This window comes from Clostridium boliviensis (assembly GCF_033342255.1).
Classification (GTDB): domain Bacteria; phylum Bacillota; class Clostridia; order Lachnospirales; family Lachnospiraceae; genus Lacrimispora; species Lacrimispora boliviensis.
Genome location: NZ_JAWONS010000290.1, coordinates 57,672 through 247,714, shown reverse-complemented (window position 1 = coordinate 247,714; position 190,043 = coordinate 57,672). Strand labels below are relative to the sequence as shown.

Sequence of the window (190,043 nt, the reverse complement as noted above, 5' to 3'; positions counted from 1 at the left end):
CAATAGACGGGTATTGCAGAAAAGAAGGTGGATAATGTATGGCTATAAAAGAGCAGATGTTAAATGAAATAAAGGAATGCGAGAAGCTTCTGATCGGAATCGGAGAAGAATGGAACCGGGATGAGGCCAAAAAGGAAGACAGTCTGTATGAAAAACTGGGACAGCTGATAAAGGATAAGGATTACTTTATTGTTACGACCCTTACAAATGGAGAACTGTTAAAGTCCGGTCTGGACCCCAAACGCATGGTGGCACCCTGCGGAAACGTTACCTGGAGACAGTGTTCCAAATCTTGTACGAAGGATATCTGGGAACCCGGAGAAATTGCCGATGATATCTGTCCTCATTGCGGCGAGCCGTTAACCGGTAATACCATTCAGGCGGAGGAGTATATTGAAGAGGGGTACCTCCCTCAGTGGAATGCCTATACCAGATGGCTGGCTGGAACTCTTAATAAAAAGCTTCTGATTCTGGAACTTGGAGTAGGATTTCAGACACCGACGGTAATCCGCTGGCCCTTTGAGAAAACCGTCTCTGTAAATAATAAGGCATTTATGTACCGGATACACGGAAGTTTTGCACAGCTTTCGGAAGGAATACGTGAGAAAGCTGAATCCGTTCCTGTCAATTCCGTTAATTTCTTTCGTGATTTTTCATAATGTTTTGCGTTGTACTGAAACAGGGACTGTGTTAGAATATTGAAAAAAGGCGAAAAAGAGGTGGCTGCCATGATTGCGATTATTGACTATGATGCCGGAAACTTAAAAAGTGTGGAAAAGGCCCTTGCTTCGTTAGGGGAAAAACCAGTGGTAACCCGGGATAAGGAAACCATTCTTTCAGCAGACAAAGTGATTCTTCCAGGTGTGGGAGCATTTGGCGATGCCATGGAAAAGCTTTGCCAGTATGATCTGCCTGGAGTAATCCGTCAGGTGACGGAGAACGGCACGCCTTTTTTAGGGATCTGCTTAGGGCTGCAGCTTTTATTTGAAAGCAGTGAGGAATGTGAAGGAATGAAAGGACTTTCCGTTCTTCCTGGAAGAATCGTTAAATTCCCGGACCAGCCGGGGCTTAAAGTTCCCCATATGGGCTGGAACAGCCTGACAATCAGGCCGGAAGCAAGACTTTTTAAGGGACTGGATTCCGGAGCATATGTTTATTTTGTCCATTCATATTATTTAGAAGCAGACAGGAAATCTGATGTTGCCGCTTCCTGTGAGTATGGTGTAACATTTGGTGCGTCTGTGGAACGAGGCAATATATTTGCGTGCCAGTTCCATCCGGAAAAGAGCGGGGATACTGGTCTTACGATCCTGAAAAACTTCATTGAACTTACATAAAGGAGGAGCCGCATGCTTACGAAACGAATCATTCCATGTCTGGATGTACACAATGCGAGAGTGGTAAAGGGTGTTAATTTCGTCAATTTACAGGATGCAGGAGATCCGGTGGAAATTGCTGCAGCCTATGATAAAGCAGGAGCAGATGAGCTGGTGTTTCTGGATATCACGGCTTCCTCTGACAACCGGAATACAGTGGTTGATATGGTGCGCCGGGTTGCTGAAAAGGTCTTTATTCCGTTTACGGTGGGCGGAGGAATCCGTACTGTCGAAGATTTTAAGATGCTTTTGCGGGAAGGAGCGGATAAGATATCCATTAATTCCTCTGCAATTAATACGCCCAGACTGATTTCTGATGCTGCGGATAAGTTTGGACGCCAGTGTGTGGTGGTTGCCATCGATGCCAGAAGGCGGGCAGACAAAACCGGCTGGAACGTCTTTAAAAACGGAGGAAGAGTTGATACAGGACTGGATGCTGTAAAATGGGCCATGGAGGCGGACCGCTTAGGAGCCGGAGAGATCCTGCTTACCAGCATGGATTGTGACGGCACGAAGGCCGGTTATGATGATGAGTTAAACCGGATCATAGCAGAGTCGGTATCTGTTCCGGTCATTGCATCAGGCGGTGCGGGAACTATGGAACATTTTTACAATGCGCTGACAAAAGGCAGGGCGGACGCAGCTCTGGCAGCCTCTTTGTTTCATTACAAAGAATTGGAGATTATGGATTTAAAACGGTACCTGGAAGAGAAAGGTGTACCGGTTCGGATTTAAAACCGGTGGATCCGGTGAGATGCAAAGGAGGAAACATGGGAGTAATTGACAACGACTGGCTGGAACCCTTAAGCGGGGAGTTTAAGAAGCCATATTACAGGGAACTTTATCAGAAGGTGAAGAAAGAATACGAGACAACACAAGTCTTTCCGGACCCCAACGACATATTCAATGCCTTTCAGTTTACCCCTCTTTCCAAGGTTAAGGCGGTTATACTGGGGCAGGACCCTTATCATAATGTCGGTCAGGCCCACGGTCTGTGCTTTTCTGTAAAGCCTGATGTGGATATCCCTCCCTCCCTGGTGAATATCTATCAGGAATTAAAAGAAGATCTGGGATGTGAGATTCCAAACAACGGATACTTAAAAAAATGGGCGGATCAGGGAATCATGCTTTTAAATACTGTATTGACTGTGAGAGCCCATGCAGCCAATTCTCATCAGCGAATCGGCTGGGAGACTTTTACGGATGCGGCGATTAAAATTTTAAATGAGCAGGACCGGCCTATGGTCTTTCTCCTATGGGGACGGCCTGCGCAGAATAAGAAAGCAATGCTGACAAACCCAAAACACTTAATACTGGAAGCCCCCCACCCCAGCCCTTTATCCGCTTACAGAGGATTCTTTGGCTGCAGGCATTTCAGCAAAACAAATGCTTATCTGGAAGCCAATGGGATGACATCCATAGACTGGCAGATCGAAAATATTTAAAACAGAGGAATTAAGATGAATATTATTGAGATATTAAAAGTTATCGTTCTGGGAATTGTAGAAGGATTTTCAGAATGGCTGCCGATCAGCAGCACCGGACATATGATTCTGGTAGATGAGATCATTCATTTAAACCAGCCGGACAGTTATAAAAACATGTTTCTGGTTGTAATACAGCTGGGAGCCATACTTGCAGTAGTTGTATTATATTTTGACAGGTTAAACCCATTTTCCCCAAGGAAAAAGGCAGCCCAGCAGAAGGCAACCTTCATTTTGTGGAGTAAGATCATACTGGCCTGCTTACCTGCGGCTGTTATTGGGATTTTAGTGGATGACATTCTGGATAAATATTTAATGAACGGCTATGTAGTAGCGGCGACTTTAATACTATATGGAGTACTCTTTATCGTGATTGAGAACCGGAACCAGTACCGGAATTTTGAGGTACAGAAGGTGGGAGAAATTACATACCAGACAGCTCTTTATATTGGTCTGTTTCAGCTGCTTTCCTTAATTCCAGGGACCTCCCGTTCCGGCTCCACCATACTGGGAGCCATGATTCTCGGCTGTTCCAGGGCGGCATCTGCAGAATTCTCGTTCTTTCTTGGGATACCGGTTATGTTTGGAGCGAGCCTTTTAAAGATTGTTAAATTTGGATTTCATTTTACCGGAGCCCAGATATTTTATCTGATTCTGGGAATGGTAGTGGCATTCGTTGTTTCTGTGTATGCTATTAAATTCCTTATGGGATATATCAGACAGCATGACTTTAAGTTTTTTGGATATTACAGAATTGTACTTGGAGCAATTGTGTTAGTATATTTTGGTATAACCGCATTCCTTGGTTAAGTAAACCATGAAAAAGAGAGTTGTCCGCCGGCCATTCGCCGCGGTCAACTCTCTTTTGTGTGGTGGGTCATATAGGTTCCTTTCCGGCGTCTACGGTTTAAAAAGCATTCCGATCCGCCCTTCAGCGGCAAGCTCATCGATGCCGTCAAAGTTAAATAATAAATTCCGATTTTGCGTTACCAGTCCCATTTTCATCTCATCATAATCTTTTACATTCACCCTGGTCAAACCGTAATCAATATATATATCGCACATAAATGCATTGGCCGTATTGATCAGGAGTGCCAGCGGTATGGGAATGGTACGCAGCTGGATATTGACATTCATCGTCCGCATATCCATACCTCCTTCTCTTGTACACCGGACTGTACCGGTGAGGGCTTATGATATGTTATGTATAAAGGTAAATCTGGTAATTTCATTTTACCTATTTTTTTAGTAAATTACAAGGGTTAAGTAAAAATTGTAAAAATGCGAAACTGAAAGAATACCAAATGTTACATGTAGGAGGTTAATTATTACATGATGGCACTTTTGGTAATTTGTTGGAGTATAATGTAGTTATCTGTCATATGTCATGCAATCGTAACTAACGTTTCTTGTCACAGCTACTTATCCGGGCGAGGACAGGCTGAAATGGAAGACCATTTAAAAATATTTCTCGGATACACTGCAGGAAGCAGCATCGTATTATGGGAAAGGTCAGGAGTGAAGGTATGGAAGAGATCAAGGGTAACTATATTGATAAGGATTTTATGCAGCTTCAAAAGGAGTTAGATAAAATAGAACTTGAAGCAGAAGACAGGGTGGCTGAATCAAAGAAATTAAAGTGGTTTCCAAGTATAGGTTTTGCACTTGATGTTCCAGCTGGTTTTTTAGAGGCGGATAGAGAGAAATCCACTCTCATTTACTTTTCTAAAAATCGGCCGGATCTGGTTCTTATTTATCCGTCTGCCCATGCGGGTCTTACCTTCCAAACTGGAATTCTGGAAAATAAGACTTACGCTATGGATCTGTATCATGAAAGGGAGCGAATGTGCCAGATTCTAAGCCAGGCAGACGGAAAGAATGTATTCTATGATCAGGGAAACGTTACAGGAAATCTCCCTGTGGTATGGTTTGATTATAAAAGCTTTGCTGGGGCTGAACGGGTCTATAACATGATGTTTTTGATCCTTTCAAACGGGAAGCTGATTATTGGAAGCTTTAATTGCATATTTAAGGATTACGAAAAATGGAGACCAGTGATCCTTAAAATGCTTAAGACAATACAAACAGAGGAGGATAACGTGAAAGAGTATAATTAAAAAACAGAACTGATTAGGTTTTACAAAGTTAGAGTTCTCAGAGTAAGCAGGTAGATCAATGAGCATGGAGTGGATTTATGTCAGCAAAACTTTTCGTATTTTTTTTCACAGTGTTTTTATATGGTTGTACATATCATAATAATAGCCGTTCTGGTAAAAAAACTAAAGTCTCTCATAAGTATATTAAATTTGTATTTCCACTATCAGGAAAACGAAGTGATTCCGAGGTAGATATTATATTGTATTTGGAAGCGGGATATTTGATTATATCCTGTATTGGTTATTATACTGCAACTTTTTTTGATTTAATATCATATGAGATTGCAACAATGATTTGGATGTGTATGTTTATTGGGACAACGTTAGTTGCGGCGGGAGGAGAGATAATTAGAGACGCTCGTGAAGGATCTACAATAATTATTACAATACTGGAATTTTTATTTGGGATTATATTAGTTTTAATCGGTTCACTTATTTCTATACTTACTGTAATCCGTAGATATGATATACTTTTAAATTATTTTGTTTAGTAAAGATAAGATGCGAAGTTAAGCATATATAAATTAAAAGAAGGTGATAGAACAAAGTAATCTGTTGAGAAATACATCAGACTATTTTGGTCTACACCTTCTGTTAAATTACTCAAAATTCAGATAAATGTACAGGTAATCAGCAGCTCTCCGCAATCTCATAAAGAAGACGTTCGGAGTCATCCCACCCAAGGCATGGATCTGTGATGGATTTTCCGTAACATCCGTCTCCAACCTTCTGGCAGCCAGGCTCGATATAGCTTTCAATCATCAGTCCCTTAACAAGGCTGCGGATCTCCGGCGCATGTTTTCTGCTGTGAAGGACTTCTTTGGAGATACGGATCTGTTCCCTGTATTTTTTATTGGAGTTTGAATGGTTTGCATCCACAATGCAGGCCGGATTTTGCAGATTGCGTCTGCTGTACATCTCATGAAGAAGGAATAAATCTTCAAAATGATAGTTTGGGATACACTGTCCATGCTTGTTAACCGCACCGCGCAGAATCGTATGAGCAAGGGGATTACCAGAGCTTTTTACTTCCCAGCCGCGGTAGGTGAAGTCATGAGGCTGCTGGGCAGCAACTACGGAATTAAGCATAACCGAGATATCACCGCTGGTGGGGTTCTTCATACCAACTGCCACTTCACAGCCGCTGGAAGTTAAGCGGTGCTGCTGGTTCTCCACGGAACGCGCACCGATAGCAATGTATGACATGATATCATCAAGGTAGGTTAAATTCTCCGGATAAAGCATCTCGTCAGCTGTGGATAAACCGGTCTCTTCAAATACCTTCATGTGCATACGGCGGATGGCGATGAGACCTTCATGCATGTCCGGCTTTTTCTCAGGATCAGGCTGGTGAAGCATTCCTTTATAGCCTTCGCCTGTGGTTCTTGGCTTGTTGGTGTAAATTCTGGGGACCAGAATCAGGCGGTCTTTTGTTTTCTCCTGCACCTTAACCAGACGGTTAACATAATCACAGACAGAGTCCTCGTTATCAGCAGAACAGGGACCAATAATAACCAGAAATTTGTCGCTGTTTCCTGTAAGTACGTCACTGATGGCCTGGTCTCTTTCTATCTTAAGGGCTTTTAAAGCGGCTGGAAGAGGAAAACGATCTTTGATTTCTTCCGGGCTTGGCAAATTGCTGACATATTGAAATCCCATAATATCCTCCTGTGTAATTGCTGTTTTATTTTTTGCAGTTGATTATATAACAGAACACAGGAAAAATCCAGTGTTCCTTGAAATTTGGTTAAGATTGGCTAAGTACTCCTCCATAAGTGTTCCTTTTTTTGAAAAAATGTTGTATGATGTTATCGAATGACGAATGGAAAGGTGTTAAAAATATGGAAAAATATTGGAACTGGGGAGGAAATTATATCGGGGTAAAGCAACGGGATTATCTGGTTGCGTGTGATGGAACGGTTCTTGGCAAGTTCTACGGCAGAGAGCTGTACGACAAGAACGGCAATTACATTGGAGAATTAGGAAGAAATGACAGACTGATTAAAAATAAAACAAAAGAAAACTTTCGCCGATTGGCATTCAGTCCTTATGTTAAGGGAACCATAACCGGTCCGGGTAAAAGCCTTGCGCCTTATCCTATGATTTCCGGATTTGAGGATTTTAAGGTCTGAAAAGGAATAACATAAAGGTGTACAAATGAAGGATTTAACAAAAGGCAGCCCTGGAAAGGTTATGCTTCAGTTTGCGCTTCCTGTTGCAGCCGGGAATATTTTTCAGCTATTTTACAGCCTTGCAGATACCCGGGTGGTGGGAAGTACCCTGGGTGAGAGTGCGCTGGCAGCTGTGGGAGCCACAACTTCTATCAGTACTCTGTTTATTGGTTTTTTATCAGGACTGACCGGTGGCTTCGCCCTGCTTACGGCGAGAAGCTACGGAGCCGGGGATGAAGAAAAGGTCAGGAGGTACTCAGCAGGCTGCCTGCTTCTTGGGACTCTGACTTCAGCTTTGCTTACGCTGTTGTGTGTGGCAGGTCTGCCCTTCTTTTTAAGAGTCCTTAATGTGCCGGAAGCACTGATTCCTGCGGCTTCGGGCTATATCCGTATCATTCTGTTTGGAATGGTTATGATGATGCTGTATAATGCCTGTGCATCTATATTGAGAGCGTTGGGAGATACGGCAGCGCCTTTGGCATTTTTGATTTTTTCCAGTATACTCAATGTATTTCTGGATCTTTTCTTTATCCTTGTCCTTCACAGAGGTGTGGAGGGAGCGGCAATTGCAACTGTGCTGTCCCAGTCGCTGTCGGCAGTTCTAAGCCTGGTATATATGATAAAGCGGTATCCGGTTTTTCGGTTCCATATAAGAGATTTTCGGATTACAAAGGGAGAGGTCCTAAAGCTTTATTCTGCAGGAATATCTATGGCACTGATGATGTCACTGGTATTTTTCGGAACGCTTTCCCTGCAGAGTGCTATTAATCTTCTTGGGACAGATATCATTGTTGCCCATACTGCTGCCCGCAAGATCACGGAGTTTTTCATGCTCCCGTTTTCTGTGATGGGTGTTACTATGGCAAATTTCTGCGGTCAGAATATGGGAGCATGCAAGACTACCAGAATCCATAAAGGGATTTCCCAGGCACTTGTGATTACATCTATCTGGTCTGTGGCAATGATATTTTTAAGCTATACTGCTGCGCCTGGTCTGGTTCAACTGGTGACCGGCACGTCTGACCGTGAAATAGCTGGAACTGCTGCCCTTTACTTAAAGATTAATTCCGTGTTTTATTTTGTGCCTGCAGCAATTTCCATTTTCAGGAATGCACTTCAGGGCTGCGGTGAACATAAAACGCCGGTTGTGTCTAGCTTTATCGAGCTTATAGGGAAGGTCGCTATTGCGGCATTTCTGGCACCAGTACTTAAATATATGGGGATTATAATTGCAGAACCAATTGTCTGGGTTCTTATGGTAATTCCTTTGACAGTAAAGATCAGAAAGCTATATGGATCAGATAAGAGGGAAATATGGAGAGATATGTAGATCTTGATGAAATGCTTCGGTTTCGCGAGAGGAAAGTCAGAATCCAGGAGGAACTGAGGGGAAAATATAAGGACATGGTGACGATGGCACTGGCAATGAACATACCGGGGCCAGTCAAGACTTCCCCCGATATTTTACTTGCCTTTTCAGAAGGAACGAAAGCACTGGAACAGGCGGTTTCTGATTCGGGAATGGGCATCGAAGAGATGGCCGCAATTTCAGAGAATGCTGGATATATTAAATTCTATGCTCTGAACTGTTTTGATCCTGTGCAGGTGAAAGAACTGGCGGTCAGGCTGGAAGAGACTCATCCGTTAGGACGGCTGTGGGATATTGATGTTTATGATGAAAATGGTATCAGTATGAGCAGAGAATCCCTTTCTGCACCCGTCCGTAAATGCTTAATCTGCGGGCAGGATGCAAAAGGATGCGCCAGAAACAGAACCCATTCGGTTGAGGAACTGATTCATGAAATAGAGAAAATGATTCTTGACTGGAAAATAAATTCTATAGATGAATCATAATCTGAAGCTCCATCAGATAATCATATTTAGAGCAGGCAGGAAATTTCACCATGGGCGAGATTAAATATGCGGTTTCGTCTAAAACAATTCCTTTTACCTGGGCATATTTAGCCAGTTCGTTGAATGCAGTGATGGTGTTTTCTTCTGAATAAAGGAAGCTCCGGGTGATATAACGGCCTTCCCGAATGGTTTTTAATTCCATTCCAGGCAGCTTTTTCTCAGATAAAACACCAAATCCACGGACTATCAAACCATCTTCTGCCTGAAGATCTGATCTGGAAAACAAAAGACACATCGTGTTAGTCTCGGGCAGATCCTCATCTGCTCCGTTTCTTGTTACATACTTATCTATATCATAAATAGAGATGTCCAGTTTGTGATAATACAAATTTCGGCTCATCTGGTATTTTTCGTATATCCCGATTTTACCGGGGTATTTTTTTTGGTCTTCTATCTTCTCTATCAGATGCTCTGTCAGCTGCCGGGAGCTTTCTAAGGCAGCCATCCTGCTTTCCAGCTGCTGTTTATGTGACTTAAGCTGGGTTAATAGCTGGTCTGGTTCTTTGTTCTCTTCCAACAGCTTTTTCACACTTTCAAGCGGAATCCCAAGGGTTTTGTTTAAGTAACGGACTACGTCTATAATGAAAAACTGCTCATAGCTGTAGTAGCGGTATTTGGTTTCGGGTGATATATAACAGGGCTTTAAGAGTCCCATGTCATCATAATTACGCAAAGCCTTCGTTGAAATTTTAAGAAACCGTGCAACTTCCCCAATTGTATATAAGTTTGTCATTTTTTTCACACTCCACTATTGACTTTGCCTCTATGGCAAAGTTTATAGTATTAGTATAAATGAATCTCAGCAAAGGAGTCAAGAAAATTGGAGGTTGAAATGAATCAGGTTAAAATTGAGATTGACGGCATGGAAGTATATACAGAAAAAGGAAAGACGATCATGGAGGCAGCGGAGCATGCGGATATATACATACCTCACCTTTGTCATCATCCGGACTTGCATGCGGAAGGCGGCTGCAGGCTGTGTGTGGTCGAAATAAACGGGAAAAAGGAACCTCAGACTGCCTGCACCACACTGGCGGAGGAAGGCATGTCAGTAAATACAAAGTCAGAGGATCTTGACCGGATGAGAAGGCTTTCCATGGAATTGATGCTGGCCAATCATGTAGATGACTGTACGACCTGTCCCAAATATCTAAAATGCGAGCTTCAGTCTCTGATCCAATATCTGGGAGTCAGCACTTCCCGGTTAAGAAGAACCTTAAATGCGGTTAATGTGGAAACCGGAAATCCGTTAATGATCAGAGATCCCAATCGCTGTGTTGCATGCGGACGCTGTGTACGTGTCTGCCGCGATGTGAGAGGGGTTGGAATTCTTGAATATCATAAAAATGAGGAAGACAGAATAACAGTCGGTGTAACCGGAGATCTTTCTTTGGCAAAAGCAGATTGCCGTTTCTGCGGTGCATGTGTGGAAGTATGTCCGACTGGAGCTCTACAGGATAAGAAAGGAACTTTTAAAGAGGGAAACAGAGAAGATATCCTGATACCCTGTAAGCAGGAATGTCCGGCAGGAATCAACATTCCAAAGTATGTCCGTTTTATTAAGGAAGGAAAGTATGAGGAAGCTGCGGCTGTTGTCAGGGAAAAAGCACCATTTCCCAAGTCGCTGGGGCTGGTGTGCATGAGATTTTGTGAATCTGCCTGCAAAAGAAAAGATATAAATGGTGCTGTTTCAATCAGAGAACTGAAACGGTTTGCAGCAGAACAGGATACTTATCAGTGGAAAGAGAAGTCTGTTTTTAAAACACAAACTGGAAAAAAAGTGGCAGTTGTAGGAGCCGGTCCGGCAGGACTTACGGCGGCTTACTATCTTGTTAAATCAGGACATGCAGTTGATGTTTATGAAAAACTGCCGGTTGCAGGAGGAATGTTATCAGCCGGAATCCCGGATTACCGTCTGCCTGCATCAATTGTGGAAGAGGAAATTGCAGTGATCAGAGAGGCAGGAGTGAAAATTCTCACTAATCGGAAGATCAATTCATTGGAAGAACTGCGAAACCTTGGCTATGAAGCAATTCTGATTGCTGTGGGAACCGACAAGGGTGTGCGGATTCCGCTGCCTGGGGCTGATCTTTTTAATGTCCATGTAAATATTGATTTCCTCAGACGGGATCTGTTAAATACTCAGATGGAACTGAAAGATTCTGTTGTGGTATTAGGCGGGGGAAATGTTGCCTTCGACTGTGCAAGAACTGCAAGGCGGCTGGGCTGCAGTCAGGTATCTGTGGTATGCCTGGAAGAGGAAGGCGCAATGACTGCCGGTGAAGAAGAGATTACCGAAGCCAGAGAAGAAGGGATCCAGATTTACAACGGAAGAACTTTTGTAAGAATTATAGAAAAGGACGGAAAAGCAGCCGGCGTTCTCTGCCGCGAAGTTGAGAGCTTCACATTTGATGAAAACAGAAAACTGATTTTAACGGTAAAAGAAGATTCTGATCATGTGATTTCCGGAGAAATGGTTATATTTTCCGCGGGACAGAGGCCGGATTTGGAAAGCTTTGTGGATCTGTCTTTGAATCCGAGAGGGCTTATGGAAACAGATAGCAGTGGAAACACGGGAATAAAGGGTGTTTTTGCAGCAGGTGACGCGGTAACAGGAACAGCTTCTGTTATTCAGGCAATTGCGGGGGCCAGAAAGGCAGCTTCTGAAATTGACCGTTATTTAGGTGGTGACGGCAATATAGAAGAATCTCTATCAGAAAATCAGGAAGCAGACGGCTTTATTGGTAAGGCAGAGGGATTTGCAGACTTAGACCGCAGGACATACCGCTGCGTTTCACTGGATCAGCGGAAAGATAACTTTAATCTTATGACAGAAGGGCTTGAGGAAGCGGCGGCCAGATGTGAAGCAGGGAGATGTCTGCAGTGTGATCTGCGCCCAGGGCTTACCAGATCCAGGTTCTGGACAGAGTATCAGTATAAATAAAGAGGGTGAAAATATGGAAACGGAGAGAATTGAAATATTCGGACACGGGATTAAAGGAAGACCTTCTGCTGAAAGATGGAGCAGCAGGGAATGGAAAGAGCTTGTCTGTCTTTTTCCTGAAGATCAGGGTGAAAGCGGGAATGTAAAATATCTGCTGGAACATTATATGGATGAAATAATAAGTGGTATGGAAGCGTTAAGAGACCGGCTTAAACTAAGCAGCATCTGCGCATTATTATCGAAAGAATACGATATCTATGAAGAGAAATTCAGACTGAGTGGAATTCAGACAAAGCTGACAGATGATATGAAAGGGATACAGAAAGAAATATTCAAAGAGGGGATTCTGGTTCATCATGCAGAAACAATGCTGGCTCTTCACCGGTTTCTGACGGGTAAAAATTATGTACCTCATAAAATCGTATCTGTAACAGGCGATGTTATGGAGCCAGGGATTTATGAAATTCCCTTTGGAATCACCCTGGAAGAAATTATTACCAAATATGCAAAAGGAGTAACCGCTGGTAAAACAGTAAAATTTGTGTCTGCAGGCGGGAGCATGGGAGCAGTTTATGGTGTGGATGAACTGGATACTCCATTTACCTATTCCAGCCTTTTAAAAGAGGGGACCATGCTTGAATCAGCTCAAATAGAGGTTTGCTCCAATGACACCTGTATTGTGGACTGGGCTTGTAAGAGAATGCTTATAAACAGCAGGAAAACCTGCGGAACCTGTGTGTACTGCAGGGAAGGAATCTATCAGCTTTACCGTATTCTGCAGGATGCAACAGAAGGAAAAGGCAGGGACGGTGATCTTTCCTTAATGAAGGAAATTTGTGAAACATTGAAGGCAGGAACTTTATGTGATATCGGAAGATCATCGGCTGTTCCTCTGCTGACAGCTATGAAGAAATTTGGGGAAGAATTTGAAAAACATATAGACAGAAAGATCTGTCAGTCGTTAAGCTGCATTTCCTATGTGAAATTTTATATTGATCCTGCTCTCTGCAACGGATGCGGAGACTGTATGGTGTGTCCGGAGCATGCTGTCAGAGGAGGGGCAAATTTAATTCACATCATTGATCCAGATATATGCAGCAAGTGTGAAAGATGTACAAAGGTATGCAGCAGGAACGCTGTAAGACGGTATGGTACTGTGAAACCAGTTCTGCCGTCAGAACCGGTACAAGCCGGAAGTTTTTCTGGTGAAGGAAATGGATTGAAAAAGGGACTTGGCAGAAGGCGGAGAGTATAAGGCGTTTTGGTAGAGCAGAAACAGGTTTATAATTTAAATTATAAAATATAAAAAATAAGACGGAGGATGGAATCATGAGAGAGATGGAAGCGGATGTAATTGTTGTAGGCGGAGGAGCTGGAGGACTTGCTGCTGCAATAGCAGCTGCAGAGCAGGGGGCAGAGGTGATTGTATTTGAAAAGGCCAATACAACTGGGGGCTGTGCCAACATGGCAATGGGTCTTCTGGGTGTGGAGACAAAATTGCAGAAGGACAGGCTGATTGATTGCACCAGGGAGGGAGCATTCCAGAAATTTATGGATTACACACACTGGCGTGCCGATGCAAGACTGGTAAAGGATTACCTTGACAAATCAGCAGATACCATCGAATGGCTTCAGAATATGGGGGTAAAGTTTGCACTGCCTTCAAAGTATTTTCCTGGTTCAGAGGCAACCTGGCACATTGTACAGCCTAAGACAGGAGCACCCGGTTTAAGAGCTGCTGCGACCATGATCAAAGCAATGACAGACAGAGCGGAAGAACTGGGAGTGACAATCTGTCTGGAAGCCCCGGTACAGCGGCTTATCAAGGAGAACGGTGAAGTAGTTGGCGTGATTGCGAAAGAAGGAGAGGGAGAAATAAATGCCTATGGTTCTGCTGTGATTATAGCTACCGGAGGGTTCGGGGACAGTCCTGAATTTATCAAAAAACATACCGACTATGAATGGGGCAAGGATCTTTTCTCCTATCGGATTCCAGGGCTTACGGGAGATGGAATCAGCATGGCATGGGAAGCAGGTGCTGCAAAGGACCACATGGATATGGAACTGGTATTTTTTGCACCCAATACAGGCGGCTATGCTCCCATCGAATTGCCGTTCCGTCAGCCCAACCTTTTCGTTAATTTAGACGGACAGAGATTTTATGATGAAGCAGTTGTGGAAAATCCGGTATTCTCAGTAAATGCCATTGCCAGACAGAAGGAAAGGACTGTATTCTCTATTATTGATGATGCTATTTTACAGCAGTACGAGAAAAACGGGCTGGATCTGGTGAATGTTGTTACCTCCAATATCAGCATGGATGATTTCAAACAGGAAATGAATGAAATGATCAAAAATGGAAATGACGTACTGTTCATTGCTGATTCGATTGAGGAACTTTCCGAAAAAACAGGAATTGATAAAGAAGGACTTACAAAAACCATTACGGATTACAATGAGTGCTGTAAATTCAGAGATACCTTATTTAATAAAAATCCAAAATATTTAAAGCCGATTAACGGACCGAAATACTATGCACTGAAGTTTGCACCAAGTGCGTATGGAAGTATTGGCGGAATCCGGATTAACTACAAGACAGAGGTGGTTGATACGGAAAACCAGGTGATAACGGGACTTTATGCAGCAGGAACAGATGCGAATTCTATCTGCAATCCGGATTATGTATTTATTCTTCCAGGTAATTCTCTTGGGTTTGCTGTCAATTCAGGAAGAATGGCAGGAGAGAACGCAATCCAGTTTATTAAAGAACATTTTTCTGAATAATGAAATAAAATAAGATTAAGAGAGGGAGCGCTGCGGGGTTTGGCACGCTCCCTTTCTTAATATTTTTTAAGGTACTATTTTTCCAGAGTTAAGATTCCCCGTGTAAACTGTAATCATAGAAAATAAAAGGGAGGCTCTAAACAAAATGGAGATAGAAAGACCGGCTATGGCCGGAACGCTGGAATCCAGTGACTGTCAGGTGACCGTGGAACCCGGAGACGGCAGAATCGATCTCACACTGGAGAGTGCAGTGATCAATCAGTATGGCAACCAGATCAGGAAAGTGGTTTTTGAAACTCTGAATCAATTGGGAGTGGACAATATTAAAATATCCATTGTAGACAAAGGTGCTCTTGACTGTACCATCAAAGCCAGGGTAGAAGGAGCGGTATCCCGTTCTGTGGATCACTTTGTCAACACTCTTTGGGGAGGTGCTGTAGAATGATCAATTTAGTGAAAAAGCGGCTCAGAAGAACCATGATGTTTTTAAATGCCCAGAAACCGGGACTTATTAAGGATCCCTATATTTATAGACCGGACAGTATTATTCTGGACCTGGAGGATGCGGTTGCAGAAAACCAGAAGGATGCCGCCAGATTCTCTTTGTATCATGCGCTGCAGGAAATTGATTACAGAGGATGTGAGCGGGTAGTCCGGATTAACGGACTGGAAACGCCATACTGGCTGGAGGATATCCGGTGTGCAGTGGCAGGTGGCTGTGATGCTATACGTATTCCAAAAACGGAATGTCCCAAAGAAATCCACAGAGTGGAAGAGGAGATTGTAAAGGCGGAAAAGGATTTCGGGATACCGGAAGGCAGGACCCTTATTATGGCAGCGATCGAATCTGCAAGAGGCGTCATGAAGGCTATGGATATCTGCGAAGCATCGGAACGTCTTTTTGGAATTGCTTTGTCAGGCGGAGACTACACCAAAGATTTACAGACTCACATTACAGGCACGGGCATTGAATTGATGGGTGCCAGACAGAATTTAATTATTGCTGCACGGGCTGCAAAGGTACAGTGTTTTGATACCGTATATACCAATCTGGATGATATGGAGGGATTCCGAAAGGATGTAGAAAACATTCATCTCATGGGATTTGACGGCAAATCCATTGTCAATCCACGGCAGATCCCTGTGGTTCATGATATCTTCACCCCATCCGGGAAGGACATTATCTTTGCAGAAAAGGTAGTGAAGGAGATTGAGGAGAAAAAGGAATTGGGAATTGGTGTGTTTACAGTAGATGGAAAGATGATTGACATTGCATTTTATGACGGAGCAAGGAGAACCATTGAACTGGCCAAGGCCTCCGGCGTATATAAAGGAGATTTATAAGATGATCAATGCAGTAGGAAGAGAGATTCCGGAAGAAATCTTAAAGCAGACAGGAAAAGAACCATTTAAGGGGAATCATTATTTTGATGGATATGAGTATAAAAAGGATGGTCCGTCTACCAGGTGTGTGATCAATTCGCAAGGAAGCAAGTTGGTGGAGAACATTCGTGAGGTGCTGGAAAAATGCGGAATTAAGGATGGGATGACACTGGGCTTTCATCATCATTTCAGGGACGGGGATTACGTGGTAAACATGGTGATGGAAGAAATCCACAACATGGGGATTAAAGACCTTACCATATGTGCCAGTTCTCTTGGAAAGGCACATGATAAGCTGGTGGAATATATTGAAGACGGTACAATTACAAACATTCAGTCTTCTGGTGTGAGAGGAAAAATCGGTCGTGCCATATCAGAAGGAAAACTGAAAGGACTGGCTGTCATGCGTTCCCACGGCGGAAGAGTTCGAGCCATTGAGACAGGTGAAGTGAGAATCGATATCGCATTTATCGGATCACCTACCTGCGATGACTATGGAAATTGCCGTGGAATCGGCGGAAAATCTGACTGTGGTGTGCTTTCTTATTCCATGGTTGATGCGGATTATGCGGATAAGGTAGTTGCAGTGACAGACTGTCTGGTTCCATTTCCAAACTTTCCTGCCCACATTTCCATGACGAAGGTGGATTATGTGGTTGTGGTTGACCAGATCGGAAATCCGGATAAAATTGCGACGGGAGCGGCAAAACCTACTACAGATATGAGAAAGCTGATGATGGCGGATTACTGCACCCAGTTCGTGGTTAATGCTCCATATTTTAAAGACGGATTTTCCTATCAGACCGGAGTGGGCGGTGCTTCCATAGCCTCAACCATCTCTCTCGCAAAAATTATGAAAGAGAGAAATATCCGGATGAAGTTTGGAGTGGGCGGTTTAACAAAGCCCATGTGTGATCTTTTGGAGAATAATCAGGTAGATGCACTGTTAGATACCCAGGATTTTGATTTAAATGCTGTGGAGTCCGTGATTAATCCCAAACATTTCCGTATCAGTGCGGGCGAATATGCAGATCCTTTTAATAAGGGAGCAGTGGTAAATAAACTGGATTTCGTTATACTGGCAGCGCTGGAAGTCGATGTGAATTTCAACTGCAATGTAGTGGTTGGGTCTGACGGCATTATTACCGGTGCACAGGGCGGTCACCCGGATACTGCGGCAGGTGCAAAATGTACCATTGTGATCGCACCCCTTCTTCAGGGAAGAATACCCGCCATCTGTACTGACGTGACGACGGTTACTACTCCGGGAGAATCCATTGATGTAGTAATTACTGATTATGGAATTGCCATTAATCCAAGGAGACAGGATTTAATTGATTCTATGAAAAATGTGGATCTTCCGTTTAAAACCATAGAAGAGCTGAGGGATATTGCATATTCCATCGTTGGCGAGCCGGAAAGGGTGCAGTTTGACGACAAAGTAGTAGGAATTATTGAAAGCCGTGATGGAACCATTATGGATGTTGTTCGTAAAATTAAAAATTTCGAATTTTCAGGAGAATAGACAATGCAAAGCAGGTCTTGTGTGAATGAACCCTCGAAGGAGGAAGAAGCTGCATATCGGATTGGAAGTCTGGCGTACCGTGCGCTGCTTGAGGAGGTTTATACTCTTGTGAAGCCGGGTCTCGTAGATCCTTATTCCAATGGAGCCCATACCGATATGGACGTCGCTTCCTTTGAACGGAGTGCGAAAGCCCTGAAATCTTATTTTGTCACAATGGCTCTGGAGGGGGAGCGGCTGTGGGAGGCTCCCCCTGTGTTATTTGAAACTATTCGCAGAATCGGCATTCTGGCAGAACGGGCCATGTATCTGGCTACCGGAGGTGTTAATACACACAAGGGACTGATCTTTCATCTGGGTATTTTAAGCGGGGCTGCAGGAGCCTGCCACCGGTCCTTTGGAAGAGTCACCTTAAAACAACTGATGGATATGGAACAGGCCATGGTTAAGCATGTCCTGATGAATGAAGTCCGTAATATGGAGATCTTCGGCGCCAGGGGGGAAGCAATCAGCGGTTATTCCTCTGTATTTGAGATTTCGCTCCCGGTGATGACCATGGGTCTTTCTATTGGTCAGGAGTGGAATCGCATCAAACTGGAAACGCTGTTTCATCTTATGAGCCGGGTGGACGATTCCAATATTTTATCCAGACACAATCCAGAGGTTTTAAAGCAGGTGAAGGACATTGCAGCCGGTTTTTTAGATGCCGGAGGTGCTTACAGGAAGGATAGCATTGAACGGTTAAAAGAACTGGACCATTGGTTTGTGAAGAAGAATATCAGTGCAGGAGGAAGTGCAGATCTTCTTGCTGTCACCATATTTCTCACACAGTTAACAGAGGAGTTGGGAGGATTCTATGGAGTTCATGAGGCTGGAAGGCAGTCCCTTTCATGGGAAAGAACTGGAGCGTTTGAGGGAATTTCTTGCATGTAATCAACTGGATTACGATGAGGGAATTGAATATACCATATGTCTTCTGGATGAGAACTGCCACATTGTGGCAGCAGGCTCTGCTCATGAGAATGTACTAAAATGCATTGCTGTGGATCCGGAGGCCAGAGGCTTCGGACTGGCGGCAACCATTGTATCCGCACTGGTTCAGTATGAATTTGAAAAGGAAAGGTCCCATATACTCCTTTATACCAAGCCGGGAAATCAGGAAATGTTTGAAAATCTTGGATTTTACAGTGTCTTAAAAACAGGGGAAATCCTTTTTATGGAAAACCGGAAAGAGGGATTTGATCAGTTTATCCGCCGTTTAAAAGAGGAGACTCCAAATGAAGCACTGATGCCGGGACCGGTAATTGGATGTATAGTAGTAAACTGTAATCCATTTACCATCGGACACCGGTATCTGGTGGAGCAGGCAAAAAACTACTGTGATTATCTTCATGTGCTTGTCTTATCCGATGACAGAAGCCTGTTTAAAGCGGAGGAACGGTATCATCTGGTAAAAGAAGGCGTCAGGGACTTATCAGGAGTGATTGTTCACCGGTCATCCGATTTTGTTATCTCAGCTGCAACCTTTCCTACGTATTTTATGAAGGAGAAAGCACAGGCTCAAAAGGCCAACTGTCTGCTGGATCTGACTTTATTTGCACGCCGCATCGCTCCGGAACTGGGAATTACCAGACGTTTTGTGGGAACGGAGCCAAACTGTGCCATAACCAGTCAGTATAACGAAGAGATGAAACAAATTCTGCCCCAATATGAAATTGAGGTTATGGAATTTGAACGGAAAAAAAACAAAGGTACAGCAGTGAGTGCCTCCGCGGTTAGGATATGGTATGAAAAGGGCGACTTTAACCATATTAAAGATGTGGTGCCTGAATCTACACTGGAATATCTGATAAATAAAAAAAGTCAGAGGCCTAAGGGATAAAACGGTATCCAAGACCTCTGACAGTTACAATGTGGGCCGGCTTCTGCCGGTCCTCTTCGATTTTACTGCGGAGACGATTGATATAAACCATAATGGCATTGTCATCAACTGCTACGCTGTTGCCCCATACGTGTTCGTAGATCATCTCTTTTGTATAGACCTGACCGGGATGTTTTAAAAACAGCAGCATCAGACTGCTTTCTTTCGAAGAGAGTATGATCTCTTCCCCTTTGTTATAAAAACGCATGGTGGAAGTGTTGTAGGAAAAGGGACCGCATTCCAGAATATCGGAGCTTTCCAGAATCTGGTTTTTATAGCGTCTTATGAGAGCTTTTACCTTTGCACCCAGCACAAGAGGGCGGAATGGTTTCGTGATATAATCATCTGCGCCCAGAGACAGGCCATATAGGGAATCGTAGTCCTCGTTCCGTCCGCTGACGATCATAACAGGAGTCTGTATCCCCTGGCTTCGCAGCTTCTTAATGACTTCGAAGCCCTCCATATCACCTAACATAACGTCCATAAGGATCATATCATAGGTATGATTTTTTATATAGTTAAGAGCAGCAAGACCGCTGTCTGCCACAGTAGTTTCCAAATCATTGCTGCGCATGACTTTTTCCAGCAGCTTTAAAACGGCTGGATCATCATCTACGATTAATACTTTATCAGACATAGTTTCCCCCAAATGAAAATAATGTAGAATTCTATCGAAATTTGTTATAATTTATTATAATATTAATATTAGAACAAGTCAATGAGGAAGAGACAAACGAGGAGCAGAATCATGAATAAAATAAATGGAAAGAGAAATTATACCGGAATATTTATCTGCTGTGCCATGGCGGCGGTTCTGATTATTTTCTGCTTTCTTGTTTTTGGAATCTGGAAAGAATATAAGGATGCGATTATAAACAATCAGAAAAAGCAGATGCTTTTGACGACCCAGAGTATGGGCGAGAATCTAAAGGTCTTTATTGAAGGATACCAGGCAGATTTAAATACGATTTATGATATTGTGGAGGAAAACTATAAAAAGACCGGAATAAGAGACTGGAGTATCATCAGGGAATATGTATCCAATCATAAACGCTTTGTTTATGATGTAATTGTGGAGGATACAAAAGGAAATTTAATAAAGAGCATCAGAGGATTCGGTGTGGAGAAGACCTACTCCGTAACTGCGATTAATCAGTCTGAGCAGTTTCTTCAGTGCAAGCTTGAGAATGGAGAGCTTTATCTGGTATTAAAGAGAGAATTGCCTGACATTGGTTCAATCTCTATTATAATTAATGAAAGAGACTATTATAAGTCATTGGTCTCCAACATACGTCTTGGAACCAACGGATATGTTGTTATTAAGGACTCCTCCGGTATAATTCTTGCCCACCCACAGGAGAAGCAGTGGGGAATCAATGTCATTTCCGGCAGGAAAGAGATGTTTCCTAACGTGGATTTAACCAGCTTAGAGCAGATGATAGATAAGCAGAACCGTGGAGAAGAAGGGGTTTCTGAGTATTATTCCTATTGGTGGGTGGATCCGGGGGTACCGGAAGTTAAAAAAATCTGCTCTTATTCTCCGGCACAGATCGGGGATGGTTTTTTGATCGTGAGTGCAGTAATCGATTATAATGATATCTATATTCCGGTGGCAACAGGATTCTTTAAGCTTGGACTTGTCTTTTTCTGTGCAATGGCAATTGTTCTTGGTCTTGTGATTTATATCGGGGACTTACGGGTTCAAAAGCGAAAGGATACGGAGGAAATTGCATATCTTCTGGAACTGAATAAGATCCTGGAAGAAATTCATCAAAGTGAGGAAACCATTGCCCACCAGCAGAGACTTCAGATCATGGGAACCATGACAGGGGGAATTGCCCATGAATTTAACAACCTGCTGACTCCCATTATGGGGTATGCAGAACTTCTGATGCTGGATCTGCCAGAGCGGTCCGAGGATTATGAGAATGCCTCGGAGATCTATGAAGCTTCCGCAAAAGCAAAGGAAATCATTCAGCAGATCTCATCTTTAAGCCGAAAGAACATGGAAACAGCGTTTAAAAATCTCAGCGGAGAAAAGGTGTTAAAACGGTCTATCAAGATGGTGAGTTCTGTCTGTCCACCCAATATACATTTAAAGGATATGATCACACTTCATGGAGAGAGCTTTCTGGGCAATGAAACACAGATGAATCAGGTTATATTAAATATCTGCGTCAATGCCATTCAAGCCATCGGACACAGAGAGGGAACCATTTCCATATTCTGCCAGATAGTAGACAGGGAAGACCTGGCACAGTATAAGCTTTCCACGCTTCCGGAGGGCTGGAAGCATTATATCAGGATTGATGTTGAAGATGATGGGGAGGGGATGAGCAAGGAAGTGGTGAAGCAGATCTTTGATCCATTTTTCACCACCAAGAAAAACGGCAAAGGAACAGGACTGGGACTTTCCCTGGTGGAGCAGATCGTTCATTCCCATAAAGGATATGTGTTTGCAGAAAGCATTCTGGGCAAGGGAAGCATCTTTCATCTGTATCTTCCGGTTAATGAGCAGAAGGAGCGGGAAGAACCGATTCAGCTGGGGGTAAATGGACCTGTTCTTAGAATAATGATCGTAGATGATAATCCTAAAGTCCTGCGGCTTTTGGAAAAAAACTTCAGTAAACTGAATGTTCCTCTTATTTCCTGTATGGATTTTGAAGAAGCCAGAAGAGTCTTAAAAGAACAGGAAGTGGATGCTGTTGTAACGGAACAATATGTCAGGGGAAAAAGCGGAGTGGATTTCTGTATGTCCTTACAGGGACCATATCCGGGAGTTGTCCGCATTCTTATGACCGACCGGGTGACAAAGGAGCTGGTAGAGGCAAAGAAACGGAGAATGATAGATGAATACATTGATAAACCGGTTTCAGATTCCGCTATATTAAAGGCTGTCAGAAATTTAAAAGATTTATTCTAAAGAAAAAGTGTCAAATCTTAACAAATTTTAATTTTTCTCTTAAAGAAATGAAAGGGAGAGGATGTGAGGCTGTAAGGTTGGACTTTTATACTCTTCTCATAAACAAAATATGAGGAGGAAGAAAACATGAATGAGACAATGCTTGCATTATTAGGATTTGCAACCATTATCATGATCATTGTTTTACTGCTGAGAAATGTTACTGTTCCGGCTCTTGCATTTATCGGAGTATCCAGTATCAGTGCGCTGATTCTGGTTTTAACAGGAACCTTTACAGTCAAAGAAATTGGGGATTTTATTAAGGCGGGAGTTGCTGATGTGCATTCCACTGCTGCACTGTTTATATTTTCCGTGTTGTTTTTCGGAATTATGACAGATGCAGGCATGTTTGACTGTATCATCAATGCTTTAATGAAAAAAGTGGGGCATAATGTAATTGGTGTTACAGTTATGACCTGTATCATTGCGATGATCGGTCACCTGGACGGAGGCGGAGCTTCTACATTCCTGATCACTGTACCGGCTATGCTGCCGATTTATAAGAAGTTGAAAATGCGCCCAACTACGCTGCTTTTAATCTGCGTTACATCAATGGGTGTTATGAATTTACTTCCATGGGGCGGACCTACCATGCGTTCTGCTTCCGTTTTGGGAATTGATGCCAATGTGCTTTGGATGAGACTTCTTCCAATGCAGGCAGTTGGTATTGTTGTTGCATTATTTACCGCATTCTTCTGGGGAGTTATGGAGAAGAAACGCGGAGCTGGAATTGACAGCACTCTGGTAATGGAAGACACAGATGTTCTGGAAGAAAGCGCTTCTACCAGTGATCTTGGAAATCTTGCAAGACCGAAGCTTTTATTATTTAATATTGCTCTGACACTGCTTGTGATTGTATGCCTTGTATTTTTAAAGGTTCCATCCTACCTGACTTTCATGGTGGGCTGTGTAATTGCTCTTTTAGTTAACTATCCCGGAGCAAAGCTGCAGAATAAGATTATTAAATCCCATTCAGGTCCTGCTCTTATGATGGCTTCCACCATTCTTGCAGCCGGTGTATTCTTAGGCGTGCTGGAGCAGAGTGAAATTATGAATCATATGGCGAATATTCTGGCTTCTTTTATTCCACAGTCTATGGGCCATTTCTTACCTTTAATAATCGGCGTTTTATCCGTGCCGCTGACACTTTTGTTCTGTACGGATTCTTATTTCTACGGACTCCTTCCGGTTCTGATCAGTGTAGGAAACAACTTCGGAGTGGATCCGGTTCATACCGCAATTGCTATGGTGGTATGCCGAAACTGTGCAACCTTTATAAGCCCTGTGGTTCCGGCTACGTTCCTTGGAATCGGCCTTGCTGGTGTTGAGATTAAGGATCACATAAAGAATTCCTTCTTCTGGATCTGGGGCGTCAGCCTTGTATGTCTGGTTGCCGGTATTATACTTGGTGTCATATCATTTTAAATATATCCTAAGAATAACGGGGCTGCCAGAATGGCGGCCCCGTAGTCTTTCTTTTATTAGAAAAACTGCGTTCTGTTATCATGCCAGCTTTCGGTATGATAACAGAACGCAGTTTTTTATGATAATCCGACAGGATCCAGCCTGCCGCAGGAAGTATCCATAACAAAGCCTTTTATAGTAATACCGGAAGGCATCAGCGGATGTTCTTTTAGTAAGGTGACAGAGCGTTTGACCGATGCCTTGGAGTTTTCAAATCCCTGAAACAGGTGGTCAAAATTAAATCCCATTTCTTTTTGGTTCTGTATGGTTTCTCTTGTAATACCACGCTGTATCAAATGGTTGATAATGGTTTCGGAGCTGATGGATGCCGCTCCGCATTCCGTATGACCAATTACCATGACCTCTTCTACACCAAATTCCAGTATGGCAATCAGCAGGCTGCGTATGGTACTGTCACATGGGTCTAAAATCAGACCGCCTGCATTTTTAATTAATTTCACATCTCCGTTGTGGATACCGAGAGCAGCAGGAAGAAGTTCAACCAGCCGGGTGTCCATGCAGGTCAGTATGGCAAGCCTTTTACGGGGATATTTGTTGAAATGAAAGCGTTTATAGAAACCGCTGTTCACAAAGCTGTCATTGTATTGTAAAATTTCATCAATCATAATCTGCCTCCTTTTATATGGTGTTAGATACATGATAATGGTTTTATCTTAACTCAGGCTTACCGCTCTCCTTAAAGATTATTTAGATTGACAGGTGGAATTGTGTTGAAATGATAGAAAATGTCGAAAAATGTAAGCACTTAACTAATCGTGTCGGAAGAAAAATATTAATAAAAATATTGGCAATTATTTAGATTAAATATACAAATAAATAATAAAATTAAAGAGATTAATGTAAAAAACTATCAAAAAATTAACGATATATTGTACTTCATTAACAAAAAATATTTTACTACTTGCTTATTTTGTAAGCTAGTTGTAAAATCCATCTGTAAGTGCTTACACAATTATACATGTATATGGTGTTTTGGAGACACCCAAAACGTCATGGTTTTAACAATTTCTTTGTTATCGGAACGGATAGAATGTATTATGCCAGCCATAAAGGACATGTTGCAGTAGGAGGCTAAACAGGAACAGGGGTCGGAAATATGCTGTTACTGTTTAGGAACGAACCTGCAAAGGTTAGAGGCATACATGATGTGCTGATTAGGCATGGACGAAGAATGCCATTGAAATTGTGAAAACAGTACCAATGATAAAGATGATGCAAATCAATGCCCGCTTGGACGGAGGACGTAGTCGGGTTTGTCAGAGCATCATAAATAACAATACGTGGAACAGAATGGAATGCATTAAAAAAGCTAATCGCTAAAGTTAGGGCTGGCTGTTTGCAGAACTAAACCTGTAATGAAAATAATGGAACTATTCTGTGAAATCGGGGGACTTTCACTGGGTACCTGTTATATTCGAGGTTTATGTTGTTGAAATGACCGGAAACAAGACGCCCTGAATTTTGTTTAATACTTTCCTGGCTGTAGAGACGTATAAAAAAATAAAAAGATCGTGCTGCAAGAGTGGGGATTTTACCTTTTTGCAGCACGCTCTTTTTTCGAAAATAACAGTTGCCTCTCAACTCGAACATGCTTTCGCCTTTTTGTTAAATTTAACATAATGCATAACCTATGTCAATATGGTCATGTGTATATTCATGCCACGTTAAGCCTATTATTTGATATTGTAAATAGCAATTTAGGGTATCGGCTGTATCTGCCCATAATAAAAAGATCATTTTTTTACTTACGAAAGATCTTTTTTATATTCCAAATCTTTTTAAATCAAACAATATATGATAACTTATTGTCAAAGTTTTATGCTTTAACAAACTGTTATTAACAGCGAAAAAGTGAGGAGAATGATATGAAAAAAGGAATATTTATAGGTATCGCCGCAATGGCAGCAGCGGCAGCAGCCGTAATTGTATTATCTGGTCCGCTTTATACCAGTTTAGACAAATCGGGGAAAAAGAATGTACAAGAAGCGGCGGTTGAAGGTATACCAGAGAGTGAAGTGAAAGCAGATGAAAAGCAGGCTGACATTGTTATAATCGGAGCAGGTGGAGCCGGAATGACAGCAGCTGTTGAAGCGTCTCAAAAAGGAGCCGCCAATCTGATTGTATTAGAAAAAATGCCGATTACAGGTGGAAATACCGTCCGTGCCACAGGTGGTTTAAATGCAGCTGAAACACCATATCAGAAGACCGATGGAATTGAGGATTCCATTGAACTGTTTGTGGAAGACACCATGAAGGGCGGCAAAAATTTAAATGATCCAAAGCTTGTCCAGGTGCTGGCGGAGCAGTCTGCAGATGCAGTAACGTGGGTCAATGAAAACGGCGGAGACTTATCTGTAGTAGGGCAGTTCGGCGGAGCAAGTGTTAAGAGAATCCATCGCCCCTCCGATACTTCTGCAGTAGGTCCCATGCTGGTAAATGCTCTGAATGCTAAACTGAAGGAACTGGATGTACCTGTATTTTTAGAGACAGAAGCAGTACAAATCTTACTAGATGAAGAGGGCACTGTGCAGGGCGTACAGGCAGTAACAAAGGGCGGTGAGCCTTATACGATCTCCTGCAAGGCCGTGATTTTAGCCACAGGAGGATTTGGAGCCAATACTGAGATGGTGGTAAAATACAAAAAAGATTTAGACGGTTTTTGCACTACCAATCACTCCGGTGCAACCGGTGATGGAATTGTTATGGCTGAAGAACTGAAGGCAGGACTTGTAGATATTGACCAGATCCAGACCCACCCAACCGTTAATCCGGATACAACTACCATGTATACAGAAGGCGTCCGCGGAAACGGAGCAATTTTAGTCAACCGGTCCGGTAAACGTTTTATTAACGAACTGGAAACAAGAGATGTGGTATCAGAGGCTATCTTAAACCAGGAGGGAAAAACCTGTTACTTAGTATTTGACCAGTCCGTAAGAGAAAGCTTATCTGCCATTGAAAAGTATATCGGTCAGGGCATTATTACCCAGGCTGATACACTGGAGGAACTGGCAGAAGCCATCGGTGTTGATAAAGATCAGCTGAAGGCAACTCTGGAACAGTATGCAAAATACCAGGCAGAGGGCAATGATACAGAATTTGGCAGAGAAAGCCTGGAAGTTCCCCTAAGTATGCCACCTTACTATGCGGGACTTTGCGCTCCAGCCGTTCATCATACCATGGGCGGAGTGAAAATTGATCCATCCACCCAGGTGTTAAAAGAGGATGGCAGTGTAATACCGGGACTGTTTGCAGCCGGAGAGGTAGTTGGTGGAGTTCATGGAGCAAACCGTCTGGGAGGAAACGCTGTGACAGATATTGTGGTTTTCGGAAGACTGGCGGGAAGTGCGGCTTATGACTATGTTGCTGCAAACGGCGGTTTCACTGAAAAAACCATGAAGACCGCAGAAGAAGGAGAAGCTGCAAAGCCGGAAGTTAAGGGTAACTATAAGGACGGAACCTATACCGGGACCGGGAAAGGAAATAATGGAGACATTACCGTTGAGGTAGTGGTGAAAGACGGAAGTGTAACGGGAATAAAATTGACAGACCATCATGAAACTCCTGGAATCTATGAAGCGGCAGAAAAGGCGGTTACTGCAGCCATAATTAAGACTCAAAGTGTTTTTGTTGATGGGGTGTCCGGTGCCACAAACTCTTCCAAAGGAATCAAGGAAGCGGTTGCAGCTGCCCTTGAAAAAGCAAAATAACTGACCTGTTAAAAATTGTATTTGAACAATTGATAATTCAACGTTATAATAGAAAAAATACAATTGACAAAAGCTTGATGGCAGATAGGGAAAGGAATCAGGATGAAAACAGTCAGAGTGAGAGATGTGGTCATTGGAGAAGGCGTGCCCAAAGTATGTGTACCCATTGTTGAAAAAAAACTGGAAGATGTGGTTTTGGCTGCAGGTAACTTAAAAGCAAGCGGAGCCGATGTGGCAGAATGGCGGATTGACTGGTTTGATGATGGGTATGAAACTGATAAAGTTGTGGAAGCGGCACGCCGTATCAGGGAAGTGCTAAAGGAGGTACCTCTTCTTGCGACTTTCCGGACTGCAGGCGAAGGGGGAGTAAAGGAGATCAATGTGCAGCAGTATATTGATTTATATCTTGCTCTTATCCACTCTGGCTATGTGGACCTGATTGATGTGGAATTATTTTTTGATGAAGAAGCTGCAAAGTACCTTGTAGCAGAAGCCCATAAGGAAGGCGTATGTGTGATTGCATCTAACCATGATTTTGAAAACACGCCTGAGAAAGCGGAGATGTTTCGCCGTGTAGAGAAGATGATTGAGCTGGGAGCAGACATACCTAAAATAGCAGTGATGCCGCGGAAAATGGAAGATGTTATGGTCTTATTAATAGCTACCTATGAGATGTCCCACAATCTGGCAGACCGCCCCATTATTACTATGTCCATGTCAAAGGAGGGGGTAATCAGCCGGTTTTCCGGTGAATTCTTCGGTTCTGCACTCACCTTTGCATCGATTGGAAAAGAATCGGCGCCCGGACAGATTGAAGCTGGTAATTTAAAAAAGATGCTCACTCAGATACACGAAATTATTTCATAAATGACTCCTTAATTGCTTTGATAAAAAAGGATCTTGACAAATAAAAAGAAACCACATATACTAAAAAATAACTTCATATACAAGGAAAAGCATTGATAAGAACAAGTAACAGTACGGGGACCAGACAGAGAGCAGCCGGTTGATGAGAGGCGCATGGAAAGCGGACTGCGAATACATCTTTGAGCTTCGCTCCCAAAGGTGATATAACCCGGTAGGCGGCGACGGATTCCTGCACCCGTTATTGTGCTAGAGTATCAGATCAGTACTCGAAGAGATAAGCAGTGTGAGCTGTTTATAAAAAAAAGGTGGTAACGCGAGATTTTAACCTCGTCCTTTTAACAAGGACGGGGTTTATTTTATGTAAAGGAGAATTGGAATGACAATTTACGAAGAACTGAAAGCCAGAGGGCTGATTGCCCAGGTGACCAATGAAGAAGAGATCAGCAAAATGGTCAATGAAGGAAAGGCCATATTCTATATTGGATTTGACCCTACAGCAGACAGTCTCCATGTGGGACATTTTATGGCGCTGTGTTTAATGAAACGTCTGCAGGAGGCAGGTAATAAACCCATCGCCTTAATCGGCGGAGGAACCGGTATGGTAGGCGATCCTTCCGGAAGAAGCGATATGCGTCAAATGATGACGGAAGAAACAATAGCCCATAACTGTGACTGTTTTAAAAAGCAGATGAGCCGTTTTATTGACTTCTCTGAAGGAAAAGCCATGATGGTAAACAATGCGGACTGGCTGATGGGCTTAAATTATGTTGATTTTCTCCGGGAAATCGGTCCTCATTTCTCTGTAAACCGTATGCTAACTGCAGAGTGCTACAAACAGCGTATGGAAAAAGGGTTAAGCTTCCTGGAATTTAACTACATGATTATGCAGAGCTATGATTTCTACGAGCTGTTTCAGCGCTATGGATGCAATATGCAGTTTGGCGGAGATGACCAGTGGAGCAATATGCTTGGGGGAACCGAGCTGATCCGCAGAAAGCTGGGTAAGGATGCTCATGCCATGACCATCACACTGCTTTTAAACTCTGAAGGCAAAAAGATGGGAAAGACCCAGTCAGGTGCTGTGTGGCTTGATCCGGAAAAAACTTCTCCTTTTGATTTCTTCCAGTACTGGAGGAACATTGCAGATGCGGATGTATTAAAGTGTCTTCGTATGCTTACCTTCCTCCCGTTAAGCCGGATTGATGAGATGGACAGCTGGGAAGGCAGCCAGTTAAACGAGGCAAAGGAGATACTGGCTTACGAACTGACCAAGCTGGTGCATGGAGAAGAAGAAGCAGAAAAAGCCAAAAAGAGTGCAAGAGAACTCTTTTCAGGCGGCAATGCAGAAAATATGCCGGTTTGTGAGCTGAGCGAAGCTGACTTTACCGACGGAAGTGTTGATATTTTAACCATTCTCCAGAAATCAGGACTTGCACCATCCCGTTCAGAAGCAAGACGGAATGTGGAACAGGGCGGAGTTACGGTAGATGGTGATGCTGTGAATGATGTAAAAACTTCCTTTACCAGGGAACATCTGGCTGACGGCGCCGTAGTTCGCCGGGGGAAGAAGAAGTTTGTAAAGGTTATTGCAATATAAAAATGTTATGCTCACTATTAATATAGATCAAAAGATGGACGCTTATTGCAGCCATCTTTTGGTCTTTTTATTTATGTGATTAAAGATTTCTTAGCATCAGAATTTGTTGAATGGTTCAAAAGTTTCATTTTATACGATATATATTGGCCTATTATTGGAAAATAGTATCTGTTATTACAGGAACGATTGATTATGACCTGCTCCACGCTTATTATGATTTTTATAGGAAGAATATTAAGAGCGATGAACAATAATTATCATATTAAAAAAGGAAAATCATGTGTTGGAGTTTAAATTTATTCATTAGTATAATGAAACCATACGAATATGGAGGTGATTAAGTGATGAATAATCTTGAACAAATTGTCATGGAGCTGGTTGTGAATGGGGGGAATGCCAGAAGTATGGCAATGAAGGCGATTACTGCTGCACAGAGTAAGAACTATGAACTTGCTGCAGAGAATATCCAGCAATGCAACTTAGCGCTAAACAGAGCTCATGAGTTCCAGACCGGGATACTTCAGGAAGAGGCAGGAGAAAGCGGACAGACACCCATTAGCTTAATTATGGTTCACGGCCAGGATCATTTAATGAATGCAATTACAATACGAGACCTGGCAATTCAAATGATTGAAATGTATAAAGTAATCTACAAAGAAAAGGAGGAACAATTATGATTTATATTACGCTTGTATGCAATATGGGGATGTCAACCAGTATGTTAATGAACAAAATGCGTAAAAGCGCAGAAGAGCGTTCTTTGGGGGTGGATATTGTGGCTATGGCAGACAGTAATCTTCCAAGCTCTGACCGCCACACGGATATTCTTCTTTTAGGTCCCCAGTTATCTTTCATGCTGGAAGGATTCAAAGAAAGGTACAAAGATAAGATTCCTTATATTACAGTTGTTAATCAAATGGATTATGGAATGATGAATGGAGAAAAGGTTTTGGATGATGCTCTTGCTATGATGAATTAAACCATGATAGGAGGCGTTCAGAGTGAGAAAGGGAGGAGCCTATGAATCGTGAGCTTATTGAAATTCTGAGTCTGCTAAATGAGAAAACATACAAGACTGCGGCTCAGTTGGCCGATTCCGTTTTAGCGCATGAAAAAACTGTACGTACTCGATTGAAAGAACTTAATAAAATTTTAAATTCCAATGGAGCTTCCATTGTATCAAAACAGAAATGTGGTTATCGTTTATTAATTCACGATTCAAAGTTATATACATCATTTTATTCTGCCATAGGTACAAGCAGAAATCAGATGCTTCCATCAAATTCTGAGGAACGTGTCAATTACATGCTGGAATATCTGTTGAATCATTCCAACTATGTAAAGCTGGAAGATTTTGTTGAAAATTTATATGTGTCCCGTAATACAATAACCGCTGACATCAAGAAAGTAGAGTATATTTTTAACTTTTATCATATTGATCTTGTCAGAAGACCGAATTATGGGGTTAAGGCGGTTGGGAGTGAATTTGACAAACGTATATGCATGGCGAATCATTTTTTAAAAGCAAATCTGTCTTTTAAAAATGATAAAAAGAAACATGAAGAGCAGCAGGCAGTATCAAGGATTTTGCAGAGCGTACTTTGTAAGAATTCAATTCGTATTTCAGAAATTGCTTTTCAGGCATTGACAATGTGCCTGTATTTTGGAGTTAAGCGAATCCAGATGGGTATTCGGATTGAAGAGGATGGGATCGGAAATAAGGCCGTTGGTGTAAACGGTAAGGTGGATATTGATGAAAAGATAATGGAAGTAGCGGTTCTTGTGGCAGTTGAAGCTGAAGCCCAATTTTCTGTTTCTTTATCAAAGGAAGAGGTCCGGTACATCGCAATACTTCTGGCTGGAACGGCTTTATCTGATATAGACCTGCCCATTAACAAAAACCTGGAAATCACTCATTTCATTGACGATTTATCAATGCGGATGATATTGCGTGTTCGCGAAGGTTTTCAGTTGGATTTTTTAGAGAATTTTGACTTGCGTATGAGTCTGAACAAGCACATGGTTCCTTTCAATATTCGTATGCTCTATGGAATTCCACTGAAGAATCCAATATTAGAAAATGTAAAAAAAGAATACCCGTTTGCATATAATCTGGCAGCCCATGCATGTACTGTTTTAAATGAGCATTACGGCGTGAGTGTACCAGAAGAAGAGATTGGATATTTTGCTCTTTTATTTCAATTTGCTCTTGAGAAGCAGGAGAGGAGGATACAGAGAAAGAATATTCTGATTGTATGTTCATCGGGGAGGGGAAGTTCACAATTATTTATCCACAGGTATCGACAGATGTTTGGAAAATATGTGGATCAGATTCGGGAATGTACGGTATTGGAAGTAGCAGCATATGATTATTCAGATATTGATTATTTGTTCACTACGGTACCGCTGGATGTGCCAGTACCGGTGCCAGTTTTTGCAGTGAGCCTGTTTTGGGACAGGGAAGATTTTGCCACTGTTCATAAATTATTTGAACAGGACATTAATAAGGTAATTAATCAATTTTTTGTTCCTGAACATTTTTACAATAAGATTGATTTACAAAGCAGAGAGGAAGTAATACGTTTCCTGTGTGACGCTGCCAATCAGCATTATGCATTACCGGAAGATTTCTACGAATCAGTTATGAAGCGCGAATTTCTAGGACAGACGGATTTTGGCAATCTCGCTGCCATCCCTCATCCATTTACCATTATGACAGATAATAGCTTCGTCATAGTTGGGATATTAAAAGAACCGATTCAGTGGGGACACAATGAGGTACAGATCGTATTTTTAGTATCTATCTCCAAAGCAGGTGATAAGAATATCGAAGACTTTTATCAGTTGATAACAAACCTTTTATTCAATACGAAAAAGATGAATCAGTTAATAGAAGATCCAAACTTCGAAAACCTGGTAAAATTGCTGAATGATTCTATAGAATAAATGTACCGTAATAAGTGTTTTAAGTTACTATTGTTTTTATAAGAGAAAGTTTTTATGAGGTGGGAAAATGGATAAGTTAACAAACTGGGTGCAACAGGTGTTAGTCAGGAAAATGAATAAAATTACTAACTCCCGATATTTTCAGGCAATAAAATATGGATTTTTAGCAATTATGCCTCTTACTATTATAGGATCTATTTTTATGCTCATTACAGATTTCCCGATTCCTGGCTATACAGAATGGATGTCCGGAATCTTCGGTGAGAATTGGATGGATTATATCTCCCCGGCATATCGGGCTACATTCAATATTATGGGACTGGTATTTTCGGGTACCATGTCTTATAAACTGGCGGAACGGTATGAGATGGATAAACTGACCTCTCTGGTATTAGGAATTGTTGCTTATGTTGTGGTGATTCCCAAAACTGTAGTTTCTGATTCGGGAGAAATTATCACCAGAGTGATGTCATTTGAATGGACAGGAACAAAAGGCGTTATTGCTGCATTAATAATGTCAATTATTTCAGTGGAAATCACCAGATTTTGTGTCCGAAAAAATATTATAATTAAAATGCCAGATAGTGTTCCGCCTATGATAAGTAATGCTTTTAGCGCATTAATTCCCGGGTTTCTGATTGTATTGACTTCTTTAATTTTTAATGGAATCGGAGTCAGAATATCAGGTTCATTTCCGCAGCTGCTTTATTCTATTATTCAGGTTCCGTTACAGGGAATTATTGGTTCACCAATAGCGATAATTATTGTAGCCGGATTAAATGGTCTCGCCTGGTGGTTTGGTATTCATCCTACTGTTGTTAACTCCATGCTTTATCCGATCCTGTATGCGAATGCAGATGCGAACCAGGCATTGGCAGAAGCTGGTAATTTATCTATACAGACAGGTCATATTGGAACAGTGCAGATGTTAGATCAGATGGGTACCATCGGGGGTGCTGGTTTAACCATAGGATTTGTGCTGAGTATGATTCTGGTAAGGCGTTCTTCCCGAATGAAGGCAATGCTAAATGTATCTCTGATTCCATCTTTTTTTAATATTAATGAGCCCATTATTTTTGGAGTCCCCGTAATTTTCAATCCATTGTTTTTAATACCCATAACGCTGGCTCCGATTGTTTCAGTAATTATTGCTTACATATCAATTGCAATTGGATTCATGCCGATGTTTGCTGCCAGACAGGCCCCATGGGCAATGCCGATTATCTTTTCAGGAATTGCTGTTTCCGGCTGGCAGTGTGCAGTGACTCAGGTTGTTGCAGTTTTAGCATCTACGATTATTTACTATCCATTTGTTAAAGTGTTGGATCAGCAGTATTGCAAAGAAGAGAATAAAGAGAATATTAGTGCCTAGTCATACTATTGGGAATTGGAGTGTGCGAATGATGTTGAAGAAAAAATATGATTTTGACCAGGTTATTAATCGTAAAAATACTAACAGCTTAAAATATGACTTTGTTCTTGAAAGAGGAAAACCAGAGGATATTCTTCCTATGTGGATAGCTGATATGGATTTTATGATACCAGATGAAATCGTGGATGCCCTTCATGAACGTGTGAATCAGGGGATATTCGGTTATACCGAGACAAAAGACAGATATTTTGAGGCAGTCCGTTATTGGCTGAAAAAAAGGCACGGCTGGATTGTGGAAAAAGATTGGCTGGTTAAGAGTCCTGGAGTTGTATTTGCTCTTGCAATGGGAGTAAGAGCTTTTACCGAACCTGGAGACGGCGTATTGATTCAGCAGCCAGTTTACCAGGTCTTCGACAAAGTCGTAAGGGAGAATGACAGAGTTGTTATTGACAATACCCTTGTTCTTTTAGAAGACGGGAAATACCATATGGATCTTGAAGATTTTGAAAGAAAAGCAGTACAGCATCATGTTAAATTATTTTTATTATGCAATCCTCATAATCCGGGTGGAATCGTGTGGAGCCATGAGGAACTCGAAAAGCTGGGCGATATCTGCATCAGGAGAGACATCATCATAATCAGTGATGAAATACATGAGGATTTTGTATACAATGGGAAACATCAGGTGTTTGCAAATTTAAATGATGGATTGAAAGAAAGAACAGTGACATGTACAGCCCCAAGCAAGACTTTTAATCTTGCAGGATTGCAGACATCTAACATTTTTATTCCAAATTCCAGTCTTAGAGAAAAGTTCTGCAAGCAGATGAGAGCAGTAGGATATGACCATCTTAATACCCTGGGGCTTGTTGCATGTGAAGCAGGGTACCGTTATGGGGAAGACTGGCTGGAACAGCTATTGGAATATTTAAAAGGGAACATTTCATATGTAAGGGAGTATCTGGAGAAAAAAATCAGCAGGATCAAATTGATTGAACCGGATGCAACCTACCTCCTGTGGCTGGATTTCAGGGAATTGGGCATATCCGAAGAAGAGCGTATAGATCTGCTTGAGAATAAGGCAGGTATCTGGCTGAACAGCGGTCTCAAGTTTGGTAAATCAGCAGAAGGATTTGAACGAATCAACATAGCCTGCCCCCGTTCAGTTCTTAAGGAGGCTTTAAGTAGACTGGAGCGGGCTGTAAATACATTGTAATATATGAGACACCAGGGTTTGAATTACATTTTAATTCAAACCCTGGTGTCTCTTCATGAAAAATTCTCTCCTTTTATTTATGGCCATATCGTTGCTTTTTCCGGCTGCTTTATGGAAAGAGCAAAACGAAGTTTTTCCTCATCGGAAGTAAGTCCTAAAAGATACAGGTATTCTTTATTCAGCTTTTCATAGATATGAAGGATGGGCCTGCAGCGGATGGCAGTTGTATCAAGGATGCGCTCCAGATTTGTCACTGCGATTCTCACAATCTCCGGGTCCACAAGCTCATCATTTTTCATGCCTTCCAGTATCGTCTTTATCTTTTCCGATGGATAAGTATCCTTATAGCTTCTTGTCCCGGTAAGTGCACTAATGATATCTGCAATGGCTACCAGGCGCTCCTCTTTTGATAAGTCCCTTGCAGACAGACCCTTTGGATAACCGGTTCCATTCAGCTTTTCGTGATGGCGCAGAGCAATCCGTGCAACCGCATCATCAATGCTCCCGCCAAAAATCTCTTCCGTGTAATCAACATGAGTTCTCATGATATTCATTGCCTGGCGGCTTAGCTTTCCCGGATACTCTAGTATCTCCACAGGAACTGCGATTTTTCCCAGGTCATGAAGCAGAGCACCGCAGAGAATCACATTTAAACGATCTTCCGGGTAGGAAAGAAGTTTACCAAGCTCGTAGCTGATACTTGTTGTGGTAATAGTATGGGTGACTGTGTGGTGGCTTCTGAAATCAATGATAAAAACCAGCATTTTTAAATAATCAGTGATATCATCCCCGGAAAGTGGTATTCCGGTGAGAAAATCATTGAACTGACAGTCTGATTGCCATTCTTCTTCAATGGACTTTTTAAAAGAAAGTTTCTCTGCATGTTCTATGATATGAGGAGCATAGACGGTTCCCTGCTCCTTTTTTAAGTAAGAAATCGTAGCTTCCCACGAATATTTCTGCAGTGACATTAAGACATCAATCCTGTCTGCTATATGTATCAGCTGTCCTAAATCCTTCATTAATGGATCCAGCCCGCTCTCTTTTTCCAGAAAATCCCAGTTGGAATGGTGCAGGAGTACTGCAAATGCTAAATCCCTAAGGGGAGAGAAATAACGAATAAAAAGATATCCATAGAAAGAATGATCCCAGACATCTTTCGTTTCAAACTGAAGCATGCGGGAGATTTCTTCTGTCTTGTAAGCGCCAATATCATGAAGCTGTGCGACAAAACAGATGTTTCTCAGCTCCTGGCTGGTAAACTGCCCCGTCTCCTTCAGCATCCGGAATACAATGTAAGACACATGGGAACCGTGTTCTGTGAGCCGGGGATCTATATAATTGCAAAAACGTCGTATAATGTTAAGAATACTTTCGTTATTAATCGCTTTGGTATACTGCACCTGCATGCATGAGGTTCTCCTTTCGTACACAGTTCTGTAACATAGTTTACCATATCTGTTTACATATGGAAAGAAGAGAATAGCAGCTTTTTAGTGTAAAATTATAAACACAGCTCTGGAAAACGAGTTGAGAATAATGGAGAGCGGTTGTATAATAAAATCGTTGTGTTTGATGATGAGAGGTGCTTATGGAGGGAATAGCATGAAAAAAGAAACAACGGGTTACATTCAACTGATTGAAGAAAAATTAATTTACGATAATCCTCTTTCCAAACCGGAAGATGTGGAGAATTTCGTGCTGGAAGGGAAGGCATCGATAAGCTTTGAAGAGGGGAACATGCGTTTAGAAAATGGTCTGAATCAGGAACTGGGACAAAAGGCCAATTACGTTTTATGGTGTCCTGAGGAATTTCCGGAAAATATTAAGATTACCTGGGAATTTAAACCGGTTACTGACCAGGGGCTTTGCATTTTATTTTTTGCTGCTTCGGGACGGAACGGAGAAGACTTATTTGACTCATCTCTGGCAGAACGGACGGGGGAATATCCCCAGTATCACAGCGGTGATATCAATGCCTTTCATGTATCATATTTTCGCAGAAAGGAGCCGGATGAGAGAGCTTTTCATACCTGTAATTTAAGAAAAAGCTACGGATTCCATCTGGTTGCACAGGGGGCGGATCCTTTGCCTGGAGCAGTTGATGCCAATGGCTTTTACCGGATATCCATTCGGAAATATCATAACGAAATCCGTTTTTCAGTTAATGATCTTCAGGTATTTGAATTTGAAGACGATGGACATACATTTGGAGAGGTTTTAAAGGGAGGCAAAATCGGATTCCGCCAGCTGGCGCCTCTTACTGCGGATTACAGGAATTTAAAGGTGTATGAACTGATCTAGTTATCAACAATATTTAAAGGCATAAATTGATAACTACCGTTTTAAAGTGGAAAAAATCCGTCGTACTTGAGAAGGAGATCAGACAAGAAGTGGATAGAAAATGATTGTTTACAATTATCAGGGCCAGGGATATAATATGTCACAAATAGGGCGTGGGTGTATATCAGATAGTAACAGGAAGATAAAACGGAACAAAAGCTGCGTTAGTATAAGAATACGCAGCTTTTGCTCTCTTTTTTTATGCCTGTATGCATGATAGAAGAAAATCACAGATAAAATGAAAGGTAGGTAAAAGTATGTTAATGGATTTGGCGGGGAAATGGGAGGTATGGCTGGAAAATACAGAGGAAGAAATACCGGAAAGGGAACGGCCGAAAAGGAAGCCGGATGGATCGGTTATACTTCCGGGGATTCTGCAGGCCCAGGGATATGGTAACCAGGTTACGGTGGATACGCCGTGGGTCAGCGGGCTTCATGATCCCTTCTGGTATGAAAGGGAAGAATATTCGTACGGACAGGAGGGGGGCTTAAGTATTCCGTTTCTTTCGCAGCCTCCACGTCATTACTTAGGAAGAGCCTGGTATAAGAGAGAATTTACTGTCACAGAGGACACGCGAGATGAATTCTATCTCTTTGTTGAATTAACCAGATGGAGCTCTTTTGCATGGGTTGATGAAACGCCGCAGGGCGGGGACTGCTCGTTGTGTACAGCGCATCAGATCAGTCTGGGGAAGCTGAGTCCAGGAACCCATACATTGACGGTCTGTATCGATAACCGGTTCCAGTATCCGTACCGTCCCGATGGACATGAGGTATCGGATTCTCTGGGAGCAACATGGAATGGTATGGCCGGAGAAATCGTTATAATTTCCGCCGGTGAAGCAGAGCGGCGTCTGGAAGAAAAAAAACGATATGCAAAGGAACAACCGAGATTTCTGGAGGTGAAAGAAGGTTTGTTCTATGTGGATGGCAGGCCGGAATATTTTCGTGGAACCCATTTTGGGGGTGATTATCCTTTGACCGGATATCCGGAGACGAACCCGGACTGGTGGGAGAAATGTATGGAAATCATAAAGGAATGGGGATTTAATTTTATCAGGTGCCATTCGTACTGTCCTCCTGAGGCAGCATTTGCGGCAGCCGACCGTGCAGGAGTTTATATTCAGGCAGAATGTGGGATGTGGAATGTATTTGAGGAAGGGATCCCAATGCTTTCCGTGTTAAAAGATGAGACCAGGAGAATCTTAAGCCAGTTTGGTCATCACCCGTCTTTTGTGCTGTTATCTCCTGCCAATGAGCCTTCCGGAAAATGGTACGGTCCGCTGAAACGCTGGGTGAAAGAAACCCGGGAATACGACCGCAGTCTGGGGTATGAAGGGAGACGGCTTTATACGGCCCAGTCAGGCTGGTTTTACGATACACCACCCGAAGAGATAACAGGAACCGATTATATTTATTTTCACCGTTCCGCTTATGGACCGATTCTGGGAGGAAACATTCGTGGGTTTGAAGGCTGGCGCGGGAAGGATTACAGGGCTTCCTTAAAGGGGACAAGGCTTCCTGTCATTTGCCATGAGATGGGACAATGGTGTTCTTATCCGGATTTTTCAGTCATGGAGAAATTTACCGGATATTTAAAACCGGGTAATTATAATGTATTCCGGGAAAGTGCCAGAGCACACGGCGTGCTTCAAAAGTGCCGCGAATTTGCCTGGTGTTCCGGAAAAAATCAGGTGTTGATGTATAAGGAAGACATGGAAGCTAATTTTCGGACTCCTCATCTTTATGGATTTGAAATGCTGGACTTACATGATTATCTGGGACAGGGAACTGCCCTTGTAGGGGTGCTTGATCCATTCTGGGAAAGTAAGGGGTACATAAAGCCGGAAGAATTCCGGGAATTTTGTGGAGAAACCGTACTTCTGGCCAGAATGCCATCCTATGTTTATCAGACAGCAGACCAGGTTATTATTCCAGTTGAAGTGTGTCATTTTGGGAAAGAGCCCATAGAAAGCTGCGATGTCAAATGGAGCATTGAGACAGAAGAAAATGGCTTAAAAACTGTGATTTTTAAGGGAGTATGGAAGGATTGTTTTATCCCCGCGGCAAAGAATACGCAGATTGGGGAAATCGAACCTGATTTTACTGTAATAAAAGAAAATAAAAAGCTCACTCTGACTGTGGAGATGGGAAAGGTGAGAAATCACTGGGATTTTTTTGTGTATGAGAAAAGCAGTGATTGTTTTGATATGGAAAAAAGCAGTGAGGTTGTGTACACCAGAGACTGGCAGGAGGCGAAAAGAGAGCTGGAGCGGGGTAAACGGGTGGTTTATTCCCCCTATTTATCTGAGCTGGACTTCGACTGTCCTCCTCTTTCCATGAGACCAGTATTCTGGAACAGCCAGATGGGACCGGGCTGGACAAGAAGCCTTGGACTGGTGATACACAAAGATCATCCCCTGTTTCGGGATTTTCCAACAGAGGAATACGGAGGCTGGCAGTGGGAGGAGATTTTAGATCAGGCAAGAGGTTTTCTTCTTGATGAAATGCCAAAGGGACTGACTCCCATCGTTTCTGCAATTGATGATTGGAACAGGAATCTGCCGCTGGGACTGATTTTTGAAGGAAGAGCAAACGCAGGAAGGCTTCTTGTTATCTGCGCATGCCTGGAAGGGGAGTTTGAGAAACGGCCGGCAGCCTGGAGTTTAAAGAAGGCTCTTCTTACCTATGCAGCTTCAGAATCATTCTGTCCGGAAACAGAGCTTAGGCCGGAATGGATTGAGGACCACCTCTTTCCCAATAACAGAATGAGGCAGTTAAATGCCAGTTACAGGGCAGAGCCAGAGGCAGCTGTAATAAATTTAACAGCTCTGGAAGAAGAGAACCCAAACCATTCTGTGTGGATAGAAAAAGATAATTATCCGATTTCTGTGGAAATTTCTTTCAGTGAGAGGATTTTGGTATCAGGACTGATTGTTGTACCGGATCAAAAAGACCGAATGCATCAGGGCTGTATAAAAGACTACGTGGTTCATGTGCGGCAGGGAGAAAACTGGGAGGAAGCAGCCAGAGGGCATTTTGCATCATCCTTTTTGTCTCAGAAAGCCTGGTTTGATAAAGAATATGATACAGAATCGATAAAATTCACAGCCCTATCCGGTTACGCAATGGGGGAACGGCCGGTATGGGAAGAGAGGTCTGATGGCTGGCACTGTATAAAAAAACAGGGCATACCTGCCATACAGATAGCGGGATTACATATTATCTGCGATAAAAAGGTACAAGGAAATGACACGCTTTTCTGGAAACAGTTTCTAAAGAGCAAGACGAAAGAAATTGAGAATTAAGGAATGGGGAATATGCGGATTAAAAAAATTATTAGCTCATTAACCTATGAAAAGCAGATATTTGTAAAACTGCTGGGGCTGGTGACGATACCGCTCATTGTTATGGGGATTATATCGTGCAATATCTATATTAAGGGAGAAACTTCAAAAAAACAGATGGCTTTAAATTCTTATAGTGATGAGGTCTCGCGGGAATACGAAAATATTTTGTCCACTTTAAAAGAATACTATATTGAAGCAGTAAGCAAAGATGACATCCACTGGCTGGAACGTCAGGAAGAGCCTCCGTTTTCTAAATATAGTAATTTAAAACAGGCCCAGAGGATTTTAGAAGGCAATTACTTTATGAGAAGATATATTGCTGACTATGAATTCATTAATGTAAAGTATGGCTGGGTGTTTAATAATTATGGAATGTTTTCATTTGATAAAATGAAAAACAGGGAAGAGACAGAACATTTTTTAAAAGATCAGGAAAATATGCTGTTGTCTGTATACTGGCTGAACCGGTCCGGGGCTCTTAGCCCTATGAGCGGGAGTATGCGGATGACGAATACCGTGGATTCCTCCGGTCTTCGCCTTGTCATAAAAAAAGAACAGGGTATTGGCGGATTATCCTGGCTTCTTACCATTAAGATTGATAAAAATCAGCTGAATGAAATGGCTAAGTCCTATAAAATGATGGGGTATGACGTTTCAATGATCGGAAGCGGGCAAGTGCTGCTGGAAACCAATCCCACAATGACGAATGTGTATCGAAACAGCGGGAGAGAAGGTTCCGGAGTCTATAAGAGTGAAAATGGTGATAAATATCATATTAATGTACGGACCGATGAGATAAGCGGACTAAACTATCTGGTGGGGTATAATACAGCCAACGTAAAAAAGGATGCCTTCGTATTTATTTTCGCTTCTTTTGCTGTCTTGGCGGGTTTTGCTCTTATTCTGTTTTTCATTCAGCTGACTGCGGCTGCATTTGCTATGCCTCTTAGAAGGCTGGAAAAATATGTGGATGACCAGGATCGTCAGATTAAAAAACTGTTAGTCTCCAATTTAATTGAGGGGGAACTGAATGAAAAAAATATAGAAGAAGCATTAAAAAAATCGGAAATCATGCCCTTATATGCATACCGGATGATTGCCATGATCTGTAAAAGTGCTCCGTACGATGAGGAAAAAGGAAAGGAAAAATATACTGAAATTCTTTCTGCGCTGCCGAAGGCATTGGAGAATGATATTTTTATCGCTCCTGTATATTACCGGGATAAACTGATATTCATAACCGGGGCACAAAACGATATGGAGGTGGATGCCAAAACAGCTGTGCTTTATAAGGGGCTGAAGGATTATATAGCAGAATCTTATGGATTTGTCATTGCATCGGGAATCAGCCAGCCATTTCACAGACTTCATCATGTAAGGCGTGCATACAGTGAATGTGCAGAAGCGCTGTATAATAAATCAAATAAAGCAGACATGAATAATTCCTCTTTGGTCCTGTTTGATGATTATTTAATGAAGAGCCAGGTGGGAAATGTTTACGATATGATTATGGAAAATGAATTGATCCAGTCGATTACAAGCGGTAAGGAAGAAGAGGCAGCATGTCTGCTGAATGTAATCATTGACCGGATGGAAATTAAAAATGTGGTTGGGATCGAACGTAATTTTTATTTGACAAGGTTACTTACTGCGATGCTGAATATACCGTCATCTGCCAATATTTCGTTATCTGATGTATTTGACAGCGAACAATATAATATACTCAATTCCATCACTCAGATCTATGATAAGAAAAAAGTTATTTCAGCAGTGAATGATCAGATTATTAAGCCAATTATTTCCAGGCTGATCAAAAAAGGGCAGGAGGGAGAGGAGTCTTTAATTGTCCGGCAAGCAGTTGATCTGATTAAAGACAGCAAAGGAAATATAAGCCTCAATGATTGTGCAGAAAAGCTGTCCTATCATCCCAATTATTTAAGCAAGGTCATTAAGCGGGAATTAGGAATTACGTTTACTGATATGGCAACGGAGGAGAAACTGAAGCAGGCAAAATATATGCTTTTGACAACAGAATACTCCGTGGCCGAGATTTCTGAAAGGCTGACCTATAATAATGTACAAAACTTTATTCGCTTTTTTAAAAATAATGTGGGATTTACCCCCGCAGCATTTCGCAGGGAACACCGTAAGTGATGGAAGAAATTGATAATTTCCCTTTAACGGCCTCATAAAACCGTTTCATAATGCGGGATATGGGGCTTTTTTTCTGTTTTAAACCGGTTATAAAATGATTATTTACAAATGCCAGTTACAGGATATAAAATGTGCTCACACAGCGGCGCCGCAAACTACAAAAACCAGACATAATCACCAAAATCAGGTAGATTAATGAAAAGGGGAAATTGAAAAGGAGAGCATATGGAAAAGATGCAAAGTAATGCAAAGACCAGAGCGGGTACATGGAGGCATGAACTTTACGTACATAAGTGGCTGTATATTATGATTGTACCAGGTGTGATTTATATGCTGGTATTCCGGTATCTTCCCATGGGCGGACTAATTATGGCATTTCAGGATTTCAGCCCTTATAACGGCGATTCCATGATTGGTGCGTTTATTAAGAGTCCGTTTGTAGGATTGGATATATTTAAAAAGTTTTTTACAGGTCCGGATTTTTTTAAGGTTCTTAAAAATACTTTGTCTATTTCTTTTGCCAGTTTAATCTTTTATTTTCCAGCTCCGATTATACTGGCACTATTCTTAAACGAGATAAAGAATGTGGCTTTTAAGCGTGTAACGCAGACAATGGTGTATATTCCCCATTTTATTTCCATGGTAATTGTGGCAGCATTGACTGCTCAGCTTTTTAGTACGACAGATGGTCTGGTTTACCATGTACTGGTCCAGATGTTTGGAAGAGCCAATGCGCCGGATATCATGTCAAATCCCGGGCTGTTTGTCCACATGATTGTGGGGCAGAGTATGTGGAAGGAAACAGGATATGGCACCATTATTTTTCTTGCAGCACTTTCCGGCGTTGATGTCCAGCTTTATGAAGCAGCAGAGGTTGATGGTGCCAACCGATGGCATAAAATGTGGCATATTACATTGCCTGCGATCCGGTCTACCATTGTTATTATGCTGATCTTAAAAATCGGTACAATTTTAAATACCAGCTATGAACAGATCTTTCTGATGCAGAATTCCATGAACCGGTCCGTTTCCGATGTTTTCGATACCTACATCTATATGAAGGGTGTTGTAAACGGGAATTATTCTATGGCAACGGCAGCAGGCATGTTTAAATCCATCGTCAGTATGATTATGGTTTTAGGTGCAAATAAGCTTGCGAAAGCGTTTGGAGAGTCCGGATTCTATTAAAAAGGAGAATGAAGCAATGGCAAAAACAAAGCATTTGAAAGTGAAAAGAAGTCCAGGAGATGAACTGATTCAGGTTCTCATCTACCTTTTTATAGGAATATTTGCATTAATTACTCTTCTTCCATTTGTTTATATTGTTGCAGGTTCTTTTGCAACAGAAAGGGAACTGACAGAGCGTGCCTTTTTTCTGTTCCCTCATACTATTTCCTTTAATGCGTACCAGTATATATTTAAAACGGGTGATGTGGCAAAAGGATTGTTAAATTCTCTCTTTGTGACAATCATAGGTGTTTTAATTAATATGACTCTTTCCTGCTCACTGGCATATCCTTTGTCCAGACCTTATTTCAAAGGACGGATTTTCTTTACCAATATGGTCATTATCACCATGCTGTTTTCAGGTGGTATGGTTCCTGCCTACATGCTGGTTTCCAATGTATTACATTTAAAAAATACATATTGGGCATTATGGCTTCCGGGGGCAGTGAATGCATTTAATATGATAATTATTAAAAATTATTTTCAGGGACTTCCCGCAGAATTAGAGGAAGCGGCCAGAATGGATGGAGGTAATGATGCACAGATATTTTTGAAAATTATACTTCCCCTTTCCAAACCGGTCATTGCAAGTGTATCCCTCTTCTATGCAGTCTCTCACTGGAATTCTTACTTTGATGCAATGATGTATATTTCTGATAAAAACAAAGAAGTAATTCAGATTGTATTAAGACGAATTATTTTTCTGACGTCTTCCGTTGCAACGGAAGGTGGATTTGACTGGGGGCTGTTTGGTATGCCTCCGGAGAAGGCGGTTAAAATGGCCACAACTGTGGTTGCCACTGTTCCAATCTTAGTGGTATATCCATTTATACAGAAGTACTTTACCCAGGGTGTTATGGTGGGCTCAGTAAAAGGCTGAGTGCAAAAATTATAAAATGTAAAAGGAGAGGTTTAAGATGAAAAAAACATGGAAACGAGCGGTATCGGTATCATTAGCAGGTGCAGTGGCATTATCAGTATCTGCCTGCGGCGGTAATGCGGCATCCGCAAAAAAGGAGGCTGCCAATACAACGGCAGATGGAAAACAAACCATTACTTTCATGGCACCATCATTTTATGGTACCGATTTAAAGAATGATAAGTCTGATGAGGTTATTAAAAAATTCGAAGATTATACCGGCACTCATGTGAACTGGCAATGGGAATCAAATGATACTTATAAAGAAAAGCTTGGACTTACTTTAATGGACAAAGACAATATGCCTATGGTTGTGACTGCTTCCGGAGACTTAACGGCTAATGTGGTGGATGCAGCAAGAAAGGGCGCATTCTGGGACCTTACACCATATCTGCAGGATAAGGAGAATTATAAAAACCTGTCACAGGCAAATCCGAAGGTGTTAAAGGCACTGACTGTAGATGGGAAAATCATAGCTATATACCGGTCCAGGGTGATCGGCCGTTACGGATTCTCTTACCGCACAGACTGGGCAGAGGCGGTAGGCATTACCGAAGAGCCGAAAACGGTTGAAGATGTTTACAATATGCTTTACAAATTTACGTATGACGATCCGGATGGCAATGGAATCAATGATACCTATGGCCTTGAAATGACAAAATATACCGGACCGCTTGATATTATCCAGACATGGTTTGGCTGTGGGAATGAATGGGTGGAAAAAGACGGGAAGCTGGTTCCGGTCCATCAGACAAAAGAATACAAAGAAGCTTTAACGTGGATGAAAAAGATATATGACGATGGTCTGATCAGAAAAGACTGGGCTACGGTCGATTCAGGAACCTTTCAGGATGGATGTAAGAAAGGGGAAGCAGGAGCGTTTCTTGATGTTATGGATGGTGCCAAGAGAATCTGGTCCTATTATAATATGAATGGTGTAAAATCAGTGACCGATCCCGCTAAGAATGCTTCCATGACACTGGTAGGACCAATCAATGACAGAACACTGGCAAACAGCGGCTTTAACGGATACTACCTGATTACCAGGGCAGGGGCAAAGACAGAGGAAGATGTAAAGAATTGTCTGCATTTCCTGGATAAGATGTGTGATGATGAGATGCTTATACTGGCTGACTACGGCTTAGAAGGAGTTACTTACGATTTAAATGAAGCAGGGAAAGTTGTGCTGAGACATGAAATGGAGGCACAATACACTCCGTCTGCAGGCTTAAACCAGAGTATTTGTTACATTCCAAACAGGGAAGCGAAATCTCCAACCCTGGAAAAGGATGACCCAATGATCGCACAGGATCAGGCATATGAAAGAAATGAAAAGGTTGCCGTTTATAATCCGGCTTTAGGCTACCTGGCCAATTCTGAGGTAAATGCAGAGGTGGGAACAGACATAGAGCAGATCATTGATGATGCCAGAACCCAGTATATCTGCGGACAGATTGACGATGAAGGTCTGGAGGCAGCATCAAAACAGTGGCTGGACCGTGGCGGAGACAGACTGATAGAGGAGATCAACCAGCTTTACCAGAACGATACGTCAAAATAATAACACAGCAGTGATACAAAAGGCTTCAGGCGTGTGATAACGGTTGAAGCCTTTTGTGCAGCAGGATTTTTAGGAGGCAGATTGATATGAGATTACATAGCCTGGGAGACAGAAGGCTGTCTGGATATACAACCTGGGGTTGTTTGTGGGAGAAAGGAAGCTGTACGAAAGAAACGAAGTATCAGTTAAAAAACAGGCAGAAAGATAATCTTCCGATGCAGAGCCGGATTACAGCCTGGTGGCCGGATGGTTCCGTAAAATGGACCGCTCATACGGCGGATGCTGCCCTTTTGGGAAATGAGATTGAAGTCGTGCCCGGAATCCCTTCTCAATTAAAGCAGAAGATCCAGGTTGTGAAAAAAGATGGTTTTATGGAGATTTTTGCCGGGAGCATAAGGGTGAAAATTGCCTGTGACAGCAGGAAACTGATCGATTCCATTTATTTTCATGAAAAAGAGTTTCTCATAAATGGCAGAACGGTATTGCTTTTGGAGGAACCTTCCGTCTGGAACGGCAATACAGTCAAAGTTGAAAAGGAATATGATTCCAGGATTACGGAACTGACCGTGGAGGAGGAAGGAGAATTACAGGTTATTATAAAATATACCGGTTATCACGAATCAGCTGATAAAGATAAAAAGATTCCGTTTGTCATCCGCATGAAAGTTGGATTTGACAGTCCGCGTATTGATTTTATACATACATTTTTATATGACGGTGATGAAGATAAAGATTTTTTAAAAGGAATCGGGATTCGCTTTCAATCTCCTTTAGAGGGGAAGATTTATAACCGGCATGTAAAATTCATGGGGGACCATGGCGTGTTCCATGAAAGCATGGCCCAGCTTCTGTCATGGAGACCAAAGGTTTCACAGGAAATTTATGAAAAACAGATCAGGGGAGAAAGACTGAAGCTTACCGGTAGTGATAAAGAGACAGTGGACACAGTACTGAAAGACATGCCGTTTTGGAGTGAATATGATTTATGCCAGGACAGTGCAAACCATTTCTGCATCAAAAAGAAAATAAAGGATGAAAACTGCTGCTATCTGGACTGTCTCCACGGAAAAAGGACAGAGGGAGCCGCCGCATTGGGATCAGAACATGGCTCAGTACTGTTTTCAATCAGGGATTTTTGGGAAAAGTATCCGTCAGGTTATACGTTTAAGAATCTGGACGGGGATATGGCGGAGACTGTCATGTGGCTGTGGTCTCCCAGTGCACAGGCCATGGACTTCCGTCACTATGCAAACCGGGGCTATAACCAGGTATATTATGAGGGATATGATTATAAAGGTGCTACACCTTATGGAATGGCCTGTACCAGCGAATGCTCTGTCATGTTATCGGAGGAGATGATTCCAAAAGACCAGGAACTGGCGGAATTTGCGGAATCAGTGAAACGGCCTGCTCAGTATTTGGGAAGCCCGGAATATTATCATGAGAGAAAGGCATTTGGGTACTGGTCCCTGCCGCAGCGTAATACGCAGATGGAATGCTGGCTGGAGGATCAGCTTGATATAGCCGTGGATTTTTACCGGAATGAAGTGGATCAGAGAAATTGGTATGGGCTGTTTAATTATGGTGATTTCATGCATACCTATGACAGGGAGCGCCATCAGTGGCGGTATGATATGGGCGGATATGCCTGGGACAATACAGAACTGGTTCCCACTCTCTGGTTATGGTATTCATTCATGAGAACAGGCCGGGAAGATATCTTCGTGCTGGCAGAGAAACTGTCAAGACATGCTTCCGAGGTAGATGTGTATCATATGGGAAAATATAAGGGACTCGGTTCCCGCCATAATGTCAGGCACTGGGGCTGTCCCTGCAAGGAGGCACGGATTGCCATGGCGGCCCATCACCGGTTTTATTATTATCTGACAGGAGACCGGCGGCTGGAAGATATATTTGAAGAATTAAAGGATAATGAAGTAACTTTTTTAAATAAGGACCCTCTGGGTGATTTTTACGACAAGGAGGAAATGGTTTATCCGGCTCATGCCAGAACCGGGCCGGACTGGTCTTCTCTGTGTGCAAACTGGCTGACTGAGTGGGAGCGGTTTGGCGATAAGAAATACAGAGATAAGATTCTTACGGGAATCCGGGATATTAAAAAGGCGCCTTTAAAGCTGATATCAGGTCCTGATTTTGAATTTAATCCGGCTGATGTCCATCTGCGTTATATTGGAGAGAGGGCGTCAGGAGGAACCCATCTTCAGATCTGCATGGGAGCACCTGAGGTATGGATGGAGTTATCCGACTTAATAGAGGATGAGGAATGGAAGCGGATGCTGGCAGATTACGGCAGGTTTTATTATCTGCCCCGGCAGCAGCAGATAGAAGAGTCAGACGGCATCATAGGCAAAAGGGAATTCAGTCTTCCTTTTATGGCGGCAGCTATGGGAGCCTACGGGGCCTGGTATCTGAAAGATCAGGTGCTGGCAGAAAGAACGTGGCAGTATCTCCTCCATGCTTCCATCAGCCAGGGAAATCATGACGGATTTAAAATTCTTACCCTTTCCAATCAGGGGAATCAAAAAAATCTGAAGGAGATTCCATGGATATCTACGAATTTTACCGCACAGTGGTGTTTAAATGTGATTGTTGTTCTTGAATTTATCCGCAGTTATCTTCCGAAGACACTAAAGGAAGGTGATGAACTGGTAGAAACCATGCCGGAGGAAATGTTCCATAAGGCATAATGAAAGATGAAGCTTTGTATAGCCAGAAAAATGGAGGGAAGCATGATCAGGATAGAAGAGATATCGAACCAGGAGGTGACGGTTTCCTGGGACCGGCTGGAGGGAGCGGAGGTTTACCGTGTCTATTGGTCCGACCGGGATACAGAGCCAGGGAATTACCGGTTTATTGAGGAGATATCCGCAGATGACACGCTGCGGTTTACCCTATATAAATCTACTCATATTCCTCATTATATCAGAATCTGCGCAGTGAAATCAGGCAGCATGATCCATGAGGAGGTGTATGTTACATCTGTTCACTATATAAAACGGGAACAGCTGGAGAAACTTAACAGAGGACTGACAGCTGTCAGGACAAAGAACGGAGTATTTTTAAGCTGGAGATTGTTTTTAACAGAAGTTACTGGATATAAAAACGGTGGTTTGACCGGAGTTTATTTTCATCTCTATCGGAATGGAACGAAAATCGCAGAAGTGAAAGACAGTACAAACTATCTGGATCCGGATGGGGATGTACAATCAGAATATGGAGTGGCTCCTGCAATAAACGGGATGGAATACGATACTTGCCAGCCTGTAAAGGTGTGGGAGAAGGAGTATCTGGACATACCGCTTAATAAGCCGGAGCCGGGTGTGACACCTTCCGGCGAAGCCTTTACCTATTCCGCTAATGACATGTCCGTTGCAGATGTGGATGGAGACGGTGAATATGAATACATCGTAAAATGGGATCCTTCCAATTCCCATGATGTTTCCATAAAAGGGTATACAGGCCGCTGTTACATAGACTGCTATAAACTGGATGGAACCCTTTTATGGCGGCTTAACATGGGTTCCAACATCCGGGCAGGGGCTCACTATACTCAGTTTATGTGCTTTGACTTTAATGGAGACGGGAAGGCTGAAATTGCGGTAAAAACCGCTCCGGGTACCGCGATGACGGTCTATGGGCCGGACGGTAAGCCTGCAGAGGAATTCTTTATCACCATGCCGAAGGAGGACTTAGACCATGGGTATAGCCATGACGATTCCTATGTGTGCAGCTTTAAGAGTTACAGGAAGCATTTAACGGAAGTGTTCCGTACATGGAACGATCATCCGGAAGTGAAGGCAGGGCATTGGCCGGAAAGCCTGGAACAGTGCTTTGGCATCCCCGGGAAGTATTCTTATCCATTAAGCCAGGAAGATTCAGAATGTCTGACAGATTATTTTCTGGATGTTTATGCACCATCCAGAAGCCCTAAAAATAATCTGCGGGAGTTCGAGGGCTTTATCTTTGAAGGTCCGGAGTACCTGACTATGTTTGGGGGAGACGGGAAAGAGCTTCAGACGATTCCATTTCCATTTGAAAGGGTGGATGACGGTCTTCTATGGGGCGATTATGCCATGAACCGGATCGAACCCTGCAACCGCGTGGATCGGTTTTTGTCTGCAGTGGCCTATCTGGACGGAAAACGGCCTTATCTGGTGGTCTGCCGCGGATATTATACCAGAGCTGCAATCGCTGCTTATGATTTTTTTGATAACTGTTTTCACCAGACATGGTCCGCAGACAGCGGATTTGTGCCTATGAAGAATCCGTTCTGCGATAATCCCCATGATTTATGCGGAACCGATCCTGTTTACGGAGAACTGGCAGGTCAGGGAAATCATTCCGTTTCCACAGCCGATGTGGATGGGGATGGCTGCATGGAGATCCTATACGGGGCCGCCTGTATCGATCACGACGGAAGCCTGCTTTACAGCTCCAGGGATAAGCTTCCGGACGGCAGGACCGCAAAGCTGGGGCACGGAGATGCCATGCACGTGGCGGATATTGACCCGGACCGGCCTGGCTATGAGATATTTAACGTATTTGAAGGGGCAGAACATGCACCTTACGGTTATGCCCTCAGGGATGCGCAGTCTGGTAAAGTCCTGTTCGGAGAGTATGCTAAGAGAGATTTAGGCCGGTGTATGATCGGAGATGTGGTTCCCGGTGTGCGGGGGCTGCAGTGCTGGGTCAACGGAGTGGGGACGTATGACTGCCATGGAAAGCTTCTTAAGAAAGAAACATTAGGCAGTAACATGTCCATTCGGTGGGCAGGCGATCTGACCACACAGATCACGGATGGGGCGGACTATTTAAGCCAGAATCCAGTAGGAGTGATCAATGATTTTACCCATGGAATCATGCAGCTGCCCGAAAATACCATGACCAACAACGGGACCAAGGGAAATCCCTGTCTGACAGCCGATATCTTCGGAGATTTCAGGGAAGAGATCCTTCTTCGGACAGAGGATAGCTCGTCGATCCGCATTTATACCAATACGGAGCTGACGGATCATAAGCTGTTTACCCTGATGCATGATGTCCAGTACCGGTGCGGCGCAGCATGGCAGAACAACTGCTACAACCAGCCGTGCTATCCGGAGTTTTACTATGCTAGTGACATGGAATTTAACAGGGTCCTTCCTTATATGTACCGGAAACCTGTTATTTACCTGGCGGGTGATTCTATTATACAGACCGGAAGGGAAGAAGACAGACCCAGATACGGACTTGGAGAAATGCTTCTAAAGCATCTGGATGAAGGAAACTGCTATGAGACCTACCACAGAAAGGACTGTCCCTTTAAACAGGAAATGCGGTATGAAAGCCGCCATTTGATTGTAGATAACTGCGCCATGTCCGGCAGGTCAACCAGGACATTTCTGGAAGAAGGACGCCTGGAGGATATCCGGAGCCATATCAGGGAAGGAGATTATCTTTTTATTCAGTTCGGGCACAACGATGCATCTGTCTCAAAGGCAGAACGATATGTTCCGGTTTCTGATTTTCCTTTGTATCTGAAACATTGTGTGGATACAGCCAGAAAGGTGGGGGCGGTTCCGGTTCTGATTTCTCCAGTCAGTTTATGTCCGTGCAAAGAGAACCAGGAAGGGGAGAAGGGGGAGATTGCCCGTCTTCTGCCCGGTTATTGCAGTCAGATGGAGGTGTTTGCAAAGAGAGAGGGCATCCTTTATATAGATATGAACAGCCTGACGAAACAGCATTGTGAAACAGCAGGCGAAACGGATTCAAGAAGACTATACATTCCCGATCTGGTACATTTAAGCAGGGAAGGGGCAGATTGCTATGCCGGATTATTGGCAAATGAAGTGAAAACACTTATAATAGATAAAAAATAGATCAAATTGACCGGCAGAAACCGGAGAAGGAAGGCGGATTGTAAGATGGGAAGGATTCATTATGACAGGGGCAGGCTGGAAGAAGCTATGGACCGCATTGTGGAACGGACTAAACGGATGGATATGTCCTGGGACTGGCCTTGTGGCGTCGCATATTATGGACTTGCAGAAGCTTATGAGGTAACGAAAAAGGAAGGCTATCTGGAATTTTTAAAGGAGAGGGTGAATGAACTGATTGAACTGGGACTCCCGGCCTGGACCGTAAACACTTGTGCCATGGGTCATTGTCTCATAACATTATACCAGGCCACTGGGGAAGAGAAATACATGGACATCATCCGCTCCAAGACGGAATATTTAAGGAAGGATGCCCTGCGTTTCGGTGACCATGTGCTGCAGCATACGGTTTCTGCCAACAACGATTTCCCGGAGCAGTGCTGGGCAGATACTCTGTTTATGGCAGCATTTTTTCTGTTACGGGTCGGTGTTATGACAAAGGACGAGGAATTGACAGGTGATGCTTTAAACCAGTATTACTGGCATATCCAGTATCTTCAGGATGAGAATACCGGATTATGGTATCATGGCTACAACAATATTACAAAGGACCATATGTCGGGATTTTACTGGGGAAGGGCTAACTGCTGGGCAGCTTATACCATGAGCAAGGTAGGGCTGATCCTGCCGGAGTGCTACCTCTATCCCCAGTATCTGGAAATCGTGGGCAGCTTAAATGAACAGCTCTCCGCATTAAAGCTTCTGCAGACGGAGAAAGGCCTGTGGAGAACCATCTTAAATGATGAAGACTCTTATGAGGAGCTATCGGCATCTGCCGGTATTGCGGCGGCTATGACTTTAAAGGGGAATCCGCTTCATATAAAATATATAGAAAAATCCATTGACGGTGTTTTAGACCATGTGGCTGCTGATGGCAGAGTTACGGAGGTTTCAGGCGGAACCGCTGTAATGAAGGATCGTGACGGTTACCGGAATATTTCGAAAAAATGGATTCAGGGCTGGGGACAGGGTATGGCACTTGCATTTTTTGCCGCAGTTCTGAATTATGATAACATTGCAGGGGATGGTGCATTATGATGAATCAATTGAGAAGAATTTATACCTGCTTTCCGGGAGGGAAGCATAAGGTTCTTACCATGAGTTATGACGATGGTAGGATTGAGGACCGGAGACTTATTGAAATCTTTAATCATTACGGCATAAAAGGTACGTTTCATTTAAATTCCGGACTCATGGAGGATGAAAACCGGATAAAACCGGAGGAATGGAAAGAATTATACAGGGGACATGAGGTTTCCTGTCATACAGTACTCCATCCTACGATTGCCAGGTGTCCTCTTCCTCAGGTGGCCCTTCAGGTACTGGAGGACAGGAGGGCGTTAGAGAGGGCAGCAGGCTGTCCGGTACGGGGAATGTCTTATCCCAATGGTTCGTATACACAGGAAATTGTGGATATGCTTCCAGGCCTGGGAATTGAATACTGCAGGGTAGTTGGAAGCACTGATGATTTTAACATGCCGGAAAACTATTTAACATGGAAATCCACCTGCCATCATAACCACAATCTTCTGGATAATGGAAAACGTTTCATTGAGCTTAATAAAACCCAGTATCTTTATTTGATGTATGTATGGGGACACAGCTATGAATTTCCAAGAGATGACAACTGGGATCTTATGGAAGAATTCTGCCGTATGGCAGGGCAGCGGGAGGATACCTGGTATGCAACAAATATTGAGATTGTTGATTATATGAATGCGGCTGCTGCCCTTAAGTATACCATTGACGGAGACTTTGTGTACAATCCATCAGCAAAGCCGGTCTGGATCAGTGTGGATGGAACGATTGTGGAAGTGCCTGGTGGAAGCCAGATCATGATTTGAATTTTATTTTCGTTACATTCCAAAGAGGTGCTGGAGCAGAATTTTGATTCCCATCAGTATGAGAATGACTCCGCCGGCGAATTCTGCCTTTGATTTAAAACGCGTTCCGAAAACATTTCCCACCTTTATTCCGGCAACAGAGAGAGTAAAAGTGGTAACTCCGATAAATGAAACCGCAGGAATGATCTGAACCTTTAAAAATGCGAAGGTTACACCGACAGCCAGTGCGTCGATGCTGGTTGCAATGGCAAGCATAAACATATTCTTAGGATCCAGAGAACAGTCTGTGCATTCCACTTCCTCTTTGTCAAACGATTCCTTGATCATATTTATGCCTATAATTCCCAGAAGGACAAAGGCAATCCAGTGATCGTAGGAGGTAATGGCTTCCTTGAACTGGGACCCCAGCAGATAACCGATGACCGGCATTCCCGCCTGGAAACCTCCGAAGTATAATCCGGCAATTACTGCATTTCGCCAGTTCATCCGGGGCATGCAAAGACCTTTGCAGATGGAAACGGCAAACGCATCCATAGACAGCCCCACCGCAATGATGAACAACTCAAGTAATGACATGTGATATTCCTCCTGTGTATGTGCTTTTTAACTATATGTTGAGAGTTGGGAGATAATAAAAGAGACTTATCTGTGTGTACGAAAAATACACACAGATAAGTCTCATCTTTTTGCGTTGAAAGCAAATTAGCAAAGCCAGACAGAAAATTCTGTCAGTATGTTGACTTTGCAGGCACCTTACATGACCCGGACAGGTGCTGACTACTCCCTCATCTTTTGCCTATTCTAACGGTTGGAAGTAATTATGTCAAGAAGAAATTTACTTAGTTAATCAACCAGATTTAATTTTTTTCGTGAATACATATTCAGATTAGGGAAAAAACTTGTATCAACGATACTTGTCTTTTCTTTTTAATTATTAGTTGACTAATCAACCAAATCTTGATAATATAAAAGATTGAATCAGAAAGGCGGTGAAAATATGGGGAATGAACCCGTAAATTTATTGATGCTTAACAGTAAAATATATAGAAATATTCAGAGTTACTTAGACAAAGCATTAAAAAAATATGATTTAAGCAGCGGATCCTTCCGCTATTTATTTATAATGGAAAAAAATGAGGGCTTATGCCAGAGCCGGATCAGCGAATTAATTGGTAACGATAAAGCAATGTCGGCAAGAACCATCAGTAGGCTGACAGAGCTTGGTTATGTAGTAAGAATTGAGGATCAGCTGGACAGCAGGGCATATAAGCTGTTTCTGACTGATAAAGCAAGGCATATTCTTCCTGAAATCAGAGAGGAAATAAATAAATTAACAGAACTTATTACGGAGGATTTGACGGAAGAGGAAAAAGAAATCACATTATCTTTATTGGTTAAAATTCTTAATAAAGCGCTTGAACTTAACACATAAGAAAGGGATTTACATGGAAAAAGTGAGAAAACATAGTAAATGGTCGGTATTAATTATTGTTGTATTATCGACCTTTATGTCAACGTTAGACAGCAGCATCGTCAATGTGGCTCTGCCCCGTATGGCTGATTCTTTAGGAGTCACCACAGCAAGTATCCAGTTCGTGGCTACAAGTTATCTAATCGTAATATCAGGAACTGTTTTGATTTTTGGAAAGCTGGGAGTTGCAGGAAGCATCAATATTGGGGCTGTTTTAACATTTTTCAGATTAAAGAAAAAGAATTTAAAAGCTATGACCGGGAAATAAATTATAAAAAAACATTGCAACTCGAAAAATATTGTGATATTATAAGTGAAATTCATTGTAGTGAAGTGTTGAATTGTTTAAAAAAGTTAAAAACAGGGCAGGATGAAGCTACAGAATGAAATCAATACTTAAAAAGGCAGAGAAGGAGACTCTGGCCTATGGATCCGGACAGGAAGATTGCGTCACCGACTGAGAGCGCTTTCACGAGAGACTTGGCTATGGGAACACTCCGGAGCCGGTAAATCGAAGCGGCTGGTATGGAATGGTCTGTACCGGTGTCATGAGTAGGTTTATCCGTATACATGCGTTAAATGTTTGAGTGGAGATATCTTATCTCAATGCGGGTGGTACCGCGGGAGCTTATGCCATAGTAATCCCGTCCCGGAATATGTAACTGTATTCCGGGACGGGATATTTTATTGCTATAAAATATTTCTCCGGAATCAAAGCAATTACATTTAGGTAAGGAGATAGCAATTATGGAATTTATCAGTGGTGTGAAACAGAAAGAAACAATGGGAATCCAGGAAATAAAAGCTGGAGATTATGAAGGAAAGACCGTAAGTATGGAAGGAAGTGTCCATACCATTCGTGATATGGGTGATGTGGCTTTTATCATTCTGCGTAAAGCGGAAGGACTGGTGCAGTGCGTGTTTGAAGAGGGAAAGACAGCGTTTGATTTAAGCCAGTTAAAGGAAGAGTCGGCGATCCGCGTTACCGGAGTAACAAGCAAAGAAGAGCGGGCTCCTCATGGATTTGAAATCCGGCTTCAGAAAATAACCGTGCTGTCAGAGCCGGCAGAGGTGCTGCCAATCGCCATCAGCAAATGGAAGCTAAATACCTCTCTGGAGACGAAGCTGGGTCTGCGTCCAATCACCTTACGCAATCCCATGGAGCGTGCAAAGTTCCGTATACAGGAAGGAATTGTAAGAGGCTTCCGGGATTTTCTTCATTCTCAGAATTTTACCGAAATCCGTACACCAAAGATTGTGGCCCGCGGCGCTGAAGGCGGATCTAACGTATTTAAACTGGATTATTTTAATAAAAAAGCGGAACTGGGACAGAGTCCGCAGTTCTATAAACAGACCATGGTAGGTGTCTATGACCGGGTATTTGAGGTTGCTCCCGTTTTCCGCGCTGAGAAACACAATACTACCAGACATTTGAATGAATATACAAGTATGGACTTTGAAATGGGTTACATTGACAGCTTTGAGGAAATCATGGAAATGGAAACAGCTATGCTTCAATATGTTTTTGAGCTGCTTTGTGAGGAATATGCACAGGAACTTGCCATGCTAAAGATCAGCTTACCTGATGTAACAAACATTCCCCAGGTCCGTTTTGACAAGGCCAAAGAACTGGTATCTGAAAAATATAACAGAAAGATTAAAAATCCCTATGATCTGGAACCGGAAGAGGAAGTTTTAATCGGCCGTTACTTTAAGGAAGAGTATGGCAGTGATTTCGTATTTGTCACTCATTATCCTTCCAAAAAGCGTCCGTTCTACGCCCTGGATGATCCGGCAGATCCCAAATTCACCTTAAGTTTTGACTTACTCTTTAAGGGGCTTGAGATCACAACCGGAGGACAGAGAATCCATGATTATGATACCATCATAAAGAAGATGGAGGACAGGGGAATGAATCCGGAAGACATTTCTTCCTATTTAATGATATTTAAGTATGGAATGCCTCCTCACGGTGGTCTGGGAATCGGTCTGGAACGTCTGACCATGCGTCTTCTTGACGAATCAAATGTCAGAGAGACCACCCTGTTTCCAAGAGATGTCACAAGACTGGAACCATAACAGAAGGCAGAAAGGAGACAAAAAGAAATGGCACACATCATTGATGATGAGACAATCGAGTATGTAGGTATTCTTGCAAAGCTGGAGCTGAACGAAGAAGAAAAGGAAGCAGCAAAAAAAGATATGGGCCGGATGCTTGATTATATTGATAAATTAAACGAATTGGACACGGAAGGTGTAAAACCTGTGTCGCATGTATTTCCAATCTACAATGTTTTCCGGGAAGACGTTGTGAAAAATGGAGATGATAGAGACCAGATTTTAAAGAACGCACCGGAAAGCAAAGATGGAGCGTTCAAAGTGCCGAAGACAGTGGAATAGGGGGAAATGAAATGACAGCAAGTGAAATATTATCCCTCACAGCGGTACAGCTGGGGAAAAAAATAAAAGACGGAGAGGTTACCTCTATGGAGGCTGTAAAAGCGGTTTTAGGCCAGATTAAGGCCATGGAACCGGAGATTAACAGCTATGTAACCATTGATGAAGAAGGTGCATTCAAACAGGCAGAGGAGATTCAAAAGCGCATTGATTCCGGAGAGCTTACTGGCCCTCTTGCAGGTGTTCCTGCAGCAGTAAAGGATAATATCTGCATCAAAGGGATGAAAACCACCTGCAGTTCTAAGATTCTTTCTGATTTTGTACCTGCCTATCATGCGAAGGCAGTGGAGAATTTAAAACAGGCGGGGGTTGTGGTCATCGGAAAAACCAACATGGATGAATTCGCTATGGGCAGTACGACGGAGACCTCAGCTTTCGGTGTTACCAGAAATCCCTGGAATCCGGAGCATGTTCCAGGCGGTTCTTCCGGCGGTTCCTGTGCGGCAGTTGCAGCAGCAGAGTGCTTTTTCGCTCTTGGATCTGATACAGGCGGTTCCATCAGACAGCCGGCTTCTTTTTGCGGAGTTACTGGATTAAAGCCAACATATGGCACCATATCCCGCTATGGTCTGATTGCTTATGGTTCTTCCCTGGATCAAATCGGTCCGGTTGCAAAGGATGTGACTGACTGTGCTGCGATCCTTGAGATTCTGGCAACCCATGATGAGATGGACAGCACTTCCGTACAGCGGGAGGATTATGATTTTACCGGGTATTTAACCGGTGACGTAACTGGTTTAAAGGTGGGAATCCCTGCAGATTACATGGGAGAAGGTCTGGAACCTGAAGTAAAAGATGCAGTACAAAAAGCTGCAAAAGTGCTGGAAGAAAAGGGTGCCATAGTGGAGACCTTTGATCTTGGCATGGTGGAATACGCCATTCCTGCATACTATGTCATAGCTTCTGCAGAAGCCAGCTCCAACCTTTCTCGTTTTGACGGTGTAAAATACGGCTATCGGGCAAAGGATTATACCGGACTCCACGGTATGTACAAAAAGAGCCGTTCTGAAGGCTTCGGTCCGGAAGTAAAACGGCGGATTATGTTAGGGTCTTTTGTACTCAGTTCCGGTTATTATGATGCATATTATCTGAAAGCTTTAAAGACAAAAGCGCTGATTAAGAAAGCTTTTGATGTAGCTTTTTCCAAATATGATGTAATATTAGGACCTGCTGCACCCACCACAGCCCCAAAACTGGGCGAGAGCTTAAGCGATCCATTAAAGATGTATCTTGGTGATATCTATACAATCTCTGTGAACTTAGCCGGACTCCCCGGTCTTTGCGTTCCATTTGGAACGGATCAGAAGGGGCTTCCCATTGGTGTTCAGCTGATTGCAGACTGCTTCCAGGAAAAGAATATTTTAAGGGCTGGTTTTGCAGTGGAGCAAAGCAGAACCTTTGAGATGCCTTCTCTGGCAGCTAAGGCTATGAAAGAAAAGGAGGAGAAGTAAATGAGCAAACAGTATGAGACAGTAATTGGTCTGGAAGTTCATGTTGAGCTTGCTACAAAAACAAAAATCTTCTGCTCCTGTTCCACGGAATTCGGCGGAGCTCCAAACACCCATACCTGTCCGGTCTGTACCGGTATGCCGGGTTCTCTTCCGGTTCTTAACAAACAGGTGGTGGAATACGCCCTTGCAGTTGGTCTTGCCGCTAACTGCCAGATTAACCAGAATTGTAAATTTGACCGGAAAAATTATTTTTATCCTGACAATCCACAGAACTATCAGATCTCACAGCTTTATCTTCCAATCTGCCACGACGGATATGTAGAAATTGATACAGCCGCAGGAAAGAAGAAGGTTGGAATTCACGAGATTCATATGGAAGAGGATGCGGGTAAGCTGATTCACGACGAATGGGAGGACTGTTCCTTAGTTGACTTTAACCGGAGCGGAGTTCCCCTGATTGAGATCGTTTCCGAACCAGATATGAGAAGTGCGGATGAGGTAATCGCTTACTTAGAGAAGCTGCGTTTAATCATTCAGTATTTAGGCGCTTCTGACTGCAAGCTGCAGGAAGGTTCCATGAGAGCCGATGTAAACTTATCGGTAAGAGAGGCAGGAGCCTCCCAGTTCGGAACCAGAACAGAGATGAAGAACTTAAACTCCTTTAAAGCCATTGCACGTGCTATTGAAGGCGAAAGAAAGCGCCAGATCGAACTGATTGAGGATGGAAAGGCAGTGGTTCAGGAGACAAGACGATGGGATGACAACAAGGAATCCTCCCATGCCATGCGTTCCAAAGAGGATGCCAAGGATTACCGTTATTTCCCGGATCCTGATCTTCCTCCTATCTTCATAAGCGATGAATGGATACAGAGTATCAGGGAGAAACAGCCGGAGCTGAGGACGGAAAAGATGGCAAGGTATCAGAAGGAATATAATCTTTCTGAATACGATGCAGATATTATTACCGGTTCCAAACATTTGGCTGATATATTTGAAGCGGTTACATCCATCTGTCAGAAGCCAAAAGAAGCTGCAAACTGGCTGATGGTAGAAGGAATGAGACTGTTAAAAGAGCATGAGATTGAACTGGAAAATATGACATTTTCTGCGGAAAATCTTGCAAAACTGATTATTTTGGTGGATAATGGAACCATTAACCGCACAGTTGCCAAGGAAGTGTTTGAGCAGATTTTTTTAAATGATATAGATCCGGAGCGTTATGTAGAAGAAAAGGGACTGAAAGTAGTAAGCGATGAGGGTGCTCTTAAGTCCGCCATTGAGGCAATTCTTGCTGCAAATCCCCAGTCTGTGGAGGATTACCGGAACGGAAAAGAGAAAGCCATGGGCTTTTTAGTTGGTCAGACCATGCGTTCCATGAAAGGAAAGGCTGATCCTGGAGCGGTCAATCGTATTCTGAAGGAACTGTTAGGTTAGAGGAATCTTTATGAGGAGGAAGAAATCTATGAAGCCGTATGTTGAGATGACAAAGGAAGAGTTACAGGAGCTTAGAAAGGAACTTTCTGCACAGTATAAGGAGTTTCAGGGCAGAGATTTAAAGCTGGATATGTCCAGAGGAAAGCCAAGTGCCGAGCAGCTGGATATTTCTATGGGAATGATGGACGTATTAAGCAGCAACGATGATTTAACCTGTGATGACGGTACGGACTGCCGTAATTATGGTGTTCTTGCCGGAATCAAGGAAGCAAAGGAACTTCTTGCTGATATGATGGAGGTTGCACCGGATCACATTATTATTTACGGTAACTCCAGCTTAAATGTAATGTATGATACCGTTTCCCGTTCCATGACTCAGGGTGTGATGGGAAGCACACCTTGGTGTAAACTTGATAAAGTGAAATTCCTTTGTCCGGTACCAGGATATGACAGACACTTCTCCATAACGGAATACTTTGGAATTGAGATGGTTAACGTTCCCATGACTCCAACCGGCCCGGATATGGACCTGGTAGAGCAGCTGGTGGCATCTGATGATTCCATTAAGGGAATCTGGTGTGTACCTAAGTATTCCAATCCTCAGGGAATTTCCTATTCCGATGAAACAGTGCGCCGCTTTGCCCGTTTAAAACCTGCAGCTAGCGACTTCCGTATCTATTGGGATAACGCTTATACCATTCATCATTTATACGATAACGAGCAGGATCATTTAATTGAAATCCTTGCAGAATGCAAGAGAGCCGGTAATCCGGATATGGTTTATAAATTTGCATCCACCTCAAAGGTAAGCTTCCCAGGTTCCGGTATCGCAGCCATAGCTGCCAGCGAGAATAACTTAACGGATATCATGAAGCAGTTGAAGATCCAGACCATCGGTCATGACAAGGTAAATCAGCTTCGTCATGTACGTTTCTTTGGGGATATTCATGGAATGGTGGAGCATATGAGAAAACATGCAGACATCATGAGACCAAAATTTGAAGCAGTTATCGAAACTCTGGAAAAAGAGCTGGGCGGGCTTCAGATCGGAGAGTGGACCAGTCCAAAGGGAGGATATTTTATTTCCTTTGACTGTCTGGACGGCTGTGCCAAAACAATTGTGGCAAAATGCAAAAAAGCTGGGCTTGTTATGACAGGTGCCGGAGCTACTTATCCTTACGGCAAGGATCCTCATGACAGCAATATCCGGATTGCACCGTCTTATCCGACTCTGCCGGATTTAAACCAGGCTATGGAGTTATTTGCTCTCTGCGTTAAAATTGTAAGTATTGACCACATTCTGGCTGGAAAAGAATAAATAAACAAACGCCGCACAGGCTTCCTTTTATGGAGATGCTGTGCGGCGTTTGTTCGTTTAATGGGAATTAATCGAATAAGATCAGATTGATAAATGCCTGAAAGGATTCGGTCTGAAATTTGTCTTTATGAAATACAACATGGTTCATGCAGCTGATCTCCATGTCTTTTACTTCTATTTCAAAAACCTCCCCTTTTTGTATTGATTCATCGGCAAAGATTCTTGGAACAACGCCAATACCGATATTTTCTTTGGCTGCCTGCAGGATTACGTCGGAGTTGGTACTTGTCCACAAGGGCTCAGCGGATAAGTTGTTTAGTTCCAGCGCGCAGTCGAACGAATCTCTGATCGTGCATCCGGTTTCTCTTAAAAGCAGTGGTTCCTTGATCAGTTTATCCAGTGGCACAGGCTGTGCGGTCCGGCTGGCAAAGGGGTGGTTTGGTGAACATATAACTGCCATGGGATAGGAGGAGAAAGGGATTTTCTCCAGTTGTTCATCGGATACGACACCTTCTACCAAAGCCAGATCCAGCTCATTTCTTAACAGCTTGCTGATAATTTCTCCGGAGTTGTCCACCGTAACCTTCAGCTGTATGTCAGGATTTGTCAGAGCGAATCGGGAAACCGCGTTGGGAAGCAAGTAGCTGGCAAGAGTCACACAGGAGCCCACCCGTAAAGGAGCCTGTAAGTGAAGAGAACCGGAATAGTTCTCCAGATCCTGATACAACTCAAGAAGAGGAATCACTTTGGATAAATAAAATTTTCCGTTATCGTTGATCATCACCCTGCGGGATACACGGTCAAACAGGGGAGATCCAACGGATTCTTCCAGCTCATTGATAGCATGAGAGATGGCGGGCTGAGTCATGGACAGTGCTTTTGCCGCTCCAGTGATGCTTCCTTCCTCACATACTGTTCTAAAGATTGTTAGATGTCGTAGATTCATGTTTATAGGTCCTTCCATTACCAGTGGTACATATGATAACTTACATTATATCATTTTGATAATGGGTTGAACAGAGATTTTGAAAAAAATGTCGGTATTTATATGAGTTGTGGTGACCTCATTCTTTGTTAGGATGGGGGTGATGCTTATGAAGTTTTGACTTTAAGGATTTAATGACCTTTGGTCTTTTCCTTCTGGCATTACTTACATTCGTTTTTACGTTTTGTAAGTAGCAATATATAAGAAAAACCACCCTTGTACTTGGACGGTCCCGGGTGGATTTTCTATCTGATAATCGGCCAACCACCTTGTGGGTGGTTGTTCCTTTCATTGAGCGGGGGGTAAAGATGGAAACAAATTAAAGTCTTGTTGCAATCGCCTTAATAAACTCCTCACTGTTTAAAACAGTGGGGTTTTCTATTGTAGTGATAAGAGCAAGATCTTTTGTCATCTCTCCAGCTTCGATGGTATCGATGGTAGCTTTTTCCAGCTTATCAGCAAATGCAGCCAGTTCCTGATTGCCATCAAGCTCTCCCCGTTTCCTCAAAGCGCCGGTCCATGCGAAAATAGTAGCAACGGAGTTAGTAGAAGTTTCCTCTCCCTTTAAGTGTTTGTAATAATGTCTCTGAACCGTTCCGTGGGCCGCTTCATATTCAAAGTCACCATCAGGTGATACAAGAACCGAAGTCATCATGGCAAGAGAGCCGAATGCGGATGAAATCATATCACTCATCACATCTCCGTCGTAATTCTTGCATGCCCAGATATAACCACCTTCTGACTTCATAACTCTGGCTACCGCATCATCGATTAATGTGTAGAAATATTCGATTCCAGCTTCCTTAAAGAGGTTCTCATACTCCGCATCAAAAATATCCTGGAAGATATCCTTAAAGGTATGATCGTACTTTTTGGAAATGGTATCCTTAGTTGCAAACCATAAATCCTGTTTTGTATCCAGTGCATAATTAAAACAGCTTCTTGCAAAGCTTTCAATGGAATTGTTAATATTATGCATACCCTGAACGATTCCGGGACTGTCAAAATTATGAACCAGTTCCCGGACCTCTGTTCCGTCAGCGGAGGTATAGACCAGTTCAACTTTGCCTGCACCCGGAATCTTCATTTCGGAGCCTTTGTAGACATCTCCGTAAGCATGTCTGGCAATGGTAATTGGTTTTTTCCAGTTAACAACACATGGATCGATTCCTTTAACAACAATAGGTGCCCGAAAGACAGTTCCATCGAGGATGGCGCGGATAGTGCCGTTAGGGCTCTTCCACATCTCTTTTAAGCTGTATTCCTTTACACGGGCAGCATTGGGAGTAATGGTCGCGCATTTAACTGCAACTTTATATTTTTTTGTGGCAAAAGCAGAATCAGTGGTTACTTTATCATCTGTCTGATCCCGGTATTCCAATCCCAGATCATAATATTCTGTCTTTAAGTCAATATAGGGCAGCAGAAGGTTGTCCTTAATCATCTGCCAGAGAATACGGGTCATCTCGTCGCCATCCATTTCGACTATGGGGGTTGTCATCTTAATCTTATCCATGTGTTTCTCCTCCTTAGAAATGTTCGTGTTATGCTATAGTATACGACGAATTGTCAAATCGCACAAGCATAACTATGCAAATTTATCCAACCATTTTTGAATATTATACACTGTTTCCGGGTTCATAAAATGCTCCACCTTTTCTACCTGCTCCAAATCGCTGGATTTCTGATTTACGTAACTGAAAAAACGGGTGAGCACCTGATGCCTGAAAAGGAGGTATTCTCCCAGATGATTCCCGTCACTGGACAGGGACACGGTTCCATATTTTTCAAAGCGTACAAGTCCTTGTTTCTTTAAATTACCGGTCATTTTAGAAGCAGAGGAAGGCTTGACATGAAGGCACTCCGCCAGTTCTTTTATTCGAACCGGCTGGCTGTCTTGTGACAACCGGTATATCATTTCCAGGTAGTCTTCCATTGAGGATGTGATTTTTGTGTGTTCCAAAAGAGAATATCCTTTCAATGTATAAAAATTATCGGTCTGAGGCATAAGCAACTCCTCCTGGCTTCATAAGGTTATTTATATCTATTCATTTACGGAAGAAACTATGAATCATCAGGCTGTAAAGGGAACCGTAAGAATGGAACCTCATTTTTATTTTATGCATATGTTAGGATATGGAAACTTTCCGGAGGTTAAAAAGATGTTGGGACATATATGCTTGACGGACTTAAAAAGAGGTCAGAAAGGAGTCATTTCCAGACTGACCGTTTGTGATGATATGAGAAGACGATTGCAGGATATGGGATTAATAGAGGGGACTGTAGTGGAATGTGTGGGTAAAAGTCCTCTTGGTGATCCAACTGCATTTTTAATAAGAGGTGCTGTAATTGCTCTGCGAAATGAAGATTCCGGCAGAGTTCTTATTCAGGATAATGGGCAGGAGTCCTATGATCCCGTTTATGGAGAGGGGATTGCTGCCGCCTGTGTCACTGCGGAGGAAGAAATATGGGACTAAGCAGAGAATCCATGGGAATCAAATCGGTGGACTGTGGTCTGGAGATAAAAAAACGGGAGGAAAATGACCTGGTAATTGCTCTTGCCGGAAATCCCAATGTTGGGAAAAGTACTGTGTTTAACCAGTTGACAGGAATGAACCAGCACACCGGCTGCTGTATTTAGGGGTAAAAATATCACAAAAAAACAACAGTATATTCCCGGTGCAGGCCGGTGCGCCCGCTTAAACGTATTTCCTTGATAACCGCCCTCCAGAAGAGACGCTTCTGCTGGTTGTCGAGGTGACGGTACATACTTTCAAAATCTGTATTGTGCATGCGTATGGAAGCAGCCGGATACTCAGATGGCGGTTCTATATCTGGGAGACTCTCCAATTCAGCTTCTAGCTCTGCCCTGTCTGCTTTGTATTCTTCTAATAGGAGGGCATCATTTAAATACAAATCTTTTAACCGGCGGATTTTCCTGCGAAGCTGGTTCTTTTTTATCCGGTTATCAACTGTTTTTCTGCCTTTTGTTTCAAAGTCCGCAGTGTAAGAGCCCAATTGTTCCCGGAGTTTTTTTAAAAGGCATTCCTCTATCCGGACTTCTCTGATTTGTCCGCCATTGTCACAGGTTTTATAAGCACGGTGTTGTTTGCATTCATAGGCCGGATACTTATAACGGATTACAGTGCCGTCCTTTCGCTTTGATGCTGTATTGATCTGACACCCTCCCATTTTGCGGCCACACTCAGCACAGACCAGAAGACCTGTGAAAATATAGGGGTATTTCTGGCTGGATTTTATATTGATATTATGATCAAGAATACGCTGTATCTCACAAAAGTCTTCATCTGAAATCAGACGGGGACAGTAAGAGTCATTACCTCTGTATCGTCCGGTGATTTTATCGTTTCTTAAGAGAGACTGTTTAAAATTCTGCAGCGTCATGATAATACCATATGTTTCTTTTAAATAATCAACAGCCCTGTTCATAGATTGATGTTTTAAAAAATACATAAGTGCGTCGTATATGGCAGGAGCTTCTTCTGACAGGACCAGATGCTTATCCTGGATCTGATAGCCTCTGGGGACTTTGCCGGTTATGACTTCCCCGTGAGCAACCTTTGTCCTGAAGACGTCAGCCACACGCAGACCGCCGTTTTGAGCCTCCAGTTCTGCAAAGGTCATAGACTGTGCCACAAATGCACGGCCGTAAGGGGTGGAGGTGTCAAAGTAAGGCTGGTCAATGGCCGTCCATGCTGCATGATATTTTTCAAGAATTGCCTGTGTATTTAAATAATGGCGGAGGCTGCGAAACCACCGGTCCAGCTTGGTAAAAATAATAAGATCCACAAGTCCCTCTTTTACATGATTCATCAGCCTTGTAAAATCGTCACGGTCGATTTTTTGTCCGGAAACACCGTCATCCAGATAAATATCATGCAATATCATATTATGATGTTCTTCTATATAATTCAGGCCCCGTTCTTTTTGATCCCGGATGGAATCTCCCCGCTCTGCCTGTTCATCGGATGACACCCGGATATAGACCGCAACATGCAGCAGCTTCTCGGATTCCTGGGTACGCTTCATAGCATCATCTCCTGGTATAATCTACTCCCTGCAATTGGAAATTAAAACCTCTTAAGGGAAAGAAGTACAAACCGTAGCACATACATTCTACCAGAAAGGGGGCAGGGAGTTGTGCAGGATACTATTATCACTGTGAATCAGGCGGATCCGGTCCGGGTATTTGAGGCTCTGGCAAGAATTATCGGGGAAAAAGAGGGGGTGGAAATTACTTTAAAAAGTATGAGGGAAAAGTATAAAAAGAAAGATAAGAAAACTGGAATGGCAGATCAGATGACCTGATCTGCCTTATGATGTGCTATGTAGGTATCTTATTAATTAGTTTTTCTTTGTTTCAACTGCAGCGGCCGGTTTACTGTCTTTTGCAGCAGCTGGGGAATCAGCCTTTACTTTGTTGTCAGTTTTGGATTCTCCGACTGAAGTCTCTTCTTTTTTAGTCTCTTCTTTTTTAGTTTCTTCTTTTTTTGTTTCTGCTAAGGAACTTTCTTCTACTTCTTTTTTTGTTTCTGCCGGTTTTGTAGCTGCTTCGGTTGTCACTTCTGCTTTCGTGGCAGCAGTTGTTTCAGAACTCTTGGTATTTCCGCAAGCGGAAATGGCTGCCATTGTCAATACTGCAACACCCGTCAGTAACAGTTTCTTTGTAGTTAACTTCATAATTATTTTCCTCCTTGAGACTGCATAGGTATTTTGGTTGTATGGCTTCCGGTTGTCCTATGTCCCTGAAGTCAGAACTCAGTTTAACACTGAAATTGAATAAAATCAATGGCATTTTTGTTATTTATTTCTTAAAAAAAATTAAGTTGTATTAAGAAATTAGAATTTAATTAAAATTAAGATTAAATTCACAAACTTTTCACAGTTTGATCAATTTTCTATCACAATCATGTTTTTCAAATCCCGGATGAAAGCCTGATACCTGCAACAGAACAGTTGTTTTAGGGGTTAACTACATCAGCCCACCGGAAACTGGCCAGGTAAAACGGTTGCCAATGCACAGGGCTGGTGCAAAGACGGAAGCCAGGGCTATGTGATGGTAGATATTCCAGGATGCTATTCTCTTATGGCTCATTCAACAGAGGAAGAGGTGGCCAGAGATTTTATTTGTTTTGAAAATCCAGATGCGGTGGTAACAGTTTGCGACGCCACCTGCCTGGAACGAAATTTAAATCTTGTGCTCCAGATCATGGAAGCGGCAGACAGTGTGGTAATCTGTGTCAATTTAATGGATGAGGCAAAGAAGAAACGGATTTCCCTGAATCTGGATCTTTTGGGGGAGCGCCTTCATGCCCCAGTCTTGGGAACAACCGCAAGAAGCAAAAAAGGGCTTAATCAGATTTACCAGGGGTTAAAGAGCTGTATGGAAGAACAAGAGAACGGTTATGAGAGACCTGTACTCATACAGTATCCTTCCTATATTGAAGACGCAATTAAAAGGCTTGCTCCTGCAGTGGAAAAATCCTCAGATGGGAGAGCAAAGGTGCGCTGGCTCTGTGCCAGACTCTTAGATGCCAACGAAAACCTCATGGGTGCAGTAAGAAAATATTTAAAGCCTCTGGCAGACTCAAAGGAGGTGGAAGAGAGCCTTACCCAGATATGGAACGAATGGAATGAACAGGGAATCAGTCAGGAAATGGTCAGTGATGATATGGCAGCTGTGTTCATTCGGAAAGCGGAGGAGTTATGTAAGGGGGTGGTGGTTTTTGAAAATAAAACTTATAACGGGAGAGACCGGAAACTGGACCGCCTCTTTACCAGCAGGGCTACCGGATTTCCAATTATGTTCCTGGTTCTCCTGGGTATTTTCTGGCTGACAATCACAGGTGCCAATTATCCGTCTCAGCTGTTAAGCAATGTACTGTTTGCGGTGGAGGACCGACTGACCATTGCTGCAGACGCAGCAGGAATTCCTGCTTTCGTATCCGGACCTTTGATTAATGGCGTGTACCGGGTTCTGGCATGGGTAATATCGGTTATGCTGCCTCCCATGGCGATCTTTTTCCCACTGTTTACCCTTCTGGAAGATTTTGGATATCTGCCCAGAGTAGCTTTTAATTTAGACCGCTGCTTTAAAAGATGTTCCGCATGCGGAAAGCAGGCATTAACCATGTGACAGAAGGAATCTATGCTTTTTTCACAGTTAAATACTGGATTACTATCTTGACACTTTTTACTCTGAATGATATAGTTACAACTATAAACTGTAATCAAAAATAGTACAGAAATATTACGTTAACTGCAAATAGCAGAGCGGCGAATGTATCGACTATAGGAGGTAGACTATTGGGATTTTCGATTGATATGAGTGTTCCGGTTTTAACCGTATTTCTACAGGGGATCTTAAGTTTCTTTTCCCCCTGTGTACTGCCCTTGATCCCTCTGTATATTGGTTATCTGTCAGGAGGAACCGGTGTAACAGGTGAGGATGGGCGGATCTATTATAAGCGCAGCAAAGTAATGATTCATACCGTTTGTTTTGTAATTGGAATCAGTTTTACTTTTTTCCTGCTGGGAATCGGTGTCTCGGCTCTCGGAAGCTTTTTCAGATCCAATCAGCTTCTATTTGCCAGACTGGGCGGAATTCTTGTAATTTTGTTTGGATTATACCAGTTGGGATTCTTAGGCAGTTCCTCGTTACTAGGGAAAGAGCGGAGGCTGTCATTTTCTTTTGATAAGCTTGCCATGTCACCTTTTACAGCCCTCCTTATGGGATTTACCTTCAGTTTTGCATGGACCCCCTGCGTGGGACCTGCACTGGCAAGTGTACTGATCATGGCTGCATCTGCTACCACCAAGACACTGGGATTTATGCTGATCGGAGTATATACACTGGGATTTATACTTCCGTTCCTGGCGGTAGGATTCTTTACTACTTCAGTTCTTGAATTTTTTAAGAAACACCGCAATGTTGCACAAAATGCAGGCAAGGTTGCCGGAGCTTTGATGGTACTTATGGGATTACTTATGTTTACCGGGAAGATGAATTCTGTCACCGGCTATCTTTCTACTGTAAAATCTCCGTTTACCCAGGAGTCTCAGAAACAGGAAGAAGAGACAGAACCGTCAACAGAGGAGCCTGTTACAAAAGAGGCTAAAGAATCCACGGCAGCAGAAGATACAACTGCTGAATCACAATCAGATGAGGGTGAGAGCGGGGAAGCCAAAAGCGGAGAAGACTCCCTTCTTCCTGCAATTGATTTCACTCTGACTGATCAGTTTGGCAAGACACATTCCCTATCTGATTATAAAGGGAAAACCATCTTTTTAAATTTCTGGGCGACCTGGTGTCCCCCATGCAGGGCAGAAATGCCGGATATTCAGAAACTATACGAAACTTACGATACAGAAGGGGACGATGCACTGATTGTTCTGGGAGTAGCCGCTCCGAATGATGGGGATGAAAAGGATGAAGAGGGAATAAAAAAATTCTTAAATGAGAATGGTTATACTTATCCGGTACTTATGGATACAGACGCAGAGTTATTCTCGGCTTATGGGATTTATTCCTATCCAACCACATTTATGATTGACCGGGATGGCAATGTATTCGGCTATGCAAGCGGGCAGTTATCAGAAGACACTATGAAGAGCATTATTGAACAGACAATGAAAGGAGAACGAAACTGATATTATGGATAAAAACAGGGCCAGAAGAATACGTCAGAGAAGAAACAGAAAGATAGCTTATGGATCATTGCTTTTAGCCGCCCTGTTAACAATTGGTATATTATATAGTTTTGCAAACAGTAAAAAAAGCAAAGATTCTGACAGCAAAGAGATCATCGCAGAAACAAAAGACAAAGATGAGGATTTGGACAAAGCTCTGGTTTCAGCCAGACTGGGAAAGACAAATCTATCCGGATTGACCGTGAAAGAAGCAAAAGACACCATAGAGGAACGGTTTCAGTGGGGAATGACAGTCACAGACGGAACAGAATCGGTTGTCATTGATGATGTAATAAGCGGACAGTTGAAGGAGGTCTTAGAAAAGCTGAGCGAAACTCCAGCTGACCGGCCTCAGGATTACCAGCTTGATTATCCATTAATAAAAGAAGCTTTTGAAAAGCAGGCAGAAGTCCTGGCAAAGCGCTGGAACAAAGACGGAGTTAGTTCAGAAGTGGAAGCCTTTGATCCCAAAACGGGGGTATACAGTTATACAAAAGAGCAGAACGGAAGAGTGTTAAACCAGGAGAAACTGGTCTCACAGCTTTTGGATGCTGCAGAAGCTGAAAACTTTCAGGCTGAGATAACAGCAGAATTTACACCCCAGGTGCCGGAGAGAACCCAGGCACAGGCAAAGGAGCAGTATAAGGTAATTGGAACATTTACCACAAAGACTACCACGAATAAGAACCGTAATCAGAATATCAGCCTTGCTGTCCAGGCAATCAATGGCATGATCTTAAAGCCTGGTGAGGAATTTTCCTTTAATAATACCACTGGAAACCGTACCAAAGAGAAGGGATACCGGCCGGCAGGCGCATATCGGAATGGCGTACTGATTGAGGAGCCAGGAGGCGGCGTATGCCAGGTTTCCACCACGCTGTATCATGCCATTATTGAAGGCGGGTTTAAAACCACGGAACGCAATTCCCATAGCTTCGCCCCATCCTATGTGGAAAAGGGACAGGATGCCATGGTCAGCTTTGACGGTTATGCCGGTCCGGATCTGAAATTTGTCAATACCGGAAGCGCTTCCGTTGTTTTAAGGGCATCCTTAGAGGGAACTACATTAAAGATTTCTGTTGTTGGTATTCCGGTTCTGGAGGATGGTGTGAAGGTGGTCATTCGTTCAGAAAAGGTCAAGGATTCTGATCCCCTTCCAGTCACTTATGAGGAAAATACAGCACTGCCTTATGGAACAGAAAAGGTGGTGGATAAAGGAACCCTGGGCGGATATTATAAAAGCTACCGGTTACTGGAAAAGGGAGGCACTGTAATAAAAGAAGAACCTCTTCATAACAGCAGTTATAAAAGCAAGCCGGAAGTAATTCAGAGAAACACTACCTTAAAACCGGAAGAAACGGTGCCGGAAACGCCGGAAGAATCAGAGAGCAGCTCTGTACCGGCAAAAGATCAGGGTGAGACTCATGAGGCAGAGGAGATTGGTCCAGGTGTTACAGGACCAGGCAATTCGTAATATGCCATTAAAAAGAACAGGATTGAAAGAGCCATACAATGGCGGTTTCAGTCCTGTTCTTTTTCTGTTTTACTGGCTTTACAAATAGTTATAAGAGCAGTATAGCTACATTGTAAGTACGGTCATATTTACTTATGTATATGGTACAAACCCTTTTGAATAAGATTTTTAGGAGGTGAGAATCATGGATTTATCCAAAGTAATTACATATGAAAAAAAATGGGGTGAAAAGCAGACGGCAGTTTTAGTGGAGCGCTGCTATAAAGGAGAGGAATCTGTAAAGACGCTGGTTCTTGGCCTGTTAAAAAAACGTCTGGAGGCAGAGCGGCGTCAGATATGACAGGGGAAAAAAATGGAGAGAACGGACACTTTAAAGCAGCTATCTACATGCGCCTTTCCAAAGATGACGGAACTGGGGAGAGTGCAAGCATAAATAACCAGCGGAGTATGCTTCGTTCCTATGCCGCCCGGAATGGTTATTTTATTTATGGAGAATACGCCGATGACGGCTACAGCGGGACTACGTATGAACGTCCTGCATGGAAACGCCTGATTGCCGATATAGAGGCAGGGCGGGTAAATCTTGTGATAACCAGAGATCTTTCCAGGCTTGGAAGGGATTACATACTCACCGGGCAATATACAGAGATCTATTTCCCGGCCAAAGGCGTTCGCTACATCGCAGTAAATGACGGCTACGATTCCCAGAATCCGGGAAATGACCTGGCTCCTTTTCAGAATATTGTCAATGAGATGTATGCCAGAGATACATCAAAAAAAATCCGCAGTGCATTAAGGACTAAGATGGAAGCAGAGGGCATTTATCGGAAATTTTGCCCCTTACGGCTACAGAAAGGATCCTGACAATAAAAACCACCTTTTAACTGATCCCGTAACTGCACCGGTTATCCGGGAAATATTTGAACGTGCATCAATGGGGGAGGCCCCAGGGAGTATTGCAAAGCTTCTTAATAATAAGGGGATAATAACTCCGTCCGGTTACCAGTGTTTTAAACGCCATGATTTGTTTTTGGAAACAGAAGCGGAAAAAAAAGGCTGGACCTCCGGTACCATCTGTAAGATACTATCCAATCCGGTCTATACAGGAGATATGGTTCAGGGGAAGTCCTCGAAACTTTCTTTTAAAAGCAAGATTACCTTAAGTACCCCGAAGAAGGACTGGATCGTTGTAAAAAATAAGCATGAGCCTATCGTATCCAGGGAATTGTTTCAACTTGCGGGGAGGCGGTGCATTTCACGTAAAATATTTAAATCCTCCGGTTTTTTCAATGCTTTTTCCGGATTGGTATATTGCGGAGACTGTAAACGGGCTATGACTACAACTGGAGCAGGTCAAAATGAAAACAGAAAACTGGTCTGCAGTGGTTATAAACAGTATGGAAAAAGAGTCTGTACCAATCACTACATGGATTACTATCTGCTTTGCCAGATTGTGACCCAGGAACTGACATCCCTTATTCACGTGACAGAGGAAGAGAAGAGAGAGCTTATAACAGCACTGGAGGAGTACGGAAAAAGTATGAATAAACCGGAAGAACTGCGGGCTGCCGCAGCTTTAAAAAAACGGGAACGGGAGATTGACAGGATCATTGGTACTCTTTATGAGGACCGGGTGAAGGGAACTGTGGAGGAGGATCGTTTTTGCAAACTTCTTGCAACCTATGAACAGGAACAGAGTGAGGTCCGGGCTGAAACTGCCGCCTTGAGCCAGATCAATGCTCCTATGTGGAAAAACAGGGAAGATTCCGAAGATGATGTGGACCTTTTGCTGAATGAAATAACAAATAACAGGATTCCCTCTCTGGATCTGCTGCACCAGTTCATTGACCGGATTGATATCTTTCAGTCCGGAGAAGATCCACATCAGAAAGAAAAACAGTTTCAGACCATTCGGATCTGTTACCGTACAGCGCCTCCAGGCAGCAAAAAAGCATAGATTCTTTCTGTCATGTGCATGGGCTTCGGCTGTAATGCGGCAGGGATTGTAGGCTGCCGGATCATTGATTCTCCCAGAGAACGCCTTATTGCAATGATCACCAATAACTTTGTTCCCTGCAATGGACGTTTTCCAACCATGATTGCAATTATTACCATGTTTTTTATTGGAGGAACAACCGGATCATTTTCCACCGTATTATCTGCGGGGATTTTATCAGGTATCATTATCCTTGGAATCCTGATGACCCTGTTAATATCCAAAATCCTCTCTGTAACTATACTTAAAGGGATCCCCTCCTCCTTTACCCTGGAGCTGCCCCCCTACCGCAGGCCTCAGATCGGAAAGGTTATCGTCCGGTCTATATTTGACAGGACACTTTTCGTCCTTGGCAGAGCCGCTGCAGTGGCTGCTCCGGCAGGATTAATAATCTGGCTGATGGCCAATATCACAGTGGGAGACATGACACTGTTATCCATTTGTTCCGGATTTTTAGATCCCTTTGCCAGAACTTTCGGTCTTGACGGAGTAATTCTTCTGGCATTTATCCTTGGTTTCCCAGCCAATGAGATTGTCGTTCCAATCATTATCATGGCTTATCTTTCCGAAGGAAGCATTCGGGAGATCAATGATTTATCTGTATTAAGGGATCTTTTAACAGCCAATGGCTGGACCTGGATAACAGCTGTCAGCACACTGCTTTTTTCCCTGATGCACTGGCCCTGTTCCACCACCTGCCTGACCATAAGGAAGGAGACCGGGAGTGTGAAATGGACTCTTCTGTCCTGGTTTATACCAACCGTAACAGGGGTGATTGTCTGCTTTTTGTTTACAACTGCTGCAGGGGCGTTCCTGTAATGTTTAAAATCCTTTCTGATTGTCTACAATAGGGGTAAGACATTCATAGAAAGGAGGGAGAAGCGTGAACAGGAGTTACCACGTTTACGCCCTGTCAGACCGACTGAAGGCCAGGAAAATTGAGCGGGAGATTGCAAAGGTTGATGGGGTGAAAGTAATAAAGATCACGGAAGACTTGAAATTAATGAACATTGAGATGGAAAACAGCAAGATTACGGCTGTCATGGAGCGGGTGGTAAATATCTGCAACCGCATTTCTAACGGCTGTGAAGTGCATTATAAGTTTACGTAAAAATAATAAAAAGAGGGCTTGAATGGATGCATTTAAGTCCTCTTTTCCTTTTAATGGGCGGTCTTTGCGTATTCGCCTATCTTTTTGTCCATATTTGAAATGTGTTTTGTCAGCCATTCCAATACCATCTGGTTTGCATTTAAAATCACAAGTAAATTGCCGCCTGATGAATTATAATCGTTTCTTAGCTTGGTTAGCTGGGTGATAAAAGCGGTGTGAGCCTGTTTCTGTTCTGCATAACCCGGATAATGGATCTTCTGCATGTAGACTTCCTCGTCTGCGAAATGCTTCTTTGTATAATTATCAAGAAAATCTAACAGTTCCCCCACATATTCCTTTGCCTTATTATTCTTTCCTGCGTCAAAAAGTGCCTCCGCTTTCTCAAACCACATCTTATGCTGATCATCAATCATTGTAATCCCTACAGATAAATTTTGTGTCCATGGCATAACCATATCCTCCTTGGTAATAATAGTATTTATTATTATTATAATACTCTTTACCCCAAAAAGCAAATCATATTTACCAGAAAGAGAAGAAAAAAATCCAGATTATATTGAAGATAAAAATTTGACGTTACTCTCCTGCAATGATATAATTTTTATCTAGTAAACAGTAAGGGAGAACAACTATGGATGCAAATGGAATCCGTCTGAATAAATATTTAAGTGAGGCAGGTGTCTGTTCCCGCAGGGAGGCGGACCGGCTCATAGAGGCAGGAAAGGTAAAAATCGACGGACAGACTGCAGCTCCGGGACAGAAGGTACTCCCGGGACAGTCAGTTATCGTGAAGGGACGTCCTGTCCGTGCAGCCAAAGGGGAAGCAGGCCATAAGGCAGAGCCTGTCTTTTTAGCAGTCCATAAACCCCGGGGAGTGGTATGTACCACCTCAGACAAGGACCGGGCTCCCAACATCGTGGATCTGGTAAACTATCCTGTGCGGATTTATCCCATCGGCCGTCTGGACAAGGAATCCGAGGGATTGATTCTTATGACCAACCAGGGAGATTTAGTGAATAAAATCATGCGCAGCGGTAATGCTCATGAAAAGGAATATTTAGTAAAAGTGAACCGTCCTGTTACGGATGATTTCATCAGAAAGATGCGAAAGGGGGTTACTCTTTCCGAGTTAAATGTAACCACAAAGCCATGCTTTGCTGAGAAGGCAGGAGAGAAGGCATTTCGTATCGTACTAACCCAGGGATTAAACCGCCAGATTCGCCGAATGTGCAGCCAGCTTAACTTTGAAGTGCGCATGTTAAAGCGAATGCGGATCATGAATATTGAATTAGGAGATTTAAAGCCGGGTGCTTACCGTGAACTTTCCCGGCGTGAATACCACCAGATGAAAGAGTCTTTAAAAAGCTCGACCAGTCTTTCCTATCAAGAACAGAAAAAGGAGAAATCTGATGGACGACAAATTAAAAAGAATTAAAGAGCTGATAACCCTGTTACAGGAGGCGGGAAAGGCATACTACCAGGAAAGCCGGGAGATCATGAGCAATTATGAGTATGACCGTCTCTATGATGAACTGACAGGTCTGGAGAAGGAAACCGGAATCGTTTTATCCAACAGCCCCACCCAGAATGTAGGCTATCAGGTCCTAAGCGAGCTTCCCAAGGAAGCCCATGATTCTCCCATGCTTTCTCTGGATAAGACAAAGAGCACGGAGGATTTAGCGGACTGGCTGGGAGACCAGCGGGGAATTCTCTCATGGAAGTTAGACGGACTGACCGTGGTTTTAGTCTACCGGGAGGGAACTCTTCAAAAAGCGGTAACCCGGGGAAATGGAGAGATCGGAGAAGTAATTACCAACAATGCCAGGGTATTTGCCAATATTCCTCTTACCATATCATACCAGGGAGAGCTGGTTTTAAGGGGAGAGGCTGTAATAAAATATTCTGACTTTATCCAAATCAATAACGAGATCGAGGATGTGACTGCAAAGTATAAGAATCCAAGGAATTTATGCAGCGGTTCCGTCAGACAGTTAAACAACCAGATTACCGCCCGCCGAAACGTGAATTTTGAGGCATTTGCTCTGGTTTCCGCCCCAGGTATTGATTTTAAAAACTCCAGAGATGAGCAGTTTCAGTGGCTGAAAGCCCAGGGCTTTGATGTAGTGGATTATAAGATGGTAACGAAAGAAAACATAGGTGAGGCAGTTGCTGAATTTGCAAAAGCTGTACCGGAAAATGACATTCCATCAGATGGCCTGGTGCTTTTGTATGATGATATCGCTTATGGAGAGTCTCTTGGACGGACTGCAAAGTTTCCCCGCAATTCCATTGCTTTTAAATGGGCTGACGAGATCCGGGAAACAACACTGAAAGAAATTGAATGGAGTGCATCAAGAACCGGTCTGATTAACCCGGTAGCCATTTTTGAGCCGGTGGAGTTAGAGGGCACGACTGTAAGCCGTGCCAGTGTGCACAATCTAAGTATAATGGAAGCTCTGGAGTTGGGGGAAGGGGATCAGATTACGGTTTACAAGGCGAACATGATTATTCCTCAGATTGCCGACAACTTAACCAGAAGCGGAAAAATAAAGATTCCGGACCAATGCCCGGTCTGTGACGGCAGGACGGAGATTCGTCAGGTTAATGATGTAAAAAGTTTATATTGCACCAACCCGGATTGTCAGGCGAAGCGAATCAAAAGATTCTCCCTGTTTGTAAGCCGGGATGCTTTAAATATTGATGGTTTATCAGAAGCCACATTGGAGAAGTTTATCGGAGCCGGATTTATCCGGGAGTTTGCCGATATATTTCATTTAGACCAGCATGAGGAAGTCATAACCCAGATGGAGGGGTTCGGCAAAAAATCTTATGACAATTTAATTCAGGCAGTCAAAAAGGCGTCCCATACGACACTGCCCCGTCTGATCTACGGACTTGGAATTGCCGGAATTGGTGTTGCCAATGCCAAGATGCTCTGCCGGGAGTTCCGCTACGATTTTGACCGAATGCGTCATGCGCAAGAAGAGGAGCTGACTGCTGTCTCCGGCATCGGAAAGGTGCTGGCGGATGCATGGATTACTTACTTTAAGGACGAGAAGAACAACGTGCTGACAGACCGTCTGTTAGCGGAGGTTACCATTGAGCAGGAAACAGAAACCGTGGGAGAGAAGCGGTTGGAAGGAATGACATTCGTCATTACCGGATCTGTGGAGCGGTTCGAGAACAGGAAGGCACTTCAGGAGGCAATCGAAGAACAGGGAGGCAAAGCCACCGGATCGGTTACTTCTAAAACCACCTATTTAATCAACAACGATACCACATCCAATTCATCGAAAAATAAAAAGGCAAAGGAACTGGGAGTGCCCATTATTTCAGAAGAGGATTTCATAAAACTGCTGGAGGGATAAATTATGCCGATTAAAGTACAAAAGGATTTACCTGCGAAGGCCATACTGGAAACAGAGAACATATTTATCATGGACGAGGACCGGGCCTTAAGCCAGGACATACGTCCCCTTGAAATCCTGATTATTAATTTAATGCCGATTAAAGAAGAGACAGAAACGCAGCTTCTGCGTGCATTGTCCAATACTCCGCTGCAGGTGGACTGTACATTTTTGATGCTGGAGAGTCATACTTCAAAGAATACTTCTGCCAGTCATTTAAATAAGTTCTATGTGTATTTTGACGAGGTAAAAGAGAAGAAATTCGATGGTATGATTATCACAGGAGCCCCTGTTGAGAATATGGAATTTGAAGAGGTGAATTACTGGGAAGAACTGACAATGATTATGGAGTGGAGCAAGGCAAATGTAACCAGCTCCCTTCATATCTGCTGGGGCGCCCAGGCAGGGCTTTATTTTCATTATGGAGTGCCAAAGTATAAGAGGGATAATAAGCTTTCTGGTATTTACAGACATAGGGTGCTGAATAGGAAGGTGCCGCTGGTACGAAGCCTTGATGATTATGTGATGGCGCCTCATTCACGGTATACGGAAGTGAGGAGAGAGGATATTGAGAAACATCCGGGGCTGGAGATTCTGGCGGAATCAAAAGAGGCTGGGATCCTGATGGTAACCAGTGAAGATGGGAAGCAGGTATTTATTCAGGGACATCCGGAATATGACCGCATGACGTTGAATGGGGAGTATCACAGGGATTTGGATAAGGGATTGAATCCGGAAATTCCATGCAATTATTACGAGGACGATGATCCGGATACCATGCCGGTGTTGTGTTGGAGGAATGCAGCGAATACGATTTATGGGAACTGGTTGAATTATTATGTATATCAGGTGACGCCGTATGAGTTGTAGGGAAGTGGCGTAAAAGCCCAGTGTTTATGGGATTTGTAGAGAATTGGAAGTGTTATAAGTTGTCGTAAAATACCATAAATTTTGGGGTGAAAATGGAGTCAAAAGGTGTCAAAATGGAGTCGGAATTTTGGGCGAAAATGGGACGGATATGGGCTGAAATAGGGTAGTAAAAAGAATAGCTATTGGAAGAAAAATGATAGATCGTTTTATAAGATAATTTGTATTATGGGAATCAGTATATAAAATGTATAAGAAGCAGTATGCATGAGAATGACAATGCCTCAAAGGGGAAAGGTCATGGAGAGCATGCTGCTTTTTGTTTTATTAGATTAATGATTTTGTGAAAGGTTGATTTATTAATGAATAAATTATATGATGATATTGGATATGAGCATCTTGCAAAGAATCTTATATAACAGGTAGAACTAAGCTATGAAAGAAGGGAGACCATAAACTTTCGTCTTAATGGAAAGAGTTTCAAAGATGCTGAAATTATCCAGTTGATAGATTTGGTGGCTGGTGCTGGTAAACGGTACGACAATCGAATAGATTGTATGAATACAATTCTTCTTTATGAGATTCATAAGTAGGACTGCCTAAACTGAGATAAAGCAAAGGAGATAGTTTGTAGGATATCTAAAACAGTTTTACGAAAAGAACTGGCAGATTCAATTATTTTATCAGCACCCAAAATATATGATATATGTATGAACAGAATAGAGACTACTGTAAGTCTGGATATGAAAAAAATGGAAAAGTGTACAACGACTTTGAAGGAGTATTGATTTACTACAAACAGTATGGAAAAGTAGATGGAGAAATATCTGAAGTACTGGAATTTAATTCCATAATGGAATTTTTGTATCTGGGAAGAAAATCAAAGGCAATTAATTAGGAGGAGATCAAAATGCAAAAATTATTATATTATCCCAATTTTGAAATTCAAGACATAAATTTTTTGAAGTTTGCACTTATATATATTGATGAAATAAAACCAATTATTCCAATGTGTGCAATGGATGCATTAAGTGATGAAACAAAAGAAATAATAGGTTATACAGATTTGATTCAACCACTCCAACCGGGATTTCAGGCTGGACAACTGGCATCAATAGCAACGATAGATTTTTTGGAAAAGCGTGATAACTTTACTCGTTATTCGTATGGGATGAGACCAAAAGCAAAGCAATATATATATTTAACTGGAAATAGAAATTACACTTTGTATTCCGATAAATACACATATGAATTTGAAAATTACTGTCTTGAAAATAATCTCGCAGAGCGTTGCATGGCTGGAATGAGAATAGAGGAAAACGTTGCTTATTCGTTTATGAGTGTTTTAGCAGATTTGGTTTCGAAAGAAAATGAAATTGATATGATAACTGATTGCAAACGTTATGCAGATTATCATTTGTATGCACCAAATGGAAGAAGTGATTTGAAGATGAATATGCGCCTTGATGAGATAAAAAGAGAAATTGAATTTCAGATTCCAGTTGATATTAGACATATACCTGTGCAGGAATTTCTTAGATTAAGAGCTGATGAACATTTTAATGAAATAAGAAAAAAATTTGTTAAAGAGTTGAATAAAATATTAGATGAGCAGCATGTTGATATGTCAAGAATAGATTTATATAATTACTTTGCTTGTAAAGAAGAGCTAATAGGCTTGCTAAAAGAAGCATTCCTTTCATGTGCTGCTATTATGGTGGGTTCATATTCATTTGGAAGTGCACTGGTAAATCCGGAAAGGTCATTAGCCTTCTTTGCCAATATTGCAAATTCAGTCGTTAATTTGGCTGTGTTAAAACAGAGTGGGTCTGAATCTAAAAGATATATTGAACAGCTGGAGACGAAAAAACAGGCGCGTAGATATCTGGCAAGACTGAATAAATTGGGACTAGCAACTTTATAGCTGAGAAATGAAGAAAATTCTAAGAATTGTTTTAGAGATTCATATACCGATAATTATAATGGTGTCATAAAAAAGTACGTGATAACCACAATCGGAGGGTAGGTGAACGAATGGAATATACAATGTTAGAGAATGGACTGGATTTAATTATTTTTGGAATTACTCATCTTTAAGGAGCAGAAATAGAAGTTTTAAATAGAACATTCTGTAAAATGAATTAAATATGTATAATTTATCAATAGGCATTGAAATTGTTTTTAAAAGTAGTTTCCACTGACGTTGAAAAAAGTATATTGAAGATATTACAAGGGGGGGAGGGGCTGAAATCCAATAACTAGAGGCATTTGAGACGGAGACGGCTCAGATGCGTGTCTAGCCATGTCGGTGGGGTAAAATATTAATCTTAGAGATTTTTATGAGTAAAAAAATAATGACGTATAATGGGAGTAGTAGATGTTTTTTATTGAATATAGTATTCTAAAATGTTGTAAAATAAAATCGTAGTTGTATAATTAATTATTATGTGTACACTTCGATAAAGTGTAAGAAGATTGTAGCGAAGTATTTAAGATTAAAAATTGATTTACGGGGATGTTATTTAAAAAATATTTATAAGTGTTAATGGGAGATTTAATGGCTTGTTATGATGCAGGAAAGTTGCTGAAGGAAAAGATGAAAATAACAGAAACAAATTATGAAGAATTTTATTTTGGAAATGCATGTGAAAATTTTATTCAAAGTGAATTTTATACGTTAGGTTATGAGGCACTTAAAACTTCTCCTGATATAGGATATGATTTGCTCGTAACAAATTGTGCTCGAACAAAATTCTTGAAAGAAGAACCTAAGCAGTACAATATTCAGGTAAAAGGGCGAGCATGTTCTGAATCAAAAGCAACGTTTTACATAAAAAAAGATGATATTAGTATGCTTATGAGCGATGATAATGGTATATTGATTTGCGTTTTTTGCCATCCAATTTTTTCTGATGGGCGAGAAAATATTATAGAATATAGAGTTCCTGATCCAGTAATTTATACACACATGTTTGAGGATTTTTCGCGACAATTATTTAATGACACGGCGTATCCATCATTAAAAGTATTGAAAGAAAAGAATTTATCATATGTTGGTTTTGCAAGAGACTATATTTGGTTTAATAATACACATGTGAGAAGATTAATGAATGGAGGCTATTTCTATGAATATGAAGATAATTATTGCATTTCATTTGGAATAGATGAAGATATAAAGTATCCTATTGACCAGTATGGAAATAGACTTTTGACAAGTGATTTGTACGAAAATGAAGGAGGTTATTCATATGAATTAAGTCATATAAATTATATGTTTTCAATGACAGGAGACTCAATGGATGGAAAGATGTTCAAGGGAGAAATTTACATTTAAGTATTACATTAATGGTTATATTAGTTGAATTTACAAATTTTTCAGCTTCGGCGGTTAGCTAGTGGGAAACAGATACATCTTGCCCGGATATTTCCTTGCTTTGCCCGATTGCACGTACACTGGGTACTAACGTAGATAAATTGGAACACGAGCGAGGGTCTTTTTATGAAAGCATATCTGCGGATGGGAAACTGGGAAGAGGCAAAGAGGAGTGCGATAAAAATGATGAATGATATCGTTGGTACGCTTCAGAATCCAAATCCATTGCTATTCTAAGAGGAAGGAAAATCAGCAGTAACAAAAGAAATGTTATTAGAGGGATTATTGAATGAAGAATCATTGTCCGAGTTTCAGCAGGATGAAGAATTTCAAATAGCAATAAAAAAATTGAAACAGGATATACAAAATTGTAAAAAAATCTAATTTATTATGAGGGTATTTAAAGTCTTGAAATGACTTTAGGAACGCCCTCTTTTATTATCTTTCTATCAATAATGACTTGTGAATTAAGAAAATTGTATCAATATAGCTGGTATATTCTAAAAAAAAATACATCATTCTGCTATTCTTACAAAGAAGATGGCTCTTTTATATTGATATGAAAATTAGATGATGATTTCGTGCACATAAGTAATGCAAAAACTAAGACTAAAATGCCTTTAAACTTTTTCATTTCATTCCCCTTTTCTTTACGTAAAATTTAACTGCCAAAACTGATATTATAAAATTGACTGTTATGTTACAAATAGCATATATACAACCATTAATAAATAATTCAATTCCATTTACCGCTTTTATCTGATTCCAAAAGACTATTCCTATCACCAAATTTATTAGCAAAGGAAATAATACATAGTGATGAATACATTTTTGAAAAAATTTAACGGATAAAATTGAAGTTAACGCCGTTAATATAATTATTATAAATATGCCCAAGAACCACCTCATATCATAAGCTGCTAAATTAATAATGCCGACTACTAATGCACACAATATTAATGTTTTGAAAAAAAATAACAAAAGTAATTTTAATGAATTATTTATTTTGAAATTGATTATCAGATTATTTTCTTCATCTTTATTAAAAATCATTATTTAGTTCTCCTATATGTATTTTTTGGTATAATTAATGTAACACTGGTTAATATAAAAAACAACCCAAGTGCCAAAATTATACATGTTAAGTGCCAAAATTTGCACATACTAGAATAGATTATCCTAGAAAGTTCAATATTGATATATCTTATATACGAACAAACCCATAAATACATGAAACCGATAAATCCGGATATAAACTATATAAATAGGTAGATGATAAATTGAAGTATAAGGCATGTTGGATAGTAATATCTGATATGCCTGTTTTTGGAGTTAAAAGATTATTATAAGACTGAAATTCTAATAAAAATGCTTTTTAACTAAATTTTCGAAAGCATATGATTCTTAATGTAGAAATGACGTGGGTTATCGTATATAATGAGAAAGATTATTCAAACTTGTATGCAAAATATCAATAAAACTGCCAATACCCGGTAGTTAGTGCCAGCATGATACACCGCGAATAAAAGACATAGGGTATGATCTAGAGGAGCAAATGTTAAAAAAAATATACTACTACTTAGCAATCTTATTATCATTATTTCTATTGTAATCGGATTTATCGGCATCGTATATCGAGATACCACAGCGTACCAGGATCTGGCGGAAAAACATTTGGAAAATATCTTAAGCTTGGCTAATAAGGATATTTCCAACCATGTAGAAGACTCTATGACTAAGCCAGTGATGGTTTCAAAAACAATGGCGAATGATGAATTCCTGAAAAAATGGCTTTCACAGGAACCTCAAAATGTTGGGAATGATACATACCTGAAACAATTATATAATTATTTACACACGTACCGGAATAAATATGGATATACCACAGTATTTTGTATTTCAGCTGAAACAGAAAATTATTATTATCAGGGCGGCTTTAATAAGACAATTTCAAAGACAGACGATCATGACGTCTGGTATTATAATTTTATTAAATCGGGTAATGAATATGATCTTGAAGTAGATACCAATGAGACAAAGAATGATTATATTACGGTCTTTGTTAATTTCCGTGTAGAAGGCAGCGATGGATCACTTCTGGGTGTAATTGGTGTGGGGTTACAGGTCGATTCCCTGGGGGATACAATCTATTCTTATGAAAAAGATTATGGAATGTCGGTTCATATCATTAATGTCATGGGAGCCGAAACTTCCTTTAAAGGGGATACCGATATTTTTATCAGTGAAGAGGACTTGCAAAAACGCGTTGGGATTACAGAGAGACTTCAGTTAAACAGGTCTGAAATCCCGAGCATGCAATGGTACACGTCTGAAGGAAAACGAAAATGCTTAATCACACAGTATGATAAAATGCTCGGATGGTATTTAGTCCTTGAGATGGATACCAGTTCCATTAGTCAGGTGTTTCAGGAACGTGTAAAAAGCAATGTATTTTTTATGCTTGTTGCATTGGCAGCCTGTATTGTGGTTTCCACATCTGTTTTTATCAATTGCAATCTGCGTATTGTTAAAATTGAGAATACAGATGAGTTAACGGGACTTCCAAATCGAAAGCAATTCTCAAGACGGTATCTGTCATTTCTTCGAAAGAACCGGAAGAGACAAAAAACGCTATTTATGTTTGACATTGACCATTTTAAGGATATTAACGATTCATACGGCCATATATTTGGGAATTCAGTCATTAAAATGGTTGGGGAGGACTTACAAAATACAATTGGCGAACATGGGATTGCGGCACGATGGGGTGGAGACGAGTTTTTCGGGGTCTTATTAATGGGTCCCGATGAGGCAAAGCAAATTATGGAACAGTTTATGGACTCATTGAAAGGCGTGGAAAAGAATGAAAAATACCATGTGACCATCAGTGTGGGGATTTCAGCGGTGGATGAAGACCTTAGTATGGAGCAGATGGTTAAGAAAGTTGATGAGGCGCTATATCATTCCAAAAAAAGCGGACGGAATCAGATTACAATTTTATAATGCTATATTCGTTGGGCAAAGAATAGAAAACGTACCTTTTGGCTTTGGGTTCAAATGCACTTTTTAATAAAAATAGAATATTATAGTAGAGGTAATAAAAATTAAAGGAGAGAAGATGTCTAAACAAAGTGCTTCTTCTAAAATAGCAGATAATGCAATGCCAAACAAAGGATATCCTGTAAAGGATGAGACGATGTCAATTCAGGTTGATAAATATTTTGGACGACTTATGAATTTTATAGAAGAACGTAATCTGGAAGATATTAAGTCTGCAATTAAACAAAATTTACAATATTGTCAGAAAAAAGATGGTCCGGTTTATAATGCAATCGTTAATTATTACAACCGTTACAGCAGTCTGTGGGGCGGTTATGATCCTAATAAGCAAATATTCGATCTGGTGGATAACCGTGCAGATGCATTAGTGAATCATAAAAAGGATTTTGAATGGCTGTATGAGCGGCTAGGTGATTATAGATCTAAAAAGATACTATTAAATATCCTTTCATATTGGCTTAAAACTGATAAGACTTTTATTGGAGATATCTGTGATAAGTGTTTTGGCCAGTATTTTGATCTTGATCTGATACACTGCGATAATAATGAGGTTTTTGTGGATATCGGAGCTTATATAGGGGATACTCTGATACAATATACAAATATGTTTGGTAAAAATTGTTATAAGCAAATTTATTGTTATGAAATTGTACCCGCAAATGTACAATCCATTTATAAAAACGTAGATGCTTTTAAACTGGAAAATGTGGTAGTGCGTGAGATGGGGGTAAGTGATAAAAAAGGATTTATGTATTTAGAGGAAGATGGCGTTTCTTCAGTCCGCCAACTTTCAAAAGATGGAACTATCCGGACTCCAACCGTTACCATAGATGATGATATTAAGGGGGAAGTCACGTTTATTAAGATGGATATCGAGGGCGGAGAAGAGAGTGCATTATTAGGATGCAAAAATAAGATTGCCCAGTATCACCCCAAAATGGCATTAAGTGCTTATCATAATCATAAAGACCTATGGAAATTAGCGCGTATTATTGATGAAATTGATCCGTCTTATCAGTTTTATCTGCGCTATTATGGATTTCCGCTTGTCCCCACGGAATTTTTATTATATGCATTGTAACGTCCAGAACTCAGACAATCCCAAACTTTGAGAAAACCTTCAGACTGTTGTAAATAAATCTACACAGCCTGAAGGTGATATTGACATATATTCATTGACATATATTCATCAACTGGCTATAATACAATTTTGGGAGGAATTAAATGAGAATATCAAAAGAACCAGAAGTCCGTAAACGTGAAATTGCAGATAATGCTATGAGATTATTCTGTGAAAAAGGTTATGAGGCAACTTCTATGAAGGATATTGCGAAAGCAGTCAATGTCGTTCCAGGCCTTTGCTACAACTATTTTAAGTCAAAGTATGAATTATATGAATTTGCCATTGCTCTGTATGCCAATGAGTGCCTTGCCCCATTAATTGAGATTCTGCAAACAGAGGAAGAATCACTGGATGCATTCTATGAAAAAATAGTGGCTGCTTTTATCCGGAATGATGGAAAAGAAAAGTATCACGATTTTTTTCATAAAGATGGTAATCAATTATTTCATAAGCAGTTAGAAATAGTGATGAATGATAAGATTCAGCCATATATAGAAAACTTTATTGCCTGTCTTAACAAAAAGGGACAGTTAAAAGTTGAAGATCCTAAAAGTGCATCAAGGTTTATTGTATATGGGCAATCCCCGATTGTAAATGATGATACCCTGACACCAGAAGAAAAAGCAGAAAAAGTAATGTCGATGATAAAATTAATATTGAAATGACAGATACCTCGGTAAATTTCCGGGGTATAAAAATATTTATCGAATGAATAAGTATCAATGAATAAAATTCATAGAAATCATGGAGGTAAATTTAAATGGATTTAGGATATGAAAAAGCGTCAGTTTTATACAGGCTCATTGACGAATTGGGAAACAACAAGATTACTTATTAAAGAGCCACAACGGGTAAACGATGGTATGCCTGTTATTGAAATAGAAGAATTAATGACAAGGAATGGATTTTACAGAGAAAGTTATAATTTATCTAATAATACATATAGTGCAGTTTATAAAAAGAGGAGAAATCAATGAAGAATGTGGCATTAATAACAGGTGCAACCAGCGGACTTGGTCTGGCTTATGCAAAGGAGTATGCGAAAAGGGGATACAATCTCATTATTACCGGGAGAAGGGAAGATAAGATTAAGGCAAATGCTGTAAATTTGGAAAATACGTTTAACGTAAAAGTCAAAACAATTATTGTAGATCTGGCAAATGAAGAAGGTTTAGATATTCTTCTTTCTGGTATACGGGATGATGAAATTGAAGTATTAGTTAACAATGCAGGGTTCGGATTAAAGCCTTTTTTTTCAGAAGTGATAAAGGAAGATATAGATCGAATCATGTTTTTACAAATGAATACTGTAGTTATACTAACCCAGAATGTATTAAAACAAATGCTGGTCAGAGACAGGGGAACAATTATTAATATTTCTTCCGATGGTGCATTTGCAGTAATGCCAAGAAATGTCTTATATTCTTCAACAAAACTATTTATCCTGAATTTTACTGAAGGTCTATACATGGAACTGATAGATTCCGCGATTCGTGTGCAGGTGGTATGCCCGGGTTTTATTGATTCGGATTTTCATGAAAGTGCAGGAATGAATGTAGTTAAGAAAAAAACAGGGTTTATGAAATTTATGGATCCAGATAAAATAGTTCATTTAGCAATGAGAGATTTAAAGATAGGACGGGTGGTAAGTTTGCCTGGCTTGGATGTAAAAATAATCCAAATTATGAAAAAATTACTACCAAGAAAGATGTTTTATAAAATAATTATTAGCTTTGCGAGAAAAATGAAATAAAAAAGAGCGTTTATAGTATTAAAAAATTAACATTTTATAACATTTTCTATCCATTTTTTACAAATAACTTACTTATCTTTACAATAACATAACTTTCATTGACTTACAATTTTTACAAAGATATACTATTAGCGGATCCGAAATAGTTATTTAGGAGGTAGAGATATATATGAAAAGAAAGTATTTGGCAGTTACAGTATTATCAATGGCTATGGCAATAGGAACAGCGATGTCAGCGTTTGCTGCTGGCTTCGAAAGTACTCCCCAGGGAATGAAGTACAAATGGGGATCTGGCGATTATTGTACAAATAACTGGGTTAATTATAAAAGCCACTGGTTTTTCTTTGGGAATGATCAAATTATGCGTACCGGCTGGATTCAAAGAGATAACACCTGGTATTATGCAGCTGACACCGGAGAGCTTCAAGGCGGAATTATGAAAATCAATGGTAATGTCTACTACTTTAACACCAGTACTCTGCAAATGGTGACCGGGCCTTACTCCTATAATAATGACAGAAATTATTATACTGAAAACGGAACCACAGATGGGGGACCATATGTCTATACACAATGGAACAGTGATGGAACCATCAGACGGGGTAAAAAATTTGGCGTTCGTTAATTTTTATTATTGATAACTCTATACTAAAGAACCTTGCAGGCCATTAAAACGGCTGTGCAGGGTTTTTTTAGTACTTTAGACCAATTGGTGGTTACAATGATAGAAAATTATGGAGGTGCGTGCTATCTTGACAGATAAAAATATAACATTGGGACTTGCGAGTATTATATTTCTATTATAAAAGATCTCTCTTTCTCTTATTCTAGAGTGAGAAATCCAATATAGAAATTTAAAATATACAAACATTGATCAAAACTGATTGAAAAAAGAAGTGGTCAAAGGTGATGTAGAAACGCCAATTTTTTAGATGTATGGTTAAAACTGTGCATGAAAAATATGGCTCGGTTAGAATCCGGTATAAGCACTTTTTTGATGCTCGATAGAACACTCTATGATTGTATTATCATAGGGATTTCCCTCTTGGATATTCTATGGCTTAATAAATTATAAAAGCATTCTAAAATAACAATTGTAAAATATTAGGGAAAATGTCGGTCAGTATCGATATTTCTACATCTTTCTTAAATCAAACGGGTTTAATGTTATCTTAATTATATAAACCATTAATATTAATGGATTTAAATCCATTGATATAATAAAATTAAGGAGGAAACTGGAATGAGTGGAATGATCAATTTAACAAAAGAGGAACTTGACTTGGTGAAAGGAGGGGCTTGTAATTCTGATTATGGATATTATTTTTGTTGTCCTGCGAACAAGAAAAAACTACAGGAAAAAGTAAAAAAGTATCAGAAATCAGATTACGAAAAAGCTAAGAAATATATTCAGTTTGTTTATGAGTGTTGTGATCTCTAAGAAGTTTTGTGTTAATTTTGGGCTAGAGTCTTTATATACAAAGATTCTAGCCTTTTGATATAACTTTTTGCTAGAAACACAGACACGAATATAAATTATAAATAAATTTAACATATAATGGCAAAGGATGAAGACTTATGAGATATAAATGCATTAAACAGTATGATTCGGCGGATTGTGCAAGTGCTTGCATTGCATCTATAGTTTGGCATTATGGAAAAAAAGTATCATTATCTAAGATTCAAAATTATACAAATATGAATAAAGATGGCATTAATATAAATGATATTATTAATGCCTCCCAGAGGCTTGGCATGCTTGCTAGTGCAGCAAAAAAAACAGAAAAGTTTAATAGCAGTGAGATAGAACTGCCATGTATAGCACATGTTTATTTAGAAAATGGTGCAGGTCACTTTATTGTGATATATGATATTAAAAAAGATAATTTAATTATTTCTGATCCCGCTGTTGGTCTGATTAAAGTTGATAAAGATGGCTTTTTTAATTCTAATTATACAGAAAGTTCGCCATATAAATGGAGTGGGATATTAATATTTTTGAAACCAGGTAAAGATTTTACAAAGAATTCTGAAGAAACAAATAATAGAAAGTTTTGGAAGCTCGTAATATTCCAGAGAGAAAATGCTATAAAAATTATTATTTTATCTTTTTTATCAATGTTATTGAGTATTTTAATGTCATTCTATTTTCAGATAATTATAGATATTGTAATACCAAATAAGTGGGAATATTCACTTGTTTTAATTACTTTTATTTTTATTGGTTTAACTATTATAAATGCATATATAAGTAAATTACGAATAAAATTATCATTAGATATAAGTAAAAATATTAGTTTAAAGTTATCTTTAGATTATTTTGAGCATACATTGAATTTACCCCTTTCGTTTCATGAGTCAAGAAAAAATGGTGACATTATCTCTAGATTTCAGGATGCAAGTAAGATACAAGAGATATTAGTTACAAGTATTTTAGTGTTGCCAGTTGACATAATGTTTATAATAATTGTGGGAATTATATTATGTCTAAAAAGTATACAGCTGTTTATCTTAGTTTTAATAATGTGCATTAGTTATATTATCTCCATAGTTATTTATCGGGAAAAGTATTCGATACTAAATGCAAAACATATGAACCAACAATCTGTTATGACCAGTCATTTAGTTGATTGTTTAGATGGAATTGAGACAATTAAAGTTTACCAAAAGGAAAATAATATTTTTAACTCAGGAAAATTAAAGTTTAATAAGTGGCAGAATTTAATTCTTCAATTAGGTAATGTGGAAAATAATCAGGCTGCTTTACAGACCATAATTAATAGCGTAGGCGAAATATTAATTCTTTGTGTAGGAACGTTTGAGGTTATTCATGGGCTAATTACCCTTGGTGAGCTAATTACATATAACATATTAATCAGGTATATGTTAATGCCAATTAGTAATATAGTTAATCTGCAACCAGAGTATCATATGGCCAAGGTAGCTATGGAGCGTTTAGATTCAATAATGGATGCTCAAATAGAGTTTTACTCCGGGTATAATTTGGAGAGTATTAAGCGTATTGAAATGAGAAATATTAACTATAGTTTTAATTCATATAAAAATGTATTAAATCTAATTGGAATTAAGATTGATAAGGGTAAAAATATAGCTATCGTCGGGGATAATGGCAGTGGTAAGACTACAATAGCTAAGCTTTTAATGAAACTATATATGCCACAATCAGGTGAAATATTTATAAATAGTGTGGATTACTCAAAACTAAGCTTAAATTATGTACGTAAACATATTGGTTATGTCACTCAAGAAGATTTTATTTTTTCGGGTAGTGTGAAAGATAATCTGTTAATGGGTGAAATTAATATTTCTGAAGATCGATTAGTTGCTGTAGCTAAAATGATGGGAGTACATGATTTTGTAAGTATTATGCCAAGAGGATATGATAGTGTATTGACGGAACGGGGGAATAATATTTCAAAGGGACAAAGACAAAAGATAGCTTTAGCCAGAGCTGTGTTATATAATCCGGATTTTTTAATATTAGATGAGGCGACAAGTAATATGGATATTAACAGTGAACATAAAATTATTGAAACATTAAAGAAAGATACAAACATAACATTAATTATTATAACACATAGATTGAATAATATTCTGGATTGCAATCGAATTTTTGTTATGGATAAGGGTTATATTGTTGCAGAGGGAAGTCATGAGGATTTATTGAAAAATAGCCAACTTTATAGAAAATATTATGAGAATCAGGAGGGGAAATAATGAGGAAAAAGATAATAAATAGCATTATAGTTTTATTTGTATTATTATTTATTGGAGGAGGATTATTTTTTCTGGTGCCAAGGGTAAGAGAGGAAACTACTGGCAGCAGAAACATTAAATACACACTGGAACAATTATATAATCAGAGCGGACATTTTTACGTATATTTTAATCGGGAGGATTGTCCGTATTGCGATAATGTAAAAAAAGATATAGAAAAGTTTGCAAAAGATGAAAAGGTTATTATGGTTGATACAGAATTGTTAAAGGGCATAAAAAATTATGATTGGGATGCACATGAGGTCAAATACGATGTTGAAATTGGAGAAAAAACGGATGGAAGAGCGATAAAATTTTACGATGGTAAAACTGAAAAAGATATTAAGCAGTTATATCCGTCTTTGAATTATAAAATTTTGTGGGTTAATCAAAGATATGCAGAACTACATGAAGGAAAAAAATATGGAAAAGTATATGCAGTTTATACTCATCCTGTTTTGGAGAAAGAAGATTTAAAGAAAGAAAATTTAATAATACCCGCAGTTCCTATATTAATGGAGTTTCGTGATCATGTTGTAATTAATTATTTTTTTGATGATAAAGAGATTATAGCATTTTTAAAGTTGAATACAAAACCTTTAGATTCCTATTGGAATCTGGATTAAATAGGAGATAGTAGTATGAAAGCATTACAATTAGTATCCTTGACAAAGACATATGAAAGTGGCAATTTAAACATAAAAGTATTGGATGATATCAATTTATCCATTTATCCAAAAGAATTTGTCTCTATCATTGGTTCATCAGGAAGTGGAAAAACCACACTTCTTAACATAATAAGTGGTTTGGAATACCCTGACTCAGGCAGAGTTCTTATTAATGAATGTGATCTGGCAGATTTAAATGACGAAGAAAGAGCAAAGTTCAGATTAAAAAACATAGGCTTTGTTTTTCAGAATTACAACTTAATTCCAGTGATCAATGTGTTGGAAAACATAATATTGCCTGCTAAACTTGATGGTAGAAAAATTAATATAGATGAGGTGACTGAAATATCAAAAATACTTGAAATTGATGACAAGTTATATCAGAAGCCTAATTTCTTATCAGGGGGACAGCAGCAGAGAGTTGCAATAGCAAGAACTTTGTATACGAAACCGACTATTGTTCTTGCGGATGAGCCAACGGGTAATCTGGACTCAAAATCAAGTGAGAAAGTTATTAAACTGATGAAACGTATGAGCGAAACGTATGGGCAAACTATGATTGTTGTCACACATGATAATAAAGTAGCGGAAGCAGCAGATCGTGTTATACAAATAGAGGATGGAAAAGTAGTTAGTGATGGGAAATAATAAATATGATGTAAATCAAAACGTATTAAAAGTATTATTAAACGCCTATAGAAGAAGTAATAAAAAGCGTGATGCTGTTTTAATCTCAGGCGTTTCTATTATGATTGGATTAACGTTTATTATATTTAGCTTCCTATACGGTAAGTTAAATATAGATACATTAAAAAATGTACGGGAGGATGGCATTGCTGTATCTACTTATTTAGAATATGGAACAATAAATTTAGAGGATAAAATCAGAAGGCTTCCATTTGTGGACAATGTGGGTAAAGAAAAATTTGCTGGAAACATTTTCTTAAATGGTCAAAAGATCTGTACATGTATAGTAACGGATGATTTTACATATCAAGCTATGATAAAGCCAGCTTATACTAATATTATTGGGAACTATCCACAAAGCGTGGACGAAATAATGTTATCCGAAAAAACATTAAAATATTTGGGCATTGCTAATCCTAAGATTGGTATGAAGATAAATTTAGAGTTTTACTGGAACATTCTCAGTAAAGAGGAATTGACTGGTATTCAGACATTTGTTCTGTGTGGATATTATACAGATTATCACAATAGTTTAAGCGATAAATCAATTGCTTATATTTCCATTAACAGATGCAGGCTGGGAAATATTGATCTTTATCCATCCAGGATATTAATTGATGTTAAGACAAAGTATGGGAAAGCAGAACTAATTGAGAGAAATTTATATCAAAATATTCCTTTGAGTGATGACAACCAATATTTTATGAGCAGTGCGACTGCCCAGTACAGAGCAATGGAAAATATGGCAGGCGGATTGGGCAGTGCTATCGTATTTATATTATTAATTTGTTTCAGTATGTTTATTTTTGTTTATAATACTCTTTTTATTTCATTAAATTTTGATATCAGGCAGTATGGACTTTTAGAAGTGATAGGGGTGACAGGCAAACAAATTAAAATTATGATATATCGGCAGGTTTTAAGAATATATCTGGCGGGTTGTGTAATTGGTAGTGGAATTGGCGGATTCGTGGTGAATCAATTGCTGCCTGAGTTATTAAATCATATGTACCTTAGCAATGAAGGAAATGTCAGGGAGATAAGCGCTTTTAATAATAACTTCTTGGTAATAACCATTTTGTTGGCTGCTGTTATTATGTTTATTGCAGCAAAAACGGTAGTCGATAAATTGCTGAAGATGAGCCCTGTTGAAGCAATGAAAGGTTTAAAGCAGAATGCTAGTGTACAAAAGAGAGTTACGAAAAAAGAGAGGTATTTTAATATAAATCCTATTCTTAATCTGGCTATTGGAAATTTACTGCGAGACAAGAAAAAGTTAGTTCTGACTGTAGTTTCTTTAACAATTGGCTGTGAGATAGCATTAGTTTCATGTGTGCTGGCGCTAGGGACGGATTCTATAAACCGATTATCTCAAAACCCTGATTTTGTTTTAGGGATAACCCAGGATGCAATTAACAATTTATTAGAAAATAGTGATTACTCAACTGAGAAGCAGCTATTGACGGAAACAATTACTTCGGAAATATTATATAAATGTGGGTTAAACACTGAAAAAGTATCCAATATTTATGGATATTTCCCCATTTGTGATAAATCAACGCAAAAAGTTTTAAAAGTTTTAAATGTGAATACAAATTATACAATTGTAGTACAAAAAATAAATAAGCAGGAATGGGAAAGTCTGTTCAAATATATAACAAAATATGATCTGATTATTGATACTAAAGAATTTGTTGAGGGGGATGGAACTATTATCTTACATAATCATTTGGCTTCTGGAGAAAATAAACAAAAGCAAAAAGATCTGATAGGAAAAACAATCTCTCTTTATGACATCGCACCGCAGGGCACAAAAATAACGGAGATGAATTCAATACAATTAAAAAATTGTGGATATTTAGATATTTCAGCCTTGGATTTTCCGAATCTGAAGTTAAGTGATCGTAGTATAAATATCATTTTTTTCCTTGTAAGTGAAAAGGAATTCGATCGTTTATCAAAGACATTAACCAGACAGCTGTTGAAAACTGAAATAAACGTATCGAAAGAGCAGGAAAATAATATAAAAAATTTGTTGAAAAATTGGGTAAAAGAAAAAAACTTAGAATATCAGGCTAAGAATGACTTACAAAATCAAGACTTAATGTATCTTGTTTGTAATTCTGATGTAATTGCAAGTCAGAAAGATTATATTTCAGGAAGCAGAATTATCATGATGTCTGTTAGTGCAGCATTAATATTTATTGGTATTCTTAATTATACGAATACAATGGTAATGAATATACTGACAAGAAAAAAAGAACTGATTATACTGGAAAGCATTGGTTTGAGTAAAAAAAGATTAAGAATGATGCTTATAGTAGAAGGGGCATTATATAGTCTGATGATAATAGGACTTCTGTTAACAATAGGTAATCTGTTATTACTTTTACTGGTGAAATATATTGAATATAAAATAATTTATTTTAAGCTAATATATCCTTTTTCAGCACTATTTTTTATAGTGCTTACATTAGTGGTTATGTGTATTTTAATACCCTATATCATATGTGGTCAGCATATAAAGGAAAGTATTAGTCTGCGAAAAAAACAAATTGAAGAATAACGTTTTACAATAAAAGAACAGTATTGAATATTTGTTAGTACATATTCAATACTGTTCTTAACCGGCTGAAAGAGTCCCTTTGGAATTGCGGAAAACGATATGACAAAACTGTATCTGATATGGAACTAATGAACATCAACTGTTAACTGACCCTGCTCATTAAAAAATGTCTGATACCCCATCTGCACAAATAAAATAACAGATAAAGCCACGCTGCCCAGTATTCCCAGCATAATTGCTATCTGGTATTCAATCGCAGTGACCGGTGAGGTCCCAGATAAGATCTGACCTGTCATCATGCCCGGCAGAAATACAATACCCATACCAACCATTGAATTTATGGTAGGCAGGATTGCTGAATCAAACGCATGATCGACGATTTGTTTTGCTGCCATTTTCGGAGTTGCACCCAGCATCAACGCACCTTCGACCATATTTTTCTGTAATTCCATGCCCTCAGTTAAACGGCTGACTCCTAAGGAAATACCCGTCATGGAATTGCCAATCAGCATTCCTGCTACTGGTATGAAATAACGGGGATTATACCAGGGCGTTATCCGTACGACTACAAGCAGGAAATATAACAGGCAGGAAATGGTGCCTGCAGCCATTGAAAATGCAATGATCCGGGTCAGCCGTGATGAAAACTTTAGTTTCGTTCTCTTGATAATATTATGAACAGCGAATACCTCCATCCCAATTAATACCAGGATTGTATACAGAGGAGATGAGCTATCAAAAAGGTATAACAACAGATGCCCGGTGAGAATAAGCTGAATTGTCATTCTTACGGAAGAAATAAACAGCTCCTTTTCCCTTGGAATCCCTTTTAATTTAACCATTAGCATTACTATAAGTACAAAGATATATGCGGCAAGCATTTGCCATATATGCAGATCAATGACCTGATTCATATCCTACACCTCCCTGGTTCTTACGATTTTACCCTGAGAAAGTTCTATGGTATCGTCTGAATAAGTCTGCGCAACTTTCTTTGAATGAGTAACCATAATTAAAGTTTTGCTGGTTTCTTTTGTGTATGCAACCAGATTTTCAATTATGAATCGCTCTGTTTCTTCATCCAGTGAAGAAGAGGGCTCATCCAGTAAAAAGACTTCCGGATCAAGCAGGATTACCCGGCCTAACGCCAGTCTTTGCTTTTCACCGCCGGATAACAGACCGCTTTCATCATCGAGACTTTTTTTCAGATGAACCATATTTAAAATCTGTAGAAGCTTATCATCACTGGCTGCAAGCTTTTCAGCAAATTTTAGGCCAATCAGCAGGTTATCTCTTATAGTTCCCGGAAAAATGGCGGGAAGCTGAGAAAGCATGACAACACTTCTTCTTAAATCCACAGAATTACAGTAGTTTAAATCCTTTCCGTTGTACATGATTTTTCCGCTGTCACAGCTGATTAGTTTGTTCAGGAGACGCAGAAGTGTGGACTTTCCGCTGCCGCTTTCTCCTATAATGCACGTAACTTTGGATTTTTCGATATTCAGTTCTTCAATGTCAAGAATATGTTTATATTTAACTTCCCTGAGTGAAAACATAAAATGCTGCCTCCTTTCATCAATTCTTTATTTCTTTAAAGAGTTCCTGCGCCTTTTTTCGGGCTTCTTCTAATACGTCGGCGCCTAAACTGGTTATTTTATAATATTTTCTGATTTTCCCCTCGACCGTTTTTTCTTCCATTTCCAGAAGTCCGCTTGATTTCATGCTGTGAAGAAGGGGATAAAGGGTTCCCGGACTCATATCATATCCATGGTTTTTAAGCTCTTCTATCATCCAAACACCATAAAAAGGTTCTTTTTTTGCATGATGAAGTATGTGAATCTGAATAAATCCAAGAAAAAATTTCCTCATTATTTTATCTTTCATTTTCAATCCTCCAATATTCGAATATCGATATTGATATGCGATATCGTATTATGATATTATATTACCATCGTTAATTACAGAATGCAAGATAAATTTTAAAATACCTCCGTGACATCATCACAGAAATAAATATTTTTTTGAGTTAAAATAACATCATCAAGAACATGTTTGGTATTTATGGAAAGGAGCATATACGATGAGTGTATTAAAAATAACCAAGGACAATTTTGAAAAAGAGGTAATGCAGTCAGATAAACCAATATTACTGGACTTCTGGGCCTCCTGGTGCGGACCATGCAAAATGGTAGGTCCCGTTGTGGAGCAGGTCGCAAAAGAGACAGCTGATGCAGCCAGAGTAGGAAAGATTAACGTAGATGAGGAGCAGGAGCTGGCTCAGGCATTCAAGGTTATGAGCATTCCAACGTTAGTGGTGATGAAAGAAGGAAAAGTGGTAAAAAGCACAGTGGGTGTCCAATCCAAACAGACGCTTTTATCAATGCTGCAGTAGATAATGAAAAGACAGAGGTTTAAACTCTGTCTTTTGTTATATACGCTTAACAGGGAACTACGGAATCAGAATTAAAATAAAACGGGATTGGCGTATAGTATGATGCTGTTTAAGAAGAAGTTAAACTTAATATTAAAAGATTTACCAATTCAGATGGTATTGCTATTATTGATTATTGTTGCGATGGCAGAGTTTGTCTCTGTATCGTTTATTATCATGAATCTGTTGAAAAAATTAAATATCAGTCCGGAGAATGAAAACATACAGTTGTTTATAAGCAAAATTGCATTTATAAACATCAGCATGATTTTGCTCTTCGGGCTTATTGTGCTTCTGGTATCAAGAATATTTAAGAAAATTAATAATTATGCTTTCTATAGCTGTACAACAGGTCTGCCCAATAAAAATTATATGATGAACAATTTAATCAATGAGATCTCTCAGGACAAAGAGTTTGCGGCATTAATCAGTCTGGATATGGATGATTTCAAGGCTGTCAATGATACACTGGGCCACCTGGCAGGTGACGAATTATTAAAGCTGGCAGGGGAGAGATTTGAACATGCGATTGGAGAGCAGGACTGTGTGTGCCATATTGGTGGGGATGAGTTTCTGTTCTTTATTAAATCCGCCCGCGATCAGGCCCAGACTGAGCTGATAGCAAAGAGAATACTGGGTTTATTTGCTGATCCGTTTTATGTAAATGGAAGTAAAGTAGACTATGTGAGCGCAAGTCTGGGGATTGCACTGATGCCAGAACACGGAACAAATTTTCAGACCTTATATAATTGCAGCGATGATGCCATGTATATGTCAAAAAAACTTGGCAAAAGCAGCTATACGTTTTATGATAAAAATATGAGTATGAACCTTTATGAGGAAACGATTAAGAAGAAGGAAATAAAAGATGGAATCAGGCAGAAGGAGTTTAAAGCCTACTACCAGGCAAAATATTCCCAAAACGGACAGCTTACAGGTGCAGAGGCACTGGCCCGATGGGTGAGGGCAGACGGGACCGTAGTGCCGCCATCAGAATTTATTGTATTTGCAGAAAAAAATGGGCTGATAGTGGCAATTACGGATCTGATTCTGGAAGAAGTATGCAAAGATATTCTTTCCTGGATTGATAAGGGTGAACGTGATTTTATCATTTCCATTAACATAACCTCCCAACACATCACAAGCAGGAAGCTAATCCTAAATTTAATAGAACAAATTGAATTGCTGCATGTACCGGCAGAATATCTGGAATTTGAAATTACAGAGTCAATGGTAATAGAAGATTTTCAAAAGGCGGTTGAAAATATCGCTTTGCTGAAATCCTATGGGCTCAAAGTGAGTATGGATGATTTTGGCACTGGATATTCCTCCTTAAATTATTTAAAGACATTGCCGATAGATATTATAAAGATTGATAAGTCATTTATTGATTCTGTCAGCTACAATGAAAAGGACAAAATACTTCTGGAAAATATCATTCATCTGGCACATGGATTTCAGCTTAAAGTTATAGCAGAAGGAATAGAATATGAGGATCAGCTAAACATATTAAAGGATATGGAGTGTGACATGTTCCAGGGATTCCTTCTGGGTAAACCGGTACATAAAGAAGAGTTTGAACAAGTATTTTTGAACAAAGACCATACTATTTCGATTGGAGAAAAATTATGACACATAAATTTAAGGTAATAAATAAAAGTAAATTAAACAGTCCAAAACGCAGAGAAGTACTGCCTGCAGATAAGATTCTTTCTGCAATTGGTATTCCCCCCGGGGAAATTGTTGCAGACATTGGCTGTGGGATTGGATTTTTCACATTTCCACTGTCCGGGGCAGTGGGGGATGAAGGAATTGTTTATGCGCTGGACATTGAAAAAGAGATGCTTGATGACGTGGAATCGGGAATGCTGGAGCAAAATATTAAAAATATCCGCACCGTTGTTACACAGGAATATAAACTGGTTTTAGAAGATGAAAGCGTTGATGTTGCTTTTTTATGCACCGTCATGCATGAAGTGAAGATGCGGGAAAAATTTTTAAAGGAAGCAAACCGTATCCTGTTTTCTGGGGGACGCATTGTTATTGTTGAATGGATTAAGAAAGACAGTGATTTCGGACCGCCCGCTGATCATCGTTTAGATAAAGACGTATTGAAAAAAAATCTTCAACGAACCGGTTTTAATGATATCCAAATTATGGATTTTAATGATTATTTTTATATAGCCACAGCAAAAAAGACAGGAGAAAGCTGATACACTTTTTATGTCATGTCCGCTTCCGGTCTTGATTCATTTATTGACATTTACAAGAAATCCGATATTATTATAGGTAAAGGATTAAGCCTGTAAACGGGTGTGAAAGAATGGTGATTCAATGGCAAGACCAACAAAATGGAGAAAAATAGAGCACGTTCCAGTCGTTCCGTATTTTGTTCCCTCAGAAACAGAAGTAGAACAGCTGTCTGAAAACATTTTGAAATTAGAGGAACTGGAAGCAATCCGGCTGAAAGATTTAGAGGGTCTGGAGCAGGGAGAGTGCGCACAGAGAATGGAAGTTTCAAGACCCACCTTTCAGCGTATTTTACTTTCTGCCAGGGAGAAGGTGGCGGACAGTCTGATACATGGGAAGATGATCCGGATCGAAGGAGGTAATTTCACACGGAATATCTGCCCGATTATCTGCAAGGACTGCGGGAAAGAGTGGAAAGAAAGCTTTGAGAACCTGGATGCGATTAAGAGCGGAGCGTATGTATGCCCGGATTGTGGTTCTGTCAATGTAATTTGCCAGGCTGGCTGCAGGAATAAGTTTTGCCGAAAGAACTGCTGGCGTCACCGGGATATTGATTATTAAAAAACAAAAGTGTCTGAATGCACAGTGCATAGCTGCTGCAGTCAGGCACTTTTTTGGCAGATATTGACATATGCTCAAAATGGGATTAAAATGTTTTAATGGGCATAAGATCAAAAAACAAATGAAAAGGAGAATTCATCATGATCAAGAAGGAAGCAGATAAAAAGGGTTCGCTTTGGCCTGCACCCAGGGTTTTGGTTTCCTGCCGGGGATTAAATGGAGAGAATAACGCTTTGGCTGTGGCTTATTGTGGGAATTGCAGCTATGCACCGCCAATGGTAATGGTAGGCATTGTACCAACCAGATACTCTTATAAAATGATTAAGGAATCCGGGTGTTTTGTGGTAAACATTGCAGAGAAAGATTATCAGGAAGTATTTGATTACCTTGGAAGAGTAAGTATGAGGGATGCGGACAAACTAAAGGATAAGAACGTAAGGATAGAAAATGGAAAAGTTGTGAATGCTCCTATCTTAGCAGACTGCCCTGTCAATATTGAGTGTACCGTGGTTGATTCCATTGTAACCGGTTCTCATGAGATGTTTGTCGGAAAAGTCGAATATGTTCATGCGAATGAGAATTTACTTAATGAAGATGGAAGTATTGATTTTTCTAAGATTCAGGTAATATAATTTTGAAACAATAATAAGGAGCAGAGAATATGAGCGATAATTCAAAGGGTTGTTCAGACAGCAGTTGTACCAGGGAATCCTGTGAAGGATGTGAACACAGCAAAGAAAGTATGCTGGAACAGTTAAACCAGTACAGTTCCATAAAAAATGTAATTGGTGTTGTGAGCGGAAAAGGCGGCGTAGGAAAATCATTTGTAACAGCAATGTTAGCAGTCCTGTTAAATAGAAAAGGATACCGCGTGGGAATTTTAGATGCAGATGTTACCGGCCCCTCCATTCCAAGAATGTTTGGAATAACCAGAAAAGCCTCCGCAAACGAACTGGGAATACTTCCGGAATTAACAGTAAATAACATAAAAATAATGTCAGTAAATCTGCTGCTGGATAAAGAAGATTCTCCTGTAGTATGGAGAGGCCCTATTCTTGCCGGTACAGTAAAGCAGTTCTGGACAGAGGTTGTATGGGAGGAATTAGACTATCTTCTGATTGATATGCCGCCCGGAACCGGCGATGTTCCTTTAACAGTATTTCAGTCTATTCCGCTGGACGGAATCGTGATTGTTTCCTCACCCCAGGATCTGGTTTCCATGATTGTGAAAAAAGCTTATAACATGGCTAAATTAATGAATATACCCGTTCTTGGATACGTGGAAAACATGAGTTATGTAAAGTGCCCGGATTGCGGAAAAGAAATCCCCATATTCGGACAGAGCAAACTGGGTGAAATAGCAAAAGAAACAGGCGTTGATATACTGGGGAGAATACCCATTGATCCAGCGCTTGCAAGCCTGGTGGATAAGGGAGAGTTTGAACGATTTTCCTGTGATTATTTGAAGGACGCAGCAGATCAGATAGAAAAAATGTATGAATTAAAAAAATGAGTATAACAGTATAAACAGTATAACAGTTAAAAAGTAAAACCGTTGCAATATGGGCACTGAATCACCTGTATGGCAGCGGCTTTTTCTTTTCCTTTTCCGCTATTTTAAAAGCAGGTTACCAACAGGCTGTCTTTCGTAGTATAATCAAAGTATGCAGTATAGGTCAAATTGAAGAAGTAAGGGGCTGTATATTTACGATTGATTGTTATAAAATTAGCAATATGTGACAAAAAAAACAAGTAAGCGACACATAAAATAATAATTATTGACAAAATAGTCGTTATAATATATATTTATTTAATAAATTGCATATTTTATTTTGGGTTATAAGTGATACACTTTTAGTGATGTCCGATATCGGTCAGCGTTTGAAATTTTACTAATTCACAGCTATTTTAAAATTCCAGAAGATGAGGTGGTAATATTATGGGAGAATGGACACACTTTGATGATCATGGCAATGCGGTTATGGTTGATGTATCAAAGAAGGATATCACTGTACGTACAGCAGTTGCAAAAGGTAAGATCATTGTTAATTCTGAGGTTATGGAGGCCGTTTTAAATCATACCGTGAAAAAGGGAGATGTTCTTGGGGTAGCCAGGGTAGCAGGAATCATGGCGGTAAAAAACACCTCTTCTCTTATCCCTATGTGTCATCCGCTTGCTATAAACAAATGTCAGATAGATTTTGAAGTAAGCAGGGAAACAGGGAGTATTAAAGCGATCTGCCTGGTTAAGTCAGAAGGAAAAACCGGCGTTGAGATGGAAGCTCTCACCGGAGTAACGGTAACTCTGCTTACAGTTTATGATATGTGCAAAGCAATTGATAAGAATATGGAGATAACAGATATTTTTCTTGAGAAAAAGAGCGGAGGAAAAAGCGGAGATATTTTCAACGGAAAGGACATGCGATGATTGACAGATGGGATAGAAAGATTGATTATATTCGGATTTCAGTCACAGACAGATGCAATCTTCGCTGTATTTATTGTATGCCGGAGGAAGGCGTTCCATCTTTACCTCATGAAGAAATCCTGACTTATGATGAGATTCTCAGGCTCTGCAGATGCTTTTTAAAGTCAGGTATTGATAAAGTAAAGATAACAGGGGGCGAGCCGCTGGTAAGAAAAGATATTGCGTCTCTCGTGGGACAGATGAAAACACAGGTTGGAATGAAAAACGTTACCTTAACAACCAATGGTCTGTTACTGGGAAAATATCTTCCTGATCTTGCAGCAGCCGGATTAGATGGGGTTAATATCAGTCTGGATACGCTGAATCCTTCAAAATATGAGCAGATCACAAGAAAAGATGCTTTAAATGATGTGCTTTCGGCAATACGGGATGCACTTGATTATCAGAAACTAAAAGTAAAGATAAATTGTGTTCCGGTTCTTGATACAGACAAGGAAGATATTATAAAGATCGCCGGTCTGGCTAAGAATTCCAGACTTGGTGTCCGTTTTATAGAAATGATGCCCATCGGGCTTGGAAAAAACTATTCATATTATAGTGAAGAGGACATCATTGCAATTCTGAAAGAAGCCTATGGTCCATTAGTACCAGTTGATACTGTTCTTGGAAACGGACCGGCCCATTATTATTCAATAACTGGTTTTGAAGGGAAAATTGGTTTTATCAGTGCGATTTCCCACAAATTCTGTAATGAATGCAACCGGGTAAGGCTTACTTCCGATGGCTATTTAAAAACCTGCCTGCAATACGAGCATGGAACAGACTTAAAAGCAGTTTTAAGAGGCAATAAAGAGGATTCTTTTCTGGAACAGATGATTGAACAGACGATTTATGAAAAGCCGGTCAGCCACAACTTTAAAGGGGACAATCCTCAGGGAACATATGAACTCGATGGTATGTCAAAAATAGGAGGATAAGAAAAGAATACTTATGGGAAAAATAATCGCAGTCTGCATCAGTGAAAAAAAAGGTACACAAAAGAAAAATGTTCATTCGGCAGAATTTATAAAGGAATACGGAATGAAAGGAGATGCTCATGCAGGAAAGTGGCACAGACAGGTCAGCCTTCTGTCCAATGATAAAATTGAAGCATTTAAGAACCGGGGAGCAGAAGTGGCAGAAGGTGCATTTGGTGAAAATCTTATCGTTGATGGAATTGATTTTCGTTCCCTGCCGGTAGGCACCAGATTTCAATGCAATGACGTTCTTTTAGAGCTTACCCAGATTGGAAAAGAATGCCATACCGGATGTGAGATCTATCACAAAATGGGAGATTGCATTATGCCAAGAGAGGGCGTGTTTGCCCGTGTATTATCAGGTGGAATCATTCGGGAAGGGGATGATATGGTCGTATTGGAAGCGGCGCCGGGAAAACCGGAAACTGATAAATTACGGGTGGCGGTGATAACCTCCAGCGATTCCGGATTTGCAGGAGAAAGAGAGGATATAAGCGGACCTGTTATTTGCAGAATTGTAAAGGAATATGGTTATGAAGTGGTTCACCAGACGATTCTTCCTGATGATATGACTATGTTATGTGATGAGATGAAATATATCTGTGACAATCATACAGCAGATCTTATATTAACCACAGGTGGAACCGGTTTCTCTCAAAGAGACTGCATGCCGGAGGCTACCCAAAAAGTCGTTGAACGAATGGTTCCCGGAATACCGGAAGCAATGCGCGCTTATAGCATGCAGATGACAAAGCGGTCCATGCTGTCAAGAGCTGCCTGCGGTATCCGAAAATCCACATTAATACTGAATCTGCCAGGCAGTCCGAAAGCCGTGGAAGAATGCCTTACCTATGTAATTACTGAACTTGATCATGGTCTGAAGATCCTGATTGGAACTGCTAATAATTGTGCAAGGTAAGAAGAAAGGCATATAAAGAATGAAAAATAAAATTATTTTAATTTTTTCCTGCATTATATTAATCACAGCCTTATCGTCCTGCAGCAATGCTAAAAAGCAGAGCGATTCCCAAAAAACGGAGGGCACAACAGAGAGCAGCACAAAAAACACTTCAACTGAAACTTCAGTATCAAAAACAACCAGGAAGGGAAAGATAATTCTGGCAACAACTACCAGCACACAGGATTCGGGTCTGTTAGATGAATTACTTCCGGATTTTACTAAAAAAACAGGCTGGGAAGTGGATACTATAGCAGTTGGTACAGGTGAAGCCTTAAAGATGGGCGAGAACGGAGAAGCGGATGTTCTGCTTGTGCATGCCAAGGCAAAGGAAGAAGCTTATATCGAAGCCGGTCATGGGTTAAAACGTTTTGATGTTATGTATAATGATTTTGTAGTTGTGGGACCGAAGGGTGAAATAGAAAATAATAGTGATGCACAGGCGACTTTTCGGACCATATTTGATAATAAGGATGCCTTTGTAACCAGGGGGGATGAATCCGGTACCCACACAAAGGAACTCTCTATCTGGAAAAATCTGAATATAACGCCTGCAGATAATCCAAATTATATCAGTGCAGGTCAGGGTATGGGAGCTACCCTGCTGATGGCAGAAGAAAAAAAAGCCTATACGCTTTCAGACAGGGCGACCTGGTTAGCCACTAAATCAAAGACAGACATGGATATTATATGTGAAAAGGATAAACAGCTTCTCAATTATTATGGTGTAATCGCGGTAAATCCGGAAAAGAGTTCAAAAATCAATGCGGAAGGTGCCCAGGATTTCATTAACTGGATACTTTCAGATGATACCCAGAAGCTCATCGGAGATTTTGGTGTAAAAGAGTATGGAGAATCTTTATTTACTCCTAACGCGGCAGCAAATAAATAAAGAGGAGTCTGCATGAATGCAGTTTTGGACAAGTATGGGCATTGAAATAAATAAGGAAATCATAGATATTATCCTACTGACAATGAAATTGGGGATCGTCTCTACTTTTATCTCTGCCTTACTTGGTGTCCCGTTTGGTATGTTCCTGGAACGGGTTGACTTCTTCGGAAAAAAGGTGATTATCAGAATAAACCGTACTTTAATGGGATTTCCGCCCGTGGTCGTGGGTTTAGCTGTTTATCTGCTTTTAATGAGAAGAGGGCCCTTGGGCAGATGGGAGTTATTATTCACATTTCCGGCGATGGTTATTGCACAGACAGTAATTATTGCCCCAATTATCAGCGGGATGGTTTACACATCCTGTAAAAATATGGCGCCTCAGATAAGAAACTTCGCAATAAGCATGGGTGCTGACCGGTGGCAGACATTTCTGCTTGTGATAAAGGAAATGAAAAATGACATCTATTTTATCCTTATAACCGGTTTCGGACGTTCCATCAGTGAAGTTGGTGCTGTGATGATTGTAGGCGGAAATATAAAGTATAAGACAAGGACAATGACAACTGCAATATCATTAATGAGAAATAAAGGTGATTTTGGCGAAGCGGTTACTTTGGGATTGGTTCTGCTTGTAATCTCTTTTATAATCCAATGTTTTGTGGATTTTCTCAGAAGGTACGAAGAGAATGTTGAAAATAATTAAGCTGGAAAAAAAAATAGGTGACTTTCAGTTAAATATTAATGATTTATGTCTGGAAGAGAAAATAATACATGGTGTCATAGGAAATAATGGAAGTGGCAAGTCTACACTGATTAAGCTGATGACGGGGCTGCTAAAGCCCGATACGGGGATTATGGATTTTGGTACATTAACGAAGAGGGATATTGTGATTACAGTGCCAAGACCCTATATGCTTCATGATACGGTATATAATAATCTCACATATCCATTGAAGATAAGGAAGCAGGCAGTTAAAAAAGAAACAATCATGGAATGGATCGACAGGTGCGGGCTTTCCGGCAAAGAAAAGCAATATGCGCCAAGCCTCTCCAGCGGAGAACGGCAGAAGCTTTCATTAGCAAGAGCATTGATCTTTGAACCAAAGGTGGTTTTTATCGATGAGACCATGGCGAATATGGATCCGGACAGTGTTGTACTGTTCGAGCAGATAATTTCTGATATTCAGTTAAAGAATCCTGTGACATGGATTATTGTAAGCCATCAGCTGACACATATTTATAAGCTTTGTGAATGTATCCATTTTATGGACGCAGGAAGCATTCTTACATCAGGAACTCCGGAAGAGCTCTTACAAAATGCTGACAACCCTGTTATCAGGCAGTATATGTCAAAATATTTGATTGGAAACTGAATCTGGAAAGGCAAAGATAAGAATGAAATTATTAAAAGTAGATACCATTGCTTCAGCAAGAGATAAGTCGGTCCGTGTTATGCAGAAGAAGGGGATTCAGACTGTATACAAAAAACTGCTTGAGGCGCAGGGATATATATTAGCGGGGGATATTGTTTCTCAGGAACCGGTACCGGCCTTTAACCGGTCCACAGTAGACGGTTATGCTGTTAGGTCCGGTGACACCGCCGGGTCTTCTGAGAGTCTGCCCGTTTTTTTGGAATGCGTGGATGAAATTAATATGGGGTGTCCGGCAAAAAAAGAGATTCATGCCGGAGAATGTGCTTATGTGCCGACAGGCGGAATGATTCCGCCGGGAGCAGATGCCGTGGTAATGATTGAATACTGTGAAGCCTTCGGCGGCAGTAATATTGCCATTTATAATCCGGTGTCGTATGGGAAGAATGTAGTCTTAGCCGGTGAAGATATAGATCAGGGAGAAATAGTCATTAAAAAAGGGACCAGAATCCGTCCGCAGGAAATAGGAGCTATGGCAAGCCTGGGGATTACAGAGGTTCTCGTTTTTAAACCGTGGGAAATAACCATAATATCAACTGGAGATGAGCTGGTTTCCCCCCATATCACACCGTCACCGGGAGAAGTAAGAGATATTAATTCCTATTCACTTTATGCCCAGGCGCAAAAACATGGACTTACGGTTCTGAATAAAGTGGTTCAAAAGGATAACGAACAGCAATTAAAAGAGGCCGTGATGCAGGCAATGCAGGTAAGTGATGTGGTTGTCATATCAGGCGGCAGCTCCAAAGGAAAAAAGGATGCCACCAATCAGATTATTGACGAAGCTGCGAGTGAGGGCTCTTTTATTCATGGATTAGCATTAAAGCCGGGAAAGCCAACGATTGTAGGATATGATGAGAACAGCTGCACGCTTTTAACAGGACTGCCTGGTCATCCGGTAGCAGCCATGCTGGTTTTTGAACTGTTGGTCATATGGGTGTGGAGACATATGACCTGTCAGCCTGCAGACAGCTCTTTGTTTGCCCGCATAACATCGAATTTAGCAGGAGCACCAGGAAAAATGACCTGTCAGCTTGTTAAGCTTATAAAACAGGAAAACGGATTCTATGCAGAACCGATTTTCGGAAAGTCTGGCCTTATTACTACCCTGACAAGAGCAGATGGCTATATTTTAATTGAGGAGAATAAAGAAGGCTTAAAAAAAGACGAAATTGTTGAAGTGTTTTATATATAAAATTCCATGTAAGCTGTGACAACCGGATAAAAGAGAAAGGCATAAAGGTTATGGGAAAAAGAAATCTCTATTTAAATAATACACCTGTAAATGAAGCACTGGACATTTATAAAAATGCACTGAAAGAAATAGTAAAAATGCAGTATGAGGAGATACCGGTAGAAAAATGTTTGGGCCGGATAACAAAAGAGGCTGTTTATGCAAGGTGCTCGTCCCCTCTTTTTAATGCTGCAGCCATGGATGGAATAGCGGTAATAACAGAAAAGTCAAAGGGCGCCTCAGAGAGGACGCCTCTTGTTTTAGAGAAGGACAAGGATTTCATTGTGGTTGATACCGGGGATCCTGTTAATTTCCCTTATGATGCAGTAATCATGGCAGAGGACGTAATTGAAATTGACGAACGAACGGTTAAAATTCTGGAGGCAGCGACTGCCTGGCAGCATATCAGACCGATTGGAGAGGATATAGTAGCTGGAGAGATGCTCTTACCCAGCATGCATAAAATACGCCCCATTGACATTGGTGTATTATTTTCAGGCGGAATTATTAAAATCATGGTGGTGAAGCAGCCGAAAACAGCTATCTTTCCTACGGGAACTGAAATTATAGAACCGACCAAAACGCCGGAAGCAGGAGAAATTATTGAATCTAATTCCAGAATGTTTGAGGCAATGGTAACCTCTTACGGCGGAATCGCTCACCGTTTTCCTCCTACCCCGGATGACTACAATAAAATCAAAGCTGCAGTTTCAGAAGCACTGGACAACTACGATATGGTAATTATAAATGCAGGCTCCAGTGCGGGAACAGAAGATTATACCGTACACATTTTAAGGGAGCTGGGAGATGTGCTTGTGCATGGAGTTGCAATCAAGCCGGGAAAACCGGTGATACTGGCTGTCGTAAAAGGGAAGCCTGTCATCGGTCTTCCCGGCTATCCAGTCTCTGCATATATTGATTTTGAAAATTTTGTAAAACCGGTGATGGCATTGTTAACCGGAGAAACCTACTATGATAATCATGTGGCAGAAGCAGTGCTGTCAAAGAGAATGATTTCTTCTTTAAAGCATAAAGAATATGTAAGGGTTAAGGTGGGACAGGTGGGCGATAAACTGGTAGCATCCCCTCTTGCAAGAGGAGCAGGAGCAGCCATGAGTCTGGTGCGTGCCGATGGTTTCTGTGTCATTGATCAGAATTGTGAGGGAATCGAAGCTGGAGAACCGGTCAGAGTAGAATTGTACAGAAGCCTGCAGGAGATCCGGCATACGGTTGTGTGTATCGGAAGTCATGATCTGCTTCTTGATCTGGCCGCTGATCTGATGGCTTTACATTATCCGGGTGTATATTTGTCCAGCACCCATATTGGAAGTATGGGAGGTTTAATGGCACTAAAAAGAGGTGAGGCGCATATCGTACCTGTCCACCTTCTGGATGAAGCCACTGGCATATATAATACACCTTATATAAAAAGAATGTTTGAAGAACCCATGGCCTTGATTAAAGGTGTCCGGCGTATTCAGGGGATCATTGTACAAAAAGGAAATCCATTAAATATTAAAGAAATAGCTGACTTAAAACACTGCAGGTTTGTGAATCGGCAAAGAGGTGCAGGAACAAGAGTATTGTTTGATTATAAGCTGAAGCAGGCAGGCATTGATTCCTCTGAAATATCTGGATACGACAGAGAGGCAGCCACTCATATGGCGGTAGCGGCTCTTGTTGCCGGGGACAGTGCAGATGCAGCTATGGGGATATTTGCGGCTGCAAAAGCAATGCAGCTTGATTTTATTGAAATCGGACAGGAGGAATATGATTTCGCTGTTTCGGTTAAAAATCTTAAGCTTCCTGAAATCCAATCATTTATCCAGGTATTAAAGAGTAAAGAGCTTCATAAACGTCTGGATGAGATTGGAGGTTACCAATATAAAGAGGCGGGAACTGTATTTTTTTTAGATGAAAATTTACAAGAATAAAGAGGTATCAGATTGCAGTCAGGATATGTAGAATCACTTAAGATACAAAGAAAAAAGGGTCAGCCTTTTGAGAGCGTACCGTTCATAGAGCTATTAGAGGGAAAAGGAATTAAAGAGGATTGCCATGCTTTGGGAGGAGACAGGCAGATCGCTCTCATTTCGTCAAATTCTAAACAGTGGATAAGCAAACAGGAATCAGAGGGGTTATGCTTCCATAAGTTTCAGGAAAATATAGTGACAAAGGGGATTGATTATACGCTGCTGCGCGAAGGCGATATTCTGGTTACAGATCATGCGGCTATAGAAATAGGACCATATGCCAAGCGGTGTTTTCCCGAATGCATATTGAGGCAGACGTATCATCCATGTGAATTAACGTTGGGGACAAGTTTTGGAAAAGTCAAAAAATCAGGAAAAATACAAGCTGGTGCTCCGATTTGGCAGTCAGACCAAAAGGCTTAAAATATAAAAATATTGTTACAAAATATGATAAAAAACACGAAAAAGTATGTTGAAAAAGCAACAAATAAAATACTAATTGCATTTTTTGAATCAATAATGTACAATAAATATAAGGATCCGAGTTTTATCTTGAGCAGATAAAACCAATGGGTACTAACCTAAGAATTAGTGCCTCCCGCGTTTGGAAAGGACTCCTTTTCTATTTCGTTACAGTTTATTTTAAACAATGAAAGGAAAGGTGTTATTATGCAGACAGCGTACAATGGAAAAATAGCTCGTATTAATTTATCGACTGGAGAGATCAAGGTTGAAGAACTCAATATGGATATGGCCAGGAAGTTTATCGGAGGCCGTGGTCTCGGAACCAAGATGCTATATGATGAAGGAATTGCGACAGTTGATCCTTTGTCGGAAGACAACAAATTAATCTATATAACAGGTGCTATGACTGGAACCAAGACACCGACTTCCGGTCGTTATATGGTTGTAACGAAGTCACCGTTAACCGGTATGATTGCAAGCTCTAACTCTGGTGGTGTATGGGGCGCAAAGCTCAAATATGCAGGGTGGGATGCCATCATAGTGGAAGGAAAGGCAAAGACACCAGTTTATATCAATATTGTAGACGATCAGATAGAGATTCTGCCCGCAGATGAATATGTTGGCATGATGAGTGAAGAAATCGATGAGAAATTAAAAAAAGTACATGAGAAATGCTCGGTTTTAAATATCGGACCGGCAGGTGAAAAATTATCCTTATTAGCTGCAATTATGAATGATAAAGACCGTGCAGCAGGCAGAAGCGGTGTCGGCGCAGTTATGGGTTCAAAGAATTTAAAAGCGATTACGGCTACCGCAACAAAATCATCGATAGAATCTTATAATCCGGAAGCTTTACAGGAAGTGACAAAAGGAAGTTTAAAAGCAATCAAAGAGAATGGTGTAACCGGAGGCGGTTTGCCGACTTACGGAACAGCTGTACTTGTTAATATTATTAATAATACAGGTGCATTTCCTACCAGAAACTGGCAGGGCTCCTATTATGAGGAAGCGGACGATACTTCCGGTGAAAGCTTAAAGGATCAGTATCTTGTGAAACAAAGTTTCTGCCATAGATGCCCCATCGGCTGCGGACGTGTCATTAATGTTGAGGGCAAGGTTGCCGGAGGACCGGAATATGAACCATTATGGGCATATGGAGGAAACTGTGGAATTAATGATTTAAATGCGATTAACACAGCAAACTATTGGTGTAATGAATATGGATTAGATGCTATTTCTACCCCATGTACCATAGCAGCAGCCATGGAATTATATGAAAAGGGTCTGATTAAGGAAGAAGAATGTGAAGGCGTACCCTTAAAGTGGGGCAATACTGAGGCAATCATAGAGTGGACAAAACGGATGGGCGAGGGAGAAATACCGTTAGCGAAGCTGATGGCTCAGGGTTCTTACCGCTTATGTGAGTATTATGGTCACCCTGAACTTTCCATGAGTGTTAAGAAGCAGGAGATGCCTGCATACGATGCTCGTGCCATTCAGGGAATTGGCATCACCTATGCAACAAGTAACCGGGGAGGCTGTCATGTCAGAGGTTATTTAATCTCACCGGAGATTCTTGGTTTACCGGAACAGTTAGACCGTACTGAGATTGAAGGCAAGGCAATGTGGACAAAGATTTTCCAGGATCTGACCGCTGTAATTGACTCTATGGGACTTTGCTTATTTACCTCATTTGCATTGGGAGCGCCTGAATATGCTGCCATGTTAAATGCCGGCACAGGAACCAACTATACAGCTGAGGAACTTTTAACAGTAGGAGAGCGGATCTATAATATTGAACGGTTGTTTAACAAAGCGGCGGGTATGAAGCCGGAAGATGACAGACTTCCCAAACGTCTGACAGAAGAGCCGATTACGGATGGTCCGTCAAAAGGCCAGGTAAGCCAGCTTAAAATTACATTACCGGAATATTATAAAGTGCGCGGCTGGGAAAATGCATTCCCGACCGAGGAAACATTAGTACGTCTGGGCTTATAATTTTATACGGATAACAGTATGTAATAAAGTTTATCGTATCACGAACATATGCAGGAAGGATTTTAAGTGCAAGCGATGCTTCATTTATAAAATCCTTCCTGTATTTATATAATGGAGAATATGACAGCATAAAACTCTGAAAATTAATAATGGAGGTTATGATGATAGAAGTAAGATTATTTGCAACATTCCGTGAAGGCAGGGAAAAGATCAGCTTCCTGGATGCCGGTCAGTTTCAGACAGCTGCTCAGGTAACAGACTATTTTCATATCCCTCATGAAGAGGTGGCAATCTGCTTAATTAACGGAAGACATTCCAAATTAGATGCGTCTGTAAAGGATGAGGATGTTCTGGCATTGTTTCCGCCGGTAGGAGGAGGCTGATTATGAGATATGAACGTCAGGTTTTGATGAAGGAAATCGGTGAAAAGGGTCAGAATACCTTAAAAAATTCAAAAGTCACAGTGATTGGTGCAGGAGGTCTTGCCTCACCGGTTCTTACTTATCTGGCATGTGCTGGAATCGGAACAATAACGCTGATTGATTATGATACAGTGTCAGAATCCAACTTAAACAGACAATTCCTTTACCATGAAAAAGATATGGGAATGAATAAAGCAGTGCTGGCAGGAGATGTCTTGAGCAGCTTAAACTCTCAAATCACAATCAATCCTGTTTCTGTAAGGATAGACGAAGAGAATATTGGGCAATTAATCGATCGCGCAGATGTAGTAATTGATTGTGTTGATAATGTAGAAACAAGATTAATTGTGAACAGGGAATGTATAAAACAGGATATTCCTTTGGTTGAGGGCGGCGTATACGGTTTTTATGGTTTTGTTATGTCAGTAAAAAGGGAATATCCCTGTCTGGAATGCATTGGCTATGGCAACACAAAGCTGAAACGGCCAGGTCCTGTACTGGGAGCGGTGGTTGGTGTGATCGGTTCCTTACAGGCAGTGGAATGCATTAAAATATTGCTTGGGTTAGATGATGTTCTTTATGGAAAGATGTTGAATTATGATGGTCTTACTGTAAGCTTTGATTTGGTTGAACTGCTAAAGAATGATTTATGCGAAGTTCATGGATTGCTGAAAGGTTAAGGATAAAATTATATGGGCTTCAGTCATAATAGACTGAAGCCCATTTTGTCATCAGATATAAATGATTTCCACCCCTGCGAAATTAAGCGCGCCTACCAGTTTTAAAACAGGAGCCGTATCGCTGCTGATATTCCCTCTTCCTTTCTCGCTCACTCCACCGACTATGGCTTCGATCTGGTTTTCCACCCGCCATTCCTTTGGAACATAAAGTTCGATACCGCAGAAGCTGCCGTCAATACGGACAATGGCTTCTGTTTCCACATGTGCTTTATTAAAATAAACCTGTATGGAGCCAAAGCTGCATTCTAGATCAGCCTGTTTAAAATTATCCGTGTTAATATATTTTGTGCTGGATCCAAAACGGGTGCTTTGTTTTATATGGTCATTGTCTTCAACATCAATAATTTCTACGTGGGGATTGTGATCAAAACCGCTGCAGTTATGATGAGAATACCAGTAATGGTTTTTCCTATGAAACAGCAAAGATAATCCGATGCTTCCAAGGAGTGCTACGGCAAGGACTGTCCAGGGAGTCAGGCTCTCTATATTCAGAACTTTGTCATAGGTGATGCAAAGAAATGCAATGGGAAATAAGATTCCCGTAAAATTTAGACGTGGAATACTTTTCGCGATGATGGCCAGCATAAATACGGTAAAGACTAAGGAAAACGGGCTGAAGCTTCCAAGATAGCCCAGCTTTCCGATTATTACAAATGCGGCTGCCAGGAGAAACATAATTCCCCAAAATAATCTGTTTTTCTGCATATTGATTTTACCTCTCTTTTTTATCTTTCCATGTGCTGGTGATCCAGCTTCCATTTTAAAAGCTTATAGTAATTTCTTGATACATAGACCTTTTTATAGGAGTTTTGAAATTCCAACCTGCTGGAGGCGGTGGGACTGCGTGTAATGCTGTAAACCTTTGTGGTGTTTAATATGGTAGATTTTGAGATTCTCATAAAATAAGGGGGGAGAAGTTCTTCCAGCTCATAGAGCTTATAATCTACCAGAAATTCGTCATCGGCTGTATGGGCAAAGATTCCCTTGTCGGCAGTTTCAAAAAACAGAACTCTGTTTACATGAAAATAAAATTCCGTATCATTCTGGTAGAAAACCATCTGCTTCTGTCCGTTATCCAGTTCCGAAATCATTTTCTGAATCAGGGTAATCTCCTCATTGATTTCCGGACAGCGGATCCGTAATTCACTTTCCTGCAAAGTCGTATCAATTTCTATTTGTATTTTCATAATAAAATGATATCATTCCTCCAGTTCTTTATAATCAGCTGCCTGCGCCTGATTAATAATATGCGCTAATTCTATCTGAAAACAACAGCGTTGTAAATATGTTTCATGCAAGAGGTGGGTTTATCTATGGTAACAGGTGTGTTTTATTACTGTCAGAGGCAATATCATACAAGAAAGAAACCATTATCTATGTTATACTATGCTTTAGACAGGGGAGAAAGGAGGCTCAGTTTATGAAGCAGGAAATACGGACGGTGAAATATGATGGGGAATTAAATGTTGAGGCCTATCACTTTCAAGGTGTCATGCAAAAGTTTCCCAACCATTTCCATGATTATTATGTAATTGGTTTTATTGAAAATGGCCAGCGGTATTTACACTGTAAAAACAGGGATTACACCATAGAGCCAGGGGATTTACTGCTGTTTAATCCTCGGGATAACCATGCCTGTGAGCAAATTGACGGAAAAGCGTTTGATTACCGCTGTATTAATATCCAGCCTGAAATCATGAAAAGAGCAATGCTTGAAATAACGGGAAAAGAATATCAGCCTTATTTTACTCCGCAGGTAATTTTTCATAGCGAACTGGTTGGCATACTAAAGGAACTTCATCAGATGATTATGGAGGAAGAAACGGATTTTAAAAAAGAGGAGATATTCTTTTTCCTTCTGGGGCAGCTGGTTGAAGAACACACAAAACGTCATGTGCAAAAAGAAAATACAGAGCAAAGCACGGAGGCGAGGACGATTTGTGAATTCCTGGAAACTCATTATATGGAGAATATTTCCCTCAATGATCTTTGTAAAATGACAGGACTGAGTAAGTACTATCTGCTTCGGTCATTTACCAGGCAAAAGGGAATTTCTCCTTACAGCTATCTGGAAACGATACGAATAGACAGAGCTAAGAAGCTGCTGGAGCAGGGGGCAATGCCTGTTGATGCAGCGATGCAGACTGGATTCAGTGATCAAAGCCATTTTTCCAACTTTTTTAAACGATACATAGGACTGACACCGAAACAGTACAGTAAAATATTTAAAGATGCTTAAAGCTGACTGAAATACAGAAAGGGTTTTCATGGAAAGAAGAAAAGAGATTCAGGGACATTTATTTGCAATGTTTACAATTTTTATCTGGGGGACCACATTTATATCTACTAAAATACTTTTAAAGGCATTTACTCCCATTGAAATATTATTCATAAGGTTTGTAATCGGTTATCTTGTACTGCTTGCGTTATATCCACATCGGCTGGACGTGAGGGAAAGGAAACAGGAGCTGTATTTTGCAGGAGCAGGATTATGCGGCATCACTCTTTACTTTCTGCTGGAAAATATAGCATTAACCTATACGTTTGCTTCAAATGTAGGAGTCATTATATCCATTGCACCGTTCTTTACTGTGATATTCGCCCATTTATTTTTGGATGGAGAAAAAATGAGGGCCCAGTTTTTTGTCGGTTTTGCAGTGGCGGTGGCGGGGATATTTCTCATCAGCTTTAACGGGAGCAGTAATCTGAAATTAAATCCATTGGGAGACGTACTGGCAGTATTGGCTGCAGTCGTATGGGCCATCTATTCCGTTCTCACAAAGAAAATCAGCGGGTATCACTATCACACCATTTTAGTAACAAGGAGAATTTTCTTTTACGGGGTGTTATTTATGATACCGGTATTATTTATCGTTGGGTTTGAACCGGACATCAGCCAGATCATAAAGCCGGTGAATTTATTTAATATCTTATTTCTTGGACTTGGTGCTTCCGCTATTTGTTTCGTATCCTGGAATTATGCGCTGAAAATACTGGGTGCTGTGAAAACCAGTGTTTATATTTATATGGTACCGGTAATTACGGTCATCACTTCAGTCCTTATACTTCACGAAACAATTACAGGTATTGCAGTGCTGGGTATTTTACTTACCCTGGCAGGGCTGATTATTTCGGAGATTAAATTACCTAGGGAAAAAGACCATGGGCGTAGTGCGGACCACGTATTTAATTGATGAACAGGGATTGATTCAAAAGACATTGGGAAAGGTAAAGGCGGCAGAAAATCCTGCACAGATGTTAAAGGAAATTTAAATGAATCTGACTGCGGCTTCCCTACATTTTCAGACATGGAAGTGGCAGTCTAATCGCAGCGCATTCATTGGGCAAAATCTGGTGCATTTTCCACAGCGGATGCAGGCATCCATATCGACTGTGGGAGCCTGGAACCCGTTTTGCTTTAAGGCACCAACCGGACAGATCCGGACAGAGGGGCAGGGGTGATTCTGGGGGCAGTTTTCTTTTATAACAACAAGGGTTTGTGCATTCATTGTTTATCCTTCTTTCCATGAGTGGGTTGTTTATGTTCGTATTATAAAAAAAATGAAGCATGATGTCTGTAACAACATCACCATCAGAAAGTGATTTATGCACCTTGCGACGTGAAGCCATTTCCGGATCACCTTCTTTTTTATAAAGCCGATGTTTTAATTATTGGCAATACCATTGTGGGAGATCAGTTAAAAGAAGGGTTTGTGCTTGATGAAACCAATGATCTGCGGAAAGAATTATTTGTTATGAAAGAGATTGTTGAATTATAGGAAATCATGATTCCCACGTCATAGAAAGCAGGAAACTCCCGCCGGCTCACTATTCCATGGACTTTGCAGTGTCCTTGAAATCAGCCATCTGGGAGTTAAAGGAGTGACACACATTATAGCAAAGATAAAAGTACCTGTTCATGGGCATATCCTTAATAGGGCGGGTATGGAGAACATCAGACCGGGCAGCGTTTTTTACATAGCGGGTGGAGATGACTCCAACACCAAGGTTTCGGGCAACGCCGTCAAGAATGGCAGATCCGCTGTAGGATTCCCATTTTACACAGTAGGGAATGTGGTGTGTCTGCATGAGGTTTTCAAAAATGGAGCGTGTTCCGCTTCCGATTTCCCGCAGAATAAATTCGCAGTTGTATAAATCCTCTGCTTTGATCACATCTCTTCCGGAAAAAGGATGGTCTTTGCTGTAAATCAGCTGCAGTTCGTCTTCCATAATTGGTTCTGTATGAATCTTGTTATTTAATATCACGCCTTCTACAAGTGCGATATCAAGCTCATTGTGAATCAGGCGGTGTTCCAGTATCTTCGTATTTTCTATATAGACAGAACAGGAGATGTCCGGATGGCTTTTTTGCAGTTTCTGTATAATATCACTGATCATAGTATCTCCTATGGTTAAGGTGACACCGACCCGCAGAGGACGGATGACAGCAGAGTTTTTCATGGACTGGTTTAGCGTCTCATAGCTGTTTAATACATTCAGGGCTCTGTCCCAGAAAAGCTTTCCCATGGGTGTCAGCTCCAGCCGCCTGGGATATCTCTTAAAAAATGTCGTTTCATATTCTTTTTCCAGATCTGCAATTATCTGACTTACCGTAGGCTGAGATAAATAGAGGCGTTTGGCTGCCTCGCTCATTTTTAATGTCTCCGCCACCGCTATATAGGTTCTCAGCTGTTTTAAGGTTGCCATTTTATTCCCCTCTTTCATCTGGTATTGAAAAAACCAATATCATGCTTTAGATAATACTATTTTACGGTATAAAAAACAAGTGTTATGATATTGATAATAAGTAATCAATTTTTCAGAAATAAACCATAAGGAGAAAAACAATGAAGGTGATTGTACTTGGCGGTGTTGCTGCAGGAACAAAGGCAGCTGCAAAGCTTATGCGGGAAGACAGAGAAAATGAAGTGATCATTTTGAATAAAGGAGAAAACATTTCTTATGCAGGCTGCGGACTTCCGTACTTTATAGGAAATGTGATTCCCGGAAAGGACCAGCTGATTGTCAATACTCCTCAGAAGTTTGAGAAACTCACAGGGGCAAAGGTATTAATCCGGACAGAGGCAACAAAGGTGGACCGTGAAGGGAAAACTGTGACAGCAGTTAATCTGGAGACTGGAGAAGAAAAGGTTTACCAATATGATAAGCTTGTAATTGCAACAGGAGCAAGTCCGGTTATTCCGCCTGTTGAGGGAAGCGAACTTCAGAATGTATTTACCATGAGAACGCCTGAGGATGCCATTCGGATTAAGGATCTTGCGGTAAATGGAGGGATAAAGAAGGCTGTTGTGGTTGGTGCAGGCTATATTGGTCTGGAACTGGCAGAGAATCTGGCAGCGGAAGGGATCAGGCCTTTTGTAGTGGATATGGCGCCTCAGATTCTTCCCGGCTTTGATCCGGAGGTTTCGGATTATCTGGAACGAAAGATTGCTGATGCAGGAATTCCGGTTGTGACAGGGGTGAAGGTAACCGCTTTAGAGGGCGATGGAAAAGTTGAGAAGGTAGCTACGGATAAACGTGCCTATAAAGCAGATATGGTTGTTTTCTGTGCAGGAATCAGACCCAATACAGAATTCTTAGAGGGAACCGGAATCGAGATGTTTAAGGGAACGATTATCACTGATTCTCAGGGAAGAACCAATGATAAGGATATCTATGGGGCAGGAGACTGTGCCATGGTGAGAAATGCCATCACAGGAAAACCGGCATGGTCCCCCATGGGATCAACGGCCAATATCAGCGGAAGGCTCATTGCTCAGAATATTACAGGAGAAGAGCGCTTATACCGTGGTGTTCTGGGTACGGCAGTGTGTAAGCTTCCAGGACTGAATGCCGGCAGAACCGGACTGACGCAGGCCCAGGCCCTAGAGGAAGGGTTTGATGCAGTCAGTGTGATCGCGGTGGTGGATGACAAGGCTCATTATATGCCAGGTGCTTCCTATTTTATTATTAAAATGATCGCTGATAAAAAAACTCTACGCCTTCTGGGAATTCAGGCAGTTGGCAGCGGGGCAGTTGATAAAATTGTGGATATGGCAGTGACTGCGATCATGTGCAAGGCGGATTTAAATGATCTGGCAGATATGGATCTTGCTTATGCGCCTCCATTTTCTACTGCTATCCACCCATTTGTACATACCTTAAATATTTTACTTAATAAGTTAAACGGTGATCTGAAATCCATGACTCCTGTGGAATTCGCAAGTGGGAAGGGAGAAGGTTATAAGCTGGTGGACGCCGGGCAGGTTCCTTCTGTTACAGGAGCGATGCATGTGGAATTAACAGAGGTAGACGGACCTGTAGAAGGTCTTGATAAGGCTGATCATATCCTTCTGGTATGCAACAGGGGAAAGCGTGCCTATCTGCTTCAAAACAGGCTGGATTACTACGGCTATAAACATACGAAGGTGCTGGAAGGCGGAATTACCTTTACAGAAGTGGAAAGTTTATAAATAACAAAACAGGAGCGGTGGAATTATGGCATGCACATTAAAACCAGATGAAATCAAGAAAGTGAAAGCACTGGGTTTTTTAAATAACAAGGGAACTGATTTATTTAACGGACGTGTAATTACTGTAAATGGCAAGATAACAGCAGATCAGACCGCTGCTATTGCAGAGGCAGCAAGAAAGTTCGGCAACGGAGACGTGGAATTCACATCCCGTTTAACGGTGGAAGTAAGAGGAATTCATTTCAATGACATTGAGTCATTTCGAAGCCGCCTGGCAGAAGCAGGACTGGAAACCGGAGGAACCGGATCTGTGGTGCGTCCGGTCGTATCCTGCAAGGGAACCACCTGTCAGTATGGACTATATGACACCTTTGATCTGTCGGAAAAGATTCATGAGCGGTTCTACAAGGGCTATCATACGGTAAAGCTGCCTCACAAATTTAAGATTGCCACAGGAGGCTGCCCCAATAACTGCGTAAAGCCCAATTTAAATGATCTTGGTATTGTCGGTCAGATGATTCCCTGTGTGGACGAAGATATGTGTAACGGCTGCAAGAAATGCCAGGTTGAAACTACATGTCCCATGAAAGCGGCAAAGCTTTCCGACGGTTTGATTGAAATCGATCAGGAGATCTGCAATAACTGCGGACGATGCATTGGAAAATGCCCCTTTGATGTGATTGAAGAGGGAACACCTGGATTTCTCGTGTACATCGGAGGAAGATGGGGGAAAAAGATTAACCACGGCAAAGCTCTTGGCAGGATTTTTAAGAGCGAAGAGGAAGTGCTGTCTGTAGTTGAGAAAACCATTCTTCTGTTCCGGGAACAGGGGCATACCGGAGAGCGGTTTGCAGATACCATTGAACGGATTGGGTTTGCGAACGTGGAAGCGCAGCTCCTCTCCGATGACATTTTAAACAGGAAGCAGGAAATCTTGGAGGCAAAGCTGCATCTGGTGGGTGGTGCCACCTGTTAGGGGGAAGGAGCTGCTGTTAATTCAGAGGAAGCAGAAAGTATACCAGAGTATATTTTCCATAGACGCTTTTTAAGTGGAGACCAGCTTTATCACCATAAGCCAGTGTCAGCCGTAGATTCGTATTGGTAAGACCAATGTGATCTGCACAATCTCCGGATGGTTTCCCAAGCCGATTGCGGATATCATGCAGCTTTTCCGGAGTAATACCAACTCCATCATCCAGAATATAGATTAAAATGGAATTTTTCAGTTTACGAATTCCTGTCCAGATGGTTCCTTTGCCTTCTTTTTCCTTAATTCCATGATAGATGGAATTTTCCACAAGAGGCTGAAGAATCATCTTTTTTATGGAGTAAATAGTGCAGGATTCATCAATGTGGTAATGAATGTTAAAACGATCGGTATAACGGCTTTTCATAATATCCAGATAGGTCTTTAGATAACTGATCTCTTCCTTTATGGTAACAGTTTCCTGTGGATCGCTTAAGGAATAGCGCATGACAGAGGAAAGGTTTGATACCATAAAACTGCAAGAATTTTCCGATGAAGTCAGCCGCACCGCCTCCCAGTAGATAATGTTTAAGGTATTATGGAGAAAATGAGGGTTGATCTGGTGCTGAAGTGCCTGCATTTTTAAAGCCTGCATACGGTAATCCCGTTCTGAAGCCTGAATCTTTAGGTATTTCTGGTCAAGAAACAGGCGGATGACATTGAGCATGATAAATTCAAAGGGGTTGTTTACATTTTCTTTTGACCGATCAAAATACTGCTGGGCTTCGTCTGGGTTGCTGAAGATGTCAATAAGCTGATTGATGTATTGATATTCCCGGTTGGTTTTATAAAAAGCCAGGAGGAAGGACAGCAAAATACCAGAGAAAGTTAACAGTAAGTAAGTACCCGAAAGATTTCTGGTGGTCTTATAAATCTCGCTGGAAGGAGTAAAGGTAAAATAGGTCAGACCATTGGTCCGAGGAGACTTTAAATATGCCGCTTTGTTGTATACGCTTCCATTTTCTAAATCGAATAAATGGACTTCTTCTTCCTGGGAGAGGATTTGATATAAGGAGTTTAGCTCATCCCGTGGAGAAGGGGCCTGACTGTTGGTATAGATAATATTCTGGTTTTCATCCACAATATAGATGTTCTGTTTTTCGTACTGCATCAGTGTCCCGAAGTACTGTTCTAACTTGGTTAAATTATATTCAAAGGCGATGAGACCCGCAGGCTTTAAGCCAGAGCGGGTGTAAAGGCGCTGATAGATCATTAAGGAATCACCAAAAGCGGAGGAATAGGGAGACTTATTTTTTTTGACCTCCAGCCACAAATCTTTATCCTGAGACTGCTTATATGTCTGCAAAAACTGTTCCTCTTCCGGAGCAGTAACGGTGTGAATGGCTCCTTTCTGGGGAAGATAGATCCGGTTGTTGTCATTTTCATAGTAGACATAAATATTTTCGATGTACTGATCCGTATAAATTAAATTTTGAAAATAAAGGGAGAGATTTTCCAGATTCTTTAAAGAATCCAGGGAAAGAGAATGTTCATTAAAGGCTCGTTTTAACTGAATGGTAACTCTTGGATTGGATGAAAAAAAAATATTGGCATTGTCTATGTGAGAATACAGCAAGTCCATGGTTTTTTCCAGCTGATTTAAGGTCTGGTAAGTACTTTTTCCGATTGCTGCCGTATTGTCCTTGGTAGACTGAACCACACTATAGGGACCGATCATCATAATGGGAATCAAAAGGAGCAGGCAGTTGGTCAAAAGGCTTTTGGTAAAAAATTTATACCGAATAGAACGTTTTTTACATAATATTTTATAAATCATCGGTTGCTCTCCATCTTTGATCGGTATTCGGTAGGAGTCATTCCGTAATACGTCCGGAATGCCCGTGTAAAATTATTGGAATTGACATATCCTACCATACTGCTGATGTGATAGATTTTAACAGACGCATCCTGTAAAAAGACAGCCGCCTGCTTCATCCTTATTTCCTGTATGTGATCGGAAAATGTCATATTTGTTTTCTGTTTGATTAACTGGCTTAAATAGGAAGGATTTAAATAAAGAGACTGGGATAAATCAGAAAGAGACCCATCCCTGTAATTTTTTGCACAGTATTCTAAGACCTTTTTCATGGTTTTATCGCTATGATCTCCTGAGAATGAAGAATCGGTCTGATATTTTTCATCAAGTTCTTCCCGGATTCGTCCAAAGATTTCTTTTAGTTCTCCAAAGCTTGAGGGCTTTAAGGCATAGTAACGCACTCCGTATTTGATTGCCTCCTGTGCATATTTAAAATCATCATGGGCGCTTAAAAAAACCACCAGAGGTTTTGATCCCTTTAAATGGGAGATGGTTTCCGTCAGCTCAATGCCATCCATAACCGGCATGCTGATGTCAGTAAACACCACATGCACGATCTTTGATTCGATTATTTCCAATGCTTCTTTTCCGTTGTCTGCCTGTCCGCACAGTTCAAATCCCAGCTCATTCCAAGGAAAACAGGTAGCCAGAATATTGCGGGAACTGACCTCATCCTCCACAACCAGTAACTGATACATAATATCCCCCTGTTCGTTTTTATCCCCAATATAGTTTCTAAACTAACAGTATAACAAAGAAGAAAATTCTTTGCAAGGAGTGGAAGGAAACTATAAAAATATGATAGTTACATAAAATAATGATAGAATTTTATGATACCAACAGCTAATGGCGGCGTGGTTTTAAATTGGCTGTTTTATGGTAAGATGAATTAGGAACATATCTTAGAGATTTAAAGGAGGAAGTATCATGAAAAGACGATGGAGTGGGGTTCTTTCACTGGCAATTGCTACGGCGCTTACGGTTTCTTTAACCGCCTGTGGTTCTTCAGCAGGTAATAGTGAAACAACCGCAAACGCAGAAAGCACCACAGCGCAGACTAAGGAAGAGACACAAGCGCAGTCAGAAACCCAGCCAACAGAGAATGGGGAACCGGTTACCTTAAGATTTGCCTGGTGGGGTGGAGATTCCAGACATGAAGCAACATTAAATGCAATTGATCTATATCAAAAGAAGCATCCCAATGTAACAATCGAAGGAGAGTATCAGGGATATGACGGATACTATGAGAAGATGATGACGACCTTATCAAGTGGTACGGCTCCGGACCTCTTCCAGTTTTCCAGAGACTGGATTGCAGATGTACAGGAGGCAAAACATTATATTGCGGACTTATCCAAGCTTCCAGTTGATTTAACAACTCTAAAAAAGGATACCATTGAAAAATCCGGAATGTACAATGGCGAACCAGTCATGTTCCCAGTTTCCGTAGGTGGTCAGGTTCTTTATGTTAATACGGAGTTTGCTTCCAGATTCGGAATTGATTTGACAAAAGATTTAACCTGGGAAGACTTAAAGGAACTTGGAACCAAAGTACATCAGCAGGATCCAGAATCCTATTTAATGACTGCAGACATCGATGTGTTAAATCGTCTGATCGTATTAGAGTACATTGCTCAGCAGACAGGAAAGAGTCTGGTAGATCAGGATACGTATGAGATGAATTTTACACAAGATCAAATGAAGGAATCTTTGCAGAATATTTTAGATCTTTATGCAACCAATACACTGGAGCCATTCGGAGAGGCTGCTGTATTCGTTGGTCAGATGGATCAGAATAACAAGTGGGTAACAGGTAAAATTGGTATGCTTTTAGACAACACAGGATCGGCTCCCAAGTATGAATCTTCCATCAGCAGCGATATTGATGTTATGAAGATACCGGTACAGGATAAGGCAGTTTCAAGCGGTGTGGATTTCTCAAGCAACATGGGATTTTGCATCAATGACAATTCCAAAGCCAAGGAAGAAGCTGCTAAGTTCTTAGACTTTTTACAAAATGATCCGGAAGCCATCGAGATTTTACAGACTACAAGAGGTTACTGTCCGACTGAAATTGCAGAAACAACCTTAGAGGATAAGGGAATGCTGGATCAGGTACAGAAAAAAGCGGTAGCTTTAAGTCAGCCAGATTCTTATACAATCAACACCATCAGCTCCAATACAGAACTGGAAACCATTCGTAAGGATGTGATTCAGGAAGTGATTTATGGAGATATGACACCTGAGGAAGGTGCAAAATCCATTGTTGATCAGTACACGGAAGTGCTTTCTACCTTGAAAGCAGAAAAATAACAGACGCTTAGGCAATTGAATCGGGGGATACTGAATTCTGTCAGCAATTTGGCTGGCCGGTATCCCTTTTTTGTTGGAGGAAATTCATGAAAAACCCAAATTCGAATCATACAGATGCCCCCTGCAGAGTAAGAAAATACCCCAAAAACTGGAAATGGGGATTGATCTTTATTGCACCGTGGATCATTGGATTTGCAGTACTTCAGGCATATCCATTGTTAATGTCCCTATACTACTCTTTTACCGATTTCTCTATTTTAAAAGCAGGTAAATGGATTGGATTAAAAAATTATAAGGACCTGTTTACCAAAGATAAATATTTCTGGAAAGCATTTTTTATCACTATAAAATATTCACTCATGTCCGTTCCCATGAAGTTAGTTATGGCGTTGGCCATTGCCATGATATTAAATATGAAACTAAAAGGAATTAACTTATTCCGGACGATTTACTACTTACCGTCAATTATGGGCGGCAGTGTGGCAATTTCTATACTGTGGAAATTTTTATTTATGAAAGAAGGTATGGTAAATCAGGCACTTTCCGCTATTGGTATTCCGTCTGTAGACTGGCTGGGAAGTCCCCAAATTGCACTCGTATCCATCAGCCTTTTAGTTGTTTGGCAGTTTGGTTCTTCCATGGTGTTGTTTTTAGCAGGACTTAAGAATGTTCCTACAGAACTGTATGAGGCAGCGTCCGTTGACGGTGCGACAAAATGGAGACAGTTTATTTCCATCACCTTACCTATGATTACACCCATCGTATTCTTTAATTTGATGATGCAGATTATTCATGCACTTCAGGAATTTACATCAGCTTTTATTATTACCAATGGAGGCCCCAATCACGGAACCTATTTACTGGGAGTCAAAATCTACGAAGATGCATTTAAGAATTTGAAAATGGGGTATGCATCTGCATCCTCATGGATCCTTTTTGTGACAATTCTTGCTGTTACACTGGTAGTATTTAAGTCCTCGGATGCCTGGGTATTTTATAATGACGGAGGAGCAGATTGATGAAAACAAAAAATAGAAACAACTTAATTGCATATATAATCTTAATCTCGATTGGTGTTTTTATGATCTATCCGTTAATTTGGCTGTTTTTTGCCTCATTTAAGGGGAATCAGGAACTGTTTGGAAAACTCACTCTGCTCCCGAAGCAGTTTTCGTTTGTCCCATATGCAAATGGCTGGAGAGGAAGCGGTCAGTTCACCTATTCCACGTTTTACTTAAATACCTTAAAGCTGGTAGTGCCTACGGTAGTGTTAACGGTATTATCAACAGGTGTGGTTGCCTATGGATTTGCAAGATTTAGTTTCCCGGGAAAGAAGCTGTTTTTCTTACTTATGATCTCGACTCTTATGCTTCCTGACTCGGTGGTTGTAATACCAAGATATGTGGCGTTTAATAAGTTTGGCTGGGTAGATACCTACATGCCGTTTTGGGCACCTGCTATTTTGGCTTGCTATCCGTTCTTTATCTTCATGCAGATCCAGTTTTTAAGAGGGATTCCAAGAGAATTAGATGAATCCGCTTATATTGACGGCTGCAATCCATTTATGGTTTTTGTAAAGGTTCTCTTTCCTTTAATGAAACCGGCGGTCTTCTCCGTTGTGATCTTCCAGACACTGTGGAGATGGAATGATTACTTTAACAACCTGGTTTATATCAGCAGTGTAAAAAATTACACCTTATCTCTGGCATTAAAGATGTCCATTGACGGTCAGGGGTCATCAACTCCCTGGAATCAGGTACTGGCGATGTCCTTTGTATCCATGATACCGCCAATTCTTCTATATTTCTTTGCACAGAAATATTTCGTGGAAGGTATTACTTCAGGAGGAGTAAAGGGATGATAAAGCCGGCAAATTTTAATACGAGAGTAGAGATGGCAAGCAGTCTCCTCTCTCTCATACGCCCATTAAAACAGCATTTGAGTTCTGGAAGAGGGTTTTTAAATCTCTCTCAGACTGGTGTCCATTACGGAAGCCGTGCAGCCAGAATGGAAGGATTTGCAAGGATACTATGGGGACTTGGTCCCCTTTTTTCCCAAAGTTCCTCCTATGAAGAAAAGAAAATCCAAAATGAAGCTGCAGAATGGAAAGCAATTGTTTTAGAAGGAATTGCAACAGGGACAGATCCGGAGCACGAAGAATACTGGGGAGATATGGCCGATTTTGACCAGAGAATCGTGGAGGCAACGGCGCTTGTCGTGATGTTTTGTTTAAATAAAGAGATGTGGCAGGAACTTCCAGAAGCGGTGAGATCCCATGTTTACCAGTGGCTCAATCAGATGAACCATTGTGAAATGCCCCGCAATAATTGGAGGTTTTTCCGGATTCTTACCAATATGACCTTCCGTCTTTTAAATCTTCCATATTCCAAAGAACGGGTAAAAGAAGACAAAGAGCTGATTGAAAATTCCTATGTGGGCGGCGGCTGGTATGTAGATGGCGGAAGCGATAAGATGGATTATTACATTGCTTTTGCGTTTCATTTCTATGGACAGATTTATGCTTCTTTTATGAAAGAACTTGATCCTGTGTGGTCCGCAACCTTAATGGAACGCCGGGAAGTGTTTTCCCGGGATTTTATCTATATGTTCAATAATGATGGAACTAGTGTTCCGTTTGGAAGAAGTCTGACTTACCGCTTTGCTCATGTCAGCTTCTTTAGTGCTTTTGCATTTCTGGGCGGGAGATCTCTGGATTATGGAGTAATAAAAAATCTGATCTGCGGAAATTTAAAAAAATGGTTTGAATTGCCTATTATGGATCATGCAGGGGTAATGACAGTGGGGTATCAATATCCCAATCTGATTATGAGTGAACATTACAATGGGTGCGGATCACCATACTGGGCCTTGAAAGCATTCCTTGTGCTGGCATTGCCGGAAGATCATGAATTCTGGAGAGCAAAACCGAAAACATTTACTTATGAAAAGCAGAAAAAACTTTCTATTCCACATATGATTATAACTCATGACCAGGATGAGACAGTGATGGCCTATGTGGCAGGTCAGCACTGTCCTGGAAATCATGGCCATGTATCTGAGAAGTATGAAAAGTTTGTATATTCCAATCGATTTGGATTCAGCATTTCAAGAGGATATGAGTTGAATGATGGTGCTTTTGATAATACCATCGCATTTTCCCATAGTGGAGAGAATCGCTATACCATGATGAATGGATGCTTATCCTATGTAACAGAGGAAGATTTTCTGCGTGTAACCTATCATCCCATAAATGGAGTAACGGCAGAAAGTATCATCGTACCTTGTTCCCCATGGCATGTAAGAATTCACAGGATCGTCTGTGAACAGGATATTGATGTTTCAGAAGGCGGATTCTGTCTGCCTGCGGAGGATGAATCCGGAAAACGGTATGAAAAGAGTCAACTGAATCAAGGGGCGGGCAGAGCAGCGGCTGTATTGCCCTGGGGAATCTCAGGAGTTGTAAGTCTGACCGGAGGTGACGGAGAGGTACTTCAGTGCTTCCCTAATACGAATCTTTTATATCCTCTTACGGTTATGCCCCTGGTGAAGCATCATCTGAAAAAAGGAAGTCATATACTGGTCAGCTGTGTATTCGGCGATATGTCAGAAGACCGGGAGCTAAGATGGAATCAGATGCCAAAAGTGAGTTGGCAGGAGGCAATCGTGACTGTGGAATGGAATGGGAAGGTCACTAAGATTGTATAGCACAGAAGGAGGAATGTTCATGAGATCGGAAGTTTTGCACTGGGCAAATGAAATCGAAACAAAGATACTTGATAAGCTTCAGCAGGTGGCAGATCGGAACGTGCATAAAATCCCTTATACTGCAACAGATGGGAGCTTTGATGATTGCTCTGGCGAAAAAATTGGATGGTGGACCAATGGCTTTTTTGCCGGTATGATGTGGTTTTTATATGACAGGAGAAAAAGCAGCCAGGCATTAAAAAATGCATTGGATATAGAAGAAAAACTGGATGCCAGTTTTCTCAACTATGATTTTCTGGATCATGATAACGGATTTAAATGGCTTCCTACGGCAGTGATTAATTATAAGATTACAGGATCAGAAGCTTCATTGAATCGGGGACTTCTTGCAGCCTCCAATCTGGCAGGAAGATATAATACCAAAGGAAAATTTATCCGGGCGTGGAATGACCGGACTGGACAGGATCACAGAGGATATGCAATCATTGACTGCATGATGAATCTTCCCCTGCTTTATTGGGCAGTTAATTGTACAGGGGATCCCCGTTTCCAGCAGATTGCAGAAAATCATGCTGATACAGTCATAAATAGTTTTATCAGGCCTGACGGGTCAGTGGCTCATATTGTAGAATTCGATCCGGTTACCGGCAGGCGGCTCAGAAGCCATAAAGGTCAGGGATATGAACATGGATCAGCCTGGACCAGAGGCCAGGGCTGGGGGATTTATGGATTTGCACTTAGTTACAGGCATACAAAAAAACAGGATTATCTGACAGCAGCATGCAGGATAGCGGATTATTATCTGGATCATATACCAGAGAATGGGCTGATCCCCATTGATTTTAACCAGCCTGACTCCTGTACATGGGAAGATTCTTCTGCCGCTGCAGTTGCTGCCTCAGGACTTTTGGAATTGTCTGGTCTGGTTCAGGCAAGTGATCGGGAACGGTATGAAGAGGCGGCTGTCAGACTTTTAGAGGTTCTTTCCAAACAACGATGCAGATGGGAAACAGAGGTGGATTATTTCCTGGATTGCTGCTCCGCTTCTTATAAAGAAGCAGTGCATGAGTATCCCATTATATACGGTGATTTTTATTTTATTGAAGCAGTTCTTAAGATCAATCAGCATGCCATTGATATATGGTAGAAGAAGACCAGGAGAAACGAATGGATAATTTGACGAAACAGGAAATCAAAATAAAATTAAATCTGGTGGTAGAAAAACTTCTTCATTTGGAAGCGGAGAAAGAAAAGACGGAAGAAGGAAGTGAGACCACCGGGTATTTTAAAAGAGATTTTGGTATTCAGGAATGGGACTGGCCGCAGGGCGTAGGCCTTTATGGTATTACAAAAATGTTGAAATCCAGGGACGACGAGCAGCGCAGGCAGTTTCTGCTTAATTGGTATCAGATGAATTTAAAAAACGGACTACCTTCAAAGAATATCAATACTACGGCTCCACTGCTGGCACTTATTGATTTAAACGAGTCATGGAAGAATCCGGAATTTGAAGCACTCACACTTAACTGGGCTAAGTGGCTGATGGAAAGCCTCCCAAGAACCAGAGAGGGAGGTTTTCAGCATGTTACCAGCGCAAACGGTGACCGTCAGGGCGTCAGACTCAATGATAACCAGATTTGGATTGATACGATTTTTATGACTGTTCTGTTTTTAAACAGAATGGGATTAAAATATGGACGGAATGACTGGATAAGTGAATCGATTTATCAGATGCTGCTTCATATGAAATATTTATGTGATAAAAAGTCCGGTTTATTTTATCATGGCTGGAACTTTAATGGCAGGCATAATTTTGGCAAAGTGTTTTGGTGCAGAGGTAACAGTTGGTTTACATTGGGAAGTCTGGAATATATTGAAATGTTCCATGGAACAATGGATGAGGGGATAAAGAAATTTATTACAGGAACCTATAAAAACCAGGTTGAGGCATTGTCCGTGCTGCAAAGTAAAAGTGGTTTATGGAATACAGTTTTAGATGATCCGGACAGCTATGAAGAAGTTTCCGGCTCGGCAGCCATAGCCGCCGGAATTATAAAAGGAATACGTATGGGAATACTGGACAGTAAATATTCAGAGTGTGCCAGGTCTGCAGTGGCTGGGATTCTTCAAAATATAGGGGAGGATGGAACGGTTTTTTCTGTATCAGGAGGAACAGGAATGGGGGAAGATAGAGAACATTATAAAAACATTCTTATTTCCTCCATGGCCTATGGGCAGGCTTTAGTGATATTAGCACTTTGTGAGGCGTTAGACATGATCGAAAGCCTGTAAAAATGGAACCGTCACAATCTTAGAAAGAGGAAGCAATTTTTTTAGCTATTTTTCCTGCCAGTGTACGCCAAGGCTTGCAGCCAGATGAGCGCCTGCAGAAAAACCGCAGATATCAATTTTATCAGGATCAATAAACAGGCGTTCGCAATTTTCTCTTAAGTATCGGACAGTCTGAGCCAGTTCTTTTAGTGCGGTGCTGGCAACGCCAGTTCGATTTCCCTCTGGATCGCCTGTTGTATATCTTAATACAACTGCGTGATATCCCATGGATAAAAACTGGAGAGCAATCGGTTCTGATTCCCGGTCAGAGGTAAACAGATACCCTCCGCCAGGCGCAATAACCATCACAGGACGTTTTTTACCAGGCAAAAGCTCTTTGGAATCCTCGATCAGATAAGCTGTAAAAAATCCGGCGGATTCATTTTCATTAAATTTATGGGTTTGGATAATCAAAATGACAACTCCTTCCATTATAAATATAGTTAATCATTGTACCAAATTTTATACACGATCACCAGTTTATAATAATTAAATTATAATGGAAAGACAGTGGTGAAGGTACAGAAGGAAAAAAAATGAAGTGTATAGAGAAAAGAAAATAAAGTATCGGCTTGACATTCTTAAGTTCCTGTGCTAATGTGATACAGTAAAAAAGTACCATATCAACAAGAGAAGTTCGTAGGAAAATGACAATTGTCTGCCGAAGGAGTAACACTCTCAGGCATCCGAGATACCGGATAAGGACTATGAATGGATGTGGCTCTGGAGAATCTCATGAATGAGTGCCGAAGGTGCAAGGCGCGGGAGACCGCGTTAATCTCTCAGGCAAAAGGACAGAGTTTAAGTTCAAACGTTAGCGGCAGTGATGCCCTTATTTGTTTGCTTTCAGAGCCAAATCATCCCGTATGGTTTGGCTTTTTTTAGTAAAAAAAAGAGAGGTCTGTCACATGGAACAATTTACACAGCTGGTTGATCAAGTCAGCGGCATTGTCTGGAACAGCATTTTACTGTATCTGCTGGTGGGAACGGGAATTTTATTTACTGTACGCACCCGGTTTGTACAGGTCAGAAAATTTGGGGAAGGATTTAAAAGGCTGTTCGGCAGCTTTAAGCTTAATGGTGAGAACGCGGGAAAAGACGGAATGTCTTCCTTTCAGGCCTTAACTACAGCAATTGCCGCTCAGGTAGGCACAGGCAATATTGCAGGCTGTGCAACAGCGCTTTATTCCGGAGGACCAGGAGCGATATTCTGGATGTGGGTGAGTGCATTTTTTGGTATGGCAACCAACTATGGAGAAGCGGTCCTGGCTCAAAAATATAAAACAGTCAATTCACAGGGAGAAGTAACGGGAGGTCCGATTTATTATATCAAAGCCCGCTTTCAGGGGACCTTTGGAAAGATTATGGCGGTCTTTTTCTCCATTGCAATTATCTTTGCACTGGGATTTACAGGCAATATGGTTCAGGCAAATTCCATTGGTCAGGCTTTTTATACTGCTTTTGGATTGGACCCGATGATGGTTGGAATAGTGATTGCAGCAGTTGCAGCATTCACCTTTATGGGAGGAGTAAAGCGAATTGCTTCACTGACAGAAAAGCTTGTTCCGGTCATGGCTGGACTTTATATTATGTTTTGTCTGATTGTGCTGGTTATGAACTACAGCGCCCTTTTGCCTGCTTTAGAATCTATTGTGGTTGGAGCGCTTCGTCCGCAGGCACTGCTTGGCGGAGCAGCAGGAATCGGAGTTCAAAAAGCCATGCGTTATGGTGTTGCGAGAGGACTTTTTTCCAATGAAGCTGGTATGGGATCCACTCCTCACGCGCATGCAATTGCTAAGGTCGAAAAGCCACAGGATCAGGGCGTGATGGCAATTATGGCTGTATTTATCGACACCTTTGTGGTTCTTAATCTCACTGCACTGGTGATCATAACCTCTGGGCAGCTGGCTCCCGGAGTGAAAGGAGCACCTCAGGGAACCGCTCTTGCCCAGGCTGCGTTCAGCCAGTCATTTGGTTCCTTAGGCAATACGTTTATAGCAATATGCCTTCTGTTTTTCGCATTTTCTACAATCATCAGCTGGTATTTTTTTGGTGAGGTAAATGTAAAGGCCCTATTTGGCGCTAAAGCAACGAAGGGCTATGCTTTAATAGTTGTGCTGTTCCTTGTTCTTGGATCATTTTTAAAGGTCCAGCTTGTCTGGAATTTATCAGATTTGTTTAACGCACTGATGGTATTTCCAAACCTGATTGCCCTTTTATCCTCCGTTGGTATTGTTGCAAAAGCAGCACGGGGAGAGGATATTATGGAGTAGCATTGCCCGATTCCTCTATTCCGGTTAAGAAACCGGAAAATTCATGGAAAAGAGTTTCTTCTATCTTTTTCATCCACACGGTTATGCCGCCTTTTGAGAGGGTGAGAAGAAGATGGATGGATCCTACATATTCGCCCACAACGGATACAGGAAGGTATAGAGTCCGTGAGTCCGCCCATAGGGCCTTTACCGCAATTCTTTGGTCATAGCCGTTTAATATGCTGACAGCAGGTTCAGAAAAGGAGAAAGGTATTTTATATGACTTACCAGGTCCAGACAGTGTAAGACACCCTTTTTCTGAATCAAAAGAAAGGGAAAGACGGTCAAATCCCTGGCGGCCAGGCAGCAGTCGGTAAGACGTGTTGTGGATAGAAGGAGCGGAAAGGATGAGGGGGTGGGCATCAGACCCGAAAAATCCCTTCATCTCATCATGGATAATATCCAGAATGTCCTGTTGTCCTCCCCGGATGTTCTGGGTATCTGCCGTAACCACGATTACCGTATCCGGTTCCGGGTAGAAAAGTACATACTGACCGCCCATGCCGTACATGGCAAAACCATCACGGATCTGCCAGATCTGATAGCCGTAGCCCTGCTTTTCATCCAGTGTCTGCCCAAAATGAACAGTGGGGACTTTAAAGGAAACAGCATCTCTTAAATAATCTGCAAAAATTCCGCTTCCATGCCGGATTGTATCCATACAGAATCTGCCAGTCTTCCATAAATCTCTGGGATAGGCCATCAGGCCGGAGCCTCCCATTTCGCTTCCAAACGGATCTTTTATGATATATGCGTCTTTGGAAAAATCCAGTTCATTCAGACATTTTTCTCTTAAATAATTAAGCACTCCTTTGCCGGTCAGCTTTTTTACCAGTGCTGCCAATGTATGGCTGGCGGAAGTATCATAAAGAAAGACTTCTCCGCTTTTATGGGTGGGCGGTACTTTAAAAAAGCTTTCCACCCAGTTTTTCTGCCTGTCAATTTTATAAGTGGTTGCTGAATGGCAGGTCTGCATCGTAAGCATATGCTGTATGGTCATGTCCATAAGCCAGGGGCTTGTTTCATCACCGCTTACGTATTCCGGAAAATATCCGGCAATGGAATCCGTAAGGGAAATCAGTCGGTCCTCAAGTAAGTAACCCACAGCAAGGGTACAGAAGCTTTTGGTGATGGAGAACATGCGGTGAAGGTCAGATTCTGTATAGGGTGTCTGATAGTTTTCTGTAAGAAGCCTGCCTCCCTGATCCGCAAGAAAGCTGTGAATGGGGAGCCCGCTTTCTTTCAGACGGAGCCAGATCTTCTCCATATGTTCTTTCGATGGTACCGGATGTTGGTTATGCATTAATCTTGTCCCTCATTTCTTTTGGCGAAACACCGTAATTCTTTTTAAATGCTCTTCGGAAGGAAGCTGCATTGTTATAGCCCAGATACTGATACAAAGTGGAGAGACTGGTGTCAGTTTCCAGAATAATTTCCTTGGCTTTTGCCATTCTCAGCCGTTCTAAATAGGTGGAGAAGTTCTCAGAAACTTCTCTCTTAAAGAGATAGCTGAAATAATTTTCCGAGATTCCGAATTCATCAGAAATTTTAGTCAGACAAAGGTCAGGATCATGGTAATTATTGATAATATAATCCTGGATTTTTATTATCAGCTCATTGCTCTCTGTATCAGTACCGCATATATCACAAAGCTCAAAAGCGATGGTTTTTAAGCTGTCTAGACTCATCTCTCCTTCAAACTGTTTGTCGATCATATCCAAAAGTCTCAGTTTCTCTTCTTCCAGACCTTCTTCCGAAACAGAGTGCCTTTTCTTAAAGACAGTTGCCCGGATATCCGATATAAGCCATTTCTGCTGTTTAAAGGAAAGGCTGCGCATGCTGGTATTTTCTTTCCGGATCAGCTTAAAAAGCTCCCGCACCTGGTCCTTGTTTCCGGTAGAGATAAAGCCGCTTAACTGAATAGATAAGCTTTCAGGGAAATAATATACGTCATTGGATTTTGCAAAATCGCTGCAGCTTAAAATATATTTTTCCGTGGTAGTAATTGATTTTGCATCCTTTGCCTGCTGATAGGATTTCCATGTATAAGATATCAGACCGTTCCGGCCGCCTAATCCGCCCCGGATCCAGATTCCATACTTTTCCAGAAGTTCCTTGTGCATGGCAAGAAAGATGTCTCTGTCTTTGTTTAACTCCTTCTCATGCTGTATTGATTTATCAGAGGCGATCAGTATGGCAAATGCCCGGTCGGATGGTTTATAGATATACCCGGTATCAGGATAATAGCGCCGGAGTGCATCTCTCACCAGCATATCGTAATTTTCAAAGCACAGCTCTAAATCCTTTGCGCAGATGTCAGATTCTTCTGACGGGGAGACTTCTGTATATAAAACATGGAATTTTATATCAGGCCGTTCCAGCCCAAGTTCCTCTATAATATACTGCATCTCTATGTTATTGGTGATGCTGCCTTCCATAATCCGTCTCATATAAGATTCGGCTACGACAGGCTTCTGCTTCTCCACAAGGAGATTTAATGAGCTTGCCAGTGATTCCTTGATGTTTAATTCATCCGACAGTTTTAACAGCCTGCGGTTACCAAAGGATGAAAAAATGACTGCCAGAATTCCTCCAAAAAAGATGGCGGCCAGAGTAACTGTGGTAAAAAAACGCTGATAGGGAGTGATGGAGTAGTAGGCCTTTTCTTCCGGCTGGATCAGGTAATAATTCCAGTCATTATAAGATGAAGTTACGGTGGTAATCAGCATCTTCTCTTCGCCATTGCCATGGGTATAATGTGCGATGTCATGGTCAAAAGTCATGGCTTTCAGAGTATCGTATTCCAGGACAGGACCAGAACCGGAAAGAAGAAACACCTGATTGCCATTTTTATCATAGGCAACCAGATATCCGTTATCATATAAATTAATACTGGAGAAATATTCCATAATCTGATCATGCTCAAATTGATAGCATATTACTGAACTGCTGTGATTGGCAGTCTGGGAGAATGGCGTCAGTGGATACATGTATAAAAAGTTTTTAGAAGAAGTACCAAGCTTTTCAAATGGAATAAATTTGTTCCAGTAAACTGGATCTACCAGTATTTTGGAAAACTGCTTCGGATCGATGGGGTACTTTGTATTATGCCAGATAAAAAAATCAAAATCCGAAAAAAGGATTGAGGAGATGGCATAACTGGATTTTTCAATATAAATAAAAGAGTTGCTGATTGGCAGCAGCAGCTCCACTGGTGTAATGGATTTTAGACTTTGCTGAGTTTTATAGCCAAGATAGTAGAACGAAGAGTCTGTTCTGTCTTTCCGGCTGATCAGGTTATTAAAGAGGCTGTTGGCCGTAATCTGCTTGACTGAAGCATTCATCACTTCAAGGGTGTTATCCAGCTGGGTAACAGAGGCAGACAGGCTGAGCCGGTTCTGCTGATAGATACCGTTCTTTACCTGACGGTAGGAAAGAGAGTACAGGATAACTCCGATCATGAGGATAATTGCCAGGATTAAAGTATAGGACAGCATAAGCTGATTTTTGTAGGATATATTTTTGTTTTGTCTGAGTGTGGGTTTGCGTTTTTTCATATGCACCGTTCCTTTTTTCATATCAAAATTATAGTATGAAATAATAGTAAAATCAATCATCTTCCCCCCTTTACATTAAGAACTGTACAGTAAACGTAAAATATGTACTCAAACAAGTCATCTGTCTCTTCCTATAGTATGATGCGCAAACAGATAGAGACCGGAGGAGATGATATAAAAATTGCATAATAAATATCCGTATGAAGTGGCTGTTTAGAGAAAAATGAACAATGATAGTAAATAATGTGCGTTGATAATGTGCGCCTGAAATGCTATGATGGCAATGCAAAAAAGGTGCGCACCACAAAATAACAATATTGGGAGGTTTGAAATGAGAGTTAAAAAAATGCTTGCAGCTGGTATGGCGGTTACCATGGCTGCATCAATGGTTTTAAGCGGCTGTTCTTCATCCGGTAAGACAGGAGCACAGGCATCGAGTGCCGGTGCAAATACAGAAAGCGGTTCTTCTGCAGGAGAGAGTAAAGCAGAAAATGAGATTAAGAAACCAGAGAAGATTACCATTATGGTAAATTCCACTGTAACGACAAAGGCGAATAACAGAGATGCTTTTGAAAAAAGGTGGGAAGAGCTTACTGGAATTGATTTAGAGATTATTCAGCCTGACCACGATGCTTATTTTGATGTTTTAGGTCAGAGCTTCGCTTCTGGTCCTGAAAACTGGCCGGATGTTATTATACTCAATGGAAGCTATTATACCGGTTATGCGGAGGAAGGCGCACTGTGGGATATGACAGAAGCATGGGAAAACTCAGAGTTAAAGGCTTCAGGCCGTGTAACAGGAGAAGATGTAATCGAAGCTACAAAGATTGATGGAAAACTCTATGGCTTCCCAGATGCAAGAAGAGGCGGATGCCTTACTTATGTAAAGAAGAAATGGCTGGACAATTGCGGTTTAGAAGTTCCGGCTACATATGATGAATATTTAAACATGCTGAAAGCATTTACAGAAGGTGACCCTGATGGAAATGGTATTAACGGAGACACCTATGGTGTTTCAGCAGCAGGTCTGATGGGAGCCAAGGGAGGAGATCCTTCTTCTAACTATCTTCCTGAATTTTATCAGGATGCACAGCCAAACTTTGCAAAAGGGGCGGATGGCGTCTGGTATGATGGATTTACAAAGGAGAATTTCAGAGGTGCTCTGGAGCGGTTAAGAGATGCTTATCAAAAGGGATATATTGATAAGGAGAGTTTAACAAACGGAACCAAAGACTGCCGCAATAAGTTCTATGAAGATAAGTTCGGCGCATTTACTTATTGGGCAGGTACCTGGGCTTCCAACTTGAAGAACAATCTGGAAGCCAATGGAAAAGATGGAGAACTGATTCCTCTTAAACCGATTAAAGAAGTAGGTACCTACGAAGAAGGAACTGCTCCGGTATGGGCAATTACATCTGCCTGTGAGAATCCTGAGGGAGTTTTCAAATATTTCATTGAATCCATGCTTGACGGCGGTGATATGCAGATGCTTTGGAGCTATGGTGTAGAAGATGTTCACTGGTCTACAAAAGCGGAGACAATTCTTGACAATACTTATAAAGAGGGTGAATTCCATACCAGAGAAAGTCTGGAACAGCCAGGAACACAGTATACAAAACAGCACCTTGATCCGACAATGGCAATTGCCAGATGGGACAATGATCCGGGAAAAGCTACAGTTAAGGAAGAAGCAAAAGTATCTCAGGAAGTCTTTAATGAAAATTGCCACCAGGCAACCATCATTCCTTCCACAGAAGTAATGGCAACTTACAATGGTGATTTAACAACATTGAAAAACTCCATTGTTGCTGATGTTGTTGTTCAGGGACTTTCCATTGATGCAGCTTACGAGCGCTTTGAGAAAGAAGGCGGAGCTGAGTGGTCCAAAATGATTGTGGACTCTTTAAATGAATTAGGATCTTCAAAATAGGTTTAGGAAGGTTATAACGTATGAATACAATAAAGAAAGAGCCTGCAGCGAAAGCTGCAGGCAGCAATAAGCGGCCTCTGCTGGTTTCGCTTCGGTATTATAAAGGTTTCTATCTCATGTTTTTACCGGTACTGGCTTTTGCAATCGTGTTTAACTATCTTCCTATGTTTGGTATCAGATATGCTTTTTATTCTTATAAGGGAATCAAGGAGCCGGTATTTATAGGCCTTGCCCATTTTCAGAAGATGATGAAAATGTCAGGGTTCTGGAATGCCTTTGGCAATACCATTACATTAAGTGTTGTTAAGCTTCTTTTAAATACATTTACGGCTGTTGCGCTTTCCCTTATGCTCAATGAGCTGAGAGGCGCAGCTTTTAAGAAGATAACTCAGACGATAGTGTATCTGCCCCACTTTATGTCATGGGTGGTTACAGCATCTGTCTTTACATTAATACTTTCTCCCACCAGCGCAGGTCTGGTAAACTCAGTACTGATAAAACTGGGGATTTTGAAAGAGGGAATTTATTTCCTGGCAGATAAATCATGGTGGCGTACGATGTTTTATGGCATAAACGTCTGGAAGGATACAGGCTGGGGAACGATTATTTTTATAGCAACTCTGTCCGGAATCAATCCGGAGCTTTATGAAGCGGCATCCATGGATGGGGCAGGCCGGTGGAATAAACTGCGTTACATCACGATGCCGGCTCTTAACAATACCATTATTACGGTGCTGATTTTAAATCTGGCAAAGGTCATGAACTTATTTGAGTCTGTATTTGTTATGCAAAACGATGCCGTAACGCAGGTATCAGATGTACTGCATACATACATTTATACGCAGACATTCAATTCCGGTGCACTTCCTGATTATGGATATACCACCGCAGTAGGGCTGACTGCTTCACTTGTAGGCTGCTTATTTGTTCTGGTCTGCAACAAGGCCAGCCACAAAGTAAGAGGAAGAGGAATTGTGTAGGAGGGAAAACATGAAAAAGAAAGCAACAGCATTTGATTATGGGCTGGTGATAATATTCGTGCTAATAAGCCTGATCATGATTATCCCCATTTATAAAGTATTCATAGATTCTTTTGATTTAAAAACGGCGTACGGTATGAAATTATTTCCGGAACAGTTTGGTTTAGCAGGATATAAATCCGTATTCACCAATCCAACCCTGTACAGACCGTTTCTGGTGTCCTGCTTTACTACAATTGTAGGAACTTTTACAGGCCTTACAATTGCAACACTTGGGGCATATGTACTGATTCAGTGGAAAATGCCGGGACGGACATTTTTTGCAAACCTGCTTCTGTTTACCATGATTTTCAGCGGTGGTATGATTCCAACGTATCTGGTAATGAAGGCAATACATATAACAAATACATTGCTGGTGGTTATCCTTATGCCGGCTATCAATGTTTATAATATCGTTCTTATGAGAAACTTCTTTGAAGGTATTCCATCCAGTTTATTTGAATCAGCGGAAATTGACGGCTGCTCTCCCATGGGGGTATTCCTTAAGATTGTACTGCCGCTGTCAAAAGCGGCTCTGACAGCAATTGGTCTGATGTACGCAGTTTCTTACTGGAATGACTATACACATTATAAACTTTATATTACAAATGATAATTTATATAATTTCCAGATGAAGTTAAGATCTGTTATAATGGGAAGTGATCTGCCTTACGCAGTTGGCGGTGCAACAGATAATACAGTTAAAAATGCAGCCGTTATTGTAGCAATTCTTCCCTTTATGATCATTTATCCATTCTGCCAGAAGTATTTTATTCAGGGTGTTAATATTGGTGCCGTAAAAGAGTAATGATCAGGCAGAAAGAGGGGCAGAGTTTCTGCTCCTTTTTCTGCCTGAACCATAGTATGGGAGGTAATGGTGATGGCAATGTATCAAAATCCTGTTTTATACGCGGACTACTCAGATCCGGATGTAATCCGTGTAGAAGAAGATTATTATATGGTAGCTTCTTCGTTTACATATCTGCCTGGTGTCCCTCTTCTGCATTCCAAAGATCTGGTTCACTGGGAGATTATCAATCACTGTGTAAGTTCCCTGCCGTTTGAGAAATATGAGGAGCCGTCCCACGGGTCTGGTACCTGGGCGCCCTCTATCCGTTTCCACGAGGGAATCTTTTACGTATTCATTCCGCTTCCTGATGAAGGGATTTTTGTGGCCTCATCAAAGGATCCCTATGGAGAATTTAAGCTGCACTGCCTTCACGAAGCAAAAGGCTGGATCGATCCCTGCCCATTCTGGGATGAGGACGGAAAAGCGTATATGGTGTTTGCATATGCCAACAGCCGATGCGGAATCAAACACAGACTGGATCTGGTGGAAATAGATCCCCTGTGCCGGGGAATTATTGGTGAACCTGTCACCATCTTTGACGGGGAACAGATCGCTCCCACTACGGAAGGACCCAAAATGTATTACGATCAGGGATATTATTATATTCTCATGCCATCAGGAGGCGTGGCTGTTGGCTGGCAGTCTGTCTTACGGTCGAGGTCTGTGAAGGGACCTTATGAGTACCGGATTGTCCTGCACCAGGGAAATACAGATGTAAACGGACCGCACCAGGGCGGCTGGGTTATCGCATCCGATGGCAGACACTGGTTTATACATTTCCAGGATGTCAAAGAGCTTGGGCGTATTGTTCATCTGCAGCCCATGTGCTTTCACAATGGCTGGCCATTTATCGGCACGGACCAGAACGGGGATGGAATTGGAGAGCCGGTGAAAGAGTGGAAGCTTCCCGCAGAAGGAAAGCCTGAATATAAAATCGCCCAGTCTGATGATTTTGTAAGCAGTAAGCTTTCTCTTCAGTGGCAGTGGCAGGCGAACCCCAGGCAGTCCTTTTATTCCTTAAATGGACACAGAGGACTCCGGTTGTTTTGTTGGGCCAATCCATCCAGGGAGAACCTTTTGTGGTACGCACCCAATGCTCTGACTCAGATCCCTCAGCAGCCTGCATTTACTGCTTTAACCAAGGTATGTCTATGTGGGGAAGCGGATGGGGATATGGCCGCCATTGGCATGATCGGGCATTCCTATTCGTATCTTGGACTTCAACGAACGGATAAGGGAAACAGACTGATGTTTTATACGGGAAACGTCACCAATAAGGAGTTGAAAGGAGAGGCACAGGAAATTCCTGAAATCTCCTGTCCGTATGCGGGTAATACGGTTTATCTGCGTCTGGAGCTGTTCTCCGATAAAACCTACCGGTTTTCCTGTTCACCGGATGGAATCCGCTATACCTTTATCGGGTGTCCCCAGCCGTTATGCAGGGCGACCTGGACAGGTGCGAAACTCTGCCTTTGGAGTGCAAACAAGAGTAACATAAGATCAGAAGGGTATGGGGAATATGAATTTATACACATCGAAGACAGAAGCGGTGGCAAAGAAGGCTTTTGAAGCGGCGGGAAATGGAGATTATGAAACGGTTGTTCATCTGATTGACCACAGCTTCAACACAGAGGACTGTGATGAGAAGGGAAACAGCCTTCTCCACTATGCAGTGCTGGGGAAAAACCAAAAACTGGTGAAATATCTGGTGGAACGCTGCAAGATGGATCCGGCATGGGCGAATCAGTCCATGTGTACACCTTATGACCTGGCTGCAGGGACACCTCTGGAAGATTATATAAAAGGTGTATGCGGTTTTTCCCTGGGAGAATGTTATCGGAACCCAGTTTTAAGGGGAATGCATCCGGACCCCAGCATTGTACGTGTGGGAGAAGATTACTATATGGTCAATTCCAGCTTTGTAATCTTTCCGTGCATTCCCATTTCCCACTCAAAGGATTTGGTCCACTGGAAAACCATCGGCTATGCGGTCACAGACGAGAAGTGGGCAAAGAAATATCTTGGAAATCTGGAGAGTGGAAGGGGATTCTGGGCACCGGATATCAGTTATCACAACGGACGATTTTATATCTGTGCAACCCTGCGAAACAATGACGATGCACCATTTATTCAGACTCAGATGGTGACCAGTTCCGATGAACCAGCGGGTCCCTATGGGACCCCGGTTATTCATAATGTACTGGGGATTGATCCCTCCATTTTTACGGATGATGACGGAAAACGGTATATGCTGGTTAACCGGGGAGCCAGAATCATGGAGATTTCAGAAGATGGCACAAAGCTGCTGTCATTACCGGAACTGATCTGGTACGGACATTCCGGTCATGCGCCGGAAGGTCCCCATCTTTTAAAGAAGGATGGATATTATTACTGTTTCCTGGCAGAAGGCGGCACTGGAAAAGGACATATGATTTCCGTGGCAAGATCCAGAAAACTATACGGACCCTATGAAAACTGTCCTTACAATCCCATCATGCATCAATGGGATGAAATGGGTGCCATTCAGTGCTGTGGACATGGAAAGCCGGTGGAAACGCCGGATGGCAGATGGTTTATGGTATATTTATGTTCCCGGTTTATTGACGGAACCTGGGGAATGACTGGCAGAGAAACCTGTCTGGATGAAATCACCTGGACCTTAGACGGGTGGCCGTTGGTAAATGGAAGAAAAGGCCCATCCTATATGGCGCCGGTTCCTTTTCCGGAAAAGTCCGGAAAGGTTATTTCCAGGATAGGACAATCCGTCTGGTTTACTCCAAGGACCAGAGACATTACCCGGGTCCGGACCGGGGAAGATGGAATCTTGTGGATCAGAGGAGACGGTCTGGATTTATGCAGCAGACAGTGCCAAAGCCTGCTTATTCAGTTTCAGCCGGATTTTGGCTTTTACGCGGAATTTGAGATGTGGATCCCCGGAGAGGAAACAAATGAGTTCACCTCCGATGCAGGCATGACACTTTATTACGATGAAAATACCTATATAAAATTTGGTGTGACAAAGAATCTTGTATTTGTAACAGAATATGTCAATAACGCTTATGTCAGGACAAAAAGCATGAAATTTGATTTTCAGGGGCGTGTCTTGTTTGGCGTTGAGACAGATGGTCTTAACAGAACGTTTCTATTAAATAATGAAATCCTGTGGCGTTGGACAGATGTAACTTCCATATGTTCGGAAGGTCTTACAAAAGGAAAACGTTTTACAGGAGCAGCTTATGGAGTGTACGTAAATGGCAGCAATCTTTTATGCTGGAGACAGCACAGTAAAATTTAATAAAATAACTACATACCCACAGACTGGGTTATCACAGGCCATGCTTCTTTATCTGGCAGATGGTGTGGAAATGAAAAGCTTTGCCCAGAACGGAAGAAGTACAAAATCATTTCTCCATGAGGGCCGTCTGGCTCTCATGGAGAAAGAGATGAAAGAAGAAGATTTTCTCTTTATACAATTTGGCCACAATGACGAGAAAGATGATTCGGCACGGCATACGGATCCGGATACTACGTTTCAGGAGAATTTAATGAAATTCATCCAGGCAGCAAGAAACAAAGGGGTTTATCCCGTTCTTATTACCCCAATTGCCAGAAGACTTTTTAATGATCAGGGCAAGTTTCTTCCAGGCAGCCATGGCGCTTATCCGGAGGCCGTAAAGCAGACTGGGGAAAAAGCCTGCGTTCCTGTTATTGATTTAACAGCAATTACGGAAGCTTATCTTCAGTCAGTGGGAGACTTAGCTTCCAGGGCATATTTTATGTGGCCTGGTGACAATACCCATTTAAAACCGGAGGGAGCAGTGATTATGGCAGGGTTTCTTGCCGGAGAACTGAAAAAGCTTGGGGCTCCTTATGAAAATCTGCTGGACCTTGGTAATGTTTTGGTGGAAAATCAGGGGCTTGATGTTTCATAAGAGGGGGGGATTCTATGAGATGGAGCGGCTCCAGATGGCTTTGAGATAAGGAAAAAATGGTTTACATCTGAAGCAATCGGGTGTATAATCAAATCTTACATACGTAGTAATTTATTTTTCTGCAGGGAGGTTATAAAAGGGGCCCTGTTCCTTTCATATTATAAATATTACAAACGTAAGAATAAGGAGAATTATGCGCCACAGTCATTTGTTTAAGAATAAGAGCTTTCCGGACATTTCTTTTCAGATTCCCCGGTTACTGATATTAGGAATGTTTTTCGGATTTTTGCTTACGGTACTGATTGTACGATTATATCATTTACAGATCATGGAAGGGGAGGCCAGTCAGGAGGAATTTATTTCCTCTATTATGAAGACTCAGAGGCTTCCTGGAAACAGGGGAAATATCTATGACAGGAATGGGACGCTTCTGGCTTCCAATCGTCTGTCCTATAACATAACTCTGGAAGATTCCGGGACTTATAAGAATCAGAAGGAAAAACAGAAAGCATTGAATGGAATTGCATATCAGCTGATCCGTCTTGTGGGAGATGATGATAAGTTAAATCTTAGTCTTCCCATCACAGCGGATGAGGAAGGGAACTATGAATATACAGCAGACGGCTGGAAGTTAAGCCGCTTTAAAGCGGATCTCTATGGAAAAAGTCAGGTGACGGATTTAACCCAGGAGCAGTCTCAAAAGACAGCAGGAGAGCTGATGGAGGATCTTTGCGGAAAGAAGAAATTTATGATAGATTCTTCCTATTCAGAAGATGACCAGAAACAGTACGGACTTCCGGCGTCCATGTCTCCCAAAGAGATCTTACAGGTTGCCAACATCCGTTACGGTCTGTCTTTGAATTCTTACCGGAAATACCTCCCGTATCTGGTTGCATCTGATGTATCGGACAAAGCTATGGTGGGTGTGATGGAGCAAAAGCACAGCCTCCAGGGAGTCGATGTGGAGAACAGCAGTATCCGCGTATATTATGGAGGTGAGAGCATGTCTTCCATTCTGGGATATACAGGCGGGATTTCTGCCGAAGAACTGGACGCCCTGGGTGAAAATAACGATATTTACTCTAATCAGTCGGTGATTGGAAAAAGCGGGATTGAAAAGGCCATGGAAGAATGGCTGAGGGGAAAAGACGGAACTCAGCAATTTTATACAGATGTGGTTGGTAATCCCAAAACAGAGCCGGTAATTACCAGCAGTCCGGGAACAGGCGAAAACGTCTATTTAACCCTGGACAAAGGGCTTCAGGATGCGGTTTACCAGATGCTGAAGCAGCAGATTGCAGGAATCCTGCTGGCTAATATGGTGGAAACCAGAAGGGCGGAGATGCCAAAAGCCGCCGATGCATCTCAGATCCGTATTTCATCTGACGAAGTCTACTATGCGCTGATTCAGAACCATGTTATCGATACGGAGCGGTTAAAGGGGGAGAATGCGTCGGAGTTAGAAAAGCGTGTTTACGAAGCATTCAAGCAGAAAAAGGAGACTGTGACCGGCCAGATTTCCGGTGCCTTTGATGCGACTGGTGCTGCTTATCAGGCACTTGGACCGGAAATACAGGGATATTTAGATTTCCTGGTCAGTCAGGCACGCAAGGACCAGTTCCTGCTTAACGGCAGCGGTACATGGGACTGGAAGGAAAAGAGCCTGAGGCAGTATCTGACCGAATCCATCGCTGCAGGCCAAATGGATTTAAGCCGTCTGGACAATAATGAAAAGTATACGGAGATCCAGGACGCAGAGCGTCTTGCAGAAGATAAGATGCTTAAGGATATTGCAGAAAACCGTGAGTTTGAAGAGAAGATCTATCAGGCAATGATCGGAGAGGGGTCTTTAAGCGGGAAGGAGACGGAGGAGCTTCTTTACGAGCAGGGAGTTCTTTCGAAGAACGATCCGGATTATCCGCTTCTGATGAATGGCCAGTTAAGTGCCTGGCAGTTTATCCGCAGGAAAATCGGCAATCTGGAGATCACACCGGCGCAGCTGGCTTTAAACCCATGTTCCGGCTCTGCAGTTGTGGTTAATCCCCAGAACGGGGAAGTGATTGCCTGTGTCAGTTATCCGGGCTATGATAACAACCGGCTTGCGAACCAGATGGATACGTCCTATTATCAGCAGTTGGAGCAGGATCTTTCCCTTCCGCTGTTCAACCGGGCAACCAGCCAGCTGACGGCACCTGGCTCCACATTTAAACCTGTTACCGTGATTGCAGGCCTAACGGAAGGCGTGATTCAGACCGATACCAGCGTATTATGTACCGGTACCTTCGATAAGGTGGAACCGCCTCTGCGCTGCTGGAAGCGGGCAGGCCATGGAGTGATTTCTTCCAGTGCTGATGCACTTAAAAACTCCTGTAATGTTTATTTATCAGAAATCACCTACCGGCTGGGATCAGGGGCTGACGGAAGCTTTTCCGAGGATAAGGGATTAAACAACTTAATTAAATATGCAAAACTTCTGGATCTGGATAAGAACACCGGAATTGAGATCGGAGAGGCAAAGCCCCATGTTACCGACCAGTTTGCAATTCCCTCCTCCATCGGACAGGGAACCCATAACTATACCACCTCCCAGATTGCCCGTTATACGGCAACTCTGGCAAACCATGGACAAAGCTATCAGCTGTCTATGGTCGGCAAGATCACAGACAGCAACGGCACCGTAGTGAAATCCTTTACTCCATCTTTAAGCAGTTCTGTTGATTTACCGGAGTTTGTCTGGAATGATGTTGCTAAAGGCATGAATGAACTTGTGAAGTCCAATGCCACATTAAAAGACTTGAAAATAGATGCAGCAGCGAAAACCGGTACTGCAGAGGAATCAAAAACCAAGCCTAACCATGGACTGTTTATTGGATACGCACCGTTAGTCAATCCCCAGATTGCCATCACGGTAAGGATTGCTAACGGGTACAGCTCTGGTAATGTAGTAGGTGTGGGGAAAGGCATTTTTAATTACTATTTCCATCTGGAAGATACGGATCAGATTCTTACCGGTAAGGCTTCCGGTGTATCGAACAATCTTCGTACTGATTAAAGGAGGAATGCAATGAGACGGGGAACTAGACGTGGAATGAAGCGGTTTTTGTTCAGCACTGCCTGTACCTTATTAATACTGACCATCGGTCTGGCCGGAGGATTCTTATATCTCCGGCTGGGGAAGAAGGCACCATCTCAGAAGAAGCCGGATGAACTCTGGACGGATTATGTCTCCAGTTTACAAAAAGGAGATTACGAAGCCATGTACGGGCTGTTGGACCAGCAGAGCCAGTTAAATATCAGTCTGGAGGATTTTACTGACAGAAATAAGAACATTTACGAAGGAATCGAGGCTGAGGATATCAAGGCCGAGGTAACTGGTGTGGATTTAAAGGATGAGGAAGCAGACGTTGCCTATCAGATGAGTTTAAACAGTCTGGCAGGAGAAATCAGTTTTACCAATCATGCAGTTTTTAAAAAAGAAGATAAGACAGGTTATAAGCTGGAATGGAATGACGGCATGATTTTCCCGGAGCTTACTAAGACAGATAAAGTGAGAGTCTTAACAGATAAGGCCAGTCGTGGAACCATTTATGACCGGAACGGTCTGATGCTGGCCGGAAAAGGAACTGCTTCCTCAGTTGGACTGGTTCCGGGGAAAATGAGCCAGGATTCCAGTCAGGATGTGGAAAAGCTGGGAGAACTTCTTTCCCTGTCTCCGGAGACAATACAAAAAAAACTGTCTGCAGGCTGGGTAAAGGAAGATTCCTTTGTTCCGTTAAAAACCTTAAAAAAGGTAGATGAGTTCCAGCTGCAGTCAAACGATGTCAGTGAGGAAGACAGGAAGAACAAAGACCTTAAGGATCAGCTTCTCACCATTCCCGGAGTGCTGATTACGGACACTTCTGTGAGATTTTACCCGTTGGGAGAAAAAGGAGCCCATCTCATCGGATATGTCCAGAATGTGACGTCTGAAGATCTTCAAAAGCATGAGGGAGAAGATTATTTAACTGACAGTGTCATTGGAAGAAGCGGTATGGAAGCGCTTTATGAAAAGGAATTAAAGGGAACGAACGGACGGACTATTCTCATAGCGGATTCATCAGGAAATAAAAAGAAAATGCTTGCAGTAAAACCGAGAACGGACGGAACGGATATTACACTTACCATTGACAGCAAGCTTCAGGGTATGATCTATGATGCGTTTCAGGAAGACAAAAGCTGCAGCGTAGCCATGAATCCACAAACGGGAGAGATTCTGGCTCTTGTAAGCACACCTTCCTACGATGACAATGATTTTATTTTGGGAATGCCGGCGGATCAATGGAACTCTTTAAATAACGATGAGCGGAAACCTCTGTATAACCGCTTTCGCCAGAAGTTTGCTCCAGGTTCCTTCTTTAAACCTATTACTGCGGTAATCGGACTTGAAAGCGGTGCAATAGATCCCAATGAGGATTACATAAGCACCGGTTTAAGTTGGAGAAAAGACGAGAGCTGGGGAAATTATTACGTAACGACTCTTCATGACAGCAGTCCGCTTAATTTGGAAAACGCCTTAATTTATTCCAATAATATCTATTTTGCCAAAGCAGCTCTGAAGATCGGTTACGATGACTTTATGGCAGGAATGGATAAACTGGGATTTAACCAGACTCTTCCTTTTGAAATTGCTGTTGCCAAGTCTCAGTATTCCAATTCAGATCGTATTGAGTCGGAAGTGCAGCTGGCTGACAGTGGTTACGGACAGGGACAGATGCTTGTAAATCCGGTTCATTTAGCAGCACTTTACACGATGTTTTCCAATGAAGGAAATGTAATTCAGCCGGTATTGCGAAAAGAAGAAAATCTGGCAGCAAAGGTATGGCTTTCTGGAGCATGTTCTTCGGAACATGCCAATCTGGTCCGGGATGACTTAGTAAAGGTTGTCAGCTCAGAACACGGTACCGGTCATGCCATTAAGAGATCGGATCTGGTGCTTGCAGGAAAGACAGGGACAGCAGAAATTAAAGCTTCCAAAGGGGATACCACAGGAACGGAGCTGGGCTGGTTTTCGGTATTTACTGCAGACCCCGCTGCAAAGACTCCCATTCTTCTGGTCAGTATGGTGGAGGATGTGAAGAACCGTGGAGGAAGCGGATATGTGGTGAGAAAAGATAAACTGGTACTTGATTCCTATATTCCGGTACAATAGGTAAAAAGGGTAAACTGTACCCCGATAGTTAAGCACAAAAAAAGAGGCTGTGCTTAACTATCGGGGTATTTTAAGCTGTATCCTTTACTGCTGGTAAATATTCTGGTCCCTTAAAATATTCAGTGTAATCGCAGCAGCTGCAGGGCCGTTGGCAGAATGGTCATTCTGTATGTTGGTTGAGAATATATAGGTCTCTTCCCCGGATTCTGCAAAGCCGATAAACCAGCCGTTTCTGTTCTTTCCGTTTATTGTTCCGGTTCCGGTTTTACCATATAGAGAAACGCCCTGTCTGGAGGACAGGTAAAGGGAGTCCTTTACTGTTTTTATATGATCTGGTTTAAAGGGAAGCGTTCCCTTGTATAGGCGTGTTAATAACTCTGCCTGTTCCAATGGCGAGATTTTGAGAGAAGATTCCAGCCAGTAATTTCCCAGTCCACCGGATAAATCCTGATTCCCGTAGTTTAACCCCGCGATGCAGCTCCTTAAGGAAGTGATTCCGTTTTTCTCGTCCAGAACTTTAAAATACCAGTTTACAGAGCGGCTCATGGCAGTATTCAAAGTCTGGTCCCCGTTCCAGGCGTCGAAGGGGTAAGGCGTTCCATTCCACTTCAGACAAGACGAATCAGGAGTAATGATTCCATGATCCAGGGCACAAAGAGCACTGTAAATCTTATAGGTGGAGTCAGGAGAAACTCTGGTTGCTGCGGCTTCCTGATTATAGATATAGTACTGGCCGGAATGGATTCCATACAGGACAAAACTTCCATCATATCCGTAAAAATACGGGTTTAAATCCAATTGTGTCACATGATCGGAATGAAACGGATAAAGAGAATCGCCGGCAGCACGAGAAGATATAACAGGCGTAATGGCAAGAAGCAGTGCTCCTAGAAGGGCCAGAATAATGCGGCTTTTCCACTTCACCCATACTGATTCTTTCTGGAAAGCTGCTATACAGAGGATTCTCTTGAAAATCTCCCTTTTGGTACCACCGATTCCGGCAGCAGGAGAGAAGAGACTGTTTATTTTTTCTGCAAACCGGATCAGGGTTTTGCCATAATCCAGATAGCTGTCCTCTTCCAGCATGGACAGAACCGATAAATCACAGGAAACCTCCAGGTCCTTCCTCATCTCTCTAAGACCGAGCCACACTGCCGGATGAAACCAGTACAGGGCCTGGGCAATGGCCAGCAGCCGGTTGGTGAAAAGGTCCCTGTGTTTAATGTGAGTCAGTTCATGAAGAAGAATATAGCGGATTTCCCTTTCTGTAAATCCCGATAGCATATGCATGGGAATTATGATCACCGGCTTTATAAAACCGGCAGCTACAGGAGAGCTTAGATAAGAACTGCTGTAAACCGGAATCTCCTTTTTTATACCCATATCCCTGAGGCAGCTGTCAAATACTGCTCTTATCTGCCTGTTTTGAAGGGGAAGGGAAGCCTGCCGGACTTGTCTTATTCTAATCTCAGCAATTATATTCACAAGGGCTGTGACTCCAACCCCAAGACCCCATAGATAAGGAAGGTACGAATAAAAAGGCAGGGAAGCTCTGCGGCTGACCGAGATAGAAAAATCTTCTAAAAGACTGGATATCCCTGTCCCGTATAAGGGAGATGACGCCGGGGGATTTGCTTGAGAGAGCATGCCTCCCAGCCTGCCAAACAACCCCAGTCCATGTCCGGCTCTGATGATGGGGAGGGGGAGAAATGGAATAGCCAGTACAAACAGCAGCATGTACCAGATTCTGTATTGGGCTTTGTGGGTCAGATGATTTTTTAAAAGCCGTTTCATCAGCACAATGATTCCGGTTAATGCGAATAGGATAATGCTGTTTATCGTAAGGCGTTCCATAAGGGAAGACAGCATCATGATGATTCTTCCTCCTGTTCTTTAAAAAGAAGCTTTTTAAGCTCTGCCAGGTCTTCGTCAGATACATGATTGCTATTGATGTAGCTGGAAACCATACCGGAGATACTGCCATTATAAAACCGGTTTAAAAAATGGCTGTTTTCCTTCTTCAGATAGTCCTTTTCCTGAATTAGGGGGGTATAAATGAACACACGGCTTTCTTTTGTATAGGTAGCAGCCCCCTTTTGAACCAGCCTTTTCAACAGAGTGTGAATCGTCTTGGGATTCCAGTCAGTTGTCTGGGTCAGCTTTTCGGTTACTTCGTTGGTGCTGATTGGAGCATACCCCCAAAGTACCTTCATCACTTCATATTCTGCTTCAGAAATTTGCGGAAGGCGGTTCATACTCATTCTCCTGTTCTTACAAATGTAATACATATATTATAAAAGCAGAAAGCCGTAGTGTCAAGAAATGCAGGGGGTGTTATTTCATCAGAGTGTTGATTCCTGCCACTGTATCAACGGGAAGAGAGAATGCTATAGCATGTTCTCCGGTTTCCTTTAGCACAGTTTCACAAATGGATTTTAGTATTGCCTGTTTGTCATTTTTAGGCACCAGCATAAGAAGAATCTCTTTCTCATTTGATAAGGTCAATCCAAATAGCCTTTTGGTGGAATCGCTGCCAAGTTCTCTTGCTTTGATGAGTGTACCGCCTTTACAGCCTGCATTTCGGGCTGCATCCATAATCGGGTTTGAAAGGTCCGCTGAAATGACGGATGCAATTAATTCATATGCGTTTGTATCTGACATCGGATGTTCCTCCTTGTAATAATCTGTAGATAAATGGTTTATGCTGTCCGTTTCACCAGACGTTAAAAGGGCAGAAGCTGCGGCACTGATTCCTGACAGAGAGAGGGTAAATACAATGCCGGCACCCGGATTATCAAGCTCCATTTTTTTATAAAGCGCGGTTAACAGTGTTTGTGAAACTGATTGATCAACAATCCCGATTACCAGATCTTTCTCTGGTTCGTCCAGCCCCAGACAATCTTTAATTGCAGAACTTGCTGTTCCGTGTCCCCGGACTTGAAAAAGCAGTTCCTGTTGATATTCTTTAAATACGAAAGCTGCTTTTTCTCCTTTTCCGCGGTCCACAATTGCTGTAATCCAGTAGACTTTATGATTGGAAGTCATCTGCCTCCTCCTTTCCCAGTTCTATAAATTCCAGTTCCATATCAATGGCTGGAGTATCTATAAAAGAATTGGATCTTTTGGTTTTGAAATAATAAATTACGCCGATTAGCTGAATGGTAATTAATGGTGTCATGGCGATCATGGCAACGATACCAAACGCATCCGTCACGATATTTTTGCCTGTTGCCTCACATGCACCCATTGCAAAGGGCAGCAGGAAGGTGGCTGTCATAGGACCGGACGCCACACCTCCGGAGTCAAAAGCAATTGAAGTAAAAATAGGTGGTACAACAAAGGAAAGACCAAGAGCCAATGCATATCCGGGAATTAAAACTGCAAGAAGGGGAAGTCCTGTTAAAATCCGTATAACGGATAATCCAAGGGAGATTGCCATACCCATGGACAATCCGGTCATCATGGTTTTTTGAGAAATAGCGCCACCTGTTACTTCCTCCACCTGTTTATTTAATACTAAAACAGCGGGTTCCGCTTTGACAATATAGTAGCCGATGAGCATGCCGATGGGAACCATAATCCAGTTATACGTAAGAGAGGCAAGCTGTTTTCCCAGGTAATTTCCAGCTGGCATAAATCCTACATTAACACCGGTTAAAAAAAGTGTGAGTCCCAGATAGGAATACAGCATTCCCATCAATATTTTAATCACCTGTCTCCTCCTGAGCTTTAAAAGGAATATCTGGAAGATTGCAAAAAAACCAAATACTGGAAACAAGGCCAGAAAAACTTCTTTTGCATAGTCAGGAAATTCATGCTGGAAGGCCAGCCACAGATCCTGGGAATTGCTGATGGCAGGGATTACCGCAGGCTCATAACTGCTTGCCGAGGAGCCATAGAATATACCAAGTATCATCACGGAGAGAATTGGCCCTATGGAGCAGAGCGCTACCAGTCCGAAGCTGTCGCTGCCTGAATTCTTACTGCTTCTGCCGATGGAGGAAAGTCCTACACCCAGAGCCATGATAAATGGAACGGTAATGGGCCCTGTGGTTACCCCTCCGGAGTCAAAGGCTACAGCCAGAAAATCCTTTGGAACAAAGAATACCATAATAAAAAGGATTCCATAGCAGATCAGGAGAAGCCTGGATAAATTCCATTCAAACAGGGTTCTTAAAAAGGCCAGAGCAAGGAAGAGCCCCACACCAGCTGCTACAAAAATAATCAGTACCAGATCCGGGAAGGCCGGAGTCTGGCCGGCCAGAACCTGAAGGTCCGGTTCTGCGATTGTAATGATAAAACCAATCAAAAAGCATGCGGAAATAATCAGGGGAATCTTTTTTGATTTTGCCAGATGGTTTCCTGCTTTTTCCCCAATGATCATCATAGACATATCCACACCCAGTGTAAAAAAGCCCATGCCCACAATAAGTAAGGCTGCACCTACCAGAAACAGCATCAGCGGATCAAGCGGCATAGGTGTAATTGTTATACACAAAAGCAGCACAATGCATGTAACGGGCAGTACAGATGAAAGGGATTCAATAATTTTTTCCTTTAATTTTTGATTCAAGCGAATACCTCCTGTTGTCCGTTTTATTTGACCAGATTTAGCCAGTGTATAGTAAGTGTACCATGAAGATAGTTGCGATTGCAACTATAATTGGCAAAAGAAGAGGATATTACCTGTATTTAGAAACTTCTTCGTAGCTGTCTCCCAGCCGCGTTTCTGTAAAGGGGACTGATGGGCCAATCTGGAAGGCTGGTTTTAACAATATGGGAGTGATAATCGTAGTGATAATGACAACAAGAACCACGGGGCCAAGAAAATCTCCGCCTAAAAGACCAAGCTGCTGTCCTTTTCCTGCGACAATGAGAGCGACTTCCCCTCTGGAGATCATCCCAACCCCGATCCGGATGCTTTGATAATTCTTATAACCGCCAAGTTTTGCTCCGAGTCCGCAGCCGATTACTTTTGTTAAAATAGCAGTAAGGGTAAGAAGTAAAGCAAAAAGAACGATAGCAGGTGTCATGGGAGGGAGTTCTACTTTAAGACCAATGCTGGCAAAGAATACCGGTGAGAGCAGAAGATAGGACAAGGTGTCAAATTTTGAAGTCAGGAAGTGAGATTTCTGGGTGTTGGAAATGATAATGCCTGCGATATAGGCGCCTGTAATATCAGCGACACCGAAAAAGTGTTCCGCTATGTAAGACATGAGAAGACAGAGAGCAAAAGCGGCTATGACATGACGCTGTAAGCCTCGTTCGGCACGGTTGCTCCAGCGGGAATATATCTGAAAGATCAGTGCACCGCCAACAGCAGAAAAGACAAAGAATGCGGCGATTTTAAATAGAATAGCAAAAAGATTGACGTCTTGGTCAGTTGAACTGGAAATAATGGTGAGTGCAATAATTCCCAGCACATCATCAATGATGGCTGCTCCCAGTATGGCGTTGCCCGAATGGGTTTTGATTTTACCGATCTCTTTTAGGGTTTCGGCTGTTATGCTTACGGAAGTGGCGGTCAGAATGACCCCGATAAACATATTCTGCAGAAACAGCGGACAGGAAGCATCTGAAAGTATTTTGTCGGGCCGGTTAAAGAGGGAAGCAACCCAAAAGCCACCCAGTAAAGGCACGATGACGCCAATCAGTGCGATGATAAATGCGGATTTCCCGCTTTTCATTAATTCTTTGGTATCTGTCTCTAGACCGGCACAGAACATGAGAACTATGACACCGACTTCTGCCAGTTTATCAATAAATTCGGTTTCATGCAGCGTGCCCAACATGGCAGGTCCAAGAATGACTCCGGCTAAGAGTGCCCCCACCACCTGAGGCATATGAAATTTCCTTGTAACAAGACCTAAAACCTTTGTGCTTAAAAGAATCATAGTCAGATTCAATAAGAAACTGTAATTCATACAAACCCCTCCTTATAAATTATATAAGATTAACAAACACATATTACTCCTGTTTATTATTACTGTCAATTGTCATATAGATAGCAGATGCTTTACAGAAATCAGGTTTTATGATATACTGGCTGAAATTAAATTCACGATAGCCGGAGGGCATGTATATGCCGTTATCTATTTTCTCATCATATGATCCCACGTAGAAAAAGTTGATAAATATTGATTAAAAAAGCGCTGTCCAGGCAGAGCTTATTTTTGATGCTTATAACTACTGAATATGGATTGTTGGAGAAAATATGAAATATAGAAAAAATATATATTTGCTTTATGCCATTTCCTTTTTACAGGGACTGGTATTTTATGGACCCGTGGCAACTCTTTACAGACAGGCAGCAGGTGTCAGTGTATTTGAGATTACTGTTATTGAAAGTATTTCCCTTGCTCTTTGTATTGCACTGGAGATGCCATGGGGAGTGGTGGCGGACCGGATCGGGTATCGAAAAACCATGATTATCACGTGCGCCCTTTATTTTGTTTCCAAGGTGGTGTTCTGGAAAGCGGATGGATTCGGGGGATTTTTGCTTGAGCGGATTCTGCTCAGTGTTGTCATGGCAGGGATGTCAGGCTGTGATATAAGTATCCTTTATCTTTCCACCCGGGAAGGGGAAAGCCAAAAGGTATTTGGTATTTATCAGTCTTTTGGAATGGCAGGGCTTTTGGCTGCCTCACTTTCCTACTCTCTTTTCATTGGAACGAATTACAGACTGGCAGGTTTTCTCACCATGGCTGCTTATGGTGCAGCAGCCGTTCTTGTTTTTGGATTAAAAGAGGTGAAAGAGCCTGAGAAAGAAAAAAGAAGCAGAACCCGTTTTATTTTTGTTTTTCTGGAAGTGATAAAAGACCGGTATTTTCTGCTGGGGATGGTGGGCATTACACTCCTTGAGGAGACGAATCAGACAATTACTGTATTTCTAAATCAGCTTCAGTATGTTAAATGCGGGCTGGAACCAAAGACAATGGGTATCTTCTATATCCTGGTTACACTGGCAGGAATGGCAGGCGGCATCTGGTCGTTTTGGCTGAACCGGAAAATGGGAGCCCTTTCATTTGCCATCACCCTGTTTTTTTGCGGTGGAATCTCCTGCCTGATTCTCTCTGGGACGAAGAGCGGTGCTGTTTCCGTTCTCTGTATCATTCTTTTAAGGCTAGCCTCTTCTCTTTTCGGACCATTTAAGGCAGAGCTGCAAAACCGCCGGATCACTTTGGCAGACCGTGCCACGGTACTCAGCATCTATGCAGTGATGGGAGAGGCCTGTGGAATAGGAACTAACCTTATATTTGGAAAGGCAGCAGCTGCCAGCCTTTCCGGTGCCATGCTTTGGGGCGGGGGATTGTGTGCCCTGGGGGGATTATTCTTTGTGATCTTTTGTTTAAAGAAAGCGTCCGTTTAAGGGGTTGTAAAAAGGATGTCTCCTGTGTGCATGGTTTCATAACCGTTAAAATGCAGGAGACTGTCTTTAAATTCCCTGGAATTAATTGTTTCAAGGATGGCAGAAAATGCTGGCTCCTCTAACGAAGACTTAACAATTACCAGATCCATGGAGGCATCATTAAACGGTATAAAATCCAGCTGCGGATAGGCAGTCAGATGGGAGAGATCTCCCATGCTGATGTCACAAAGTCCGGAAGCAACGGCATTGGCAGAAGACATATGGGACAGGCTTTCATCCCGGAAGTCCGGGTTGAAGGGACTGTCTGTTTTTTTCTCTGCCAGCAGCCGGTCCAGAGACATCCGTAATCCGTTGCCTTTTTCACGGTTTAAAAATACGATATCAGGACGGCACAAATCCGTTACATTTTTTATTTTTTTTGGATTTCCTTTTTGTACATAAAATCCTGTTTTTAACGTGCAGATATGAATAACTGCAGCCTCGGTACCGGGAAGAAAATGACTGATCTGGCTGATTCGTTCCTCGAACTGCTGATAGCAAAGGCAGGTCAGTGCCATATGGGTTTTCCCATAATACAGGGAATACAGGCTGTTGTAGTCATTCATGTAGGAATGAAGAAGAGGAAGACTGTTCACCCTCCTGGTTAACAGACTGCGGAGCAGTTCTACCACTCGGGATTCCTGGCTGCTGATAATCAGTCCGTTTGAGTGAAGAAGGTAATCTACCTGTCTGCTGGCCTGGTCGGCGTGGAATCTTGGAATGTCCATGACGGGAGGAAGCGCGGCGGTGAGGCCGGAGTCCTGACCGGCCGGACTTGTTCTTGTGAGATATTCATCTAACTGTTCCTGGCTGATGCGAATCTGTTTGCCCACTTTTGAAGATTTTAGCTCTCCACGTTTAATTAATTCGTATACGGTTGCTTTTTTGATTTTCAGCTGATCGGCCACTTCCTGGGGCCTGTATATTTTTTCCATGCCTGAACCTCTTTTTCCTGTACTCATTATTAGTAATGTTATAACATGACTTATTTTTTGTCAATCATGATAAAGAGTTAATATGTTTAAAAAATTGACTAATAATAAATGAAAATTTAGAAATAATCTAAAGATGTTGGAATATTGACTTTTAATTATGGTTCGTTTAAAATAGATAAATAATTACAAAACAGAACAAAACAGAACTAAACAGAGCACCAAAGAACCAGGGGATCCCTTTGTGGATTGTCCTGGCAGAAAAACAGGAGGAAAAAAGATGAAAAGAGGAAGAAACATGCTTCGGATTCTGGTGGCAGCGTCACTGATGGCTGGAATCCTGTCAGGCTGCAGTCCTGCAGGGAGCAAAACGGCTCCCAGTGAAGCGGCTCCCAGTGAAGCGGCTTCCAGTGAAGCGGCCACTGCAATTCAAAGTACAAAGGCTAAGGAGGCAAAGTCTGTTGATGTGTACGTATTTATTGCGGCCAGTCTTAAAAACACTATGGATAAAGTAAAAGAGAGTTATGAAAGCGGACATCCAGGTGTAACAATTATTTACAATGCTGACAGCTCAGGCACGCTCCAGAAACAGATTGAGGAAGGTGCTCAGTGTGATGTTTTCTTTTCCGCAGCACCGAAACAAATGAACGCATTAAAGGAGGGTGGATTTGTAGAGGACGGTTCCGATACCAGCCTTCTTATGAACCGGATTGTTTTAATTAAGCCGAAGGGCGAAAAAACAGCAGTTACCGGGTTTGACAACATCACTGCAGCTTCCAGCCTTGCACTGGCAGGAGAAGATGTACCGGTGGGACAGTATGCCAGAAAACTTTTTACTAATCTGGGAATCCTGGATCAGGTGATGAAGATGGAGATTAACGAAGGAGCAAATGTTACCGCAGTTTTAACTGCAGTTGCAGAAGGCAGCAATGAAGTGGGGGTGGTTTATGCCACAGATGCTGCTTCCATGGGGGACAAAGTGGAGATTATAGCAGAAGCGGACAAAGCAAAGATTGATCCGGCTGTTTATCCGCTAGGTTTAATCAAAGATCAGGAAGCCAGTGAAGATCAGAAGAAAGCGGCTGCAGAATTTAAGGAATATTTAACGAATGATGAGAGCGTCATGAAACTTTTTACAGATGCGGGATTTTCTAGATATACACAATAGCAGACCGGGAGGTGAGAACCATTGGGGGAATTCGTGAGAACCATTGATTGGAGTCCTCTTTATCTGTCGATAAAAACAGGAATTGTGGCTACTGTGCTTACTTTCTTTTTAGGTGTGGGCGCAGCCAGGCAGATTATGAAGCTGAATAATACGGCAAAAGCCATTGCGGACGGGATTCTTACACTCCCTCTTGTGCTTCCTCCAACTGTGGCTGGATTTTTTCTTCTCTTAATTTTCAGCCTGCGAAGACCGTTTGGAAGGTATCTTCTGGTTAATTTTGATTTCAAATTGGTGCAGACCTGGCCAGGCTGTGTTATGGCAGCGTTTGTCATAGCCTTTCCACTTATGTACCGCAACGCCAGAGCCGCATTTGAGCAGGTGGATATAACCATGATTCACGCAGGACGAACGCTGGGACTGTCGGAAAGAACCATCTTCTGGAAAATAGTGGTTCCCATTGCAGCCCCAGGGCTGGCGTCCGGCACTGTGCTCTCCTTTGCAAGAGCCATTGGAGAGTACGGAGCCACTACCATGCTGGCGGGAAATATTTTAGGCAAGACGAGAACTGTATCCGTGGCCATCGCCACGGAGGTAACAGCAGGAAACTGGGACAAAGCAGGATTCTGGGTTGTGGTCATTATTCTTTTGTCATTTATAATCGTAGCAGTTATGAACCTGATCGCTGGGAAAAATAGAAAGAATGGAAGCGGGTGGACGTAATATGGCCCTGAAGGTGAGGATAGATAAGAAATTTCACGGATTTCATCTCAATGTGGAATTTGAAACGGACGGCGGCTGTATGGGAATATTAGGGGCTTCCGGCTGCGGAAAAAGCATGACTCTAAAATGTGTGGCAGGAATTGAAAAACCGGATAGCGGCAGGATCGTTCATAACGAAAGAGTTCTGTTCGATTCAAAAAAAGGAATCAACCTGCCGGCAAGAGAACGCCATGTCGGATATCTGTTTCAGAATTACGCACTGTTTCCCACCATGACAGTGGAGGAGAATCTGAAAATAGCCCTGACAGGGAAGGGAAAGGAAACTGGGAGGCAGGTTTTGGAACAGATCAGACGGTTTCAGCTGCAGGGGCTGGAAAACCGTCTTCCGTCCCAGTTGTCAGGAGGCCAGCAGCAGCGCGTGGCCCTGGCACGTATGCTATTATGTGAACCGGAGATGATATTGCTTGATGAACCTTTTTCCGCTCTGGACGGATTTTTAAAAGACACCCTACAGCTGGAAATGCTGGAACTGTTAAAAGAACTTAACCAGGATGTGCTGTTTGTTTCCCATTCCAGAGATGAGATTTTCCGGTTCTGTGACCGTATGATCCTGCTGGCGGATGGGGAACGTGTTGTAAATGGATTTACAAAGGAAATTTTTCGAAAACCGGAAAAGCTGGAGGCTGCAAGACTGACTGGGTGTAAGAATATTTCCCCCATAGAACGGATCAGTGAACATGAGCTTTTTGCGCTGGACTGGAACATAAAACTGAAAACAGACGAACTGATTGGAGATTCCATTCGTTATATCGGAATCAGAGGTCACAATCTGGTACCTGCAACGAATTCCGCGGAAGAGAATACAATGAAAGTTTCTCTGGCAGGAAGTGCCCATACAACCTTCCGGCATCAGTATTTAGTTGAGAATGCAAAAGGGTCTTCTGCAAAAATCTGGTGGATCAGGGAAAAGAGCAAATGCGATACGGAAGAATCAGAGACGATTCCATTATATTTAAAATTTCCCAAAGAAGATCTGTTACTTTTGTCTTAATTTTATAAGGTAATCATGAAAAAAATTGACAAATACCGGACAAAAAATTATTATTAATTAAAATAAGACTTTGAGGGGGAGGCTGATCTTATGAAAATAAGTGCCAGAAATCAGTTAAAGGGAAAAGTAGTTGAGATAGAAACAGGTGCAGTGAACGGGATTGTGACCATAGACATTGGAGGGGGAAATTTCATATCTGCAACAATATCCATGGCCTCAGTAAAGAATTTGAAGCTGGAGGTCGGATCGGATGCATATGCCATTATAAAGGCAACGTCTGTTATGGTGGGAATTGATTAAGACAGAACAAATGCGGGAGCCGGTAATACGGCTCTTTTTGCATATTACGTATAATTTTTAGACAAAATCATTGATTTGTATCAAAATACTGCAAATATATGGTTTGATCTTTTTATATTTGTGCATTATGTTGTATTGAATTCAACTGTAAAAGCATATATAGTGATAGCAACCGAAGTCGTCGACAAAACTTCAGTGTTACTTTTTCATTTTCTATTCACAAAGAGGTGGAATGGCAGGATCTGTGCGAGATCTGCCTTCCGCCTCTTCTTTTATGTTAAGGAGGAACTGGCTATGAGACAGGTTGCAATCTATGGCAAAGGCGGTATTGGAAAATCCACAACCACACAGAATTTAACGGCAGGTCTGGCAGAGATGGGAAAGCACATTATGATCGTAGGGTGCGATCCAAAAGCAGATTCCACCAGACTGGTTTTGGGAGGTCTGGCACAGAAGACGGTACTTGATACTCTTCGTGATGAAGGCGATGACATTGAGCTTGAAGCGGTTTTAAAGAAAGGATACGGCAATATCAAGGGTGTGGAATCCGGAGGACCGGAACCAGGCGTCGGTTGTGCAGGCCGAGGAATTATCACTTCCATTAATCTGCTGGAACAGCTGGGAGCCTATACCGATGATCTTGATTATGTATTCTATGATGTTCTTGGCGATGTAGTATGCGGAGGCTTTGCAATGCCGATCCGCGAGGGAAAGGCGCAGGAAATATATATCGTTTGCTCCGGTGAAATGATGGCGCTTTATGCAGCAAATAACATTTCCAAAGGTATTACCAAATATGCGAAGACCGGAGGTGTCCGGCTGGGAGGTCTTATCTGCAACTCCAGAAAGGTAGATAAGGAACAGGATCTTGTAGAGGCTGTGGCAGCGAAAATCGGCACTCAGATGATTCATTTTGTACCCCGGGACAATGCGGTGCAGAGGGCTGAGATCAGAAAAAGAACGGTCATCGATTTTTCTCCTGATGAACCTCAGGCAGATGAATACCGTACTCTGGCAAGAAAAGTGGATTCCAACGAAATGTTTGTCATTCCAAACCCCATGAAGATTGATGAGCTGGAAGAAATATTAATGCAGTACGGAGTTATGGACTAAGCAGTCAGGGAGAGGAGAAAATATTATGTTATTGGTGAGAGCGATTATCAGGCCGGAAAAAGCGGATTTTGTTATGAAGGAAGCCTCAGAAGCGGGATTTCAGGCTGTAACAAAGATGGATGTTTATGGACGGGGTAAGCAGAAAGGAATCACGGTAGGAGATGTCCACTATGATGAGATTCCAAAAGAGATGTTGTTATTTTTCTGCAACGATGAAGATAAGGAAGATCTGGTCAAGGTGATTATGAGAACAGCCAGGACTGGAGAGGGCAATTATGGAGACGGACGTATCTTTGTATCTCCGGTGGAGGATGCTTATACGATCAGTACAGGAAAGCAGGGACTTTAGGAGGAACGATTGCTATGAAAGAGGTAATGGCATTTATCCGGGTAAATAAAATAAACCCCACGAAGAAAGCTCTGGCAGAAGGCGGATTCCCTGCATTTACCTGCAGACCGGTATTAGGAAGAGGAAAGAAACGGATTGATCCGGAGCTTTTGACGCTGGTTCTGGAATCAGGAGAGCTTCCCATGTCTCCCAAAGGAGAATACTTAACAGAGTCTTTCCGCTGGATTCCAAAACGGCTGATCACCCTGATAGTAGAAGATCAGCAGGTAAAAGATGTGGTGGATATACTGATTAAAACAAACCAGACAGGGAATCCCGGGGACGGAAAAATATTTGTGCTTCCCATTCATGAGGCTTATACCGTCAGAAGCGGAGAACGCACAAAAGAGGCATATTGACAGGAGGTGAGGGAGATGTCAAAGGAACGAGATGTATTACTGGATAAATATTCATCCAGAGTATTTAAAAATAGAAAAAGTCATATCACTCAGCTGGAATTTGGTGAAAATTCGGATGAGATTGCAGCGAATACCAGGGCGATACCGGGAATTATCACTGCAAGAGGCTGCTGCTATGCAGGCTGTAAAGGCGTTGTGGTTGGACCTGTGAAGGATTCCGTCGTTATCACACACGGACCCATTGGCTGTGCCTTCTATTCCTGGGGAACCAGAAGGAATAAAGCAAAACCTTCCTATGAAGGTGAGCAAAATTTTATCCCTTATTCTTTTTGCACGGATATGAGGTCATCGGACATAGTATTTGGAGGCGAGAAGAAGCTGGAAGCTGGAATCGATGAGATTATGCAGCTGTTTCAGCCCAAGTGTATTTTCATCTGCTCTACCTGTCCCATTGGTCTGATCGGTGATGATGTGCAGGCTGTGGCAAGAAGAGTGGAGGAGAAATACGGCATTACTGCCATTGGCTATTCCTGCGAGGGATATAAAGGGGTTTCCCAGTCATCGGGTCACCACATTGCCAATAACGGACTGATGCGTTATGTTATCGGAAAAGGGGAAGAGGCGCCCAAGGGAAAATACAGTGTAAATATCTTAGGCGAGTACAACATCGGAGGTGATGGCTGGGAACAGGAACGGATCCTTAAAAAGATTGGTTATGAAGTGGTCTCCGTGTTTACCGGTGACGGATCTTATCAGACCTTGAAAAATTCCCATCTGGCAGATTTGAATCTTGTCATGTGCCACCGGTCCATCAATTACATAGCGGAAATGATGAAAACAAAATATGGAGTTGACTGGCTGAAGGTGAATTTTATCGGAGTAGGTGCTACATCCAAATCTCTGCGTATGATGGCAAAATACTTCAATGATCCGGAGCTTACCAAACGCACGGAAGAAGTGATTGCAGAGGAGCTGGCAGAAATCAGTGAGGATATGGAGTATTACAAATCCAAACTAAAGGGAAAAACAGCCGGAATCTTTGTAGGAGGCTCCCGCTCCCATCATTATCAGATGCTTTTAAGGGATTTTGGCATGGAAACAACCATTGCAGGCTATGAATTTGCCCACCGGGATGATTATGAAGGACGGGAAATCATTCCTCAGATCAAAGCAGATGCTGACTCTAAAAACATCGAGGAGATTACGGTGGAGAGAGCTGTGGGGTTTGAAGACAGATACTCTGTGGAAGAATTGGAAGTTCTGCGGGAGGAAGGCGTGGAGCTGGATACCTATAGCGGAATGATAAAAGATATGAAAGAAGGCTACATGGTAGTGGATGACTACAACATGTTTGAAACAGACCAGCTGATTGAAGAGTATAAACCAGATATTTTCTTTTCTGGAATTAAGGATAAATATGCCATTCAGCATGGCGGAGTAGTATCCCGTCAGATGCATTCCTATGATTACTCCGGACCGTATGCAGGCTTTCGGGGAGCAGTGAATTTTGGAAGAGATATAACCATGAGTCTTTATACAAATGCCTGGTCACTGGTAAAACCGCCGTGGAAAACCATGCCGATGTTAGAAGGAACGTTAGGAGGTGCCGGCTGATGCTTGAATTAACACCAAAAGAAATTATGGAAAACCGCCACATGACCATTAATCCCTGTAAGACCTGTGAACCGGTAGGAGCAATGTTCTGTGCTCTGGGTGCCGAAAAGTGTATGCCACATTCCCATGGATCCCAGGGGTGCTGCTCCTATCACAGAACAGTGTTAAGCCGGCATTTTAAGGAGCCAGCCATAGCTTCTTCAAGCTCCTTTACTGAGGGTGCATCCGTATTCGGAGGACGCAGCAATATTACCACAGCAATGAAGAACGTCTTCGATATTTATAAACCAGATATTATGGCCATCCATACCACCTGCCTTTCTGAGACAATTGGTGATGACGTTGGTTCCTATATAATGGATATGGATATACCGGAGGGAAAAACAGTCCTTTATGCCAGTACACCTTCCTATGAAGGCTCCCATATTCAGGGATTTTCCAACATGATGATTGGATTCATGAAGTATATGACGAAGAAAACCGGAACACCCAATGGAAAAGTAGCCATTTTTCCAGGCTGGGTCAATCCCGGAGATGACAGGGAATTAAAACGTATTGCAGGACTGATGGGTGCGGAATATATTTATTTTCCTGATCATGACGGAACATTAGATCACCCTATGGATGGAAAAAACGAGTATTTCCATGATAATGCAGGAACCAAAGCCAAAGATATTGCGTCGCTGGGAGATTGTGAAAGGCTGATTTCCATGGGAATCTACTGTTCGATGGAACCATCGGAGTATTTAAAAAAAGAATACAAGGTTCCTTTTTCAAATATTCCGGTCCCTGTAGGCGTCAAGCTGACAGATCAGTACATACTGGAGCTTCAGAAATTTACAAAGAAAGAGGTTCCAAAGGAGCTGGAAGATGAGCGGGGCAGACTGGTGGATTTAATGCTGGATTCCCATCAGTATGTATATAAGAAAAAAGCTGCCATCTACGGAGATCCTGATATTGTGTATGGATTTACTGCTTTATGCCTGGAACTGGGAATGAGTCCGAAATACATCATAACCGGAACACCGAAAGCCCGCTGGGAGAAAGAAATCAAAGAGCTGATGGATCAGTATGGAGTGGATGAAAGTGAATATGTAGTGAAGGCAGATACGGATTTATTCTATCTTCATCAGCTGATTAAAAATGAGTCCGTAGATCTTCTTTTAGGCTCAAGTTATGGAAAACAGATTGCAAAAGCAGAAGATATCCCGCTGGTACGTATGGGATTTCCGGTACTGGACCGCTACGGAAACCCAATACAGGCAACTGTGGGATACGCAGGTGCAATCCGGTATACGGAAAAAATAGCAGATGCCATGATGGACCGGCAGGACCGGGATGCGGCTGACGAAGATTTTGATGTAGTAATGTAAATCAGAAAGAAAATGGAACCAGGGAGGGAACCGACCCCTCCCTATTTCTGTTTAAAATGGCAGGTCTTTGAAAGGAGTATGATTATGGAAACGGAGAACAGCAACAGGAATGTATTGGACGCCAGGAAAAGTTCCATTGTTGTAAAGGACGGGTGCAGTGGCCTGGGGGGGCAAATTTCATGTGACAGCAACAGTGTATCCGGTTCCGTATCACAGCGGGCCTGTGTATACTGCGGAGCAAGAGTTGTTTTAAATCCCATTACCGATGCCTGGCATATTGTTCACGGCCCAATCGGGTGTTCCAGCTATACCTGGGATATCAGAGGGTCATTAACAAGCGGTGAGGATATTTACAGAAACAGCTTTTCTACGGATTTGCAGGAAACAGATATTATATTCGGCGGAATCAGAAAGCTTGAGGCAGCAGTCGATGAGCTCATGGAGAAGGAAGGCAACGTAAAGCTGATATTTATCTATGCCACCTGTATTGTTGGAGTGATCGGAGACGATGTGGATGCCTTATGCAAAATGAAATCAGAGCAGTATCACATTCCTGTGATTCCTGTAAAGTCTCCCGGATTTTCCGGTAATAAATCAACAGGCTACCGGATGGCTTGCGATGCCATCATGAACGTGCTTCTTCCTCATAAAAGTGAAGAGAAGAGGAATGCCATTAATATACTGGGGGATTTTAATCTGGCAGGAGAAATGTGGATTATCAAAAATTATTTCAGGGAGATAGGCATTGACGTGATCTCAGGTTTTACCGGTGACACCTGCTATGAGGATATGATTGAGGCGCCAAAGGCCGCATTAAATATAGTTCAGTGTGCAGGCTCCAGCACTTATCTGGCAAACCGTATGGAGGAGGAATTCGGCATTCCATTTATAAAGGTCAGTTTCTTCGGAATCGAGGATACAACCGCTTCCTTAATCAAGACGGCTGAGGCACTTGGGAATGAACTGGCAAGAAAAAAGGCAGCGGAATTTTGCAAAAAGAAAGCAGAGGAGCTGGAAAATTTCTTAGGCCGTTATCGGAAAAACCTGGAGGGGAAAAAAGCCGCCATCTACGTAGGCGGGGGATTTAAGGCAATCTCTCTCATCCGGCAGTTTCAGGCTATGGGGATGGAAACTGTGGTGGTCGGAACCCAGACAGGGAAAAAGGAAGATTATGAAGTGATTGAGAGTCTGGTGAAATCTGACACCATTATTCTTGATGATGCGAATCCGGCAGAGTTAGAGACCTTTATGAAAGAAAAAGGGGCAGATATACTGGTGGGAGGTGTAAAAGAAAGACCTCTTGCCTATAAGCTGGGTATCGCATTTTGCGATCACAATCATGAAAGAAAGTTTCCGTTAGCCGGTTTTGAAGGGGTGGTCAATTTCACAATGGAAATCAATAAAAGCATAAACAGTCCGGTATGGGGCTATATTAGCTGACAGAAAGGCGGAGTGACAATGAAAAGTGAAGTAAAACCTCTGGTGAATCTAAATATCAATCCCTGCAAAATGTGTATGCCAATGGGAAGTGCAACTGCATTTTACGGTCTGAAGAACTGTATGACCATCCTTCACGGCTCTCAGGGGTGTGCGACCTACATCCGCCGTCATATGGCAACTCACTACAATGAACCTGTGGATATTGCTTCCTCATCCCTGACCGAGGAGGGAACAGTATACGGAGGCAGTGAAAACTTAAAAAAGGGATTAAAGAATTTAATTGAGCTTTACCATCCGGAAATTATCGGTGTAATGACCACCTGCCTGGCGGAAACCATCGGTGAGGATATTCCGGGAATACTCCAGTCCTTTCTGGAGGAAAATCCAGGATACAGGGACATTACGCTGATTCCCTGCCACTCCCCGGGATATGGCGGAAGTCAGTATGAGGGATATTTCGCAGCTCTCTTGGCCATTGTTTCTTCTATTAAAATGGTTGCCAGAAAGAATGATCTGGTAAATGTGATCACTGCGCCCATCAGTCCCGCAGATACCAGATATCTAAAGAGGATGCTCTCTCTTTTTGGAATTGACGCCATTCTGCTTCCTGACTTATCTGATAATTTAGATGGTGCTCACGATCCCCATTATAACCGCCTGCCTCATGAGGGAACAGAACTGGCCCGGTTAAAACAGATGGGGGGAGCAAGATTTACTTTGGAATTAACCGCATTTCACCATAAAAATTCAGTGGGAGAATATCTGTGTGAAACGTATGGTGTTCCTTATGAGCGGCTGTCCCTGCCGGTGGGGTTAAGAGATACGGATGCATTTTTAGATGCGTTGTCCCGTATTTCCGGGAATGAAATTCCTGAGGAACTGAAAAAAGAGAGAGGGCGTTATTTAGATGCCATGATTGATTCCCACAAATACCATTCTTCCGGTAGAGCCGCAGTATTTGGGGAGCCGGATCTGGTATATTCCACCGTACGAATGATGTGTGAATGCGGAATCATGCCGGTAGTATGTGGGGCAGGATCTGCATGTCCGGAGCTTGACGGACTGATCAGACCGGAGATTGAGAATCTTGCCGGTTTGTATCTGGTGGAAGAGTATAAAATTACAGATAAAGCGGATTTTAAGGATATTGAGGATATGGTTCTTACCTATAAGGCCAATATCCTTGCTGGTAGTTCTGACGGAAGGCGTATTGCAGAAGATTTACATCTTCCCCTGGTCCGCAGAGGGTTTCCCATTCATGACCATGTGGGCGGCCAGCGGCTGAAGATGCTGGGCTATGAAGGATCCGTGGAATATATGGATGAGATTGCAAATCATCTGATTGATACAGTTGAAACCACATTCCGCGAGACCTTATATGATGCATACTACAAAGACACTGCCATTGCTCATAAAAAGGTGCCGGAATCTGCAGAGGAGATCATGAAGCGCAAGACAAAGGAGCATCCCTGCTATAATTGCCAGGCACATCAGTTTGCCAGAATTCATCTTCCGGTAGCCCCTGCCTGTAACGTTCAATGCGGTTACTGTGTAAGAAAATTTGACTGTCCTAATGAAAGCCGTCCCGGAGTCACTTCTGCCATTTTATCGCCTGAGGAAGCACTTAACCGGTATCTTTCAGTAAAGGAAAAAATGCCAAACTTAACAGTGGTGGGGATAGCCGGACCTGGAGAAGCTCTGGAAAACTGGGAGAATGTGAGAAAAGTTTTTGAACTCATAAGGAACCAGGATCCGGAAGTCACCTTCTGTCTGTCTACCAATGGACTGAAGCTGCCCCAGTATGCAAGGGAACTAAAGGAACTGGGAGTTTCCCATGTAACAGTAACCATGAACGCGGTGGATCCCCATATCAGCGGACAGATGTATCAGTATATCCGGTTTATGGGCAGGGAATATACCGGCGACGCGGCAGGAGCTCTCATGGTTGCAAACCAGCTTGCAGGAATCAGGCTTTTAATTGCCAATGATATATTGGTAAAGGTCAATATCGTGACAGTGAAGGGAATTAATGACAGTAATGTACCGGAGGTCGTAAAGACTGTGAAATCACTGGGGTGCTTTATCACCAATATTATGCAGATGATTCCGGTAAAGGGAAGCGCGCTGGAGCATGTGGAGCCTGTTTCAAACAAGCAGCTAAATGAGATCAGAAAGCAGTGTGAAGAGATCATGCCCCAGATGTATCACTGCCAGCACTGCAGGGCAGATGCGGTTGGAACGTTAACGGATGACAAATCCATACAATTAAAAGGATTCCTGGCTGAGGAAAAGAAGGTTTTTGTTCCTGTTTCAAAAAGCTACCGGTTTGCAGTCGCTTCCAAAAGCGGAGTCGTAGTCGACACTCACTTCGGTCATGCAAAGGAATTTTATTTATATGACTACCGAAACGGGGAAGTCCGGTTTGCTGGAAAACGAAATGTGGAACAGTATTGTCAGGGAGAAGAAGAATGCGGGGAAAAAGAGGATAAAATAGAACAGATTATAGCTGCCCTTAATGGCTGCAACGGAGTCATTGCCATGCGCATTGGCATGGAGCCGACCAAAAAGCTGACAAAATTGGGGATAAAGCCGGTGAATACATATGACATGATTGAAGATGCGGTAAAAAAAGCGGCAGAAGCAATGTAAAAGGAGGAGAAAAATGGTACAGCCAAAATATCATGTATTTATCTGCACAAGCTGCAGAATCAACGGAACACAAAAAGGGATGTGCTATCAGAAAGGTGCGGTGGACTTAATCCAGGATTTTATGCAGGAGATTGAAGACAGGGACTTATCTGGAGAGGTGGTAATAAACAATACCGGCTGTTTTGGAATCTGTGATAAGGGTCCTGTAGTCGTGGTATATCCGGAGGGAGTCTGGTATGGCAATGTAACCGCAGATGATGTGGAACGTATTTTTGATGAGCACTTTGAGGGGGGGAAGCCGGTACAGGATCTGATGATTTAGTATCTGTTATGATACGGCAGGGAGCACAGGGAAAAGGAGGGATTGCTTTTGATTAGAATCATTGATGCCACACTGACTATGTTGGAGGAATATTCGTTAAAAAGGGAGCTTATTTATGAGTTTGCCCAGACCTTAGAGAGTCTTTGCATATGGGGAGCCGTGTTATCTCCCAAAATCTATCAGCTGATGCAGGGGGACTTACCAAAGGGAATCACCTGGTATATGGAACTTCCAAATCCGTCGGATAGCTGGAAATATCCCGGGATTCAGTTTTTTCTCTCCTCTTTTTGTGATGGGACAGGAAAATATATTCGCAATATTCAGATCAATGATGTATCAGAGCTGAGGGGACTGGAAAGTGCCAGTCTGGATAACAAATTAAGGCTTACGGGTCTGGACGATTTACTGATCTACGAAAGCCGGGATATTTATGAACGGGGAATGAAGCTGCTAATCCAGGCTTCTCCCATCCTGTATCCGGAAAATTCTTGTTTTTGTGCTTCTGCCATTGCAGCGGATTACTTGCAAAATCACCATAACGGTACAGTGATGACAACATTTACCGGAATTGGCAATAAGGCTGCAACTGAGCAGGTCATTCTGGCCATGAGAGTGGTGGAACGTTATAAACCAAACAACAGCTTTGATAAACTGTCGGACTTACGAAACATTTTTGAAGCCATGACCAATACACAGATACCAGGTCATACGCCTGTCATCGGAAGAAAGATTTTTTATATAGAATCCGGACTGCATGTAGACGGAGTTTTGAAAAAGCCATCTAATTATGAGTCTTTTCCTCCAGAACTTGTGGGAGCCTCCAGGAAAGTGATTTTGGGTAAACATTCCGGAGGAATGTCGATACGGTATAAAATGAAACAGTACCAGATGGAAGGCCGCTATCCGGTGGAGCATCTTCTTGAAATGGTTAAAAGGCTCAGTATTAAGAAGGGCGGGGAAGTAACTGATGAAGAGTTTTTAACAATGATGAGTGAGTGTGATAAATATGAAAAGGCGAATCAAAATAGTTGATACCACTCTTCGGGATGGCGAACAGTGTCCGGGTGTCGTATTTTCTCCTTCTGATAAGGTGCGTATGGCATTGTTCCTGGACAGTATTGGTGTTTCTGAAATCGAAGCGGGAATTTACGACGTGGGTACAGAAGGCGTTCATTATATCAGCGAAATCATGAAAAAGAAAAAGCAGGCAGTCATTTCATTGTGGTCCAGATTAAATCCTGAGAATGTGGAAGAGTCCGCAAGGCAGAAGCCGGACTTAATTCATATCGGAACCCCTGTGTCCTATGCGCAGATCTATAATAAGATAGGGAAAAATAAAAAATGGATTGAAAACACCCTGCAGGAGTGCATTCAGGTTGCCAGGGACTATCAAATCCCCATAACGGTAGGTCTGGAAGATGCATCAAGGGCAGATGTGGCTTTTTTGGTTTCTCTGGTCCGGCTGATGAGGCAGCAGGGCGTTAAGACCATACGTCTTGCAGATACAGTTGGAGTATTATTCCCCAGAAGGGCGGGGGAGCTGGTACGGGAAATGAAACAGACAGGAATCACCATTGAGGTTCATGAGCACAATGATTTTGGGATGGCAGTGGCTAACTCCATGGTTATGGCACTGTCAGGAGCAGATATGGTGGATGGGACACTGCTTGGCATCGGAGAGCGGGCAGGGAACTGTAACCTCTATGAGTTTGTCCATAGTGCGGCCCGTAAATTTGAATTAAGTGTCAGCAGCCTGGATATAAAGAAGGGGGAAAATCTATTAAAATCCATAATGTCAGGAGGAAAGAGGAATGATCCGGGAGATTCAATTTGAAGATGGCAGGAGGAAACTGGCAGAAGGAATTAAGAGTCTCTGCCGCGCTCTCTCCTGTGAGGGGCAGATTCTGGTAAATGGAACCTACAGCTTTTCCGCTGCAGAGGTGGCAGGAACGCTGGAGGGGAGGAATTTATATGTGAACCAGGGGATCCGGCTGGCTGCTGCAGCCATCGGTGAGATCAACCAGACTGCTGGATGCGGTACCGGTGAGTCAGCACGTATGGCAAATCAGCTTTTATCCTACTGTGAAAGAAAAGCGGCAGCGGGGATCAGTCCGGTCCTCCTTGCAAAGGAGATCAAACAGGCAGCAAATGCACTGGAATTTTATGTCCTTAATAATGCTGTTCCAGTAACTGATGAAAGCGTGGATCTGGTGGAAGAGATCACAAAAGACCGGGAGACCGCCCAAATGGTTATAGAAGGAGCAAAAGAGGGGGAGCTGGTTGTAAAAGACTCCATGTATGCAGGTACAAAGCTGGAAATCACAAGAGGAATGCGACTTGAAGGAAGCTTGTCTGTTGGGGCAGAAGGCACGGTATCCGATGTGCTGGTTCTGATTGTGAAAACCCAAATCACTTCCTTTGCCAGTCTGTATCCCCTTCTTCAAAAGACGGAGCCGCAGAATTTGCTTATACTGGCTGACGGGATAGAGGGGGAAGCCCTGACCCTTCTTAATGCAAATGTAAAGCAGAACCGCCTTCATGTGAGAGCCATGAAGGCACCTGGTATGGGCAGGAGAAAGGAAGATATTTTAGAAGACGCCGCAGTATATACGGATACGGTGGTGTTTGACGGTATCTATCCCTGCAGTCTGGAGGAAATATCTCCCGCCATGCTGGGGACGGTAAAAACGGTGACAGCAGCCGGCTCTTATACGGTTATGGAGGGAAATTCGGATAGCGGCCGGATAGTAAGGCGGACCCAGACAATTCAAGAGCGGATCCAGGATCCCCGGACCAATTACTATGACAAGCAGAAATTAAGAGAAAGAATAGCAGGGTTAATGGGCTGTGCTCCTGTGATTTATGCAGGAGGATACACCACTGTGCAGGCAAAGGAAGAAAAACGGAGAATCGAATCCGCAGTGGCTTATTACCAGACCATAAAGCAGTATGGAATATTCAAAAAAGAGGATTTAGACCGCTTTTTAGCCGGTTCAGAAGCAGAACGGTTTCTGACGGAGTCCATGAAGCAAAGTTTTAAAGAAAAGGAGATCAGCGCATATCTCCTGATTCTGATGATACAAAAGATCTGCGGACTGATTGTCATGTGGCTGACAACCGGCGCCGTTATGGTGAGCACCGGATATGACAGAGAGGATCTGGAACTGATAAAAAGCGGAGTGGACATAGAAAGGTTAAGGGGCTGATATGAAGATCAAAAACGTGAAGCTGAAGCCTGGGTTTACGTTAAAAGAGCTTGGAGGGGAATTTTGTATTTTTGATGACAGAGACAGTCAGTATGGTTCCTTAAACGGTCTGCCTTCGGTGAATGAGATCTGTATTTTTCTATGGAACAGCCTGGAGAGGGGAGCAGGAGTGGGGGAATTGATTACTCTGTTATCTGAAGAAAAAAATATTGACGAGGAAGATGCCAGACTGGAACTGGAGGAATTTCTTGCAAAACTGATCCATGGAAATGTGGTTGAGATTGAAGGATAAAGGAGGAGCGTTAAGATGGAAAAAATAGCGGTGATCAGCAGAAACCAGGAACTGGTTCCTTTTTTGGACTGCAATCAGGTTGAGATATATGAAAAACAGGAAGGGCAGTGGCTGGCAGTAAGGAGCAATTCCTTTCCTGCTATTAAAGGAAGAACCATTGAGGAACTGAGAGCAGAAACGGAAGCAGTCCGGATTCTCACCGGGGATGCAAAGGCTGTTCTGTGCAGAGAGCTTTCCGGCATTCCCTTTTCGGTATTTAACCAGAGGGGATACTGCATCTTCTGTGGAGATAAAGCGGACCAGGATACCTTTGACGGAATGGTAAAAGATATAGAAGAGAGTGATGAGAAGCGAAGAAGAAAAGAAGAGATGATAAAAAATGCCGGACCTGTGGAAACGGAAACTCCCGGAATCTATTTTTTAGATCTGGTGCAGCTCCAAAAAGAGTGCCCGGAGATTACCTCTAAAAAGGCCCTTTTACCGTTTCTTTCCCATACTCCATTTCTTGAACTGCACCTTGTCTGCGCCCATATTCCGCCATGGCTGGAAGCAGATACATCCTTTGAAAAAAAGGTTCGTCAGAAAGAGGGCGGAGTACAGATAACAGTAACCAGAAAACAGTGTTAGCAGGAGGTGAAAGAAATGCAAAATTATATGGTAATAGATGCAAAGACACTTCAGACTGCCTATGGCATTCTTGGAGGTGTGGATTCCTTTCTCTGTCACCCGGATGGAGAGCTTTTAGGAGTGACTCTTTCAGAAAAAAATATGATTGTTACACAGGCAGGTGAGCTGATTCCGGCTTATACGGAAAATGGCAGAAGAAAAAAGAAGCCGTCCGTGGAGTTTGATAAGCAGGGAATGGTGGTCAGTGTGGCACTGGAGGAGCAGCAGGAGGTTTTTACTCCCATTGGAGAGCTTCCCGCTGAGCTGATCAAATTTTATCCCACAGGAGAGCTTCACCGGGTATTTATTCTAGATGGTCAGATCAGCGGTTTCTGGACAGAGGAAGATGAACGGGAGCTGAACATTTCATTGACTTTCGATCTTGGTTTTACAGAATTACATGCAATGATTAACGGGCTTTGTTTTTATAAAAGCGGAGATATCAAAAGCATTACCTTATTTCCGGGAGAACGGGCAGAGATTGGGACGCCCCTGGGAAAAGTGGAAACAAAGGTGGGGCTGTCGCTGTATGAGTCAGGAAGTTTAAAATCAGTGGAACCGGCTGACCCTGTGCTGGTATCAACTCCCATTGGTACAATCACTGCATTTGATCCCGATCAGATCGGAATTAACGCAGACAGTAATTCTCTTTCGTTTACGGAAGACGGGGAGATCAAGGCACTTATTACATGCGATCATTCCATCTATGTTCAGACAGAGGATGGAGTGATGAAAAAACATTCTCCCCATATAAAGCCCCATCCGCTCTATGATGAAATCCTTACTGTATCTGGAATGAAAGTGGAGTTTTTTCCGGAATCAGGGGAAGTGATGATTGAGAAAGAACGGTATGGTTTAAAATCATGCGGCTTTACCTTAGAGCCTTTTGCGCGTCCCGGAATGCACTGCAGCCCGTCCGACTGTGCAAACTGCTCCCTGTGCAATAAAGCAATGAGGGAATAAAGAAGGGAACTGCCGATTCGTCGGCGGTTCCCTTTTCTGACTCTTTAATCTGATTTCGCAGCAGCATACTCAGTCTCACAGGCAGCAGCTTTCGCATGTGAGCCTTTTCCAAGAACCGTAGTATAGCAAAAGATACCAAGGCAGACAGCTGCAAACAAAATTCCGATTGGGTAAGCAATGGTAGTGGAAATTTTCAGTCCCTCCTTCGCCATGAGTATGTAGGTACTTGAAACGGCTGACATAAAGGTTGCAGGAAGCACTGTGATCCAGTAAAAACGTTTTTTCCGGTACAGATAAACGCTTGCAGTCCACAGCGCAATCATAGCCAGTGTCTGATTGCTCCAGGAGAAGTATCTCCAAACGATCTGGACATCAAACTGTGTTAAAACGGATCCCACTGCCAGAAGCGGCACAGTGAGGATCAGGCGGTTCTTTATCGGTTTCTGGTCCAGTTTAAACCAGTCTGACAAGGTCAGACGTGCACTACGGTAAGCGGTGTCTGCAGAAGAAATGGGGCATGCGATGACTCCGATCATTGCGATAACGGCACCAACGGGTCCAAGGAGCTTAAAGCAGATTTCGTAGACGACGCTGGACTGTCCATTTCCAAGTGCTGTTAAAAGACCGCCGGTTCCGTCATAAAAGGCAACCCCTGCAGCAGCCCAGATCAGTGCGATGACACCTTCTGCAACCATGGCTCCATAAAATACCTTTCGTCCGTCCGCTTCATTGGTGAGGCATCGGGCCATTAAAGGAGACTGGGTGGCATGAAAACCGGATATGGCACCACAGGCAACGGAAATAAACATGGTGGGCCAGATCGGTGTCCCGGCAGGATGAAGATTGGAAAGTGTAATTTCCGGAATGTGATACCCCTGAAACAGGATTGCTCCGCCAACACCCAGAGCCATTACAATCAGGCAGATTCCAAAGAAGGGATAGATTTTACCAATCACCTTATCAATGGGAACAAAGGTTGCGACAAAATAGTAAATCAGTACAACTGCCAGCCAGAACCTGGAATTCAACACATGGGGGGTCAGCATAGCCAGGAGGTTAGCAGGACCTGTGGAAAAGGTTACGCCTACCAGAACAAGAAGAACCACGGAAAATACACGCATGATCTGCTTCATGACGGAACCCAGATAGGAACCGGTCAGCTCTGATACACTGGCGCCTTTATGCCGCATGGACATCATACCAATCATGTAATCGTGTACACCGCCGCCTAAAAGAGTACCGAAGGTAATCCACAAAAATACACTGGGACCCCAGCAGGCACCGGCGAGAGCTCCGAAGATGGGACCCAGGCCAGCGATATTTAACAGCTGGATCAGAAAAATACGTGGAGTTCCCATGGGAACGTAGTCACTTCCGTCTGTCATGGCCAGAGCCGGTGTTTCTCTGTCATCCGGGCCAAAAATCTTTTCTGCAATTCTGCTGTAGAAGAAAAAACCTGTAATCAGCAGAAACAGACATAAAAAGAAACTGATCATATACCTACCTCCTAATATTGATAAATCTTCTCGTCACCATTTATTATAGTTAAAAGTGTATAAAAATAAATAAAAAACGGATGAAAAGCAGGTATATATGCATAAACGGTTGTCAGATACCAATGATCTGCCGCAGCTGTTTAATTTTTTCTCTTCCAATGGGCAGAATTTCTTTTTCAAATCCCTGCATTTTAACAGCCATGCTGTTGTTTGCCCAGGGGAACAGTTCGGAAATATAATTCAGATTGATCAGATAGCTTTTGTGGATCCGAAAAAAATTGTAGGAGGAAAGACGCTTCTCGTATTCACCCAGCAGCTGGTTTTCCGTATAATCCCTGGTGACTGTGTGGAGAATGCAGCTTCTGCAGCAGGTTTCGATATAGACGATCTGTCTGATATCAAGAAGTATGATGGTCCGATTGACACTGATGGGAAGCTTGTGTGCAGGGAACAGCTCCTTTTTTTGCTCTCCCTCCAAATCCTGTCTGCATTTTTCAAGAATCCCGCGCAGCCGTTCCGGATCAAACGGTTTTAAAATGTAGTTATTCACACCCAGTTCGAAGGCCTGAACGGCATATTGGGAGTAAGCCGTAGCAAAAACGATCTGGGCATGGGGAAGCATACGTCTGGCTGCGGCAGCCAGTGTAGTTCCTTCCATATCGTTTAAGCTGATATCCAAAAAAAGAATATCAAAGAGATGATGACCAAACAGCTCAAGTGCAGCACAGCCGCTGTCCCCTTCCATGATCTCACTGCCAGGGCAGATCGATAAAATCTGGTGGATCAGTTCTTTTCTTGCCGGCCGCTCATCGTCAATAACTGCGATTTTCATAGTTGATTCCCCCGTTATCAATAGTTAATTCACGTTCCCTTGCTGCCCCATATTCTTCTTCATAGCGGGGATCAGGATTGGCTGGAATGGTAAAATAGAGTTCACAGCCAGAATCGGTGCTTTGGATCTTGAGACCATGCTCCTGACCATAGATGCTTTTTAACCGTTTATGAACATTTTCCAGCCCAAAACCGCCGTAATGTTCCCCATTATACAGCTGGTGTATTATCGACTCAGGAATTCCCGGTCCATTGTCAGAGACGGATATTTTTATAAGATGATTCTCCATTCGGGCGTAAATGGATACGTTGCGGTTTCCGCTTTTATCGAAGCCATAACGCACGGCATTTTCTACCAGAGGCTGCAGAATGAAAGCTGGAAGAAAACAGCTTATTTGTAAGTCGTTCTTAATTTCCGTATGAAGCTTCTCTTCAAATCTGGCTTTTTCCAGCTCTAAATAGCTGGTGACATGATGAAGCTCTGTTTTCAGTGTATGCATATAGGAATTATTCTCCAGCGTCTGACGGTAATACGAGGACAGGGTAAGAAGAAGTTCCCTTGCCCGGTCCGGATTCTCCCGGCAGACATAGGAGATGGTGTTAAGCGAATTATAAAGAAAATGGGGATTGACCTGAGACTGGAGTGCCTGAAATTCCGCTTTGTGCCGCAGCTTTTTCTGGTATTCCAGTTCCGAAAGCTCAAACTGGGTGGAGAAAAGCCTGGCCAGTTCCGAGGCGAAATTTAAGTCAGACTGGGATTGCTGCCAGTGTTTCTTAAAAATCATGGTCAGGCTCCCGGTAATCTGATTCATCTCAATAATGGGGGCTGCCACAATCATATGGTTTTTTAGTATAGAATATAGAGGATCTCCTTTTCCAGCGTAATGGAAAACCGTTGGCTTCCTGTCATGAGTGGAGGCAAGTATGGGAGGAAGAACTGTATCATCTTCCATATCCGAAAGTTCTGAATTGATTTTTATTCCCAGTATCTTCCGGATATCCGTGATCAGAATTCCGGAACAGGAGGTGGACTGAAAAATAATTTCGGCAGCTGCCTGCATATCAGGGGGGCTGTGTAAGCCTTTGCGGAGATGGGGGAGACTTTGCTCCACGATTCCAAGTGCCAGCCGCATACGTTCGGCAAACTGGCTGTCTTCTTCTATAAATACCATATTAAAAGTGCCGAGAAATATCAGCATTCCCAATGCATTCATGGTCATCATGGGAAGTGAAATCAGCTTTATAAGCTGGACGGCTGCAGTAAATGGCCGTGAAACGAGAAGAATAATCACCATCTGAAGAAGCTCTACAAAAAAGGTGAGAAAAAACACACCGGAGCTGTCCATTTTGCCTGCCTTAAAGCGCCGGGAGAATAAGGAGCCTGCAAGACCCTCCACCAGCGTGGAGATGGCACAGGCTACGGCGGTAAATCCACCAATGTCGAACAGATAGCGGTGAAGTGCGCCGATGACAGCAGCACCCATTCCCACAAACGGCCCCCCTAAAAGGCCGGCAGCCAGCACTCCGATCACGCGGGTGTTGACAATGGCCCCCTGAGCCCGGACGCCTGTATAGGTGGATATGATGCTGATGGAACCAAAGATCACGGCCAGCATGACCCCGCAGCCGGCAGAATGCTGATCGTACAGGAGCATGCTCCGGACAATGGGGATTTTGGTCAGCAAAGTTGCGATGAGGACAAGAAGACCGATATTTAACAAAAGACTGAAGAACATAGCAGTGGACATAAGCTTCCCCCTTATACTGGCTGATTTATAACTGGTATAATTATATCAGATATTGCGTAAAAATACAGTGTGTTGTTTTCTGGCAATGTTATTTCAATGGAAACTTGCATTTATTTTTTTCATTTTATATAATGGCTGTAAAAGATGTATTTATTGGAGGAAAGCCGAATGAAGTTATTTATTAAATATATATCGATTATACTGGCAATCTATCTGCTGTCATTTGTATTTAACTCGATTTATATTGGAAGCCTGTCCGCTCTGCTTATTATGGGAATGGTGCTTTTGCTTGTGAATCTTATTATAAGGCCCGTTCTTTTACTCATTACATTACCGGTCAATCTTTTGACACTGGGTTTATTCAGCTTCATTGTAAATGCCTGGACGATCATGATTGCCGATTCTTTGGTGGGAAATATCAGTATGGGCGGTTTTCTTAACTCGCTGATTACTGCTTTTATTATTACGATTTTAAATAATTTATTTCAGGATAAGAAATAAATGCCAATAAAAAGACAGGACTTAAATCCCGGGATAAGGATTCAAGCCCTGTCTTTTTTTATGAATCTAATACTTAACACCCTTCCAGTAGAGTGGCTTATACACATTGGCCTCCTCCGGCAGAGTCACATCTTTCATCGCCCAGCCGCAGAATTCTTCAAATCCGGTCCGGTCCACGATATAACCGATGTGCTCCTTTCCGCCGGGAGCAGTAGTATCAATGTATTTTGCCACATAATCATAGGTATTGAGAATAATTTTTAAAATGCTGTCCTCATCTGCCCATTTAATGAAATCCTCGCCCATACGGGGATTTTTCTTTCCGGTTCGTCCAAGCAGTGTGAGACGGTAAAACTTATCCTGACTTCTGGTCCAGGCTCTGGTGGGGCAGGCAAGCACACATTCCCCGCAGCCGATACAGGTCTCATGATTGCGTGTCACCTTGCAGTTTACTGTTTCAAGAGCTCCCGTTGACTTTCGTTTGCATACCTTTACACAGGCACCGCAGTTGACGCAGCGGTCAGCATCGTAGTGGGGGAGTGTCATCCCCATGATACCGAAATCGTGCATCCGCACTTTGGCACAGTCATTGGGACAGCCTGTCAGTGCGATTTTAAAATGAAGATTGTTGGGGAAAACCGCTTTCTCGATTTTCTTTGCCAGAGCCGCTGTGTTATAGCAGGCATAGGGGCAGACGTTATTGCCGATGCATGCGGTAATATTGCGGGTTCCGGCTGCACTGTAGCCCTGTCCTTTCTCCCCCTGGTTAATATCCAGACCTTCAATAATCGGCTGAAGGAGGGAATTGACCTTTGGAATATCCTCAAATGGTATTCCAGGGATCTCAAATCCCTGCCTGGAGGTAATGTGAACGGTTCCGTTTCCGTAGGTATCCGCAATATTCTGAATCATAGGTAAAAATCTGGCCTCTAAGTGGCCGCCGGGAACCCGGATGCGTGAGGCGGTAAGACCTCTGTGCTTTGTGACCCGGAAAGCATTTTTTTTCAGTTCCTTTGTGTTTGTATCCATAAGACATTCCCCTTTCTAGTCCAAAAGTCTGCGGCCTTTGGTAAATGGAAAGACAGGTCCGTCCAGGCACACATAGGTGTCATCAATTTTACAGTGTCCGCATTTGCCGATTCCGCAGCACATTTTCCGTTCATGGGAAATCCAGATATTTTCTTCTTTCAGTCCGATATCCAAAAGTCCCTGAGTGGTAAAGCGCATCATGGCAGGAGGTCCTACTACGATTGCAGTGGTTTCTTCCTTATTTTTCAGCTTCAGTTTCGGTATATACTGGGTGACCAGCCCAATCTGGCAGGCAGTGTCATCCTCTGCACAGTCAACCGTCAGTATGACTTCCATTGCCTGTTTCCATTTCCCGAAGTCTTCCAGAAAAAGAATGTCCTTTGGTGTCTTAAAGCCGGCGATGAGGGTCATGCCCTTTGTTTCTTCCATATGAGTGGAGAAATAATCAACCACGCCTCTCACAGGAGAAAGTCCCGTTCCGCCGGCTATGACCAGCAGCTCTTTTCCACGGTAATTTTCTAAGTCAAAGCCATTCCCGTAAGGACCTCTTAAAAACAGACTGTCTCCCTGATACCGCTCAAAGATTTCCCCTGTCACCTTTCCTACCCGGCGAATGGTTAAATCAACGGAATCCTCCCGGATGCCGCTGACCGAAATTGGAGCTTCTCCGAATTTTGGTATGGATACCTCAAAAAACTGACCTGGTTTTACTTCTCCATGATAAGCCATGCGGAAGGTGTATTCGATGTCCGTATGGCGGATTACCTCCTTGATCTCAGAACGGAAAGGAAGATATTCGTTATGATTCATTTTCATTAACCTCCTTCATAGCATCTTCCAGCTGATTGATGCAGTGGGAAAATGAGATATACTCCGGACACACATCGTCGCACCGGCCGCAGCCTACACACATATGAATCCCATTGCGCTTCTTGTAATCATATACTTTGTGCATGACTTTAAAGCGCATGCGCTGACCGTTATTCTGGCGGTAGCTGCCGCCTCCGGCCACATCAGTGAAGCCATCTGTCATGCAGGAAGCCCATACTCTGCGGCGCTCTCCAACTTTGCCGTTATCGGTATAAAAAATGTCCTGCATGGTAAAACAGGTACAGGTAGGGCAGACAAAATTACATCGACCGCAGTTGATGCAGCGGCTGTCATATTGTTTCCACATGGACGATTTCATGACATCTAAGGAGAGAGACTCCGGGATATTTACCTGTGTTTCTGTCTCAGATACATAAGAAGGGGTTACATCTGTCTGTTTTGTACAGCCTGAAGCAAACAATTCATCCCATTGGGGATTTTTATTATCAATTCTCACCCCTTCTTTGGAAAGCTCCATAAAAGCATGGTAGTCGTCTGTACGGTTGGTTCCCATGTCCACACAAAAACAGCTCTCGAAGGATTCCTTACAGCCCATAAGTACAAATTTCACCCTGTCCCGAAGACGTTTATAATATGGATCTTCTGCGCCGTTATTAAGATACATGGTATCTAAACGTTTCACTGCATGAAGATCGCAGCTGCGCAGAAAAATGATGGCCTGCTTTACCGGACCTTCCGGTTCTTTCACGGAATCTTCCGTAAAATAAAATAAGGTTTCCGAGATAGGAAGCAGAATCTCTTTAAAAGAGAAATCTGATTTTTTATCATATACAATTTCTTCAAAAGACTGGATTTCGCCGTAATGAACCGCATCTGTATCAGAAAATGCCCCTCCGTTTTTCACCAGCATGGGAGCATAGATGACGGAATCCTTTTTCCACTGGCAAAACACCTCATTGACTTCTTTTAAATTCAGGATATATCCCATGCTATGCCTCCTTTTTTCTGGAAATCAGATAGTAGGGAACAGCCGTAAATAAGATACCGCCTGCCATATTGCCAAAAGTTACAACCAGAATATTGTAAAAATATCCGGAAAGGGAAACTGCCGCATTGCCTGGGCTTAAGATTCCCACAGTGAGCAGAGTCATGTTGGCAATGCTGTGCTCATAACCGCTTGTAATAAACGCAAAGAGACACCAGAATACCATAATTAATTTCCCGCTTTCTGATTTACAGCGGAAGCCGCACCAGATAGCAAGGCATACTAAGATGTTGCAGAGAACTGCTCTTAAAAAGAGGGGGATAAGGGGAATTGCCATCTTGGCAGCAGCAGCATTTGCCATGAATTCTCCTACAGGACCCTTTGTCAGCCCTGCGCCCCAGAAAATCAGGGCTAAAAGAATGGACCCGGCCCAGTTTCCAAGTAAACAGACCACCCACAGCTTTCCCGCCTCTGCGACTGTGGCCGTACCACTGAAAACTCCGCCTGCCATAATTAAATTATTGCCGGTAAACAGTTCCGCACCTGCCATGACAACAAGACTGAGGGCGATACCAAAGGATGCACCCATAATAATCTTGACGTAAGGCTGATCTGAGATCATTCCTCCTGCGGAAAAAATAAGCAGGATTCCAAAACCCACATAAATGCCTGCCAGCATGGCTGCAACCCAGTAGCCAGCAGGATTGTTTTTAAGAAACTTTGATTTGTTTTCCGCTGCTTTTGATAACATTGAATATTCTTCCTGAAACATAAATAGCCTCCTTTGTTTATTTTTTATCAAACTACCCGTAAATCAGTATAATTGACAAATAAAAAAATCACCGTGATCAAAATCACGGTGACTTAAAAAAAACAGACAGGGCGTCTCTGTCAGGGATAATAAATTTCCCCCGCTGGACATGAACCAGCCCCTGTTCCGTTAAATGCTTCAACTGACGGGATACAGTTTCCCGTCTGGACCCTAACATATCGGCCAGATAAGTAACGCTTAAATCCATATTGATTAAGGTCCCTTCCTCATGGGGAATTCCATAATCCTTAGACAGGCGCCACAGCTTAGCTGCAATCTTCTTTTCCCCATGTACGGAGTTGGAAGTGTTCTTTAGCTGTCGGTATAAACGCCTGTTTTTTAACGCCAGGGAATCAAGAATCAGTTTCGTCAGTTCAAAATCCTGACGCATGACAGCCAGAAGATCCGTCTTCCCAAAGCACAGAACCAGAGAAGATTCGAATGCTTCGCAGTTAATGGAAGCGGGCATATTCTGTAAAACCTCTTCATTAACCAATTCCCCTTTTCCTAAAAGAAAAACCGTTTTTCTTTCTCCCTGGGAATTGATTTTATACAGGGATACGAATCCATCTATTACAATATAAAGAGTATGGCTCATTTCTTTATCCCAATATAAGTGTGCCCCTTTTGGAAAATGACGGAGGCTGCCGCAGGCAATCAGTGCAGCAGCTGATTTTTCTGATATGTTTTTGAAAAATTCAATACTGAAACAGGCTTCTTTGATATCCATTAATCCGCTTCATAAAGAAGCTCTTACACCTGCCTTTCATTTGCATGCTGTATCCAAGTATTATACTATACCATGAAATTCAACGCAAGGAGCAGGAAAATAGTGCTTTGAAAAAGTGTCCGTACTCCAAATGGGGCATAGCAGCAGATAGGTCCCTGACTATGCCCCAAACAAGAATACGCAATGTCAGAGCTGCCATGTAACAGCAAAAAATCCCCAGAACATCTCAGTTCTGAGGATTTTCACCTGGCTTACTTCTTTCAGTCTTCACCGTGTTTCATAACATGAGCCCCCAATAGCAGCACCAGATAAAAGATACTTACGATTCCAATATGTATCGCAGATTTAATAAACAGGGGCAGGCCCGCAAATGGATCGGCAAAGGAAAAAACGGCATAATAGATTCCGATTGCCAGTATCATGAGAGCCGACGGCTTTGCGATCATATCCCATGCGTTCCACATAAAATCCACCATTTTCCTTAAAGTAAGCACATGCATGAACGCCAGCAGCAGTTCGCTTGCCAGTGCGCCAACCAGATAGGCGAATATTCCCAGCCGCGGGATACCAAAAATCACAAACAAAAGCCGTAATGTCATGGCGATTACATTCTGGGTAAAGGTAATGGAGGTTTTGCCAAGTCCGTTTAAGATACTTCCCATGGTGGTGGCCATATAAAGAAATGGGCAGAGCCATGCCAGCACAGTCATGTACTGCCCGGCAGAACTGTCTTTAAATACACTGACTCCCAGGTCCTCCCCGAATAAGGTAAAGATTCCAATGCAGAGAATTCCCACATACATACAGTACCTAAGAGACATGGAGATAGCGGTTCCGATCCGTTTTTCATTGCCTTCGGACTGAGCTTCTGCTACTGTTGGCAGTAAAAGTACTGCGAGAGAATTAAATACGGTGGAGGGGAACAAAATAAAGGGCAGCGCCATACCGGTTAACACGCCGTATACGGAAAATGCGGCTGAATCGGAAAGACCCGACATCTGCAGTCTGCTGGGAATCAGAATGGCCTCCGCACTGGCAAGAATATTTAAAACCAGCCTATTTCCCATAAGAGGAAGTGCAAGATGCATGAGTCCCGGAGCTGTTTCACTAAAATGGGAGGAATCATAAGCAAAGTCTTTGGCAATAACCGGCGGAAAAAAACGGTAGGCAAAAACGGTAAACAGAGAGGAGGCAACTTCTCCGATTAAGTGGCCAATGACGGCCAGCTGAACAGTAATAGTGATTCCTGACTGGATCATGATATCGGCAATGAGGAAAACGGCACCGATTCTTATCATCTGTTCCATGATCTGTGCCAATGCCGGAACAGAGGGACGCTGCATACCATAATAATAACCGTTGATACAGGCATGAATGGCTGCGCACGGAACCGATACTGCAAGAAATATAAGGAGAGGTGCACAGCGCGGTTCCATTAATATGGAACCTGCAATAAAATCTTTAAACTGAACAATGAGATAAGCCAGTATCATGGAAATAGCCACTGAGATGATCAGACCACTTCTGAATAAAGAACGGCCCTTCTTCACATTAGCGGCTACGGACTGGGATATAGCGGTTTGTATGGAGCCTGCACAAAGAGCAAAGCAGATTCCAAACACCGGATGAATCAGATTAAAGATACCCAGACCCTCAGCTCCGATGGTACGGGAGAGGAAGATCCGGTAAAAAAAACCCAGCACCCGGGTGATGAGCCCGGCTGACGTAAGAAGAAGCGTGCCGGTCAGAAGCGCATATTTCCTTTTTGAAAGTTTCCTGGGGATCTTTAGAGAATCATTCATGAAATCTCCTGAAAAAGAGAATTATTATAAATATATGGAAATTGTTCTTTCTTCATGACATAATCATAATGAGAATCATTCCTATTGAATTTCTAGGAAATGTGTGTATAATAGAAAATGTAGATGAAGCTTTTAACTTTAGAACTACAGAAAGGCGGAACTAACAAATATGAAACAACTGATTTATCTAGACAACGCAGCGACGACCAAAACCAGACCAGAGGTCGTAGAA

171 protein-coding genes, 4 pseudogenes, 2 riboswitches and 1 other annotated feature (1 of these 178 only partly in view) are annotated in these 190,043 nt (G+C 42.0%); of the genes and pseudogenes, 133 read left to right on the top strand and 42 right to left on the bottom strand.

What is annotated here, in order from left to right; translation table 11 throughout:
* Positions 1-38 precede the first annotated feature (38 nt).
* From RZO55_RS21520 to RZO55_RS21500, 5 genes are all read left to right on the top strand, one after another.
* Positions 39-659 (top strand): hypothetical protein, encoded by a 621-nt coding sequence (locus tag RZO55_RS21520; RefSeq protein ID WP_318066320.1) that lies wholly within the window; start codon positions 39-41, stop codon positions 657-659.
* Positions 660-728: 69 nt separating this feature from the next.
* The gene (gene hisH, locus RZO55_RS21515) at positions 729-1,337 is read left to right on the top strand and encodes an imidazole glycerol phosphate synthase subunit HisH (RefSeq protein WP_318066319.1); all 609 of its coding nucleotides are present in this window, start codon (positions 729-731) and stop codon (positions 1,335-1,337) included.
* 12 nt (positions 1,338-1,349) lie between these two features.
* Complete coding sequence (hisF, locus tag RZO55_RS21510) at positions 1,350-2,111, top strand: imidazole glycerol phosphate synthase subunit HisF (RefSeq protein ID WP_318066318.1); 762 nt, start codon at positions 1,350-1,352, stop codon at positions 2,109-2,111.
* Positions 2,112-2,146: 35 nt separating this feature from the next.
* Positions 2,147-2,821 carry a uracil-DNA glycosylase gene (gene ung / locus RZO55_RS21505; RefSeq protein ID WP_318066317.1) on the top strand — a complete coding sequence of 225 codons (675 nt, stop codon included), beginning with the start codon at positions 2,147-2,149 and terminating at the stop codon, positions 2,819-2,821.
* 15 nt (positions 2,822-2,836) lie between these two features.
* On the top strand, positions 2,837-3,670 hold the full coding sequence (locus RZO55_RS21500; protein ID WP_318066316.1) for an undecaprenyl-diphosphate phosphatase: 834 nt from the start codon (positions 2,837-2,839) through the stop codon (positions 3,668-3,670).
* A gap of 90 nt (positions 3,671-3,760) precedes the next feature.
* Here RZO55_RS21500 and RZO55_RS21495 read toward each other — a convergent pair whose 3' ends face one another.
* On the bottom strand, positions 3,761-4,006 hold the full coding sequence (locus RZO55_RS21495) for an HPr family phosphocarrier protein (RefSeq protein ID WP_318066315.1): 246 nt from the start codon (positions 4,004-4,006) through the stop codon (positions 3,761-3,763).
* A 380-nt stretch (positions 4,007-4,386) separates the two neighbouring features.
* Between RZO55_RS21495 and RZO55_RS21490 the strand changes: the two genes are divergently transcribed.
* Both RZO55_RS21490 and RZO55_RS21485 read left to right on the top strand, forming a co-directional pair.
* The gene (locus RZO55_RS21490; RefSeq protein ID WP_318066314.1) at positions 4,387-4,977 is read left to right on the top strand and encodes a hypothetical protein; all 591 of its coding nucleotides are present in this window, start codon (positions 4,387-4,389) and stop codon (positions 4,975-4,977) included.
* Between the two features lie 77 nt (positions 4,978-5,054).
* Positions 5,055-5,507: a hypothetical protein gene (locus tag RZO55_RS21485; RefSeq protein ID WP_318066313.1), complete on the top strand. Its 453-nt coding sequence runs from the start codon at positions 5,055-5,057 to the stop codon at positions 5,505-5,507.
* Between the two features lie 139 nt (positions 5,508-5,646).
* On the opposite strand, the gene RZO55_RS21480 is transcribed toward RZO55_RS21485, so the two are convergent.
* Positions 5,647-6,675, bottom strand: coding sequence for a 3-deoxy-7-phosphoheptulonate synthase (locus tag RZO55_RS21480; protein ID WP_318066312.1), 1,029 nt, complete (start codon positions 6,673-6,675; stop codon positions 5,647-5,649).
* Between the two features lie 182 nt (positions 6,676-6,857).
* Here RZO55_RS21480 and RZO55_RS21475 point away from each other — a divergent pair, with 182 nt between their 5' ends.
* From RZO55_RS21475 to citX, 3 genes are read left to right on the top strand one after another with little or no spacing between them, the layout of a single operon-like run.
* Positions 6,858-7,148, top strand: coding sequence for a hypothetical protein (locus RZO55_RS21475; RefSeq protein ID WP_318066311.1), 291 nt, complete (start codon positions 6,858-6,860; stop codon positions 7,146-7,148).
* Between the two features lie 25 nt (positions 7,149-7,173).
* A complete protein-coding gene (locus RZO55_RS21470; RefSeq protein WP_318066310.1) occupies positions 7,174-8,517 on the top strand; it encodes an MATE family efflux transporter in 1,344 nt (447 codons plus the stop codon).
* On the top strand, positions 8,502-9,041 hold the full coding sequence (citX, locus tag RZO55_RS21465) for a citrate lyase holo-[acyl-carrier protein] synthase (protein WP_318066309.1): 540 nt from the start codon (positions 8,502-8,504) through the stop codon (positions 9,039-9,041). The genes RZO55_RS21470 and citX overlap by 16 nt, the downstream gene beginning before the upstream one ends.
* Here the strand turns inward: citX and RZO55_RS21460 are convergent.
* Positions 9,025-9,834 (bottom strand): MerR family transcriptional regulator, encoded by an 810-nt coding sequence (locus tag RZO55_RS21460; protein WP_318066308.1) that lies wholly within the window; start codon positions 9,832-9,834, stop codon positions 9,025-9,027. The two genes, citX and RZO55_RS21460, sit on opposite strands and share 17 nt — an antisense overlap.
* 99 nt (positions 9,835-9,933) lie before the next feature.
* Between RZO55_RS21460 and RZO55_RS21455 the strand changes: the two genes are divergently transcribed.
* The 8 genes from RZO55_RS21455 (at position 9,934) to citC (ending at position 19,616) form a co-directional block, all read left to right on the top strand.
* Complete coding sequence (locus tag RZO55_RS21455) at positions 9,934-12,045, top strand: FAD-dependent oxidoreductase (RefSeq protein WP_318066307.1); 2,112 nt, start codon at positions 9,934-9,936, stop codon at positions 12,043-12,045.
* Positions 11,963-13,300: an NADH-ubiquinone oxidoreductase-F iron-sulfur binding region domain-containing protein gene (locus RZO55_RS21450; RefSeq protein ID WP_318066306.1), complete on the top strand. Its 1,338-nt coding sequence runs from the start codon at positions 11,963-11,965 to the stop codon at positions 13,298-13,300. Before RZO55_RS21455 ends, RZO55_RS21450 begins: the two co-directional genes overlap by 83 nt.
* A gap of 74 nt (positions 13,301-13,374) precedes the next feature.
* Positions 13,375-14,829 (top strand): FAD-dependent oxidoreductase, encoded by a 1,455-nt coding sequence (locus RZO55_RS21445; protein WP_318066305.1) that lies wholly within the window; start codon positions 13,375-13,377, stop codon positions 14,827-14,829.
* A 145-nt stretch (positions 14,830-14,974) separates the two neighbouring features.
* Positions 14,975-15,274, top strand: a complete 300-nt coding sequence (citD, locus tag RZO55_RS21440; protein WP_318066304.1) for a citrate lyase acyl carrier protein — start codon at positions 14,975-14,977, stop codon at positions 15,272-15,274.
* Complete coding sequence (locus tag RZO55_RS21435; RefSeq protein WP_318066303.1) at positions 15,271-16,173, top strand: aldolase/citrate lyase family protein; 903 nt, start codon at positions 15,271-15,273, stop codon at positions 16,171-16,173. The genes citD and RZO55_RS21435 overlap by 4 nt, the downstream gene beginning before the upstream one ends.
* Position 16,174: 1 nt before the next feature.
* On the top strand, positions 16,175-17,737 hold the full coding sequence (citF, locus tag RZO55_RS21430) for a citrate lyase subunit alpha (protein WP_318066302.1): 1,563 nt from the start codon (positions 16,175-16,177) through the stop codon (positions 17,735-17,737).
* A gap of 3 nt (positions 17,738-17,740) precedes the next feature.
* Complete coding sequence (locus RZO55_RS21425; RefSeq protein ID WP_318066301.1) at positions 17,741-18,667, top strand: triphosphoribosyl-dephospho-CoA synthase; 927 nt, start codon at positions 17,741-17,743, stop codon at positions 18,665-18,667.
* Positions 18,591-19,616 (top strand): [citrate (pro-3S)-lyase] ligase, encoded by a 1,026-nt coding sequence (citC, locus tag RZO55_RS21420; protein WP_318066300.1) that lies wholly within the window; start codon positions 18,591-18,593, stop codon positions 19,614-19,616. Before RZO55_RS21425 ends, citC begins: the two co-directional genes overlap by 77 nt.
* Here citC and RZO55_RS21415 read toward each other — a convergent pair.
* Positions 19,606-20,292: a response regulator transcription factor gene (locus tag RZO55_RS21415; RefSeq protein ID WP_097002367.1), complete on the bottom strand. Its 687-nt coding sequence runs from the start codon at positions 20,290-20,292 to the stop codon at positions 19,606-19,608. The genes citC and RZO55_RS21415 overlap by 11 nt on opposite strands.
* A gap of 111 nt (positions 20,293-20,403) precedes the next feature.
* Between RZO55_RS21415 and RZO55_RS21410 the strand changes: the two genes are divergently transcribed.
* Both RZO55_RS21410 and RZO55_RS21405 read left to right on the top strand, forming a co-directional pair.
* Complete coding sequence (locus tag RZO55_RS21410) at positions 20,404-22,578, top strand: ATP-binding protein (protein ID WP_318066299.1); 2,175 nt, start codon at positions 20,404-20,406, stop codon at positions 22,576-22,578.
* A 126-nt stretch (positions 22,579-22,704) separates the two neighbouring features.
* Positions 22,705-24,042, top strand: a complete 1,338-nt coding sequence (locus tag RZO55_RS21405) for a CitMHS family transporter (protein ID WP_318066298.1) — start codon at positions 22,705-22,707, stop codon at positions 24,040-24,042.
* Positions 24,043-24,158: 116 nt separating this feature from the next.
* Here RZO55_RS21405 and RZO55_RS21400 read toward each other — a convergent pair whose 3' ends face one another.
* Positions 24,159-24,707, bottom strand: a complete 549-nt coding sequence (locus RZO55_RS21400) for a beta-class carbonic anhydrase (RefSeq protein ID WP_318066297.1) — start codon at positions 24,705-24,707, stop codon at positions 24,159-24,161.
* Between the two features lie 1,260 nt (positions 24,708-25,967).
* Between RZO55_RS21400 and RZO55_RS21395 the strand changes: the two genes are divergently transcribed.
* The 8 genes from RZO55_RS21395 to RZO55_RS21360 all read left to right on the top strand — a co-directional run bounded on the left by RZO55_RS21395 (position 25,968) and on the right by RZO55_RS21360 (position 35,810).
* Complete coding sequence (locus RZO55_RS21395) at positions 25,968-27,812, top strand: flavocytochrome c (RefSeq protein WP_318066296.1); 1,845 nt, start codon at positions 25,968-25,970, stop codon at positions 27,810-27,812.
* Between the two features lie 102 nt (positions 27,813-27,914).
* Positions 27,915-28,679: a type I 3-dehydroquinate dehydratase gene (aroD, locus tag RZO55_RS21390; protein WP_318066295.1), complete on the top strand. Its 765-nt coding sequence runs from the start codon at positions 27,915-27,917 to the stop codon at positions 28,677-28,679.
* Between the two features lie 83 nt (positions 28,680-28,762).
* Positions 28,763-29,017: a binding site (T-box leader), on the top strand.
* A 38-nt stretch (positions 29,018-29,055) separates the two neighbouring features.
* Positions 29,056-30,276 (top strand): tyrosine--tRNA ligase, encoded by a 1,221-nt coding sequence (tyrS, locus tag RZO55_RS21385; RefSeq protein ID WP_318066294.1) that lies wholly within the window; start codon positions 29,056-29,058, stop codon positions 30,274-30,276.
* A 344-nt stretch (positions 30,277-30,620) separates the two neighbouring features.
* Positions 30,621-30,953 carry a PTS lactose/cellobiose transporter subunit IIA gene (locus RZO55_RS21380; RefSeq protein ID WP_318066323.1) on the top strand — a complete coding sequence of 111 codons (333 nt, stop codon included), beginning with the start codon at positions 30,621-30,623 and terminating at the stop codon, positions 30,951-30,953.
* A complete protein-coding gene (locus tag RZO55_RS21375) occupies positions 30,950-31,255 on the top strand; it encodes a PTS sugar transporter subunit IIB (RefSeq protein WP_318066293.1) in 306 nt (101 codons plus the stop codon). Before RZO55_RS21380 ends, RZO55_RS21375 begins: the two co-directional genes overlap by 4 nt.
* A 41-nt stretch (positions 31,256-31,296) precedes the next feature.
* Positions 31,297-33,222, top strand: a complete 1,926-nt coding sequence (locus RZO55_RS21370) for a BglG family transcription antiterminator (protein ID WP_318066292.1) — start codon at positions 31,297-31,299, stop codon at positions 33,220-33,222.
* Positions 33,223-33,289: 67 nt separating this feature from the next.
* Entirely contained in the window at positions 33,290-34,594 is a 1,305-nt protein-coding gene (locus RZO55_RS21365) for a PTS sugar transporter subunit IIC (protein WP_318066291.1), read from the top strand.
* 28 nt (positions 34,595-34,622) lie between these two features.
* Positions 34,623-35,810: a MalY/PatB family protein gene (locus RZO55_RS21360; protein ID WP_318066290.1), complete on the top strand. Its 1,188-nt coding sequence runs from the start codon at positions 34,623-34,625 to the stop codon at positions 35,808-35,810.
* Between the two features lie 77 nt (positions 35,811-35,887).
* On the opposite strand, the gene RZO55_RS21355 is transcribed toward RZO55_RS21360, so the two are convergent.
* Entirely contained in the window at positions 35,888-37,219 is a 1,332-nt protein-coding gene (locus RZO55_RS21355) for an HD-GYP domain-containing protein (protein ID WP_318066289.1), read from the bottom strand.
* Between the two features lie 196 nt (positions 37,220-37,415).
* On the opposite strand from RZO55_RS21355, the gene RZO55_RS21350 reads away from it, so the two are divergent.
* The 10 genes from RZO55_RS21350 (at position 37,416) to RZO55_RS21305 (ending at position 55,144) form a co-directional block, all read left to right on the top strand.
* Complete coding sequence (locus tag RZO55_RS21350; RefSeq protein WP_318066288.1) at positions 37,416-38,114, top strand: DUF1961 family protein; 699 nt, start codon at positions 37,416-37,418, stop codon at positions 38,112-38,114.
* 296 nt (positions 38,115-38,410) lie between these two features.
* Positions 38,411-41,461, top strand: a complete 3,051-nt coding sequence (locus tag RZO55_RS21345) for a DUF8487 domain-containing protein (RefSeq protein ID WP_318066287.1) — start codon at positions 38,411-38,413, stop codon at positions 41,459-41,461.
* 12 nt (positions 41,462-41,473) lie between these two features.
* Positions 41,474-43,657, top strand: coding sequence for a helix-turn-helix domain-containing protein (locus tag RZO55_RS21340; RefSeq protein WP_318066286.1), 2,184 nt, complete (start codon positions 41,474-41,476; stop codon positions 43,655-43,657).
* A 225-nt stretch (positions 43,658-43,882) separates the two neighbouring features.
* A complete protein-coding gene (locus RZO55_RS21335; protein WP_318066285.1) occupies positions 43,883-44,845 on the top strand; it encodes an ABC transporter permease in 963 nt (320 codons plus the stop codon).
* Positions 44,846-44,861: 16 nt separating this feature from the next.
* Positions 44,862-45,764: a carbohydrate ABC transporter permease gene (locus RZO55_RS21330; protein ID WP_318066284.1), complete on the top strand. Its 903-nt coding sequence runs from the start codon at positions 44,862-44,864 to the stop codon at positions 45,762-45,764.
* 37 nt (positions 45,765-45,801) lie between these two features.
* Positions 45,802-47,364 (top strand): extracellular solute-binding protein, encoded by a 1,563-nt coding sequence (locus tag RZO55_RS21325; protein WP_318066283.1) that lies wholly within the window; start codon positions 45,802-45,804, stop codon positions 47,362-47,364.
* A gap of 86 nt (positions 47,365-47,450) precedes the next feature.
* Entirely contained in the window at positions 47,451-50,072 is a 2,622-nt protein-coding gene (locus RZO55_RS21320; protein WP_318066282.1) for an exo-rhamnogalacturonan lyase family protein, read from the top strand.
* 6 nt (positions 50,073-50,078) lie between these two features.
* Positions 50,079-53,243 carry a rhamnogalacturonan lyase family protein gene (locus RZO55_RS21315; protein ID WP_318066281.1) on the top strand — a complete coding sequence of 1,055 codons (3,165 nt, stop codon included), beginning with the start codon at positions 50,079-50,081 and terminating at the stop codon, positions 53,241-53,243.
* 45 nt (positions 53,244-53,288) lie between these two features.
* Positions 53,289-54,338: a glycoside hydrolase family 88/105 protein gene (locus RZO55_RS21310; RefSeq protein WP_318066280.1), complete on the top strand. Its 1,050-nt coding sequence runs from the start codon at positions 53,289-53,291 to the stop codon at positions 54,336-54,338.
* Positions 54,339-54,346: 8 nt separating this feature from the next.
* Positions 54,347-55,144: a polysaccharide deacetylase family protein gene (locus tag RZO55_RS21305; protein WP_336624342.1), complete on the top strand. Its 798-nt coding sequence runs from the start codon at positions 54,347-54,349 to the stop codon at positions 55,142-55,144.
* 12 nt (positions 55,145-55,156) lie between these two features.
* Here the strand turns inward: RZO55_RS21305 and RZO55_RS21300 are convergent, their stop codons facing one another.
* Positions 55,157-55,720 carry a manganese efflux pump MntP gene (locus RZO55_RS21300; RefSeq protein WP_318066278.1) on the bottom strand — a complete coding sequence of 188 codons (564 nt, stop codon included), beginning with the start codon at positions 55,718-55,720 and terminating at the stop codon, positions 55,157-55,159.
* A 421-nt stretch (positions 55,721-56,141) separates the two neighbouring features.
* Here RZO55_RS21300 and RZO55_RS21295 point away from each other — a divergent pair, with 421 nt between their 5' ends.
* The 7 genes and pseudogenes from RZO55_RS21295 to RZO55_RS21265 all read left to right on the top strand — a co-directional run bounded on the left by RZO55_RS21295 (position 56,142) and on the right by RZO55_RS21265 (position 63,275).
* Complete coding sequence (locus RZO55_RS21295) at positions 56,142-56,576, top strand: MarR family winged helix-turn-helix transcriptional regulator (RefSeq protein WP_318066277.1); 435 nt, start codon at positions 56,142-56,144, stop codon at positions 56,574-56,576.
* A 13-nt stretch (positions 56,577-56,589) separates the two neighbouring features.
* Positions 56,590-56,799: pseudogene (locus RZO55_RS21290) on the top strand (MFS transporter); the annotation flags it as partial.
* A gap of 563 nt (positions 56,800-57,362) precedes the next feature.
* Positions 57,363-58,694 carry an aspartate--tRNA(Asn) ligase gene (gene aspS / locus RZO55_RS21285; RefSeq protein WP_318066276.1) on the top strand — a complete coding sequence of 444 codons (1,332 nt, stop codon included), beginning with the start codon at positions 57,363-57,365 and terminating at the stop codon, positions 58,692-58,694.
* Positions 58,695-58,721: 27 nt separating this feature from the next.
* Positions 58,722-59,015, top strand: a complete 294-nt coding sequence (gene gatC / locus RZO55_RS21280) for an Asp-tRNA(Asn)/Glu-tRNA(Gln) amidotransferase subunit GatC (protein WP_318066275.1) — start codon at positions 58,722-58,724, stop codon at positions 59,013-59,015.
* An 11-nt stretch (positions 59,016-59,026) separates the two neighbouring features.
* Positions 59,027-60,523 carry an Asp-tRNA(Asn)/Glu-tRNA(Gln) amidotransferase subunit GatA gene (gene gatA, locus RZO55_RS21275; protein ID WP_318066274.1) on the top strand — a complete coding sequence of 499 codons (1,497 nt, stop codon included), beginning with the start codon at positions 59,027-59,029 and terminating at the stop codon, positions 60,521-60,523.
* Positions 60,524-61,957: an Asp-tRNA(Asn)/Glu-tRNA(Gln) amidotransferase subunit GatB gene (gene gatB, locus RZO55_RS21270; protein ID WP_318066273.1), complete on the top strand. Its 1,434-nt coding sequence runs from the start codon at positions 60,524-60,526 to the stop codon at positions 61,955-61,957.
* Positions 61,958-61,985: 28 nt separating this feature from the next.
* Positions 61,986-63,275: an aspartate aminotransferase type Ic gene (locus tag RZO55_RS21265; protein ID WP_318066272.1), complete on the top strand. Its 1,290-nt coding sequence runs from the start codon at positions 61,986-61,988 to the stop codon at positions 63,273-63,275.
* Between the two features lie 67 nt (positions 63,276-63,342).
* On the opposite strand, the gene RZO55_RS21260 is transcribed toward RZO55_RS21265, so the two are convergent.
* From RZO55_RS21260 to RZO55_RS21250, 3 genes are all read right to left on the bottom strand, one after another.
* Positions 63,343-64,221, bottom strand: coding sequence for a LysR family transcriptional regulator (locus RZO55_RS21260; protein WP_318066271.1), 879 nt, complete (start codon positions 64,219-64,221; stop codon positions 63,343-63,345).
* 358 nt (positions 64,222-64,579) lie between these two features.
* A complete protein-coding gene (locus RZO55_RS21255) occupies positions 64,580-65,776 on the bottom strand; it encodes an NADP-dependent isocitrate dehydrogenase (RefSeq protein ID WP_318066270.1) in 1,197 nt (398 codons plus the stop codon).
* 72 nt (positions 65,777-65,848) lie between these two features.
* On the bottom strand, positions 65,849-66,268 hold the full coding sequence (locus RZO55_RS21250; protein WP_318066269.1) for a metal-dependent transcriptional regulator: 420 nt from the start codon (positions 66,266-66,268) through the stop codon (positions 65,849-65,851).
* Positions 66,269-66,326: 58 nt separating this feature from the next.
* Between RZO55_RS21250 and RZO55_RS21245 the strand changes: the two genes are divergently transcribed.
* Positions 66,327-66,737, top strand: coding sequence for a FeoA family protein (locus RZO55_RS21245; protein ID WP_318066268.1), 411 nt, complete (start codon positions 66,327-66,329; stop codon positions 66,735-66,737).
* Positions 66,728-66,889 (top strand): annotated as a pseudogene (locus RZO55_RS21240) (FeoB small GTPase domain-containing protein); the annotation flags it as partial. The gene RZO55_RS21245 and the pseudogene RZO55_RS21240, both read left to right, overlap by 10 nt.
* A gap of 23 nt (positions 66,890-66,912) precedes the next feature.
* Here RZO55_RS21240 and RZO55_RS21235 read toward each other — a convergent pair.
* On the bottom strand, positions 66,913-68,310 hold the full coding sequence (locus tag RZO55_RS21235) for a recombinase family protein (RefSeq protein ID WP_318066266.1): 1,398 nt from the start codon (positions 68,308-68,310) through the stop codon (positions 66,913-66,915).
* A gap of 111 nt (positions 68,311-68,421) precedes the next feature.
* On the opposite strand from RZO55_RS21235, the gene RZO55_RS21230 reads away from it, so the two are divergent.
* Complete coding sequence (locus RZO55_RS21230; protein WP_318066265.1) at positions 68,422-68,589, top strand: hypothetical protein; 168 nt, start codon at positions 68,422-68,424, stop codon at positions 68,587-68,589.
* A 36-nt stretch (positions 68,590-68,625) separates the two neighbouring features.
* On the opposite strand, the gene RZO55_RS21225 is transcribed toward RZO55_RS21230, so the two are convergent.
* Positions 68,626-68,961: a hypothetical protein gene (locus RZO55_RS21225; RefSeq protein ID WP_318066264.1), complete on the bottom strand. Its 336-nt coding sequence runs from the start codon at positions 68,959-68,961 to the stop codon at positions 68,626-68,628.
* Between the two features lie 307 nt (positions 68,962-69,268).
* Here RZO55_RS21225 and RZO55_RS21220 point away from each other — a divergent pair.
* The 9 genes and pseudogenes from RZO55_RS21220 to RZO55_RS21180 form a co-directional block, all read left to right on the top strand.
* Positions 69,269-69,637 (top strand): annotated as a pseudogene (locus RZO55_RS21220) (FeoB small GTPase domain-containing protein); the annotation flags it as partial.
* 27 nt (positions 69,638-69,664) lie between these two features.
* On the top strand, positions 69,665-70,417 hold the full coding sequence (locus tag RZO55_RS21215) for a hypothetical protein (protein ID WP_318066322.1): 753 nt from the start codon (positions 69,665-69,667) through the stop codon (positions 70,415-70,417).
* Positions 70,418-70,587: 170 nt separating this feature from the next.
* Entirely contained in the window at positions 70,588-71,931 is a 1,344-nt protein-coding gene (locus RZO55_RS21210; protein ID WP_318066263.1) for a redoxin family protein, read from the top strand.
* A gap of 4 nt (positions 71,932-71,935) precedes the next feature.
* A complete protein-coding gene (locus RZO55_RS21205) occupies positions 71,936-73,444 on the top strand; it encodes a VanW family protein (protein ID WP_318066262.1) in 1,509 nt (502 codons plus the stop codon).
* Positions 73,445-73,628: 184 nt separating this feature from the next.
* Positions 73,629-73,784 carry a hypothetical protein gene (locus tag RZO55_RS21200; RefSeq protein WP_318066261.1) on the top strand — a complete coding sequence of 52 codons (156 nt, stop codon included), beginning with the start codon at positions 73,629-73,631 and terminating at the stop codon, positions 73,782-73,784.
* The gene (locus tag RZO55_RS21195; protein WP_318066260.1) at positions 73,781-74,308 is read left to right on the top strand and encodes a recombinase family protein; all 528 of its coding nucleotides are present in this window, start codon (positions 73,781-73,783) and stop codon (positions 74,306-74,308) included. Before RZO55_RS21200 ends, RZO55_RS21195 begins: the two co-directional genes overlap by 4 nt.
* Before the next feature lie 70 nt (positions 74,309-74,378).
* Positions 74,379-75,401, top strand: coding sequence for a recombinase family protein (locus RZO55_RS21190; RefSeq protein WP_318066259.1), 1,023 nt, complete (start codon positions 74,379-74,381; stop codon positions 75,399-75,401).
* A 12-nt stretch (positions 75,402-75,413) separates the two neighbouring features.
* Positions 75,414-76,259, top strand: a pseudogene (locus RZO55_RS21185) (nucleoside recognition domain-containing protein); the annotation flags it as partial.
* Between the two features lie 64 nt (positions 76,260-76,323).
* The gene (locus RZO55_RS21180; protein ID WP_318066258.1) at positions 76,324-76,551 is read left to right on the top strand and encodes a hypothetical protein; all 228 of its coding nucleotides are present in this window, start codon (positions 76,324-76,326) and stop codon (positions 76,549-76,551) included.
* A gap of 50 nt (positions 76,552-76,601) precedes the next feature.
* Here RZO55_RS21180 and RZO55_RS21175 read toward each other — a convergent pair whose 3' ends face one another.
* Positions 76,602-77,000, bottom strand: coding sequence for a bacteriohemerythrin (locus RZO55_RS21175; RefSeq protein ID WP_318066257.1), 399 nt, complete (start codon positions 76,998-77,000; stop codon positions 76,602-76,604).
* Between the two features lie 182 nt (positions 77,001-77,182).
* Between RZO55_RS21175 and RZO55_RS21170 the strand changes: the two genes are divergently transcribed.
* The 6 genes from RZO55_RS21170 to RZO55_RS21145 all read left to right on the top strand — a co-directional run bounded on the left by RZO55_RS21170 (position 77,183) and on the right by RZO55_RS21145 (position 84,159).
* Complete coding sequence (locus RZO55_RS21170; RefSeq protein ID WP_318066256.1) at positions 77,183-77,986, top strand: pseudouridine synthase; 804 nt, start codon at positions 77,183-77,185, stop codon at positions 77,984-77,986.
* Positions 77,961-79,919, top strand: a complete 1,959-nt coding sequence (gene ligA, locus RZO55_RS21165) for an NAD-dependent DNA ligase LigA (protein ID WP_318066255.1) — start codon at positions 77,961-77,963, stop codon at positions 79,917-79,919. Before RZO55_RS21170 ends, ligA begins: the two co-directional genes overlap by 26 nt.
* A 3-nt stretch (positions 79,920-79,922) precedes the next feature.
* Positions 79,923-80,828: a homoserine O-acetyltransferase MetA gene (gene metA / locus RZO55_RS21160; protein ID WP_318066254.1), complete on the top strand. Its 906-nt coding sequence runs from the start codon at positions 79,923-79,925 to the stop codon at positions 80,826-80,828.
* Between the two features lie 703 nt (positions 80,829-81,531).
* Positions 81,532-81,723, top strand: coding sequence for a hypothetical protein (locus RZO55_RS21155; protein WP_318066253.1), 192 nt, complete (start codon positions 81,532-81,534; stop codon positions 81,721-81,723).
* Between the two features lie 12 nt (positions 81,724-81,735).
* Positions 81,736-82,749, top strand: a complete 1,014-nt coding sequence (locus RZO55_RS21150; protein ID WP_318066252.1) for a hypothetical protein — start codon at positions 81,736-81,738, stop codon at positions 82,747-82,749.
* A 621-nt stretch (positions 82,750-83,370) separates the two neighbouring features.
* Positions 83,371-84,159, top strand: a complete 789-nt coding sequence (locus tag RZO55_RS21145; protein WP_318066251.1) for a hypothetical protein — start codon at positions 83,371-83,373, stop codon at positions 84,157-84,159.
* 669 nt (positions 84,160-84,828) lie between these two features.
* Here RZO55_RS21145 and RZO55_RS21140 read toward each other — a convergent pair.
* Positions 84,829-85,251 (bottom strand): hypothetical protein, encoded by a 423-nt coding sequence (locus tag RZO55_RS21140; RefSeq protein ID WP_318066250.1) that lies wholly within the window; start codon positions 85,249-85,251, stop codon positions 84,829-84,831.
* A gap of 639 nt (positions 85,252-85,890) precedes the next feature.
* Here RZO55_RS21140 and RZO55_RS21135 point away from each other — a divergent pair.
* From RZO55_RS21135 to RZO55_RS21085, 11 genes are all read left to right on the top strand, one after another.
* The gene (locus tag RZO55_RS21135; RefSeq protein WP_318066249.1) at positions 85,891-87,201 is read left to right on the top strand and encodes a sensor domain-containing diguanylate cyclase; all 1,311 of its coding nucleotides are present in this window, start codon (positions 85,891-85,893) and stop codon (positions 87,199-87,201) included.
* A 115-nt stretch (positions 87,202-87,316) separates the two neighbouring features.
* Entirely contained in the window at positions 87,317-88,339 is a 1,023-nt protein-coding gene (locus RZO55_RS21130) for an FkbM family methyltransferase (protein ID WP_318066248.1), read from the top strand.
* Positions 88,340-88,482: 143 nt separating this feature from the next.
* Complete coding sequence (locus RZO55_RS21125; protein ID WP_318066247.1) at positions 88,483-89,046, top strand: TetR/AcrR family transcriptional regulator; 564 nt, start codon at positions 88,483-88,485, stop codon at positions 89,044-89,046.
* A gap of 108 nt (positions 89,047-89,154) precedes the next feature.
* A complete protein-coding gene (locus RZO55_RS21120; protein WP_318066246.1) occupies positions 89,155-89,358 on the top strand; it encodes a hypothetical protein in 204 nt (67 codons plus the stop codon).
* A complete protein-coding gene (locus tag RZO55_RS21115) occupies positions 89,355-90,134 on the top strand; it encodes an SDR family NAD(P)-dependent oxidoreductase (protein WP_318066245.1) in 780 nt (259 codons plus the stop codon). The genes RZO55_RS21120 and RZO55_RS21115 overlap by 4 nt, the downstream gene beginning before the upstream one ends.
* A gap of 169 nt (positions 90,135-90,303) precedes the next feature.
* Positions 90,304-90,759 carry a hypothetical protein gene (locus RZO55_RS21110; protein ID WP_318066244.1) on the top strand — a complete coding sequence of 152 codons (456 nt, stop codon included), beginning with the start codon at positions 90,304-90,306 and terminating at the stop codon, positions 90,757-90,759.
* A 618-nt stretch (positions 90,760-91,377) separates the two neighbouring features.
* Positions 91,378-91,575, top strand: a complete 198-nt coding sequence (locus RZO55_RS21105) for a hypothetical protein (protein ID WP_318066243.1) — start codon at positions 91,378-91,380, stop codon at positions 91,573-91,575.
* Positions 91,576-91,712: 137 nt separating this feature from the next.
* Positions 91,713-93,872: a peptidase domain-containing ABC transporter gene (locus RZO55_RS21100; RefSeq protein WP_318066242.1), complete on the top strand. Its 2,160-nt coding sequence runs from the start codon at positions 91,713-91,715 to the stop codon at positions 93,870-93,872.
* On the top strand, positions 93,872-94,537 hold the full coding sequence (locus tag RZO55_RS21095) for a hypothetical protein (protein WP_318066241.1): 666 nt from the start codon (positions 93,872-93,874) through the stop codon (positions 94,535-94,537). Before RZO55_RS21100 ends, RZO55_RS21095 begins: the two co-directional genes overlap by 1 nt.
* 15 nt (positions 94,538-94,552) lie before the next feature.
* Positions 94,553-95,227: an ABC transporter ATP-binding protein gene (locus RZO55_RS21090; RefSeq protein WP_318066240.1), complete on the top strand. Its 675-nt coding sequence runs from the start codon at positions 94,553-94,555 to the stop codon at positions 95,225-95,227.
* Positions 95,217-97,832, top strand: coding sequence for an ABC transporter permease (locus tag RZO55_RS21085; RefSeq protein WP_318066239.1), 2,616 nt, complete (start codon positions 95,217-95,219; stop codon positions 97,830-97,832). Before RZO55_RS21090 ends, RZO55_RS21085 begins: the two co-directional genes overlap by 11 nt.
* Positions 97,833-97,957: 125 nt before the next feature.
* Here RZO55_RS21085 and RZO55_RS21080 read toward each other — a convergent pair whose 3' ends face one another.
* Genes RZO55_RS21080 through RZO55_RS21070 form a run of 3 tightly spaced genes read right to left on the bottom strand, consistent with a single transcriptional unit; the run spans position 97,958 to position 99,716 of the window.
* Complete coding sequence (locus RZO55_RS21080; RefSeq protein WP_318066238.1) at positions 97,958-98,746, bottom strand: ABC transporter permease; 789 nt, start codon at positions 98,744-98,746, stop codon at positions 97,958-97,960.
* A gap of 3 nt (positions 98,747-98,749) precedes the next feature.
* Complete coding sequence (locus RZO55_RS21075) at positions 98,750-99,388, bottom strand: ABC transporter ATP-binding protein (protein ID WP_318066237.1); 639 nt, start codon at positions 99,386-99,388, stop codon at positions 98,750-98,752.
* 19 nt (positions 99,389-99,407) lie between these two features.
* Positions 99,408-99,716 carry a PadR family transcriptional regulator gene (locus RZO55_RS21070; protein ID WP_318066236.1) on the bottom strand — a complete coding sequence of 103 codons (309 nt, stop codon included), beginning with the start codon at positions 99,714-99,716 and terminating at the stop codon, positions 99,408-99,410.
* A 196-nt stretch (positions 99,717-99,912) separates the two neighbouring features.
* On the opposite strand from RZO55_RS21070, the gene trxA reads away from it, so the two are divergent.
* The 18 genes from trxA to RZO55_RS20980 all read left to right on the top strand — a co-directional run bounded on the left by trxA (position 99,913) and on the right by RZO55_RS20980 (position 116,570).
* Entirely contained in the window at positions 99,913-100,224 is a 312-nt protein-coding gene (gene trxA, locus RZO55_RS21065; RefSeq protein ID WP_318066235.1) for a thioredoxin, read from the top strand.
* A 99-nt stretch (positions 100,225-100,323) separates the two neighbouring features.
* Positions 100,324-101,895: a putative bifunctional diguanylate cyclase/phosphodiesterase gene (locus RZO55_RS21060; protein WP_318066234.1), complete on the top strand. Its 1,572-nt coding sequence runs from the start codon at positions 100,324-100,326 to the stop codon at positions 101,893-101,895.
* The gene (locus RZO55_RS21055; protein ID WP_318066233.1) at positions 101,892-102,476 is read left to right on the top strand and encodes a class I SAM-dependent methyltransferase; all 585 of its coding nucleotides are present in this window, start codon (positions 101,892-101,894) and stop codon (positions 102,474-102,476) included. The genes RZO55_RS21060 and RZO55_RS21055 overlap by 4 nt, the downstream gene beginning before the upstream one ends.
* Positions 102,477-102,597: 121 nt before the next feature.
* Positions 102,598-103,074, top strand: coding sequence for a DUF134 domain-containing protein (locus tag RZO55_RS21050; RefSeq protein ID WP_318066232.1), 477 nt, complete (start codon positions 102,598-102,600; stop codon positions 103,072-103,074).
* 140 nt (positions 103,075-103,214) lie between these two features.
* Positions 103,215-103,706 (top strand): flavin reductase family protein, encoded by a 492-nt coding sequence (locus RZO55_RS21045; protein WP_318066231.1) that lies wholly within the window; start codon positions 103,215-103,217, stop codon positions 103,704-103,706.
* 29 nt (positions 103,707-103,735) lie between these two features.
* Positions 103,736-104,587, top strand: coding sequence for a P-loop NTPase (locus tag RZO55_RS21040; protein WP_318066230.1), 852 nt, complete (start codon positions 103,736-103,738; stop codon positions 104,585-104,587).
* 423 nt (positions 104,588-105,010) lie between these two features.
* Complete coding sequence (gene moaC / locus RZO55_RS21035) at positions 105,011-105,502, top strand: cyclic pyranopterin monophosphate synthase MoaC (RefSeq protein ID WP_439100069.1); 492 nt, start codon at positions 105,011-105,013, stop codon at positions 105,500-105,502.
* Positions 105,499-106,479: a GTP 3',8-cyclase MoaA gene (moaA, locus tag RZO55_RS21030; RefSeq protein ID WP_318066228.1), complete on the top strand. Its 981-nt coding sequence runs from the start codon at positions 105,499-105,501 to the stop codon at positions 106,477-106,479. Before moaC ends, moaA begins: the two co-directional genes overlap by 4 nt.
* 13 nt (positions 106,480-106,492) lie before the next feature.
* Positions 106,493-107,437 carry a molybdenum cofactor synthesis domain-containing protein gene (locus RZO55_RS21025; protein WP_318066227.1) on the top strand — a complete coding sequence of 315 codons (945 nt, stop codon included), beginning with the start codon at positions 106,493-106,495 and terminating at the stop codon, positions 107,435-107,437.
* A gap of 19 nt (positions 107,438-107,456) precedes the next feature.
* Positions 107,457-108,368, top strand: a complete 912-nt coding sequence (locus tag RZO55_RS21020) for an ABC transporter substrate-binding protein (RefSeq protein WP_318066226.1) — start codon at positions 107,457-107,459, stop codon at positions 108,366-108,368.
* A gap of 16 nt (positions 108,369-108,384) precedes the next feature.
* Positions 108,385-109,071, top strand: a complete 687-nt coding sequence (locus RZO55_RS21015; protein WP_318066225.1) for an ABC transporter permease — start codon at positions 108,385-108,387, stop codon at positions 109,069-109,071.
* Positions 109,055-109,741, top strand: coding sequence for an ATP-binding cassette domain-containing protein (locus RZO55_RS21010; protein WP_318066224.1), 687 nt, complete (start codon positions 109,055-109,057; stop codon positions 109,739-109,741). The genes RZO55_RS21015 and RZO55_RS21010 overlap by 17 nt, the downstream gene beginning before the upstream one ends.
* A gap of 22 nt (positions 109,742-109,763) precedes the next feature.
* On the top strand, positions 109,764-110,993 hold the full coding sequence (locus tag RZO55_RS21005) for a molybdopterin molybdotransferase MoeA (protein ID WP_318066223.1): 1,230 nt from the start codon (positions 109,764-109,766) through the stop codon (positions 110,991-110,993).
* A 50-nt stretch (positions 110,994-111,043) separates the two neighbouring features.
* The gene (locus tag RZO55_RS21000; RefSeq protein WP_318066222.1) at positions 111,044-112,966 is read left to right on the top strand and encodes a molybdopterin biosynthesis protein; all 1,923 of its coding nucleotides are present in this window, start codon (positions 111,044-111,046) and stop codon (positions 112,964-112,966) included.
* A gap of 12 nt (positions 112,967-112,978) precedes the next feature.
* Positions 112,979-113,428, top strand: a complete 450-nt coding sequence (locus tag RZO55_RS20995) for an MOSC domain-containing protein (RefSeq protein WP_318066221.1) — start codon at positions 112,979-112,981, stop codon at positions 113,426-113,428.
* Positions 113,429-113,531: 103 nt separating this feature from the next.
* Positions 113,532-113,636, top strand: a riboswitch (molybdenum cofactor riboswitch).
* Positions 113,637-113,674: 38 nt separating this feature from the next.
* A complete protein-coding gene (locus RZO55_RS20990; RefSeq protein WP_318066220.1) occupies positions 113,675-115,468 on the top strand; it encodes an aldehyde ferredoxin oxidoreductase family protein in 1,794 nt (597 codons plus the stop codon).
* A 158-nt stretch (positions 115,469-115,626) separates the two neighbouring features.
* Positions 115,627-115,851 carry a MoaD/ThiS family protein gene (locus tag RZO55_RS20985; protein ID WP_318066219.1) on the top strand — a complete coding sequence of 75 codons (225 nt, stop codon included), beginning with the start codon at positions 115,627-115,629 and terminating at the stop codon, positions 115,849-115,851.
* Positions 115,852-115,853: 2 nt separating this feature from the next.
* A complete protein-coding gene (locus RZO55_RS20980; protein WP_318066218.1) occupies positions 115,854-116,570 on the top strand; it encodes a HesA/MoeB/ThiF family protein in 717 nt (238 codons plus the stop codon).
* 51 nt (positions 116,571-116,621) lie between these two features.
* Here the strand turns inward: RZO55_RS20980 and RZO55_RS20975 are convergent, their stop codons facing one another.
* A complete protein-coding gene (locus tag RZO55_RS20975; RefSeq protein WP_318066217.1) occupies positions 116,622-117,335 on the bottom strand; it encodes a LiaF transmembrane domain-containing protein in 714 nt (237 codons plus the stop codon).
* 20 nt (positions 117,336-117,355) lie between these two features.
* The gene (locus RZO55_RS20970) at positions 117,356-117,817 is read right to left on the bottom strand and encodes a LytTR family DNA-binding domain-containing protein (protein WP_318066216.1); all 462 of its coding nucleotides are present in this window, start codon (positions 117,815-117,817) and stop codon (positions 117,356-117,358) included.
* A gap of 233 nt (positions 117,818-118,050) precedes the next feature.
* Between RZO55_RS20970 and RZO55_RS20965 the strand changes: the two genes are divergently transcribed.
* The gene (locus RZO55_RS20965; RefSeq protein ID WP_318066215.1) at positions 118,051-118,869 is read left to right on the top strand and encodes an AraC family ligand binding domain-containing protein; all 819 of its coding nucleotides are present in this window, start codon (positions 118,051-118,053) and stop codon (positions 118,867-118,869) included.
* A gap of 28 nt (positions 118,870-118,897) precedes the next feature.
* Positions 118,898-119,824 (top strand): DMT family transporter, encoded by a 927-nt coding sequence (locus RZO55_RS20960; RefSeq protein WP_318066214.1) that lies wholly within the window; start codon positions 118,898-118,900, stop codon positions 119,822-119,824.
* A gap of 108 nt (positions 119,825-119,932) precedes the next feature.
* Here RZO55_RS20960 and RZO55_RS20950 read toward each other — a convergent pair whose 3' ends face one another.
* Positions 119,933-120,139, bottom strand: a complete 207-nt coding sequence (locus RZO55_RS20950; protein ID WP_318066213.1) for a 4Fe-4S binding protein — start codon at positions 120,137-120,139, stop codon at positions 119,933-119,935.
* Positions 120,140-120,250: 111 nt separating this feature from the next.
* Between RZO55_RS20950 and RZO55_RS20945 the strand changes: the two genes are divergently transcribed.
* Positions 120,251-120,409, top strand: a complete 159-nt coding sequence (locus RZO55_RS20945) for a hypothetical protein (protein WP_318066212.1) — start codon at positions 120,251-120,253, stop codon at positions 120,407-120,409.
* A 49-nt stretch (positions 120,410-120,458) separates the two neighbouring features.
* Here RZO55_RS20945 and RZO55_RS20940 read toward each other — a convergent pair whose 3' ends face one another.
* Positions 120,459-121,337: a LysR family transcriptional regulator gene (locus tag RZO55_RS20940; RefSeq protein ID WP_318066211.1), complete on the bottom strand. Its 879-nt coding sequence runs from the start codon at positions 121,335-121,337 to the stop codon at positions 120,459-120,461.
* Between the two features lie 140 nt (positions 121,338-121,477).
* On the opposite strand from RZO55_RS20940, the gene RZO55_RS20935 reads away from it, so the two are divergent.
* Positions 121,478-123,103 carry an FAD-dependent oxidoreductase gene (locus RZO55_RS20935; RefSeq protein ID WP_318066210.1) on the top strand — a complete coding sequence of 542 codons (1,626 nt, stop codon included), beginning with the start codon at positions 121,478-121,480 and terminating at the stop codon, positions 123,101-123,103.
* Positions 123,104-123,128: 25 nt separating this feature from the next.
* Complete coding sequence (locus RZO55_RS20930) at positions 123,129-124,079, top strand: ferredoxin-like domain-containing protein (protein WP_318066209.1); 951 nt, start codon at positions 123,129-123,131, stop codon at positions 124,077-124,079.
* Between the two features lie 16 nt (positions 124,080-124,095).
* Here the strand turns inward: RZO55_RS20930 and RZO55_RS20925 are convergent, their stop codons facing one another.
* Together RZO55_RS20925 and RZO55_RS20920 are read right to left on the bottom strand one after the other, a co-directional pair.
* Positions 124,096-125,907: a cache domain-containing sensor histidine kinase gene (locus RZO55_RS20925; RefSeq protein ID WP_318066208.1), complete on the bottom strand. Its 1,812-nt coding sequence runs from the start codon at positions 125,905-125,907 to the stop codon at positions 124,096-124,098.
* Positions 125,904-126,644 (bottom strand): response regulator transcription factor, encoded by a 741-nt coding sequence (locus tag RZO55_RS20920; protein ID WP_318066207.1) that lies wholly within the window; start codon positions 126,642-126,644, stop codon positions 125,904-125,906. The genes RZO55_RS20925 and RZO55_RS20920 overlap by 4 nt, the downstream gene beginning before the upstream one ends.
* A gap of 229 nt (positions 126,645-126,873) precedes the next feature.
* Here RZO55_RS20920 and RZO55_RS20915 point away from each other — a divergent pair, with 229 nt between their 5' ends.
* The 6 genes from RZO55_RS20915 (at position 126,874) to RZO55_RS20890 (ending at position 134,256) form a co-directional block, all read left to right on the top strand.
* Positions 126,874-128,259 carry an ABC transporter substrate-binding protein gene (locus RZO55_RS20915; RefSeq protein WP_318066206.1) on the top strand — a complete coding sequence of 462 codons (1,386 nt, stop codon included), beginning with the start codon at positions 126,874-126,876 and terminating at the stop codon, positions 128,257-128,259.
* Positions 128,260-128,345: 86 nt separating this feature from the next.
* The gene (locus RZO55_RS20910) at positions 128,346-129,278 is read left to right on the top strand and encodes a carbohydrate ABC transporter permease (protein WP_318066205.1); all 933 of its coding nucleotides are present in this window, start codon (positions 128,346-128,348) and stop codon (positions 129,276-129,278) included.
* Entirely contained in the window at positions 129,278-130,120 is an 843-nt protein-coding gene (locus RZO55_RS20905) for a carbohydrate ABC transporter permease (protein ID WP_318066204.1), read from the top strand. The genes RZO55_RS20910 and RZO55_RS20905 overlap by 1 nt, the downstream gene beginning before the upstream one ends.
* Positions 130,117-131,964 (top strand): DUF2264 domain-containing protein, encoded by a 1,848-nt coding sequence (locus RZO55_RS20900; RefSeq protein ID WP_318066203.1) that lies wholly within the window; start codon positions 130,117-130,119, stop codon positions 131,962-131,964. The genes RZO55_RS20905 and RZO55_RS20900 overlap by 4 nt, the downstream gene beginning before the upstream one ends.
* Positions 131,965-131,983: 19 nt before the next feature.
* The gene (locus RZO55_RS20895) at positions 131,984-133,111 is read left to right on the top strand and encodes a glycoside hydrolase family 88 protein (RefSeq protein ID WP_318066202.1); all 1,128 of its coding nucleotides are present in this window, start codon (positions 131,984-131,986) and stop codon (positions 133,109-133,111) included.
* A gap of 20 nt (positions 133,112-133,131) precedes the next feature.
* A complete protein-coding gene (locus tag RZO55_RS20890; protein ID WP_318066201.1) occupies positions 133,132-134,256 on the top strand; it encodes a glycoside hydrolase family 88/105 protein in 1,125 nt (374 codons plus the stop codon).
* Positions 134,257-134,301: 45 nt separating this feature from the next.
* Here the strand turns inward: RZO55_RS20890 and RZO55_RS20885 are convergent, their stop codons facing one another.
* Entirely contained in the window at positions 134,302-134,709 is a 408-nt protein-coding gene (locus RZO55_RS20885) for an alpha/beta hydrolase (protein ID WP_318066200.1), read from the bottom strand.
* Between the two features lie 299 nt (positions 134,710-135,008).
* Positions 135,009-135,103, top strand: a riboswitch (glycine riboswitch).
* 100 nt (positions 135,104-135,203) lie between these two features.
* Between RZO55_RS20885 and RZO55_RS20880 the strand changes: the two genes are divergently transcribed.
* The gene (locus tag RZO55_RS20880; protein ID WP_318066199.1) at positions 135,204-136,568 is read left to right on the top strand and encodes an alanine/glycine:cation symporter family protein; all 1,365 of its coding nucleotides are present in this window, start codon (positions 135,204-135,206) and stop codon (positions 136,566-136,568) included.
* Here RZO55_RS20880 and RZO55_RS20875 read toward each other — a convergent pair.
* Together RZO55_RS20875 and RZO55_RS20870 are read right to left on the bottom strand one after the other, a co-directional pair.
* Positions 136,558-137,910, bottom strand: coding sequence for a serine hydrolase domain-containing protein (locus tag RZO55_RS20875; RefSeq protein ID WP_318066198.1), 1,353 nt, complete (start codon positions 137,908-137,910; stop codon positions 136,558-136,560). The genes RZO55_RS20880 and RZO55_RS20875 overlap by 11 nt on opposite strands.
* On the bottom strand, positions 137,903-140,224 hold the full coding sequence (locus RZO55_RS20870) for a helix-turn-helix domain-containing protein (RefSeq protein ID WP_318066197.1): 2,322 nt from the start codon (positions 140,222-140,224) through the stop codon (positions 137,903-137,905). The genes RZO55_RS20875 and RZO55_RS20870 overlap by 8 nt, the downstream gene beginning before the upstream one ends.
* Before the next feature lie 271 nt (positions 140,225-140,495).
* On the opposite strand from RZO55_RS20870, the gene RZO55_RS20865 reads away from it, so the two are divergent.
* The 8 genes from RZO55_RS20865 (at position 140,496) to RZO55_RS20830 (ending at position 153,083) form a co-directional block, all read left to right on the top strand.
* Positions 140,496-142,094, top strand: coding sequence for an extracellular solute-binding protein (locus RZO55_RS20865; protein ID WP_318066196.1), 1,599 nt, complete (start codon positions 140,496-140,498; stop codon positions 142,092-142,094).
* 20 nt (positions 142,095-142,114) lie between these two features.
* Positions 142,115-143,074 carry an ABC transporter permease gene (locus tag RZO55_RS20860; RefSeq protein WP_318066195.1) on the top strand — a complete coding sequence of 320 codons (960 nt, stop codon included), beginning with the start codon at positions 142,115-142,117 and terminating at the stop codon, positions 143,072-143,074.
* 10 nt (positions 143,075-143,084) lie between these two features.
* On the top strand, positions 143,085-143,921 hold the full coding sequence (locus RZO55_RS20855) for a carbohydrate ABC transporter permease (protein ID WP_318066194.1): 837 nt from the start codon (positions 143,085-143,087) through the stop codon (positions 143,919-143,921).
* A gap of 72 nt (positions 143,922-143,993) precedes the next feature.
* Positions 143,994-145,532: a glycoside hydrolase family 43 protein gene (locus RZO55_RS20850; RefSeq protein ID WP_318066193.1), complete on the top strand. Its 1,539-nt coding sequence runs from the start codon at positions 143,994-143,996 to the stop codon at positions 145,530-145,532.
* The gene (locus tag RZO55_RS20845) at positions 145,483-147,258 is read left to right on the top strand and encodes a family 43 glycosylhydrolase (RefSeq protein ID WP_318066192.1); all 1,776 of its coding nucleotides are present in this window, start codon (positions 145,483-145,485) and stop codon (positions 147,256-147,258) included. Before RZO55_RS20850 ends, RZO55_RS20845 begins: the two co-directional genes overlap by 50 nt.
* On the top strand, positions 147,215-147,895 hold the full coding sequence (locus RZO55_RS20840) for a rhamnogalacturonan acetylesterase (RefSeq protein ID WP_318066191.1): 681 nt from the start codon (positions 147,215-147,217) through the stop codon (positions 147,893-147,895). The genes RZO55_RS20845 and RZO55_RS20840 overlap by 44 nt, the downstream gene beginning before the upstream one ends.
* A 193-nt stretch (positions 147,896-148,088) precedes the next feature.
* Entirely contained in the window at positions 148,089-150,947 is a 2,859-nt protein-coding gene (locus RZO55_RS20835) for a penicillin-binding transpeptidase domain-containing protein (protein WP_318066190.1), read from the top strand.
* Between the two features lie 12 nt (positions 150,948-150,959).
* Positions 150,960-153,083, top strand: a complete 2,124-nt coding sequence (locus RZO55_RS20830; protein WP_318066189.1) for a penicillin-binding transpeptidase domain-containing protein — start codon at positions 150,960-150,962, stop codon at positions 153,081-153,083.
* An 84-nt stretch (positions 153,084-153,167) separates the two neighbouring features.
* Here RZO55_RS20830 and RZO55_RS20825 read toward each other — a convergent pair whose 3' ends face one another.
* The 6 genes from RZO55_RS20825 to RZO55_RS20800 form a co-directional block, all read right to left on the bottom strand.
* Positions 153,168-154,955: a BlaR1 family beta-lactam sensor/signal transducer gene (locus tag RZO55_RS20825; protein ID WP_318066188.1), complete on the bottom strand. Its 1,788-nt coding sequence runs from the start codon at positions 154,953-154,955 to the stop codon at positions 153,168-153,170.
* A complete protein-coding gene (locus tag RZO55_RS20820; RefSeq protein WP_318066187.1) occupies positions 154,952-155,338 on the bottom strand; it encodes a BlaI/MecI/CopY family transcriptional regulator in 387 nt (128 codons plus the stop codon). The genes RZO55_RS20825 and RZO55_RS20820 overlap by 4 nt, the downstream gene beginning before the upstream one ends.
* 79 nt (positions 155,339-155,417) lie before the next feature.
* Positions 155,418-156,128 carry a P-II family nitrogen regulator gene (locus RZO55_RS20815; protein WP_318066186.1) on the bottom strand — a complete coding sequence of 237 codons (711 nt, stop codon included), beginning with the start codon at positions 156,126-156,128 and terminating at the stop codon, positions 155,418-155,420.
* Complete coding sequence (locus RZO55_RS20810) at positions 156,112-157,656, bottom strand: DUF1538 domain-containing protein (protein WP_318066185.1); 1,545 nt, start codon at positions 157,654-157,656, stop codon at positions 156,112-156,114. Before RZO55_RS20810 ends, RZO55_RS20815 begins: the two co-directional genes overlap by 17 nt.
* A gap of 109 nt (positions 157,657-157,765) precedes the next feature.
* Positions 157,766-159,007: a cation:proton antiporter gene (locus RZO55_RS20805; protein ID WP_318066184.1), complete on the bottom strand. Its 1,242-nt coding sequence runs from the start codon at positions 159,005-159,007 to the stop codon at positions 157,766-157,768.
* A gap of 43 nt (positions 159,008-159,050) precedes the next feature.
* Entirely contained in the window at positions 159,051-159,200 is a 150-nt protein-coding gene (locus RZO55_RS20800) for a hypothetical protein (RefSeq protein ID WP_318066183.1), read from the bottom strand.
* Between the two features lie 97 nt (positions 159,201-159,297).
* On the opposite strand from RZO55_RS20800, the gene RZO55_RS20795 reads away from it, so the two are divergent.
* Positions 159,298-160,452 (top strand): MFS transporter, encoded by a 1,155-nt coding sequence (locus RZO55_RS20795; protein WP_318066182.1) that lies wholly within the window; start codon positions 159,298-159,300, stop codon positions 160,450-160,452.
* On the opposite strand, the gene RZO55_RS20790 is transcribed toward RZO55_RS20795, so the two are convergent.
* The gene (locus tag RZO55_RS20790) at positions 160,449-161,426 is read right to left on the bottom strand and encodes a substrate-binding domain-containing protein (protein ID WP_318066181.1); all 978 of its coding nucleotides are present in this window, start codon (positions 161,424-161,426) and stop codon (positions 160,449-160,451) included. The genes RZO55_RS20795 and RZO55_RS20790 overlap by 4 nt on opposite strands.
* A gap of 277 nt (positions 161,427-161,703) precedes the next feature.
* Between RZO55_RS20790 and modA the strand changes: the two genes are divergently transcribed.
* The 18 genes from modA (at position 161,704) to RZO55_RS20700 (ending at position 179,047) form a co-directional block, all read left to right on the top strand.
* A complete protein-coding gene (modA, locus tag RZO55_RS20785; RefSeq protein WP_318066180.1) occupies positions 161,704-162,591 on the top strand; it encodes a molybdate ABC transporter substrate-binding protein in 888 nt (295 codons plus the stop codon).
* Positions 162,592-162,612: 21 nt separating this feature from the next.
* Entirely contained in the window at positions 162,613-163,311 is a 699-nt protein-coding gene (modB, locus tag RZO55_RS20780; protein WP_318066179.1) for a molybdate ABC transporter permease subunit, read from the top strand.
* Positions 163,292-164,362: a sulfate/molybdate ABC transporter ATP-binding protein gene (locus RZO55_RS20775; protein WP_318066178.1), complete on the top strand. Its 1,071-nt coding sequence runs from the start codon at positions 163,292-163,294 to the stop codon at positions 164,360-164,362. Before modB ends, RZO55_RS20775 begins: the two co-directional genes overlap by 20 nt.
* A gap of 90 nt (positions 164,363-164,452) precedes the next feature.
* A complete protein-coding gene (locus RZO55_RS20770) occupies positions 164,453-164,662 on the top strand; it encodes a TOBE domain-containing protein (protein WP_097002239.1) in 210 nt (69 codons plus the stop codon).
* Positions 164,663-164,956: 294 nt separating this feature from the next.
* Entirely contained in the window at positions 164,957-165,775 is an 819-nt protein-coding gene (gene nifH, locus RZO55_RS20765; RefSeq protein ID WP_318066177.1) for a nitrogenase iron protein, read from the top strand.
* A 25-nt stretch (positions 165,776-165,800) separates the two neighbouring features.
* Positions 165,801-166,124: a P-II family nitrogen regulator gene (locus tag RZO55_RS20760; protein ID WP_318066176.1), complete on the top strand. Its 324-nt coding sequence runs from the start codon at positions 165,801-165,803 to the stop codon at positions 166,122-166,124.
* A gap of 14 nt (positions 166,125-166,138) precedes the next feature.
* Positions 166,139-166,522, top strand: a complete 384-nt coding sequence (locus RZO55_RS20755; RefSeq protein WP_318066175.1) for a P-II family nitrogen regulator — start codon at positions 166,139-166,141, stop codon at positions 166,520-166,522.
* Between the two features lie 15 nt (positions 166,523-166,537).
* On the top strand, positions 166,538-168,136 hold the full coding sequence (locus tag RZO55_RS20750) for a nitrogenase component I subunit alpha (protein ID WP_318066174.1): 1,599 nt from the start codon (positions 166,538-166,540) through the stop codon (positions 168,134-168,136).
* Positions 168,136-169,509 (top strand): nitrogenase component 1, encoded by a 1,374-nt coding sequence (locus tag RZO55_RS20745; protein ID WP_318066173.1) that lies wholly within the window; start codon positions 168,136-168,138, stop codon positions 169,507-169,509. The genes RZO55_RS20750 and RZO55_RS20745 overlap by 1 nt, the downstream gene beginning before the upstream one ends.
* A gap of 84 nt (positions 169,510-169,593) precedes the next feature.
* Positions 169,594-170,949 carry a nitrogenase iron-molybdenum cofactor biosynthesis protein NifE gene (nifE, locus tag RZO55_RS20740; RefSeq protein WP_318066172.1) on the top strand — a complete coding sequence of 452 codons (1,356 nt, stop codon included), beginning with the start codon at positions 169,594-169,596 and terminating at the stop codon, positions 170,947-170,949.
* Positions 170,950-170,967: 18 nt separating this feature from the next.
* Positions 170,968-173,598 carry a nitrogenase component 1 gene (locus tag RZO55_RS20735; protein ID WP_318066171.1) on the top strand — a complete coding sequence of 877 codons (2,631 nt, stop codon included), beginning with the start codon at positions 170,968-170,970 and terminating at the stop codon, positions 173,596-173,598.
* A 13-nt stretch (positions 173,599-173,611) separates the two neighbouring features.
* Complete coding sequence (locus RZO55_RS20730; RefSeq protein ID WP_318066170.1) at positions 173,612-173,920, top strand: 2Fe-2S ferredoxin; 309 nt, start codon at positions 173,612-173,614, stop codon at positions 173,918-173,920.
* 48 nt (positions 173,921-173,968) lie between these two features.
* Positions 173,969-174,952 (top strand): homocitrate synthase/isopropylmalate synthase family protein, encoded by a 984-nt coding sequence (locus tag RZO55_RS20725; protein WP_318066169.1) that lies wholly within the window; start codon positions 173,969-173,971, stop codon positions 174,950-174,952.
* Positions 174,927-175,754 carry a hydroxymethylglutaryl-CoA lyase-like TIM-barrel protein gene (locus tag RZO55_RS20720; RefSeq protein WP_318066168.1) on the top strand — a complete coding sequence of 276 codons (828 nt, stop codon included), beginning with the start codon at positions 174,927-174,929 and terminating at the stop codon, positions 175,752-175,754. The genes RZO55_RS20725 and RZO55_RS20720 overlap by 26 nt, the downstream gene beginning before the upstream one ends.
* Positions 175,732-177,126, top strand: a complete 1,395-nt coding sequence (locus RZO55_RS20715) for a TCP-1/cpn60 chaperonin family protein (RefSeq protein ID WP_318066167.1) — start codon at positions 175,732-175,734, stop codon at positions 177,124-177,126. The genes RZO55_RS20720 and RZO55_RS20715 overlap by 23 nt, the downstream gene beginning before the upstream one ends.
* A gap of 1 nt (position 177,127) precedes the next feature.
* Positions 177,128-177,418, top strand: coding sequence for a PqqD family protein (locus tag RZO55_RS20710; protein ID WP_318066166.1), 291 nt, complete (start codon positions 177,128-177,130; stop codon positions 177,416-177,418).
* A 15-nt stretch (positions 177,419-177,433) separates the two neighbouring features.
* Positions 177,434-178,045, top strand: coding sequence for a Fe-only nitrogenase accessory AnfO family protein (locus RZO55_RS20705; protein ID WP_318066165.1), 612 nt, complete (start codon positions 177,434-177,436; stop codon positions 178,043-178,045).
* Between the two features lie 15 nt (positions 178,046-178,060).
* Positions 178,061-179,047, top strand: a complete 987-nt coding sequence (locus RZO55_RS20700) for a hypothetical protein (protein ID WP_318066164.1) — start codon at positions 178,061-178,063, stop codon at positions 179,045-179,047.
* A 44-nt stretch (positions 179,048-179,091) separates the two neighbouring features.
* On the opposite strand, the gene RZO55_RS20695 is transcribed toward RZO55_RS20700, so the two are convergent.
* From RZO55_RS20695 to RZO55_RS20685, 3 genes are all read right to left on the bottom strand, one after another.
* The gene (locus tag RZO55_RS20695) at positions 179,092-180,543 is read right to left on the bottom strand and encodes a carbon starvation CstA family protein (protein WP_318066163.1); all 1,452 of its coding nucleotides are present in this window, start codon (positions 180,541-180,543) and stop codon (positions 179,092-179,094) included.
* Positions 180,544-180,655: 112 nt separating this feature from the next.
* Complete coding sequence (locus RZO55_RS20690; RefSeq protein WP_318066162.1) at positions 180,656-181,375, bottom strand: LytR/AlgR family response regulator transcription factor; 720 nt, start codon at positions 181,373-181,375, stop codon at positions 180,656-180,658.
* Entirely contained in the window at positions 181,356-183,122 is a 1,767-nt protein-coding gene (locus tag RZO55_RS20685; protein WP_318066161.1) for a LytS/YhcK type 5TM receptor domain-containing protein, read from the bottom strand. Before RZO55_RS20685 ends, RZO55_RS20690 begins: the two co-directional genes overlap by 20 nt.
* A 168-nt stretch (positions 183,123-183,290) precedes the next feature.
* On the opposite strand from RZO55_RS20685, the gene RZO55_RS20680 reads away from it, so the two are divergent.
* The gene (locus tag RZO55_RS20680; RefSeq protein WP_318066160.1) at positions 183,291-183,623 is read left to right on the top strand and encodes a phage holin family protein; all 333 of its coding nucleotides are present in this window, start codon (positions 183,291-183,293) and stop codon (positions 183,621-183,623) included.
* Positions 183,624-183,689: 66 nt separating this feature from the next.
* On the opposite strand, the gene asrC is transcribed toward RZO55_RS20680, so the two are convergent.
* From asrC to RZO55_RS20650, 6 genes are all read right to left on the bottom strand, one after another.
* Complete coding sequence (gene asrC, locus RZO55_RS20675) at positions 183,690-184,652, bottom strand: sulfite reductase subunit C (protein ID WP_318066159.1); 963 nt, start codon at positions 184,650-184,652, stop codon at positions 183,690-183,692.
* A 15-nt stretch (positions 184,653-184,667) separates the two neighbouring features.
* Positions 184,668-185,462 (bottom strand): anaerobic sulfite reductase subunit AsrB, encoded by a 795-nt coding sequence (gene asrB, locus RZO55_RS20670; RefSeq protein ID WP_318066158.1) that lies wholly within the window; start codon positions 185,460-185,462, stop codon positions 184,668-184,670.
* Positions 185,452-186,471 carry an anaerobic sulfite reductase subunit AsrA gene (asrA, locus tag RZO55_RS20665; RefSeq protein WP_318066157.1) on the bottom strand — a complete coding sequence of 340 codons (1,020 nt, stop codon included), beginning with the start codon at positions 186,469-186,471 and terminating at the stop codon, positions 185,452-185,454. The genes asrB and asrA overlap by 11 nt, the downstream gene beginning before the upstream one ends.
* A gap of 1 nt (position 186,472) precedes the next feature.
* A complete protein-coding gene (locus RZO55_RS20660) occupies positions 186,473-187,240 on the bottom strand; it encodes a formate/nitrite transporter family protein (RefSeq protein ID WP_318066156.1) in 768 nt (255 codons plus the stop codon).
* An 82-nt stretch (positions 187,241-187,322) separates the two neighbouring features.
* The gene (locus RZO55_RS20655; protein WP_318066155.1) at positions 187,323-188,009 is read right to left on the bottom strand and encodes a Crp/Fnr family transcriptional regulator; all 687 of its coding nucleotides are present in this window, start codon (positions 188,007-188,009) and stop codon (positions 187,323-187,325) included.
* A 260-nt stretch (positions 188,010-188,269) separates the two neighbouring features.
* A complete protein-coding gene (locus RZO55_RS20650; protein ID WP_318066154.1) occupies positions 188,270-189,811 on the bottom strand; it encodes an oligosaccharide flippase family protein in 1,542 nt (513 codons plus the stop codon).
* Positions 189,812-189,980: 169 nt separating this feature from the next.
* Here RZO55_RS20650 and nifS point away from each other — a divergent pair, with 169 nt between their 5' ends.
* Positions 189,981-190,043, top strand: partial view of a cysteine desulfurase NifS gene (gene nifS / locus RZO55_RS20645; RefSeq protein ID WP_318066153.1) — the 5' portion only. The gene runs 1,122 nt beyond the window's last position; 63 of the gene's 1,185 nt are visible here — the first part of the coding sequence; the start codon lies at positions 189,981-189,983; its stop codon lies beyond the right edge, outside the window.

What these genes read in the sequence shown, in the direction of transcription:
- RZO55_RS21110 (WP_318066244.1), top strand. Translation starts at nt 90,304, where the DNA reads ATGAAAAGAAAGTATTTGGCAGTTACAGTATTATCAATGGCTATGGCA.
- RZO55_RS21435 (WP_318066303.1), top strand. Translation starts at nt 15,271, where the DNA reads ATGATCAATTTAGTGAAAAAGCGGCTCAGAAGAACCATGATGTTTTTA.
- nifE (WP_318066172.1), top strand. Translation starts at nt 169,594, where the DNA reads ATGGAAACGGAGAACAGCAACAGGAATGTATTGGACGCCAGGAAAAGT.
- RZO55_RS20775 (WP_318066178.1), top strand. Translation starts at nt 163,292, where the DNA reads ATGGAAGCGGGTGGACGTAATATGGCCCTGAAGGTGAGGATAGATAAG.
- RZO55_RS20960 (WP_318066214.1), top strand. Translation starts at nt 118,898, where the DNA reads ATGGAAAGAAGAAAAGAGATTCAGGGACATTTATTTGCAATGTTTACA.
- RZO55_RS21300 (WP_318066278.1), bottom strand. Translation starts at nt 55,720, where the DNA reads ATGTCATTACTTGAGTTGTTCATCATTGCGGTGGGGCTGTCTATGGAT.
- RZO55_RS21150 (WP_318066252.1), top strand. Translation starts at nt 81,736, where the DNA reads ATGCAAAAATTATTATATTATCCCAATTTTGAAATTCAAGACATAAAT.
- RZO55_RS20735 (WP_318066171.1), top strand. Translation starts at nt 170,968, where the DNA reads ATGAAAAGTGAAGTAAAACCTCTGGTGAATCTAAATATCAATCCCTGC.
- RZO55_RS20660 (WP_318066156.1), bottom strand. Translation starts at nt 187,240, where the DNA reads ATGTTTCAGGAAGAATATTCAATGTTATCAAAAGCAGCGGAAAACAAA.
- RZO55_RS20900 (WP_318066203.1), top strand. Translation starts at nt 130,117, where the DNA reads ATGATAAAGCCGGCAAATTTTAATACGAGAGTAGAGATGGCAAGCAGT.
- RZO55_RS21040 (WP_318066230.1), top strand. Translation starts at nt 103,736, where the DNA reads ATGAGCGATAATTCAAAGGGTTGTTCAGACAGCAGTTGTACCAGGGAA.
- RZO55_RS21470 (WP_318066310.1), top strand. Translation starts at nt 7,174, where the DNA reads ATGAAGGATTTAACAAAAGGCAGCCCTGGAAAGGTTATGCTTCAGTTT.
- RZO55_RS21055 (WP_318066233.1), top strand. Translation starts at nt 101,892, where the DNA reads ATGACACATAAATTTAAGGTAATAAATAAAAGTAAATTAAACAGTCCA.
- RZO55_RS21215 (WP_318066322.1), top strand. Translation starts at nt 69,665, where the DNA reads ATGGAAGAACAAGAGAACGGTTATGAGAGACCTGTACTCATACAGTAT.
- RZO55_RS20680 (WP_318066160.1), top strand. Translation starts at nt 183,291, where the DNA reads ATGAAGTTATTTATTAAATATATATCGATTATACTGGCAATCTATCTG.
- RZO55_RS21265 (WP_318066272.1), top strand. Translation starts at nt 61,986, where the DNA reads ATGAAGCCGTATGTTGAGATGACAAAGGAAGAGTTACAGGAGCTTAGA.
- aspS (WP_318066276.1), top strand. Translation starts at nt 57,363, where the DNA reads ATGGAATTTATCAGTGGTGTGAAACAGAAAGAAACAATGGGAATCCAG.
- RZO55_RS20905 (WP_318066204.1), top strand. Translation starts at nt 129,278, where the DNA reads ATGAAAACAAAAAATAGAAACAACTTAATTGCATATATAATCTTAATC.
- RZO55_RS21335 (WP_318066285.1), top strand. Translation starts at nt 43,883, where the DNA reads ATGGAAAAGATGCAAAGTAATGCAAAGACCAGAGCGGGTACATGGAGG.
- RZO55_RS21500 (WP_318066316.1), top strand. Translation starts at nt 2,837, where the DNA reads ATGAATATTATTGAGATATTAAAAGTTATCGTTCTGGGAATTGTAGAA.
- RZO55_RS21495 (WP_318066315.1), bottom strand. Translation starts at nt 4,006, where the DNA reads ATGCGGACGATGAATGTCAATATCCAGCTGCGTACCATTCCCATACCG.
- RZO55_RS21415 (WP_097002367.1), bottom strand. Translation starts at nt 20,292, where the DNA reads ATGTCTGATAAAGTATTAATCGTAGATGATGATCCAGCCGTTTTAAAG.
- RZO55_RS21475 (WP_318066311.1), top strand. Translation starts at nt 6,858, where the DNA reads ATGGAAAAATATTGGAACTGGGGAGGAAATTATATCGGGGTAAAGCAA.
- RZO55_RS20865 (WP_318066196.1), top strand. Translation starts at nt 140,496, where the DNA reads ATGAGAGTTAAAAAAATGCTTGCAGCTGGTATGGCGGTTACCATGGCT.
- RZO55_RS20925 (WP_318066208.1), bottom strand. Translation starts at nt 125,907, where the DNA reads ATGATTTATAAAATATTATGTAAAAAACGTTCTATTCGGTATAAATTT.
- RZO55_RS20985 (WP_318066219.1), top strand. Translation starts at nt 115,627, where the DNA reads ATGATGATAGAAGTAAGATTATTTGCAACATTCCGTGAAGGCAGGGAA.
- RZO55_RS21355 (WP_318066289.1), bottom strand. Translation starts at nt 37,219, where the DNA reads ATGCAGGTGCAGTATACCAAAGCGATTAATAACGAAAGTATTCTTAAC.
- RZO55_RS20755 (WP_318066175.1), top strand. Translation starts at nt 166,139, where the DNA reads ATGAAAGAGGTAATGGCATTTATCCGGGTAAATAAAATAAACCCCACG.
- asrB (WP_318066158.1), bottom strand. Translation starts at nt 185,462, where the DNA reads ATGAATCATAACGAATATCTTCCTTTCCGTTCTGAGATCAAGGAGGTA.
- RZO55_RS20910 (WP_318066205.1), top strand. Translation starts at nt 128,346, where the DNA reads ATGAAAAACCCAAATTCGAATCATACAGATGCCCCCTGCAGAGTAAGA.
- aroD (WP_318066295.1), top strand. Translation starts at nt 27,915, where the DNA reads ATGAAAACAGTCAGAGTGAGAGATGTGGTCATTGGAGAAGGCGTGCCC.
- RZO55_RS21100 (WP_318066242.1), top strand. Translation starts at nt 91,713, where the DNA reads ATGAGATATAAATGCATTAAACAGTATGATTCGGCGGATTGTGCAAGT.
- RZO55_RS21010 (WP_318066224.1), top strand. Translation starts at nt 109,055, where the DNA reads ATGTTGAAAATAATTAAGCTGGAAAAAAAAATAGGTGACTTTCAGTTA.
- RZO55_RS20970 (WP_318066216.1), bottom strand. Translation starts at nt 117,817, where the DNA reads ATGAAAATACAAATAGAAATTGATACGACTTTGCAGGAAAGTGAATTA.
- RZO55_RS20690 (WP_318066162.1), bottom strand. Translation starts at nt 181,375, where the DNA reads ATGAAAATCGCAGTTATTGACGATGAGCGGCCGGCAAGAAAAGAACTG.
- RZO55_RS20965 (WP_318066215.1), top strand. Translation starts at nt 118,051, where the DNA reads ATGAAGCAGGAAATACGGACGGTGAAATATGATGGGGAATTAAATGTT.
- trxA (WP_318066235.1), top strand. Translation starts at nt 99,913, where the DNA reads ATGAGTGTATTAAAAATAACCAAGGACAATTTTGAAAAAGAGGTAATG.
- citF (WP_318066302.1), top strand. Translation starts at nt 16,175, where the DNA reads ATGATCAATGCAGTAGGAAGAGAGATTCCGGAAGAAATCTTAAAGCAG.
- RZO55_RS20815 (WP_318066186.1), bottom strand. Translation starts at nt 156,128, where the DNA reads ATGACTTCCAATCATAAAGTCTACTGGATTACAGCAATTGTGGACCGC.
- RZO55_RS21315 (WP_318066281.1), top strand. Translation starts at nt 50,079, where the DNA reads ATGAAGCTTTGTATAGCCAGAAAAATGGAGGGAAGCATGATCAGGATA.
- RZO55_RS20940 (WP_318066211.1), bottom strand. Translation starts at nt 121,337, where the DNA reads ATGGCAACCTTAAAACAGCTGAGAACCTATATAGCGGTGGCGGAGACA.
- RZO55_RS20855 (WP_318066194.1), top strand. Translation starts at nt 143,085, where the DNA reads ATGAAAAAGAAAGCAACAGCATTTGATTATGGGCTGGTGATAATATTC.
- RZO55_RS21020 (WP_318066226.1), top strand. Translation starts at nt 107,457, where the DNA reads ATGAAAAATAAAATTATTTTAATTTTTTCCTGCATTATATTAATCACA.
- RZO55_RS20915 (WP_318066206.1), top strand. Translation starts at nt 126,874, where the DNA reads ATGAAAAGACGATGGAGTGGGGTTCTTTCACTGGCAATTGCTACGGCG.
- asrC (WP_318066159.1), bottom strand. Translation starts at nt 184,652, where the DNA reads ATGGATACAAACACAAAGGAACTGAAAAAAAATGCTTTCCGGGTCACA.
- RZO55_RS21460 (WP_318066308.1), bottom strand. Translation starts at nt 9,834, where the DNA reads ATGACAAACTTATATACAATTGGGGAAGTTGCACGGTTTCTTAAAATT.
- RZO55_RS21080 (WP_318066238.1), bottom strand. Translation starts at nt 98,746, where the DNA reads ATGAATCAGGTCATTGATCTGCATATATGGCAAATGCTTGCCGCATAT.
- RZO55_RS21175 (WP_318066257.1), bottom strand. Translation starts at nt 77,000, where the DNA reads ATGCCATGGACACAAAATTTATCTGTAGGGATTACAATGATTGATGAT.
- RZO55_RS21115 (WP_318066245.1), top strand. Translation starts at nt 89,355, where the DNA reads ATGAAGAATGTGGCATTAATAACAGGTGCAACCAGCGGACTTGGTCTG.
- RZO55_RS21085 (WP_318066239.1), top strand. Translation starts at nt 95,217, where the DNA reads ATGGGAAATAATAAATATGATGTAAATCAAAACGTATTAAAAGTATTA.
- RZO55_RS20880 (WP_318066199.1), top strand. Translation starts at nt 135,204, where the DNA reads ATGGAACAATTTACACAGCTGGTTGATCAAGTCAGCGGCATTGTCTGG.
- RZO55_RS20935 (WP_318066210.1), top strand. Translation starts at nt 121,478, where the DNA reads ATGAAGGTGATTGTACTTGGCGGTGTTGCTGCAGGAACAAAGGCAGCT.
- RZO55_RS21520 (WP_318066320.1), top strand. Translation starts at nt 39, where the DNA reads ATGGCTATAAAAGAGCAGATGTTAAATGAAATAAAGGAATGCGAGAAG.
- moaA (WP_318066228.1), top strand. Translation starts at nt 105,499, where the DNA reads ATGATTGACAGATGGGATAGAAAGATTGATTATATTCGGATTTCAGTC.
- metA (WP_318066254.1), top strand. Translation starts at nt 79,923, where the DNA reads ATGCCGATTAAAGTACAAAAGGATTTACCTGCGAAGGCCATACTGGAA.
- RZO55_RS21225 (WP_318066264.1), bottom strand. Translation starts at nt 68,961, where the DNA reads ATGAAGTTAACTACAAAGAAACTGTTACTGACGGGTGTTGCAGTATTG.
- RZO55_RS21070 (WP_318066236.1), bottom strand. Translation starts at nt 99,716, where the DNA reads ATGAAAGATAAAATAATGAGGAAATTTTTTCTTGGATTTATTCAGATT.
- RZO55_RS20875 (WP_318066198.1), bottom strand. Translation starts at nt 137,910, where the DNA reads ATGCATAACCAACATCCGGTACCATCGAAAGAACATATGGAGAAGATC.
- RZO55_RS21140 (WP_318066250.1), bottom strand. Translation starts at nt 85,251, where the DNA reads ATGATTTTTAATAAAGATGAAGAAAATAATCTGATAATCAATTTCAAA.
- RZO55_RS21400 (WP_318066297.1), bottom strand. Translation starts at nt 24,707, where the DNA reads ATGATTGATGAAATTTTACAATACAATGACAGCTTTGTGAACAGCGGT.
- RZO55_RS20845 (WP_318066192.1), top strand. Translation starts at nt 145,483, where the DNA reads ATGAATTTATACACATCGAAGACAGAAGCGGTGGCAAAGAAGGCTTTT.
- RZO55_RS20825 (WP_318066188.1), bottom strand. Translation starts at nt 154,955, where the DNA reads ATGATGCTGTCTTCCCTTATGGAACGCCTTACGATAAACAGCATTATC.
- RZO55_RS21120 (WP_318066246.1), top strand. Translation starts at nt 89,155, where the DNA reads ATGAAAAAGCGTCAGTTTTATACAGGCTCATTGACGAATTGGGAAACA.
- RZO55_RS21345 (WP_318066287.1), top strand. Translation starts at nt 38,411, where the DNA reads ATGTTAATGGATTTGGCGGGGAAATGGGAGGTATGGCTGGAAAATACA.
- ung (WP_318066317.1), top strand. Translation starts at nt 2,147, where the DNA reads ATGGGAGTAATTGACAACGACTGGCTGGAACCCTTAAGCGGGGAGTTT.
- RZO55_RS20930 (WP_318066209.1), top strand. Translation starts at nt 123,129, where the DNA reads ATGGCATGCACATTAAAACCAGATGAAATCAAGAAAGTGAAAGCACTG.
- RZO55_RS21260 (WP_318066271.1), bottom strand. Translation starts at nt 64,221, where the DNA reads ATGAATCTACGACATCTAACAATCTTTAGAACAGTATGTGAGGAAGGA.
- RZO55_RS21485 (WP_318066313.1), top strand. Translation starts at nt 5,055, where the DNA reads ATGTCAGCAAAACTTTTCGTATTTTTTTTCACAGTGTTTTTATATGGT.
- RZO55_RS21340 (WP_318066286.1), top strand. Translation starts at nt 41,474, where the DNA reads ATGCGGATTAAAAAAATTATTAGCTCATTAACCTATGAAAAGCAGATA.
- RZO55_RS20920 (WP_318066207.1), bottom strand. Translation starts at nt 126,644, where the DNA reads ATGTATCAGTTACTGGTTGTGGAGGATGAGGTCAGTTCCCGCAATATT.
- RZO55_RS21350 (WP_318066288.1), top strand. Translation starts at nt 37,416, where the DNA reads ATGAAAAAAGAAACAACGGGTTACATTCAACTGATTGAAGAAAAATTA.
- RZO55_RS21205 (WP_318066262.1), top strand. Translation starts at nt 71,936, where the DNA reads ATGGATAAAAACAGGGCCAGAAGAATACGTCAGAGAAGAAACAGAAAG.
- RZO55_RS20830 (WP_318066189.1), top strand. Translation starts at nt 150,960, where the DNA reads ATGAGACGGGGAACTAGACGTGGAATGAAGCGGTTTTTGTTCAGCACT.
- RZO55_RS21000 (WP_318066222.1), top strand. Translation starts at nt 111,044, where the DNA reads ATGGGAAAAAGAAATCTCTATTTAAATAATACACCTGTAAATGAAGCA.
- RZO55_RS20975 (WP_318066217.1), bottom strand. Translation starts at nt 117,335, where the DNA reads ATGCAGAAAAACAGATTATTTTGGGGAATTATGTTTCTCCTGGCAGCC.
- RZO55_RS20715 (WP_318066167.1), top strand. Translation starts at nt 175,732, where the DNA reads ATGATCCGGGAGATTCAATTTGAAGATGGCAGGAGGAAACTGGCAGAA.
- RZO55_RS21455 (WP_318066307.1), top strand. Translation starts at nt 9,934, where the DNA reads ATGAATCAGGTTAAAATTGAGATTGACGGCATGGAAGTATATACAGAA.
- RZO55_RS20745 (WP_318066173.1), top strand. Translation starts at nt 168,136, where the DNA reads ATGCTTGAATTAACACCAAAAGAAATTATGGAAAACCGCCACATGACC.
- RZO55_RS20710 (WP_318066166.1), top strand. Translation starts at nt 177,128, where the DNA reads ATGAAGATCAAAAACGTGAAGCTGAAGCCTGGGTTTACGTTAAAAGAG.
- RZO55_RS20895 (WP_318066202.1), top strand. Translation starts at nt 131,984, where the DNA reads ATGAGATCGGAAGTTTTGCACTGGGCAAATGAAATCGAAACAAAGATA.
- RZO55_RS21365 (WP_318066291.1), top strand. Translation starts at nt 33,290, where the DNA reads ATGGATAAGTTAACAAACTGGGTGCAACAGGTGTTAGTCAGGAAAATG.
- ligA (WP_318066255.1), top strand. Translation starts at nt 77,961, where the DNA reads ATGGACGACAAATTAAAAAGAATTAAAGAGCTGATAACCCTGTTACAG.
- RZO55_RS20870 (WP_318066197.1), bottom strand. Translation starts at nt 140,224, where the DNA reads ATGATTGATTTTACTATTATTTCATACTATAATTTTGATATGAAAAAA.
- RZO55_RS20795 (WP_318066182.1), top strand. Translation starts at nt 159,298, where the DNA reads ATGAAATATAGAAAAAATATATATTTGCTTTATGCCATTTCCTTTTTA.
- RZO55_RS20790 (WP_318066181.1), bottom strand. Translation starts at nt 161,426, where the DNA reads ATGGAAAAAATATACAGGCCCCAGGAAGTGGCCGATCAGCTGAAAATC.
- RZO55_RS21190 (WP_318066259.1), top strand. Translation starts at nt 74,379, where the DNA reads ATGGGGGAGGCCCCAGGGAGTATTGCAAAGCTTCTTAATAATAAGGGG.
- RZO55_RS21245 (WP_318066268.1), top strand. Translation starts at nt 66,327, where the DNA reads ATGAATCATCAGGCTGTAAAGGGAACCGTAAGAATGGAACCTCATTTT.
- RZO55_RS21410 (WP_318066299.1), top strand. Translation starts at nt 20,404, where the DNA reads ATGAATAAAATAAATGGAAAGAGAAATTATACCGGAATATTTATCTGC.
- RZO55_RS21310 (WP_318066280.1), top strand. Translation starts at nt 53,289, where the DNA reads ATGGGAAGGATTCATTATGACAGGGGCAGGCTGGAAGAAGCTATGGAC.
- RZO55_RS21490 (WP_318066314.1), top strand. Translation starts at nt 4,387, where the DNA reads ATGGAAGAGATCAAGGGTAACTATATTGATAAGGATTTTATGCAGCTT.
- RZO55_RS21380 (WP_318066323.1), top strand. Translation starts at nt 30,621, where the DNA reads ATGAATAATCTTGAACAAATTGTCATGGAGCTGGTTGTGAATGGGGGG.
- RZO55_RS20760 (WP_318066176.1), top strand. Translation starts at nt 165,801, where the DNA reads ATGTTATTGGTGAGAGCGATTATCAGGCCGGAAAAAGCGGATTTTGTT.
- asrA (WP_318066157.1), bottom strand. Translation starts at nt 186,471, where the DNA reads ATGGGATATATCCTGAATTTAAAAGAAGTCAATGAGGTGTTTTGCCAG.
- RZO55_RS21195 (WP_318066260.1), top strand. Translation starts at nt 73,781, where the DNA reads ATGACAGGGGAAAAAAATGGAGAGAACGGACACTTTAAAGCAGCTATC.
- modA (WP_318066180.1), top strand. Translation starts at nt 161,704, where the DNA reads ATGAAAAGAGGAAGAAACATGCTTCGGATTCTGGTGGCAGCGTCACTG.
- RZO55_RS20650 (WP_318066154.1), bottom strand. Translation starts at nt 189,811, where the DNA reads ATGAATGATTCTCTAAAGATCCCCAGGAAACTTTCAAAAAGGAAATAT.
- citD (WP_318066304.1), top strand. Translation starts at nt 14,975, where the DNA reads ATGGAGATAGAAAGACCGGCTATGGCCGGAACGCTGGAATCCAGTGAC.
- RZO55_RS21090 (WP_318066240.1), top strand. Translation starts at nt 94,553, where the DNA reads ATGAAAGCATTACAATTAGTATCCTTGACAAAGACATATGAAAGTGGC.
- RZO55_RS20835 (WP_318066190.1), top strand. Translation starts at nt 148,089, where the DNA reads ATGCGCCACAGTCATTTGTTTAAGAATAAGAGCTTTCCGGACATTTCT.
- RZO55_RS21330 (WP_318066284.1), top strand. Translation starts at nt 44,862, where the DNA reads ATGGCAAAAACAAAGCATTTGAAAGTGAAAAGAAGTCCAGGAGATGAA.
- RZO55_RS20700 (WP_318066164.1), top strand. Translation starts at nt 178,061, where the DNA reads ATGCAAAATTATATGGTAATAGATGCAAAGACACTTCAGACTGCCTAT.
- RZO55_RS21200 (WP_318066261.1), top strand. Translation starts at nt 73,629, where the DNA reads ATGGATTTATCCAAAGTAATTACATATGAAAAAAAATGGGGTGAAAAG.
- RZO55_RS21250 (WP_318066269.1), bottom strand. Translation starts at nt 66,268, where the DNA reads ATGCCTCAGACCGATAATTTTTATACATTGAAAGGATATTCTCTTTTG.
- RZO55_RS20980 (WP_318066218.1), top strand. Translation starts at nt 115,854, where the DNA reads ATGAGATATGAACGTCAGGTTTTGATGAAGGAAATCGGTGAAAAGGGT.
- RZO55_RS21005 (WP_318066223.1), top strand. Translation starts at nt 109,764, where the DNA reads ATGAAATTATTAAAAGTAGATACCATTGCTTCAGCAAGAGATAAGTCG.
- citC (WP_318066300.1), top strand. Translation starts at nt 18,591, where the DNA reads ATGGAGTTCATGAGGCTGGAAGGCAGTCCCTTTCATGGGAAAGAACTG.
- RZO55_RS21325 (WP_318066283.1), top strand. Translation starts at nt 45,802, where the DNA reads ATGAAAAAAACATGGAAACGAGCGGTATCGGTATCATTAGCAGGTGCA.
- RZO55_RS21370 (WP_318066292.1), top strand. Translation starts at nt 31,297, where the DNA reads ATGAATCGTGAGCTTATTGAAATTCTGAGTCTGCTAAATGAGAAAACA.
- RZO55_RS20655 (WP_318066155.1), bottom strand. Translation starts at nt 188,009, where the DNA reads ATGGATATCAAAGAAGCCTGTTTCAGTATTGAATTTTTCAAAAACATA.
- RZO55_RS21045 (WP_318066231.1), top strand. Translation starts at nt 103,215, where the DNA reads ATGATCAAGAAGGAAGCAGATAAAAAGGGTTCGCTTTGGCCTGCACCC.
- RZO55_RS21095 (WP_318066241.1), top strand. Translation starts at nt 93,872, where the DNA reads ATGAGGAAAAAGATAATAAATAGCATTATAGTTTTATTTGTATTATTA.
- RZO55_RS20890 (WP_318066201.1), top strand. Translation starts at nt 133,132, where the DNA reads ATGGATAATTTGACGAAACAGGAAATCAAAATAAAATTAAATCTGGTG.
- RZO55_RS20850 (WP_318066193.1), top strand. Translation starts at nt 143,994, where the DNA reads ATGGCAATGTATCAAAATCCTGTTTTATACGCGGACTACTCAGATCCG.
- RZO55_RS20770 (WP_097002239.1), top strand. Translation starts at nt 164,453, where the DNA reads ATGAAAATAAGTGCCAGAAATCAGTTAAAGGGAAAAGTAGTTGAGATA.
- hisH (WP_318066319.1), top strand. Translation starts at nt 729, where the DNA reads ATGATTGCGATTATTGACTATGATGCCGGAAACTTAAAAAGTGTGGAA.
- RZO55_RS20820 (WP_318066187.1), bottom strand. Translation starts at nt 155,338, where the DNA reads ATGAACCGCCTTCCGCAAATTTCTGAAGCAGAATATGAAGTGATGAAG.
- RZO55_RS21105 (WP_318066243.1), top strand. Translation starts at nt 91,378, where the DNA reads ATGAGTGGAATGATCAATTTAACAAAAGAGGAACTTGACTTGGTGAAA.
- RZO55_RS20720 (WP_318066168.1), top strand. Translation starts at nt 174,927, where the DNA reads ATGAAAAGGCGAATCAAAATAGTTGATACCACTCTTCGGGATGGCGAA.
- RZO55_RS21170 (WP_318066256.1), top strand. Translation starts at nt 77,183, where the DNA reads ATGGATGCAAATGGAATCCGTCTGAATAAATATTTAAGTGAGGCAGGT.
- RZO55_RS21320 (WP_318066282.1), top strand. Translation starts at nt 47,451, where the DNA reads ATGAGATTACATAGCCTGGGAGACAGAAGGCTGTCTGGATATACAACC.
- RZO55_RS21015 (WP_318066225.1), top strand. Translation starts at nt 108,385, where the DNA reads ATGCAGTTTTGGACAAGTATGGGCATTGAAATAAATAAGGAAATCATA.
- RZO55_RS21025 (WP_318066227.1), top strand. Translation starts at nt 106,493, where the DNA reads ATGGGAAAAATAATCGCAGTCTGCATCAGTGAAAAAAAAGGTACACAA.
- RZO55_RS21235 (WP_318066266.1), bottom strand. Translation starts at nt 68,310, where the DNA reads ATGAAGCGTACCCAGGAATCCGAGAAGCTGCTGCATGTTGCGGTCTAT.
- tyrS (WP_318066294.1), top strand. Translation starts at nt 29,056, where the DNA reads ATGACAATTTACGAAGAACTGAAAGCCAGAGGGCTGATTGCCCAGGTG.
- RZO55_RS20840 (WP_318066191.1), top strand. Translation starts at nt 147,215, where the DNA reads ATGGCAGCAATCTTTTATGCTGGAGACAGCACAGTAAAATTTAATAAA.
- RZO55_RS20990 (WP_318066220.1), top strand. Translation starts at nt 113,675, where the DNA reads ATGCAGACAGCGTACAATGGAAAAATAGCTCGTATTAATTTATCGACT.
- gatC (WP_318066275.1), top strand. Translation starts at nt 58,722, where the DNA reads ATGGCACACATCATTGATGATGAGACAATCGAGTATGTAGGTATTCTT.
- RZO55_RS21425 (WP_318066301.1), top strand. Translation starts at nt 17,741, where the DNA reads ATGCAAAGCAGGTCTTGTGTGAATGAACCCTCGAAGGAGGAAGAAGCT.
- RZO55_RS21405 (WP_318066298.1), top strand. Translation starts at nt 22,705, where the DNA reads ATGAATGAGACAATGCTTGCATTATTAGGATTTGCAACCATTATCATG.
- RZO55_RS21145 (WP_318066251.1), top strand. Translation starts at nt 83,371, where the DNA reads ATGGGAGATTTAATGGCTTGTTATGATGCAGGAAAGTTGCTGAAGGAA.
- RZO55_RS20685 (WP_318066161.1), bottom strand. Translation starts at nt 183,122, where the DNA reads ATGTCCACTGCTATGTTCTTCAGTCTTTTGTTAAATATCGGTCTTCTT.
- RZO55_RS21255 (WP_318066270.1), bottom strand. Translation starts at nt 65,776, where the DNA reads ATGGATAAGATTAAGATGACAACCCCCATAGTCGAAATGGATGGCGAC.
- RZO55_RS20705 (WP_318066165.1), top strand. Translation starts at nt 177,434, where the DNA reads ATGGAAAAAATAGCGGTGATCAGCAGAAACCAGGAACTGGTTCCTTTT.
- RZO55_RS20950 (WP_318066213.1), bottom strand. Translation starts at nt 120,139, where the DNA reads ATGAATGCACAAACCCTTGTTGTTATAAAAGAAAACTGCCCCCAGAAT.
- hisF (WP_318066318.1), top strand. Translation starts at nt 1,350, where the DNA reads ATGCTTACGAAACGAATCATTCCATGTCTGGATGTACACAATGCGAGA.
- RZO55_RS20750 (WP_318066174.1), top strand. Translation starts at nt 166,538, where the DNA reads ATGTCAAAGGAACGAGATGTATTACTGGATAAATATTCATCCAGAGTA.
- gatA (WP_318066274.1), top strand. Translation starts at nt 59,027, where the DNA reads ATGACAGCAAGTGAAATATTATCCCTCACAGCGGTACAGCTGGGGAAA.
- gatB (WP_318066273.1), top strand. Translation starts at nt 60,524, where the DNA reads ATGAGCAAACAGTATGAGACAGTAATTGGTCTGGAAGTTCATGTTGAG.
- RZO55_RS21060 (WP_318066234.1), top strand. Translation starts at nt 100,324, where the DNA reads ATGATGCTGTTTAAGAAGAAGTTAAACTTAATATTAAAAGATTTACCA.
- RZO55_RS21480 (WP_318066312.1), bottom strand. Translation starts at nt 6,675, where the DNA reads ATGGGATTTCAATATGTCAGCAATTTGCCAAGCCCGGAAGAAATCAAA.
- RZO55_RS21075 (WP_318066237.1), bottom strand. Translation starts at nt 99,388, where the DNA reads ATGTTTTCACTCAGGGAAGTTAAATATAAACATATTCTTGACATTGAA.
- RZO55_RS21375 (WP_318066293.1), top strand. Translation starts at nt 30,950, where the DNA reads ATGATTTATATTACGCTTGTATGCAATATGGGGATGTCAACCAGTATG.
- RZO55_RS21125 (WP_318066247.1), top strand. Translation starts at nt 88,483, where the DNA reads ATGAGAATATCAAAAGAACCAGAAGTCCGTAAACGTGAAATTGCAGAT.
- RZO55_RS21050 (WP_318066232.1), top strand. Translation starts at nt 102,598, where the DNA reads ATGGCAAGACCAACAAAATGGAGAAAAATAGAGCACGTTCCAGTCGTT.
- nifH (WP_318066177.1), top strand. Translation starts at nt 164,957, where the DNA reads ATGAGACAGGTTGCAATCTATGGCAAAGGCGGTATTGGAAAATCCACA.
- RZO55_RS21130 (WP_318066248.1), top strand. Translation starts at nt 87,317, where the DNA reads ATGTCTAAACAAAGTGCTTCTTCTAAAATAGCAGATAATGCAATGCCA.
- RZO55_RS20730 (WP_318066170.1), top strand. Translation starts at nt 173,612, where the DNA reads ATGGTACAGCCAAAATATCATGTATTTATCTGCACAAGCTGCAGAATC.
- RZO55_RS21295 (WP_318066277.1), top strand. Translation starts at nt 56,142, where the DNA reads ATGGGGAATGAACCCGTAAATTTATTGATGCTTAACAGTAAAATATAT.
- RZO55_RS21360 (WP_318066290.1), top strand. Translation starts at nt 34,623, where the DNA reads ATGATGTTGAAGAAAAAATATGATTTTGACCAGGTTATTAATCGTAAA.
- RZO55_RS21155 (WP_318066253.1), top strand. Translation starts at nt 81,532, where the DNA reads ATGTATGAACAGAATAGAGACTACTGTAAGTCTGGATATGAAAAAAAT.
- RZO55_RS20695 (WP_318066163.1), bottom strand. Translation starts at nt 180,543, where the DNA reads ATGATCAGTTTCTTTTTATGTCTGTTTCTGCTGATTACAGGTTTTTTC.
- RZO55_RS21445 (WP_318066305.1), top strand. Translation starts at nt 13,375, where the DNA reads ATGAGAGAGATGGAAGCGGATGTAATTGTTGTAGGCGGAGGAGCTGGA.
- citX (WP_318066309.1), top strand. Translation starts at nt 8,502, where the DNA reads ATGGAGAGATATGTAGATCTTGATGAAATGCTTCGGTTTCGCGAGAGG.
- RZO55_RS21395 (WP_318066296.1), top strand. Translation starts at nt 25,968, where the DNA reads ATGAAAAAAGGAATATTTATAGGTATCGCCGCAATGGCAGCAGCGGCA.
- RZO55_RS20860 (WP_318066195.1), top strand. Translation starts at nt 142,115, where the DNA reads ATGAATACAATAAAGAAAGAGCCTGCAGCGAAAGCTGCAGGCAGCAAT.
- RZO55_RS20805 (WP_318066184.1), bottom strand. Translation starts at nt 159,007, where the DNA reads ATGAATTACAGTTTCTTATTGAATCTGACTATGATTCTTTTAAGCACA.